General features: G+C 54.4%; 174 protein-coding genes, 8 tRNA genes, 2 pseudogenes and 1 riboswitch (2 of these 185 only partly in view). Of the genes and pseudogenes, 118 read left to right on the forward strand and 66 right to left on the reverse strand.

Going from position 1 to position 230686, the window contains the following annotated elements:
• Positions 1-1054, reverse strand: partial view of a two-component sensor histidine kinase BarA gene (gene barA / locus SAMA_RS05375; RefSeq protein ID WP_011759147.1) — the beginning only. Its footprint begins 1772 nt before the window's first position; the window shows 1054 of its 2826 coding nt (coding positions 1-1054); the start codon lies at positions 1052-1054; its stop codon lies off the left edge, out of view.
• A gap of 94 nt (positions 1055-1148) precedes the next feature.
• Here barA and rlmD point away from each other — a divergent pair, with 94 nt between their 5' ends.
• The 13 genes from rlmD (at position 1149) to rpoS (ending at position 15136) form a co-directional block, all read left to right on the forward strand.
• The gene (gene rlmD / locus SAMA_RS05380; RefSeq protein ID WP_011759148.1) at positions 1149-2480 is read left to right on the forward strand and encodes a 23S rRNA (uracil(1939)-C(5))-methyltransferase RlmD; all 1332 of its coding nucleotides are present in this window, start codon (positions 1149-1151) and stop codon (positions 2478-2480) included.
• Between the two features lie 132 nt (positions 2481-2612).
• Positions 2613-4817: a GTP diphosphokinase gene (gene relA, locus SAMA_RS05385; RefSeq protein WP_011759149.1), complete on the forward strand. Its 2205-nt coding sequence runs from the start codon at positions 2613-2615 to the stop codon at positions 4815-4817.
• Between the two features lie 113 nt (positions 4818-4930).
• Entirely contained in the window at positions 4931-5758 is an 828-nt protein-coding gene (mazG, locus tag SAMA_RS05390) for a nucleoside triphosphate pyrophosphohydrolase (protein WP_011759150.1), read from the forward strand.
• Between the two features lie 97 nt (positions 5759-5855).
• A complete protein-coding gene (locus tag SAMA_RS05395) occupies positions 5856-7493 on the forward strand; it encodes a CTP synthase (RefSeq protein ID WP_011759151.1) in 1638 nt (545 codons plus the stop codon).
• Between the two features lie 218 nt (positions 7494-7711).
• Positions 7712-9007, forward strand: coding sequence for a phosphopyruvate hydratase (gene eno / locus SAMA_RS05400; RefSeq protein ID WP_011759152.1), 1296 nt, complete (start codon positions 7712-7714; stop codon positions 9005-9007).
• Positions 9008-9188: 181 nt separating this feature from the next.
• The gene (ftsB, locus tag SAMA_RS05405; protein WP_011759153.1) at positions 9189-9506 is read left to right on the forward strand and encodes a cell division protein FtsB; all 318 of its coding nucleotides are present in this window, start codon (positions 9189-9191) and stop codon (positions 9504-9506) included.
• The gene (ispD, locus tag SAMA_RS05410) at positions 9503-10219 is read left to right on the forward strand and encodes a 2-C-methyl-D-erythritol 4-phosphate cytidylyltransferase (protein WP_011759154.1); all 717 of its coding nucleotides are present in this window, start codon (positions 9503-9505) and stop codon (positions 10217-10219) included. The genes ftsB and ispD overlap by 4 nt, the downstream gene beginning before the upstream one ends.
• Before the next feature lie 9 nt (positions 10220-10228).
• Positions 10229-10711 carry a 2-C-methyl-D-erythritol 2,4-cyclodiphosphate synthase gene (gene ispF / locus SAMA_RS05415; protein WP_011759155.1) on the forward strand — a complete coding sequence of 161 codons (483 nt, stop codon included), beginning with the start codon at positions 10229-10231 and terminating at the stop codon, positions 10709-10711.
• Positions 10708-11790: a tRNA pseudouridine(13) synthase TruD gene (truD, locus tag SAMA_RS05420; RefSeq protein WP_011759156.1), complete on the forward strand. Its 1083-nt coding sequence runs from the start codon at positions 10708-10710 to the stop codon at positions 11788-11790. Before ispF ends, truD begins: the two co-directional genes overlap by 4 nt.
• Positions 11771-12517, forward strand: a complete 747-nt coding sequence (gene surE, locus SAMA_RS05425) for a 5'/3'-nucleotidase SurE (protein ID WP_011759157.1) — start codon at positions 11771-11773, stop codon at positions 12515-12517. The genes truD and surE overlap by 20 nt, the downstream gene beginning before the upstream one ends.
• Positions 12514-13149 (forward strand): protein-L-isoaspartate(D-aspartate) O-methyltransferase, encoded by a 636-nt coding sequence (locus SAMA_RS05430; RefSeq protein ID WP_011759158.1) that lies wholly within the window; start codon positions 12514-12516, stop codon positions 13147-13149. Before surE ends, SAMA_RS05430 begins: the two co-directional genes overlap by 4 nt.
• Positions 13150-13178: 29 nt before the next feature.
• Positions 13179-14069 carry a peptidoglycan DD-metalloendopeptidase family protein gene (locus SAMA_RS05435; protein WP_011759159.1) on the forward strand — a complete coding sequence of 297 codons (891 nt, stop codon included), beginning with the start codon at positions 13179-13181 and terminating at the stop codon, positions 14067-14069.
• Positions 14070-14152: 83 nt separating this feature from the next.
• Complete coding sequence (rpoS, locus tag SAMA_RS05440; RefSeq protein WP_011759160.1) at positions 14153-15136, forward strand: RNA polymerase sigma factor RpoS; 984 nt, start codon at positions 14153-14155, stop codon at positions 15134-15136.
• Positions 15137-15251: 115 nt separating this feature from the next.
• On the opposite strand, the gene mutS is transcribed toward rpoS, so the two are convergent.
• The gene (gene mutS / locus SAMA_RS05445; protein WP_011759161.1) at positions 15252-17816 is read right to left on the reverse strand and encodes a DNA mismatch repair protein MutS; all 2565 of its coding nucleotides are present in this window, start codon (positions 17814-17816) and stop codon (positions 15252-15254) included.
• Positions 17817-18102: 286 nt separating this feature from the next.
• Between mutS and recA the strand changes: the two genes are divergently transcribed.
• The 16 genes from recA (at position 18103) to SAMA_RS05525 (ending at position 28704) form a co-directional block, all read left to right on the forward strand.
• On the forward strand, positions 18103-19170 hold the full coding sequence (recA, locus tag SAMA_RS05450; protein ID WP_011759162.1) for a recombinase RecA: 1068 nt from the start codon (positions 18103-18105) through the stop codon (positions 19168-19170).
• Between the two features lie 11 nt (positions 19171-19181).
• Positions 19182-19619, forward strand: coding sequence for a regulatory protein RecX (locus tag SAMA_RS05455; protein ID WP_011759163.1), 438 nt, complete (start codon positions 19182-19184; stop codon positions 19617-19619).
• 215 nt (positions 19620-19834) lie between these two features.
• Positions 19835-22456, forward strand: a complete 2622-nt coding sequence (alaS, locus tag SAMA_RS05460) for an alanine--tRNA ligase (RefSeq protein ID WP_041410151.1) — start codon at positions 19835-19837, stop codon at positions 22454-22456.
• Between the two features lie 33 nt (positions 22457-22489).
• A complete protein-coding gene (locus SAMA_RS05465) occupies positions 22490-23701 on the forward strand; it encodes an aspartate kinase (protein ID WP_011759165.1) in 1212 nt (403 codons plus the stop codon).
• Positions 23702-23814: 113 nt separating this feature from the next.
• On the forward strand, positions 23815-24009 hold the full coding sequence (gene csrA / locus SAMA_RS05470; protein ID WP_011759166.1) for a carbon storage regulator CsrA: 195 nt from the start codon (positions 23815-23817) through the stop codon (positions 24007-24009).
• Between the two features lie 230 nt (positions 24010-24239).
• Positions 24240-24331: transfer RNA gene (locus SAMA_RS05475), tRNA-Ser, on the forward strand.
• Between the two features lie 23 nt (positions 24332-24354).
• Positions 24355-24431, forward strand: a tRNA-Arg gene (locus SAMA_RS05480).
• 35 nt (positions 24432-24466) lie between these two features.
• Positions 24467-24543 (forward strand) — tRNA-Arg (locus SAMA_RS05485).
• 32 nt (positions 24544-24575) lie between these two features.
• Positions 24576-24652 (forward strand) — tRNA-Arg (locus SAMA_RS05490).
• Between the two features lie 39 nt (positions 24653-24691).
• Positions 24692-24768 (forward strand) — tRNA-Arg (locus SAMA_RS05495).
• 29 nt (positions 24769-24797) lie between these two features.
• A tRNA-Arg gene (locus SAMA_RS05500) sits at positions 24798-24874 on the forward strand.
• A gap of 7 nt (positions 24875-24881) precedes the next feature.
• Positions 24882-24973: transfer RNA gene (locus SAMA_RS05505), tRNA-Ser, on the forward strand.
• Positions 24974-25019: 46 nt separating this feature from the next.
• Positions 25020-25096, forward strand: a tRNA-Arg gene (locus tag SAMA_RS05510).
• 414 nt (positions 25097-25510) lie between these two features.
• A complete protein-coding gene (locus SAMA_RS05515) occupies positions 25511-25768 on the forward strand; it encodes an OadG family protein (RefSeq protein ID WP_011759167.1) in 258 nt (85 codons plus the stop codon).
• Positions 25765-27564, forward strand: coding sequence for a sodium-extruding oxaloacetate decarboxylase subunit alpha (gene oadA / locus SAMA_RS05520; RefSeq protein WP_011759168.1), 1800 nt, complete (start codon positions 25765-25767; stop codon positions 27562-27564). The genes SAMA_RS05515 and oadA overlap by 4 nt, the downstream gene beginning before the upstream one ends.
• A 9-nt stretch (positions 27565-27573) precedes the next feature.
• Positions 27574-28704, forward strand: a complete 1131-nt coding sequence (locus SAMA_RS05525) for a sodium ion-translocating decarboxylase subunit beta (RefSeq protein ID WP_011759169.1) — start codon at positions 27574-27576, stop codon at positions 28702-28704.
• Between the two features lie 51 nt (positions 28705-28755).
• On the opposite strand, the gene SAMA_RS19675 is transcribed toward SAMA_RS05525, so the two are convergent.
• Together SAMA_RS19675 and SAMA_RS05535 are read right to left on the reverse strand one after the other, a co-directional pair.
• Complete coding sequence (locus tag SAMA_RS19675) at positions 28756-28929, reverse strand: hypothetical protein (protein ID WP_011759170.1); 174 nt, start codon at positions 28927-28929, stop codon at positions 28756-28758.
• A 146-nt stretch (positions 28930-29075) separates the two neighbouring features.
• A complete protein-coding gene (locus tag SAMA_RS05535; RefSeq protein ID WP_011759171.1) occupies positions 29076-30329 on the reverse strand; it encodes a dicarboxylate/amino acid:cation symporter in 1254 nt (417 codons plus the stop codon).
• Positions 30330-30577: 248 nt separating this feature from the next.
• On the opposite strand from SAMA_RS05535, the gene SAMA_RS05540 reads away from it, so the two are divergent.
• The 5 genes from SAMA_RS05540 to SAMA_RS05560 all read left to right on the forward strand — a co-directional run bounded on the left by SAMA_RS05540 (position 30578) and on the right by SAMA_RS05560 (position 36829).
• Positions 30578-30994, forward strand: coding sequence for a YqaA family protein (locus SAMA_RS05540; protein WP_011759172.1), 417 nt, complete (start codon positions 30578-30580; stop codon positions 30992-30994).
• Between the two features lie 111 nt (positions 30995-31105).
• Positions 31106-33943, forward strand: a complete 2838-nt coding sequence (locus tag SAMA_RS05545; protein ID WP_011759173.1) for a M16 family metallopeptidase — start codon at positions 31106-31108, stop codon at positions 33941-33943.
• Between the two features lie 186 nt (positions 33944-34129).
• Positions 34130-35710, forward strand: coding sequence for a glutamate--cysteine ligase (gshA, locus tag SAMA_RS05550; RefSeq protein WP_011759174.1), 1581 nt, complete (start codon positions 34130-34132; stop codon positions 35708-35710).
• Entirely contained in the window at positions 35695-36111 is a 417-nt protein-coding gene (locus SAMA_RS05555; protein ID WP_011759175.1) for a hypothetical protein, read from the forward strand. Before gshA ends, SAMA_RS05555 begins: the two co-directional genes overlap by 16 nt.
• Before the next feature lie 106 nt (positions 36112-36217).
• A complete protein-coding gene (locus SAMA_RS05560; protein WP_011759176.1) occupies positions 36218-36829 on the forward strand; it encodes a transglycosylase SLT domain-containing protein in 612 nt (203 codons plus the stop codon).
• Between the two features lie 134 nt (positions 36830-36963).
• Here SAMA_RS05560 and SAMA_RS05565 read toward each other — a convergent pair whose 3' ends face one another.
• From SAMA_RS05565 to dauA, 7 genes are all read right to left on the reverse strand, one after another.
• On the reverse strand, positions 36964-39270 hold the full coding sequence (locus SAMA_RS05565; RefSeq protein ID WP_011759177.1) for a toxin-antitoxin system YwqK family antitoxin: 2307 nt from the start codon (positions 39268-39270) through the stop codon (positions 36964-36966).
• Between the two features lie 37 nt (positions 39271-39307).
• On the reverse strand, positions 39308-40537 hold the full coding sequence (locus tag SAMA_RS05570) for a sensor domain-containing diguanylate cyclase (RefSeq protein WP_041409690.1): 1230 nt from the start codon (positions 40535-40537) through the stop codon (positions 39308-39310).
• A gap of 128 nt (positions 40538-40665) precedes the next feature.
• Positions 40666-41751: a 5-(carboxyamino)imidazole ribonucleotide synthase gene (purK, locus tag SAMA_RS05575; protein ID WP_011759179.1), complete on the reverse strand. Its 1086-nt coding sequence runs from the start codon at positions 41749-41751 to the stop codon at positions 40666-40668.
• 2 nt (positions 41752-41753) lie between these two features.
• Entirely contained in the window at positions 41754-42245 is a 492-nt protein-coding gene (gene purE / locus SAMA_RS05580; RefSeq protein WP_011759180.1) for a 5-(carboxyamino)imidazole ribonucleotide mutase, read from the reverse strand.
• Between the two features lie 151 nt (positions 42246-42396).
• Positions 42397-43539: a PQQ-dependent sugar dehydrogenase gene (locus SAMA_RS05585; protein ID WP_011759181.1), complete on the reverse strand. Its 1143-nt coding sequence runs from the start codon at positions 43537-43539 to the stop codon at positions 42397-42399.
• 116 nt (positions 43540-43655) lie between these two features.
• A complete protein-coding gene (locus SAMA_RS05590) occupies positions 43656-45038 on the reverse strand; it encodes an SPFH domain-containing protein (protein ID WP_011759182.1) in 1383 nt (460 codons plus the stop codon).
• Between the two features lie 112 nt (positions 45039-45150).
• A complete protein-coding gene (dauA, locus tag SAMA_RS05595; RefSeq protein WP_011759183.1) occupies positions 45151-46869 on the reverse strand; it encodes a C4-dicarboxylic acid transporter DauA in 1719 nt (572 codons plus the stop codon).
• Positions 46870-47121: 252 nt separating this feature from the next.
• Here dauA and SAMA_RS05600 point away from each other — a divergent pair, with 252 nt between their 5' ends.
• The 3 genes from SAMA_RS05600 to SAMA_RS05610 are packed head-to-tail and all read left to right on the forward strand — an operon-like array spanning position 47122 to position 49351.
• Positions 47122-47718 carry a sigma-70 family RNA polymerase sigma factor gene (locus SAMA_RS05600; RefSeq protein WP_011759184.1) on the forward strand — a complete coding sequence of 199 codons (597 nt, stop codon included), beginning with the start codon at positions 47122-47124 and terminating at the stop codon, positions 47716-47718.
• Positions 47708-48466: a hypothetical protein gene (locus SAMA_RS19105; RefSeq protein WP_011759185.1), complete on the forward strand. Its 759-nt coding sequence runs from the start codon at positions 47708-47710 to the stop codon at positions 48464-48466. The genes SAMA_RS05600 and SAMA_RS19105 overlap by 11 nt, the downstream gene beginning before the upstream one ends.
• Before the next feature lie 39 nt (positions 48467-48505).
• On the forward strand, positions 48506-49351 hold the full coding sequence (locus SAMA_RS05610) for a substrate-binding periplasmic protein (protein WP_011759186.1): 846 nt from the start codon (positions 48506-48508) through the stop codon (positions 49349-49351).
• A 21-nt stretch (positions 49352-49372) separates the two neighbouring features.
• Here the strand turns inward: SAMA_RS05610 and SAMA_RS05615 are convergent, their stop codons facing one another.
• Positions 49373-50557, reverse strand: a complete 1185-nt coding sequence (locus SAMA_RS05615) for an HD-GYP domain-containing protein (protein ID WP_011759187.1) — start codon at positions 50555-50557, stop codon at positions 49373-49375.
• 521 nt (positions 50558-51078) lie between these two features.
• On the reverse strand, positions 51079-51990 hold the full coding sequence (gene rdgC, locus SAMA_RS05620; RefSeq protein WP_011759188.1) for a recombination-associated protein RdgC: 912 nt from the start codon (positions 51988-51990) through the stop codon (positions 51079-51081).
• A 292-nt stretch (positions 51991-52282) separates the two neighbouring features.
• On the opposite strand from rdgC, the gene SAMA_RS05625 reads away from it, so the two are divergent.
• The 4 genes from SAMA_RS05625 to SAMA_RS05640 all read left to right on the forward strand — a co-directional run bounded on the left by SAMA_RS05625 (position 52283) and on the right by SAMA_RS05640 (position 56616).
• Positions 52283-53209 carry a porin gene (locus SAMA_RS05625; RefSeq protein WP_011759189.1) on the forward strand — a complete coding sequence of 309 codons (927 nt, stop codon included), beginning with the start codon at positions 52283-52285 and terminating at the stop codon, positions 53207-53209.
• A 183-nt stretch (positions 53210-53392) separates the two neighbouring features.
• Positions 53393-54082, forward strand: a complete 690-nt coding sequence (gene phoB / locus SAMA_RS05630; RefSeq protein ID WP_011759190.1) for a phosphate regulon transcriptional regulator PhoB — start codon at positions 53393-53395, stop codon at positions 54080-54082.
• Between the two features lie 71 nt (positions 54083-54153).
• Positions 54154-55458, forward strand: coding sequence for a phosphate regulon sensor histidine kinase PhoR (gene phoR, locus SAMA_RS05635; protein ID WP_011759191.1), 1305 nt, complete (start codon positions 54154-54156; stop codon positions 55456-55458).
• A gap of 186 nt (positions 55459-55644) precedes the next feature.
• Positions 55645-56616 carry a PstS family phosphate ABC transporter substrate-binding protein gene (locus SAMA_RS05640; RefSeq protein WP_011759192.1) on the forward strand — a complete coding sequence of 324 codons (972 nt, stop codon included), beginning with the start codon at positions 55645-55647 and terminating at the stop codon, positions 56614-56616.
• A gap of 182 nt (positions 56617-56798) precedes the next feature.
• Here the strand turns inward: SAMA_RS05640 and SAMA_RS05645 are convergent, their stop codons facing one another.
• A complete protein-coding gene (locus tag SAMA_RS05645; RefSeq protein WP_011759193.1) occupies positions 56799-57704 on the reverse strand; it encodes a collagenase in 906 nt (301 codons plus the stop codon).
• Positions 57705-57847: 143 nt separating this feature from the next.
• On the opposite strand from SAMA_RS05645, the gene SAMA_RS05650 reads away from it, so the two are divergent.
• Both SAMA_RS05650 and SAMA_RS05655 read left to right on the forward strand, forming a co-directional pair.
• Positions 57848-59632, forward strand: coding sequence for a M1 family metallopeptidase (locus SAMA_RS05650; protein ID WP_232280523.1), 1785 nt, complete (start codon positions 57848-57850; stop codon positions 59630-59632).
• A gap of 205 nt (positions 59633-59837) precedes the next feature.
• Positions 59838-60065, forward strand: coding sequence for a hypothetical protein (locus tag SAMA_RS05655; protein WP_157608307.1), 228 nt, complete (start codon positions 59838-59840; stop codon positions 60063-60065).
• A gap of 213 nt (positions 60066-60278) precedes the next feature.
• Here SAMA_RS05655 and SAMA_RS05660 read toward each other — a convergent pair whose 3' ends face one another.
• Positions 60279-60773, reverse strand: coding sequence for a glutathione peroxidase (locus tag SAMA_RS05660; RefSeq protein ID WP_011759196.1), 495 nt, complete (start codon positions 60771-60773; stop codon positions 60279-60281).
• A 149-nt stretch (positions 60774-60922) separates the two neighbouring features.
• Here SAMA_RS05660 and SAMA_RS05665 point away from each other — a divergent pair, with 149 nt between their 5' ends.
• The gene (locus SAMA_RS05665; RefSeq protein WP_041409692.1) at positions 60923-62299 is read left to right on the forward strand and encodes a magnesium transporter; all 1377 of its coding nucleotides are present in this window, start codon (positions 60923-60925) and stop codon (positions 62297-62299) included.
• Positions 62296-62820: a GNAT family N-acetyltransferase gene (locus SAMA_RS05670; protein WP_011759198.1), complete on the forward strand. Its 525-nt coding sequence runs from the start codon at positions 62296-62298 to the stop codon at positions 62818-62820. The genes SAMA_RS05665 and SAMA_RS05670 overlap by 4 nt, the downstream gene beginning before the upstream one ends.
• Here the strand turns inward: SAMA_RS05670 and SAMA_RS05675 are convergent.
• A complete protein-coding gene (locus SAMA_RS05675; protein ID WP_011759199.1) occupies positions 62792-63664 on the reverse strand; it encodes a DMT family transporter in 873 nt (290 codons plus the stop codon). The two genes, SAMA_RS05670 and SAMA_RS05675, sit on opposite strands and share 29 nt — an antisense overlap.
• A gap of 208 nt (positions 63665-63872) precedes the next feature.
• Between SAMA_RS05675 and SAMA_RS05680 the strand changes: the two genes are divergently transcribed.
• A complete protein-coding gene (locus SAMA_RS05680; protein ID WP_041409693.1) occupies positions 63873-65522 on the forward strand; it encodes a sensor domain-containing diguanylate cyclase in 1650 nt (549 codons plus the stop codon).
• Between the two features lie 249 nt (positions 65523-65771).
• Here the strand turns inward: SAMA_RS05680 and SAMA_RS05685 are convergent, their stop codons facing one another.
• The 4 genes from SAMA_RS05685 to SAMA_RS05700 all read right to left on the reverse strand — a co-directional run bounded on the left by SAMA_RS05685 (position 65772) and on the right by SAMA_RS05700 (position 68896).
• Positions 65772-65933: a hypothetical protein gene (locus SAMA_RS05685; RefSeq protein ID WP_011759201.1), complete on the reverse strand. Its 162-nt coding sequence runs from the start codon at positions 65931-65933 to the stop codon at positions 65772-65774.
• A gap of 204 nt (positions 65934-66137) precedes the next feature.
• Entirely contained in the window at positions 66138-67502 is a 1365-nt protein-coding gene (locus tag SAMA_RS05690; RefSeq protein WP_011759202.1) for an RsmB/NOP family class I SAM-dependent RNA methyltransferase, read from the reverse strand.
• An 84-nt stretch (positions 67503-67586) separates the two neighbouring features.
• Positions 67587-68255 carry a glutathione S-transferase family protein gene (locus SAMA_RS05695; protein WP_011759203.1) on the reverse strand — a complete coding sequence of 223 codons (669 nt, stop codon included), beginning with the start codon at positions 68253-68255 and terminating at the stop codon, positions 67587-67589.
• Between the two features lie 11 nt (positions 68256-68266).
• Entirely contained in the window at positions 68267-68896 is a 630-nt protein-coding gene (locus tag SAMA_RS05700) for a glutathione S-transferase family protein (RefSeq protein WP_011759204.1), read from the reverse strand.
• A 114-nt stretch (positions 68897-69010) separates the two neighbouring features.
• Here SAMA_RS05700 and SAMA_RS05705 point away from each other — a divergent pair, with 114 nt between their 5' ends.
• Positions 69011-69583, forward strand: a complete 573-nt coding sequence (locus SAMA_RS05705) for a TetR/AcrR family transcriptional regulator (RefSeq protein WP_011759205.1) — start codon at positions 69011-69013, stop codon at positions 69581-69583.
• Positions 69584-69602: 19 nt separating this feature from the next.
• Here the strand turns inward: SAMA_RS05705 and SAMA_RS05710 are convergent, their stop codons facing one another.
• Positions 69603-70274 carry a DUF2461 domain-containing protein gene (locus SAMA_RS05710; RefSeq protein WP_011759206.1) on the reverse strand — a complete coding sequence of 224 codons (672 nt, stop codon included), beginning with the start codon at positions 70272-70274 and terminating at the stop codon, positions 69603-69605.
• A 100-nt stretch (positions 70275-70374) separates the two neighbouring features.
• On the opposite strand from SAMA_RS05710, the gene SAMA_RS05715 reads away from it, so the two are divergent.
• From SAMA_RS05715 to SAMA_RS05730, 4 genes are all read left to right on the forward strand, one after another.
• Positions 70375-70941 (forward strand): PhnA domain-containing protein, encoded by a 567-nt coding sequence (locus tag SAMA_RS05715; protein ID WP_011759207.1) that lies wholly within the window; start codon positions 70375-70377, stop codon positions 70939-70941.
• 205 nt (positions 70942-71146) lie between these two features.
• On the forward strand, positions 71147-72160 hold the full coding sequence (locus tag SAMA_RS05720) for a succinylglutamate desuccinylase/aspartoacylase family protein (RefSeq protein WP_041410159.1): 1014 nt from the start codon (positions 71147-71149) through the stop codon (positions 72158-72160).
• Between the two features lie 9 nt (positions 72161-72169).
• Positions 72170-72778, forward strand: a complete 609-nt coding sequence (locus SAMA_RS05725) for a fumarylacetoacetate hydrolase family protein (protein ID WP_011759209.1) — start codon at positions 72170-72172, stop codon at positions 72776-72778.
• 91 nt (positions 72779-72869) lie between these two features.
• On the forward strand, positions 72870-73604 hold the full coding sequence (locus SAMA_RS05730) for a substrate-binding periplasmic protein (RefSeq protein ID WP_011759210.1): 735 nt from the start codon (positions 72870-72872) through the stop codon (positions 73602-73604).
• A gap of 7 nt (positions 73605-73611) precedes the next feature.
• Here SAMA_RS05730 and SAMA_RS05735 read toward each other — a convergent pair whose 3' ends face one another.
• On the reverse strand, positions 73612-74139 hold the full coding sequence (locus SAMA_RS05735) for a DUF333 domain-containing protein (protein WP_011759211.1): 528 nt from the start codon (positions 74137-74139) through the stop codon (positions 73612-73614).
• Positions 74140-74385: 246 nt separating this feature from the next.
• Here SAMA_RS05735 and SAMA_RS19110 point away from each other — a divergent pair, with 246 nt between their 5' ends.
• Positions 74386-74994 carry a hypothetical protein gene (locus tag SAMA_RS19110; protein ID WP_011759212.1) on the forward strand — a complete coding sequence of 203 codons (609 nt, stop codon included), beginning with the start codon at positions 74386-74388 and terminating at the stop codon, positions 74992-74994.
• 2 nt (positions 74995-74996) lie between these two features.
• Here the strand turns inward: SAMA_RS19110 and SAMA_RS05745 are convergent, their stop codons facing one another.
• A complete protein-coding gene (locus SAMA_RS05745) occupies positions 74997-75209 on the reverse strand; it encodes a hypothetical protein (protein WP_041409694.1) in 213 nt (70 codons plus the stop codon).
• Positions 75210-75389: 180 nt separating this feature from the next.
• On the opposite strand from SAMA_RS05745, the gene SAMA_RS19500 reads away from it, so the two are divergent.
• The 4 genes from SAMA_RS19500 (at position 75390) to SAMA_RS05765 (ending at position 79164) form a co-directional block, all read left to right on the forward strand.
• Positions 75390-76100 carry a hypothetical protein gene (locus SAMA_RS19500; protein WP_011759214.1) on the forward strand — a complete coding sequence of 237 codons (711 nt, stop codon included), beginning with the start codon at positions 75390-75392 and terminating at the stop codon, positions 76098-76100.
• A gap of 93 nt (positions 76101-76193) precedes the next feature.
• Positions 76194-77084 carry a DMT family transporter gene (locus tag SAMA_RS05755; RefSeq protein ID WP_011759215.1) on the forward strand — a complete coding sequence of 297 codons (891 nt, stop codon included), beginning with the start codon at positions 76194-76196 and terminating at the stop codon, positions 77082-77084.
• On the forward strand, positions 77084-77503 hold the full coding sequence (locus SAMA_RS05760; protein WP_011759216.1) for a GNAT family N-acetyltransferase: 420 nt from the start codon (positions 77084-77086) through the stop codon (positions 77501-77503). The genes SAMA_RS05755 and SAMA_RS05760 overlap by 1 nt, the downstream gene beginning before the upstream one ends.
• 71 nt (positions 77504-77574) lie before the next feature.
• Positions 77575-79164, forward strand: coding sequence for a M28 family metallopeptidase (locus tag SAMA_RS05765; protein WP_011759217.1), 1590 nt, complete (start codon positions 77575-77577; stop codon positions 79162-79164).
• 77 nt (positions 79165-79241) lie between these two features.
• Here SAMA_RS05765 and SAMA_RS19115 read toward each other — a convergent pair whose 3' ends face one another.
• The 5 genes from SAMA_RS19115 to SAMA_RS05790 all read right to left on the reverse strand — a co-directional run bounded on the left by SAMA_RS19115 (position 79242) and on the right by SAMA_RS05790 (position 94433).
• On the reverse strand, positions 79242-87788 hold the full coding sequence (locus tag SAMA_RS19115) for a thrombospondin type 3 repeat-containing protein (protein WP_011759218.1): 8547 nt from the start codon (positions 87786-87788) through the stop codon (positions 79242-79244).
• A 230-nt stretch (positions 87789-88018) separates the two neighbouring features.
• On the reverse strand, positions 88019-89455 hold the full coding sequence (locus SAMA_RS19120) for a sensor histidine kinase (RefSeq protein WP_011759219.1): 1437 nt from the start codon (positions 89453-89455) through the stop codon (positions 88019-88021).
• A 163-nt stretch (positions 89456-89618) separates the two neighbouring features.
• Positions 89619-90287, reverse strand: a complete 669-nt coding sequence (locus SAMA_RS05780; RefSeq protein WP_011759220.1) for a response regulator — start codon at positions 90285-90287, stop codon at positions 89619-89621.
• Positions 90288-90315: 28 nt separating this feature from the next.
• On the reverse strand, positions 90316-93759 hold the full coding sequence (locus tag SAMA_RS05785; RefSeq protein ID WP_157608309.1) for a two-component regulator propeller domain-containing protein: 3444 nt from the start codon (positions 93757-93759) through the stop codon (positions 90316-90318).
• Positions 93760-93977: 218 nt separating this feature from the next.
• Positions 93978-94433 (reverse strand): GNAT family N-acetyltransferase, encoded by a 456-nt coding sequence (locus SAMA_RS05790; protein WP_011759222.1) that lies wholly within the window; start codon positions 94431-94433, stop codon positions 93978-93980.
• A 384-nt stretch (positions 94434-94817) separates the two neighbouring features.
• Here SAMA_RS05790 and SAMA_RS05800 point away from each other — a divergent pair, with 384 nt between their 5' ends.
• A complete protein-coding gene (locus SAMA_RS05800; RefSeq protein ID WP_011759223.1) occupies positions 94818-95417 on the forward strand; it encodes a histidine phosphatase family protein in 600 nt (199 codons plus the stop codon).
• Between the two features lie 152 nt (positions 95418-95569).
• Here SAMA_RS05800 and SAMA_RS05805 read toward each other — a convergent pair whose 3' ends face one another.
• The gene (locus SAMA_RS05805) at positions 95570-97600 is read right to left on the reverse strand and encodes a glycoside hydrolase family 97 protein (RefSeq protein WP_011759224.1); all 2031 of its coding nucleotides are present in this window, start codon (positions 97598-97600) and stop codon (positions 95570-95572) included.
• A gap of 491 nt (positions 97601-98091) precedes the next feature.
• Between SAMA_RS05805 and SAMA_RS05810 the strand changes: the two genes are divergently transcribed.
• Positions 98092-98424: a hypothetical protein gene (locus SAMA_RS05810; protein ID WP_011759225.1), complete on the forward strand. Its 333-nt coding sequence runs from the start codon at positions 98092-98094 to the stop codon at positions 98422-98424.
• A 153-nt stretch (positions 98425-98577) separates the two neighbouring features.
• Here the strand turns inward: SAMA_RS05810 and SAMA_RS05815 are convergent, their stop codons facing one another.
• Positions 98578-98949, reverse strand: a complete 372-nt coding sequence (locus SAMA_RS05815; RefSeq protein WP_011759226.1) for a VOC family protein — start codon at positions 98947-98949, stop codon at positions 98578-98580.
• Between the two features lie 694 nt (positions 98950-99643).
• On the opposite strand from SAMA_RS05815, the gene SAMA_RS19340 reads away from it, so the two are divergent.
• Positions 99644-101449: an ATP-dependent nuclease gene (locus SAMA_RS19340; RefSeq protein WP_198134303.1), complete on the forward strand. Its 1806-nt coding sequence runs from the start codon at positions 99644-99646 to the stop codon at positions 101447-101449.
• Positions 101450-102280: 831 nt separating this feature from the next.
• Here SAMA_RS19340 and SAMA_RS05830 read toward each other — a convergent pair.
• From SAMA_RS05830 to SAMA_RS05850, 5 genes and pseudogenes are all read right to left on the reverse strand, one after another.
• A pseudogene (locus tag SAMA_RS05830) lies at positions 102281-103708 on the reverse strand (PfaD family polyunsaturated fatty acid/polyketide biosynthesis protein); the annotation flags it as partial.
• A gap of 270 nt (positions 103709-103978) precedes the next feature.
• Positions 103979-109705 (reverse strand): hotdog fold thioesterase, encoded by a 5727-nt coding sequence (locus SAMA_RS05835; RefSeq protein ID WP_408640220.1) that lies wholly within the window; start codon positions 109703-109705, stop codon positions 103979-103981.
• Between the two features lie 50 nt (positions 109706-109755).
• Positions 109756-111810 carry a PfaB family protein gene (locus tag SAMA_RS05840; RefSeq protein ID WP_198134304.1) on the reverse strand — a complete coding sequence of 685 codons (2055 nt, stop codon included), beginning with the start codon at positions 111808-111810 and terminating at the stop codon, positions 109756-109758.
• A 5-nt stretch (positions 111811-111815) separates the two neighbouring features.
• Complete coding sequence (locus tag SAMA_RS05845; RefSeq protein ID WP_011759231.1) at positions 111816-119444, reverse strand: type I polyketide synthase; 7629 nt, start codon at positions 119442-119444, stop codon at positions 111816-111818.
• Positions 119441-120259, reverse strand: a complete 819-nt coding sequence (locus SAMA_RS05850; RefSeq protein WP_011759232.1) for a transcriptional regulator — start codon at positions 120257-120259, stop codon at positions 119441-119443. The genes SAMA_RS05845 and SAMA_RS05850 overlap by 4 nt, the downstream gene beginning before the upstream one ends.
• A gap of 356 nt (positions 120260-120615) precedes the next feature.
• Between SAMA_RS05850 and SAMA_RS05855 the strand changes: the two genes are divergently transcribed.
• The 3 genes from SAMA_RS05855 (at position 120616) to SAMA_RS05865 (ending at position 124188) form a co-directional block, all read left to right on the forward strand.
• Positions 120616-120909: a hypothetical protein gene (locus SAMA_RS05855; protein WP_049757839.1), complete on the forward strand. Its 294-nt coding sequence runs from the start codon at positions 120616-120618 to the stop codon at positions 120907-120909.
• Positions 120910-121023: 114 nt separating this feature from the next.
• The gene (gene fusA, locus SAMA_RS05860; protein ID WP_011759234.1) at positions 121024-123072 is read left to right on the forward strand and encodes an elongation factor G; all 2049 of its coding nucleotides are present in this window, start codon (positions 121024-121026) and stop codon (positions 123070-123072) included.
• Positions 123073-123333: 261 nt separating this feature from the next.
• Complete coding sequence (locus tag SAMA_RS05865) at positions 123334-124188, forward strand: 4'-phosphopantetheinyl transferase family protein (RefSeq protein WP_011759235.1); 855 nt, start codon at positions 123334-123336, stop codon at positions 124186-124188.
• A 109-nt stretch (positions 124189-124297) separates the two neighbouring features.
• On the opposite strand, the gene queF is transcribed toward SAMA_RS05865, so the two are convergent.
• Complete coding sequence (queF, locus tag SAMA_RS05870) at positions 124298-125155, reverse strand: NADPH-dependent 7-cyano-7-deazaguanine reductase QueF (RefSeq protein WP_041409699.1); 858 nt, start codon at positions 125153-125155, stop codon at positions 124298-124300.
• A gap of 59 nt (positions 125156-125214) precedes the next feature.
• Here queF and syd point away from each other — a divergent pair, with 59 nt between their 5' ends.
• Complete coding sequence (gene syd / locus SAMA_RS05875; RefSeq protein WP_011759237.1) at positions 125215-125862, forward strand: SecY-interacting protein; 648 nt, start codon at positions 125215-125217, stop codon at positions 125860-125862.
• Positions 125863-125962: 100 nt separating this feature from the next.
• Here syd and SAMA_RS05880 read toward each other — a convergent pair whose 3' ends face one another.
• Positions 125963-126736 carry a Zn-ribbon-containing protein gene (locus tag SAMA_RS05880; RefSeq protein WP_011759238.1) on the reverse strand — a complete coding sequence of 258 codons (774 nt, stop codon included), beginning with the start codon at positions 126734-126736 and terminating at the stop codon, positions 125963-125965.
• Positions 126736-127044 (reverse strand): hypothetical protein, encoded by a 309-nt coding sequence (locus SAMA_RS05885; RefSeq protein ID WP_011759239.1) that lies wholly within the window; start codon positions 127042-127044, stop codon positions 126736-126738. The genes SAMA_RS05880 and SAMA_RS05885 overlap by 1 nt, the downstream gene beginning before the upstream one ends.
• Before the next feature lie 144 nt (positions 127045-127188).
• On the opposite strand from SAMA_RS05885, the gene SAMA_RS05890 reads away from it, so the two are divergent.
• The gene (locus SAMA_RS05890; RefSeq protein WP_011759240.1) at positions 127189-127545 is read left to right on the forward strand and encodes a DUF3192 domain-containing protein; all 357 of its coding nucleotides are present in this window, start codon (positions 127189-127191) and stop codon (positions 127543-127545) included.
• Position 127546: 1 nt separating this feature from the next.
• On the opposite strand, the gene SAMA_RS05895 is transcribed toward SAMA_RS05890, so the two are convergent.
• The gene (locus SAMA_RS05895; RefSeq protein ID WP_011759241.1) at positions 127547-127777 is read right to left on the reverse strand and encodes a DUF2789 domain-containing protein; all 231 of its coding nucleotides are present in this window, start codon (positions 127775-127777) and stop codon (positions 127547-127549) included.
• A gap of 134 nt (positions 127778-127911) precedes the next feature.
• Here SAMA_RS05895 and SAMA_RS05900 point away from each other — a divergent pair, with 134 nt between their 5' ends.
• Together SAMA_RS05900 and SAMA_RS05905 are read left to right on the forward strand one after the other, a co-directional pair.
• Positions 127912-128553 carry a GNAT family N-acetyltransferase gene (locus SAMA_RS05900; RefSeq protein ID WP_011759242.1) on the forward strand — a complete coding sequence of 214 codons (642 nt, stop codon included), beginning with the start codon at positions 127912-127914 and terminating at the stop codon, positions 128551-128553.
• On the forward strand, positions 128543-128857 hold the full coding sequence (locus SAMA_RS05905) for a DUF962 domain-containing protein (protein WP_011759243.1): 315 nt from the start codon (positions 128543-128545) through the stop codon (positions 128855-128857). Before SAMA_RS05900 ends, SAMA_RS05905 begins: the two co-directional genes overlap by 11 nt.
• Before the next feature lie 1939 nt (positions 128858-130796).
• Here SAMA_RS05905 and SAMA_RS05915 read toward each other — a convergent pair.
• Positions 130797-131186: a DUF3301 domain-containing protein gene (locus SAMA_RS05915; RefSeq protein ID WP_011759244.1), complete on the reverse strand. Its 390-nt coding sequence runs from the start codon at positions 131184-131186 to the stop codon at positions 130797-130799.
• On the reverse strand, positions 131183-132196 hold the full coding sequence (locus SAMA_RS05920; RefSeq protein WP_011759245.1) for a DUF3549 family protein: 1014 nt from the start codon (positions 132194-132196) through the stop codon (positions 131183-131185). Before SAMA_RS05920 ends, SAMA_RS05915 begins: the two co-directional genes overlap by 4 nt.
• A 100-nt stretch (positions 132197-132296) precedes the next feature.
• Between SAMA_RS05920 and SAMA_RS05925 the strand changes: the two genes are divergently transcribed.
• The 6 genes from SAMA_RS05925 (at position 132297) to purU (ending at position 136705) form a co-directional block, all read left to right on the forward strand.
• Positions 132297-132635 carry a YqcC family protein gene (locus SAMA_RS05925; protein WP_041409701.1) on the forward strand — a complete coding sequence of 113 codons (339 nt, stop codon included), beginning with the start codon at positions 132297-132299 and terminating at the stop codon, positions 132633-132635.
• Positions 132625-133437: a tRNA pseudouridine(65) synthase TruC gene (truC, locus tag SAMA_RS05930; RefSeq protein ID WP_041409702.1), complete on the forward strand. Its 813-nt coding sequence runs from the start codon at positions 132625-132627 to the stop codon at positions 133435-133437. Before SAMA_RS05925 ends, truC begins: the two co-directional genes overlap by 11 nt.
• Positions 133434-133766 carry a hypothetical protein gene (locus SAMA_RS19590; RefSeq protein WP_157608310.1) on the forward strand — a complete coding sequence of 111 codons (333 nt, stop codon included), beginning with the start codon at positions 133434-133436 and terminating at the stop codon, positions 133764-133766. Before truC ends, SAMA_RS19590 begins: the two co-directional genes overlap by 4 nt.
• Before the next feature lie 48 nt (positions 133767-133814).
• Complete coding sequence (locus SAMA_RS05935) at positions 133815-134279, forward strand: flavodoxin (protein ID WP_011759248.1); 465 nt, start codon at positions 133815-133817, stop codon at positions 134277-134279.
• Positions 134243-135700 (forward strand): PTS transporter subunit EIIC, encoded by a 1458-nt coding sequence (locus tag SAMA_RS05940; protein ID WP_011759249.1) that lies wholly within the window; start codon positions 134243-134245, stop codon positions 135698-135700. The genes SAMA_RS05935 and SAMA_RS05940 overlap by 37 nt, the downstream gene beginning before the upstream one ends.
• Before the next feature lie 159 nt (positions 135701-135859).
• Positions 135860-136705 carry a formyltetrahydrofolate deformylase gene (gene purU, locus SAMA_RS05945; RefSeq protein WP_011759250.1) on the forward strand — a complete coding sequence of 282 codons (846 nt, stop codon included), beginning with the start codon at positions 135860-135862 and terminating at the stop codon, positions 136703-136705.
• A gap of 40 nt (positions 136706-136745) precedes the next feature.
• On the opposite strand, the gene SAMA_RS05950 is transcribed toward purU, so the two are convergent.
• The 4 genes from SAMA_RS05950 to map all read right to left on the reverse strand — a co-directional run bounded on the left by SAMA_RS05950 (position 136746) and on the right by map (position 141588).
• Positions 136746-137093 (reverse strand): DUF3718 domain-containing protein, encoded by a 348-nt coding sequence (locus SAMA_RS05950; protein WP_011759251.1) that lies wholly within the window; start codon positions 137091-137093, stop codon positions 136746-136748.
• 264 nt (positions 137094-137357) lie between these two features.
• Positions 137358-138182 carry a 2,3,4,5-tetrahydropyridine-2,6-dicarboxylate N-succinyltransferase gene (dapD, locus tag SAMA_RS05955; protein ID WP_011759252.1) on the reverse strand — a complete coding sequence of 275 codons (825 nt, stop codon included), beginning with the start codon at positions 138180-138182 and terminating at the stop codon, positions 137358-137360.
• A 26-nt stretch (positions 138183-138208) separates the two neighbouring features.
• Positions 138209-140779: a bifunctional uridylyltransferase/uridylyl-removing protein GlnD gene (gene glnD, locus SAMA_RS05960; RefSeq protein ID WP_011759253.1), complete on the reverse strand. Its 2571-nt coding sequence runs from the start codon at positions 140777-140779 to the stop codon at positions 138209-138211.
• A gap of 8 nt (positions 140780-140787) precedes the next feature.
• Complete coding sequence (map, locus tag SAMA_RS05965) at positions 140788-141588, reverse strand: type I methionyl aminopeptidase (protein ID WP_011759254.1); 801 nt, start codon at positions 141586-141588, stop codon at positions 140788-140790.
• A 312-nt stretch (positions 141589-141900) separates the two neighbouring features.
• Between map and rpsB the strand changes: the two genes are divergently transcribed.
• The 17 genes from rpsB (at position 141901) to tilS (ending at position 161695) form a co-directional block, all read left to right on the forward strand.
• The gene (rpsB, locus tag SAMA_RS05970) at positions 141901-142629 is read left to right on the forward strand and encodes a 30S ribosomal protein S2 (protein WP_041410171.1); all 729 of its coding nucleotides are present in this window, start codon (positions 141901-141903) and stop codon (positions 142627-142629) included.
• A 127-nt stretch (positions 142630-142756) separates the two neighbouring features.
• Entirely contained in the window at positions 142757-143608 is an 852-nt protein-coding gene (tsf, locus tag SAMA_RS05975; RefSeq protein WP_011759256.1) for a translation elongation factor Ts, read from the forward strand.
• 68 nt (positions 143609-143676) lie between these two features.
• The gene (gene pyrH / locus SAMA_RS05980) at positions 143677-144402 is read left to right on the forward strand and encodes a UMP kinase (RefSeq protein WP_011759257.1); all 726 of its coding nucleotides are present in this window, start codon (positions 143677-143679) and stop codon (positions 144400-144402) included.
• Positions 144403-144445: 43 nt separating this feature from the next.
• On the forward strand, positions 144446-145003 hold the full coding sequence (gene frr / locus SAMA_RS05985) for a ribosome recycling factor (protein WP_011759258.1): 558 nt from the start codon (positions 144446-144448) through the stop codon (positions 145001-145003).
• Between the two features lie 82 nt (positions 145004-145085).
• Positions 145086-145886, forward strand: coding sequence for an isoprenyl transferase (locus tag SAMA_RS05990; protein WP_011759259.1), 801 nt, complete (start codon positions 145086-145088; stop codon positions 145884-145886).
• Positions 145887-145910: 24 nt separating this feature from the next.
• Positions 145911-146768 (forward strand): phosphatidate cytidylyltransferase, encoded by an 858-nt coding sequence (locus tag SAMA_RS05995; protein WP_011759260.1) that lies wholly within the window; start codon positions 145911-145913, stop codon positions 146766-146768.
• Between the two features lie 2 nt (positions 146769-146770).
• The gene (ispC, locus tag SAMA_RS06000; protein ID WP_011759261.1) at positions 146771-147958 is read left to right on the forward strand and encodes a 1-deoxy-D-xylulose-5-phosphate reductoisomerase; all 1188 of its coding nucleotides are present in this window, start codon (positions 146771-146773) and stop codon (positions 147956-147958) included.
• 24 nt (positions 147959-147982) lie between these two features.
• On the forward strand, positions 147983-149353 hold the full coding sequence (gene rseP / locus SAMA_RS06005; RefSeq protein WP_011759262.1) for a sigma E protease regulator RseP: 1371 nt from the start codon (positions 147983-147985) through the stop codon (positions 149351-149353).
• A gap of 31 nt (positions 149354-149384) precedes the next feature.
• Positions 149385-151868: an outer membrane protein assembly factor BamA gene (bamA, locus tag SAMA_RS06010; protein WP_041409703.1), complete on the forward strand. Its 2484-nt coding sequence runs from the start codon at positions 149385-149387 to the stop codon at positions 151866-151868.
• A gap of 62 nt (positions 151869-151930) precedes the next feature.
• Positions 151931-152428 (forward strand): OmpH family outer membrane protein, encoded by a 498-nt coding sequence (locus SAMA_RS06015; RefSeq protein WP_041410172.1) that lies wholly within the window; start codon positions 151931-151933, stop codon positions 152426-152428.
• 3 nt (positions 152429-152431) lie between these two features.
• Positions 152432-153457, forward strand: a complete 1026-nt coding sequence (gene lpxD, locus SAMA_RS06020) for a UDP-3-O-(3-hydroxymyristoyl)glucosamine N-acyltransferase (protein ID WP_011759265.1) — start codon at positions 152432-152434, stop codon at positions 153455-153457.
• A gap of 44 nt (positions 153458-153501) precedes the next feature.
• Positions 153502-153963, forward strand: coding sequence for a 3-hydroxyacyl-ACP dehydratase FabZ (gene fabZ / locus SAMA_RS06025; protein ID WP_011759266.1), 462 nt, complete (start codon positions 153502-153504; stop codon positions 153961-153963).
• A complete protein-coding gene (lpxA, locus tag SAMA_RS06030) occupies positions 153960-154730 on the forward strand; it encodes an acyl-ACP--UDP-N-acetylglucosamine O-acyltransferase (protein ID WP_011759267.1) in 771 nt (256 codons plus the stop codon). The genes fabZ and lpxA overlap by 4 nt, the downstream gene beginning before the upstream one ends.
• 26 nt (positions 154731-154756) lie before the next feature.
• Positions 154757-155938: a lipid-A-disaccharide synthase gene (gene lpxB, locus SAMA_RS06035; RefSeq protein ID WP_011759268.1), complete on the forward strand. Its 1182-nt coding sequence runs from the start codon at positions 154757-154759 to the stop codon at positions 155936-155938.
• Entirely contained in the window at positions 155938-156558 is a 621-nt protein-coding gene (rnhB, locus tag SAMA_RS06040; RefSeq protein WP_011759269.1) for a ribonuclease HII, read from the forward strand. The genes lpxB and rnhB overlap by 1 nt, the downstream gene beginning before the upstream one ends.
• A 159-nt stretch (positions 156559-156717) precedes the next feature.
• Positions 156718-160191 (forward strand): DNA polymerase III subunit alpha, encoded by a 3474-nt coding sequence (gene dnaE / locus SAMA_RS06045; RefSeq protein WP_011759270.1) that lies wholly within the window; start codon positions 156718-156720, stop codon positions 160189-160191.
• A 10-nt stretch (positions 160192-160201) separates the two neighbouring features.
• Positions 160202-161695, forward strand: a complete 1494-nt coding sequence (tilS, locus tag SAMA_RS06050; protein ID WP_011759271.1) for a tRNA lysidine(34) synthetase TilS — start codon at positions 160202-160204, stop codon at positions 161693-161695.
• Positions 161696-161756: 61 nt separating this feature from the next.
• Here tilS and SAMA_RS06055 read toward each other — a convergent pair whose 3' ends face one another.
• The gene (locus tag SAMA_RS06055) at positions 161757-162854 is read right to left on the reverse strand and encodes a peptidase C39 family protein (protein ID WP_041410174.1); all 1098 of its coding nucleotides are present in this window, start codon (positions 162852-162854) and stop codon (positions 161757-161759) included.
• Positions 162855-162921: 67 nt separating this feature from the next.
• Between SAMA_RS06055 and SAMA_RS06060 the strand changes: the two genes are divergently transcribed.
• A complete protein-coding gene (locus tag SAMA_RS06060) occupies positions 162922-164373 on the forward strand; it encodes a RimK family protein (protein WP_011759273.1) in 1452 nt (483 codons plus the stop codon).
• Positions 164374-164427: 54 nt separating this feature from the next.
• Here the strand turns inward: SAMA_RS06060 and dgcS are convergent, their stop codons facing one another.
• The gene (gene dgcS, locus SAMA_RS06065) at positions 164428-165339 is read right to left on the reverse strand and encodes a diguanylate cyclase DgcS (protein WP_011759274.1); all 912 of its coding nucleotides are present in this window, start codon (positions 165337-165339) and stop codon (positions 164428-164430) included.
• A 157-nt stretch (positions 165340-165496) separates the two neighbouring features.
• Between dgcS and SAMA_RS06070 the strand changes: the two genes are divergently transcribed.
• Positions 165497-167443, forward strand: a complete 1947-nt coding sequence (locus SAMA_RS06070) for a monovalent cation:proton antiporter-2 (CPA2) family protein (protein ID WP_011759275.1) — start codon at positions 165497-165499, stop codon at positions 167441-167443.
• A gap of 59 nt (positions 167444-167502) precedes the next feature.
• Here SAMA_RS06070 and SAMA_RS06075 read toward each other — a convergent pair whose 3' ends face one another.
• The 9 genes from SAMA_RS06075 to SAMA_RS06115 form a co-directional block, all read right to left on the reverse strand.
• Positions 167503-168627 (reverse strand): patatin-like phospholipase family protein, encoded by a 1125-nt coding sequence (locus SAMA_RS06075; protein WP_011759276.1) that lies wholly within the window; start codon positions 168625-168627, stop codon positions 167503-167505.
• Between the two features lie 128 nt (positions 168628-168755).
• Positions 168756-170474 carry a proline--tRNA ligase gene (locus tag SAMA_RS06080; protein ID WP_011759277.1) on the reverse strand — a complete coding sequence of 573 codons (1719 nt, stop codon included), beginning with the start codon at positions 170472-170474 and terminating at the stop codon, positions 168756-168758.
• Between the two features lie 115 nt (positions 170475-170589).
• The gene (locus SAMA_RS06085) at positions 170590-171903 is read right to left on the reverse strand and encodes a GGDEF domain-containing protein (protein ID WP_011759278.1); all 1314 of its coding nucleotides are present in this window, start codon (positions 171901-171903) and stop codon (positions 170590-170592) included.
• A 19-nt stretch (positions 171904-171922) separates the two neighbouring features.
• Positions 171923-172537 carry an acyltransferase gene (locus tag SAMA_RS06090; RefSeq protein WP_011759279.1) on the reverse strand — a complete coding sequence of 205 codons (615 nt, stop codon included), beginning with the start codon at positions 172535-172537 and terminating at the stop codon, positions 171923-171925.
• Positions 172527-173264 carry a tRNA (N6-threonylcarbamoyladenosine(37)-N6)-methyltransferase TrmO gene (gene tsaA / locus SAMA_RS06095; RefSeq protein ID WP_011759280.1) on the reverse strand — a complete coding sequence of 246 codons (738 nt, stop codon included), beginning with the start codon at positions 173262-173264 and terminating at the stop codon, positions 172527-172529. The genes SAMA_RS06090 and tsaA overlap by 11 nt, the downstream gene beginning before the upstream one ends.
• 3 nt (positions 173265-173267) lie before the next feature.
• On the reverse strand, positions 173268-173666 hold the full coding sequence (gene rcsF / locus SAMA_RS06100) for an Rcs stress response system protein RcsF (RefSeq protein WP_011759281.1): 399 nt from the start codon (positions 173664-173666) through the stop codon (positions 173268-173270).
• Positions 173667-173726: 60 nt separating this feature from the next.
• A complete protein-coding gene (locus tag SAMA_RS06105) occupies positions 173727-174986 on the reverse strand; it encodes an amidohydrolase family protein (RefSeq protein ID WP_011759282.1) in 1260 nt (419 codons plus the stop codon).
• Positions 174986-178045 (reverse strand): amidohydrolase family protein, encoded by a 3060-nt coding sequence (locus SAMA_RS06110; protein ID WP_408640221.1) that lies wholly within the window; start codon positions 178043-178045, stop codon positions 174986-174988. The genes SAMA_RS06105 and SAMA_RS06110 overlap by 1 nt, the downstream gene beginning before the upstream one ends.
• A 142-nt stretch (positions 178046-178187) precedes the next feature.
• Entirely contained in the window at positions 178188-178580 is a 393-nt protein-coding gene (locus tag SAMA_RS06115) for an H-NS histone family protein (protein ID WP_011759284.1), read from the reverse strand.
• A 1026-nt stretch (positions 178581-179606) separates the two neighbouring features.
• Between SAMA_RS06115 and SAMA_RS06130 the strand changes: the two genes are divergently transcribed.
• The 3 genes from SAMA_RS06130 to SAMA_RS06140 all read left to right on the forward strand — a co-directional run bounded on the left by SAMA_RS06130 (position 179607) and on the right by SAMA_RS06140 (position 183207).
• The gene (locus tag SAMA_RS06130) at positions 179607-180356 is read left to right on the forward strand and encodes an electron transfer flavoprotein subunit beta/FixA family protein (RefSeq protein ID WP_011759285.1); all 750 of its coding nucleotides are present in this window, start codon (positions 179607-179609) and stop codon (positions 180354-180356) included.
• A 1-nt stretch (position 180357) separates the two neighbouring features.
• Positions 180358-181281 (forward strand): electron transfer flavoprotein subunit alpha/FixB family protein, encoded by a 924-nt coding sequence (locus SAMA_RS06135; protein WP_011759286.1) that lies wholly within the window; start codon positions 180358-180360, stop codon positions 181279-181281.
• 87 nt (positions 181282-181368) lie between these two features.
• Positions 181369-181568, forward strand: a riboswitch (Lysine riboswitch).
• Between the two features lie 76 nt (positions 181569-181644).
• Complete coding sequence (locus SAMA_RS06140; protein WP_011759287.1) at positions 181645-183207, forward strand: Na+/H+ antiporter NhaC family protein; 1563 nt, start codon at positions 181645-181647, stop codon at positions 183205-183207.
• 82 nt (positions 183208-183289) lie between these two features.
• On the opposite strand, the gene SAMA_RS06145 is transcribed toward SAMA_RS06140, so the two are convergent.
• A complete protein-coding gene (locus SAMA_RS06145) occupies positions 183290-185446 on the reverse strand; it encodes a M3 family metallopeptidase (protein ID WP_011759288.1) in 2157 nt (718 codons plus the stop codon).
• 153 nt (positions 185447-185599) lie between these two features.
• Here SAMA_RS06145 and SAMA_RS06150 point away from each other — a divergent pair, with 153 nt between their 5' ends.
• Positions 185600-186178 (forward strand): thymidine kinase, encoded by a 579-nt coding sequence (locus SAMA_RS06150; protein ID WP_011759289.1) that lies wholly within the window; start codon positions 185600-185602, stop codon positions 186176-186178.
• Positions 186179-186242: 64 nt separating this feature from the next.
• Here the strand turns inward: SAMA_RS06150 and SAMA_RS06155 are convergent, their stop codons facing one another.
• A complete protein-coding gene (locus SAMA_RS06155; protein WP_011759290.1) occupies positions 186243-187610 on the reverse strand; it encodes a glutamine synthetase family protein in 1368 nt (455 codons plus the stop codon).
• Positions 187611-187964: 354 nt separating this feature from the next.
• On the opposite strand from SAMA_RS06155, the gene SAMA_RS06160 reads away from it, so the two are divergent.
• The 4 genes from SAMA_RS06160 to bla all read left to right on the forward strand — a co-directional run bounded on the left by SAMA_RS06160 (position 187965) and on the right by bla (position 192860).
• Positions 187965-189941 (forward strand): BCCT family transporter, encoded by a 1977-nt coding sequence (locus SAMA_RS06160; RefSeq protein ID WP_011759291.1) that lies wholly within the window; start codon positions 187965-187967, stop codon positions 189939-189941.
• A gap of 69 nt (positions 189942-190010) precedes the next feature.
• A complete protein-coding gene (locus tag SAMA_RS06165; protein WP_011759292.1) occupies positions 190011-190367 on the forward strand; it encodes a YajD family HNH nuclease in 357 nt (118 codons plus the stop codon).
• Positions 190368-190530: 163 nt separating this feature from the next.
• Complete coding sequence (locus tag SAMA_RS06170) at positions 190531-192051, forward strand: peptide MFS transporter (RefSeq protein WP_011759293.1); 1521 nt, start codon at positions 190531-190533, stop codon at positions 192049-192051.
• Between the two features lie 92 nt (positions 192052-192143).
• Positions 192144-192860 (forward strand): subclass B1 metallo-beta-lactamase, encoded by a 717-nt coding sequence (gene bla / locus SAMA_RS06175; protein WP_011759294.1) that lies wholly within the window; start codon positions 192144-192146, stop codon positions 192858-192860.
• A 15-nt stretch (positions 192861-192875) separates the two neighbouring features.
• On the opposite strand, the gene SAMA_RS06180 is transcribed toward bla, so the two are convergent.
• Entirely contained in the window at positions 192876-193103 is a 228-nt protein-coding gene (locus SAMA_RS06180; protein WP_041410181.1) for a DUF1289 domain-containing protein, read from the reverse strand.
• A gap of 294 nt (positions 193104-193397) precedes the next feature.
• Here SAMA_RS06180 and SAMA_RS06185 point away from each other — a divergent pair, with 294 nt between their 5' ends.
• From SAMA_RS06185 to oleD, 6 genes are all read left to right on the forward strand, one after another.
• On the forward strand, positions 193398-196106 hold the full coding sequence (locus tag SAMA_RS06185; protein ID WP_011759296.1) for a PKD domain-containing protein: 2709 nt from the start codon (positions 193398-193400) through the stop codon (positions 196104-196106).
• A gap of 291 nt (positions 196107-196397) precedes the next feature.
• Entirely contained in the window at positions 196398-197714 is a 1317-nt protein-coding gene (locus tag SAMA_RS06190; RefSeq protein ID WP_011759297.1) for a methyltransferase, read from the forward strand.
• Between the two features lie 303 nt (positions 197715-198017).
• Positions 198018-199067: a 3-oxoacyl-ACP synthase III gene (locus SAMA_RS06195; protein ID WP_011759298.1), complete on the forward strand. Its 1050-nt coding sequence runs from the start codon at positions 198018-198020 to the stop codon at positions 199065-199067.
• 14 nt (positions 199068-199081) lie between these two features.
• Positions 199082-199999, forward strand: a complete 918-nt coding sequence (locus tag SAMA_RS06200; protein WP_041410184.1) for an alpha/beta fold hydrolase — start codon at positions 199082-199084, stop codon at positions 199997-199999.
• Complete coding sequence (gene oleC, locus SAMA_RS06205) at positions 199996-201690, forward strand: olefin beta-lactone synthetase (RefSeq protein ID WP_011759300.1); 1695 nt, start codon at positions 199996-199998, stop codon at positions 201688-201690. Before SAMA_RS06200 ends, oleC begins: the two co-directional genes overlap by 4 nt.
• Complete coding sequence (gene oleD, locus SAMA_RS06210) at positions 201687-202742, forward strand: 2-alkyl-3-oxoalkanoate reductase (protein ID WP_011759301.1); 1056 nt, start codon at positions 201687-201689, stop codon at positions 202740-202742. Before oleC ends, oleD begins: the two co-directional genes overlap by 4 nt.
• A 128-nt stretch (positions 202743-202870) precedes the next feature.
• On the opposite strand, the gene SAMA_RS19125 is transcribed toward oleD, so the two are convergent.
• The gene (locus tag SAMA_RS19125) at positions 202871-204067 is read right to left on the reverse strand and encodes a transglycosylase SLT domain-containing protein (RefSeq protein ID WP_011759302.1); all 1197 of its coding nucleotides are present in this window, start codon (positions 204065-204067) and stop codon (positions 202871-202873) included.
• A 287-nt stretch (positions 204068-204354) separates the two neighbouring features.
• Here SAMA_RS19125 and SAMA_RS06220 point away from each other — a divergent pair, with 287 nt between their 5' ends.
• The 5 genes from SAMA_RS06220 (at position 204355) to SAMA_RS06240 (ending at position 212153) form a co-directional block, all read left to right on the forward strand.
• The gene (locus SAMA_RS06220; RefSeq protein ID WP_011759303.1) at positions 204355-205236 is read left to right on the forward strand and encodes an ABC transporter ATP-binding protein; all 882 of its coding nucleotides are present in this window, start codon (positions 204355-204357) and stop codon (positions 205234-205236) included.
• A gap of 11 nt (positions 205237-205247) precedes the next feature.
• Complete coding sequence (locus SAMA_RS06225) at positions 205248-208808, forward strand: ABC transporter permease/M1 family aminopeptidase (protein WP_011759304.1); 3561 nt, start codon at positions 205248-205250, stop codon at positions 208806-208808.
• Positions 208809-209056: 248 nt separating this feature from the next.
• Positions 209057-210814: a phospho-sugar mutase gene (locus SAMA_RS06230; RefSeq protein WP_011759305.1), complete on the forward strand. Its 1758-nt coding sequence runs from the start codon at positions 209057-209059 to the stop codon at positions 210812-210814.
• 145 nt (positions 210815-210959) lie between these two features.
• Positions 210960-211343, forward strand: a complete 384-nt coding sequence (locus SAMA_RS06235; protein WP_011759306.1) for a VOC family protein — start codon at positions 210960-210962, stop codon at positions 211341-211343.
• 102 nt (positions 211344-211445) lie between these two features.
• Complete coding sequence (locus SAMA_RS06240; RefSeq protein WP_011759307.1) at positions 211446-212153, forward strand: helix-turn-helix transcriptional regulator; 708 nt, start codon at positions 211446-211448, stop codon at positions 212151-212153.
• A 49-nt stretch (positions 212154-212202) separates the two neighbouring features.
• Here SAMA_RS06240 and SAMA_RS06245 read toward each other — a convergent pair whose 3' ends face one another.
• Complete coding sequence (locus SAMA_RS06245) at positions 212203-215049, reverse strand: TonB-dependent receptor (RefSeq protein WP_011759308.1); 2847 nt, start codon at positions 215047-215049, stop codon at positions 212203-212205.
• A gap of 328 nt (positions 215050-215377) precedes the next feature.
• On the opposite strand from SAMA_RS06245, the gene agaR reads away from it, so the two are divergent.
• The 7 genes from agaR to SAMA_RS06280 all read left to right on the forward strand — a co-directional run bounded on the left by agaR (position 215378) and on the right by SAMA_RS06280 (position 223641).
• The gene (gene agaR, locus SAMA_RS06250) at positions 215378-216160 is read left to right on the forward strand and encodes a transcriptional repressor AgaR (protein WP_011759309.1); all 783 of its coding nucleotides are present in this window, start codon (positions 215378-215380) and stop codon (positions 216158-216160) included.
• Between the two features lie 18 nt (positions 216161-216178).
• Complete coding sequence (locus tag SAMA_RS06255; RefSeq protein ID WP_011759310.1) at positions 216179-217546, forward strand: Gfo/Idh/MocA family protein; 1368 nt, start codon at positions 216179-216181, stop codon at positions 217544-217546.
• A gap of 4 nt (positions 217547-217550) precedes the next feature.
• Entirely contained in the window at positions 217551-218819 is a 1269-nt protein-coding gene (locus SAMA_RS06260) for a class II D-tagatose-bisphosphate aldolase, non-catalytic subunit (RefSeq protein ID WP_011759311.1), read from the forward strand.
• A gap of 5 nt (positions 218820-218824) precedes the next feature.
• Positions 218825-220018, forward strand: coding sequence for an SIS domain-containing protein (locus tag SAMA_RS06265; RefSeq protein WP_011759312.1), 1194 nt, complete (start codon positions 218825-218827; stop codon positions 220016-220018).
• 3 nt (positions 220019-220021) lie between these two features.
• Positions 220022-221029 carry an ROK family protein gene (locus SAMA_RS06270; protein WP_011759313.1) on the forward strand — a complete coding sequence of 336 codons (1008 nt, stop codon included), beginning with the start codon at positions 220022-220024 and terminating at the stop codon, positions 221027-221029.
• Positions 221022-222257: an N-acetylglucosamine-6-phosphate deacetylase gene (gene nagA, locus SAMA_RS06275; protein WP_011759314.1), complete on the forward strand. Its 1236-nt coding sequence runs from the start codon at positions 221022-221024 to the stop codon at positions 222255-222257. Before SAMA_RS06270 ends, nagA begins: the two co-directional genes overlap by 8 nt.
• A 67-nt stretch (positions 222258-222324) precedes the next feature.
• Complete coding sequence (locus SAMA_RS06280) at positions 222325-223641, forward strand: sugar MFS transporter (protein ID WP_011759315.1); 1317 nt, start codon at positions 222325-222327, stop codon at positions 223639-223641.
• Between the two features lie 144 nt (positions 223642-223785).
• Here SAMA_RS06280 and panP read toward each other — a convergent pair whose 3' ends face one another.
• Positions 223786-225429: a pyridoxal-dependent aspartate 1-decarboxylase PanP gene (gene panP, locus SAMA_RS06285; RefSeq protein WP_041410191.1), complete on the reverse strand. Its 1644-nt coding sequence runs from the start codon at positions 225427-225429 to the stop codon at positions 223786-223788.
• Positions 225430-226714: 1285 nt separating this feature from the next.
• On the opposite strand from panP, the pseudogene SAMA_RS19920 reads away from it, so the two are divergent.
• Positions 226715-227602, forward strand: a pseudogene (locus SAMA_RS19920) (M4 family metallopeptidase); the annotation flags it as partial.
• Positions 227603-227650: 48 nt separating this feature from the next.
• Here the strand turns inward: SAMA_RS19920 and SAMA_RS06295 are convergent.
• From SAMA_RS06295 to SAMA_RS06310, 4 genes are all read right to left on the reverse strand, one after another.
• Positions 227651-228550, reverse strand: coding sequence for a sensor domain-containing diguanylate cyclase (locus tag SAMA_RS06295; protein WP_232280524.1), 900 nt, complete (start codon positions 228548-228550; stop codon positions 227651-227653).
• Between the two features lie 110 nt (positions 228551-228660).
• Positions 228661-229254, reverse strand: a complete 594-nt coding sequence (locus SAMA_RS06300) for a uracil-DNA glycosylase family protein (protein ID WP_011759319.1) — start codon at positions 229252-229254, stop codon at positions 228661-228663.
• Positions 229254-229808 (reverse strand): hypothetical protein, encoded by a 555-nt coding sequence (locus SAMA_RS06305; protein ID WP_011759320.1) that lies wholly within the window; start codon positions 229806-229808, stop codon positions 229254-229256. The genes SAMA_RS06300 and SAMA_RS06305 overlap by 1 nt, the downstream gene beginning before the upstream one ends.
• A gap of 207 nt (positions 229809-230015) precedes the next feature.
• On the reverse strand, positions 230016-230686 hold the 3' portion of the coding sequence (locus tag SAMA_RS06310) for a M35 family metallo-endopeptidase (protein WP_011759321.1). The gene runs 421 nt beyond the window's last position; 671 of the gene's 1092 nt are visible here — the last part of the coding sequence; its start codon lies off the right edge, out of view — the gene reads right to left on this strand; the stop codon is at positions 230016-230018.

Genomic DNA, 230686 nt, shown 5'->3' on the forward strand with positions numbered 1-230686 from the left:
TTTTGATGTATTCCATCTGGCTGGAATGCAGCGGGGTTTTGAGGAGTTGTCTGGCAAAACCAATCACGCCGTTGAGCGGTGTTCTGAGTTCATGGGACATGTTGGCCAAAAACTCAGATTTGATGCGGCTCGCTTCCTGAGCGTCTTTCTTGGCCCTGTCGAGCGCTATGTTCTGTATTTCAATCTGCTCCAGGGTTTCGCGAAGATCAGAGGTCGCCTGGTCGATGTTTTGCTGCATTTCATCGTGATATTCCGACAGCGACGCTGCCATGGCATTGATACCCCGATTGAGCAGATCCAGTTCCCCGATGAGGTTGCCTTCAAGCCGCGCATCCAGTTTGCCTTCACGGATTTTGCCTACCAGTTTCACCATGTCGGTGATGGGCTGGGTCACGTTTTTGACCAAGCGGAAGGTAAACAGCAGGTTTAACTGCACGCCAATCAGCACGATAATAAAGGCGGCCACAGCAGCCCGGTGCTGCTCAAGCAGCGCCTTTTCCTTGTTCAGCATCATGGAAACATAGCCAAGCAGCGCGGCATTGGAGTTGTCGGGCATCACGACGGCTTCACTGAAGCGGCCACTGCCTTCGTCAATGTTGTCACCCATGGGCTGCTTGCTGCTGATGGCAAAGATGGGGGTGCGAACAATCAGGGTGTCTCCTTCATGTTCGAATTGAGTTTCTTTCAGAGACTCCAGCGCTTCCTTATAACGCATCACCTCAAAGTCTTTGTGATAGTGCGAAGTGACAAATAACTGATTGTTAATGTCAAAAATGGCGATGGACTTGACCAGTGTCGATTTGTTGAGTTGGGCTCGGGCCAGCAGGATTTTGGTGATTTCGCGGTTATTGGTCGACAGGCTCTGTTCTGCAGAAATGGCCAGGGGTTCTATGATGTTACTGCCCATATCCTTGAGTGTGTCTTCAAGATCATAGAAGCGGTTTATGGTAAAGTAACTGCCCAAAAGGATTCCAACGAGGATAGTGGGCGCTAGCGCCAACACCAATACCCAGGACCGCAGACTGTATTTTGTCATATTGTGCGCGGTATTCATGTGCTGGGTTGTCCCTGATTTCCTTTGAGTTTGAATGTACTAAGACTGCCAGAAACCCGGCTGTCTTAACAGATTTTTCTTGTATGAGGCCACAATGGCGCAGTTTTTCAAAGCGAAACCCAATCAAGCGAAAAAGCTCTCCCAAAAGATAGCACTCAAGGTGCAAAGACTCGATCACTTGGGGGCCGGCATTGCCGAACATCAGGGCAAGGTGGTGTTTATTCCGGGCGCTTTGCCGGGCGAAACCGTGGAAGTGCAGCTCACAGAGCAAAAGAAAAACTATGCCCGTGCCAAATTGCAGCGGGTATCAGAGGCAAGCCCCGACCGGCAAACACCGCCTTGCCCCTGGTATGGCAAATGCGGTGGCTGCGATTTACAGCATCTGTCGTTGCCACGTCAGCTTGAATACAAGCGTCAGGCGCTGGGTGATATTGTCAGCCGTTCGGCTGCGCAAACAGTGACAGTCAATACCGACGAAGTAAGCGGTGACAGCTGGCATTATCGTCGCCGGGCCAGGTTAGCAACTCTCCTCGATAAAGAGACCAACCAGCTTGCACTGGGATTCCGGGAAGAGGGCAGCAAATCGGTAGTGGGTATCGACAGCTGTGCTGTGCTGGCCAGGCCGTTGTCTGAGCTTATTTCGCCTTTTGCCACGCTCCTTAACCGTCTCAAGGGCAAGCAGCGGTTGGGGCATCTAGAGCTGACACAGGCCGCCAATGGGCTTTTTGCCGTGTTGCGTGTGACTGCCCCGCTGGCTCAAAGCGATAAAAAGCTGCTTTCGGCCTTTGCCGATGAGCGGCAAATTGCCCTCTTGCTGCAGGGGAATGAAGGGGAGCTTGAGTTTCTCTCCAGCGGCCATGAGTTGCCCTATTACCAATTGGACGGTCTCAAGCTGGCTTTTGCGCCGGGTAACTTTATTCAGGTCAATGGCGAGGTCAACCAGGCCATGGTGGCACAGGCCATGAACTGGCTCGATGTGCATGCCGGTGAGCGGGTGCTCGACCTCTTTTGCGGCGTGGGCAACTTCAGCTTGCCTCTTGCAAAGCAAGGAGCAGAGGTAGTTGGCGTTGAAGGTGTGCCCGAAATGGTGGCGCAGGCGAAGCAAAACGCTGCCATAAACGGCTTGGATAATCTCAGTTTTTACTGCGCAGACCTCAGTGAAGATTTGGCCGCCGAGCCCTGGCTTGGCAAAATCGATAAGCTGCTGCTGGACCCGGCCCGTGCCGGTGCATATGAGAGTCTTAAGTGGCTCAAAAAGATGAAGCCTGCCAAGGTGCTCTATGTGTCCTGTAATCCGGCAAGCCTTGCCCGTGATTCAGTGCTGCTTTTTGAGGCAGGATATCAGCTGACCCGCCTTGGTCTGGTGGACATGTTCCCCCAGACCCATCACAGCGAAGGCATGGCATTGTTCGAATTGGTCAATTAACGGATGAATTTTGCTGGATGTAGCAAAATTAATGGACAATCGGCCCGCTTGGGTTTGACAAGCGCGTGCCAATCCTGAAGATAAAGTCTTTAACTTGTTTGGCCCAGAGTGGGAAGAGGGATCCTTAAGCCTATGGTGTCTGTCCGCGAAGCACATTTCAACGATGTCGATTTCAATCTGGAAGACTGGGTGGTTCGGTATGTAGACGACGCCGAGGATGCCAGGGTGCTGCTAGAGCTGCTGCGCACCGTTCAGGCGATGCCGATGAAGGATGCCAAGGCCCATGATGCCCTGATGTCCCGTGCCAGAGAGATGATTGAAATTCTGGCACCGCTGAATATGGACCTTGAGACCCTGCAGGCGGCCGTACTGTTTTCGGTGCAGGAAGCGGGGCTCTTACCCCAGGAAAAACTGGTCGAAAAGTTTGGTGACAAGCTGGGTAATCTTGTGGCCAGCGTCGTTACCATGAATGCCATCGGCAGCCTGAAACTCAGTGAACAGTCGCGTTCCGCTGAAATGCAAATCGACAACATCCGTAAAATGCTGCTGGCCATGGTGGAAGATGTGCGCGCCGTGGTGATTAAGCTTGCCGAGCGCGTGTGTCTGCTGCGGGCAGTAAAAAATGCCGATGAAGAAACCCGGGTGTTGCTGGCCCGTGAAATCGCCGATATCTATGCGCCGTTGGCAAACCGTTTGGGCATTGGCCAGCTCAAGTGGGAGCTTGAGGACATTTCCTTCCGCTATCTGCATCCTGAAACCTACAAAGAAATCGCCAAACAGCTCGACGGAAAGCGCATCGATCGCGAAACCTATATAGAGCAGTTTGTGAATGACCTGCAGGCCAAGCTCGATGAAGAGCATATTCGCGCCAAGGTTTATGGTCGCCCAAAACACATCTACTCCATCTGGCGCAAGATGAAGGGCAAACACCTCAAGTTTGATGAGCTGTTTGATGTACGCGCTGTGCGTATCGTCACCGACCGTTTGCAGGACTGTTACGGGGCCTTGGGCGTGGTGCACACCCTCTATCATCATATTCCCCGGGAGTTTGATGACTATGTCGCCAACCCCAAACCCAACGGCTATCAGTCCATTCACACTATTGTGGTGGGGCCAGAAGGCAAAACCGTTGAAATTCAAATTCGTACCGAAGCCATGCATCAGGACGCCGAGCTGGGTGTGGCTGCACACTGGAAATATAAAGAGGGTCATGCTGGCAAGCAGAGCGGTTACGAAGAGAAAATCAACTGGCTGCGCAAAATCCTGCAGTGGCAGGAAGATGTGGTGGAAAGTGGCAACCTGGTGGAAGAAATCCGCAGCCAGGTGTTCGAGGACAGGGTGTATGTATTTACCCCGTCCGGTGAAGTGGTAGATTTGCCCGCCGGCAGTACCGTGCTCGACTTTGCCTATTACATCCACTCTCAGGTTGGCCACAAGTGTATTGGCGCCAAGGTGGATGGCCGCATCGTGCCCTTCACTTATCAGGTGGAAACCGGTGAGCGGATTGAAATTATCACCTCCAAGCACCCCAATCCCAAGCGCGATTGGCTGAATCCCAACCTGGGCTACATCAAGACCTCCAGGGCCCGCAGCAAAATCCAGCATTGGTTCAAGCAGCAGGACAGGGACAAAAACCTGGCGGCCGGCCGCGAGATGCTGGAAGTCGAACTTGGCCGGGTGGGTCTGACGTTAAAAGACGCCGCCAGCGCCATAGAGCGCTTTAACATGACCAATATGGACGACCTCTTGGCGGCCATCGGCGGTGGCGATGTGCGTCTCAATCAGGTGGTTAACCATATTCAGAGTCGGATGCGGGTGCATGAGATCTCCGACGAAGAAGCCGTGGAAGATCTGGTCAAGAAAGGCCAGCACAAGCCCATTGCCAAGACCCGGGATCAAATTGAAGTAAACGGCGTCGGGAACCTCTTAAGCCATATTGCCCAGTGCTGCCGCCCTGTGCCCGGTGATGAAATTTTCGGTTTTATTACCAAGGGACGCGGTATTTCAGTGCATCGAGCCGACTGTGAGCAGGTGAAAGAACTGATGCGCGCCCATCCAGAGCGGGTGGTGGATGTAGTTTGGGGCGAAAACTATTCCGGTGGCTACAAAATCCGTCTGCGGGTACTCGCCAACGACAGAACCGGATTGCTGCGGGATTTAACCTCGGTGCTGGCGGCGGAAAAATCCAATGTGCTTGCCATGAGCAGCTCATCGGATATCAAAAACCAGACCGCTGCCATTGAGCTTGAGCTCGAACTTTACAACGTAGATGGCCTCTCGAGGGTGCTGTCCAAGCTCGGTCAGGTGGATGGCGTGATTGAGGCTCGCCGCCTCTAACGCCTGTTAACTGATGAATACTGAACCTTTCAAATAAGGGCTGCGTTGCAGCCTTTGTTTTTAACGTCTTTTAAGTCATAGCTGCGCTGTTTTCGCAGCAGAAGGGAATGCAAATGAGCACCGAAATCATTGCAAATGAAGAGCCAAATGCCGACATCAATCCGCTACTGGCCATCATGGCCAAATTGCGTGACCCAAAACATGGCTGCCCCTGGGACAAGGCCCAGCGCTTCGAGACCATAGTGCCCTTCACCCTGGAAGAGGCCTATGAAGTGGCCGACACCATTGAGCGCATGGATCTTGATGAGTTGCCGGACGAGCTGGGGGACCTTTTGTTTCAGGTGGTGTTCTACTGCCAGCTTGGCAAAGAACAGGGGCTGTTTGATTTCGATGAGGTGGTAAAGCGCATCTGCGCCAAGCTCACTTCCCGCCATCCACATGTGTTTGGCGATATTGAAGTGAGTTCCAGTAAAGAAGTGAAAGACAACTGGGAGGCCATCAAGGCCAGTGAGCGTAAAGCCAAAGACAAACACTCGGTGCTCGATGATGTGCCGGTTGGCCTGCCAGCCCTAAGCCGCGCCGCCAAAATCCAGAAGCGGGTGGCCCGGGTGGGTTTTGACTGGGGCGAGCTGCCGCCGGTGGTGGCCAAGGTGGAAGAAGAAATTGCCGAAGTGCTGGCCGAAGTGCAGGTGGACAGTCCCGACCAGGAGCGGGTTGCCAGTGAGATGGGTGACCTGTTGTTTGCAGTGGTGAATATGGCGCGCCATCTTGGTGTTGAGCCCGAGCAGGCACTTCGCCGGGCCAATCAAAAGTTTGAACGCCGTTTTCGCGGCGTGGAAGAACTGGCAACCCTGGGAGGCAGACAATTGACCGATTATTCCCTTGCTGAGCTCGATGGCTTCTGGGATCAGGTAAAAGAGCAGGAAAAATCTCCCCGTTGAGGTTTGTCGAAAGCACAGGGCTTTGATATACTGTCGCCCCGTCCTGGTGCTTTCTTACAAGCACATATTTTCACACTCATATTTTCTCAGGTTCAGCATGACGACAAGGTATATCTTCGTGACTGGCGGCGTGGTTTCGTCGCTGGGCAAAGGCATTGCAGCAGCATCATTGGCAGCCATTCTCGAGGCACGGGGCCTCAACGTGACCATCATGAAGCTGGATCCTTACATCAACGTTGACCCAGGTACCATGAGCCCGACACAACACGGTGAAGTGTTTGTGACTGAGGACGGCGCAGAGACGGATCTGGACCTGGGTCACTATGAGCGTTTCATCCGTACCAAGATGAACCGCCGTAACAACTTCACCACCGGTCGTATTTACGAAGAAGTGCTGCGTAAAGAGCGCCGTGGTGACTATCTGGGCGCTACCATTCAGGTGATCCCACACATCACCAACGCCATCAAGGCTAAGGTGCTGGAAGGCGGTGAAGGCCATGACGTGGCCATCGTGGAAATCGGTGGTACCGTGGGTGATATCGAATCCCTGCCGTTCCTCGAATCTATCCGTCAGCTGGGCGTTGAACTGGGCCGCGATCGCTCTATGTTCATGCACCTGACTCTGGTGCCATTCCTCGGTGCTGCCGGCGAGGTGAAAACCAAGCCTACCCAGCACTCGGTAAAAGAACTGCGTTCTATCGGTATTGCGCCTGATATTCTGGTTTGCCGCGGTGACCGCGCCATTCCTGCCAACGAGCGGGCCAAGATTTCCCTGTTCTGTAACGTGGAAGAGCGCGCTGTTATCTCTCTGAAAGACGTTGACTCCATCTACAAGATCCCGGCACTCCTGACCTCTCAGGGACTGGATGACCTGGTCTGCAAGCGTTTCCACTTGGAATGCAAAGAAGCAGACCTGTCTGAGTGGGAAAACGTGATTTATCAGGAAGCCAATCCCAACGGTGAAATCACCATTGGTATGGTGGGCAAGTACATCGAGCTGCCAGACGCCTATAAGTCAGTGAACGAGGCGCTCAAGCACGCGGGCCTGAAAAACCGCGTGACGGTTAACATCAAGTACATAGATTCACAAAGCGTAGAGGCCAAAGGCGATGAAGCCCTGGCTGGCCTCGACGGTATTCTGGTGCCGGGCGGTTTCGGTGAGCGTGGTGTTGAAGGTAAAATCCTTGCCGCCAAGTATGCCCGTGAAAATGAGCTGCCTTACTTTGGTATTTGCCTCGGTATGCAGGTAGCCCTTATCGAGTTCGCCCGTAACGTGGCAGGTCTCACAGATGCGCACTCTACCGAGTTCAATAAGCAAACTCCGCATCCGGTTGTGGGTCTGATCACAGAATGGATTGACGAAGAAGGTAATATTGAGCAGCGCGACGAAGCGTCCGATCTGGGCGGCACCATGCGCCTTGGCGCACAGTTGTGTCACCTCAAGGCAGGTACCAAGGCTGCTGAAGCTTACGGCTCCGAGAGTTGTATCGAGCGTCATCGTCACCGCTATGAAGTGAACAATCACTATGTGAAGCAGTTGGAAAAAGCCGGTCTGGTATTCAGTGGCCTGTCTTCTGACCGCAAACTGGTGGAAATGATTGAACTGCCAAACCACCCATGGTTTGTGGCTGGTCAGTTCCATCCAGAGTTTACTTCAACACCCCGTGACGGACATCCGCTGTTCGAAGGTTTTGTGGCAGCAGCCAGAGCGCACCAAAAGCGCAGCCTGAGCTAATGCCAAGAGGCCGGTACCGCGATGGCAGTACCGGCCTTTTTGTTCCTTGTGGTTAATTATTCGCCGACACTAAATAAGCAATGGCACAAAAACACAGAAAAATCAGATACCCATATCAGGGTGCATTCAATTTGGTTCATGAGCTCATGTAGCGCTGAGATGGGTATGGGTTTTTCTTTTCAACTTAACCTTTAATTCAAGACTAAATCGAGGACATTATGGCTAAGATTATCAAAGTGATCGGTCGTGAAATCATGGATTCACGCGGCAACCCAACCGTAGAAGCCGAAGTACACCTGGAAGGTGGCTTTGTGGGCATGGCAGCTGCGCCATCCGGTGCTTCTACCGGTAGCCGCGAAGCGCTGGAACTGCGTGACGGCGACAAGGCCCGTTACCTGGGTAAAGGCGTGCTGAAGGCCGTTGACAACGTAAATGGTCCTATCCGTGAAGCCCTGCTGGGTAAAGATGCCACCGCTCAGGCTGAGCTGGACGGCATCATGATCGCTCTGGACGGTACCGAGAACAAAGACAAGCTGGGTGCCAACGCCATTCTGGCTGTGTCTCTGGCTGCCGCCAAGGCCGCTGCCGCCGCTAAAGGTATTCCACTTTACGCTCACATCGCTGAGCTGAACGGTACCCCAGGCCAGTACAGCATGCCTGTACCCATGATGAACATCCTTAACGGTGGTGAGCACGCTGACAACAACGTGGACATCCAGGAGTTCATGGTACAGCCAGTGAGCGCCAAGAGCTTCCGTGAAGCCCTGCGTATGGGCGCCGAAATCTTCCACAACCTGAAGAAAGTGCTGAAGGCAAAGGGTCTGAACACTGCTGTGGGTGACGAAGGTGGTTTCGCGCCAAACCTGGCCTCCAACGCCGATGCACTGGCTGTTATCAAAGAGGCTGTTGAAGCCGCTGGTTATAAGCTGGGCACCGACGTGACTCTGGCTCTGGACTGCGCCGCCTCTGAATTCTACAAAGACGGTCAGTACGACCTGTCTGGCGAAGGCAAAGTATTCAGCTCAAACGGTTTCTCTGACTTCCTCAAGTCACTGACCGAGCAGTATCCAATCGTGTCTATCGAAGACGGTCTGGACGAGTCTGATTGGGAAGGTTGGGCATACCAGACCCAAATTCTTGGCGACAAGGTACAGCTGGTAGGTGACGACCTGTTTGTAACCAACACCAAGATCCTGAGCCGCGGTATTGAGCAGGGCATTGCCAACTCAATCCTCATCAAGTTCAACCAGATTGGTTCTCTGACCGAAACTCTGGCTGCTATCCGCATGGCTAAAGAAGCCGGTTACACCGCCGTTATCTCTCACCGCTCCGGCGAAACCGAAGATGCGACCATTGCCGATCTGGCCGTAGGTACCGCTGCTGGTCAAATCAAGACTGGCTCTCTGTGCCGCTCTGACCGTGTTGCCAAGTACAACCAGCTGCTGCGTATCGAAGAGCAACTGGGTGAGAAAGCGCCATACCGCGGTCTGACTGAAATCAATGCCAAGGGCTAATCGCCTGATATTGGTTAATTGAATTTACAGAAGGCGACTTATAATGCCACGGCCTGAACGAAATCAGCGCCAAGGATTAATCGCCTGATAAAATTTGATTGAATGCGCAAAAGGCCACCCCCAAGGTGGCCTTTTTTGTTGTAATATCTCCCCAAATTCACCCAATCAGTGCAATTCTTCCATGAAGCCATTCGTTCTGGTTCTCTTTGCCTTGCTGGCGCTGCTCCAGTACCGGCTGTGGTTTGGCGAAAATAGCCTTACCGAGTACTTCACCCTGAAAGACAGGATAAGCCATCAGCAATCCGGTAATGCGGAGTTGCTGGAACGCAATGAGGTGCTGAAAGAAGAAATTCAGGATCTGAAAAGTGGTACTGAGGCGCTGGAAGAGCGGGCCCGTAATGAACTTGGTTTGATTGAACAGGGTGAAACTTTCTTCCGGGTTGTGGGTAACGATAGTCGCAGTATCCGCTCTTCGGAACAGTCACAGGACAATCAATGAATTTCCAATCAAGCTCCAGTGGCAGCATCGTCGCTATTGTTCCTGCGGCCGGAATTGGCAGCCGAATGGGGGCCACTATCCCGAAACAATACCTGCCGTTATTGGATAAACCTATCCTCGCCCATACCCTGCAAAGGCTGCTCTCCCATCCTGCTATTGATAAGGTCATAGTCGCTGTCTCGGCCGAAGATAGCTGGTTTGACAGTTTGGCTGAAGCGCGCGACCCCAAACTGACTCGGGTACTGGGCGGAAAAGAGCGTGCCGATTCGGTATTGGCAGCCCTTTCGGCCTTGCCGGACAGTTGCGATGCCTGGGCGCTGGTGCATGATGCCGCACGGCCTTGTTTGACCCATGGTGATATAGATGCGCTGCTTGCAAGCAGGCTGACGTATCCCCAGGGCGCGATACTTGCCATGCCTGTGCGGGATACCATGAAGCGGGCAGCGACCGATGGCAGTATCGAAACCACTGTTTGCCGCGAAGCCCTGTGGCATGCGTTAACGCCGCAGCTTTTTCCGGCAGAGCGCTTGAAACAGCATCTGGAGCAGGCGCTGGCCGCCGGTGTTTCTATTACCGACGAAGCGTCGGCGATGGAGTGGGCCGGAGTGTATCCGGGGCTGGTCAGTGGCCGCGCCGACAATATCAAGGTCACCCACCCGGACGATTTACAGCTGGCGGGGCTTTTTCTTCAGGCCCAGCAGCAACACACTTAAGGAATTTTCATGAAAATCAGGATTGGCCACGGTTTTGATGTGCACAAGTTTGGCGCAGACCGTCCACTCATTCTCTGCGGTATAGAAGTGCCTTACGAAACAGGACTTATTGCCCACTCCGATGGTGATGTAGTGCTGCATGCCATCAGTGATGCCATTCTGGGCGCCATGGCGCTGGGTGATATCGGCAAACACTTTCCGGACACAGATGCCGCCTATGAAGGCGCCGACAGCCGTGTGCTGCTGCGCCACTGCTTTAAGCTTGCCCGTGAGCACGGCTTTGCCATCGGCAATCTGGATGTGACCATCATCGCCCAGGCGCCGAAAATGTTACCTCACATTGAGGCCATGCGCGCGGTGCTGGCGGACGATCTGCAAACTGAGCTTAATAATATCAACGTAAAAGCGACCACCACCGAGAAGCTTGGTTTCACCGGTCGCAAAGAAGGCATCGCCGTGGAAGCTGTGGTGTTGATGGAGAATGTGAAATGACTGAGCTGACTTATCTTTACGGCAAGCCGGCTGTAAGCGCCGATATCCGCACCCACAACAGCGATTTTCAGGTAAAGGAAATCCTGCCGTTCCTGCCCGATGGTGAGGGCGAGCACCACCTGCTGCATATCCGTAAAGATGGCCTGAACACGGCTCAGGTGGCAGAGATGATTTCCAGATTTGCCAAGGTGCATCCCAAAGAAGTGACCTTTGCCGGTCAAAAAGACAAAAACGCCATTACAGAGCAGTGGTTTGGCGTGCGCATTCCCGGCAAGGAGACGCCAGACTGGGCTGCCATGAGCAATGAGCAGATGCAGGTACTGTCGTTTGCCCGTCATGGTAAGAAGCTGCGCACCGGCGCGCTTTCAGGCAACCGCTTTACTTTGGTGCTGCGCAATGTTTCAGACCCAGAGGCGCTGGTTGCAAGGCTCGAGCTGGTGCGCGATGGCGGGGTGCCCAACTATTTTGGCGAGCAGCGCTTTGGTCATGACGGTGGCAATCTTGTTAAAGCGCGGCAGATGTTCGAAGGCCGCAAAGTAAAAGACAGAAACAAACGCAGTCTCTATCTCTCTGCGGTGCGCTCAGAGCTCTTTAATCAGGTGGCGAGTGCACGTCTGGCGCGTTTTGGCACAGCGCCCATCGAGGGTGATTGTGTGATGCTGTCGGGCTCACGCAGCTTTTTTACGGCCGAAAGTTGGGATGACTCCCTGAATAAACGTCTTGCCGAGCAGGACATTCAGCTGTCGGCGCCACTTTGGGGCCGTGGTGAGCAGCTCGCCAAAGGCGACGCCGCAGCACTTGAATCTTCGGTGCTGGCAGCCTACGAGCTTGAGCGCAATGGTCTCGAAAAAGAAGGCCTTACCCAGGAGCGCCGAGCACTGCTGCTGCGTCCTGAGCAGCTGAGCTTCAAGCTGGATGGCGATGCCCTGACCCTGGATTTCTGCCTGCCAGCGGGTGCCTTTGCCACCAGTGTGCTCAGAGAGCTTTGCGAGTACACAGATATAAAAGAGCTGGAGTGGCGCCGGGCGGTGGCCGAGCGTGATGCGCGGGAGGGCGACAATGCGCCTGCTGGTGAGTAACGATGATGGTGTGTATGCCCCGGGTATCAAGGCGCTGGCCGAGGCATTAAAGACCATTGCTCATGTGGATGTGGTGGCACCGGACAGAAACTGCTCCGCCGCCAGTAACTCGCTGACCTTGACTAATCCATTGAGAATTAATAGGTTAGACAATGGTTATATTGCGGTTAACGGCACGCCATCGGACTGTGTGCATATCGCCATTCGCGAAATTTGCACCGAAGAGCCTGAGTTGGTGGTATCGGGTATTAACGCTGGAGCGAATATGGGAGATGACACCCTGTATTCCGGCACTGTGGCTGCGGCCATGGAGGGGCGCTTTCAGGGCCTGCCAGCTATCGCTGTGTCCCTGTCGGCCCGTACCCCTGTGCACTATGATGCGGCTGCACAAATTGCACTGCGCATCGTTGAAGGATTGAAGGCACATCCATTGCCAGCGGACCAAATTCTTAATGTGAACGTGCCTGATTTGCCTCTTGAGGAAATCAAGGGCATCAAGGTGACTCGTCTTGGGGCGCGTCACAGGGCCGAAGGTGTGGTAAGAACCACCGACCCTGCTGGTCGGGAAATTTTCTGGCTCGGTCCACCGGGTGAGGAGCTGGATGCCAGCGAAGGCACCGACTTTGGTGCCGTGGCTGAAGGCTATGTGTCCATCACGCCGTTAACCGTCGACCTGACCGCACACAGTCAACTTAACGCACTGGCAAACTGGATAGAAAAGATATGAACCAGACCGGCTCGACGGTGGCAATCAACCTTGCAAAGAAGTTGTATGACGCTGGGATCCGCGACAACCTCGTTTTGCAGGCCATCGCCAACACGCCCCGGGAAATGTTTCTGGATGCAGCTCTGGCACACAAAGCCTATGAAAACACCGCGCTGCCCATAGGTCAGGGGCAGACCATTTCCCAACCTTATATCGTGGCGCGCATGACAGAGCTGGTGATGCAAAACCGGCCTCAACGGGTGCTGGAAGTGGGTACGGGCTCTGGCTATCAGGCTGCTATCCTGGCGAAACTGGTACCAGAGCTTTGCACCATAGAGCGGATTAAGGCACTGCAAATTCAGGCAAGGCAACGTCTTAAGCGTCTGGATTTGCACAATGTGTCTTTTAAGTATGGTGATGGCTGGCTGGGTTGGCCCAACCGTGGTCCCTTTGATGCCATCATGGTGACAGCCGCAGCCGCAAGCTTACCAACTGCTTTACTTGAGCAATTGTCTGAAGGCGGGAGGCTCATTATTCCGGTGGGTGAGGATGCCCAGCAATTATTGGCCATTACCCGCAAGGGGCAGGAGTATTCCTCCGAGGTCATTGAGTCGGTAAAGTTTGTGCCCTTGGTCAACGGAAACCTGGCGTAGGTCATTATGACTTCGGGAGCTGCTCATTCATGTTGAGATTGACAACTTGCTGCCTCTGTTTGCTCTTGTTGGCTGGTTGCAGCATGCAGGCGCACTCACCTGCACCAGTCGAAAGCCTGAATTCTAAAAAAAAGCCCGTGCACCCCAAAGGAAGTCTGACCAGTTCAACTTATAAAGTGAAAAAGGGCGATACCCTTTACTCCATTGCTTGGGGAGCTGGCACGGATTACCACGAATTAGCCAAGATTAATCAACTAAATAAACCGTACACTATCTTTCCCGGGCAGGTGTTAAAGCTGTCATCGACGGCTAAAAACACCAAGCCAACAAAGCAAACTACCACAGCTTCCTCGAAACCGGATCCCAAGTCGGTAACAGCTAAAAACGATAAAAAACAAAGCGCTAGCCCAGTTGTGTCCAGCGGTCAATCATCCGTAGTAGCACAGAAAAAAACACTTGATCCGAAAAATAAAGCTGATTACGCTGTAACAAGTTCACAACAAGGCGATAACCCGGTAGCGACTGCCACTGACGGTTTACCGAATGAAGTAGCACGCTGGCTGTGGCCAGCAAAGGGACGCTTAATTGGGACTTTCTCTGCCAGAGAGCAGGGGAGTAAAGGGATCAAAATAGCGGGAAGACGCGGGGATCCGGTCAGAGCCGCCGCCGAAGGGCGAGTGGTTTACTCTGGCAACGCACTGAGAGGCTACGGCAACCTTGTCATTATCAAGCACAGCGAGGACTTCCTTAGTGCTTATGCCCATCTGGATAAGATCCTGGTGACAGAAAAGCAACGGGTCAGTGCAGGACAGACGGTTGCGACAATGGGGAATACTGACGCTGAACACGTGATGCTTCATTTCGAGATCCGTGATCACGGCGTATCAGTTAATCCACTTAAGTATTTGCCGAAGAAATAATTTACGGCAGCCAATTTTGGCATTTGGAGGATAAAAAAGTGATTTAAAGTCATCAACAAATTTTGGGTTTGGGAGACAATATTATGAGCTTGAAAAACAATACGCTTGTTGCTGAAAAGCTTGTAGATTTTTCCGGAAAAGAAGCAGATACCGACACCAATATGGACGGTGAAGAAGTCAGTCTGGTTCAAGACCTGGAGCTGGAACAGCAGGTTCAGGATGATTTACAACGTAACCTTGATGCCACTCAACTCTATTTGAGTGAAATAGGTTTTTCCCCTCTGCTGACCGCAGAAGAAGAAGTTTATTATTCCCGCAAAGCATTGCGCGGCTGTGAAAAGTCACGTAATCGCATGATAGAAAGCAATCTTCGGCTGGTAGTGAAAATAGCGCGTCGCTACAACAATCGTGGACTTGCTCTGCTTGACCTTATTGAAGAAGGTAACCTTGGCCTGATCCGGGCCGTTGAAAAGTTTGATCCTGAGCGTGGATTCCGTTTCTCGACCTATGCCACCTGGTGGATACGCCAGACCATCGAACGGGCCATCATGAATCAAACCCGCACCATTCGTTTGCCCATTCATGTGGTTAAAGAACTCAATGTGTACCTGAGAACTGCCCGTGAGTTGGCGCATAAACTCGACCATGAGCCTACAGCAGAGGAAATTGCTGCCAAACTCAACCTTCCCAGCGTTGAAGTCAGCCGTATGCTCAAACTCAACGAAAAAATTACCTCTGTCGATGTGCCACTGGGCGGTGACAACGATAAGGCGCTGTTGGACGTATTACCCGATGATGACTCTGTTGGTCCTGACTATAAGGTACAGGACGAAGACATATCTAATTCGGTGGTGAACTGGCTCAATGAACTCAATACCAAGCAGCGAGAAGTGTTGGCACGTCGTTTTGGATTACTCGGCTATGAGCCCTCAACCCTGGAAGATGTGGGTGCTGAAATCGGTCTGACCCGTGAACGTGTAAGGCAAATACAGGTAGAAGCGCTTAAACGCTTAAGAGACATTCTGAGTGCTCAGGGGCTGTCGGTTGAAGCTCTGTTCAGAACCTAAACGATTAATGCAATGAAAAACGCCTCAATGAATGAGGCGTTTTTGTTTTATGGTGTCGGTGTTTTGAACACAACTGCCAGTTAGCAGTCTGCTTTTGGCTGGCAATGCTTCCCTGCTAAAGTAGACGTTTTAACTCGAACAGAAGTTCCAGCGCCTGACGCGGACTTAAATCGTTCGGATCTATTGCTTCAAGACGTAATTCTGCTGCGGAAGGCTCAGGTGTCATAGTCAATGGCAACGCTTGCTGTTTGCTCATATCGACGCCGTGGTCGCGGCTTTCCAGTTGGAGCAGCTTGTGTTTGGCAGCCTTGATGACGTTTGCAGGAACCCCTGCAAGAGCGGCTACCTGCAACCCATAGCTCTTACTGGCGGCGCCTTCCTGTACTGCGTGCATAAAGGCGATAGTGTCATCATGTTCAATCGCATCCAGATGCACATTGTGCACCCCGGGGAGCATCTCCGGCAGTTGGGTCAACTCAAAATAGTGGGTGGCAAATAAGGTCATGGCACCGAGTTTTTGTGCCAGATATTCTGCGGCCGACCAAGCCAGCGACATACCATCATAGGTCGAAGTACCGCGGCCAATTTCATCCATCAACACCAGGCTGTTGGCTGTCGCGTTATGCAGAATGTTGGCGGTTTCAGTCATTTCCACCATAAAGGTGGAACGGCCGGAAGCCAGGTCATCGCTGGCACCGATGCGGGTAAATATTCTGTCCACCGGTCCTATCAGAGCGCGCTCTGCGGGTACAAAACTGCCAATATGGGCCATCAGGGTAATGAGAGCGACCTGACGCATATAAGTGGATTTACCGCCCATGTTGGGGCCGGTCACAATCAACATGCGGCGGTGATTGGATAGTTCCACCGGGTTAGGGATGAAGGGGCTTTGGCTGACCCGCTCAACCACAGGGTGACGACCCGCTTCAATCAAGATGCCTGTGGTGTCGCTGAGCTCGGGACAGTGATAATTGAAGAGATCGGCCCTATCGGCGAAGTTTGCCAGCACGTCGAGTTCGGAGGCGGCGAGGGCAAAGTCCTGCAATTCCTGCAGCTTGGGCAGTATCAAATCAAACAGCTCTTCCCAAAGCTGTTTTTCAAGCGCCAGTGCCTTACCCTGACTGGACAGCACTTTCTCTTCGTATTCTTTCAGCTCCGGGGTGATATAGCGCTCAGTGTTTTTAAGGGTCTGGCGGCGCTGATAGGCGATGGGCACCAGTGCCGATTGGGCGCGGCTGACTTCAATGTAGTAGCCATGTACCCGGTTAAAGCCGACTTTGAGTGTGGCAATACCGGTGCGCTCTTTTTCGCGCAGCTCCATCTGCTCCAGATAATCTATGCCACCATCACTGAGCTTGCGCCATTCATCGAGTTCGCTGTCATAGCCTTCGCGAATGACACCGCCATCACGGATGAGTACCGGTGGGTTATCGACTATTGCACGGCACAGCAGCTCATACTCTTCGGGAAAGTCACCCAGAAGAATATTGAGTGACTTCAGATGTCGCGCGTCACACCGCTGTAGTCGCTCACGGATAAGCGGCAGAATCCCGAGGGCATCCCTTAATCTGGCAAAGTCTCTCGGGCGGGCGCTTCGAAGAGCTAGACGCGCCAGAATACGCTCTATATCCCCCAGGGCTTTAAGCTCTGCGCGAAGGTCCTCGTAAAGGCCGGTCTCCAATAATTCCTGGACCGCCTGCTGGCGACCCCGAATTGTATCGTGACAGCGCAATGGCTGGTGGATCCAGCGCTGCAGCATACGACTGCCCATGGCGGTGACGGTATTATCCAGTACGCTGGCAAGGGTGTTCTCGCGGGAACCTGACAGGCTGACAGTAAGCTCCAGATTACGTCGGGTGGCGGCATCCAGAATGATGCTGTCTCCCTGATTGAAGCGTACGATGGAATTGATATGGGGCAGGGCAGTGCGCTGGGTATCTTTCACATATTGCATCAAACAGCCGGCCGCCTGCAGCGACAGACGGGCATCGGCAATGCCAAAGCCGCGCAAGTCGCGGGTGCCGAACTGCTCAAGCAACATCTTGATGCAGGTATCGTAGTCAAACTCCCACTCGGGGCGGCGTCGCTTTCCCCTGATATGATTAATCAGCCCCATATCGCCGAAGTCTTCACTGTATAACAGCTCGGCTGGACTGGTTCGCTGCAGCTCGGCTTCCAGCGCTTCACGGCTTGGCAATTCGGCAATCACAAAGCGGCCGGATGCTACATCCAGAGTGGCAAAACCATAACCCACCTTGCCCTGGTAAACTGCCGCCAGCAGATTGTCCTGCCGTTCCTGGAGAAGGGCCTCATCGGTAAGGGTACCCGGCGTCACAACACGAACGACTTTTCTCTCTACCGGACCTTTTGCGGTGGCCGGATCGCCTATTTGCTCACAAATGGCAACGGATTGCCCAAGTTGCACCAACTTGGCCAGATAGCCTTCCACCGCATGATAGGGGATACCTGCCATGGGAATGGGATCCCCGCCGCTTTTGCCACGTGCGGTCAGTGAGATGGACAGCATTTCTGAGGCACGCTTGGCATCATCATAAAAGAGTTCATAAAAGTCGCCCATGCGATAAAACAGCAACATATCCGGGTGTGCTGCCTTCATGGTCAGGTATTGACGCATCATGGGGGTATGTTTTTCGAGATCAAGCAGGTCTGTGCTGTTCATTGCCACTCTGTCATTGCGATGGGACTTGTCAGGTGAAAGCCTGTACAGGACCGGGGTAAAGCCTATGGGCGCCCAGTCTACCAAGTTTTTCGACAAAGTGATCCTTTTCAATTCAAGGCGATGAAAGAGCCTGATTCGCTGCTGTTGAAAATTATTTCATACAGGGGTTGATACTGTATGATTGTACAGTATACTAGCTTTCAATATGTACAAATACACAGGGCTTTTGCCTGAACCGCATTAACCGTTGCGTCTTCACAGCGCTTGCTGTGTGTGAGAGGGAACAATGAAAATCGATCCAAATAAAGAGAAAGCACTGGCCGCCGTTCTTGGCCAAATTGAAAAGCAATTTGGTAAAGGCTCCATCATGAAGCTGGGCGAAGACCGCTCCATGGATGTGGAAACTATCTCCACCGGCTCGCTGTCTCTGGACGTGGCTCTTGGTGCAGGCGGTCTGCCAATGGGCCGTATCGTAGAAATCTATGGTCCTGAATCATCAGGTAAAACCACCCTGACTCTCGAAGTGATTGCTGCGGCTCAGCGCGAAGGCAAAGTGTGTGCCTTTATCGATGCTGAACACGCCCTTGACCCTGTATATGCCCGTAAGCTCGGTGTAGATATCGATAATCTGCTTTGCTCTCAGCCAGACACAGGTGAACAGGCACTGGAAATCTGTGATGCTTTGACCCGCAGTGGTGCCGTTGACGTTATCATCGTGGACTCGGTAGCCGCACTGGTTCCCAAGGCCGAAATCGAAGGTGAAATTGGCGACTCTCACGTAGGTCTTGCCGCCCGTATGATGAGCCAGGCAATGCGTAAGCTTGCCGGTAACCTCAAGCAGTCCAATACCCTGCTGATTTTCATCAACCAAATCCGTATGAAAATTGGTGTGATGTTCGGTAACCCTGAAACCACCACAGGTGGAAACGCCCTGAAGTTTTACGCTTCAGTGCGTCTGGATATTCGCCGCACCGGCGCCATTAAAGAAGGCGACGAAGTGGTGGGTAACGAAACCCGCGTGAAAGTGGTTAAAAACAAGATTGCTGCGCCTTTCCGCCAGGCAGATTTCCAGATCCTCTATGGTCAGGGAATTAACCGTACCGGCGAGCTGGTCGACCTGGGTGTACTGCACAAGCTGATTGAAAAATCCGGTGCCTGGTACAGCTATAAGGGCGACAAGATTGGTCAGGGCCGCGCCAACGCGACCAAGTTCCTGGCTGAAAATACTGAAATTGCAGCCGAAATTGAAAAGACACTGCGTGAAATGCTGCTGTCACACAGCTCATCTTCCGGTAGTGCCGATGAAGTAGAAGGCGATGAAAACATCGACTTCGAAACCGGAGAAGTGTTCTGAATCAGGACCTGATGAATCACGCGCTGGCATCCCTTGCCAGGCGTGATCACAGCCGCAATGAACTCAAGCTTAAATTGCTCGCCAAAGGACACAATGCCCTGGACATTGAGCGGGTGCTGGATGAGTGTGAAGCTAAAGGCTACCTGAATGACAGTCGTTATGGAGCATCAGTCGTTCGCTCATCGGTACTGAAAGGTCATGGCGCTGCCAGAGCGCGCCAGGCAATGATAGCCAAGGGATTGGATAAAGAGGTTATTCAACACAATCTGGAAGGTTGCGAGGTGGATTGGTATGCCCAGGCCCGGGCTAAGGCGCTGAAAAAATTTGGTGCGACCAAACCTGTCGATGCCAAGGACAGGGCAAAGCGTATACGCTATCTTGCCGGACAAGGATTCAGTTTTGACGAGATTGCCCACGCTCTGGATTTTGACCCTTACGATATGGAATGAAGACCGCAACCGATGCGGTCTTTTTGTATCTGCCTTTCTGTTCTTCCTTAGCGTTTTTTACCTTGGCCCTGTCCTTTGTTTGCCTCGGATTTCGCGGCCTGTGCGCTATCTTCTTCGAAAGTCTTGAGGTTATAATGAGCCCCAAATTTTTGTCGGCAGCCCGTGGACGTGGCTGCGGCTTGTCGTATCAGGCTTATCCAACTCAGGACGTTTTCATGTATCAAACCACAGCCGCGCTTCGCAGTGCTTTTCTCGAGTATTTCAGGCAGCAGGGTCACCAGGTAGTAGACAGCAGCTCTCTGGTTCCCGGTAATGATCCAACACTGCTGTTCACCAACGCCGGTATGAACCAGTTCAAAGACTGTTTCCTCGGTATGGAGAAGCGCAGCTACGTACGCGCCGCGACCGCGCAGCGATGCGTACGTGCCGGTGGCAAGCACAACGACCTGGACAACGTGGGTTACACCGCCCGTCACCACACCTTCTTCGAAATGTTGGGTAACTTCAGCTTTGGTGATTACTTCAAAGAAGACGCCATTCGTTTTGCCTGGGAATTCCTCACCGGCACCCTGAAACTGCCGAAAGAGAAGCTGTGCGTTACCGTGTACCACACTGATGACGAAGCATTCGATATTTGGAACAAGCAAATCGGTGTTCCTGCTGAAAACATTATCCGCATCGGAGATAACAAGGGTGCACCATTCGCATCGGACAACTTCTGGCAGATGGGCGATACCGGTCCTTGCGGACCTTGTACCGAAATTTTCTACGATCACGGCGAGCACATTTGGGGTGGCCGCCCAGGCAGTCCAGAAGAAGACGGTGACCGCTTTATCGAGATCTGGAATATCGTATTTATGCAGTACAACCGTCAGTCCGATGGTACGCTGGACCCGCTGCCCAAGCCCGCGGTGGATACAGGTATGGGTATCGAGCGTATCTCTGCCATCATGCAGGGTGTTCACTCTAACTACGAAATTGATATTTTCCAGAAACTGATCGCCAAAGCTGCCGAAATCATCGGTGTGAGCGATCTGGAAAATAAATCCCTTCGCGTTATTGCCGACCACATCCGCTCCTGTGCCTTCCTGGTTGCCGATGGCGTGATGCCATCCAATGAAGGTCGCGGCTATGTGCTGCGCCGTATTATCCGCCGTGCAGTGCGCCACGGAAACAAACTGGGCGCCACCGACACCTTCTTCTACAAACTGGTGCCTACTCTGATAGAGGCTATGGGGGATGCTGCCAAGGAACTCAAGGCTACCCAGACCATAGTGGAAAAGGCGCTCAAAGCTGAAGAAGAGCAGTTCGCCCGCACTCTGGAGCGTGGGCTTGGCATGCTTGACGCTGCGCTGGCAGACCTCAAGGGTGACACTCTGGACGGTGAAACCGTCTTTAAACTTTATGATACCTACGGCTTCCCTGTGGATTTGACCGCTGACGTGTGCCGCGAGCGTAACCTCAAGGTAGACGAAGAAGGCTTTAACGCCGCCATGGCCGAGCAGCGCAGCCGCGCCCAGGCGGCTGGTCAGTTCAGTGCCGACTATAACGCTGCGTTGAAAATCGATACTGCCACCGATTTTTGTGGTTACACCGAGCTTGCAGCCGAGAGTAAGGTCGTTGCGCTTTACCGTGATGGCGAATCCGTCGATGCTGCAGAGGCGGGCGCCGTTCTGGTTGTCGTGCTGGATAACACCCCATTCTATGCCGAGTCCGGTGGTCAGGTTGGTGACAAAGGTCAGCTGCTCGCTGAAGGCGTTGAATTCAACGTTGCCGATACCCAGAAGTTCGGCCAAGGCATTGGTCACAAGGGACAACTGGCGCTTGGCAGCATCAAGGTTGGTGACAGCCTCAAAGCCATGGTGGATAAGAAGCTGCGTCATCGCACAGAGCTTAACCACTCAGTGACGCACCTGCTGCACGCAGCGCTGCGTCAGGTGCTGGGTACCCACGTGACCCAGAAAGGATCTTTGGTTGACCCTGAGCGTCTGCGTTTTGACTTCTCCCACTTCGAAGGTGTTAAGCGTGAAGAGCTCAAAGCGGTTGAAGATCTGGTTAACACCCAAATCCGTCGTAACCACGAACTGAATTTCGCCGAGATGGATATCGAAGAGGCCAAGGCAAAAGGCGCCATGGCACTCTTTGGTGAGAAGTACGATTCCAAGGTACGCGTTGTGACTATGGGCGACTTCTCTATCGAGCTGTGTGGTGGTACCCACGTTGGCCGTACCGGTGATATTGGTCTGTTTAAGATCACTTCTGAAGGCGGTATCGCGGCGGGAATTCGCCGTATCGAAGCTGTGACTGGTGCCGCTGCCATGGCTTATGTTGCCCAGCAGCAGGCCGAGCTTGAAGAAGCCGCCGCACTGCTCAAGGGCGATGTAGCCTCAGTGGTTGCCAAGCTCAAAGCCCAGCTCGACAAGGCCCGTCAGCTTGAGAAAGAGAATGCCCAGCTTAAAGACAAGCTGGCCGCCGCTGCCAGTGCCGACCTTGCCGGTGACGCCCAGGAAATCAACGGCGTTAAGGTATTGGTTAAGCGCCTTGAAGGCGTGGAAGCCGGTGCTCTGCGCGGTTTGCAGGACGAACTCAAGCAGAAGCTGAAGTCCGGGGTTGTGTTACTCGCCATTGGCAGTGGTGACAAGGTGAACCTGATTGCCGGTGTGACTCAGGATCTGACCGGCAAAGTGAAGGCCGGTGAACTGGTTGCCATGGTGGCTGCGCAGGTGGGCGGTAAGGGCGGTGGTCGCCCGGATATGGCTCAGGCTGGTGGCAGTGAACCTGCCAAGCTCGACGGTGCCCTGGCCAGTGTTGTGCCTTGGCTTAATGAGCGTCTGTAACAACGGACGGGTCTGAGTAGTAGCAGGCTGTTTGTGACAAAAATTTATGTAAAGAAGTTCGGAGGCACCTCTGTGGGTACCTTCGAACGCATTGAGGCGGTGGCAGATGCCATCGCCAAAGCGCATTTTGAAGGTGAGAGGCAGGTGTTGGTGCTCTCGGCTATGGCCGGCGAAACCAACAGGCTTTATGCCATGGCCGCCAACATAGACCCTCTGGCACCTGCCCGGGAATTGGACATGTTGGTGAGTGCAGGTGAGCAGGTCAGTATTGCCCTGATGTCTATCGCGCTGGCAAGACGGGGCGTTAATGCCAGGTCTTTGCTGGGTAGCCAGGTCAAGGTGCGCACTAACAGCCAGTTTGGCAGAGCCAGTATTGAGTCCGTTGACACAGGGTTATTGATGCAGTTGCTGGACGAAGGCGCTGTACCTGTTATCGCCGGGTTTCAAGGCGTCAACGAGCAGGGCGATGTGACAACTCTTGGGAGGGGTGGCTCAGATACCACTGCCGTTGCCATTGCCGCCGCACTTGAGGCGGCTGAGTGTCAAATCTTTACTGATGTGACCGGCGTTTTTACCACAGATCCCAATATAGATCCCGATGCCCAGAAACTCGATAGCATCAGTTTCGAAGCCATGTATGAAATGGCAAGGCAGGGCGCTAAGGTATTGCATCCCGACAGCGTTGCCTGTGCACGCCGTCATGGCGTGGTGCTTAGGGTGTTGTCGAGTTTTGAGTCCGGCAGTGGCACCCTTATCCGCTTCGATGAGCCAGAGCACTCCGGCTCGGGCATTGTGGGCATTGCCGTTACCCGTGGACAAGGCCTGGTCTCTGTTGCCGGTTTGGTGGATCAGCCGCAGGCGGAAGTAGCCCTGTTTCAGGCGCTGGCAAACGCCTCTGTGGATACTGACCTGGTGGTACAGCTGGCGGAAGAAAAGGCACTGGCATTTACCCTGGCGCAAGGTGCACTCGATAAGGTGTTGACCCTGATAGACAGGTTGGCGCTTGAGCAGCCTCTGGCGGACGTTCGCCATGAGTCGCCATTGGCCAAGGTGTCCCTCGTCAGCACCGGTAAAGCAGTCATGGCTGAAGTGGGGGCTCGTGTTACCGAGCTTTTGGAAGCACAAAACATTCGTGTTAAGTTACTTTCGACATCAGAAATCAAACTGTCGGTGGTAATCGATGAGGTGCATCTGCAGCATGCCGTCAGAAGTTTGCACAGAGCGTTTGACCTCAATAAAGTATGAATATCCAAGCGTTTTGGTATTCAATACTATAATTTGTACTAAGCTGACTTTATAATAATGTGACGTCCAGGTGTCTGTCCTGGCGTATGGAATGGGACTAAAGGAGCAAGCGAATGCTGATTTTGACACGTCGTGTTGGCGAAACACTGATGATCGGTGACGAAGTCACGGTGACAGTGCTGGGTGTAAAGGGAAATCAGGTGCGCATCGGTGTGAATGCACCTAAAGAAGTGTCTGTTCACCGCGAAGAGATTTACCAGCGTATTCAATCTGAAAAAACAGGTTCGCCCGAGGGCGGTAACTACTGAGCCTGTTTTACGGCTCCTGCGGGGGCGTCCAGGACGGACAGTAGAAGAGTCAGCCAAGGGCTGGCTTTTTTATTGCCTGTAACTTAACGAAGACAAGTTGTGACGGCGCGCAAAGGCTTATTGTGCTTGGGTTTCAAGCATGTGATTAAAAACAGGGCAATCAGATCTGCTTTGGGAAAAAGGGTTTGACTTATTTTCTTCAAACAGTAATATGTGCGCCAAGAAAAGACGGAGAGGTGGCCGAGTGGCCGAAGGCGCTCCCCTGCTAAGGGAGTATGGGCTTTATCTCCCATCGAGGGTTCGAATCCCTCCTTCTCCGCCATTTTCTTAAAGCGATAAGAGTGTGCGCATGTAGCTCAGCTGGATAGAGTACCTGGCTACGAACCAGGCGGTCGGAGGTTCGACTCCTTCCATGCGCGCCAGCTTTTATCGTTTTTAGCAGTAAAGAAAACAATTCGCGCATGTAGCTCAGCTGGATAGAGTACCTGGCTACGAACCAGGCGGTCGGAGGTTCGACTCCTTCCATGCGCGCCACTTCTTTCTTCTGTTTATCTGATAGTTTCAACGCGCATGTAGCTCAGCTGGATAGAGTACCTGGCTACGAACCAGGCGGTCGGAGGTTCGACTCCTTCCATGCGCGCCACTCTTAGATATCAGATTACTGCTGTAGACTTTTTGAAACGCGCATGTAGCTCAGCTGGATAGAGTACCTGGCTACGAACCAGGCGGTCGGAGGTTCGACTCCTTCCATGCGCGCCAAAAGTCTTTAAAGATTGACCGAATTCAATGCGCATGTAGCTCAGCTGGATAGAGTACCTGGCTACGAACCAGGCGGTCGGAGGTTCGACTCCTTCCATGCGCGCCAAATTCGCGGAGAGGTGGCCGAGTGGCCGAAGGCGCTCCCCTGCTAAGGGAGTATGGGCTTTATCTCCCATCGAGGGTTCGAATCCCTCCTTCTCCGCCATTCTTTACTATACTCTTTAAGCTTGTCCTTAAGAGTCACAAAATTTGCGCATGTAGCTCAGCTGGATAGAGTACCTGGCTACGAACCAGGCGGTCGGAGGTTCGACTCCTTCCATGCGCGCCATATTAAAAAGCCCCTGATTATTCAGGGGCTTTTTTCTTTTCCGAATCATCCCTGCGTATTTAACTGCATATACTTCCACTTAACTCTGTTGTTGCGGTCAGATTGTCTCTGCCCATGAATGCAGTGTCTGCTTTATCATCTGCCAATTTTATATCAGTGATTTATCCCACCACAGATTCTCCTTACTGCAATTTCAAGGCTATATTTTTGAGAATTATTTAAATCAGGCATACTCAATCAATAAATATTGGTAAGACCAATTTACAAGGCGTTGCCTTTGTCGTTAATAAAAGGTTATCTTTCGGGGTGCTATTTTTGCCGCCTGTTACATTTTGGCGTCGATAACGCTGAATGAAATATGTAAATGTGCGCATTTTTATGCGAGAAGAGCCAACAAACCTTTGAGGGGAAGTCATGACATCAGTTATGGATCAAATGGGCGACGCCCTGTGGATCATGGTGCTGGGCATGGTGCTGGTGTACTTGTTTCTGGGGATTTTGATCCTTGGGCTTAAGTTGATTGCCAATCGTTATGCACCCAAAGCCACGGACACAGCCAACAGGCCAGAGGCGCCCAGTATTTCATCTAAGCCCCAAGGGCTGGATCCGCGTCTGGTGGCCGCTATCACCTCTGCCGTACAACAATATCGAGCCCAGGAGGGACGTTCATGACCAAAGCCTTGGCCCTTACCGATGTGGTGCTGCGCGATGCGCACCAATCCCTGCTAGCTACCCGTTTACGTATTGAAGACATGTTGCCCATCGCTGCCAAATTGGATCAGGTGGGCTATTGGTCACTGGAGACTTGGGGCGGCGCGACTTTCGATGCCTGTATCCGCTATCTGGGGGAGGACCCCTGGGAGCGCCTGCGGCTGCTCAAGCAAGCCATGCCCAACACCCCGATGCAGATGCTGCTGCGGGGTCAGAACCTGCTGGGTTATCGCCACTATGCCGACGATTTGGTGCACAGGTTCGTAGAGCGCGCCCACGACAACGGCATGGACGTGTTTCGGGTATTCGATGCCATGAACGATGTGCGTAACCTGCAAGAGGCGGTGCGTGCCGTGAAGCAGGTGGGCGCCCATGCCCAGGGCACCATTTCCTACACCACCAGCCCGGTACATAACCTGGACACCTGGGTAGATATGGCCAAGCGCCTTGAGGATCTGGGCTGCGATTCACTCTGTATCAAAGACATGGCCGGTCTGCTGCGCCCTATGGAAGCCTTCGAGCTGGTGAGCAGGCTTAAATCGCAAACCGGGCTGATGGTGGCCATGCACAGCCATGCCACCACCGGGCTTTCTACCGCCACCTATCAAAAGGCGATTGAGGCCGGTATTGATGTGCTGGATACCGCGATTTCGTCCATGAGCCAGACCTATGGCCACAGTGCCACCGAGACCCTGGTGGCCATGGTAGAAGACACCGAGCGCTCAACCGGATTGGATATGGCGCTTTTGGAAGAGATTGCCGCCTATTTCCGTGAGGTGCGTAAAAAGTACGCCAAATTCGAAGGCGCGCTGCAGGGCATTGATTCCCGAATTCTACGCGCTCAGGTGCCAGGTGGCATGCTCACCAATATGGAGAGTCAGCTTAAAGAGCAGGGCGCCAGCGATAAACTCGATTTGGTGCTCGATGAAATCCCCCGAGTGCGCGAAGACCTGGGTTTCTTGCCTCTTGTTACTCCAACCTCACAAATCGTCGGCACCCAGGCGGTGATCAATGTGCTCACCGGTGAGCGCTACAAGTCGCTCACCAAAGAAACTGAAGGGGTACTCAAGGGCGAATATGGTGCCACCCCGGCGCCGGTAAACGCTGAGCTGCAGCAGCGGGTACTTAAGGGGGCTGAGCCTGTTACCTGTCGCCCTGCCGATCTGCTCACTCCAGAGATGGTGCGTCTTCGCGCCGAGCTGGTCCAAAAGGCCGTGGCCGAGAATATAACGCTCAGTGAAGATCTGGATGATGATGTGCTTACCTATGCGCTTTTCCCTCAGATTGGTCTGCAGTTTCTCAAAAACCGTGGCAATGCCGATGCCTTTGAGCCTGTGCCTGTGGCGGTGCTTGCCGCCTCGTCAGCGCCAGTCAGGGTTGCCTCAGGGCCAGAAACTTACACGGTGAAGGTAGATGGTCAAACCTATGTGGTAGAGGTTGCTGCGGGCGGCGAAATCAGCCAAATCCAGACTCAGGGGGTAAGTCAGTCCAGTGCCTCAGTTGCCCCAGTTGCCACAGCGGCTGCGCCTGTAAGCCACGAAATTAAACTGGAAATGAGCGCGCCCCTGTCTGGCAATATCTTCAAAATTCATGTGTCGCCCGGCGATACGGTGAAGGCGGGGGATGTGGTGATCATCCTCGAAGCCATGAAGATGGAAACCGAAATCCGTGCCCAGGCCGACGGGGTTATTGCCCGTCTATGGGTGAAAGAAGGCGACTCGGTTGCCGTTGGCGCTCAGCTGTTGTCGTTGGCCTAAGGAGGCATCATGGAAGGATTGATGGCTTTTTGGGCCGAAACGGGTATTGCCCACTTTACCCTGGGGCAGCTACTGATGATGGCGGTGGGACTGGTGCTCTTATACCTGGCCATTGCCAAGGGATTTGAGCCGCTGTTGCTGTTGCCCATAGGTTTTGGCGCAGTGCTTGCCAATATCCCCAATGCCGGATTTACCGAGGAGGGGGGCTTACTCTATTACCTCTATCACGTTGGACTCGAGACAGGCATCTTCCCGCTGCTGATTTTCCTCGGTGTAGGGGCATTAACGGACTTTGGTGCTTTGATTGCCAACCCCAAAACACTGCTTTTGGGGGCTGCGGCCCAGTTCGGTATTTTCGCCACCTTGCTCGGCGCCATTGCGCTCAATCTGGTACCCGGGTTTGAGTTTTCCATGAAGGATGCGGCGGCCATTGCGATTATTGGTGGCGCCGACGGACCCACGGCTATTTTCCTCTCTACCAAGCTGGCGCCAGAGCTTCTGGGAGCCATTGCGGTGGCCGCTTACTCCTACATGGCACTGGTACCCATTATCCAGCCGCCCATTATGCGGGCGCTCACCACCAAGGAAGAGCGCGCCATCAAGATGGAGCAGCTGCGGGAAGTGAGCAAAAAAGAAAAGGTGCTGTTTCCCTTAATGGTACTGGGACTGACCACTTTGTTTTTGCCCGCAGCGACACCGCTTGTTGGTATGTTCTGCCTTGGCAACCTGATGCGTGAGTCCGGTGTGGTGGACCGTCTCTCTAACACAGCGCAAAACGAGCTTATCAATATAGTCACCATCTTCCTGGGGTTGGCGGTGGGCTCCAAGCTCTCGGCCGAGCAATTTTTGCGGGTAGAGACTCTTGGGATTCTGGTGCTTGGCGCCGTAGCCTTCTCCATTGGCACCGCGGCTGGTGTGCTGATGGCAAAGGTGCTCTGCAAGCTCAGTGGTGGCAAGGTCAATCCGCTGATTGGTGCAGCAGGTGTGTCTGCGGTGCCTATGGCTGCAAGGGTAGCCAACAAGGTGGGACTTGAGGCGAATCCGCACAATTATCTGCTGATGCACGCCATGGGGCCCAATGTGGCCGGTGTGCTCGGCAGTGCGGTGGCTGCCGGTATCTTGCTCGCAGTATTGGGGTAGCGGTCAATGCAATAAAAAAAGCGCCTGAGGGCGCTTTTTTATTGCAGGCTATTACTGAACCCGGGTCAGCCATAGCAGGAGCGTCATCAGGACAATCAGGGTGCCGCTGATGGCGGTGATATAGATGTAACCGGTTTTGCCTTTGGCCAGTGGAATGCCGTTAAAGCGTAAAAAAATCGTCCACAACAGGCAAAGGATGATGGGAAACAAAAAGAGCTTGGTCATGGCAACGGCTTGTTATTATTGATGTCACTAGGGTCAGTGTAGGTGCTTTGCCTACCAAGGTAAACTACGGATAAGGTAAACAAAAAGGCCATTCCGTGTGGAATGGCCTTCAACGAGAGGTGGCGTCTCAGTTGGTGCACAGTGGCTCAGGCGTTGTCTGCGACGATTTTATCTTCTTCCGCCTTATAAAATCGCTCGCGGTCCAGCTCACCCTCGGAATTGCCCACCACTACGGCGGTCATCATATCGCCGGTAACGTTGGTGCAGGTCCGTATCATATCAATCACCCGGTCAATGGCCGCGATAAAGGCAATACCTTCCAGCGGTAAACCAACCACTCCCAGGGTGACGGTAAGCATCACCATGGCGCTGCCTGGTACGCCGGCGGTGCCCACTGAGGCCACGGTCGCGGTAACGGCAATCAGCATATAGTCGGTCATATCCAGCGGAATTCCGTAGATTTGCGCGATGAAAATGGCCGCAATGGCAGGATAAATACCACCACAGCCATCCATGTTCATGGTGGCGCCCATGGGCAGCACAAACGCACTGTAACGCTTGGAAACACCCATGGACTCGGCACACTTGGTGGTGACCGGCAGGGTGCCAAAGCTCGACGCCGTGCTAAAGGCAACCAGCTGCGCTGGCATTGCCTTACGGAAAAACTGCAGAGGGCTTAAGCGGGCAGCAAACTTCACCAGGCCGCCGTAGACAAACACTATGTGGATAAGCGCTGCCACGTAGATGGCGATAATAAATTTACCCAGCGGCAGCAGGGTTGAGAGGCCATATTCGCCCACCACCCAAGCCATCAGGCCAAATACACCGATTGGAGTGAGTTTCAGCACCATACGGGTCAGCTGGAACATCACCTCGGCTCCGGCATCAAATACCTTTTTCAGAGGCTCGGCTTTCTCGCCCACAGCGTTGATGGCAATACCCACCAAGGCCGCAAATACAATGATTTGCAGTACTTTGCCGTTGGTCAGCGAGGCAAAGGGGTTCACCGGGATCATATCCAGCAGCACCTGAGCAAAGCCCGGTACAACGCGTTCGCGCACTTCGGTACTGGCCAGTTGCATGCTGCCGCCCATATCGAAGCTGCTGCCGACTGCCAGACCAATCAACGAGGCAAGGGTACCGGTCAGCATGAAGAGCGCCAGTGTCTTGAAGCTCAGGCGCTTAAGGTTGGATGAGCTGCCCAGGGAGGTGATACTGACCACGATGGCGCACAGGACCAGTGGTGCAACCAGCATCTTGATAGCGGCAATAAAGAGATCGCCAAGGGGCTTGAGCACAGTGGCCGATTCGCCCAGCAGTACCCCTGTGAGTATCCCCAGGGCAAAACCAGCCAGCACTTTCTGCCAGAAGGGAATTTTATTTAATGTTTGAATTATCATGAATTTTCCGAATTTTCTAAATCAGTGGCCCACAACGAAGCTACCTTGCCCAAAAAAAGACGATGGGGCAAAACTGCGCTAGCCCGTGCACTCTGGCAGTGTGGGAAAATACAGCCGAAAACGCATTGTATAGACACATTGAGATGCAAAACAAACCGTTTTTGATATAACTTATTGTGATATCAGTATTTGTTTTTATAGCGTTAACTCTATCTATTTTTATTAACCTGGCTTTTGGGAGTCGAACGATGGAGCCTCTGTGGCTGATGTTTTCCGGCGCCTTTCTGGCGGCCACCCTGTTGCCGGGCGGTTCTGAGGTACTTTTGCTGGCGCTGGTGAACTCCAACCCCGAGCTGTGGTTTTCCCTGTTTGTGGTGGCAACCCTGGGAAATACCCTCGGGGCACTCACGAGCTTGGGACTGGGCTGCCTTGGCCGGGTCGCCTGGGAGCCCGAACAGTTGTCCCGTTCCCAGCGCCGTGCCCTGGCCTTGGTGGAGAAGTACGGGGTCTGGAGTCTGCTGTTGTCCTGGGCTCCTGTCATTGGTGACATTCTTTGTGTGCTGGCAGGTTGGCTCCGGCTGCCGCTCTTCATGTCTATTATTCTGATTTTAATTGGAAAAGGTGCCCGCTATGGTCTGCTTCTATTGATGATGCAGGCCTTTTGACATTTTTTATTACAACACTGTTGGCAAAAGCCTGATGGGCCTTTTTATGAGTCTGATATAGTCGGGCGTTGTTATTGGTTAACTAACTACAAGTAAAACAAGGGATAGCTAATGAAAAAGTGGATTCTGGCTGCCGCCATTTCGGCAGCACTCGCGGGCTGCGCCCAGCACTCTTCTGACTCTCTGGCACTGCCGGAAGGGGTCACCCTGGTTGAGATTGTTGCCGCAGACAGTGCTGGCGTTGGTATTCCTTACAAGAAGTTCCAGTTGGCCAATGGTCTGACAGTGATACTGCACCAGGACAGCTCAGATCCTCTGGTGCACGTCGATGTGACCTATCACGTGGGCTCGGGCCGGGAGTTGCCCGGTCGCAGCGGTTTTGCTCACCTGTTTGAACATATGATGTTCCAGGGCTCAGAAAACGTCGCCGATGAGCAGCACTTTAAGGTGGTCACAGAGTCCGGCGGTACCCTGAACGGCACCACGAACACCGACCGCACCAATTATTTTGAGACAGTGCCCAGTAACCAGCTGGAAAAAATGCTGTGGCTCGAGTCTGACCGCATGGGCTTTTTCTTGCCTGCGCTTACCGAAGAAAAATTTGAGGTTCAGCGCGAAACCGTGAAAAACGAGCGTGCCCAGCGTATCGATAACCAGCCCTATGGCCGTATGTACGAGCGCTTCAGCCAGGCCATGTATCCCGCCGGTCATCCATACTCCTGGCCTGTGATTGGCTGGCCGGAGGATTTGAACCGTGCCGAGCTTGCGGATGTGAAGCAATTCTTCCAGCGCTGGTATGGTCCCAACAATGCCACCCTGACCATTGGTGGCGATTTTGACGAGCTGCAGACTCTGGCCTGGGTGAACAAGTATTTTGGTGATATTCCGCGCGGTCCGGAAGTTGAGGCACTGCCCAAAAACCAGGTAACCCTGGATAAGGACAGATACCTGTCCATGGAAGACAAGGTACACCTGCCGCTCATCCGTATGGCGCTGCCCACTGTGTATGCCAGCCATCAGGATGAAGCCGCACTGGATTTACTCGCCAACATTCTTGGCGGTGGCAAAACGTCGCTGGTGTACAAAAACCTGGTCAAGGAAGGCTATGCGGTGCAGGCCAGCGCCAGCCACCCTTGCCGCGAGCTGTCCTGTGAGATGTCGTTTTTTGCCCTGGCCAATCCCGCCAAGGGCGGCAGTCTCAAAGAGCTTGAAGGCAAAGTTCGTGCGTCCATTGCCGAGTTTGAGCGCCGTGGCGTAACCGATGAAGATCTGGAAAAGGTGAAGGTGCAATTTGAGGCCGATACCATCTTTGGTCTGCAGAGCGTTCGCGGCAAGGTATCCGCGCTGGCCGCCAACGAGACCTTCTATGGCAACCCCAATATGATTGCCAAAGATTTGCAGCGCTATGCCAGTGTGACCAAAGCCGATGTTATTCGCGTATTCAATCAATACGTGAAAGACAAGCCCATGGTCATCATGAGCGTGGTGCCTGAAGGTGCCAAAGCTCTGGTGGCAGCGGCCGACAACTTTACTGCTCCGGCGCCGCTGTTAGCTGCCAACGCGGTTGCCGGTGAGCTGAAAGTCAGTGAGGCCAAGTCGTCCTTTGACCGCAGTGTTATGCCACAAAGTGGTAAAGCACCGGTACTTAAAGTGCCTACTCTGTGGCGCGACACCTTGGGCAATGGAATTGCCGTGCTCGGTACCCAGAGTGCCGAAACCCCCACCACGGAAATCGTAATTTACCTGGCTGGCGGCCATCGCCTGGCCGACGTCAGCAAGGCCGGTGTGGCTCAGCTCACCGCCGCTATGCTCAATGAGTCAACCAGCCAACGCTCCAGTGAGGAACTGACCCAGGCCCTCGAACTCCTGGGGGCCTCGGTGCAGTTTTCTGCCAGCGATTATCAGAGTGAAATCAAGCTGTCAGCACTGACAGAAAAGCTGGATGACACTCTCGCCGTGCTGAAAGAAAAGCTGCTGATGCCGGGCTTCAAGGCGGAAGACTTCGAGCGGGTGAAACAGCAAACCCTGCAGGGGCTTAAACATTCTCAGTCCAACCCCAACTATCTGGCAAGCACAGGTTTTGCCAAGCTGCTGTACGGCGATAACAATGCCCTGGGCGTGGATGCAACTGGTACCGTAGACACTGTTGCCGCCCTGACGCTGGACGACATCAAGGCTTTCTACCAGACACAGTACAAGGCCGGTAATGCCCAGATGGTGGCGGTATCCAGCGCGCCTAAAGCGGCACTGCTCTCTTCGCTCAAGACACTCGACAGCTGGCAAGGTGAAGCCACCGCCATGCCTGCGCTTGGACAACTGCCAGGCTTAAGCGGTGGCACCATTTATGTGCTGGACAAACCCGCCGCGGCCCAGTCGGTAATTTCCATTGGTAAGCTTGCGCTGCCTTTTGATGCCATCGGTGAGTACTTTAAAGCCGGTTTGATGAACTACCCGCTGGGCGGCGCTTTCAACAGCCGTATTAACCTGAATCTGCGTGAAGATAAGGGTTACACCTACGGCGCCCGCAGTCGTTTCAGCGGCGGCAGCGAAGTGGGTCAGTTCCTGGCGACTGCCAGTGTGCGCAGCGATGTGACGGCAGCTGCGGTATCTGAGTTCATCAAAGAAATCACCACCTATAACGCCACCGGTATCCGTGACGATGAGCTGAACTTCATGCGCAACTCCATCTCCCAGGGCCAGGCACTGGATTATGAAACCCCATACCAGAAAGCCGGCTTTATGCGGATGATCCAGCGTTATAATCTCAATGATCGCTTTACCGCCGAGCAGGATAAAATTATCGCGGGTATTCAAAAAGATGAAATCGACGCTCTTGCCAAGAAACATCTGAATATCAATGAGATGGTTATCTTTGTGGTGGGTGATAAGGCCAGCATATTGCCTGAACTCGAGGCGCTCGGGTATCCGGTGAAAGACTTGGTATTGTAATATCACAGTGCAATCCCCATATCGTTGACAAGCAAGGGTGGCGACTGAGCCACCCTTCTTATCTTTCTCCCTTGCCGCCATAGGCAAATGGCATTATTTTGGACAAAAGCCGAAAGACCCGAGGGTCGCCACAGGTCTTGCTGTGTACGGCGGCGCAGCGCGCCATAGCAACCAGAGAAGAATCAATTGACAGCATTCAATGACAGACTCGGGGCTCTCTCCGATGCAGAAGGACGCAAGGCACTTGCCGGGCTGCGACGGGGTTTGGAGCGTGAGGCTTTGCGTATCACCAGCTGTTGCCAGCTGGCCCTGGATCCCCATCCCAAAGCGCTTGGGTCGGCGCTGACCCACTCCAGGATCACCACTGATTACAGTGAGGCCTTGCTGGAGTTTATTACCCCGGTCAGTGGCAACATTGAAGACTTGCTGGAAGGCCTGACTGAAACCCACGCCTATACCCTGAAACATTTGGATGGCCAGAAGCTGTGGCCGGTGAGCATGCCCTGCTATGTTGGCGATGTGAAAGACATACCCATTGCCCAATATGGCACCTCCAATACCGGCAGGATGAAAACCCTCTATCGCAAGGGGCTGACCTACAGATACGGCGCCCTGATGCAGATTATTTCCGGGGTGCATTTTAACTTTTCGCTCTCCAGCGACTTGTGGCCAAGATTGCATGCACTCTCGGGCAGCAGCCTGTCGCTGGACGAGTTTATCTCCGAATCTTACTTTGGCCTTATCCGCAATTACCGCCGCCTGGTATGGGTATTGCCTTACCTTTTTGGCGCGTCACCGGCGATTTGTGGCTCTTTCCTCAAAGGCCAGAAAACCAGTCTCGAGTTTGAAAAAACAGCTGGCGGCACCCTGTATCTGCCGTACGCGACCTCGCTGAGAATGAGTGACCTTGGCTACACCAACAAAGAGCAGGCCAGCCTTAACATCAGCTATGACTCTCTGCATGATTATTTGCAGGGGATCCGTGAGGCGATTTGCTTGCCATCGGCCAAGTTTGCCGAAATTGGCGTGAAAGTGGATGGTGAATATCGCCAGCTCAATGCCAATGTGCTCCAGATTGAAAACGAATTTTACGCCCCCATTCGAGCCAAGCGGGTGACCCGCAAGGGTGAAAAGCCATCTGAGGCGCTGGCTCGTGCCGGGGTTGAGTACATTGAAGTGCGGGCGCTGGACGTAAATCCCTTCAGCCCGGTTGGGGTTGAAGCATCACAGCTGCGTTTCCTGGATGTCTTCCTGCTTTATTGCCTGTTGTCGGATTCGCCAAAGAGCGACGCGGTCTGTGAATCTGAAATCACGTCCAACCTCAGAGCCGTTATCCATGAAGGGCGCAAACCCGGACTGGCACTCAGTCGTCAGGGCGAGCCTGTGACACTGAAAGCCTGGCTGCTGGAACTCTTCGATGAGTTTGATAAGCTCGCCAGTCTGCTGGACATAGACGGCAGCGACTATGCCGAAGCGCTGGCGCAATGGCGCATGGCCGTTGAAGACCCCGCCCTGACGCTTTCTGGCAGGGTACATGCCGCGGTTGTGGAGCAGGGCATGAATCATGGCGATTTCGTGATGGGACTGGCGGCCAAATATCAGGATTTCTTCCTGTCGTATCCGCTGTCTCCCGGCGTGGAAGCGGGTTTCCAGGCCGAGGCGGCATCCTCCCTTGCCGCACAGGCCGAGATTGAAGCCAGTGATGAAGAAAGCTTTGATGAGTATCTCAAGGGCTACTTCAAAGGTGTGCCATGCGCGCTGTCCTGACCCTGACACTCTGCGCAGGACTGACGGCGTGCGCCAGCAGCGTTGACGACGCCAATCAGTGCGGCTGGGTCTCTGGCTATCAGGACCCGCCGGAGACAGAGCGTCTCTATCGGGCGGTTGTCACCGATGTAAACGGCACGCCTGTTATTTCCCGCCCAAACTACCAGCTCGCCCCGGGGCGATACGAGTTTTCGCTGGTGGAGCTGATTGATGCTCCGGATTTGAAGGTGTCGCCGGATGCGCATCAGAGAAAAACGCTGACCATAGAGGTCGCCCCTGGGATGCGCTATCACTTTGCCGCCCGTTATAAGGATGACAGGCGTTACTTCGGTAATAATCCCGATTTTTGGGAACCCGTTATCTGGCAAAGTGAAGCGGCCGAGTGTTCATTTGCCCCCTAGTGTTTTTATCAACCCAGAATGACTGCCGTCACCCTTAGCCTTGTACGAATTGCATCTTAATCAATGACATGGGAAACTCGACCCACTGGTTGTTGTTGGAGTTGATATGTACAAGGCCCTGACGCCACTCCTGTTGCTGGCCCTGCTTGGTGGCTGCGCCAGCGCCCCGCCCAAAGATCCCGATAATATCTGTGCCATTTTCAAGGAGCATCGCAGCTGGTATGAGGCCGCGCTCGATACCAAGGAAAAATGGGGCGTCCCTGTGCATGTGCCGCTGGCGATGATGTATCAGGAAAGTTCATTCAAGCATGACGCGGCGCCGCCCATGGAGTATTTTCTGGGCTTTATCCCCATAGGCCGTGCCAGTGATGCCTACGGCTATGCTCAGGCCAAGACCATGACCTGGGATGATTACGTCAGGGAAACCGGCAACAGTTGGTCCAGCCGCAGTGATTTTGATGATGCCATGGACTTTATGGGTTGGTTTATCACCAAAACCCACAAGATTAATGGTGTATCCAAGTGGGACGCCCGCGCTCAATATCTCAACTATCACGAAGGTTGGGGTGGATATCGTCGTGGCACCCATAAATCCAAGAAGTGGCTCATCAAGGTTGCCGCCAAGGTGGATGAACGCTCCCGTCGCTATGCCGCTCAGTACAAGGGCTGTAAGGATGAGTTGGACTCTTCCTGGCTGTACCGTCTCTTCTTTGACTGACGATTCCTCGGCGGAGAGTGGAGCAGGTCGGCGCTGACGCTGGACGTTAACCTACGTTCGACATTGGCGGATAACAATAAGGGCATTCACGTGGAATGCCCTTAGCTTTTTTGCCCTTAGCCTGCTGACTGGTATCAGTTGTGATGCTCGGTTTTAATCAGCTTGCCGAACTGATCGAAGAACTGCCAGTCTCCGGATTGTCGGTCGGCAATATAGCTGCCCTCAATACGTTTCTCGCCACCAGGCCAAAAGCTCAGCCACAGGCCTTCTTTCCTGTCTTTGATAAAGCTGCCCCGCTCTGAGAGTTTGCCATTGGGGTGGAAATAACGGGCTTCACCTTCACGGCGCCCGTTGAGCCATGACTCCTCCGCTTTGAGGGCGCCTGTTGGATAGTACTCTTTGTGGTTACCGCTTGGCTGGTCATGCTGATAATCGCCCTCGGACTTGGTCTGACCGTCGTCGTAGAAAGTCTTGCGAGGGCCGTTGAGCTTGTCATCCTCATAGGTTGCAACCCATTTGGGCAGGCCATTTTCATACCAGGATTGCCACTGCCCGGTTTTATTGCCCTTGATGAGCTTGCCACTTTGTTCCAGTTGGCCATTAGTGACGAAAAAGGTTTGATAGTCACCGGTTTTGGCGCCCATGTCGAAGGTGGTCAGGCGATAACGTACCCCACTGAAAGAGAAGAGCTCTTCTTTGCCATGGCGCTTCCCGGCATGGTATTGGGTCTTGCTGTAGACATTGCCTTCGGGGATTGGGCCAAAGGTGGGGTCTTTCTCTTCGTAGCGATACTCAATCCATTGACCTTCTTTTTGGTTGTCCCTGTACTGGCCACTGGTGCGCTGGCGGCCTTCATAATATTGGGTGTACTTACCGTTTAGCTTATCGGTTAGATATTCCTGCTCGCTGCTTATCAGTCCCTGTTGATATTGGCGCCACAGGCCGGTTTTCTTGCCCTGTTCATAGAGGCCTGTCTCGTTCAGGTCGCCATTGGCATACCAGCGGCTGTACTCGCCTTCCAGTGGGTACTGGTTGGCATTGGCTGGCTTTTTTTTGGCGAAATGTTTGAGCTCCTGAGGTGTGCCGTCCCGGTAAAAGCTTTCATAGCGGCCCACCCAGAGTCCATTGCGCATTTCGCCTCTGGCCTGGAGTTTGCCATCGTCGTAGTAGCGCTCCGATATACCCTCGAGTGTGCCATTTACATACTGATCAAATGCCTTGGGTTTGCCTGACGGATAAAAGGTGCGTACATCGCCGTGGCGAACGCCTTGTAACCAATGGCTCGATTCAACAAGGGTATCCCCCTGAAAGCGCAAAAACTCACCCTCGCGAAGGCCACGCTGGTAGCCACTGGATTGTTGCAGCTGCCCGTCACTGTTATAACTTTCCTGCTTGCCATGCAGCGGATACTGGCCATTGTCGGCGGGGCGGTCGGACGCCAGTGTCTCAAGCTCTGCCAACTGGCCGTTGGGGTGAAAGCGCTGCTGAATGCCCGCCTTGATGCCGCCCTGATACTGCAGTTTGGTCCTCAGGCTGCCTTCGTCGTCATAATACAGCTGCTCACCTTCCAGCTTGCCTTTGTAATACTGCTCTTTTACCCGGAGCAGTCCTTCACTGCTGAAGCTTTGGCATTCGCCATGGGGCTGGCCGCCGAGGAAATTGCACTGGGTTTCTGGCTGACCGTCAGGATAGAAGTGCTGCTCCAGGCCATTTTTCGTATCTTCGCTGTACTCAGTTTCCAGGCTAAGCCGCCCCTGACTGTCCCATTCCTGCCATTTGCCCGTGCGTTGCCCCTTGGTATCGTACTGGCCAAGTAGCTTGCGCTCACCGGACGCATAGTAATGGGTAAGCTCTCCCGTTGGCAGGTTGTCGGCAAACTGGGCATTCATGGCCAGTTGGCCGTTTTCATGGAATTGTTGCCACTGACCGTGACGAAAGTTTTGCCGGTAGCGCTCCACTTCAGCCACTTGTCCGGTGCTGAAAAATCGCTCGGCAAGTACCAGATCGCCAGCAGAGTAACGGCGCTGCTCCACAACTGCCCCCTTGGCGTTGAACTGCTGCCAGTTGCCTTCCGCCAGGCCCTTATCGAATTGCTGGATCTCCACCAAGGCGCCGCTGCTGCTGAATGTTTGCCACTCGCCCTGTTGCTTACCCTGTATAAAATGCCCCTTGGTCATGGGCTGGGATGGACCATAGTAAGTCTGCCAGTGGCCGTGAGGCAGGCCTGCGTCAAACCCGGCCTGGGTAAAGCTGCCATCTTCGCGGGTAAGCAAAAATTCCCCCTGCAGAGGCAGCCCATTGGTGCGTTTGAAATATTGGGAAACACCATCTCGGGTGCGAACATCCACCAATTGTTGGGCAAGCTGTTCTTCGGCGAATGTCGGGAAGATTGAAAATAGCAGGCTGCTGGCAAGCAGGCTTGCCCTGAGGATTGGATACATCTACACGTCCTTGTTGTAATTCCCGGGTAAGTCAGGTTCAGGCTGGTGCTTTACCTGCTACTTTGTGTCTGCTGCGCTTTTGCGCGTACATACGCTCATCGGCCAGTTTGAAGCTGGCGGCAAAGTCACCATTGAAAGGGGCTAGCCCGGCACTGAAGAGCACCTGCATCTCAGTGCTGGCCATGGTGCGCTTCAGCTGCGCCAATCGCTCCAGCAGTTGTTCTTCACTGCCCTGGGTGAGTATGACGAACTCATCACCGCCAAAACGGCTGATAAGGCTGTTTTGCGGCCAGATCATTTTTAAGGCATCGGCCAATTTTGCCAGCGCCTCGTCACCGGCCTGATGGCCTTGGCTGTCGTTGAGTACCTTGAGATTGTCCAAATCCAGTACCGTCAGATAACTGCCGAGACGGCTTTTGGGCCACTTGCTGACTTGTGACTCAAAATACTGCCTGTTATGGAGACCTGTGAGGATGTCGAAATTGGCCAGGCGCTGAATTTCCCGCGACTTTTGATACAAGGCGATAGCGCTCGCGGCCTCGTGGGTCAAAATTGCCACCAGATTACGATCATAATCGCTGAAAGCCGCCAGATGACTGCTGTCGAGATTCAGCATGGCGTAGAGTTTGCCGTCGATATGGATGGGGCTTGAGAGGGTAGAGCGGATAGGCTGTTTGGCGGCGGTAAGCAAAATGTGCTGCTCGGCCGGGGTCAGGGTGCTTTGGGCATTGATATGCTGCATATCATCGATGACCACCACCTTATCGCAGCGCCCCTTGGTCATTCGATATTCAAAAGACTGCTCCAGAGAGAAATCTATGGTTTTGAGCCGCGACAGATCCAGGCCTACAGCGGATTCAAACATGAGTTTATGGGTATCGGGATCGACCCGGATAATACTGCCCATCTCGGCGCCGTTGATGACCGAAACCGCCTTATTGAGCAAGGCATCCAGGAAGGCGTGTTCATTCTGGTATTGGCTGGAGAGGTGGATGAGCTCCATGCTGGCTTCGTTAATGGACACCACCTGCTCCAGGTGATCCCACAAGCGTTGCAGTCGGCCCTGATGAAGGTAATAGCTGAGGCTGTATCCCATCAGATACACCAGGCACACCAGTAATAAAATCATCCACGGCAGGGAGCCTGCGGGGGAAAACAGGTAAAAGATCCCGACGAACACTGACAGGGGCGTCAGCAATAACATCAGGTGGTAACGCAGGCCGAGGGTATCAATTCGCTTGTGTTTGAGACTGTCCCGTTGCTTCACTAAAAATATCCATATCGAATCTCTGGCCCGACCATTATACGGATGAAATCCAGCTCTTGCACTGGCTAAAAGCGCGACAGAGGCCATAAAAAAGCCCCGAATTCTCGGGGCTTTGATGATGACTTTGCTTAGAAGTCGGCGTTATCGAGGATCCACTGAAGTGGTGCCTGATATTGTGTCGGCATCCAGCTTTTAAGCTGACTGATGCTGTGCTCAAGCATAGTTTTGCTGTGCACTGACAGGTTCAGGTGACCCACTTTGCGGCCCGGACGCACCTCTTTGGCATACCAGAAGAGCTCGGCGTTGGGCAGGCTCAGCCAGCGGTCATCCTTGTCGATGCCGATAAGGTTCACCATCACACAGGGAAAGTTTACCTGTGGCTGTTGGATTGGCAGGTGACACAGGGCACGCAGGTGTAACTGGAACTGGTCCATATGGGTGCCTGCTTGGGTCCAGTGACCCGAGTTATGCACCCGTGGCGCCAGCTCATTCACCAGCAGGTGGTCGCCAACGCGGAAACACTCCATCGCCATCACTCCGACATAGTTAAGGCCGTTCATGATGGTGCCCAGCATGGTTTCGGCTTCGGCCTGCAGTGGCACAAGGCGGGGCAGCGGCGAAACGGATGCCATCAGAATGCCATCCTGATGCAGGTTCAGTGTCAGCGGGTAGAAGAAGCATTCGCCCGTGTGAGTACGCACGCCCACAACGGAGACTTCCTCGTCAAAATTAATGGCTTGCTCGGCAATGGCTTCACCGCGCCAGTCGGCAGGGATCTGACCGTTTTCGGCCTGCTTGAGCCAATGCTGGCCCTTGCCGTCGTAGCCGCCGGTGCGGCGCTTCATCAGCACCCGCTCGCCATATTTGCCATAGAGGGCGTTGACGTCTGTGTTGTCATCCACCAACTCCCAGGGGGCGGTGGCTACCTTAAGCTCATCCAGCAAGGATTTTTGGGTGTACCGGTCGGCCAGACGACCAAACACCGGGCCGTTGATGAAATTCTTATGGGTAGAGAGCTGCAGGCTCAGACTGGATTCAGGCCATTGTTCACGCTCTGCGGTGATGATGTCATCGTCCGCCAGCGGCAGTTTTTCATCGCTGGGCGCCATGATATCCACCGGCAGCACCTCGATGGCCAGTGGCTGACCGGCGTGTGACAGCATAGCACCGAGCTGACCATTGCCCAGTACCCAAACGCGTTTGGTGTTTGCCATGATTACGCGTCCCTCGGATCCGGATTTTCCAGAACGCTCTGGGTCTGTTCGGCGCGGAATGCCTCCAGGCGCTCGGCGAGGGCGGCGTCGTTGTTGGCGAGAATTTGGCAAGCCAGCAGACCTGCGTTAAAGGCGCCGGCAGTGCCGATGGCGAGGGTGCCCACGGCAATGCCCTTTGGCATTTGCACGATAGACAGCAAAGAATCCATGCCGTTGAGGGCCTTACTCTGCACGGGTACACCGAGGACTGGCAGACGGGTTTTGGAGGCCAGCATGCCTGGCAGGTGTGCGGCGCCACCGGCACCACCGATGATCACCTGAAAGCCTTTGTCAGCTGCTGTGGCGGCGAAGTCCATTAACTTGTCCGGGGTTCTGTGGGCGGAAACCACCTCAACATGGTAAGGCACCTGCAGTTTATCCATGATCTCTGCGGCGGCTTCCATGGTGGGCCAATCACTCTTGGAACCCATTACGACAGCAACGAGGGCGTGCATGATAACTCCTTAACGACTGATTTTAATTATATTTGCCTGTTTTCAGGCGAGGGTACTTTGCACCCTGGCTGCGGGGGAGTCCCCTCGGTAGTCGTTGCCAGGGCGAGATGGGGCGCAATGATAGCATGATGGGCGTGGTTTCGCTGCCTTTTCAGCGACCTTTATCAGCGCCCGTCTGGCCTGTATATCGGATACGATAAATGCGGTCGCGACCATCGTCGCTGACCAGCAAGCTCCCGTCTGGCAGCATCATCACATCGGCGGGGCGGCCATGGACTTCTTCCCCCTGTAACCAGCCTTCGGCAAAGGTTTCGAGGTATTCCACGTCATTGCCGTTAAGCTTGGCAAAGCGCACCCGGTAGCCGACTTTTTCACTGCGGTTCCAGGAACCATGCTCGGCGATAAAAATGCCACCCTGATACTTTTGCGGAAACTGTTTTCCGGTATAGAAGGTCATGCCGAGACTGGCCACATGGGCGCCGAGTTTGGCCTTTGGCGCTTGATAGTCCTGGATGCTGTGGCCGGTGCCGAATTCCGGATCCAGGGTGTCGCCCTGATGCACATAGGGGTAACCGAAGTGTTGGCCCGGGGTTTTGAGCAGATTCAACTCATCGGAGGGCATATCGTCCCCCATCATATCGCGGCCATTGTCGGTAAACCAAAGCTCGCCGGTGGTGGGGGCAAAGTCGAAGCCGACGCTGTTACGTACGCCGAGGGCTTCGTCCCTGGTGGTTAGGGTTTCCAAATCCAGGCTGATGATTTTGCTGTACTCTTTGCCCGCATCACAGATGTTACAGGGAGCGCCGATGGGGATGTAGAGGCGCCCATCCGCAGCGAATTTCAGGTATTTCCAGCCGTGGTGTAAATCCTTGGGCAATTTGTCGTAAATCAGGGTTGGTGAGGCCTTGCCCGGGCTTTGAGCCTCATCCACACGGTACAGGTTACCCACATCGGCGATATAGAGTTTGCCATCCCGGTACGCAATGCCCGAAGGCATGGTGAATTTCATGGAGAGCTGCCCGGCGCGCACACCGGCTTTTTCAGCCTCAGAGCCGGGCAGAGGCAGATAGTGCACCTTACCTTCTTTGCGGGAGCCCACATACAAAAGGCCCGACTCAGTCACGGCCATCTGGCGATAGTTTTTAAAGCCATGGTGCAGCACCTCAATCTCAAAACCGGCAGGCAGCTTAATCATATCGAGCACCGCCTGATTTTCTTCTTTGGTGTAAGCGGTCGCCACAAAGGGCATGAGTGCCAGTGTAATAAGGGCGTGGCTGAGTTTGGCTGATGTCATGGGGTTCTCCTGCAATCAAGAGCATGGATAGTGTCGTCGAATGCCAACAAGCATGCCAAAGGCGCAGTTAAAAAAACAGCGCCGATTGGCGCTGTTTGGTTGTCACAAGACCCGTTTTATTGCTTGCTTTGCTGGCTGAGCTCTTTGCTCTTTTCCATCAGCCCAAGGGCAGAAAAGCCGGTGATCACATCCAGATTGGAGGTCATGCCACCATTGCCGCCGATATAGTTTTGCGGCATTTCCACTTTGAAGTTGGGCAAGTTCTGATACAGCACCTTGGCCACATCACGGTTCATCTCGGCGGTATAGATCTTCTCGTAGGTGCCAAGGGCCTTGTATTTGGCTGCCAATACCTCGGCCTCGGCAATACCGGTTTCACGGATTGCCTTGGCTTCAAAAGAGGCCGCAGCCGCGTTGGCTTTTTGAATTTCCAGGTTGGCCTGAGCCATTTCCAGTTCTTTGGCCTTGGACAGGGCGGCAATTTCTTTTTTCTTGCGCTCTTCCACCAGCTCTCGCTCGGCAATCTGACGGGCAATTTCCACTTCTTTTTGCTGGGAAATGACCGCCAGCTCCTTGGCGCGCTGGGCATCCTGTACTTCACGGGTACGTTGGATTTCCTTGCGTAACTGTTCAGTCTTGGCCTGGGCCTTGGAGGTTTCCTGCTCCTGGATGGTACGGATGCGCTCTGCTACCAGTTTCTTTTTGTCTGTCAGTAGTTTATCCAGCTGATCTTCTGGCGATGGATCGCCAATGGTGACCTGGGTGACGGTAACGCCATACTGGCTCAGTGGATTGTCCTGGCGAATCGGCTGACCGCTCTTATCGGTGACGGGAATTGTTTTCCACACCAGCTGCTTGGTGGCCTGAAGCTTGTTGGAATCGTCCTGATCGAAACCAACGGGCACCAAATCCACCTGTTCCACCTCTACCTGACGGCGCTCAGTGGTGTAGATGCCGTTGCTGAGCTGATCCGCCAGCTGGGCCTTGAACTGGTTCAGCCCGCCCTGAAAGAACTCTTCCCCCGTGTACTGGGTGGCGGTAATGACAGTCACGTTGCGGGCGTTTTTGATGAGCATGGTTTCAATCAGATTGTCGTTGGAGCGAAACTCCCGGTGCATCTGAATGATTTGCTCTGGCGAGTGTGACAACTTAAATCGGAACGTGGCTGGCACCTGACCCGTGTAGGTATCGGCAAAGCGTACCTGCAGCGACGGCAGGCGTTGATAGAAAGCCTCGCCCTGATTATTGCCAAAGGAGACGGTAATCACCTGATCGTAGCGGGTTATTTTGGACAAAAACGGCATACGCACATGGATGCCCGGCTCGGTGAACACATCCAGTGCCCCGGTGATATTGTTTTGATGCACATAGGTGTAACCGGCATCCGTCATCAAAATCGAGCTTTTCAGTACTGCCAGAGCACCGATGGCACCCAGGGTGATAAATATACTTTTGGGGGAGACGGCTTTTCGTGCGCGGGAAATGGTGGACTCTTCCATGTTGCTTCCTTGTCGTTTAAAGGCGTACTAGCTGAAGGTTGCACATGTTACAGGGAAGTTCGGTGTGGGTCATGCATTTTGGCAAGACCCAAACCCTAAAAGTATCAAAATGTTAATCCGTATTTGTGACAGTATCTTGCAAGGCGGCCGTCATGTCCGGATAGAAGGACAGTACGCCGGGCTTCTCCTGAACGCCGGCCTTGACCAAGGCTCTGAGGGCCTGGAAAGGTACAGATACGATGCGGATTTCACGCCCCTGCTTTTGCGCCCAGGCCACGGTGCGCTCCAGTGCACTCAGGCCACCTGCGTCCAGCAGCGACACATTCTGCCAATCCAGCACCAAAATGGGCGCGCCATTCTGTCGGTGCATCAGCTCGCTGAAAAGGTTATCGGCGGCGGCAAAAAACAGCGGGCCATCGATACGGAAGGCTTCGATATTGGGGCTGCCGGCATCACTGCCGCAGTCCAGTGCAACCAGTCGGGTTGATGCCGCAAGCTGACCCATCAGCAGCAACGACGCCAGCACTATGCCGACGCCAATGGCTATCACCATATCAAAGGCCACAGTAAGCATGAGGCAGGTTAGCAGCACGGCCACGTCCGACACATGGGCGCGGCGGATAAGGTGCAGGCTCTTTTTGGCCTCGCTCATGTGCCATGCCACCACCAACAGCAGCGCGGCCATGGTTGCCATGGGAATATAGGCCAGTACGGGCGCCAATAACACCAGCGCCAGCAACACGGTAAGCGCATGGAACACGGCGGCCAGCGGGCTTTTGGCGCCGGCGCGCACGTTGGCGGCGCTGCGGGCGATCGCTGCGGTGGCGGGGATGGCGCCGAAAAAGGGTGCGATAAGATTGCCAAGCCCCTGGCCAAAGAGCTCACTGTTGGCACTGTGGCGATTCCCTGTCATACCATCCACTACCACGGCGCAGAGCAAGGATTCGATTGCGCCCAGCATGGCGATGGCCATGGCCGAGGGCAGCAGATTCTGAACGAGTTGCCAATTGAGCGTTAATGGCTCGCCTCCCACGCCCGGAAGCTCCCAGGGTAAGAGAAACGATGGCAGCACCGACGGGATCCCCGCCATCAGGGTGCCGTCATCCAGTGTGAATGAAAAACGTGAGCCAATGGTCTCTACGTCAAACCCAAGGCCGCCGAGTGCCAGAGCGCAGAGCGTGCCCGCGAGGATCGCAGGCAAATGGGGCGGCAATTTTTGAGTAAATTTGGGCCAGAACACCAACACAGACAGGGTAATTGCCGCCACCAGTATGCTGGGCCACTGGGCGTGGGGCATGGCATGGAACAGAGTCGAGACCTTGTGCCAAAAATCCTCGGGGAGCGCCTCAACAGGCAGGGCAAACATGTCCTTTATCTGCAACATGGCAATGACAATGGCGATACCGCCGGTAAAACCCAGGGTCACAGGCTCAGGGATATATTGAATAAGCCTGCCCAGGCGCATCAGGGACATCAGCAATAAGATAACGCCGGACATAACAGTCGCCAGCAGCAAACCACCGAGACCATATTGCGCCGAGATTGGGGCGAGCAGCACCACAAAGGCGGCGGTTGGTCCTGATACTGACAACTTCGAACCGCCACTGATGGCGATGATGATACCCGCGATAATGGCGGTGTAGAGGCCGTACTGGGGGGCGACACCGCTGGCGATGGCGAGTGCCATGGCAAGAGGAATGGCGATAACGCCCACGGTAATGCCGGCGAGTAAGTCAGCCAATAATTCGGCTCTGGAATAGCGTTCTCCCAGCAGGCTCTGACGCAGGGCGAATGCCGGAATAAGAGAAGTCAGGTGATGGCGATGTGGCATCTTGGAGTCCTGCCGCGTGGGCGGCCAAAGCTGGGTATTTTAGTGAGCGCTCAGTGACCAATGTGTGAGCTTTGGCAAATTTTTGCAAGCCCTGACCCTTTTTGCTTTTTTCTCCGTTTATAGGGATATAGGGGCGGATTGGGAGGGAATATGGACTTTGTGGCAGTGGCTGTGCACACTGAGTACAGGTGCAATCAAGGTTGGGAAACACGGGCTGAATGCCACTGGTTTGTCTCAACCATCAGGGCAATCATGACAGCAACGCAATCCATTTCATTGGTGGGTGGTGAGGGCGACGAACTGCTGATGCAGCGTTATGCCTCCGGGGACATTCAGGCCTTCGACACCCTTTATCGTCGCCACAAAGGCGGGTTATACCGCTACTTTTTACGCCAGATTGGTGACAGCCAGCTGGCGGAAGATCTCTATCAGGAAACCTGGGGCCGGGTGATAAAAGCGGCGCCTGCTTACGAAATCAGCGCCAAGTTTACCACCTGGCTTTACCGTATCGCCCATAACCTGCTGATTGACCATGTGCGGGCTGTTAAACCGTTGAACGAAGCCGACACCCTGGATGAAGAAGGGATGGCGCTGACAGACTCGATGACTCCGGTGCGAAGTCATGAGCACGACCTTAAGGTGCAGGCCCTGAAACACTGCGTTGGCCTGCTGCCCCAGGTTCAGAAAGAAGCCTTCCTGCTCTCCAGCGAGATGGGATTTACTGCGCTGATGATAAGTGAAATTGCCTCTGTATCACTGGAAGCGACCAAGAGCCGTATCCGTTATGCCTATCAGAGCCTCAAAACCTGCGTGGCCAAGCGATTGGGGGAGGATAGCGATGAAAGATAGCCAACTGGTGGACACTGAACTTAAGCAGACGCTGGATGCGCTTTACCGTGAAGGTGCCAGGGAAGAGCCTCCTGAAGCGCTGGATGCGGAAATACTGGCACTGGCCGGTGCCCACCTTGCCAGCCCCAAGCCTGAAATTGTGGTGCGCCGTGGGTTAAGGCGTTTTCCTTACGCCATCTCCAGCGCGGCGTCTCTGATGTTATTGGTGGGCCTGGTGCTGCTCAACCCGCAGCAGGTGTTTTTCAATGCCGATACTGTGTTGCCTGAGACGGATATGCTGGTGGCGCCGATGGCAGACGAGGGTATGGTCAGAACTGAGATGAATGCCAACGCCCGCAATGGCGTGAGCTCAGCGCCTGACATGGCGTCCAGCCAGCCTGCCGTAAACCAACAGCCCCTGCAAATTGAACAGGGTCAGCAGCCCGAGGCTCAGACTCGCACTGCTCCGGCGGCGTTTTCTTCCCCGCCTACGGCCACAGATGAGTCGGCCGAACCGCAAGTGGCAACAACTGCCATACTCAAATCATCGGCGAGGAAATTGGTATCGGAACCACTGGCATTAAGACCAGATGGCCTGGCCGATACAGACGACATTGACCTGCTGCTCGCATCTTTGGAAGACACGCTCGCTGGTGGAGACAGCCAGCTAACCCTGTCGTTAATCGAGGCGTTTATTGCCAGGGAGTATGAGTTAACTGCGCCGCAGCAGCTAATATTTGACCAGCTTCAATCCCGATTGGCTGAGTGAATCACAGCCACAACCATGTCGACAATGAAGGGGGCAAGCATGCAGGCAGTGAAAATTGGACTGGTCCTGATACTGTTTTCCTGGCCCACATTCGCGGTCCAGACGCAGACAATCTGCCAAGCACCGCTGCATGTTGCCTACAATGACTGGCCTCCTTACTCCTGGTCCGATGAAGTTGGCGAACCATTGGGGCTGGATGTTGACCTTTTGAAAGCCTTTGCCCGCCGGGTTGGCTGTGTACTCGAGTTTGATAAAATGCCGGCTCGTCGCTCCCATCAGCTGATGCATCTGGGAAAGGTGGATATCATGATGGGCGCCAGTAAAACGGCAGAACGGGAGGAGTATGCCCACTTCTCGGTGCCTTATCGACTGGAGCAGGTGGGGCTTTTCAGTATAGATAATGGCGGCGTTGTCTCTTTGGGCAGTTGGCAGCAGGTGCTCGACAGCAGTCTTAAGCTACTGGTACCGCAGGCGGGCTGGTACGGTGAAGCGTACGAGAGTTCAAAGCGCAGCCTGGCAATGCACAATCAGCTGGTGGAAAGCCCTGACCTGCTCAAGAGCGTACAAATGCTGTCGCGGGGCCGTGCCGAGCTTGCCATTGGTGATGCACTCTCGTTGCCCTTTATTGCCAGCCAACATGAAAAAGTTCATCTGTTCCGCCATCCGCTTCGTTTAACCGAAAGCGACATACACCTGATGTTCAGCCGCGCAACCTTCGACGAAGCCAGGGTCAGGGCTTTTAATGATGCCATTCGCGGTGCGGCCGAGGATGGTGAAATCGCCTCCTTGCTACTCAAGTGGGAGCAAATATCCCTAAGTCGTATCGAAGGCGTATCACAAAAGTCCAGAGGCTCGGATGAGCCCATTTGGATCCTGGCCGACTGAGTTCAATGGTTTATGTGTGCGTCAGTGCCATATTTCTCGCATGGCAGGCTCACTGAGAAAGGTATCCACCAGCAAGGGGTCGAGAATACTGCCCTTGAGCCCTTTAATGTGGGTGCGGGCCTGTTCATAAGTCATCCGGAATCTGGGGTCAGGATGACAAAGCAAGTCATCCACAGTGTCTATCAGTGCCACAACCCGTGCCGCAAGGGGAATGGATTTCCCCTTGAGCTTGCCGGGGAAGCCTTCTCCATCCCAGCGCTCATGGTGGTAGGCGGCAATGTCTCTTGCCATGGCCAGCAGTACACAGTCCGGTGCTTCACGTAACAGCTCGCCGAGCAAGCGATCACCGATAAGGGTGTGTTTATAGCGTTCGCTTTCCATGTCTGGCGTCATGGTGAGTTGTTTGCTTTGCAGGTTATCGGCTACACCTATCATGCCTATGTCATGCAAGGTGGCGCTGAGACCAATATTTTCCGCAAATTCCGGAGTCAATTCGTCAGGGCGATGGGGTGAGCTCAACAGGGCCTGGGTTAATAGCTCGCTGGCTTTGGCGATACGGTTCAGGTGTCTGGCTGAATCGGCATCCTTAAAGCCGGAAAGCCGGGCAAGACCCAGTACGGTTGCCCTGCGTGACGCATGTGTTCGCTCAAGGGAGTCAGAGAGTTTGTCAGTGAGGAAACCTGTCGCCAGGCATAACATCACGTTAATAGTCAAAAAGTTAAGTACTACTACCAGATAAATTTCCAGGCTGTAGTCGGGCAATTCCGGCCAGGGTACCCATTGGGCCGTAAAACCCAGTCCCATGATGATGAGGGTAAGAGCGGTTAGCATCAGACAATAAATACCGAATCGCCGCCCAAGCAGCAGTGTCCCTATCAGGGGAAACATAAACAGCCAAAAAAAGCCTGCCCCTGTGGGACCTATAGACCAGATAAAGGCTACCCCTATGCCATAGCACAGCAGGCTGCCCATCAGATAGCGCTGCTTATCCTCCAGCTCTGGAAACAACAGCATTGCAATGAGCACCAGATACGCGAGGGTATCTACCACCACCATGGACCAGAGGCCCTGTTTTACACACAAATACACGCTGGTGATATAAACAGGCACACATATGATGGCCATGGCTCCGAACAGACGACGGAAGATAATCTGACGCCAATGGGCGAGGTCCGTTGGGTATTCATCCCGTGAAAGTTTGGACATGCAGTCTCAACCTATGCCTTCGAGGCTATCTGTATAACAGGAAAAGGTTAATATCCCTGTTTTTAGCAGAGTTGCAAGTGATTTCAAGCTTTACAACAGTGCCAAACCCCTGCGAAATTACTGAAAATACGCAGTATTGCATCTTCAACATAAATCGATAACTCTCATGGGCTTGGGTCTGAGCAGTATCAGTAAACCCAGAAACGACACTATCAGCACAGACAGTATGGCGCAGACTCATCACATGGCAAATGTCGCCTCCCTTTGACTGCAACGTGGGGGGCGGGCCAAGAGATAACACGCTCACGCTGAACACACAGTAACAACGCACTGGCCTTATTGTGGTGTATCGGTTTCTATCTTTGTCGATTTCTGCATCGTTCCGGGCTTGGCTAAAAGCACCACAGGGAAGTGCCCAAGCGGCAGTGCCGGAGCGGGAAATGAAGGTACAGGATGGGTAGAAAAAAACAGGACAGATAAAAAAACAGGGCGCTTCGGCGCCCTGTTTTTATTGCACGGGGTTACTCGTCTTTGGGCAGTCCGCCCAGTGCCTCGACCAGTGCGTGCATCAGGGCGACCAACTCGCTGCCCATGAGGGCAAAATCGGCATCGAGGCGGGCCATGGGGTCATCGTTGCCCAAATCGTCATTGCCTGCACGGAATTCCTCAGAGAATTTGAGGCGTTTGAGACTGGCATCGGACTGGAGCAGGAGCGCGATGGACTGACCAAAATGCAGCGCCAGCTTGTGTACTTCTTTGCCGGTTTCCAGATGGGCCAGCACTTCGTCTTCGGTGAGAACCTGCTGCTTGAAGCGCACAATACCGCCTTCTTCGGCGGCCGATTTAAGCTCTGCCTCATCCTGCATGATAAAGGGCGCACTGGCTTCACCAGCCTTGAGCCATTCGGTCATAGTGTGCTCAACCGGGACATTGAAAGACACAGGTATCACAGGCAATGAGCCCATGGCTTTACGCAGCAACGCCAGCAGCTCTTCGGCCTTGGTGGCGCTGGAGCTGTCCACCAGGATCATATCAATTTCAGGCAAAATCAGAGCATGGATCTGACTGCGACGGGAAAACGCCCGTGGCAGCAAGCTGGTGGTGATTTCGTCTTTTAACGCATCTTTTTCTTTCTTGGTCAGCTTGCGGTTTTCTTCATCTTCAAGCTGTCCCACCTTTTCTTCCAGCGCTTCTTTAATGACCTGGCCGGGCAGAATTTTTTCTTCCTTGGTGGCGCAGATCAAATGGCGGTTGTTGGCGCTGTGCACCAGTGCGCTGCCGTGTTTACCAAGCGCCTTTGAAAACCCGAACTTACTGACGTCCTGGCTGGAACAAGGGCTGAAGGAGAAATCGGCCAGGGCCTTTTCCAGTGAATCTGCGTCTATGGTGACAGGCTTGTTGAAGCGATACAGGGTGAGATTTTTAAACCACATAATTGCACTCGGCCAGAAACAAAAGACCGAGTGTAAGCCATCTCCGGTAAGCGGGCAAACCAGAAAATTCATGACAGTCAGATTGCGGTTTTGCAAATTCACAAAAGTGTCATCTGTCACTGCGCATGCGCAAAGTAATTGATTTTAAATAGGTCTGTAAATTTTAAGGATGGCGGGTGAATGATTCGTAACCGCTTAAGTGGATGCTGAAATAAAACTGAAACACTCAGATTGCAAACTTGCGCTCGTTCCAAACCAATAACCAGACGCACTGAACGTCGCAAAGGATTAAATGATGAACGCTTTTAACAAAACTCTGCTTGTTTCCGCGCTGACCGCTGCTTCTTTGGCTTCTGCCCAAGCGGCTGAACCTTTAACTGTTTACGGTAAACTGAACGTAACAGTACAGTCTAACGACGAAGCCGGTGAATCTGAAACCGTAGTACAGAGCAACGCCTCTCGTCTGGGTGTTAAAGGTGCTTTCGAACTGAGCTCTTCTCTCGAAGCCTTCTACACCATCGAGTATGAAGTGGATGCCGGCAGTGATGCCAAGGAAAACTTCCTGGCCCGTAACCAGTTTGTGGGTCTGAAAGGCAATTTCGGTGCGCTGTCTGTGGGTCGTAACGACACCATGCTGAAAATCGCCCAGGGTAAAGTTGACCAGTTCAACGACCTGTCAGGCGACCTGAAGAGCCTGTTCAAAGGTGAAAACCGTATCGAGCAAACCGTGACTTACCTGTCACCAGAGTTCGGTGGTTTCAAAGTGGGTGCTACCTACGCAGCTGAAGGTGCCAAGTCTCAGGCCGGTGAAGACGGTTTCTCTCTGGCCGCCATGTACGGTGATGCCAGCCTGAAGAAATCCGCTTTCTACGCTTCTGTTGCCTATGACAGTGAAGTAAAAGGCTACGACATCCTGCGTGCCACTGTTCAAGCCAAGCTGGCTGGCCTGGTTTTGGGTGGTATGTACCAGCAGGAAGAGAAGTCAGTTGATGGTGACAGCAAGACAGGTTACCTGGTCAGTGCCGCTTACAATATCGCTGACGTGACCCTGAAGGGTCAGTTCCAGGACATGGAAGACAAGGGTGACTCCTGGTCTATCGGTGCTGACTACAAGCTGGGCAAGCCAACCAAAATCTTCGCCTTCTACACCAGCCGTGACATGGAGTCTGCCGAAGACACCGACAACTACATTGGTGTGGGTATCGAACACAAGTTCTAATCGGACTCAGTGACAAAAAAGGAGGCTTAGCCTCCTTTTTTCATTTTTATAAACAGCTAGTTAATTAGTCTGATTATGACAATTTCTGCTGAAATGTGTCATCATTTACCCCGGCGATCATAAATTTGTCACAAAACTGACCAATAATGGCCATCGTGGACATTCACTGATAGAAAACCGCTTATGACTGCAAGGATTTTGATTGTTGAAGATGAGTTGGCCATCCGCGAGATGCTGACATTCGTGATGGAACAACACGGTTTCACGACCTCGGTTGCCGAAGATTTTGACTCGGCTCTTGGGCAGCTTCAGGAACCCTACCCAGATCTCATCCTGCTGGACTGGATGTTTCCGGGCGGCAGTGGCATTCAACTTGCCAAACGCCTCAAGCAAGACGAGTTTACCCGCCAGATCCCGGTCATCATGCTCACCGCCCGTGGTGAGGAAGAAGACAAGGTCAAGGGCCTGGAAGTGGGGGCCGACGACTATATTACCAAGCCTTTCTCCCCCAAGGAGCTGGTGGCCCGTATCAAGGCTGTACTGCGCCGCGCAGCGCCAACCCGCCTTGAAGAAACAATCGATGTGCAGGGGTTGACCCTGGATCCGGTAAGCCACCGAGTCACAGCCGGTGATACAGTGCTGGATATGGGACCGACCGAGTTTCGTCTGCTGCATTTCTTTATGACTCACCCCGAGCGTGTTTACAGCCGTGAACAGCTGCTGGATAACGTCTGGGGCACCAATGTGTACGTAGAAGACAGAACCGTAGACGTGCACATTCGTCGTTTGCGCAAGGCCGTTGAGCCTTCGGGGCATGACCGCCTCATTCAAACCGTCCGCGGCGCAGGATACCGTTTTTCCACTCGGGTTTAGTTCGGGATAGGCACAGTTAGCCGGATAGGTTATCTTGTGCCCCCAGACACAACCCTCGGCTGGATATAGCTATGTTTGACTCTTATTCAGGGTATCGCCTGGCCTCCAGGCTGATGATTTACCTGCTTGTCACCCTGGCTCTCGGTTTGCTCATTGGTGAGCTCAGCCTGACACTGTTGGCCGCATGTGTGGTACTGCTGTTTTGGCACTATCGCCAAATTGGCAGGCTGACCCACTGGCTGTGGTATGACAAACGTCTGACACCACCCCAGGGCAGCGGCAGTTGGGAAGGTATTTTCAACGGTCTCTACCGCCTTCAGGGAAAAAACCGTCGCAGGGTATCACAGCTTGCCGGTTTGCTTGGCCGCTTCCGTCAGGGGGCCGAAGCCCTGCCCGATGCGGCTGTGGTGCTCGATTCCGATAAAAATATCCTCTGGTGTAACAAGCTTGCGCAGCTGATGCTGGGGCTGGTATGGCCCCAGGACAATGGCCAGCGAATCGATAACCTCATTCGCCACCCGGATTTTTCGGCCTACCTGAAAACCCATGACTTTAAAGAACCGCTTGAGCTGCCTTCTCCTGTGTCTGACCAACGCCTACTTGAACTGAGGCTGATGAAATACGGAGACAGGCAAATGCTGCTGATTGCCCGTGATATCACCCGTATCCGTCGGCTCGAAGGCATGCGAAAAGAGTTTGTTGCCAACGTTTCCCACGAACTCAAGACACCGCTGACCGTGCTGCAGGGGTATCTGGAAATGATGCAGGGGATGACAGAGCCGGACGACATGAATGCCAAACCGCTGGCGCTGATGCAGCAGCAGACAAGGCGTATGCAGTCCATGGTAGAGCAGCTGCTCACCTTGTCACGTATTGAAGATGCGTCCGATGTTGATCTGGAAAAAACCGTAAACATGACACTCCTGATGGCCGCCATCAAAGATGAGGCTGAAGCCCTGGCGCAGGGGGAGTATACCTTGCAGTTTGATGTACAGCAGGGGCTGAATGCCCATGGTAACGAGGTGCTGCTCAGAAGTGCCTGCAGTAACCTGGTGTCCAACGCCATTCGTTATACGCCGCCCGGTGGCATTATCAAGGTCAGTTGGCGCCAGATTGCCACCGGAGGCCGTTTTCAGGTGGAAGACACCGGTGAGGGGATAGCGCCGCAGCATATCGGCCGCCTGACCGAACGTTTTTACCGGGTCGACAGTGCCCGTTCCCGTGCGACGGGGGGCAGCGGTTTGGGGTTGGCGATTGTGAAGCACGCGCTGGCCCACCACCATGCTGAGCTGTATGTCAGCAGCCAACTTGGCAAGGGCAGTATCTTCGGGTTTGTTATCCCTTCACATCTTCTTGAGCCCAAAAAGGGCGCATAAGTGAGTTACCCAGACATAAAGACAGGCTTAGGCCTGTCTTTTCTTTTTGATAAATATTGAGTTTTAGCTTTTTTTGAAAAAAATGTGTCGTGTCATCTAAGTGTCACATCAGAGTCATAGACTTGTCATTGTGGCAGTTGATACTGGCTGCGTCTTAAGAAAAAATGGTTCAACACTGGAGCAATTATGAAACTGAAACAGCTTGTCGGCGCCATGACCCTGACCGCCGCCGGTTTATTCACCGCCGCCGCCTCGGCTGCACTGGACCCAGCCCTGCACACCTACGAAAAAACCAGTGGTGTGTCTGGTAACCTGTCGTCTGTAGGCTCTGATACTCTGGCCAACATGATGACCCTGTGGGCTGAAGAGTTCAAAACCATCTACCCTAACGTGAACATTCAAATTCAGGCTGCCGGCTCTTCTACTGCGCCACCAGCCCTGACGGAAGGCACGTCTCAGTTCGGCCCTATGAGCCGCAAGATGAAGCCAAACGAAGTGGAAGCCTTCGAAAAACACTATGGTTACAAGCCAACAGAAATCCGTGTAGCCATCGACGCCCTGGCGGTGTTTGTGCACAAGGATAACCCAATCAAGGGCCTGACCATCGAGCAACTGGATGGCATCTTCTCTTCTACCCATAAGTGTGGTGGCAACGATGTAGCTCGCTGGGGTGACCTGGGTCTGGACAGCAGCTGGGCTGCCAAAGACATCCAGCTGTACGGTCGTAACTCTGTATCCGGTACCTACGGTTACTTCAAAGAGAAAGGTCTGTGTAAGGGTGACTTCAAGGCTAACGTGAACGAACAGCCTGGCTCTGCCTCTGTTGTGCAGTCAGTGTCTCAGTCACTGAATGCCATCGGATACTCAGGCATTGGTTACAAGACTGCCGGTGTGAAAGCCGTTGCTCTGGCCAAGAAAGGCAACGAGTTTATCGACGCCAGCATCGAGAACGCTGCCAACGGTACTTACCCTCTGTCACGTTACCTCTACGTGTACGTGAACAAGCATCCCAACAAGGACCTGGCACCAATGGAGCGTGAGTTCATCCGCTATGTGCTGTCAAAGCAAGGTCAAATGGTTGTTGAGAAAGACGGCTACATTCCGCTGCCAGCCAGCGTAATTGCCAAAGACCTGGAAAAGGCCGGTATCCGCCTGTAACAGTTCTGCCGATCAAAACGCCTCCCTCGGGAGGCGTTTTTGTTTTGAAGCGATAACAGATTGCGCGAAGCAGGCAAAAAAAACGGCTCCCAATGGGAGCCGAACAAGTGTCTTTCCAAACTAAGGATGGTCGCGCTAGAAACCATCAAAAAGGGAGGATGATGAACGATGAATAACTCGGTTCAATTATTCAGACCGGCCATCTGGGGATTGGTTCCCGCCATTGGCAATTTTTTTGAAATTTTTTTCAACCACAGCGAAAACTCCCCATCCATGCTGGTATGCCACTCTCGCACCAACGCCTGATAGCGGGGGTAATCGCCGTTGCGGGTAAAGCCGAGCATCTGTTCCAGCTTGTCTCTGTGGTGCTCCATCATAAATCGCACCGCCAGATAGCCCCAGCGGTAAATCCGTTCACTGCCACCGTTTTGCTCATAACTGGTGTCAAAAATTTCACTGAGGCGATAGCTGCCCTTTGCGGCCAGTTCAATGGCCGCTGGATTGTCATCCCCCCAGGCCAGATACTCGGCAAGACCCTCAGACCACCACACCAGATGAGGCAGCAAAGGCGCAGGCTTGGGGCAATACTCGGGGGCGCTGTGGGAGTCGTGCAATGAGGCGCAAAAGTCGCCATAGAGGTTAAAGCGGCCATCGAGATAGTGCACATACTCATGGCGCAGATTCCAGATTTTTCCCTGTTTTTGATAGGCCACAAACTCGGCCTGATTACCGGGATGTTCCGGATGTCCTTCCAGATACATGCCGCCATTGTCACTGGGCACATCGAAGTGGGCGGTGACATAGGTGCGGTAGGCGTCTGCGTTGGCATAGATGTTGGCTCTCATGGCCACATTGTTGTCGTCCCGCACCGGTCTGTTGTGAGTATCGAGGAGTGTATGAAACCTCTTTTCCTGAGTACTTAACAGGGTACAGGCTTCGTCTATTTGTGATTGCGCGAGCGCCTGGGCGCGAATAATCAGGGTAGGGCTGCACTGGTGGGTTATGGTCAGTACGGCATCCACGGCGGGCTGGATTTGGGCATGGCATACAGCCGACAGTAGGCTTAAGAACAGGAGTGACAGGCGCATTCAATTTCTCTGTATTATTTGTGAATATTGTATGCAATATCGATTGATTTACAGGTGTTGTCAATCTTTCAGCGACAGGCCCCTTGGTTGGAGCGCTTGGTAACTGCATACTTAAGTGTAGATTTTTCACTATGGACTTTGTTATGCACCAGTGGGACAACCGGCACGACTATCACTCTTTCGCCAATACCGACAGCATCAGGGTGACTCACCTGTCACTTGATCTCGCCATCGATTTTGATACCAGATGCCTTCAGGGCTGTGTTCGCCTGGATTTTGTAAGAAAGGAGGGGGATGCGGCCGATGTGTTGGTGCTGGATACCCGGGCACTGGCCATTAAGTCCATTACCGATGTGCATGGTCAGCCACTGGACTGGGGACTGGGACAGGCCAGTGAGATTCTTGGGCAGGCTCTGGAAATTATGCTGCCCAATGGCATCACCAGTGTGCTGGTGCATTATCACACCACAGAGGATGCCGAGGGCCTGCAGTGGCTCGATGGCCCTCAAACTCAAAGTGGCAAACCCTATTTGTTCTCCCAATCGCAACCCGTGAACGCCCGCAGTTGGATCCCGCTGCAGGATACCCCCAAGGCCCGGGTGACCTTTGATGCCAGAGTCCGTGCCAACCAGCCCTGCAGGGTGGTGATGAGTGCGCTCAATCAGGCGGATATGCCCGCAGACGGTGTATTTGAGTTTGTGATGGATAAACCCATGCCGACCCATTTGCTTGCCATTGCCGCCGGCCAGATTGACCGGGTGCCTGTGAGTGAGCGCAGTGCCGTATTTGCCGAGCCTGCCATGGCTTCGCTGGCCGCCCGGGAGTTTGAAGATATTGAAGCCATGATGCAGATGGCCGAGTCGATTCTTGGGCCCTATGCCTGGGAGCGATACGACATGTTGATTCTGCCGCCCAGCTTCCCATTTGGGGGCATGGAAAACCCTTGTCTGGCCTTTTTGACCCCCACTCTTATCGCGGGCGACAAGAGTCTGGTGTCCACCGTGGCCCATGAACTGGCCCATTCCTGGACAGGTAATCTGGTGAGCAATGCCACCTGGCGCGATCTCTGGCTCAATGAAGGCTTTACCACCTACTTTACCAATAGAATTGTGGAAGCCGTTTACGGTCGGGAGCAGGCTCAGCTTGAACTCATGCTGGAGTACGGCAGGCTGAAGGAAGAAATGGCGGGTATGCCGCTGCCACGGCAAACCCTGCCAGCCAATTTGCAGCAGGACGATCCCAACGCCGCATTCAATCGCTTTACCTACGATAAAGCGTCCATGTTTGTGCACTTTCTCGAGGCGCGCCTGGGCAGACCCGACTTTGATGCTTTTTTGCGGTCCTATATCGAGCACTATGCCTTTGTGGCCATCACCACCGAAGACTTTGTCGAATATGCCAAAGGGACTTTGCTGCAAACCCACCCAGATAAGGTGACTGAGGCAGAGCTCAGGGAATGGATCTATGGCGAAGGCTTGCCAGCGACCTTTATGCCGCCTATGTCAGAGAGTTTGGGGTGGGTGATAGAGTCCATGACAGAGTGGCTGGAAGGGCATCCTCTGACACCGGAGCGCCTGTTTGGCTGGCGGGTTCAGCATTGGCAGTTCTTTTTAAATAACCTGCCGGAGCAGATTTCCCAGGAGCAACTGCTGGAGCTGGATGAACGCTTTGCCCTCGGGTCATCCGGCAACGCCGAAATTGCCTGCGATTGGTTCAGGGTAGCTATCCGTAACCATTACGACCCGGTACTGGAGCAGGTCGAAGCATTTCTGTGCCGTATTGGTCGGGCCAAGTTTGTCCGCCCACTGTTTTTGGAACTACAGATAGCCGGTTATCGACAGGAGCTTGAAGCCATCTATCACAGGGCCCGTGAGAGCTATCACCCCTCACTGAGGGTGCAACTCGACCGGATACTGTTTAACGAGTAATAGCGGGAGCCTGCCTTGGTTTTGCTTTCGAAAAGGGCACCTTGATTAAGGCGCCCTTTCTATTTGGCGGTGTAACGTCATTCATGTGTCGCAGCGCCGCTGCTTAGAGCAAGCGTGCAGTGAGTCGGGTGTGTGGGTTTCAGGATAAAAAAAAGGCAACCAATGGTTGCCAGAGATGTTCAAGTCAGTCACAAGTGCCTGTTCAATGCGCCAGCAACAAGCCTATGCTGAAAGGGAGAATGATGATGAACTTTACCCATGCAGCTGTCGATTGATGTCGACTGCAAAAATTCGGTTCACTTATTCAGACCGGGCCTTTTTCAAGAAGTTCATCGTCAGCGTAAAAAATTCAAAAAAAATTTTTCCCGGTGCAAAAGTCAATTATCCCGGTGGCCATCCCGGTGGCGATTATGACCTGTCACTGCACATTTGAGGAATAAAAAAAGGCAACCTGGGGAGGTTGCCATGGGATCCTTCAGTGGACCAAGGGGACTGCGCTAGTAAGTCCCAGGGAGAATGATGAACACGAAAACCCATTTCAATGTTCACTATGTTTGAGTCGTGCGTTCGGTAAAAAGTTCCACGACACGGCTCAAAAAATAGCGAAAATGGCTGAATTTTTACTATCTCCCTGATCCCAAATTGTTTATTTCGCCGCTTCGTTCAGCAGTGCCTCGATATCCTTTTCCAGCTTTTGGGGATCGGTAGTGGGGGCGAACCTGTCTCTCACCTTGCCGTCACGGCCGACCAAAAACTTGGTGAAGTTCCATTTGATGGCCTTACTGCCAAGGAGGCCCGGTGCTTCCTGCTTAAGGTGAGTAAACAGCGGGTGGGCCTGCTCGCCATTGACATCAACCTTGGCAAACAGCGGAAAGGTCACACCAAAATTGAGTTCACAGAAACTCTGAATGTCTGACTCACTCCCTTGCTCCTGGGCGCCAAACTGGTTGCAGGGAAAGCCGAGTATTTCGAGGCCTTGGTCATGGTATTTGCGATAGAGGCTTTCCAGCCCTTGATATTGCGGGGTAAAGCCACATTTGCTGGCGGTATTGACTATCAATAAGACCTTACCGCGATAGTTGGCCAATGGCTGCTGCTCGCCCTTGATGGTGGTGGCGGCAAATTGATACAGATCCGTCATAAAAATACTCCGGGTAGAAAATGAACAAAGACATTCTAAATGCATTTTTCTATGTGAGCAATTAAATTGTGTGCAATATAATTGCTCGGTTGATATGACACAAAAATCTCAATATAGTCAGCCACAAGATGTAACCAACGGACGCCGCCGTGACAGAAAATTTGCCAGAACAGGAACCCAACCTGGCCCCACAGAATGAAGTGGGCCTGGTCGTACAACAGTTAACCGGCGCTGAGGGCCAGGCACAGGCCGAGGTATTCTCAGAAATTCTCGAAGACGCCGAACCCGGCACTGTAGCCTTGTTGCTGGAAGCCTTGCCGCTGGATGAGCGTTATGAGCGATGGCAGCAGGTGGAGTTCGCCGACAGGGTAGAAGTGCTCAGCCTGATGCGCGCCGATCCGCGCATGGGCATCTTGCGGCGTATGCCTGACGACGAAGTCGATCTCTTGTTTGCCCAGTTAAGTCCAGAAGATCTGATTGAGTGGAGTGACTATCTTCCCGAGAGCTTTACCGACAGGGCTCTGGCGCAAATGGGCGAGCGCCAGCGTCAGCACTTCGAACTCTATAATCAATATTCCGAAAACGAGATAGGCCGTTATGCCGACCACCAGATGTTGGTGCTTTCTACCAAGGCAACCATAGGTCAGGCGCAGCGCTTTTTTCGCAGAATTGAACTCGACTGTAATGACTCGCTGTTTTTGGTGGACGAAGAAGACCACTTTCGGGGAGCCGTCAGCCGTTATGAAGTATTTCGCAGTAATCCCGATGAGCCACTGCTGAGTCTGATGGACGAAGACAGTCGTGCCATCAGCGCCGATGCCACCCTGATGGAGGCGGCTGAACTGCTCGAACATAGCCGAGACGTTGAGCTGCCAGTGGTGGACGATGAAGGTGGGCTGATTGGCCGGGTGACGTTGAGAACCGCGACCGAGTTGGTTCGTGAACATTACGAAGCCCAATTGATGGCAAGCGCCGGTATGAATGAAACCGACGACTTGTTCGCCCCCATTATGAAAGGCGCACGGCGCCGCGCCGTTTGGCTGGGTATTAACCTGCTCACGGCCTTCCTTGCGTCGGCCACAATCGGTTTGTTTGAAGACGTGCTGTCGCAGGTGGTTGCCCTTGCAGTCTTAATGCCTATCGTAGCCTCCATGGGGGGTATTGCCGGCAGTCAGTCGCTGACGCTGATGATCCGCGGCATGGCGATGGGGCAGATTTCAGCCGGTAACCTCTGGTCTTTGATGAAAAACGAACTGGGCATAGGTGCCGTGAATGGTGTGCTCTGGGCCATCGTTATAGGCGCTGTGTCGGGTTGGTGGTTCAGCAATGAAATCATCGGCATCGCCATTGGCTGCGCCATTCTGATCAATATGCTGGTGGCGGCCGGCGCCGGTGTGCTGGTACCCATGGTGCTGCAAAAAATGGATCAGGACCCAGCGCTATCCGGCTCGGTGATTTTGACTACGGTGACAGATGTGATTGGGTTTCTCAGTTTTCTTGGCCTTGCGACCATACTCTTTTTATGACGCCAATCCTCACCATCAGCCAAGCCAGTTGCGATGAAGACGTTGTCGCCGCAGCAGATCTCATTGATAGCCGGGATGATAACCATCATCCCCTCGACAGAGCAGCACTGGCCAAGGCCAGATTGCTTCTGCTGGCACGGCTCGATGGCAGGCTGGTGGGCTGTGGTGCCATTAAGGCCGGTGACGGCGAGGTGGCAGAATTAGGCTATCTGGTAGTGGCATCCCAGTATCGACGCCTCGGCATTGGCGCCAGACTCACCCAGGCACGGATTGACTGGGCCAGAGCACAGGGGATAAAACTGCTGTGGGCGACGGTAAGAGCGGAAAACCAGGCCAGTCGTGAGAATCTACTGAAGGCCGGCTGGCAGTTTTATGGGGACTACCTCAGTATTCGCGGCACCGGAAATACCATTGGTTGGTATGTGTTGCCGCTGCAGCAAGGGCTCGACATTCAAGCCTTAATGGCGGGCCCCATAGGCAGCAGAACCCCCGTCAGTCAGGGGCGCGGGGCGCACGGCTGACACGTTGGCGCCAAAGCCCTTTGAGTTCCGGGTACACCGGCAACACCGCCGAACACATCACCAAGGCGATACCTATCAGGCTTAACCAATTCGGCACTTCGCCCAAAAACCACAGCCCAAGCAAGGTGGCAAACACCAGTCCGGTGTACTCCGCCGGGGCCAGCTGGCTGGCATCGGCGCGACGATAGGCATGGATCACCAGATAGGTCATGCCCAAATAAAAGAGGGCCAGCAGCATACCCACGATGGAGGCATCCCAAACCAGAGACGCGCCTTCAAACACAGCTGCGGGGATCAAAAACACCATGGCAAAGGCATTGGACCAGAACAGGGTACTGAAAGGATGCTCTGCGGCGGAATAGCGCTTTAAAATGAGGTTATTGCTGGCGCTGATAAGGGCGCCCAATACCGCGAGCAGCAGGTAAGGATTGAGGCTGCTGGGCTGGCTTATCATCAGAATGCCACAGAATCCGATAATGCCTGCAACACTGTGCCTGTAACCTATGGTTTCTTTTAAAAACGCGGCAGACATCACCAGCAGCATCAGCGGTGACAGGTAAAGCACTGCGGTCACTGAAGCCAATGGCAGGTTCATGATGGCGATAAAAAACAACCCATTGCCAAGGCCAATCAGCAGTGCCCGTACCATGTGTACCCGATACAGGGGACTGATGCGCAGCCCTCCCTGTAGCCGCCAGACAAAAGGCAGCACCAGCAGGGTGGCAAACAGCTGGCGATAGAGCACCAGTTGAAATACCCCCGTGTTTGGGTCGAGAAGTTTGATTAACAGGCTGCCGGTGGCAATCAGCCATTGAGCCAGCAGTATCATCAGCAGAGCTTGCATTAAAACCCACACAGAACAGGTCAGGGCGCCTAAAATACCACCGTACACATAAGCCGTCTTGCTGAAAATGAGCCGCTACAATTGAAAAAATGTGTTTGTAGCAATAAAGTTGCAGCTTGCTGCCTGTCCATTCTGAATGGAATGTCCTGTTATCAGGGAATGAGAACCTGTGGCCCCGTCTGAGCAACCGAGAATCACAACACACATCATGGCTCGAATACTTGCAGCGATATTAGGCATTGCCCTGCTTCTTCCTCTGCTTTGGTCAGCGAAGGTCAATGCCGCAGTTGCTCTGGATGCGCCTTACCAGTTTGTGGCTGCCGACGATGATGTACTTCCCACAGCCTTTGACGCCGTGCCCGATTGGCTTGATAAGCACAAAGACATCAAAAGACTCCCTTTAAGCGGTGGCCAGTTTTATCTGGCTGTGCCCTTTATGGTGAATGAAAACCGCAGTGACTGGGTGGTCAACTTGCATAACTCCATCGCCGAAAAGGTGGACTATCTGGTGCTTGGGAGGGATGGCAGTCGTCAGCTGGCGAGCAGCGGCTATTACGCGCCTTATCAGTATCTTTTCGATTACGGCCGTAACGTCACCCTGAGATACGGGGTGGAATATTGGCTGCTGGTCCGGGTGGAGTCGCGCTATTTCTCATCATTTCCCAAACTCGAAATCAATCCGGCTCCCGAACATCGGCAGCTAACCGATGGGTTGGCGGTGGCCGTGCTGCTTTGTCTGGGAGGGCTGCTGTTTATCGCCTTCTACAACTTGCTGATTTACGGCTCCACCAGAGACAAGGCGTTCCTGTACTACGGGCTTTATGTCATTGTGTATCTGCTCGGTTGGGCCTTTACCTTCCATGTCCCTGCGCAGCTTTTGGGAATTCATGCTATTGGTGTGCATCATGTGTTTTTTATCGGGCTGCCAATTTTTAATATTTTGTTCTATAAACACTTTTTGCAACTCCCCAGCAACTCCCCCCGTTTGTGGCGCTTAAGTCAGTACCTGCTTTGGGCCTGTATTCTGGCGCTGCCAACCAGTTGGCTGCTGATTTCTTACACCGCCATTATTGCTTCGGTCTTGATTGGCGCCTGGATAGTGCTGGCCATAGTGGCGGGTAATGTGTGCCTGATGAAGGGCTTCTCGCCGGCCCGTTATTTCATCATGGCATTTAGCTGTCTGCTGTTACCTGCCATGCTGATTCTGCCCGGTAACATGGGGCTGACATCGGATATTATCGAATACGCCGAGTTTGCCACCCTGGCGGGGGGCACAGCCGACGCGCTGCTGCTTTCTCTGGCATTGGCCAACAAGCTAAAGCTGCTGTCTGAAGAGCGTAAGGCCTATATCGAAGAACTGAGCTCCGCCTGGGAAAAGGCCCGGGTCGACAGTCTTACCCAAATCGGCAATAGGTACGCCTTCGATGAATATCTGCAAACCTGCCATACCTTTGGTGAGGCGGTAACAAAACCTACGGCTCTGGTGCTGTTGGATGTGGATGGGATTAAGAAAGTCAACGACACCCTCGGTCATCAGGTGGGGGATGAATTGCTGAGAACTCTGGTGCAGGAGCTTAAGTCGCTGGATATCCCCAAACTCAAACTCTTTCGGGTGGGGGGAGATGAGTTTGCACTCTTTTTGGATGGGGCTTTCTTATCTCTGGTCACCTCCAAACTGGAAAACATAGAAACCATCTTTGCCCGCCAGGGCTTTACCGATGCCGGCGTCAGCTTCGGATATGCCCTCGACAGCGAGGTGCACAAATCCCACGAATGGTTAAGGTCGGCTGACACCAGTATGTATTCCTTGAAAGCCGAAAAAAGGCGTGAGTTGGCTGTCGATGCCATGGAGGCATGAATCATGGGGCGTGTGGGGGATAATCTGCTTTTTGTACCCACAACCTATAAAAAAGCGGCCAGAAGGCCGCTTTTTTAATGCTCAAACACCGGCACGGCAACCCGATAACCAGGGGCTAACAGCCCTCTGAGCCGTGCATACGCGTTATGGCCGCGATATCCACCTCGATTCGAAAACGGCGTTTACCGGGCGCAGGGAAAGAAAAAGGCAAGCCAAACGGCTTGCCTGAGAGGATTCGATTTGGGAGCTTCAGCGCCACTTGCTTTGGAGATATTCCACCTCGGCATTTTCATCAAAGTAGCGGCGCTTGGTATCGCGTCTACGCTGTTTGACCCGCTTATTCTTTTGCTTCCCTTTGACGTTATCGCCCCATGGCGAGTCTTCGTCTTCAAATTCGTAGGAGTGTGACATGACCTTTTCCAGCTGAACACTTGTGCCACTCTGGCACAGGATCTTTTTACCCAATGGTCATGCCAAGCTAAAGCGAAAAATTTATTGTTTTATGGTGAAAAAAATTGCCCGAAGCAACGAGGCGGTTACAGTCTGAAACCAGCCTTAAATCCCAGCCCCGGGCGATTCTTTTGTGTTCGATTTTATGACCGCCCCAAACCTGCCTCAGCGGCGTCGCATGCGGGCCACAAACATACCGTCGGCATTGGCCTGCTGCGGCCAAAGGGTCATAACCGCGCAGTGTTCACCACTGAAGGGATGTGCGGTGGTATCAAGTTCAAAATCTTCATCTGAGGCCAAAAAGGCCTCGACCACGGCTTCGTTTTCGGCGCGGGCCAAGGAGCAGGTGGCGTACACCAGCACGCCGCCGCTGCGCACGGCGGCGCTGGCGCGGCGCAAAATATCCAGCTGCAGCGCGGGCTTGTCCAAAATAGCTGATGCATCATCAATCCAGCGCATGTCTGGGTTGCGGCGCCAGGTGCCGGTACAGGAGCAGGGCGCATCCACCAGCACGCCATCAAAATAGTCTGCCTTGACCGGCAGCTTGTCGCTGCGCCAGGGGCTGAGCTGAATCGGCGCAACCCCGGCTTTGTCGGCGCGGCGCAGCAGTTCTTCCAGTGCCTTGGGACGAATATCTGAGGCGACGAGTTCACCCACGCCGCCGCGTTTTTGCATGAGTGAGAAAAGCTGCAGGCTCTTACCGCCTGCGCCTGCGCAGGCATCCCACCAACGCTCGCCCGCCTTGGGAGCTGCCACTTCACCAATGGCCTGAGAAGCCAAATCCTGCACCTCAAGCTTGCCCGACGTATAGGCCGTCACCGCATCCAGATTGATGCTTTGGCTGGCAAGCTCGATGGCATCAGCAAACACCTTACTTGGAACGGCGCCGATGTCATCTGCCTCAAGCTGCTTGAGCACCTGTTCGCGGCTTGTTCCCTGGGCGCGGGTCCACAGGGGCGGGCGGCGGCACAGGGCATCGACAAAGGCGAGCTTGTCACTCCCGGCCACGCTGATGTGCTCCCAGGCCCAGTCGGGAAGGAGGTTCGGCGGGGCGAATTCACCACCAAACTGCTTAATTAAGGCGGCGCAAATGATGTTGAGGTTTTCTGGCGTATCGCCAAAGGCAGGTATTTCCAACTGAGACAGATTGGCCTGAGAAAGCCAACCGCTGCGAATATCCTGCCATTGATGATTTTCAATGGCGGCCACCAGGCTTAATTGGGTAAACCAACGCGGGCTGTGGGCCTCGCCCAAGCCAGAGGAAAAGCCCGAGTCTTCAATATTGGCATTGGCGTCATCGGCCGCAGGCAGGTTTTTCAGCCAGCCCCACCAACGGAACAGGCCAAACAGGGTTTCACGGATAAGCTTACGGTCTTTGGAACCGTGCTTTTTGTGCTCACGGAAATAGTTGGCCAGTACCCGGTCGGCGCCTTCGCGCTGCTTAAAAATATGCGACACCAGCAGATGCAGGGTGTTGGCATAACTGATGGCGCGGCGCTCGGCCGACGAGAGAGGTGCTGGGTGTGACATGGGCTTGCCTGAGTAAAAAATCCGGCGCCGATTGTAGCAGATGCGCCGCGAGGGCGCATCTGAGGATGGCTGGTAACCGGCGAGTCAGCGGGTGACCATTTTGGCGATGTCTTTGGCACGCTCTTCGGCGGATTTCTCACTTGGTGGCGGCACAGCAAGGCCCTTGGCCACGGCGGGCCGGGCAGTGATGCGCTCGAGCCAGTGCTGCAGCGCATCCAACCCACTGATATCCACGCCGCTCCAGTCATAGATACGTACCCAGGGGTAGGTGGCGATATCGGCGACGCTGTACTCGTCTCCGGCGAGATACGCATGCTTTTCAAGCTGGGTATTCATCACCTCGAACAGGCGCCGTCCTTCCTTTTGATAACGCTCAATGGCGGCCGGAATTTTTTCGGGAAAGTAGCGGTAAAACACGTTCGCCTGACCCATCATGGGGCCAACGCCCCCCATCTGGAACATCAGCCACTGGATAACCTCAGAGCGTGCCTTGGGCTCGGTCGGCAGCAGCTTGCCGGTTTTCTCGGCCAGATATAACAAGATGGCACCCGACTCAAATACCGCAAAGTCGTCGTTATCTGTGTCTACAATTGCCGGAATACGGCCATTGGGGTTAATGGCCAGAAACTCGGGCTTTTTTTGCTCAAGGGTCATGAGATCAAGGGCATGTACCCGATACTCGAGCCCTAATTCTTCAAGGGCAATGGAAATTTTATGGCCGTTGGGGGTCGCGGCGGTATAAAGCTCAATCATGATGTACTCCTCTATTGCTGGCTTGCCAGCAGGGTGGCCACGGCGGGACGTGCGGCGATGGCTGCGTGCCAGCGGCGAATGTTGGGCATGGCGTCGGTCAGTTCAATCTCGAGCCGCGGCAGGAAGCCAATCAGCACAAAACCTGTGATATCGGCGATGGTGAAGCGTTCGATGGCAACAAAGTCACGCCCTTCGAGGCGTGCTTCCAGAGTTGGCAGAAATTCTATGATGCGCTCACGGGATTCCGCGCCCCAAGCCTCGACAAAGCGCTCGCGGTCTTTGAAAAAGCCGGTGAGGTTACGAAACGCCTGAAACGCGACCATCAGGCCATTCAGTTCCAGCACCCGGTTCCACATTTCCACCTGTGCCTGCTCCAGCGGGCTGTTACCAAACAGGCTGCTGTCGCGCGGATGCAGGGCATCAAAATAGCGGCAGATGGCGACAGATTCACAGATATGGGTGCCATCATCCAGCTCCAGTACGGGGATGCGGCCATTAACGCTTTTACGTTTAAATTCAGGGGTCAGGTTGTCGCCGTCCCTTAAATTCAGCTGCTCTCTTGGCACCTCTATGCCGAGTTCTGCCAAAAAAATGCCGACGCGGCGGGCGCTGGGGCTAGGGGCAAGCTCGAGGATTTTCATAAGGCCTCTCTTTATCTGAACGATCGGTTAGGATAGAATCTACTGCATAACTGAACGAACGGTCAATAATTAGATCGAGAGTTAATATTCACTTTTGCGACGAGATATTCCCCAATGGCGCGAAGTTGTAATTTTTGCAAAGAGGAAAAGCTGGAACAGGCCATGAACCTGTTTTGGCAAAAAGGCTACGAGGGCACCTCGGTGGCCGATCTGGTGGAGCATCTGGGGATTAATCGTTTCAGCCTGTACAACAGTTTTGGCGATAAGCTGACGTTGTACCGTGATGCGCTGCGCCGTTACCTCTACACCCGCGGCCTGACCGGACTTGGGCCACTGCAAGCCGACGATGCCGACATGGACGCGCTGATGAATTTGGTGGAAGAATTTGCCGCCAAGCAAAAAGATCAACAGTTTGGATGTTTTATGCAAAACGCCCTGCTGGAGCGCTGTGTGGAGGATGAAGAGGTGAAGCGTCTTGGCAATGAGCTGTTTGAGGGGCTGGAGCAGGCGTTTGCCAAGGTGCTCGCCCGCTACCAGACCAGGGAGCGCGCCGCCGAGCTGGCGGCCTTTCTGGTGATGCAATTGCAGGGCATCCGGGTGCTGGGCAAGTCCGGACAGTTTGCACTGCTCGATGCGGCCATGGTGGTGCTCAGAGGCGAAATCCAGCGCTGGAAAAGCCCCATTTGACACACCTTTGTCTGCGCCCTCAGTAATCCAGCTCCAGTGCAAAACACAAATAGCGCATCAGCTGTTGGCAGTGCTCAAACTCCGCGACGAGCCTTGATGCAAAATCGGGTTGCAGCACTTCGTGATTTGTCAGGGATTTTACGGCGATAAAGTCTTTTCGTTTCAGTTCATCAATTAATGGGTGGCGCTTGTCATAGCCGCGCGGTGGGCGCGACAGGCTATCGCCGTCCATGGCAAAGCCGCTGTCAGTCAGGGCCTTCAGCGCTTTTTGATAGGTGGCGGGATTTTCATCGATACAGCTTCTGATGGCATTCAGCGCCTTGGATTCGGGGTGCCAGATGCCAGCTGCAACAAAGCAGCCGTCATTGGCAATATGCAGATACAGCCCGGGCGCATGCACATCCTTGCCCTGAAAATGGCGAAACTGGATGCCGACATTGGTCTTGTAAGGGCGCTTATCATGGCCAAAACGGGTGTCCCGCTGGGGCCGCATCAGGCTGCCTCCCACTTTTTTGGCCACCGCGGTTAGCCTGGGAGATAACGCGACTATGGCGGGGGCGGCTGCTTCAATTAACGCAAGGGCCGGGGTGCGCACCTTGTCTTCATAGGTGTGCTGGTTGGCCTTGAACCAGTCGCGCTCGTTATTGGCTTCGAGGGCAGCAAGAAAGTCGAAGGTCGCTTGGGTGAACATGATGTACTCCATAAACCGGGCTCGCTTTTTGGGGAAGATCACTGACGGCGAGTAAGGTTTTTGATAGAATCCTTGGTTTTGGTAAAAGTGACAGATCAAGATGACCGATGCAATCAGCCGCGCCTGCGGCAAATGTGAACTCTGCAGCGCAGAAACCGAACTTTCCCTGTTTGAAGTACCAGCCAGTGGCGATCGCACTGATAACGATATTGCCCTGTGCGGTACCTGTCAGGCGCAAATTGCCGACACCGCCACCCTGGATGTCAACCACTGGCGTTGTCTGAACGAAAGCATGTGGAGCACAGTGCCTGCCGTACAGGTAATGGCTGCCCGTATGCTCAAAGAACTTTCCAGCGAAACCTGGGCTCAGGATCTGCTGGATATGATGTATCTGGACGAAGACACCCAGGCCTGGGTTGATGCTGCCAACGCCGAAGCTGCGCTGGATGCCGATGCCGCTCCAACACTGGACAGCAATGGCGCTCAGCTCGCCGCCGGCGATACCGTGGTGATCATCAAAGACCTGAACGTGAAGGGAACCAGTTTTGTGGCCAAGCGCGGCACCGCCGTGCGTAACATTGCCCTGACGAACAATCCCGAGCACATCGAAGGCCGGGTAAATGGTACCCGCATCGTTATCTTGAGCTGCTACGTTAAGAAATCCTGAGTGCGGTTTCAGTCTTCATTCAGTGAAAAGGCTGCCTTCGGGCGGCCTTTTTTATGGTTTATCCCCGGATGTCCTAATTCAGGCTGGTCATACATACCCCTTAATTTTCTCGCCATTAAGGTCGCATCAGCGCCATTGAACTCGTACGGCTTCCTTTGCTAATTGCCTGAGTTACAATGGCTAAAAATACCAGCGGGACGCTATGATGGCCAGAAAACGTGAACCCTTCAAACTCGGCGACACTCAGGTGGCTGCCGGCACCCAAGCCACGGTGCGCCTGCCGGTGGCAAGGCTCTACAACGATACGCCGGTCGACCTTCAGGTCGAGGTATTTCATGGCAACAAGGCTGGCCCAGTGCTGCTGGTCTGCGCCGCCATTCATGGTGATGAACTCAACGGCATCGAAATTTGTCGTCGTCTGCAGGGGCGTATCAATCCCAAGGCGCTTACTGGTACCGTGCTCATGGTGCCCGTGGTCAACGTGTTTGGTTTTATTCAAAAGTCCCGTTATTTGCCCGACAGACGCGACCTTAACCGCTGTTTTCCCGGCTCGGAGAAGGGTGCACTCACCAGTCGCCTGGCTCACCTTGTCACCCGGGAGCTGGTGTCCCGCGCGACCCATATTCTTGATTTGCACACAGGTGCCATTCACCGCGATAACCTGCCGCAAATTCGCTGTAATACCGATGATGAGGTGTTGATGGGCATGGCAAGGGCCTTTGGCGCGCCCCTGATTATGCACAGTGATGCCAAGGGTAACTCACTGCGTGGCTATGCCGCCAAAGCGGGTGTGCCCTGTATTTTGTACGAAGCAGGGGAAGCGCTGCGATTTTCCGAGGCGGCCATTCGTACCGGCCTCAAGGGCGCGGTGAACCTGCTTCGGCATCTGGGTATGCAAAAAGGCAGGTTATCCCGTGGCGGAACCGATGTGGCAGCGGCGCGCAGCTACTGGATACGCTCGGAGGCCGACGGTCTGGTGCTGCAAAAAGTGAAATTGGGGCAACGGGTGAACAAGGGGAATATTCTGGCGTATTTGGCCAGCCCTCACAGTCAGGACACCCTGCCCATTCGTTCCCCCAGCGATGGCATAGTCATAGGTATCACCAATATCCCGGTTACCAACGAAGGTGAAGGGCTCTACCATATTGCCCAGTTTGCCGGTGACGAAATTGAAATCGTTAACGAGCAACTGGATGAATTTTTGATGGAATACGCCTAAGGAGCGAAGATGAAGCAGGTGTTTTTATCGGGCCGCGCGGTATCGCCGTCAAAGGTGGTCTGTATAGGCCGTAACTACGTGGCCCACGCAGAAGAACTCGGCAACGAAGTGCCCTCCGAGCCTGTTGTTTTTGTTAAGCCTGCCAGCGCCATTGGCAATGTGCTGCACAGCACCCAGGGCGAAGTGCTCCACTATGAGGCTGAAATTTGCTTTATGGTGGCCCGCGGCCAATTGGTCGCGGCCAGTGTGGGCTTGGACTTAACCAAGAGAGCAACCCAAAACCGCCTCAAAGCCAAAGGCTTGCCGTGGGAGCGTGCCAAGGCCTTCGACGGCTCGGCGCTTTTTGGTGAGTTTGTCCCTTGCACAAGCAGTGAAGGGCTGAGCCTGGTGTTCAGTTGTGATGGCGTCATTTTACAGCAGGGTGGCTGCGAGCTGATGTTGTTTTCACCCGAGCAACTCCTTGAGGAGATCGGCTCATTTATGACACTGGAAGATGGCGACATTTTGATGACGGGCACCCCCGCAGGTGTTGGCCCTTTACAGGCGGGCGGGCACTACCGCGCCGAACTGCGCTGTGGCGATGAGCTGCTGACCAGTGTGAGTTGGACGGCCCACTGAGCTATATCCTTCAAGCTTTTAGCCTGACATGACTTGGGCAGCGCCCTAAAATACGTAATACTTTCGAATAGTGTATTCAGTCGGAGCTGCCATGGTCAGGCGCTTTCTCTTTGCGACATTGTCCTTATGTGCTTTCGTTGCCTCGGCAGGGCAGCTGCGAGCCTGTATCGATGAGTTTCCCCCTTATCAAAGCCTGATGCCTGAACCCCATGGGAATAACATTGCCGCATTGAGGCTGTTTGCCAAACTGATAGACCATGATCCTGTGTTCTTGCCCAGCCCGAACTTTGCCCGCTGTCAGCGCATGCTGGACATGGGGGATGCCGATATTGTTGCGGGTGTCATTGCCAGTCCGGAGCGGCAGCAGCGATGGATACTTTTGCCCTACCGCCGGGATAGCCGTTACCTTTTTCTGACCAGGCCCGGCGGCGTCACCGTGAGCCGCTATGATAATTTACTGGGGCACAGTATCGCTGTAAGTCGTAACACCATGTATTTTGATTACTTTGATAATGACAGTCGTTTGAAAAAACAGGTGGTCGGTGACCTGGTCACGGGGGTGAGAATGTTGCTGGCAGACAGGGTTGATGTGGTGATAGCCCCGGAAAATGCCCTGCCGTTCCTGAGCCGTGAGTTCTCAAACTTTGCCCATGCAGTGCAGGTATCAGAGTACCGATATCAGGAGGACCGGGTTATCCAGTTTGCTTTAAGCCGACAACACCGCCTGGATATCGATGAGCAAAGGCTGCGGCGGGTGATTACCGAGGCCTTTGAGCAATCCTTGTTTGAGTCGGCGCTGCAGGCCATGCCCGCCAGCGCCCAGTAGCTTGATGTCAGTTCGCCTTGTGGTGGGCTCTAAATAAATCCCAGGCGTTTTTTTGGGTACCATCGGCAAGCTCACACAATCCTGTATCACCCTCCGCTTCTTGCTCAATAAGGTATTTGCCACCAATTTTTTCACAATATTCGGCGGCAGGGTTTGGCATGGATAACGGCTCAGGGCTGACCGGGGTACCAGCGTCAGCACTGGCTGAATCAGTCACGGCTTTAGCGTGGGCACGGTATAGGGTCCAGGCATCCACTACCTTGCCGTTGGGCAGGTGACATTCCCCTTTTTGTTCATCTCCACCTTCGCTTGGCGCCTCCAGCGCATATTGCCCGCCTATTTTTACGCAAAACTCCGCTGCCGGGTTGGCCAGGGTGGGGGCTTGCGCACTATTGACCTTTGATGACTCATCCACGGCGGTTTTTACAGTGTCGGGAGCGGTAATGTCAGCGCTTGGGGCCTGCGGGGCATTATCACAGCCAGCCATAGCGGCACAGATTAACAGGGCAAGCAGACTGGTGTAGGGCTTGGGCATCTTAACTCCTTGATAAAGGTGACTTAGGGTTGCTGAAGGTTAATCCTCACCAGAATAGGGGGCTTCATGGCGCGATTCCAGTCCAAGGGCGACTGATTTATGGGTGAGTTTGAACAGTGTCTTTAAAGGTGATTTGCCGATAGTGGGCATTTGACAAAAACCGGGCGGCGGATAGGTATTCGATGGGCGCTCATGCTATGGTAGCTAATAATCTCAATCACTTGCACAACCTATTGGAGATAGGCAATGAGACTTGTCTTAAGTGTGCTGCTCACGGCAGTCCTCTCCATCGCCCTGCTGGGCTGTCAGAGTACAGAGCCGCCAAAGGAAATTAGCCTGGCCCAGGCCGACCCCGTGATGTTACAGCTTTTTTCCATTAAAACCCTGGCGGGGTTTACGCTGCGGGTACCCCAGAGCGAAGCTGTTGCCCGGTTATCTACCTTTGTCGAAACGCCTCGTCCCTGGGTAAGCGGTGATTACAGCGACGGCCCGGTGCGGGGGCAGGTATTATTGGGTTACCGGGATTTGCAAATGACCAATGCCAGGCTGGCGGGATCACAGCTGATGGTGGCGCCCTTTGTGGTTACCAATCAGGGCTCAGGCAGTTTCTGGTATCTGGGATTATTTGGTCTCAAGGCCGAGAGTGGCACTGCCACCCACCTGAGTTCGGTGTTCCTGGGTGACAGAATCGAGCTTCGGGGGATAAGCGTGGCTGCCAGCCAGTTTTTGCCCCTGACAGTGACCACAGAGCTCCTGATCCGGGATGCCAATCAGGCCATGGCCGAGACACCCGGTTTATTGGAACTGCGCCGGTTTGAGATAAACCCTCAGGGGCAACTGTTGGCGCTTGACTGAGGTTACTCTACCTCAAGCTCAATGTCGGTACAGCCCTTGGGGCAGCGGATATGACCGAGCAGATGGGTTTCACCGGCAGCCGGTAGGCTGGCAGCCAGGGGCTTGCCACAGTGGCTGCATGGGATGGTCTTGCCAGCGAGCAAATCTTTTATGAGTCGTTTCTGGGCGTTAAAAGATTGACTGCTGGATTTATTGATAGTGCTGAAATCGGTCATGGCATTCTGCTTAAGTTGGTACTGCCAGCCATTATAGCCATAAGGGCAGGGCGGTGACAGTCTGTTGGCCCATGACCGTAAACGCCTGTCTTGTGACAAGTTTGGAGCGTTTACCCGGTAATAAATGGAAACTCACCTGCGAAACTGTCCTGAGTCGATAGCATCAGGGAGGAATTGATAATGAAACAAATCTCCAGAACCGGTTATTTAAAATGGGGCGCAGGAATGGCCGCCCTCAGCCTGTTGGTGACAATCAGCACCATGGCCTCAGCGCAGCCTGCCACTGCCACAGAGTTAACCGCAGCCCCTTCTGAAACCGCCCTGAGCACTGAGGCGAGCAACGTAGCAGCGCCGCAGCAGGGTGCACAGCCGCAGCAAGGTACAGAGCCACAGCAAGGTGTAGAGCTACAGCAGAGGGAAGAGCCACAGCAAGGTACGCAGCTTGCCGAATCCCAGCAACCCGACAGCATGAGTGATACGGCCAGGGGCGCAGAAATCTCAGGCGCAGATTTTAAGGCCATTGATGCAACAGATGCTCAGGCGCTGATTGGCAGTTGGGAGCTGGTTTCCGGGCGCTATCTTGATGGGGAAGGCCGCTGGGTGTCCTATAACACACTCGGGCTGGTGGCCATCAAGGTAATCTCCAATGGCCACTTCAGCTTTACCACCATGAAAACTGTGAAAAACAAACCGGAATTTTGGGCGGCCGGCGCCGGTGAGTATCGCATAGACGGCGCGAGCTACACCGAATACCCGACCCTTAATTCTTTTCAGGTGCCTCAGGGGCAAGGCTTTAGTTTCGATTATGAATTGATTGGAAATCAGTGGCATACAAAGCGATTTGAGGACGGCCTTCTCAAAGAAGAAGAGGTTTGGCAAAGGCTCGACTGAATCGGCTTGTTCGCATTCCCTCCGGGGCTATCCCTTTACAGTCTTTCAGGCCACCCCTAAACTGGCTGCGCATTCGTTGGGGGAGAACCAATCATGGCCTTGGGGGCTTGGTTAAAACTGTTATTGCTGTCGGCAATTTGGGGCGCGTCATTTTTATTTATCCGCATCGGGGTTACTGAGCTCGGGCCCGCGTGGCTGATGTTTCTGCGGGTCACCTTTGCTGCCTTATTCCTGCTCGGCGGCGCCATCTATTTAAAAAAGGCATTGATAGGCTCGGCGCCCCTCAAGCACTTTATCATTCTGGGCGGCATCAATACCGCGCTGCCGTTTTTGCTTTATGGGTTTGCCGCCACAGAGCTTGCAGCCTCTTTGATGTCGGTGCTCAATGCCACGGCGCCGCTGTGGAGCACGCTGCTGCTTGCCATATGGCAAAGGTCGATGCCAAGGGGAGCTGCCCTGGGCGGACTTATCACAGGTTTTTGTGGCGTGGTGCTGCTGGCGGGCGTGGAGAGTTTATCGCTGTCTGAAGAGGGGCTTTGGGCCCTGGCCGCGGGGCTTGGTGCCGCTATCTGCTATGCCTTTGCCAGCATTTACACCAAGGCATCCAATCATGGCAATGCATACAGCAATGCCCATGGCTGCATGTGGGCCGCCAGTGCCTGGTTGTTGCCTACCTTGCTGTTTGCCGCGCCCCCTGAGGCTATGCCATCCTCCGGCACCTTGGCCGCAGTGGTGACGCTGGGGGTTCTGTGCAGCGGTGTGGCCTATCTGTTGTATTTCCGGTTAATCGATGAAGTGGGCGCCACCTCGGCATTAACCGTCACCTTCCTTATCCCGGTATTCGGTATCCTGTGGGGCGCCTTGTTCCTCGGTGAACATATCGGCTGGCACACGCTTGTCGGCACAGCCATCATTTTGCTGGGGACGGCAATCAGTACCGGCAGCATTCCCCGACTGCGCCGCCTTGCAGGAGAGCGGATCTAATGTCTTTTATTGCAGATGAAAGCCCGGCCTTTGCTGAGGTGGTGAAAAAGAAAATTGCCGCCTTCAATGCCGAACGCTGGGATGCCAGCCAACGTCGGCCCATTGGTTTCAAACAGCTCCATGACAACGGTGAGCTTGCCGCGGGTATCGCCGGGCGCACCTTTGGTAACTGGTGCCTTATCGATAACTTTTGGGTATGCGACAGCCTGCGTGGGCAGGGCATTGGCACCGCCATGTTGCAAACGGCCGAAGAGGAAGCCCTGGCACGAGGGTGCCGATGGTTACTGCTCGACACCCTGGATTTTCAGGCGCCTGCATTTTACCGACGCCGCGGTTATCACACCGTTTGGTGTCAGTCCGACTATCCCTTCGAGGGTGGCCAGCGCTTCTACATGGTGAAAAATCTGCAAGCCGATTGAGGAGTTACGGCATTGCAATGAGGTGGTCCGGCGATACAATGGCTGCTTGCAGTCAATAAGAAGGATACCCCGTGAACCCGACCTCCCGCCTGTTTTTGGGCCTCGGACTGTGCCTGTCTGCCCAGGCCTTTGCCGCCCCGCTGACCTTTGATGAAACCGCATTCCGCGAAGACGTGAAGACCCTTGCCAGTGACGCCTTTGGCGGCCGCGCGCCCCTCTCCGATGGTGAGCAAAAGACCCTCGATTACCTCACCCATGCCTTTAAGTCGATGGGCCTGAAAGGCGCTTTCAATGGCGAATATTTGCAGGCAGTGCCGATGGCGAAAATCACCGCCGATCAGAGCATGGTGCTTAAGGTGGGTGAACTCAGCTTTACCTCGGGTGAGGATTTCACTGCACGTACCCAGAGGGTGGTACCCAAGGTAGAACTGAGTGGCAGCGACATGGTGTTTGTCGGTTACGGCATCAATGCCCCCGAATACGGCTGGAATGACTACGCAGGTATCGATGTGCGCGGCAAAACCGTGGTGCTGCTGGTTAACGACCCGGGCTTTGCCACCCAGGACCCCAAGGTCTTCAAAGGCAACGCCATGACCTACTACGGCCGCTGGACCTACAAGTATGAAGAAGCCGCCCGTCAGGGGGCAGAAGCCGTGTTTATCGTCCATGAAGATGCTCCGGCGGCGTACGGCTGGGGCGTGGTGAAAAACTCCAATACCAATACCAAGTTCACTTTGGTTGATGGCAATAACAACCAAAGTCAGGTGGGCGTGATGGGCTGGCTGCAATATGCGGCGGCCAAGCAGATTCTGGCGGCTTCCGGCCAGGATATTGAAGCGCTGAAAGCCGCAGCCAAGGCGCCGGGCTTTAAAGCCGTGCCCTTGACGGTGCAAGCCGATTTGACCCTCAGTAATCATATCGAGCGCGCCGAGTCCCATAACGTGGCCGCCATATTGCCCGGCAACAAAAATGCCGATGAAGCTGTGGTGATGCACGCCCATTGGGATCACCTTGGCCAAATCGAGGAAGAGGGCAAAACCATCATCCTCAATGGTGCCGTGGATAACGCCACCGGCGTGGCCGGGGTACTGGCGCTGGCAAGACACTATGCTGCCTTGCCAGAGGCAGAAAAGCCCGCCCGCAGCATGATTTTTTCCGCTTTCACTGCTGAGGAAACCGGCCTGATTGGCGCCCAGTATTTTGCTGAAAATCCGCCGTTGCCGACATCTAAGCTGGTGGCTTTTTTAAACATTGATGGCATGAATGTGGGCGAAGGCGTGGATTACATATTGCGCTACGGTGAAGGGGTCTCTGAGCTGGAAACTATGCTCAGTGACGCCGCCAAGGCCCAGAACAGACAGGTGAAGGCCGACCCACGACCTCAAAATGGCCTGATGTTCCGCTCGGATCATTTTGCTCTGGCGCAGCAAGGGGTGCCCGGACTGCTGTTTATGAGCCTGGGTGACACCGACCCTGACTACATTGCCCACAAGTACCACAAGGGCGCCGACGATTACTCCCCGGACTGGCAACTTGGTGGTGTAAAGCAGGACCTTAAATTGATTGAGCAAATTCTTTCGCGCCTTGCCAATGGCAGCGAATGGCCCAAGTGGCTGGAAGAGTCTGACTTCAAAGCCCGCCGTGCCAAAGATGGCCGTTAAGTTTTTGCTGGTAAATAAAAAGAGCGGCTAAGCCGCTCTTTTTTCTTGCAGTGCTTTCTATGTTTGCCCTGCGAGCCTTATTGATGCAGGGCTACCTGGCGATGTCTTGTGAATGCCAGCCCCAAAAGCAGCAGTGACCACAGGGGCATAGAGCCACCACCAGTGTTGGTTGCGGGTGTCTCAGGCTCCACCACTGGCGCAAGGCTCACGGTCACATGTACCTCACCCTGGGCGCTGCCGCCAAAGCCATCGCTGACCTGATAGATGATCACCGCCTCACCGCTGAATCCGCTGCTTGGGGTATAGCGCAGGGTATTGTCGGCAAGCAGCTCGACACTGCCATGATCAACACTGGCGCCGATGACGCTTAGGCTGTCGCCATCGGCATCGGTGTCGTTGGCCAGCACGTCTATCACCAGCATCTGGCTATCCAGGATGGCTGCGGTGTCCAGATTTGCAACCGGCAGTTGGTTCTGACTCAGCACCGCGATGACGCCCGGGTCTTCAATCACGCCGTTGGCAGCGCCATCGGCATCGTTGGGGCCGCCGTCCTGCAGCAGCAGTTGCACGCACTGATAGCCTGCCACCAAACCGGGTTCATAGCTGGCTGCGTCAACCACCGGGCACGCGCCGTCAAGCAGCGGTGCCGAGCTTATGCTGTTGTTGGCATCTTCAACAAAGTCATACCAGCCTTGTATGGCGTTGTACTTACGATACACAGCGTCCTCGGGCAGCGCAGTGCCCCGTGGCATGGGGAATACCACGGCAACCGATTGCCCCGGCTGAATTTGCCCGCTCAGGGTAAAGTCCAGCACGGCCGACACTTGGTTAAAGTGGCTGTCGCTGCTGTCAGCGGCACCGCTGTCATTTGCCACAGCCTCAGCCAGGTAGTCCATGGTCATGCCGGCGCCGCTGCCGGTGATGATGGCGCTGGTGATGTTGCCAAGGGCCAACTGCACGCCGGCCGTGGTTTGCATGGCATCGGTTTCATCGTTAACCGGCAAACGACTGCCATCGACATCGTTGTCCAGATAATTGGCGATACCGTCGCCATCGCTGTCGCCATAGCCTTCTAAGCTATCGACCATACCATCGCCGTCGCTATCAAGTGTGCTACTTAAATCCGGCAGTGCATCAACCTTAAAGCGGATACGACGCTTGGTGCTGAATAGCTCGGCGGTGTTGGTTTCCGTTACCGTGATATCCACGGCATAGCGGCCACTGCTCAACTCGCTGGGATCAAAGGTCATGCTCAGGCCATCTTCGGCAATGTTGCCAGCGAACGCCTGCTCCACCACCTGCCAGCTGATTTGATGTGTGTCGTTTACGTTAACATCATTAATCACCAGTTCTATCTGCGCCTCACCCGATAGCGGGTCCAGCAAACGGGTCGCTACGCCTTGCTGCTGTATGTCTGCGCTAAAGGTCGGTGCCAGATTTTGCTCGGTCAGCACCAGGGTTGCAGACTTGTCATCCGCCACAAAGGCATGGCTTACGCTGTTTACCTGCACTTGCAGTGCGGTATTTACCGACAAGTCCGCCGGAATGCTGATGGCCAACTCCCCCTCAGTGCCTGAGGCAATATTCGCGTTTTGGCTACTTGCAATCTGTCCGTTCACTAACAGTGAATACGCGACGGTTACCGGATACACAGGCGCTTCGCCGGTTAATTGCAGTGGCAGCAGATAATCACCACCGGCTTCAACCGTCATGCGCTGCGCCAGCTTCAGCTGCGGCAGAATATGCACGGTTAACGTCGTGGTGGCGGTATTGCCTGAGCTGTCGGTCGCGCCTAGCTCAAGTTCATGGGCGCCGCTTGCCAGCTCACTGCTGCCATTAAGCGCTGCGGTGATGTCACCGTCCACCAAATCGGTGGCGCTGATATCCAGCAGCGCGCCGATATCGGTCAACCGGCCTGTAGCATTAACTTCTAGCAGGTCTAACGAATCAAACTCTGGCGCCGTGGTATCGACAATCGTGACCAGCTGCTCAGCTGTCGCCGAATTACCCGCGCCATCCGTGGCGGTCCAGGTAATAACGTGCTCACCCAGTGCCAGCTCTGGCGCCAGATCCGAGCTAATGGTCAGTAACTTACTGATGTTGTCGGTAACCAGCGGCTCGGGCAGGGTTACTGCGGTCATCGGCCCTGTGGCTTCAAAGCTCAGTGGCGTCAGTTCGGCAAACACCGGCTTTTGGGTATCACCTATGCTGGGGTCCAGCGGCGCAGCGTCATCTTCATCATTGATACCGTCATTGTCATCGTCGGGATCGGCGTTATTACCGATACCGTCACCGTCGGTATCGACAGACTCACTGGCGTCCAGCGGAAAGGCATCGTCTGTGTCCAACACGCCGTCGTTGTCGTCATCGGTGTCGGCATTGTTGCCGATGCCGTCCTTGTCGGTGTCGACAGATTCAGCAGCATCCAGCGGGAAAGCATCGTCGCTGTCGAGCACGCCGTCGTTATCATCATCGGTATCACTGTTGTTACCGATGCCGTCCTTGTCGGTATCGACAGACTCGGTGGCATCCAGCGGGAAGGCATCGTCGCTGTCGACTACGCCGTCGTTGTCGTCGTCAGTGTCGGCATTGTTGCCAATGCCATCGAGATCGGTATCGACAGACTCGCTGGCATCCAACGGGAAGGCATCGTCGGCATCCACTACCCCATCGTTGTCGTCATCGGTGTCGGCGTTATTGCCTATGCCGTCGAGATCGGTGTCGACAGACTCGCTGGCATCCAGCGGGAAGGCATCTTCTGTGTCCAATACCCCATCGTTGTCGTCATCGGTATCGGCGTTATTGCCTATGCCGTCCTTGTCGGTGTCGACAGATTCAGCAGCATCCAGCGGGAAAGCATCGTCGCTGTCGAGCACGCCGTCGTTATCGTCATCGGTATCACTGTTGTTACCGATGCCGTCCTTGTCGGTATCGATAGACTCGGTGGCGTCCAGCGGGAAGGCATCGTCGCTGTCGACTACGCCGTCGTTGTCGTCGTCAGTGTCGGCATTGTTGCCAATGCCATCGAGATCGGTATCGACAGACTCACTGGCATCCAACGGGAAGGCATCGTCGGCATCCACTACGCCGTCGTTGTCGTCATCGGTGTCGGCATTGTTGCCAATGCCGTCCTTGTCGGTATCGACAGACTCACTGGCGTCCAGCGGAAAGGCATCGTCAGTGTCCAACACGCCGTCGTTGTCGTCATCGGTGTCGGCATTGTTGCCGATGCCGTCGGCATCAGTGTCGACAGACTCAGCAGCATCCAGCGGGAAGGCATCGTCGCTGTCGAGCACGCCGTCGTTATCGTCATCGGTATCACTGTTGTTACCGATGCCGTCCTTGTCGGTATCGACAGACTCGGTGGCATCCAGCGGGAAGGCATCGTCGCTGTCGACTACGCCGTCGTTGTCGTCGTCAGTGTCGGCATTGTTGCCAATGCCATCGAGATCGGTATCGACAGACTCGCTGGCATCCAACGGGAAGGCATCGTCGGCATCCACTACCCCATCGTTGTCGTCATCGGTGTCGGCGTTATTGCCTATGCCGTCGAGATCGGTGTCGACAGACTCGCTGGCATCCAGCGGGAAGGCATCTTCTGTGTCCAATACCCCATCGTTGTCGTCATCGGTATCGGCGTTATTGCCTATGCCGTCCTTGTCGGAATCGACAGACTCGGTGGCATCCAGCGGGAAGGCATCGTCGCTGTCCACTACGCCATCGTTGTCGCCATCGGTATCACTGTTGTTACCGATGCCGTCGCGGTCGGTATCGACAGACTCAGCAGCATCCAGCGGGAAGGCATCTTCTGTGTCGACTACGCCATCGTTGTCGTCGTCGGTATCACTGTTGTTGCCAATGCCGTCCTTGTCGGTATCGACAGACTCGTTGGCATCCAGCGGGAAGGCATCCTCGCTGTCGACTACGCCATCGTTATCATCATCGGGATCACTGTTGTTGCCTATTCCATCGAGGTCGGTATCGACAGACTCGCTGGCGTCAAAGGGGAAGGCATCGACTATATCCAACACGCCGTCGTTGTCATCGTCGGGATCGCTGTTGTTGCCTATGCCGTCGAGATCCGAATCCAGCCACTCGGAAGCATCGAGCGGGAAGGCATCAGAGTTATCCGGGACATTGTCGTTGTCATCGTCGCTGTCGGTATTATTACCTATGCCATCAGCATCGGTATCCAGCCACTCGGAAGCATCCAGTGGGAAGGCGTCCTCTGTGTCTATGACACTGTCGTTGTCATCGTCGGTATCGGCGTTATTGCCTATACCATCGAGATCCGTATCAAGCCATTCGGCGGAATTTAACGGGAAGGCATCGGCCACATCCGCAACACCGTCGTTGTCGTCGTCGGTATCTGCGTTGTTACCTATGCCGTCGAGATCTGCATCCAGCCACTCGCTGGCATCCAGCGGGAAGGCATCGGCTGCATCCAACACACCATCGTTGTCATCATCTGTGTCGGCATTGTTGCCAATGCCATCGAGGTCGGTATCGACAGATTCGGTGGCATCCAGGGGGAAAGCGTCTTCGCTGTCCGGGACATTGTCATTGTCATCGTCGGTATCGGCGTTATTACCAATGCCATCGGCATCGGAATCCAGCCACTCGGAAGCATCCAGCGGGAACGCATCGTCGGTATCGGCCACGTTATCACCGTCATCGTCCTCATCAGCGTTATTGCCTATGCCGTCATTGTCAGTATCTAACTGCTCGTTGGCATCATTGGGGAAGGCATCACTGTTATCGCCTACGCCGTCGTTGTCGCTGTCAGTCGTTTCAGTGGCATCGTTCGGGAAGGCATCTTCGCTATCGGCGACACCGTCGCCATCAAAGTCACCGGCATACACATACTCAATGGCGCCAATATCCATTTGCGGAATAAGCGGTCCGCCCAACTCTTGCGGGTAATCGGGGTTGTATTCGCCCATCACGCGGGCATTACCCAGCAGGTCGAGCCCCGCCGCGGCGGGATCATCTTCCCATAAGCCGGCATCGATATTGGCACTGCCCGGCACCGGCCGGTAATCACCGTTTTCCGGATCGGCCAGTTCAACATAGCCCGTTGAGGTAATACCGCACTCGCTGTCTTCTACCCAGCTGGCGGTTTGTTGCACCCAGGTGTCAACGTTACACACGGTTGAGCCATTAGCGCCTTTTAACAGCAGGCTATTACGCAACTGCGCACTGCCCGTGCTACCCACAGACATAACGCCGCCTTCACTGTTATAAACAGTGCTGGAGAACATCGAGATGCGGCCACTTGCGGTAATAAGCGCCGGGGCAAGGCCACTGACATTCGCTATCAGGCTATTTTCAAAATACAAATCTACGTTGTTGCCGCTAATCACCGGCGCGGTCATATTTTCAATCAGCGTATGCTCGACAAATAAATAGCTGCTGGAATGCATATGCACGGCACTGGCCTGATTGAGGCTATCAGTCCCTGATTCAGTAACAACCGCGTCGGCATCCACGACCTGAGTAAAACCGTTACGCAGCGTCAACCCGACCAATTGTGGGTATTGGCTTTTGAGCATCCTGTCGGGCAGCGCCACGGTAAAAATCGCCGTTTTATTTTGGCCATCCAGCACCACGGTTTTATTACCGTCAATCTTCATGCCTTTGCCAATCACTAACGGTGATTCAAGCTGAATCGTCATCGGGCCATCAAAATTGATGATATTCAGATCGGCGCCGGGTTCACTGGCACATAAATCGATTAATGCCTGGCGCAAGGTCCCCGGGCCACTGTCGGCATTGCTGGTGACGGTGATTTGGCTGGCAGTACAGGCGTGATAGGGGTTGTCGTCGATACGTGCCCAACTCAATACCACGTCATTTTCAGTCACCAGCGTTTGCAGCTCATTGGTGCCATCTATTTGATAGAGAAAATCGGGCACGCCATCGTTATCGCGATCTTCATCATTAATATCGGCAATACCATCACCGTCAAAATCCGGTAAATCGCCATACACTGTCGGTGCGGGATCGGCGCCATCCAAGGTGCCATCGCCGTCGGTATCGGCAATTAATGGATCGGTACCGGCGGTTATTTCATCGGCATCACTTAAGCCGTCGTTGTCATCATCGGTATCGGCGTTATTGCCGATGCCATCGCCGTCCGTGTCCAGATGTTCGCTGGCATCTTTAGGCAAGCGATCTTCCCAGTCAGCATAGCCGTCGTTGTCGTCGTCAATATCCCAATCATCGGAAATGCCATCACCGTCGGTATCCAACTGCATTTTGACCCCGACAGAGCAGGCTTCTCCACCAGACAGCTTATGGCTGCGTGGTGTGACACAAAAACGGATCTGGGTGCCGGCAGCGACCGTTTGTTGAAAGGTAAGCTCATTTTCACCGGCATAATCTACCCAGGCATCCGCCTGTAAATATTGCCACTGGTACTGACTCTGGTATTCCAAACCGTCATAGACGCTATCGTCTGGGGCAACATAGGTGTACTGACCAATCAGGCCAAAGCCGGCAATAGGTTCGGCGTATTGCGGTTTTATCGTTACATCGGTGGCAGATGGGTATTGGCCCACTTCAATCCAGGGGCCGCAATAATTACTATTGATTTTGTCGATGCGCATGCACAGGGTGACAAAGGCATTGGCATCATCGTTGGTGGCCTGATAACCATATACATTTTCTGCCACCGTAACGGCGTCACTTATTTGCCCCGTAGCCGAACGGAGCCATCTGACTTGTTGGGCATCAAATGAAGCTGGCACAGTGGCAAACATATAGTCGCCCACGCGCAGGCTCTGGCCGACTTTATCGACAAACGGACTCTTCGAACGCGAGAGGTCATAAGAGGAATGAGAGATTTGTATGTAATCACCAAGATCAATCAAGCCACCCAGCGGGCCTTCACAGGTGCCACAATAGTATTCGGTCGCATACGCCATAGGCTGAGCGCCAAAAAACATGCCTGTGGACGCGGTTTGTTCCGTTAACGACTTACTTATTTCAGAGTTGTACCTCGAGTCTGCGACGCGGAGATAAAGGTTAGTGGGGGTAAGATTAAGGTAATCCAGTGTTTTTGCCGCAGCCCAATCTGGTGGATACAAATTCTCATCGAAAAAATCACGATTGTGGCGGCCTTTGTCTTGAATACGCATAAACTTCTGCGCAGTGGTCAGGCCGGACGGCGTGTTATTATTGGTGGCTGGTATCCACTCTATGGCTCTGTCTTCAAGAATCCTATCGCCCGGCGCGTAATCCACACAGGCGGTATTTATGCCATCAAAGACACAGGTGTTGTAGTGATAAACGGCAAACCAGTGCCAATAGGAATTGCCGAACAAGTCTTCATCCCAACCGCGATCTTGGACAAAATTTGGAAACATCTTAGCCAAGGTGCCGACAATAGGTTTGTTGTCCGTGTCCGTCACTGGATTAATGAGCTCGGGTTTAATGACTGACTCCCAATCATTGTAAACTTCAGAGTAAAACGTGCGCTCCATTTGCAGGGGTTCGAAATTGGCATTCATGTATGGCAGGCGCGGGGTATTAAATATGCCCCGGCTCATGGCATCCACGGGCATGGACAAATAAGAACAAAAATTACTGACATCATCGTCTTCGGCGCAGGCGACACGGTTTAATAATGGCGATGCCGCGGCACTGTGCGGATAAAACTGAAAGTGTGATTGTGGAACCGTTAAATAGCTGCCGCCACGAATATTCGTACTATAGTCTTCAACAAAATTGAGCTTATTGGCCAAACTGGTCATGTTGCCCAGCACCATAAAGCCGATACGGCCGGCGTACACCGTATTGGTATTGGCCTCTTCGACACTGGTTTCCTGCATCAGCCGCAGGGTAATGCTGTCGAAAGTACCCACGCCTGCTGTCACCGTCGCGCCCTGATACACCTTCATATCCAGCAAGTTGCGAAACAGCGTGCCATTGTGAAACAGCATAGACCGTTGTAACTGTGCTACTGTGACGGCATTTTCAAAGCTGGCACCCAAGGCAATGGTTTTACCGCTAAAACCGGTGTGTTTTACTTCGGCGCTGGAAATCAGCAACATGCGGCCATCGGCCAATTGGTGCCAACCTTCTTCGGCAATCAGGTAGTGCACTTTGGCGCCGGTTAAATCGGCATTAAAACCCGTCGCCTGACGCACATCGAATAAGAACTGGTTGCCTTGGGTAATAGGTGCTGTCGGCACGATAGCCACACCGCTATTCAGATTAGGGTCTTCCAGGGTGACAAACACCACCGGCCGATAGAAAATACGGTTAGTCCAAAGATCGGCAATCTCATTATTTGCACCGACAGTCAAGGTGCCGACTTCCGCCGGGATGCCCATCAACGCCGGGTTGCCACGAAACACGATGGCATCGCCGGTCACGTTCGAGATGGCCGAACCGTCGTCACGTTTGAAATACCAGTCATCGGCATTCTGCATCACCGGAAAGCCCGAAGCCGCCTGGTTAACCGGCTGTACAAAGGCAATTTCTTCATCGTAGTAATTGCCGGTCTGCGCCAATGTATTGCTGTGTAAGTAGATATTGGGCACTGCCACTATGCCGGCGGCCCATACCTGGCTGACCAAGATGACGGTGATAATGAGTGCTCTAAGGATAAAACGTATCATGCTGTATTTTCCCGCATAGAATTTTCTACCCCGCAGTAAAACAGGCAAATGTGCAGGAAAAATGCAGAATGCGGCTTATGGTCAGGAAAATATGTGCAGTGGCTTTGTTGGCCGTGCAGGGGGCAAGGAGATGGTGGCGAATGTATAAATTTGGCGAGCTTTTGGCGAATCAGTGCCGAACTCTTTACGAACCAGTGGCGCACTCTTGGCGAACCCGTGGCGAATCAGGCTCAGTCCGCCAGTGCCGGCAGGGTGATCACCATCCGCAGGCCACCCAGAGGAGACAGGCTGGCATGGATTTGCCCCTGGTGCGCCAGGATGATGGACTTGGCCACGGATAAGCCCAGACCCGCGCCACCCGTGTCACGGCTGCGGGAATCCTCCAACCGGTACAGGGGCTCAAACAGGCGCTCAAGCTGGTCTGCTGCCACGCCGGGAGCACTGTCCTCCAGGGTGATGACTATGACATCACCACGGCGACAAAGGCTGAGTCGAATACTGCCCGGCGCTTGGGTATAACGCAGGCTGTTTTCCATCAACTTGCCGAGCGCCAGCTCGAAACTGGTTTCGTCCAGGAGGGCGGGGCAGGGGGGATGGCTGCGGGTAAGATCCAGGGTGAGCTGTAAGCCCCGGCCAGCGACACTGTCCTGAAAACGGTTTATCCAATCGGACAGGAAATCATGTAATTCCACCCGAACCGCATTACCGTCGAGCCGGGTTTGGTCGAGCTTGCTGGCGCGGGACAGGTCCGAAATGAAGGCATCCAGTTGCTGCATGTGCTTGAGCAGCCCCTCGATATTGGCACTGCTTGGTGCCATGACCCCATCCTGCATGGCCTCCAGTTTCATTCTCAGCACACTGAGTGGGGTTCGCAGTTCATGGGATACATCCGTAAGCAGCTTCTGCTGTTTGACCAGAGTGTCGAGCATCAGGGCATTGCGATCCTGCAGCAGCCTTTCAGACTCGGCGTGGGATTTTTTCAGCTCAAGGTGGGCCTGGTTCAGGGTCAGCTCGCTGAAATAACAGGTGAAGACCATCACCAGGGAGGCCAGCACAAACCGGATCAGGCTGACCTGGTCCCAGGCGCCCGCCTGCCATTGCCCTAGTTGGCTGAATGCCATGGTAAACAGCACCAGATAAAACACCGCCACCAGAGATGCACCCAGGGCGCGGCCATTGAGCATGAACACAAATACCGGCAGGAAGAAGGTCCAGATAAGGCTGAAGTTTTCCGCTTGTCCCTGCCAGGCCAGCGCCCATAAAAACAGCATTAGAATGAGGCTGACCAGCAGGGAGGTGGAATTGAGGATGTTGAGTTGTGCCCCATTGCGCTGTTTGTTATGGGCCAGGGCATCAGTATCCTGCGCGACTTGGGGATCATCCGGCCTGTGGCCATTCTGGGTATTATCCCCATGGGGAGTCTGGCGGGGTAAACGATGACTCAGGCGCAGGCGAATATAGGCAAACAGGCAGGCCGCCAGGGCGCATAAATCCAGCGCGGCAATCTGCCACATGCCCCTGAATTGGTTGTAAATCGCAAAAACACTGAGTAGCAAAATGATGGTCAGCAGCAGGCCATTGAGCACCAGTTGCCGACGTTTCAGGGCGATGCCATTTAAGGATTCGGTATCACTGAATAACCGGATATCGCGTAAAAATTGGAACATGTTTACCCCTGACTCTACAGCTTTCGCGTTGCGGCACTTTGGCTACTCATGCTGCTTTACGCGCTGAGACCTTGCCGTTACGCCAAATAAGACCACAGGATTGTGCAGCAATTATGCAGTTTTTTGGGGCACGGCTGGATTGCGTTAATGGCTGCAGGGTCTTTTAGCCTTCGAAACGATAACCCAGGCCATAGATAGAGCGGATCATCTCCTGCTCTGTATTAAGGCCGGTGAGCTTTTTACGCAGGTTGCGAATATGGCTGTCCACTGTCCGGTCCGACAACACCCTGAAGTCACTGTAGAGCAAATCCAAAATCTGGCTGCGGGAATAAATACGGTTTGGCTGGCTGTAGAGCAGGTTAAACAGCCTGAACTCCAGCGCCGTCAGAACGACAGTTTGGCCGCCAAAGCTTATGGACAAACCTGATTCATCTACCTTGAGGCTGGTGCCCGCGGCAGTGAGTTTGCCGTCGAGCCGGCGAAGCACAGCCCGCACCCGGGCAGTCAGCTCTCGGGCACTGTAGGGTTTGCACACATAGTCATCTGCGCCGGTATCAAGCCCCAGCAGGCGGTCCACCTCTTCTACCCTGGCGGTGGTCATAATGATGTAAAGCTCTGAAAAGACTCTGAGTTCCTGGCAAATACTCAGGCCATCCTTACCCGGCAGCATCAAATCGAGCAGCATCAAACTGGGCGTCTCGTTTTTCACTGCCTCGACCACGTCGCTGCCGTCATGAAATACACGGGTTTCCAGACCTTCGGCCTGCAAATACATCTGCATCACTTCGGCGATGTTCTTTTCATCTTCTACGATAAACACCTTATGGGTCATGGCGGTCTTTTATCACCTGTAAGCTGTGTTAAGCGCTGTGCTGAGACGCATCGGTTATGGACCCAGTGGCAGGCAAAGAGGGCTGCTTGGCCGATATGGGGATACTGAGCGGCAATTGAATTTCAATGGCGACCCCGCCCAAAGGGGAGGGCGAAGCCGTTATCGTGCCGCCGTGGGCGCGGATAATCGACTGGCAAATCCACAGCCCAAGCCCCGAACCAGATGCCGTCTCTGCCTTGTCAGCGTCCCCAGTGTTGCTGGCACGGTAAAGCCGGTCAAACAGGCGCTCATATTCCTCGGCGGCAACCCCGGGGGCCGAGTCGTCGATGCGAAGGGTTACCCAGGCTTGCTGCGACGCGCCCAAGATCTGGGGCTCTTGGGGAAGATGAGACGGAGACATCGCCAGCAACAGCTGTACCTGGCCGCCATGGTTTGTGTATTTGTAGCTGTTTTTCAACAAATTCCCCAAAACCTGCTCCAGTCGTGCCTTATCCGCAAACACGGCTGGCTCTGGCAGCAACTCAGGCTGACAGTTGTTGGAGAAGCTAACCCGGATCCCTTTTTGTGCCATAAGGGGGCGGAAGCCGGTTATCTGCTCTTCAATCAGTGGCAAAAGCTTGAGGTGCGCCTTACTCATGGCAAGGTTTGTTCCTTCCTCTGCAGACAGCTGCACTATGTCGCCCACCATGCGATTGAGATTGCCAAGGCTATTTGCCATCGACTCAAAGGTGGCATCGGAGCTTTGCAGCAGACCATCCTGCATGGCCTCCAACTGCACTTTAATCATGGCCAGCGGCGTGCGAAGGTCGTGGCCAACTTCAGCCAGCATTCGGTTTTTTTGCTCCATTAATTCTGACAGCATTTCAGCCTTTCTCAGGGCATCGCGATGCTCAAACTGCGCCAGTTGCTGGGCACGCGCGCGGGCCAGGCGCCAGCGAAACAGACCATACAACAACGCCAGCAGCAGCGTCGCCATCAGCAGCTGAAACCACAGGGTTTGATAATAGTTGGGTACTTTACTGACGTTCAGTAACAGCTCTGGCCCCCAGTCGCCGCCTTGCGCCCGCGCCTGTAAATGCAGGCGGTACTCCCCGGGCGGCAGAGCCGTGTAGCGGGCAAGACGCATATCCTCAGGCGCAGCCAGCCAGTCGTTGTCGTAGCCATCGAGACGATAGCGGTAATCCACCTTACCCAGGCTGCTGGCGTCGGGGCTGGCAAAACGCACCGAGAAGCGTTGGTCATCGGCGCCGACCACTAACCCCGGCGACAGAGGATCGAACGGCATATCGACACTGCCAAGCTGGATGTGGGTAATGGCGACAGTGGCGTCAGGGATTGACTGTGGGCGGGCTTTGGTGCTTATCAGCTGCATGCTGTTGTTGCTGGCATAGGCGAAACTGTGGTCATCGAGAAGTGGGCTGCTGCGGCTCCAGCCGAGGTCAAGCGCGCCCTCACGCTCACCAAACTGTGCCAGCAGCAGGCCATTTTCATCCAATAAATGCGTGTTACCCAACCAGAGCTGTCCCGTTGGCAATGCCACTAATCTGGCTGGCTGTATCATCTGGGCTGTGATGTCGTTGGCAAAGGGGCTGAATCTCAATACGGCGACGTTCTTGTCAGACCCCGAGGATGACATTGGTTCGGGCGTAACTGTGAGTTTTTCCAGCTCGCTGCTGCTCAGCCTGTCTATGCCTTCTGGGTGGGTGATTAGCAGGTTACCCTGACTATCGCCAAGGATTTGATTTATCTGGTTGTGGCGCAAACTGCCTTCGGTTGCCTGTTCGCGGCTGAAGAGATTGACAGTGTCAGCACCCGGCATCACCAATCCCAGCCCACCCTGGGTGCCAACCCAGAGCCGATTTTGCTCATCAAGGTAGAGGCAGCGAACGAAGCTGATAAAGCGGCTGCCGTCGGCATTTTTAAGCGGCGACATACTCAGGTTGTCCAGAGATACCCTGACCAGCCCCCGGTCAGTGCCGGCCCAGAGTTCCTGCTCTTGTCCAAGGGCAAGGCTTTTCACGAACACACCGTCATTTTTAGTGAGCGGCAATTGCAGTTCGTTACGCCAATGGCCATCGGCGCTGGTGGTTATCAGATTGCCGCTGTCGCCCCCAAACCAAAAGTTGTCCTGATGGTCTTTTATGGCCGCAACCAGCAGTTTTTGTTGAACTTTAACATCATCGCTGAACGGCGCTATAAGGCCGGTGCTGAGATTAACGCGGCTTGCCTGTTGTTCGGTCAGTACCAAGAGTTCATCCGCACCCAGATTAAGCACTTGATGGATATTGGATGAGAACAGCTCTTTCAGCGCGGGTGCAAAACGGTCAATCAGCGAGAAGCCCTGGGCCTGAGGCGGATGGAATTGCAGCCCTACGCCCAGCACCCCCAGCCACAGGGTGCCCGAGGGTGAGCTTGTTATCGAATACACCACATCGCCCGCAAGCCCATGATGGTCAAGCAGGTTTCCCTGCAGATGTTTGATAAGCTTGCCGGTTTTGCCGTCGCGCAGCTCCACGCCTTTGGTGCCGCTGAGCCAGATGCGGCGACTGCCATCGGCTTCCAGGGTTTCTGCAATGCCGGTGTTGATGACCTTGTGGGCGGCACTACTTTCGTCTTGTTCAAGTTGCAACACCCGCCCAGAGTCGGGGCTTAAGATATAGGAGCCCTGATTCTGGCTGGTAAGCCACAGGCGGTTGTCGCTGGCAAGATACAGCCTGCGCAGTACCACCCTGTGCAGCATTTCCCCCTCATTGGCAAATAGCCTGAAACCGGCTGCACCCATATCCATACTGGCCAGTCCCATAGCGGTAGACAGCCAGAGTTTGCCCTCGGCATCGAATTCGATATCCAGCAGGTAGTTGTGATAACGGTCGTCGGGTTTATCGAGGGAAAGATAAGGGGTGAATTGCGCGCTCTGTTCGCTCCAGCTGTCCAGCCCCCGGTCGTGGGCAAACCAGAGTTTGCCGTTGCGGTCTTTTTTAATGGCATTGACCTGGCTGCCACCTATGCTGCCCGACATCCCGGGGTTTCGCGCAAAATGGGTTGCCTGCCAGGTACTTAAGTCGACCCGGTAGACGCCCTGCGTCATGGTGCCAATCCACAAAATCTGGCCATCGGCAAGCAAGGCGCGCACATGCAGCTTCGATAAATCCAGCTTGTTTGCGCTTTCAAGTGGCTGATATTCATAACCATCAAAGCGGAATACGCCTCTGCGGGTGCCTACCCAGATAAAGCCCTGTTGGTCGATTTCCAGTTTGAGGACTTCTTTGCCCGGTAGTTTGTGATTGGCTTCAACCTGGAACAGCGGTGGAGTAAGAATGGATGAGTCAATGGCTTGGCTTTGAAAGCTGATGGCAAAGACAAACAGCATCGCCAGTAAATGCCAACAATGGCGCAGGCCAGTGCTTATTGAGTGGCTGAAAAACCAGGCTGAGGGCTGCGGGTTGCGGCGCATTCTGAACTGCGGGATCACCAGTGGTTCTCTTTGAGCCAATGAGTTGAGACGCGTTATTGTTAATGGCAAGGGTATCTTGTTAATGAAGACGGGAAAAGCCTTTAGCGCAAATGCCAGCTAAAAAGGCCGATTAACTGAGTGAATCGCATAAGGTTTCACCAAGCCCCGCTGGCTTGGTGAACCTGCCAGAGGCTTGATGAATAGCATCAGAGACTTGATGAACCTGTTGATGTGGCTCACAGGGCCTTGGTCATAAACAGGCTGTGGGGATCTTCGCGGTAATGCCCAAAGGGGGCACAGACCTCAAAGCCGTGGGCCAGGTACAGCCGCTGCGCGGGCAGGAAGTAATCGGCGGTGCCGGTTTCCAGATACAGGCGTTTAAAGCCGAGGCGACGACTTTCGTTTTCCAGATGCATCAGCATGGCATGGCCAAAACCGCGACCGCGCAGCGCGCGGGTGGCCCGCATGGATTTGATTTCGCCGCTGTGAAAGTCCACCTGCTTCACGGCGCCGCAGGCGGCGAGGGTATTGCCCTGCCACAGGGTATAAAAACGGATATCACGTTGCTTGAGACGGGCCAGGTCAAGCGCGTGCACGCTGTCTGCGGGGGAGTTGTCGTACATGTCTTCCAGATGTTCGTGCAGTAATCTGGCAACCGCCGGGTGGCTTAAATCGTCAAGCTTGATATTCATCCCTAATACTCCTGAATAATGACATCCGATTTGACAAAGCAAAGGCTGTGCCTGAATTCAGGGTATTGATAGATATAGGTTTTTATTGGTGGATCTGTGCTTGTAAGCACCTTTGGCGGGAGGGTTGCCTTTTTTTGGTGCAACACGACTGCTTCATCGGCCTGCTCTATTTCGATGTCTGCACGCGTGTAAAGGGAGCTGCGCTTTATCTTTGCGTCTTCGCTATTGCCATTGTTGCACCCTCTGTGCGCCAATTTTGCTCAAGGCCGCATCCTGGCCGATGGTATTGGCCCACGGTGGACAGAAATGACCCAAAATCCGGTTTTTGTTCCCGGCTGCCGATTCGGTTAACTTTTGCAGCAGTTGATGTAGCAGGAGCCGACCATGAGCAGACGATTTTTTGTATTAAGGCACGGGGAAACCCATTTTAACGTTGAGCAGAAATTGCAGGGTCACTGCAACTCGCCGTTGACGCCAAAAGGGCGGGCCCAGGCTCAGGCGGTGGGCGCCGCGCTGAAAACGCATTTGGGCCCGACATTTCATCTCTATGCCAGCTCCCTTGGCCGCGCGGTGCAAACCGCCGAGATTGTGTGTCGGGCGCTGGATAAACCCGATACCCCCATCATCAAAGAGCCCAGACTGATGGAGTTTGCCCTGGGACTGTGGGAGCAAAGAACCGTGCCCAGCATCAAGAGTCAGCACCCCGAGCTTGAAGGGATGGGCGACTGGTACCTGCATGCACCGCAAGCGGAGTCTTTCGACGAGGTGAGATCCCGGCTTGAAAGCTGGCTGGCCGAGCTGCCCCCAACGGGCGACATAGTGGTGGTCAGCCATGCCCTGACCGGCATAGCACTGCGGGGTATGTTGCTGGATTTAAGTTACCAAGACTGCTGGCGTCAGGACCTGCCCCAGGATGCGTTTTTTATCCTTGAAGAAGGAACTGTGACCCGAATCGATTGCCTTGCCGAGCCATGCGTCGCTTGATTTAACCTGCGATCCCCATCATCAGGTAAAAAACACCCGCAGCAGCGGGTGTTTTTGTTGGCAAAAGCCGGTTAGTCAAAAGCCAGTTAGTCAAAGGTGAGGTAGTGAAAGGGTTATGCCCGGATGACTGATCTGGGCGGCTGCCTTTGGCCTTAGAGTGCTTTCAGGCGTACAGCGGCGCCGCCACCTTCGGCCAGATGCAGGCTGAGGGTATCGCCCTTGCGTACGGTTTGCTTTTTGATATCCATCTCATAGGGGCGCCATTTCCACTCGGCGTCTTTGCCGTCCTGATAAATCTGCGCCTCAAAGGTTTTGCCGGGCTCGAGGAAATCCAGCTTCACCGTCACATCCCGGGCATTTTCGTCGGTCACGGCGCCCAGATACCAGTCGTTGCCGCTGTATTGGCGGGCTTTGCGCTCTTTACGGGCCATCACCACAAAGTCGCCCACCGCGCCATCGAGGGCAATACTCTGCTCCCAGTCTGTGGGTACGTCTTTGATAAATTGAAAGGCGTCCGGGCGTTTTAAGTAGTTCTCGGGCAAATCGGCCGCCATCTGGATGGGGCTGTAGAGCACCACATACAGGGCCAGCTGCTTGGCGAGGGTGCTTTGGGGGCGGTTTGTGTTGTCGCCAAGGCCATTAAAGCTCATGTCGAAGATACCCGGAGTAAAGTCCATGGGGCCTGCCAGCATGCGGGTGAACGACAGCATGGCGATGTGCTCCGGCGGGTTGGGCGGATTGCCCCAGGCATTGTATTCCTGCCCACGGGCACCCTCGCGGGCCAGCCAGTTGGGGTAGGTGCGGCGCAGTCCTGTGTCCTTGATGGGCTCGTGGGTGTTGATGCTTATCTGGTATTTGGCGGCGGTTTTCACGTTATCCAGATACTCGCCCACCATAAACTGGCCATCGTGCCACTCAAAGCGCTCAAGGCCGTTTTCATCGATGCGTTTGATGTTGCCGCCATCGGCCACATAGCCGGTTTTTACTTGGGCAACGCCCATCTTTTGGTACAGACTGAAGGCGCCGTCCCACTGTTTGCGGTAGTTGCTGACGCTGCCGGAGGTTTCGTGGTGGCCAATCAGCCTGGCGCCCACTTCGCGGCCATAATCGGCAATGGCCTTGATATCAAAATCGGCAAAGGGCTTGGTAAAGCTGAACAAATCGCCATTGTGGAACCAGTCGCCGTCCCAGCCGATATTCCAGCCTTCCACCAGCACCCCATCAAAGCCATTGTCGGCGGCAAAGCGCAGGTACTTTTTGGTCTCAGCTGTGGTGGCGCCATGCTGGCTGCCGCTGCCCCAGGTGTTTTTATTGATGTGCATGCCCCACCAAATACCCACGTACTTGCCGGGCTCGACCCAGGACACATCCCCAAGCTGATTGGGCTCGTTAAGATTAAGTATAAGGTGCGAGTTAATCAGTCCGGTGGCATTGGGCGCAATGTGCAGCGTGCGCCAGGGGGTGTTGAAGGTGCCATTGGTTTTAACCGCCACCCCATCTGACCAGGGGGTGAGCTCGGCAACAAAGGTGCCGGGTCGGCGCTGATTCAGGGTCATGGCGGCGTAGTCCACCAGGGCCGCCTCGTGGATGGCAATATGCACCCCATCCTTGTTTTTTAAGGTAAAAGGCGTTTGCACCAGGGCGGCATCGGCAAGCTTGCTGTGCTGATAGAGATACTCGTAGCGGTTCCAGCCACGGCCCGGGATCCACCAGGCCTCGGCCTTGTCGGCATCCTCAATGGCAAACTCGGTGAGCTCGCGGCCTATGTTCAGGGGCGTATTGGCATTGACCTCGTAGCGAAAGCCCACGCCATCGTCAAAGGCGCGAAAGCGCACCTTGTAGGCTTGTTTGCTGTCTGGGTGAGTAAAGCTCACCACAAGCTCGTTGTGCTTATCTTCAATGATGCGCGCCTCGCCCCAGGGCTGCTCCCAGCTGCTGTCCACCGTGGCCCTTTGGCTGTCTGTGATATCAAAACCGCCGCGAAAGTTGGCGGCATTGGTGAAATCAAACCCCAGTTTGGAGGCGCCAATCACAGGCTTACCATGAAACAGCACGGCGTAGTGGGGGGCGTCATCATCGCTTACCCTAAGTTCAATCTCGCCATTGGGGGACTTGAGGCTTAAGGTTTTGGCCTGCAATGGCAGGCTGGCGGCCATGGCCAACAGCAGCAGTGAATAGCGCATTTATCATTCCTTGTAAGGTGTCATTTTTTATTTGTGACCACCTTAGCGAAGGTGTGCGCCGGGGGACATAAGCTGCATACGTATTCAGCCCGGCAGACGTCAGTGCCCACAGCGAAGGCATGGCGTCGCCTTGCGGCTAGCGTGCCCACAGCGAAGTGCCCACCGCGCAAGTACTGCGAGAGCAGTGCCTACAGCGCCAGTACCGCGACAGCAGTGCCTACAGCGCAACTACTACGAGAGCTTTGCCCACAGCGACAGCAGTGCCCATAGCCTGGTTAACACCCCGGGCTGCTCTGATGGGTGCTGTGTAAGTCAAAGGTTGGGTTTTCAGATGAAATTTACGGCCTTGTCCAATCTCAACTCAAATAGTGCAGGCGATTGTTGTATAAAAGGAATCTGTATTTCAGGACTGGTATTTCAGGACTGGTATTTCAGGACTGGTATTTCAGGACTGGTATTTCAGGACATGCATAGGCAATCAGGAGGCCATCATGAGTCAGCCACAAAACGCCGCATCACTTTCTCACCCAGACAGCATTCTCAAATCCGCCACTGCCGCCGTGCAGCGCGGCGTTGCCCGTGCCGACGGTAAACTCTGTTTAACCTCATCAAGCCTCGAATTTACCCCTTACAACACCCAGTTTGGATTGGGGCCTTATCAGCTCTCGCGCACCGAAATAGCCAAGGCAGAAAAATGCCTCGGTAAAGGCGGCGGCATTTTGCCCGTGACCCGGGATGCACTGCGCATCAGCTTAAGGGGCGGCGACAGCTATGAGTTTATCGTCGCCAATCCGGAAGACTGGATAGCGGCACTTGGCGCCTGAGTTTACAGCGGCGCTCGGCGCCTGAATTTATAGCGGCGCTCGGCGCCTGAGGTTGGTGCCAGAGTATAGAGAAAGGCGGCGAGCCTTGCGGCCATCTCAGCCAAAGGCTCGCCCTTAGGTGCATGTTGTTGTTTCAGCCCTCGGCCGTTGCCTTTAGCCGTTTACCGAGCAGAACCAGAACTTGTTGCCTTCGCTGTCAAGAAAGCTGCCCACCAGATAGCCTTCTTCCACCGTGGTAACAGGGTCGGCGATGGTCACCTCCCTTGCCCGTAAATAGGCCTCGGTGTCCGGCGCATGGTCACACTCTATGGTAATGCGCGGATTGGGTTCGCTGGTGGGGGTGCCATACCATTCGTCCTTTAACATCAATACCAGCTCCCCGAGGCGATAGCCCCTCAGCTCCCCCTTATCCATTGCCGGCTTCAGCGCCAGCACCTCGCTGTAGAAGTGGTTTGCCCGTGCCATGTCGTTTACGGCGATGGCGATTACTTTTACGGCCCGCAGGCCATGGGATGTGGTGTTCATCTTGCTGTGCTCCAGCGACGTTTGACCTCTTTAAGTATAGTTGTCTGAGCTTTGGTGCTGTGGGTGTTGCTGCTTTTTACTGCATGTTATACAGTGGATGCCATTGATGAATAATCAAGGGAAAACAATGGTTAAGGCATGGCTGATATAAGTGTGTAACCAGAGTTTTCGTTTTGATGCTGACAAAGGTGCTGATTAGGGATGATGGCCGTCGATTCGATACGCTTTCAAAGGGACTTGCCCCGCTTTTCGCACTCCCATTCCCCCACAGTTGGACTTTTTGAAGCTGCCGCTTCTGGCTTGGTTGGCAGGGTTACATCCTGCGGGTTAGGTTGGTTTATCGCTTTGCAAGCGACGGGAAGTTGTGGGTTTCCAACCCACACCCGGGGAAAGGGGGCCGTTTCGACTGGCCCCCTTGTCCAATCCCCCAGCGACCCGCAACGAAGCGGAAAGCCCCTTGGTAGTGTGAGCGCATTTGGCTACACGAGAGACTCGCATCCTGCTCGACCCTCGTGCCTCGACATCCCTGTCTCGGCTACGCCATACGCTCAAACTCCCCGCGGCCGCTTCGAGCGGGATTGGGCTCAAACCTTAGACAATCGAGTTATCGCTGTAATTAGTAAATAGCTTGAACCGTAAAATGGAAGAGTGCCTGAAACTATATGTTATTAATATTTTATAAATAGGAATGGAAATGGAACTTTCAAAAATAAAGATATCAAACTTTAGGTCAATAGACAGAATAGAATTCACTCTGAGGAATTATACATCGTTGATCGGGCCTAATAATGCTGGTAAATCAACAGTGTTGAGTGCTATAGATTGTTTTTTGAATCAGATTAAACCTCAGCTATCTGATTGGAGAAATCATAATTATGACGAGCCTGTGATAATTGAGTGCTTATTTACAAATTTACAGCCATGGGAGTCTACATGTCCTGGTGTTGCTGGCATTGTTCAAAATAATGAAATTCACTTGCGTTTAGTGGCGTCGGCAGATGTTGCCAATTCTTCAGTTAATGTTGAGTATGAAGCTTATATTAGAGAAGAGCAAATTGAAGGTTGGTCCTCTGGATGGAGAGATTTATCTCAGACCATCAAAGAAATTGCAAGCGAACGAGGTTTCAACGGCACTAGCTGGAAAACAGTATCAAACAGAGAAGTTATAAAGCAGCATCTAAGGGAAAATCATCCAGAACTGATTGCTGCGGGTGATTATATCTGGACTAGTGAAGGTATTAGCATTAAACCCGCTTTACAACAAGCTTTACCCAAGTGTGTGGTTATACCGGCGGTTAGCAAGATTGGAGATGACCTGAAAACCACTGGGAAATCGCCATTTAATCAACTTTTATCTTCCGTTGTTATGCCAGCAGTCGCGCGTTCAGAAGAATTTAGAGGTTTACAATCAGCAATTCAGTTATTAACTGATAAAATGCGGGGGCAGTCTGAAGATGAGTTCGAAGAGATTAGGCGTATAACCGATTTATTGACCGAACGTTTGTCAAGTATATTGGATGCCGAAGTTATAATGAGTCTTAATTCACCAGACTTTGAGAAGTTTATAAACTCTGGCGCAACACTTTTAGTAAATGATGGGCATACAACATCCCCTGATAATCAGGGAAGTGGTGCACAACGAGCTCTAACATTTGCACTGCTAGAAACAATAACGAAAATGGAAATTGCTCAAGAAGGTGAACAGGTTAAGTCAACCTTGTTACTGTTTGAAGAGCCGGAGTTGTATATTCATCCTCATTTAATGAGAAAGCTGAAATCCATACTTGAGACTATTGGCGCCAGTAATCATTGGCAAGTGATTTCAACAACTCACTCACCGTTTCTGATTGATGTAGCTTCAGACCCTATGTCGTTAGTCCTGGTCTCAAGAAATGGTAGGGGAAGCCCTACAGAATTAAAGCAGTTGCAATCTGATCCATTTTCCAATGTTGAAAATGGAGATAGAGAGCGACAAGCCTTAAGAGCGACCTTAGATTTTCATCCAACAGTATGTGAAGCGTTTTTTGCTAGTCGTGTGGTTTTAGTTGAAGGCGATACAGAGGTGGCTATCTTCAAGAGAGCATATGAGATTCTTGATGCACTTGAGATGGATACAAGCAATGTAGAGAACACCACAATAGTTTCTTGCGGAGGTAAGTGGACAATCCCCGCAATTGCAAGGTTACTAGCTAACTTTGAGGTGCCATTTAGAATTGTTCATGATTTGGATCGAAAAGGTCGCACAGACGATGAGTTACAAGTTGCAACGGGTATTGATCCTTATCGAGCCAATGCAAAAATTGACAGCGCAGCACCGAATGTAGATAAATTTTTGGTCGAAGATACCCTAGAGGATTTACTATGGCCTAATTCTCGTTTATCTGGAAAAGACAAGCCTTATCAAGCATGGAATAGAATTAGCGACTTACTTGGAAATGTTGGAGAGCTTCGCGATTTACATGACTTTGAGAGAATGCTTCGCTTTGTGTATGAATGGTAATTTTGCTTACATCTTAATTTTGGCTTTACACCGGGGGATGAACAGCATGGGACGCAGAAGTTCTTCACTAGAAATGCTAATCGACCAGCTTTTCGAGATCACTGGCTACGTTTGGCAAATTGGTGCTGTAGTTACTGCAATATTGGCTTTTTGTACTTACAAAGCTGCTATGTGGGCGAATGGCTTGACTGAGCAACCGACTTCACATATCACGGCTGTATTTGAACGCTTTTCATGGTTTTTTTACATAGTTCCGGTCATGTTGGGTGTGCTTACATTTTTGCTTTTCGTTAAAACACTCGAGACGTACCAAAGAAGGTGAGTGTAGGCACGGCATTTATTTGCACGATGAGCTTGCGTTATCTCGAGTGGGTACACTGACGGTAACATAACTCTTCACTTGCAGATTGTACCGCATTGCCCCCATTGAAGCCGCTTTGGTTGTTGGGCTGAGTGAAACGGGTAAGTCGAGGCATGGATGCCGAGACAGTGACCGTCGAGCTTGGAGCGAGTCGGTCACGGTGGCCGTTTTCAGCCCATAAGACCAAAGTGCTCGGCTTCGTCTGGGGTCGCTGGGGGATTGGACAAGGGGGCAAGTCGATACTGCCCCCTTTCCCCGGGTGTGGGTCGGAGACCCACGACTTTTCTGTCGCTTGCAAAGCGACTTAATTTAATAAAAAACACGCAGGTTTTCCCCTGCACCCATCAGCAAATGCGAGGAAACAAAAAACCAGCGCTATGGCTGGTTTTTTCATTCATACCGTCCAGTGCAACTGACCACCGACTATCCGACTGGCAACATGCACATTGAGCGTTAGTTTGGCTTACGCATTAAGCCAACGGCTCCAACGGTCGATACCGCGCCACCGCAGAAGGCAACACAATCCCTTGAGCCTTCAAGGAATTCACCCGATGTAAATACGCTGCCCCGCTGAGCAAATGCAGCGCCAAGTCCACTGCGCGGCGCTCGCGGTAATCATCAAGGTAAGTTCCCTTCGACCAGCCGTTAAAGGCGCCGAGTGCCGGGCCTGCCCAGATTTGATAATCCATCTCGCGGCCTGCTTCGCCGGTATTCGACCAGCGGCTGGAGAGCCCCAGATACCAGCGGAAAATCAGTGCCATCTTGCGCTTGGGGTTACCCTCGGCGCGCTGAATCTGACTTGGATCGCGCTCCATAAAATGCGCCACAGTGCCTTGCCAAATGTCATCGAGGCTGGCGCGAAACACCTGGGCTTCGAGCTTTTGGCGCTCATCTGCCGGTATGGCTTCGATGCTGTCGTAGCGGCTGTAAATCTCGTACAGCTTGTTGGCGCGCATCGGGAACAGAGTGCCGCGTTTTACTACCTGAAGCTTAACGCCCATCTCGAACATGTCGGCGGCCGGTGCCATGGTCACATCGGCCATTTCGGTGGTGGCGAGCAGCTTACGGGTGTGCTCGCTGGCACCGGCCTCGATACAGGCCTGATTGATGGAGCCGGTGACGATAAAATCCGCCCCCATATTAAAGGCGGCCAAGGCCGCATCCGGCGTGCCTATGCCGCCGCCTGCGCCGACACGGATGGGGGTAGCGAACGATTGGCTGGTTGCCAGCTCGTCACGCAGCGCCAGAATGGTGGGCAGCAGAGTCACCAGCGGACGGTTGTCGGTGTGGCCGCCGGAGTCGGCTTCGGCGGTGATGTCATCGGCCATGGGCACCAGCAAGGCAAGCTCGGCCTGCTCAGTGCTGATATGGCCCTCGGCTACCAGGGTATCGAGCATCTTTTTCGGCGCACTCTTCATAAAGTGGCTGGCGACCTCGGTGCGGCTGATTTTGGCAATCACCTTGTTTTTAATGACGATATTGCCATCGTTGTCGCGGCTTAAGCCTGCGGCGCGGTAGCGCACTATGTGCGGGGTCAGCGCCAAAAAGGCTGAGGCTTCTACCGTGTGCACGCCGTGCTTTAAGTAAAGCTCCACCGCGCCTTGCTCCAGCGCAGGTTCGCTTGGGCTGTGGATGAGGTTAAAGGCGTAGGGGCCCTGTGGCAGCTCGGCCTGAATGCGCTTGATGGCGGCTTCAACACGGGCTGGCACCAATCCTGCGGCGCCAAAGGAGCAGAGGATGCCTGCTTTACCGAGGGCGATTACCAGCTCTTCGGAGGCGATGCCATTGGCCATGGCGCCAGCGTAGTAGGCGTATTTTACCCCGTGGCAGCGGCGAAAATCCTCACTGCCAAGCTCACAGGCGGCAAAGGGGGCGGCAAAAGCGGCCACCGGCAGCAGCCCGGGCTCTCGGCCTTGCTCCGGTTGTTGCTCAGAAGCATCGTGGCTCAGGCAAAGCTCACCACCGGGCAGGCGCGCCACATACAGGGGCTTATTCAGCTCAAGCAATGCCGACTTAAAGGCGTCCACATGGCTTATGCCCGAGGCTTGGTCTATGGCCCATGGCCACTTGAAAGCTGTGCTCATCTTGTCTCTCTTATGGCGGTCAGTACCGCAATTCTTCTTATCAGCGGCAGTTGGCCGCGTTCAATGCTGTTTTGTCGTGGCGCTTCAGGCTTCTTCAATTGCCAGTGCCAAATCGCTGATTTCGTATATGCGCAGGCCATCTTTGGCAAGCCAGGCGTCGGCCTTGAGGGTAACGCGGCCTGTTTCCCTTTCAATGGCAGTCACGTGCAGCTCCAGCGACATCTGCTTATTTAAAGGGCTGATTTGGCCGCGGTATTTCCACTTCACACGGCTTAAGCAGTGATTAAAGCGCGGATTGGCAAACTCATTTCCAAGGCCTGAGTCCAGCGCGAAGCTTGAAAGCAGCTCGATAATGGCCTCAACCCCGAGGGAGCCCGGCATCACTGGGTCCTGATGGAAGTGGAAGCGGAAGAACCAGTCGCTTGGGTCAATGTTGCGCTCGCCGTACACATAGCCAAGGCCTGCCTTGCCGCCAGCGCGGACTATATCCACCTTGTCGACAAAGTTAAGGCGGCCGCCCGGCAGGCGCAGATGGGGCTTGCCGGGGGCGGCCTGATACAGGGCGCAGCCGTTGTCGCGCAGCTTGTAGCTGATGTCAGGGCTTAGCTTTTGCACCTCAATCCAGGGGGTGGTGACCTTGCCGTTATCCAGCCCCAACTGGTGGGTAAGCGCCTCGGCCTTGAAGTAACCAAACACCGCCTTGCCTTCATAGAAGGGCTCACCGTCCGCCGCCAGCGCAAAGCTGAAGGTCTGGATGATATTGGTGCCGGACATCACAGTGCTCAGCAGGCGCGAGTCGTTACTGATGGTCTTGCCGCGAAGGTCGATGTCTTTAATCAGGGTGCCTTCACCATCGAGATTGCGGAAAAACAGCTCAAGCCCGGGGAAACCGAGGGTGGTGCCCATATAGCCCGAGATAAAGCCGTTTGGCTGCAGGGCGATTTCCATCAAAATGGAGTAGGGCATGCGCGCCGGATGGCTGTTTTCGGCAAAATACCAGGCCTTGGGCGGCACTTCGTATTCGCCGATGCAGGATGCCGGGGATTTGAAATCGCCGCGCTTGCCGTTAACCTCCACCACCCGGGTGGTGAGCTGCAAGTCGCCGCAGGGGGTGCGCGGCGGAATAAGGCCGCGGTACACGGCGAACTCGGGGCCGAAGCAGTTTTCAATGTTGCCGGTGGCAAACTCAAACAGATGCCAGGGGGTAAAGGGCACCGTATCCGGGGTGCGATTTGCCGATTTGGGTGAACTGTCTTTTGTCAGCGGCGCCTCGATATGCTTCACCGGTACCACGCCTTTAATTGGTGTGGCATTCAGGTCTGGTTCGTGGGTCATCAGCGGCGCATTGATGGACGCCTGACGGCCTTCGAGCAGTGCCTTATTGTCGCAAATGGCCGCTGTTTCGTTTGTTGCGCCGTAGCGATGACAATCGTCATCTTCTTTGAGCATCACGCCGGTATTGTGAGAGGGGAAATCCACCCTGCTGTTGTCTGCGCCGTAGCGGGTGCAGTCATCGTCTTCTTTGAGCATTACGCCCAGATTCTGGAAGTCCACTACCACCTTGCCATCGAGGATGATTTCGATATTGGCCTTGGCCCAGGGAGAGGGGGTGAGGCCGATGTCGGTGACTTCCATGCGGTAAGTGAGGCGGTTTGACTGGGGCAGTACCTGACCACGGCAGCGCACCTTTTGCGGCGCATCTTTAAGTGGCTGGAAGCGGCCGTTTTGGGTGAGCTTATGCAGCCCCAGATGCAGCATGTAAAACTGCAGCAGCTGACCGCAGCCTTCGGCCATCAGCGAGCCTGCCATTACCTGATCGTCTTTGAAATGACAGGGGAAATACCAGTGGTCTGGCTCAAGCTGCTTATGGCCTTCGATAAGCCCAAGGCCCCAGGCGCCGCCCTGTACATCCACCTTGCTGACTTCTTCAATCATCAAAAACTTTTCAGAAGCAAAACAGAGGGAGGGCTGATGGAAGCCCAAATCATGGCTTGGGCCAAAGCAGCCCGCCACATCGGCGCTGAGAAGACGCGAGACCTTGTCGTACCCAAATGCCGTTTTATCGCAGGCAATCAGCGGCTTGAAGTGGCGCGGATTCGCCATGGCGGCGCTGCGCTGTTTGATTTCGTCCTCGGTGCGGATAACCCCTTTGCCGTCGGCAAGCTCGGCATCGGTAAAGAAACCGGCGCAGCCGCCATCCATCTTGAGGATAAGCTTATCGCCCACAAAGCACTCGTAGGAGAAGAAAAACAGCAGGGTGTCGCCGTTGCGGGCGTAATTGTTGATGGAAATATCGTACCTTAAGGTATCGCCGCCACGGGGCAGATCACCCAGGAAGGTAAGGGTGCAGTCCAGCAGCCGATAGACCCGCTCGCCCTTGTTCTCAAGGTCGATGCCGAGGAAGGAGATAAGCATGAGATCGCACTGGCCCGACTCCACCGCCACCGCCCAGGGAATTTGCCCGTCCACCAGGTAGGGGGCATCCAGCGGAATATCGTATTCGGTGGTCATGGTGCTGGGTTTGTACTCGCCCAGTTTGGCATCGAGTTTGGTGACCCGGGACACCAGCAGATAGTCGGTGGTGGGCAGGCGCACCCGGCGCTTGTAGCTGTCGATAATGGCGTAATCCGGGCCAAACACAGGGGCGATATCACCCTCGGCGTACTGCACCAAATCGGCATAATCCCAGATGCAGTCTTTTACCGCCTGAGCGGCGGTAGTTGCATTGAAGGCGGCAGCAGGCAGGCTGAGCTCTAGATTGGGAAGGCTGCGCTGGGCCTTGGGCAGGCTGCGCTGCAGCGGCTTTTGCTCACCCACGGCCGCGACGATGGCGGCATTACTGATGCCCGCTGCGTCGCCCGTGATATCCGCCATGAGCGCGCGGGCGAGTTTAAGCCCGGCTTCCCGGCTTTGCAGGAATGCCTGATGTGCTTCCATGGCCGCAAGGCGGTTTTGAACCAGGGGCGCCGCAAGGGGCTGGCCGGGGTGTGGCGCGAATGGCTGAGCAGAGGCTTGGGTCTGTGATTTGTGTGTCATCTGTGGGTTTATATTGTGCTGCGACGCTGGAGCCGGTGTCTCTTCTGGCAACTGTGTCTTGTCCTGTGACGGTGTCTTTTCCGGCAACGGTAACGCTGCCTGCCCGGCGGCGGCCTGTGCCAATTTGGCCCGGATCTCTGCTTCAAAGGGCAGTTCGGCGCTGAGTATGTGGCCGCGAATATCTCTGCCGCCAAGCTGTATTCTTTGCAGCAGTTGCTTGCCTTGGGGGGCGGGTAAGCCGTTTATCAGGCGCTGATTAAGGGCCTCGCGTTGAATTTCGCTTTGACTGAGTTCAACCCGGGCGCTGTGCGCGGCGCCATCGAGCAGCACGGCAGCGTTTGGCTGCCCGGCATTTTCCCCAAGCGTCAGCGACAGCAGCGCATGTTGCAGGCTCGCCATATTGGCAGCCGCAAAACTGTGGCCGAGGCGGGCGCTGGCACTGTGGTGACTGATGTCGAGCATACGGCCAAGCTTGCCGCTGGGGCTGTGTTCACTGATGCCTGTGACATCGGCCTTGTCAGGGGTACTGAATACCGGCGCCGTGAGCGCGCCATAGCGGCCTTGGCTGCCAGTCTTCAGCACCAAAGCGCCTGCCCCTTCACCGGGGGGGAGCCCCATGGCCTGTAAGGCGTTGCCCCAATGCCAGATTTTTTCGGCGCTGCCTGCCAAGTCCACCGCAGCCACAACCACGGCATCCAGCTGCTGGGTGGCAAAGAGGTTGCCTGCCACCTCCAGCGCACGGGCCACCGAGAGCTCGCCCGCCGACAGGGTAAAGGCGGGGCCATTGAAGTCCCACTGGGAGGCCACGCGGGAGGCCATGATGTTGCCAATGTAGCTAGTGTACTGATTCAGGCTGGCCGATGGCAGTACCGCATCCATGGCCAGTTGCTCCAGCGCCTGATATTCATCATCGCTGAGCACTATGCCAGCCCGTGCAAGGCTGTCGGCCAATTGGGTATGCAGGTTAACGCGGCCACGGAACTGATGCAGCTCAAGCTCGGTTTCCATGGCGACCAGCACGGCCACCTTACTGCCGGTCTCAAGGCCTGCATCGCGAATGGCTTCGTCTGCCACCTTCATCAGCAGCAGCTGCTGGGCAACCAGCCTGTCTCCCGGATGGGGCGGCAGCCTGAAGCGCAAGAAGTCCAGCTCGAAGCTGTCAATAAAGCCGCCGTTAGCCTCGCGGGTGGCATCAGAGCCGTCCCTCAGGTGCTCAAGGCCTTTCCAGCGCCCTTCGGGCAGCGGGACAAGGGCGTGTTTGTTGTCTTTTATGAGCCTGGCAAGCTCGCTCACATGGGTTGCAGCGCCGAAATGTCCGGCAAGTCCATCGATACCCAAATCGCCACTTGCCGTGTCTTTGAATCCAGGGCGAAGGCGATTGGCAAGGATGGCGTCGGCGGCGTCGGGGGATTCCAGCACCAGGTGGGCGTTACAGCCACCAAAACCAAACACCGACAATCCGGCCACACAGGCGCTATTTTGCGTCTTGGCCGGCCAGGGGCGGGCAGAGGTCACCATCTGGTCTTCGCCAAAGAGCCCTCTGGGGGAGCTTAATGGGCTGGAGAGGCGCACCGTGGGCGGCAACAGTTTGTGCTTCATCGCCAGCATCAGTTTGATGATGCCGGGCATGCCTGCCGCCGTTAACAGGTGCGTGAGGTTGGATTTTACCGAGCCGATTAGGGGCGGCGCGCTGCCATCGAGGCGCGACTCAAAAAAGCTTTCCAGCGAGGTGAGTTCCACCTTATCGCCAAGGGGGGTGCCGGTGGCATGGCATTCCACCACTTCCACGGCGCCGGGCGCGATGCCTGCTTCATCGTAGGCCCGCTCGAACGCCTTGATTTGCCCCTTGCTGGCCGGGCTTAACACAAACTGGCCGCGGCCATCGTTGGACAGGCCCACACCGCGGATTATGCCGTGAATGGTGTCGCCATCGCGTTTGGCGTCGTCCAGGCGTTTGAGCACCAATACCCCGGCGCCTTCCCCGGCGTACAGGCCGCCGGAGTGCTTATCGAGGGGCGCGCTCAGGCCGTGGTCCGGGAACGCATGGAAAATGGAAAACCCCATGCTGATAAAAAAGGGATCGGCGCCGCTCACGGCGCCCGCCAGCATCACATCGGCCTTGCCTGTGGCGAGGTAATCGCAGGCAAGCTTGATGGCGTACACCGAGCTGGCGCAGGCCGCATCCAGGCTGAGGCTTACGCCCTCAAGCCCCAGGCATTCGCTGATAAGCGCCGAGGCATCGGCGGCGGTATCCTGCAGCCAGAGCTGCGACTCAAGCTCGCTTTGTCCATCGAAGGGCTGTAGCGGCGGGAATCCGGGTAAACGGGCCTTGAGGCCATTTTCCACCGCCCTGTGATATAGGGGCAAAAAGGCACGGTTGGAGGCCTTGGTAGGAAACGACAAGGTGCCCATTACCACGCCGCAGCGGGCTTTATCGGGGGAAGAACTGAGGCTTTGCAGCGCCAATTTGGCCACATCCAATGCCCACAGTTGATGCTCGTCCACCTGGGTGGCCAATTCGGCCATGGCGCTGGCGGGTTTGGCGTAACCCTCGGGGGAGAAACGAAAGTTTCGCAGATAGCCGCCTTTGTCGCAGTAAAAGCGGTCACTTGTGCCTTGCTCGCCAAGATAAGCCGCCACCGGGGCGCCGAGTTTATCCTGGCAAATTGGGCTGTGGGCATCTTTGCCCTCGGTGATCAGCGACCAGAAGGCGTCTGCATCATCGGCACCGGGAAAGCGCCCCGCCATGGAGACGATGGCGATGGGGCAGGCGATGGTGCCGGTATCAGCGGGCTGGGCGTGAGAGTGTGTTTGGGTATCTTGGCTCAAGGCGTTGTCTCTTGGGCGGCGCGCGGCGCGTCTGCAATGGCAGGGCGCAGGCGGGATAAATTCATCGGAATACTGTGGGCAATGAGGCGTGCCAGGGTTTTTTGCAGCGCCTTGCCATCCTGACCGTCGCAGGGATGGGCGCTGAGGCGCATCAGGCGGGCGTCGGCAATGGCCTGAATGATGCCGCTGGTTTGCCGTCCGGCGCCCACCTCCACAAAGAGTCTGGCACCGGCCTTGGCGGCACGAAGCACCAGAGCCGTGAAGTCCAGCGGCTCGCTGAAGGTGGTGGCGATGGCATGGGCAACCGCGTCTGGTTGACACTCGTCTGCCAATTGCAGCGGCGTATCGGTGCCAGCGCTGAGCATCACAGGCAAAGCTGCCCTGGCGTCGCCGGACACTTGTGCCAGTGGTCGCAGATAAAATGCCTTGAGCTGCGCCTTGATGGCGGCAGCAGCCGGGGTGTGCATGGCAGTAACAAGCCCTGTGGTGAGTGGCCGTTTGCCAAGGGTCTTGCACAGGTGCTTAAGCTCGGTTTCGTCTCCGGCAAGCACAGTGCTGGGGCCCTGGGCGATGGCAATGCTGACCCGGGGGAAGTCTGCCAGATGGGGGCGTATTTCCTCGGCGCTGAGCCTTACTACGGCACTTTGCCACTTGAGCGCGTTGCTGGCTGCGGCTTTTTTACGGGCGCGGGATTTAGCCGCCTTTGGTGCCGGGTTGTCCTGGGGCGTTTCCTCATCCAGCTGCCACAGGGCCCGCACGGCCTTGAGCTCACCTGAGATCTGCTCGTTGAAGAGTTCGCTCTCGAGGGTATCGTGCGCCATGGCAAAGGGGTCTTGCCACAGACCATGGCTGGCCACCATGGCGGCTTCGCCCATGGAATACCCAAGGGCAATGGCAGGTTTGAGGCCAAGCTCTGTCGTCAGGATACGGGCCATCAGGTAGCTGGCGCCCACGCCGGCCACGGCCTGTTCGGCGAGACTGGGGTTGTCTTCCAGCTCTCTTGGCTGCAGCAGGGCATTGAGGCCGTCGAGCCCGTGCTCGCGGCTCTGCTGATCCAGGGCATCAAAACTGTCGGCAAAGCGCAGGTGCAGGCTTGAGAGCATGGAGGCTGAGGCCACGCCCACACCGGGGTAAACGAAGGCGAGCCCATCGGCCGTGGCAGGGCTCGGAGCAAACACGCTGCCAGCCGGGGTTACCAGTTCAATGTCGTCCCGCAGGCTTTCTGCTATCCGCCAGGAGAGGGCGGCGGCCTCGGCGGCCAGGGCCTTGGCCGTGTCGCCAACCAGCACCAGCGCCCGGCAGCCCGGGGTCATCTCATCGACGGCATCGGCAATGAGTTTGGCCAGCGCCGCCTGGCCCTTTGCCGAGTTATCCTTGATGGCATTGAGGCTTGCCTGTACCTGGGTAAGTCGCCGTTGAATATGGGACCAATCGGCATTGGGCAACGCCAGTGGCAGCAGCCAGGGCAGCGCATTTGCTACCAGGGTGTTGGGGCTGTTATGGGCTGATTCGGGGCCGTTGAGACCCAGTGTCAGCCGCGCCGAACCCTGGGTGAGTACCAGGGTGTCGCCGCCGGCCATCCTGCTGCTTACTGCATCAGTACTGGACTGGTCGTTACCGGACTGGTCCGGGGTGTTCACCAACGCCACGACCCGCGCCTGATAGCGAGGGTGGCTCCAATAATTGCCGTATACCGGATGGGTTCGGCTGGCCAGTTGCTCCGCGTGGCGGATAACGCATTCCAGCGTGACGGGTTCAAAGAGAATTTCCGCATCCGCCGGGGCGCGCCCGGCCTGAGCAAGGGCGGTGTGAATGGCATTTTTGCCCGAACCCAGGGCCTGCAGCAGTGCCAGCGGATGCAGGCGCTGTTTGGCGGCCTCCAGTGCCGGCAGCATCAGCAGGGTGCCGTCTTCACCCAGTGCGATGGTTGAACCCTTTTGTGCCTCTTCAATCAGGGCGTGCCAGTCGGGTTCGCTGGCGGTGATCCTTACGGCATCGTTCGGGCAGCGTTGCACCCGGCACAGCGCCAATCTCAGGGGGGGCGTCTTCACTGACATCATATCTCCTGGCCCTTGGCCGACAAAAAAGCCTGATTCAGGCTTTTGCTGATAGTGACCTTTACCCCTTCCATCGCCGAGGCGAGCTGCCCCTGCGCATTATAAAGGGCGACATCGGCGCAGAGCTGGCGCGATGAGTGGCTCTTCACCCACAGGCGAAGTTGGCCCTGTTCACCGGGGCTAAGCTCAAGGTGTTGCACCGCGCGCGTAAGGCTTGCTGGCAGGCTGGCGGCATCGTATTTGAGTCGCGCCCACACCAGGAGCGCCTGCAGCAGGGCGTCCTGCTGGATAATCGCTGCCTGTCCCGGTTCGACACTGGCAGCAGGCAGCATCACAGTGCAGCCCAGCCCGCCATCATCAAACCAGCTCACGTCACCAATCATCTGCAGCGCAGGCCCATGAAACAGCGCGCCATCCTGATAGAGCTGCTTGCCTGTGACTACCGCCTTGTCCGCCGACTGCCGGATATCTGCTGCCATGGCCTCGGATGGCAGTGAGAGTGGGCTTGGTGGTTGCAACCGTGCCTCGTATTGGGGGCGGCCGTCGCAGCTGATAAGCGCCGACAAGCCGGCGTCCGTGACGTTAAGCTGCATGGTCAGGGCTTTTTCATCGCTGTCGAACACCACGCCCTTGAGCAGACGATAGTCATGGGGTTGCCACTGCCCGCCAAAGTGACGGGTGGCCGCATCTTGCATCCATTCCAGGGCACAGACGGTAGGCAGCACAGCGTTACCGCCAATCTGATGATCCTCAAGGAGCGCCAGATGTGGACGGTAAAGGGTGCGACCGAGGGTAATTCCGCTGTGCCCCTCAGGCTTTTTTAGGTTTGCGCCAGCCTGGTCTGCATTGCCCTGCATGCTGGAGCCCACCAAAATCTGGGACTCAGCGCGGCCAAGCACGGCTTCGGCAAAGAGGGCTGCACCCAGGGGGCGGGGGATAACGTACACGCCGCGCTCCTGGAACATTTTTTTCAGGCTGTCGGTGACCATGCCGCCATCCCATGGGCCCCAATCGAAGGCCACCACGCGGCAATCCGGTTTGGCATGGGCCAAACGGTGGGCAGCCTTGTTGAGAATTTCATTGGCCATGGCGTAGTCACTCTGCCCCTTGTTGCCATAAAAACCGGCCGCAGAGGAAAAGAGCGCCACCAGTTTCAGCCCGTCAAGGTTTGCCAACAGGCCTTTGAGACCATCAACCTTGGTGCCTGCCACCCGCTTGAGTTCATCGAGGGTCTTGTCCTGAATGAATTTATCGGCGAGCACACCGGCGCCGTGAATGAGGCCTGTGACAGGGGCAATGGCCTGTATGGGCCCCAACGCTTTGGCGATGGACTCGGCCGATGATACGTCCATGGACAGGTACTCGGCGCTGGCACCCAGGTCGCTGAAGGCCTGCAGTGCCTGCTGAATTTCCAGGGCGCTGGCAAGGGGGGCAATCAGGGCGTCCACTTCCTTGGGCGTGGGGCGTTTGCCACCTGCCAGCAGCTCCTGAATGGCCGCTTGTTTAAGCTCTGTCGCCGCAACCCCTTTGGCCCAAACCGGGAACTCATTGAGGCTCAGCGCCTTGCTGCGCCCCGCCAGAATAAAGTGGGCGTGGGTGCGCGCTGCCAATGCCAGGGCGCAGTCGAGGGTTACCCCTTTTGCACCCCCGGTCACCAGTATTTTATCTGTGCTGTTTAACGCTGTTTTTGCTGAAATTTGCTGCGCATCGGTTGCCAAAGCAGCAAAGCGGCCATCGGCAGCTATACCCCATTCAAGCAAGTCATCAGCACCATAGAGGGCGTCAATCACGGCATCGGCCAGCGAGGTGGCATCCAACTGGGCCGCCACATCCAGTGCCCGGCAGTGCGTATGGGGCCATTCCTGGGCCAGGGTTTTGGTGAGGCCAAAGAGGGCGGCCTGATTCAGCTCCACATCGGCGCCGGAGAGCCCCAGTTTGCCGTCCATGCGCGCCGCTGTGATAAAGGCGCGTCTGTGGGCGCCTTCTGCGGCAAAATCCGCAGCCAGGTGCTTGGCGAACAAAAACGCCAGGGATACCTGAGAAAAAGCCTCATCACTGAAACGGGCAGTCGCCTTAACGTCTGCGGCGCCGTCATCTGCGGCCATGACAGGTTGCAGATGAATAAAGGCCGACACGGGCTCAAGCGCTTTGATCAGCGACTGGATTTCGGTGTCCATGTCGCCGCCCTGAGAAAGTGTGCGGGCATCTATGCTGGCATCCAATACCGACTGATGGCCCAGGCTGTCGCAGCGAATGACGGTGACCGCATGGCCTTTGGCATCCAAACGACCTGCCAGTACACCGGCATTGTGGCCGTCATCGAGGATGATGACACGACCCTTGGCGGCAAACAGCCCGGTGGCCGATGGGGCCTCGAGTCTATCTGCCGCCTGCAGCTTTTTTAGGGCAACCCCCGTGTGCGGGGCAAGCTCGGTGTCGGTGCTGGCATCTGTGCCCACATATTGGTTTGGCAGGGAGAAGCTTTCGACGATTTGCCCCAGGGTGCGGCATTCGGCGAGGGTGGCGGCATCCACTTCGGCCAGACCCGGCAGGCGCTCCTGCACCGTGCCTAAAATCTCTACCCGTTTGATGGAGTCGATACCGAGGTCTGCTTCCATGTCCATGGCCAGGTCCAGCATCTCCACCGGATAACCGGTTTTCTCGGCCACCACGGTGAGCATGGTGTCCAGCACTTGTTGTGGCGTTGGGGTTGGCAGCGTTGCCGCAGCGGCCGCAGCAGTTGCGTTATCGGACTCGAAGGCAGATGCGGTGGCAGATTCAGAGGCAACTATGTCCTGGGCTGCCGCCAGTGCAGAGACGGCGATATCCACTTCCACCTCGATGCCCGTATCCGCGTCAGCCTCTGTTTGTTGGGCTTCGGCTTTGCCGTTGTCTGTGGCGTCCTGCGCGCCGTCCGTACCATAGCAGGCGATGATGTCGCCCAGGGTGCGGCATTCGGCCAGGGTGCTGGGGTCAATTTCCGGCAGGCCTGGCAGCGCATCCTGCACTGTGCCGAGGATTTCCACTCGTTTGATGGAGTCAATACCGAGGTCTGCTTCCATGTCCATGGCAAGTTCCAGCATCTCGGCGGGGTAACCCGTCTTGTCGGCCACGACGTTCAGCATTACAGCGGTGATATCGCTGCTGTTTTGTGTGGACTGGGTTGCCCCTTGAGCGGCCACCTGAGATACAGCAGCTTGAGATACAGCAGCGCCTGTCATGCTGTGCATGTAGGCGACTATGTCGGCGAGGGTACGGCACTCGGCCAGCGTCGCGGCGTCCAGCTCAGGCAGCGTGGGCAGTTCATCCTGCACTGTGCCGAGGATTTCCACCCGCTTGATGGAGTCGATACCCAGATCTGCTTCCATATCCATGGCCAAATCCAGCATCTCGGCGGGATAGCCGGTTTTGTCGGCCACCACCTTCAGCATCACGGGAGTGATATCGCTGCTGCTATGGGCAGCCTGATGAGAAGCTGGCGCAGCCGTTTGAGATACAGGTGCCTGAGAGACCGCAGCGCCTGTCATGCTGTGCATGTAAGCGACTATGTCTTCGAGGGTACGGCATTCGGCCAGCGTCGCGGCGTCAAGCTCAGGCAGCATGGGCAGTTCATCCTGCACTGTGCCGAGGATTTCCACCCGCTTGATGGAGTCGATACCCAGATCTGCTTCCATGTCCATAGCCAAATCCAGCATTTCAGTGGGATAGCCGGTTTTGTCGGCCACCACTTTCAGCATCACGGCGGTGATATCGGCCGAGGCTGATACCGGCGTGGGCACGGCCTGAGAGTGGGATGTGGCGGCAGTTACCGGGCTTGTGCCTGCGACCTTATGCATGTAAGCAACAATGTCTTCCAGGGTACGGCACTCGGCCAGGGTGGCGGCATCCAGCTCAGGCAGCGTGGGCAGTTCATCCTGCACTGTGCCGAGGATTTCCACCCGCTTGATGGAGTCGATACCGAGGTCTGCCTCCATGTCCATGGACAGGTCCAGCATCTCGGTAGGGTAGCCTGTCTTGGCGGCTACAACCTGCAGCATGATGTCCTGGATTGGCAATGCAGCCACAGAGGCGGCGGCCGGGATTACCATGGCCGGTGCGGGCATGGGGGCTGCAACCTGTGCAGCAACAGGAGCCGTCACAGGCGCTTCAGGGGCCTTAACCACTGGGGCGGCCATGACCTGAGACGCAGCTGCCACAGGGGCAGCCACAACCGCGGCGGCCGTTTGAGGCGCCTGACTCACCAGCGTTTGACCCGAGAGGGCGCTCAGCATTTGTTCACTGCCAAGGACCTGGGCGCGCATAAAGTCGCTGTGGATTTTCAGGGTATCGGCCTGATGCTGGTGGAAAAGCTCCAGCGCGCGCTCAGTGGCGGCAGGGACTGGCAGACCGGCACTGGCGAGCTCCAGCTGCTTTTGCATCAGCGCCTGCACCCCTTCACCGTATTGGGCAGGAATTGTCAGAAACTGCTGATGCAGGGCCGCCAGTTGCTGCTGGGCGGCAAACAGTGCTTCCAGCGTACCTGTGCCGACGTTTGTTCCAGCGCCTGCTGTCGGCGCCGGGCTTGTTTGTTCACTCGCCGCGGTGGTCTGGACTGCGGGTGCTGGCTGGGCGGGGGCTGCCTTTGGAACGTATTGGGTCTTTTCCACGATTTTCTCGACAATCTGGGTTTGTTTGCTTATCTGGCCGTCCTTGAGGGAGGCCTGCATGCGCGCGGCAGTGGCCGGACTCAGGTAGTTGCTGGCGCTGAGCTTGACCGTAAGCGGTGATTTGGGCATCGCCTTGTGGGACAGCTGCTCGCGGTACGGATCCGGGTTGGTGATGGCAAATCCTGCGGTGGCCAATTCAACTGCGGCCAGCTTGAGCTTGCTGTCGGCGCGGCCCTGACTGCCCACCGCCTGGGCATCCAGCGACAGAATAAGGCACGCTTTGGCCCGCTCGCCGAGGATGGCATCCACCAAACGGCTTAAGGTGTTCTTGGGACCAAATTCGATAAATACCCGTACACCATCGCGGTAGAGGCTTTCGATTTGCGACTCAAACTGCACCTGCTCCAGCATCTGGGCCTTCAGGCTCTGCTTGAGGCTTTTGCCATCAGTGGGACGTTTGTCGCCGGAGGCATTGGCATAAAGCACAGCATGGGCATCGCTGAAGGATTCCTTGTCGATGGCCTTGGCAAAAGGTGCATGGGCATGGCCAACCAAGGGCGTATGGAAGGCGCCCGACACCGGCAGCGCGATGGCGCGAATGCCCTTGTCGGCAAGGGCTTGCACCAGCTGCTTAACCGCGTCTGTGGGGCCTGCCAACACCAGCTGGGTGGGGCTGTTATGATTGGCAATCACCACGGATTCGTGCTGGGTAAGTAAGGTGTCCAGAGTGCTTCTGTGGCTGGCGTCCGGCAGTATCACGGCGGCCATGGTGCCCGCGTCCTTGCCTTTTGGTACGGATGCCATGGCATCGCCGCGGGCAAAGGCCAGGCGATAGTAGCTGGCCTGGTCAATCACACCGGCAGCGCGCAGCGCCGAGAGCTCGCCAAAGCTGTGGCCTGCCACCGCATCCGGGGTTAAACCGGCGGCCTTGAGAATTTCAAATTGCCCCATGCTGACCACGCCAATAGCGCTTTGGGCGATACGGGTGTTGGTGAGCGCCTCTTCGTCTTGCTTGCGGGCATCGCTATCGAACTTGGGAATGGGGAACACGTGGCTTGAAAGCTCGCCAGTGCCATGACGGCCTGGGTATCCGCGCTGGTGGAAAACCTCGTCGGCGGCAATAAATTCGGCGCGCATCTCGGGGTAGAGCATGGCAAGCTCGCCGCCCATCCCGAGATATTGGCTGCCCTGACCGGCAAAAAGAGCGGCCACCCTGGTATTTTTCGCCATGGCCTGGGCGCGGAAACTCATGTCTTGGGTGTGCCAGTCATCTGATGAGGTGGCAAGTTTTTCGATGGCATCTTCCAAACAGGCTTTGAGGGCCTTTGCATTGGCGGCCACTATTCCCAGTCGTGGCCATTCGGCCTTGGGAGGTTCGCCCTTGAGAGTGAAAGGCGCTGTCAGGGTTTCGAAGGTTTCTTCGGTGTTTGAAAGACGCTCACAAAGGGCCTTGAGATCATTGGAGAGCGCCTCGCGACTGGGCGCGGCAAATAGCAGTGGTACCTGGGTGGAACGCAGGCGATAGGGCGTGCGGCCATGGTCGCGCTGATACTCTTCCATCACCAGATGGAAGTTGGTGCCGCCAAAGCCAAAGGAGCTTACTGCGGCGCGGCGCGGCGTGCCATCGGGACGCGGCAGCCAGGGGCGCGTCTCGGTGGACAGATAAAAGGGCGAGGCTTCGATATTGAGCTTGGGATTGGGTTTGTTCACATTGATGGTGGGCGGTAACACCTTGTGATGCAGCGCCAGAGCGGCCTTGATAAGCCCGGCGGTACCCGCCGTTGACTTGGTGTGACCCACCTGGGACTTGATGGACCCCAGGGCAATGTGCTGGGTTTCATCGCTGCTTTCGCCCATCACCAGACTGAGGCCGGAAAACTCGGCCACATCCCCTGCGGCCGTGCCTGTGCCGTGAGCTTCCATCAGACCCAAAGTATGGGCAGGGAATCCGGCATCATCGTACGCGCGGCGCAGGGCCTTGGCCTGACCTTCGGGACGCGGGGCATAAATACTCTTGAACTTGCCGTCGCTGGAGGCGCCAACCCCTTTGATGACGGCGTAAATTTTATCGCCGTCGCGCTCGGCATCCTCGAGGCGCTTTAAGGCCACCATGCCAATACCTTCGCCAATCATCATGCCTTTGGAGTCGGCATCGAAGGGCTTGATTTGCTCGTCCACGGTGAAGGCCGGGGTCTTGGAGAAGCTCATGTACATGTAGGCGGAGTTATCAGTACAGGCGCCGCCGGTGAGCATCATGTCGGCGCGACCTTCGGTGAGCTCGGTAAGGGCCATGCGGATAGCCGCGAGGGAACCGGCGCAGGCGGCGTCGACCACGCAGTTCATACCACCCAGGTCAAAACGGTTGGCGATGCGTCCGGCAATCACGTTACCCAGGCTTCCCGGGAAGGAGTTCTCTTCCCAGTGGATGTATTGATCCTGAAATTTGCGAATGAGCATCTCGCTGTCGGCATCGCTGATGCCACTCTCGCGAAAGACTTTTTTCAGCACAGGATATTGCAGGCGGGCATTGAGGCTCTGGCTGATTTTTTGGCCGCCACCAATGCCTAAGGTGATACCGATTTTATCGCGGTCGTGGGCCGAGTTTTCGCTGACGCCCGCGTCTTCCAGTACTTCTTTTGCCACGATGAGTGACAGCAGCTGGGCGCTGTCGGTGAGCTCCAGAATATTGGGCGGCAGGCCAAACTCCATGGGGTTGAAGTCGACCTGTGGGATAAAGCCGCCGCGTTTACAGTAGCTCTTGTCCGGTGAGCGTTTATCGGCGTCAAAGTAGTCATCAATCTGCCAGCGATCGGCGGGAACCTCTGTAATGGCGTCGATTTTGTCGCAGATAAGATCCCAAAAGTCGTTCAGATAACGGCTGTTGGCAAAGAGACTCGCCATGCCGACGATGGCAATGGGGGTGTCCTTGAGACGCTTGTTAAGGCGCAGATCCTGCGCGTCCTGAGTCTTGGACTCGCTCATTGGGCAACTCCTGTTGGCGCCGGGCGTTCCGGCGTCTTTTTGCGGGTCTTGGCGCCGCGGACATCGGGAAAGCGCGCCAGGAAGGTTTGATAATTGCGGGCGAGCAGCTTTTTAAGCTGGAATGGCCCCTGATTGAGCACATGGCTCATATAGCGGTCGGCCGCCTTGAAGTCGGCATCGGCCTCTGTGTCCGGATAAATATCGACATACACCCAGTCGTGGGCTGTGGCCATGCCAATGAGCACGGAATAGGAGCCGTCCTGTTCAATGGGCACATGCATGGCTTCCACTTGCACCACGGTTTGCTCGTCTTCTGCGGGCAGTGCCAGGGTTTGGGCCAGGGTATGACTGTTCAGAGCATAGTTTTCAGTGCCGCTGTCACGAAACACGGGTAACAGGGCAAAGTGTTTATCTGGCAGGGCATCAACCGGGGTGATATCACCCAGGCGTGAGACGCCGTGGCGCTTGAGACAACGGGCAAGACCGGAGCGGGATACCCCGTGGTTGATATGTTGCTGGGTGACTTCGAGCAGCTTATCCAGTGTGAGCTTGAGTTGGTATCTAAGCCCCACGACCACGTATTCCTGCACCGGGGTCAGGGTGGTGTTGAGGTGGTGAGGCAGATTGGAGCTGTCGGCCACAGTGGCGCGATTTTTCCACTTGCGCACCGTGGCCGGGGTGATATTGAGCAAACGTGCAAGTTCCGCCACTGGCAGCGGCGACTCCTGGATAAAACGGCGCATCTCCACCGTGGTGGTGGCATTGCGGTGTCTGGCGCCGGTTTTTGGGGAAGGCGCTGATTTATCCGCACTCATGCGGCTGTGGTTCCCATCGTGTTATTGACTGTCCTTTGATGGTGTTTATCTGCCTGCTGACGGTAACGCGGGATTGTCACTTAGCGCACAATCAGCCGGAACCAGATGCCATTCATGGGGCGATAGGTTCGTTGGATGATTGGCATAAACCCTGTCCACGCAGCCGGTGCAAATCAATGGTGATGCAGATTACCTGAGGACGGGGAAAGATACAATCAGGCGGGACTCATTGTGAGGGCATAAGTCGAATTGTTTCTAATTGTTCCGCATGTTGAATTTGTGTTTTATGTATGTTGCTATTGGCGTTCGCGTCGGTCCTTATTCGATGCAAAATTCACATTCTAGGGAGAGAGATTATGTTTTTACAAAAACGGAATGCATTTGTTGCAGGGCTTTTACTGGCAACTGCCACCTTGGTCGGCTGCGCCAGCTCAGACAGCAATCTGACTGACGAAGAACGCCAACTGGCAGAACAGCGCAAAGAAGCGCTGGGCAAGGCTGGATACAGATGCGATACCGTTAAAGTGACGGGCTCCAATTTGCCATCCAAGCGTTGTACTACCCGTAAACAACGCGAACAAGAGAAAGACAATGCTCAATCTTATGTCGATGAAGTGATCCGCGGTACGGTTCCTGAAGAGACAAAATAGTCCTTTAACTTCCCGCCCGGCTGGTTGGTCTTGTGACCTCAGTCAAATCCTGTGTTCATTCTCAGAACTATACTGCTTTTGTAGCCAAGTAGAATGTGACACAAGGAGGCCGTTATGGCTGAGTACCAGACCGCGAGGATCCGCAACTTTGCCTTGCTTGGGCATACCGGAGCGGGTAAGTCCTCGCTGCTTGAGGCACTGCTTTATGGTGCCAGGGTAATAAACCAGCGGGGCAGGGTGGATAAGGGCACAAATCATGCCGATTTCACTGCCCAGGAAAAAGCCCACCAACATAGTCTCGAACCATCCTTCCTCAATCTAGATTTCGACGAACACCACATCAACCTTATTGATACCCCCGGATTACCCGACTTTTTCGGACGCGCGCTCTTACCTTTGCCAGCGGTAGAATCTGTACTCTTGGTGGTGAATGCCGCCACAGGGATAGAGCCGGTTACTGCCCGAGCGTTTGAAGCTGCCCGGGCACAGGGCAAAGTGGTGTGTATTTGTGTGAACCACATCGATGGGCATTTGGATAAGCTGCCCGCCATTATTGAAGAGCTGCAAACCACCTTCGGCCCCCGCTGTCTGCCGGTTAATCTGCCGTCTGCCGATGGAAACGATGTGGTTGACTGCTATTTGCACTGCGAAGATACCCGCCCCACGCTTTTTTCCCAGGCCGCCTCGGCGCGGGATGAGCTGGTGGACACAGTGCTGGAAGAAGATGAAGCCCTGATGACCCTGTATTTGGAGCAGGGTGAAATGCTCAGTGCCGAGCAGCTCCATGAGCCTTTGGAAACGGCACTCAGAATGGGGCATCTGGTGCCTATTTGCTTTACCAGTGCAGAGCTTGATATCGGCATCGCCTCCTTGCTTGAAATCATGGTTAAGCTGATGCCCAGTCCGCTGGAGGCCAATCCGCCGCAGTTTATCAAAGGTTTCGGTGACAAGGCCGTGCCGGTTGATGTGACCCAAAGCCCGGATGACCATGTGCTGGCACAGGTGTTCAGGGTGGGCATAGACCCCTATTTTGGTCGGGTGGCTGTGTTCCGTTTGTATCAGGGCACGCTGGAAGCGGGTATGCGGCTTTTTATTGGTGCCGACCGCAAGCCAGTGAAAGTGGCCCACCTTATCAAGCTTCAGGGCGCCGAAACCACGGAGGTAGAAAAGGCCATTCCCGGCGATATCTGCGCGCTTTGCAAAATTGATGAGCTGGAAGTGGGTTCGGTTTTGCACGACAGCCACGATGAAGACGAGTTCCATCTGCGGGAGCTGAAAATGCCCCAGCCGATTTTTGGTTTGGCGGTATCGCCCAAACGCCGTGGCGATGAGCAGAAAATTGCCGAGGTGCTGGCCAAACTGATAGCCGAAGATCCCAGCCTAGCGGTGTCGCAAAATGATGCGGAAGGCCAGACAGTGCTGAGCGGTCTTGGGGATCTGCATTTGCAGATTGCACTGGAAAAGGCCCAGAGCGTGTTCAGGGTGGATATGGAAACCTGCAAGCCAGCGGTGGCTTATCGGGAAACCGTGTGTAAGGCAGCAACGGCCCGTTATCGTCACAAGAAGCAGTCCGGTGGCGCCGGGCAATTTGGCGAAGTGGAGCTGACCGTTGAGCCTTTACCAAGGGGACAAGGATTTGAATTTGTCTCCAAAGTAGTTGGCGGCGCCGTGCCCACCCAGTTTATTCCTGCGGTGGAAAAAGGTGTGCGTGAAGCGCTCAAGGTTGGGCGACTTGGCGGTTATCCGGTGGAAGATGTGCGCGTTACCGTGCTCGATGGTAAGCACCACAGCGTTGACTCCAAGGAGATTGCCTTTGTGATGGCCGGTAAAAAAGCCTTCTATGAAGCCTTTTTGCAGGCAAACCCGGTGATTTTGGAGCCGCTGGTGTCGATGGAGATTCTGGTGAGTGCCGAGGATGTGGGTGATATAACCGGGCATCTCAGTTCCAGCCGCGCCATGGTTTGCGGTACCGAAGCCCGACGTGATGGCAAGGTAAAGGTATTGGCCGAAGCGCCGCTGTCCACCGTGGATGACTACGCGACCCGGCTTAAGTCCATGACTTCGGGCGAAGGTGAATTCACCTTAAGCTTTGCCCGCTATGAGGTTGTTCCCCCAGCGGTGCAGCAAAGCCTGCTGCGTACCATAGAGGATAAAGACGACTAAATGTAACCTGTTTGCCAGCAGTTTACAGACATCTCTCCCAAACCTTTGCGGCGCTTTGTGGACCTCCCCCGGCGCCGCTTTTTTATGTCTTCGGTTTGCGTACCAGAAATGGGGCAGGACATCCCGAGTGACGAGAGATGGCGGGCATCTGTATCGGCAATAGGGCGCTCGATACAGGCGATAAGGCTCCGAAACCCGGGCCGTGTCGGTTATACTCTGTCAGCCGTTTTATGCCTTTTTTATCAGCCACGCGAGTAGCCAATGCCCCATTCGATCACCGACCGCGGTTTAACCCTGACCTTGACCCTGGTGACATTGCCCGGGCTCAAGGATGTGGGAGAGGAGATGGAGCAGTTGGCGCATCGCTGCAGTCACTGGCTCAGCGATGATGAGCTGGCCCGCATTGGCAGAGCGACCTTACCCGGTCTGTCACTGCGACAACGCTTGGTTAGACTGTGTCTCAGAGCGGAGCTTGCACGCCAGACGCAGATGACTCCCGATGCGTTTCGTTTCGATTACGGCCCTCAGGGCAAGCCGGAATTGCGACGGCAACAAGGCGGCCCCTTTGCCTTTAACCTCAGCCATAGCGGTGACAGGCTGCTGCTGGCGGTGATTAGTGGGCATGACGACAGATGCGAATATAACAACGACTTGTATCTTGGTGTGGATATAGAGCGTAAACGCACCAACACCGATATCAACGCCATTTACCGCCACTATTTCTCGGCCCCGGAACAGGCTTATCTGGTGTCACTGGATAACGCCCAAAAGCGAGACGCCTTTTTTGATTTGTGGGCGTTAAAGGAGTCGTATATCAAGGCAACGGGCAGGGGGCTGGCCGAGGGGTTGCACAGCTTTGCCTTCGACCTTGAACAGGCCACTGCTTGTGATAAAGAGGGTTTTAAGCAGTTCTATCAGGGGCTTGAACCAGCAATGCTCTCGCAGCATCAGGGGGATATTCGCTGGCAATCCTGGCTGGGGCATATAGACAGTGACTATCGCGTGGCCGTTACCCTGGGAGCCTGTGGTGAAGTTGGCGCAGAACCGACGCTGACGCTGACACAGCACTCATTGCACAGTTTGCTGAGCGAGTTCAATTCTCACATTCCGCTTTAACGCTCAAGCTGTGCTTTAACGCTCAAGTCGTTGCTTCAATCTTCAATCGTTTCCCAAAAATAAAGCAGCCAGATGGCTGCTTTATTTGTTGCCTTAAAGCGTACGGGCCTTATTGGCGTGCCAGACGATTGTTTTCCGGCAGGTGCTCAAAGTCACTGCGAAACGGATTGATATCCAAGCCACCGCGGCGGGTGTAGCGAGCGAACACCGTCAGCTTGCTGCAACCACAATAGTGTTTGAGATCGGTAAAGATACGCTCAACACATTGTTCGTGGAACTCGTTATGCTGGCGGAACGAGATGAGATAACGCAGCAGCTTCTCGCGGTCTATCTTGGGACCCTGGTAACGGATCATCACACTGCCCCAATCCGGTTGCGAGGTGATAAGACAGTTTGACTTGAGCAGGTTGGAGTTCAGTGTCTCTGCCACCAACTGTTTGTCGTCAGTGCTGTTTTCAAGATAGTCCGGATTGAAGTCGTAGTTATCGACCTCGATGTCCAGGTCGTCGATACAGGTACCGGGCAGCTCTACTATACGGGCCAGACCAAAGTATTTGGGCTCAATCACCTTAACCTTGACCTCGCCATTGGCGCACTGGGCCAGGTCTTTTTCCAGGGTGCGGCTGACGGCTTCAACAGAGTCAAAGCGGGTCTGGTTGAAGCTGTTGAGATACAGTTTAAAGGATTTGGACTCGATCAGGTTTTCACTGTTTACATCCAGTTGAACATCCAGAATGGCCACCATGGGCTTGCCCTTGGCATTCAGCCATGAGAGTTCATAGCCGGTCCAGAGGTCGGTTCCGTGAAAAGGCAAAGTGCCTGTGAGGGCGATGGCATCCCGATTGAGTTTTCTGGGAACCCCTTGCAGCAGCGATGGCGCATACTCGGCCTGATACTCTGTGGTCTGACCCAGGGTCAGCCCCTCAAGCTCGGCGGCACCACTATAGGGATCGTGATTTCGTGTCATCAAACATCTTTCCGTGTCAAAATAGGGGCACATTATAACCTAGTTTGGACGGTTCTTAAGTGTCTTGTCTGGCTGCACTGACAAAATTTCACGAAATCTATAAGGCCGCCTTCGTGGAGCGATTGGGCGAATTGCCCCGTTGTTTTACCCACGGCAGGCCTTCTCCTTGCCTGGCTGATGACGCACTTGCTGGCAGCGAAGAGCCCCAGCCATGGCAGATGGTCCCAAGGCGGGAAGTCGCGGTATTCAACAATGTATCCCACGCGATGGATATCGAGTTACACCATGATATCGACGATTTTTATGGGCATCTATTTGGCGGTCCGTTGCAATTTGATTCACCTTGGGGAGAAGGTGAATTGATACAAATTTGGAACGAAGACGATTTTGTGTTGCTGCAGCAAAACATCCTCGGGCATCTGATGATGAAAAAGCAGCTCAAGCAGCCCCAGACCTGGTTTGTCGGCTTGATTGGCGACGTGGATGAGATGGTCTCGGTAAACAATGCCGATGGCACTGTCTGGCGTGAAGTTGCCGGTCAGGAGCCCCATGAGCAACTGGCTGAGAGTCTGGAAGCGTTTTTGCAGCAGTTGAAACCGAGGGTTGCGCCGCCTCAGTATCATCAGGAGCCTGCCGCTACGGTAAATCCGCATCCGGGCATTTTCGCCAGTTTAAAGCGCATGTGGCAAAACCTGACGGGCCGCTGAAAATCAAATCTGAAGAATCAAAAGGGCGCCTTATGGCGCCTTTTTAGTTGGCCATGTTTTGTTTGCCATGGTGGGCCGATTTACCTGGTATCTATCCGGTTTATTGATAATCCCAGGACAGATTGGAGACGATACGACAGGGCTCGCAGCGGAAATGAAACATGTCGAGCAGTGGCTCATCCAAACGCCAGCCTGTGCTGCCACAGCGGGGGCAGGGCCGCGCCAGCTCATCCTGCAAACTGCTGCCGCCTACCCGATACAGGTAGTAGTAGGTGGGGATTTTGGTGAGGTATTCGATGCGCCCCCTGAGATCCCACCCCCGGCGAAACAGATCGCTGCCGACATTACAAAGCTCATCCAGCGCTGCAAATTCCGCCTTGGTAGCGGAGGCCATCTGCAACTCGTCACAGGCCTGCCATTCGGTTTGCCAGCGGATCAATTGCTTATGATCGCCATTAAAGGTCGCCGGCAGCTTGTAGAGTGGAATGGGCAGCAGGTTATCGCCGCTGCGCACCGGTGAACACATGTGCACATAGCTTGTGTACAGCAGTTGCCACTCGGGCGTGTGTGTGGCGCTTTCATTGGCATTGATGTCCTGCCCCAAGAGTTTTTCACGTGGTGGCAGTATCTTGGCATCGGTGAGCCCTTTTAAGGCTGCTTTGGCCCACGGGCTGTTATGGCGGTTAGCCAGACTATCCTGTGCCGGCAACATCAGGCGCGCCTTAAACTCGCCGTCGTGAAAGCTGACTGCAAACTCGCGACCGAGAATCTGTCCGTTGGCACGCCAGGCTTCGAGCAGGTGATTGATGGCGTGCTGAGCCGCACTGATGGTGGTGTCAGCAAAACACTCAAAACGCACTTCGCAAACGAACATCAGTGTTTCGCCTCTTCGAGTGTTTTTAGGCGCTCATTAAGGTTATCACACAGGGTCTCAAGCAAAGCTACCCGTTGACGCAGTGCATCCAATTCAGAGGGTTCATCAGTTTCTGGGTCTTCGCTGATGGGCGCAACGAGTTTAGCTTTGTCGGAATGACTGAGTTGCTTGAACTGAGTCAGCCCCTTGATGATGACCGGCATAGGAACGGACTGTGCCAGATTGGCCTTGATAAGGGCAACACTGGGCTCCAGGCCTTTCAGCTCCAAAGAACGGGCTACCGCCAGTACCTGCTCAATTTGACTCATAGTTGGTGAAATTCCTTAAAAGATCCATGAGTGGAAATGATAAATCAATTTAAAACAATGCATTACGTTTTGGCGTATTTCTTGCTGACCCTTGGCCGCTATGACTGTGAGTTTATCACAGCGGTCATCATAAGGAGAAAAGGAATGAAAGCAGTTTATTTGGGGCTGACGTTGGTTGGGAGTCTGGTACTCGGTGGTTGTGTGGTTAACGTGGGTGACGGTGTCAGTGGTTATCAGGATTGGGAAAAAACACAGCTGGATAACAGAGAGCATCTAACGCAGCTCAGCTTGGGAATGGATAAATCCCAGGTTCTGGCATTGATGGGCAAAGCGGACTTCCATGAAGCCTGGCAGGCCGACGGTAAAGAAGTGCAGGTGTTTTTTTACCGCACCCACAGATTACACGGTGATGGCAGCACCACCAAAGAAGAATGCACTCCTGTAGTACTGCACGATAACCGTTTGGTTGGCTGGGGTGAAACCGCCTATCGCCGGGGCTGAGCTATTTACGTAGCCGGGTGTCCAACAGGTCAATGAGTTCTGACCAGTTGGCATCCATTTCCAGCGATTCTCTTAAAAACCCGGCTTGTGCCGGCGTCCAGAAGTCTGCCTGCCAAATGGCCAGGTCGGCACCTATAGTATGCTTTTCAATAAACAGGCCGATGGCCTTATCACTGCTGTCCAGCCCCAACTGTTCAAATAAATGACTGAGATCCACGGGGGTTGTATCCATAGTCTTCCTCCGGCCGACACCATGGGTTAATAATTGATTGCTCGCGTTAAAAAGGCAAACTCGATTAATAATTGCACTTTTTTCAAGGCTTGTTACATTGGTTTATGTGTGATCTGGATCAAGGAATAACAAGAGTGGAACACCAAACTAAGGAAAGGTTTCGCGCTGTTTATCTCACCGCTGAAGATTTGAGGGTTGCCGCTTCAATTCTGTATAACGCGTACCATGATGACCCGTTTTTCATGCAAACCCTTGGGTACGAAGACAAGGTCTCTTACGAGCAAAAACTCCGGGCCGCCATTCGCGAAGAGCTCAACGAATTGTGGCAACAGGAGCAAACCCTGGTGGGTTGGTTCGATGAAGAACGCCTGATAGGCATTGCCTGCGTGGTCAGCCAACATGCGCCCTTGGGGGAAGCTAAAAATTGGCATTGGCGCCTGAAAATGTTGCTGGGTACAGGGTGGCAGTCTACCCAGATGATGTTGAAGAAAGAGGCCCAAATTTTGGAACACCTGCCCGGTAAGGCCTGTGGCATTTTGCAATTTATTGCGCTGGCGCCAACTGAGCAGGGTAAGGGGCATGGTCAACAACTGCTTAAAGCGGTGCAGTCATGGTGTGACGATCAGCCTGAGTTGGATGGCATAGGGGTATTTGTCAGCCATCCGTTGCATAAGCACCTTTTCCAATCCAATGGTTTTGAAAGCCTAGGCCCCATCCACTTTGATAAAGTTGAAGGTGAGCTGATGTTTTATCGCAGGCCATCCAATGAAGCCTGAGTTTCACAGTTTCAGCGAGTTTTACCCCTATTATCTCAGTGAGCACACCCATCCGCTTTGCCGCGCATTACACTACCTGGGATCATCCTTGGTGCTGTTACTTCTGCTTATTCTGTTGATTTCAGGTGAGTGGCAGTGGGCCTGGTTATTGCCGGTAGTGGGGTATGGGTTTGCCTGGATAGGGCATTTTTTTATTGAAAAAAACCGTCCTGCGACATTTCGTTATCCCTGGTACAGCTTTCTGGGTGATTGGGTAATGCTGTGGGATTTTATTTCCGGCAAAAAACGCCACAGATGTGACTGATACAGATCTCTATTGTCCGTGTGAGACATATCTCACACGCGGCGTAGGACAAAATGGCTAAATCTCTCCAATATAGACTACCAACCCGGGCTTGTTTCTTTCAAAAACATTAAGTTACCAGCTGAGTGGATATTGAAAGCCTGTCATTCAGCATCCAGTGTCGGTGTGCGCCACCGTGTTTCTCCATCGTATTTGATAGACTGTACTTGCAGTCAGGGAATGACTTACACGCTGAATAAGGATGTTCCAATTCCATCGGTGCCAATGAAGGTGCCGCGCCCGGCAGGATGCGCGGGGTATCAGGCAGGTCAGGGACGCAATGGCCGTAAGGACAGGCAGGATGCCAGAGTCAGGATGACACTAGGATATTCAGGACAGGTTCAGGATGAACAGCACCGTTAAGGATTAGCGGTTAATGGAACCAGTACTGAAGGGATCAGTAAGCAGGACGCGATACGGATAGCGCTCAGGGATGCAGCAGGAACGGTAGCTGGAAGCGACCGGTCAAGGGATTGAGTACGAAAGTACAGGGAACATGGCCAGGATGCCAGGGATATGCTGGATGCAATCAGACGCATGGACGGTGCAGGGAGCACAACTTAGCGGGATGGCTAACAAGGTAAAAATGGGGCGCGCCTTTAAGACGCGCCCTTTTTCTTTGTGTCACTTTCCATTTGCCTGTGAATTGCCGCTATCGATTGCCAGACCGCTGAGTACCATCCAATGGTAAAGACAAACTGACTACATGCCGTGTGAGATATTTCTCACACCTTATGTAAGAGATGCGGGTTTGCGCATGGGATGAATTTCCGTATAAAAATTAAATAGTGAATAAAAACATGGAAGTAGGTTTGATTTTTTTGTGTGACATTTTTGCGGCAGTTATCACATTCGTGTAAACCCCACCCTTAACCCGCAGCAATCAGTAAAATTCAAATTGTCGAGGGAATGATGCTGGCAAAGGATGCCAAATCAGGACGATGACAGGAAAGTCTCCAGGAACGGAGCACCGATGCAGGATGTATCGGACAAGGACGTATACAGGATGTGCCAACAGGATGTTGGAATAGCGGCAAAGGACGCCAGAGCTCTCCAGGAAGGAAAGTTTGAGTGCCCCGGATGGCGCAAAACAAGGATGGTTGAGTATGGATACTCGTCAGGGATGAAATCAGGACACGCTCACGGATGGAGCAGGCTCGGTCAAGGGATAACCGAGTGAGATGGAAAGTACGCAAGTACAGGGACAAGCAAAGGAAAGCCAAGGACGACGCAGGAAGCAACGCATACGCATGGATGGTGCAGGGAGCACAATAATAGCTGGATGGCTTAACAGGGAAACAGATGGGTGCGGTTCGAAAGGGCCGCACCCTTTCTTATTTTAAGCCGGTGTGTTTTGTTTTTAATCAGGTGCGGACAGGTTGGAAACAGCTTTCCATCAACTTCTCAACTTCTCAACTTCTCGGCTTAACCCTGTCTTACGATGATGTCAACCAAGCGCACTGATGCAGAATACGCTACAATGACTTACGCCACGAGAGCTGAGCTAAAAGCTAAAAGCTAAAAGCTAAAAGCTAAAAGCTAAAAGCTAAAAGCTAAAAGCTAAAAGCTAAAAGCTAAAAGCTAAAAGCTAAAAGCTAAAAGCTAAAAGCTAAAAGCTAAAAGCTAAAAGCTAAAAGCTAAAAGCAAGTAGCGTGGTCAATTGAAGGCAACGCTGTGTAAACCGCAACGCTTTGTGTTGGTTAACGAGCTCTTATCCAGAACTGATTGCTTGTATCCGTGTCTTGTCAGTCGCCATTCATGGCACTAAAAAGAAAGCGGGCCAGTGCCCGCTTTCGATGCGCTATTCGATTTAACCTGCGAACGACATTCTGACTGACATTCCGATGAGGGTTGTTTCCCCTGTGGAACTCGCGGCATTCACGAGGCTTAAGGCTTACACTCAGCGACAGCTTCCAGAACTACAATTACTTTTGCTGCCGCAGCCCCCACCCAATGAGCCCCTTGCTGTAGGCGCCTGATGCCATTCAGGTTCGGGAAAAATCGGCCATTCAATTTTCTGGATTTTCTTGCCCAGCATATGGATATGGCCCCGATATTGATTGATGCCATCGGTTGAGAATTCAAACAGATAACTTGCTTTCCAGCCTATTCCGGTACTGGCACCCAAGGTCGGTTTCGCGCTGAGCTGGGCAATTGCCAGTAATTGCACGTTTTGGCGCTTGGCTTCTTTTTCGGCGAACATGCGGGCAATTTCCGCCATTTGTCTCAATTGCCAGAAAAACGCTGCAATCAGAGCAACGCCAAGGAGTAAAAGCAAGTCGGTCATCATGATTTGGTCGCCTTGAACAGTCCGCCGATGGCCAGAGACAGGGCATCGCTGCGATTCGGATCCCGGATAGCCATCAACATGGACGTGCGCAGTGCCGGGATAGCCACAATATCAGCAAAGACTTGATTGAAAAAGTCTTGCGGCATCAACGCCAGTGCTTCCAGGAAGTTTTTGCGACACACATCATCCCGCAGCGCCAACCAGTTCCGACCGGCGATGCAGATCAACACCTCTTCGGTGAGCAGTCGTTTCTCTGCCAGAGACGCGATGGCTCGCACAGAGGCATCAGACTGGCTGCCCAAGGCCCTTAAAAAGTAGATGAGGCGTGCATCCCTGTGTTCTTCCAGCCCCGCCAAGAGTGCGTCTTTTACTTCATCCGATACCAGCACATGCTCAAGGCACTGACACAGTGCTATTTGAACTTCCATTGGTGCATTTTTAAGGGCACGGGCCACCATGGCTGCATGGTCCAGCTCACCGAGTCTGACACAGATGTCAGCCAGCCCCTGAAACCCCACATTCGGCCAGGACTCTGCCGGTAGCTGGCCCGATAAATACTGAGCAGCAAATTCATACTGACTGGAAGCCGAACGTCCGAGATGACGGCGCACCAGGGCATTAAATACCGCCAGTTTCTCCTGTGTGGGTTTAAAGCTGAACGGATGATTGGCCATTTTCTGCTGTTCATCTTCGCTCAGCGTCCGGGTCAAATCCTGGCCCAGAGCCTCCAAAATCATTTGAATGAAGTGACTGCGTGGTGCGGGGCTCAGCAGACCCCGCTCATCCAATGGCAGACTGATAAACCACACGAAGTGTTGTTCGCTGGCATCCCAAAATACCAGTGCCATTTTGGCGTGTCCCTGGATGGGATAGGGATAAGGGGCCTGCAATGCTTCAATTTGGGCAAATGCCATGGCATCGATATGTTGCACACGGCGCCCCAGATCGTACACCTGAAACTGGGTCTTGGCGGTGGAAAGAAATTGACTGATGCTGGTGATTTCTGCCATCTGAAAGCGGCCTGTAAAAGAGAGTGTTCCGATGGGGCGCCATTATAGGGTTAAGTGGCGCAAGATGGTACAATTGCCCTTTTTCAGCAGAGTCTTTCCGATGTCTACTGCCAGTTTACCCAAATCCGACACCAAGCTAATTTCGCTGCTCGATGAACTGGAGCAAGCGCTCAAAGCCGCGCTGCTGTGGCGGGATGAGATGCCAACGGCACAAGCCTTGGCCAGTCAGGCCCCATTCGGTTGTGACTTATTGGCTTTTGAAGAGTGGTTGCAGTTTATTTTTTTGCCACGGTTTCGTGTGCTTCTGGAGACAAGACAACCACTCCCGGCTGCAATGTCCATATTGCCTATGGCCCTGCATGTTTGGGGCACTCACGCAGACAAAGACGCTCTGTTGATTATCCTTGCCAATCTGGATGATGCCGTTAATGGAAAATGAAACAGTACAGGCCGGTACTTTTGAGTTGGCATTTGCCGACACGGCGCCTGCCATTGAAATCCTCTACGAGGATGAGGCCATGGTGGCCATTCATAAGCCTGCAGGGCTGCTTGTGCATCGTACATATCTTGCACGAAAAGAACATTGGTTTGCGATGCAGCTGACACGTGATCTGGTGGGTTGTCATGTATTTCCGGTTCACCGCCTTGACCGGCCCACATCGGGCGTATTGCTCTTTGCCAAATCCAGCGAGGTGGCCAATAGCCTTTGTGGTCAGTTTGCCAGCCATAGCATCCGCAAACACTATCTGGCACTGGTACGCGGCAATATGTTTGACGCAGGCGTGCTTGATTACGCTCTCAAAGAAGAGCTGGACGAGCTTGCCGACAAAGACGTTGACCCCGATAAGCCCGCCCAAGAGGCGATTACTGCTTACCGGCCACTGCTCAATAGTGAAATTCCGTATTCATCAGGGCGTTATCCAAGCAGCCGTTTTGCCCTGATGCATCTGCAGCCCCAAACGGGACGCAAACATCAGCTGCGCAGGCATATGGCGCATCTGCGCCATCCTATTGTGGGTGATACAACCCATGGCGATGGCAAGCAAAACCGCTTTTTCCGAGAGCACTTTGGAGTCAATCGTTTGTGGCTGATTGCCAAACGACTTGAGCTGACGCACCCACTGACGGGGGCGCCAATCGCCATTGAAACTGAATTGGAGCCTGAATGGCTTGACGTGTTTTCCGGGCTTGGATGGGACGAGGAGACGCTGGCGTTATCGCCATCCATGCTTATTGCGTGAAATCAGCCTGTTTGTTTCAGCCTTGCTTTGATTTCGGCAAGGCTAACAAAACCTGCCACTTGAGTATGGGGAACATCGGGCCAGATTTTTTGACTTTGAAAGTAACGGCTTCGCCTGTGCTGACAGGCTTTGTGCTGTTTCTTGCGGCAGCTCGGTTGCATTGCGTGCTTCCCGTAAATGAGCATCCGTCCATGGTTATCTGTGCTTCAAATCTGTCCTTCCCCGAAAAGGGCTTGAAGCAGAACCCTTTACAAGGTAGCACGAATAGCGGAAAAACCGCCAATGAATATGACGACTTGCCTGTGGTTGGTCCTTTCGCGTATGTTTGAGTCCATATTACTGATTATTTTAAATTAAACCGGGAGAGTTACCCCGAAATGAAACACGTTGACCTGGCATTTGGCACTGTTTATGGCAGCGCGCAGTTTGTGGCTGAAACCCTGGCAGATGAACTCGCAGACTTGGGATATAGCGTTCGGCTATGGCAATCCCATGAGCTGAACGACTTCACTCCCAGTAATGAAGGACTATTGATTCTGGTGTCGTCCACCACTGGCAGTGGTGATTTACCGGAAGACATCCAGTCCTGGTACTACCGCATCCAATCAACTGCACCCTATTTACCCGGTCTTCATTACAGCGTCATTGGCCTTGGGGATTCCAGCTACAGCGAGTTTTGTGGTGCCGGCGAAAAGCTGGATGCACTCTTTACTGAGCTGGGGGCCAAACGGGTCTTGCCGCTGCTGCGCATTGATGCAATGGAAACCATGGAACCGGAATTAGAGGCCAAAACGTGGCTGACGCAATGGCACCAGCAAGTTCAGCACGGCCTGAACGACTAACCCGCCTGAACCGACACTGGTTCAGGTTTGCCCAGCGGCTGTCGCAAACGCTGCTGATCCCCATTGCCATACTCCCGGCAGCGGGCGTCATGATAGGGATTGCTACTAATCCCTTGCCCTTTATTCCAGATGTGGCCAATGTGTTGATGTTGAGTGTGGGCAAGCTCATCTTCGACATTATGCCCATGCTGTTTGCCATCGCGGTCGCTATTGGTTTCTGCCGCGATCAGGGAATTGCCGCCTTCTCTGCTGCCTTTGGCTACGGTGTGCTGCTGTCTACTCTGGCAGCAGCGGCCAAGGTTTATCATTTGCCGTCTCACATAGTGTGGGGTACGCCCACCATAGATACCGGCATAGCCGGCGGCATGTTAGTGGGGGGGATTACCTGCGTTGCGGTGCGGCTCAGTGAAAAGCTCAGGCTGCCTGCCGTGTTTTCGTTTTTTGAAGGCAGACGCAGCGCCCCGCTGATAATGATCCCCCTGGTGATGTTGCTCGCTGTAATGCTGGCGTTTATCTGGCCGCCACTTGCCTTATCCATTGAGCGTTTATCTGACTGGGCCGTGTATCAGGAACCTGCGATTGCCTTCGGATTTTACGGTATGGTCGAACGGTTGTTGTTGCCGCTTGGGCTGCACCACATCTGGAATGCGCCTTTTTATCTGGAAGTGGGTCAATATGCCCACGATGGCGAAATTGTACGGGGGGAGATGGCGAGATATTTTGCTGGCGATCCTTCTGCGGGGAACCTTGCCGGTGGTTACCTGATTAAAATGTGGGGGCTGCCTGCGGCGGCACTGGCCATATGGCGCTGCGCGGATAGAAATCAACGTAACCGGGTTGCCGGGGTCATGTTATCTGCCGCGACTGCCAGTTGGCTGACCGGTGTGACAGAGCCGATTGAGTTCGCTTTTTTGTTTGTGGCACCACTCTTGTACTTGTGTCATGCCCTGCTGACGGGTCTCGCTTACAGCATCGCCATTTTGCTTGATATGCACCACAGTGTGGTGTTTTCCCACGGATTGGTGGATTTCGTGCTCCTGTTTCCGCAATCGAGTAATACCCATTGGATTTGGTTCCTGGGGCCGCTGACATTTGTGATTTATTACATTCTTTTCCGGGCCAGTATTCTGGCGTTTAACCTGAAAACCCCCGGCCGCTTTGAAGCCGATACAGGACAGAAACGTAATTTGATTGCCATCGTCTCTGCGCTGGGCGGCGGCGGAAACATTGCTGATTTATCAGCTTGCCTGACCCGTCTGCGGATAAGTGTCGCCGATCCTTCCCAGGTAGACAGACAAAGGTTAATGTCATTGGGTGCCAAAGGCGTGATAGTGGTGGGCAGTGGTGTTCAGCTGGTGTTTGGTACCAAGGCCGAGACCTTAAGAAAGCTGCTGCAGCGTTACCTGGATACACGTAGTTAAGCCGTCTGTTGTGGGATCTTGAAATTTACGGCCAATTTTTTACGTTTCTTCTTGTCTATCTCCCCATGTTTCTCTGATATCTGATAAAAATCAGGGTAATTCGCTATTAATACTGTGCCTGTGGCATGCTGCCCAAAATACAACGAATAGGGGAAGTGTGTGTTGCAACCATCAGATCGCCGGGTATTGATAACCGATTGTGCCGATGCCAAGGGCCTTATCGCCAAAATCACAGGTGTGTGTTTTGAAAATGGCCTCAACATCATCAAAAACGACGAGTTTGTTGATAATACCGAGGGGCGCTTTTTTATGCGTACCGAGCTGGAAGGCCTGGTAGATGAGGCGGGTTTGCTCGGCGCGCTCGATGAGGTGCTGCCCGCACACCATCACACCAACCTTAAACCGGCCGGGCGTAAAAGAGTGGTGGTGTTGGTGACCAAGGAAGCTCACTGTCTGGGTGATTTATTGATGAAGGCTTATTATGGCGCTCTGGATGTGGATATTGCTGCAGTCGTGGGTAATTACGATAAACTCAGGCCACTCACGGAAAAGTTTGATATTCCTTTTCATTATGTCAGCCACGAAGGGCTGGACAGACATCAGCATGAAGCGGCGCTGGCTGAGGTCATTGCGCCCTATGGGCCCGATTATCTGGTGCTGGCCAAGTTTATGCGCATTCTGACACCGGAATTTGTTGCGCGATATCCCAATCGCATCATCAATATTCATCACTCGTTTTTGCCAGCCTTTATTGGTGCCAATCCCTACCGACAGGCTTGGGAGCGCGGCGTGAAGATAATCGGGGCTACGGCTCACTTTGTGAATAATTGCCTGGATGAAGGTCCTATCATCAAACAGGATGTCATTCACGTTGATCACAATTACAGTGCAGCAGAGATGGCAAGGGCTGGACGGGATGTGGAGAAATCGGTGCTGAGCCGGGCGCTGGGTTTGGTACTGGCCGATAAGGTCGTGGTTTACGGTAACAAGACCGTGGTGTTTTAACACAGCACCCACCAAAAAGGCGCCTCGGCGCCTTTTTGTGCTACTTGTCGAACTCTACATAAAGCATTTCATCGGCGTGATTCATGGCCAAATCTTTGATGGTTACTTTACCTGGCAGGTAGCGGGCAATGCGCTCGGCCGTGCGGTTTGACCCGTTGGATACGGCGAAGTCATAGAAGGTTTCACCGTTGCAAACCAAGCGAGGGAACACCCGGGTTTCGTTAATGCGGTGTTCTTTCATGGTCGAAAGGAATTGCACCTGGCTGTCACTCAATCCGGTTTTACATACTGCAATCAGTTTGTTTTCCACATCGGGGCTCATGGCGGCGGTTGCACCCAAACTCAGGCATCCTAAAGTCAGTGCGGCAAAAGCGTGTTGTATCTTCATTTGTACTCTCCTCGTTGTACAGACACCCCTAGATTACAGCTCTCTCCTTACACAAAATCGACACATAAAGTATGTCATTCTGTATGAATTTGTGACTATCCACCGTGCTGTATGTCCCATGGAGCCTGGCGGGGGATACTTTTGCATGCAGCTTGGCAAGTGTTTGAAAATTGATTGGTGTAATGCACCGCCATTACATTGCGGTGGATAAGTTCAGACAATAAAAAAGCAGACCTGAGTCTGCTTTTTTATATTGTGTACTATTTAATCGACGATACGCAGCAGTTCATTGATACCGACTTTGCCGCGGGTCTTTTCATCGACCTTCTTCACAATGATGGCGGCGTAGAGGTTGTACTTACCGCATGACGAAGGCAGGGTACCTGATACTACTACTGAGCCGGCCGGAACGCGACCGTAATGGATTTCACCGGTTTCACGGTCGTAAATGCGGGTGCTCTGGCCAATGTAAACGCCCATGGAGATCACAGAGCCTTCTTCTACCACCACGCCTTCTACGATTTCAGAGCGGGCACCGATGAAGCAGTTGTCTTCAATGATGGTGGGGCCAGCCTGCAACGGTTCGAGTACGCCGCCGATGCCGACGCCACCAGACAGGTGCACGTTTTTACCAATTTGCGCACAGGAGCCCACGGTCGCCCAGGTGTCAACCATGGTACCTTCGTCAACATAGGCCCCGAGGTTCACGTAAGATGGCATCAGCACGGTGTTTTTACCGATAAACGAGCCTTTACGCACGGCAGCAGGAGGCACAACCCGGATGGCTTCGGCGCGGAAACGTGCTTCGTCGTAATCAGCAAACTTCATGGGTACCTTATCGAAGTACTTGGTTTCGCCGCCTTCGATAACGCCATTGTCAAAAATGCGGAACGACAGCAGTACGGCCTTTTTCAGCCATTGGTTAACATGCCACTGGCCGTCAATTTTCTCGGCCACGCGCATTTCGCCCTTGTCGAGCATGTTGATCACTGTCTCAACATCGGCACGCACGCCTGGCTCGACACTGCTTGGGGTGATGTTTGCGCGAGCTTCAAAAGCCGCCTCGATACGCTGGCGTAAAGCCTCCATGTGGGTTCTCCCGTTTTGATAAGGTGTTAAAAAATTGTCTGGGACAGGGCACTGACCAGTGCCTCTTTAAGCCGTCGCTGTTCCTCGTCACTGAGGGCTTGACCGTCATTGGTTTGCAGTACGAAAAAGTCTTCAGCCCGCTCACCGATAGTGGTGATTTTTGCTGCCAGCAAGGTTATCTCACAGCGATAGAAGATGTCACCCACTCTTGCGAGCAGACCGGGCATATCCAGAGCGATAAGTTCCATCATACTTGTACCATGACGGCTACCCGGCAGAAAACTGACCTGTGTTGGTACGTTAAAAGGTTTCATCTTGCGGGAAAGCTTACGGAACTTTGTCGGTCTGGGGTTTTCACTGGCAAGTGCCTTTTCAAGCCCCTTGCGAATGCTCTGGATACGCGACAGCTGCATCAGGGGTTCGCCATCCTGCTCAAGAATCACAAAGCTGTCCAGGGCATAGTTATCCTTGGAGGTCATTACAGTCGCATCGTGGACATTGATGTTTTTGTTGTCCAATACCGCCATCACGGTGGCGAACAGCTTGGGCTTGTCGCGGCAGTAAACAAATAGCTCGGTGCCGCCACGGGTTGTGTGTTTAGAGATCAGCACCAGCGGCTCATCCTGGCGGTGTTTAAGGATGCCCTCAGCATGCCAGGCGATTTGATTGGGTTGATGGCGCAAAAAGTAATCGGCTTTGAACCTGGCCCACAGGGCATCAAGTTCTTTTTCCTTCACGCCGCGACGTAGCAGCTCCTTTTTCGCCTTGGCCTGGTATTCCCGTACCCGGGCGCGGATATCTACCGGTTTTTCTTTGCCCCGTGCCAGAACCCTTTGGGTTGAAAAGTACAGATCCCTCAGTAGTGAGCCCTTCCAGTTGTTCCAGGTTTTTTCGTTGGTGGCGCAGATATCAGCCACCGTCAGGCAGTAGAGATAGCTCAAGTGCACCGCATCGCGCACCTTACCGGCAAAATCCGCTACCACATCGGGGTCAGAAATATCCCGCCTTTGGGCTGTTACCGACATCATCAGATGGTTTTCAACCAGCCAGCTCACCAAGCGGCCGTCATGATCGTTCAGGCCATGGGACTTACAAAACGCCAGCGCATCCACGGCGCCGAGTTTACTGTGATCGCCACCACGGCCCTTGGCAATGTCATGGAAGATGGCCGCGAGTACCAGCAGCCCCTTTTTCGGTAGCTGATTAATCAGCACAGACCCCAAGGGGAACTCATCTTTTTGCTCAGGCTGCGAAAAGCGCTCGATATTGAGCAACAGCCTGTGGGTGTGTTCATCCACTGTATAGGCGTGAAAGAGATCGAACTGCATCTGGCCTTCAATGGCGCGCCAGGCGGGCAAATAGGCAGACAGAATGCCGTGCTTGTGCATCAGGGAAAACGCCGAAATACCCCGTGGATGGCGCAGGATTTCCATGAATACCTGACGGCATTCTGCGTATTCCATCAGTGGTTGGGTGAGCGCTTTTCGGGCCTGGCGCATGGAGCGCAGGGTAGGGGCGTAGATACCGCGGATATTGGAGTTGCGGGCTATCAGCAGAAACAGCCCCATGATGTCTTCCGGCTTCACAAACGGATTGGCCGAGAGGGCCTCTATAAAGCTGCCACGACGTTGAAAGTTGTCGTTTATCGGGACGATTTCCAATGCCTTGGTGTGGCCCAATGTTGCGCGTTTGAAAAGCTGCAGCAGCATTTCATTGAGCTCCATTACCCGCCGAACGGTGCGGTAGTAGAGCTTCATCATCTGTTCGACGGCAAGCTGGGTCTTGTCTTCGTATCCCAAAAGTTCTGCGACCTGGCGCTGCAGGTCGAAGAGCAGGCGGTTTTCGTCACGTCCAGAGGCAATGTGCAGGGCAAAGCGGATTTGCCACAAAAACTGCTGACACTCGAGTAACTCCTCAAGCTCTATGGGCTCAAGGAAACCATGTCCGACCAACTCCTCCAGACGCGAGGCGTTGAAGTGACGCATGGCGACCCAGGCCACGGTTTGGATATCGCGAAGGCCACCCGGGCAACTCTTGACGTTGGGCTCTAAATCGAATGCGCTGGCCTTGGTGTGCCGGGCCTGCTGCTCATCCCGCTTGGCCACAAAAAAGTCGCTGGATGGCCAAAAATCCTGGGTGCGGATGGCATCGTAAAGCTCATCAAACAGGGGCTCTGTGCCGGTGAGAAAGCGTGCCTCCAACAAGTTGGTGGCGATGGTGATATCGTCCCGGCCGAGGGTAAGGGTATCTTTAATGGTGCGAACGCTGTGGCCAATCTCGAGGCCCGCGTCCCACAAGAAGGCAATAAAGTAGCCGAGCACAAACTCGGCTTCTTTGGGGAGCTTTTCATCCACTAACATCAACAGATCTATGTCTGAGTGGGGATGCAGCTCACCACGACCATACCCCCCCACCGCAACCAGGGCGATGGGGTAATTGCCCAGACCATGTTGGCTCCAGGCGGTTTGGAGTAATTCATCGACGACCCGGCAGCGGCGCCTGACCAGTTCGACAACATCTTCACGGGCCGCGAAGGCCAGCGCCAGTTCCTGATTCAGCGCCTGCAAAGAGGCTTTGGCCTGCTGAGCCGTCGTCATGGATTGCCTTATTTGTGATTGATTATGCGTGGGAAATCTTCTTCGCTGCGCAGGGTGAGTACTTCCACACCCGTCTCGGTTACCAAGAGAGTGTGTTCGTACTGGGCAGAGTTTTTGCCATCGATGGTGGTCACAGTCCAGCCATCGTCTTTGTCGAGCACAGTCTGGTGACGACCCGCGTTGATCATCGGTTCAATGGTAAAGCACATGCCGGGGCGAAGAACCGTGTTGTCGGTGTTTTTGTAGTGCACGACCTGAGGCTCTTCGTGGAAAGTGGCACCAATGCCGTGGCCGCAGTAGTCACGGACAATGCTGTATTTCTCAAGGCCGGTCTTGGCTCCCTTGACCACTTTTTCAATGGTGGCGCCGATTTCACCCAGCTTCATGCCGGGACGAACCTTGCGAATGGCTGCGTACAGGCTCTCCTGTGCGATTCGGCACAGGCGCTTGTCTTTTGGAGATACTTCACCGATGAAAAACATCTTGGACGTATCACCGTGGTAACCGTCTTTGATGACTGTAATATCGATATTGAGGATATCGCCGTCTTTCAGTGGCTGATCTGAGGGGATGCCGTGGCAGATAACTTCATTGACCGAAGTACAGATAGACTTGGGAAAGCCGTGGTAGTTGAGCGGCGCAGAAATGGCACCCTGTTCTTCGGTGTATTTGGCGCAAATATCGTTGAGTTCATTGGTGGTCACGCCAGCCTTGACAAAGGGCGCAATCATTTCAAGAACATCTGCGGCCAGCTTACCTGCGGCGCGCATTTTTTCTATCTCATCGGCGGTCTTGATGACTATACTCATGCAGTTGTTTTCTCACCTAGTATCACAGGGAATTGGGGCGCTGACGTGCCATAAATCAGCCCGCAAAAATTTGTGTTGCGGGCTGATTTATGGTATAAAGCGCGCCGTTATGTTTGACTCTCAAAAACACCGCATGGGGATGACCCGGGCAGTGGTGAGTGAAATATGGCGGCCATTATACATGGCTAATCTGTAAATACTAAATCGCACACGTGTCGGCACATGCCTCGGGGTGCTTCCGGTCAAAGGCCGGGGGTCGAGTTCATGGGACGCGTGGAGGTCAAACCCCTTTTACTTTTTAAGGTATTCAAAATGACTACAGTTTCAATGCGCGACATGCTCCAGGCCGGTGTTCACTTCGGTCACCAGACCCGTTACTGGAACCCAAAGATGAAGCCATTCATCTTCGGTGCCCGCAACGGTGTACACATCATCAACCTCGAGCACACTGTACCAATGTTCAACGAAGCTCTGGCTTTCATCAGCAACGTAGCTTCCAAGAAAGGTAAAATCCTGTTTGTTGGTACCAAGCGCGCTGCCAGCGAAGCTATCAAAGAAGCTGCTGTTTCTTGTGACCAGTACTACGTTGATCACCGCTGGCTCGGCGGTATGCTGACCAACTGGAAAACCGTTCGTCAGTCTATCAAGCGTCTGAAAGAGCTGGAAACCCAGTCTGTTGACGGTACTTTCGACAAGCTGACCAAGAAAGAAGCCCTGATGCGCACTCGCGAGCTGGAAAAGCTCGAGAAGTCTCTGGGTGGTATCAAGAACATGGGCGGTCTGCCTGATGCTCTGTTCGTGATCGGTGCCGACCACGAGCACATCGCCATCAAAGAAGCCAACAACCTGGGTATCCCAGTAGTTGCTGTGGTTGATACCAACGCTTCTCCAGACGGCGTGAACTACATCGTTCCTGGTAACGACGACGCTATGCGTGCTATCCGCCTGTACACCGAAGCTGCTGCCACTGCTGCCAAAGCTGGCCGTGGTCAGGATCTGGCTGTACAAGCTGAGCAAGACGGTTTCGTTGAAGCCGAATAATAAGGTTGATGAGCTTCATCTCCCTTATTAACCAAGATCTATGATTGGTTAACAGGGGCCCGTGGGCCCCTGTTTTATACCTGCTTACTCGGCAAATGATTGCCGAAACTCAAAGAGGAATTTAACAATGGCAATTTCTGCTGCCCTGGTTAAAGAACTGCGTGAGCGCACTGGCGCCGGCATGATGGATTGTAAAAAGGCTCTGGAAGAGACTAACGGTGATATCGAGCTTGCTATCGATAACATGCGTAAGAGTGGCGCTGCCAAAGCTGCCAAGAAAGCCGGTAACATCGCTGCTGAAGGTACCATCCTGATCAAGCAAGGTGCTGGTTTCACTGCTCTGCTGGAAGTTAACTGCCAAACTGACTTCGTAGCCAAAGATTCTAACTTCCTGGCTTTCGCTAACCAGGTTCTGGAAGTGGCTGCTGCCGGTAAAGTATCCGTTGAAGACCTGAAAGCACAGTTTGAAGAAGCTCGTGTTGCTCTGGTTGCCAAAATCGGTGAAAACATCAACGTACGTCGCGTTGAGTACATCGACGGTGAAAACGTGGCTGCTTACCGCCACGGCGACCGTATCGGTGTAGTAGTTACCGGTACCGCTGACGAAGAAACTCTGAAGCACCTGGCCATGCACGTTGCTGCATCCAAGCCTGAGTACGTAAATCCAGAAGACGTACCAGCTGAAGTGGTTGCCAAAGAGCGTGAAGTTCAGGTTGAAATCGCCATCAACGAAGGCAAGCCAAAAGAAATCGCCGAGAAGATGGTTGAAGGCCGTATGAAGAAGTTCACCGGTGAGGTTTCTCTGACCGGTCAGCCATTCATCATGGAGCCAAAGAAGACTGTTGGCGAATTCCTGAAAGAGAAAGGCGCTACTGTTGCTAACTTCATCCGCCTGGAAGTGGGTGAAGGTATCGAGAAGAAAGAAGAAGATTTCGCGGCCGAAGTGGCCAAGCAAATCGCTGCTTCTCAAAAGGCCTAATCGCCGCTAGGTAAGTACCCCAAGACCGCAGCAGCCGCTGCGGTCTTGTTATAATCAGGATAAAAATCATGAGCACCAATCCAAAACCAGCATTTCGACGCATTCTTCTTAAGTTAAGTGGTGAGGCCCTGATGGGCTCTGAGGGCTTCGGTATTGATCCCAGCGTACTGGATCGTATGGCTCAGGAAATCAAAGAACTGGTAGAACTGGGCATCCAGGTCGGGGTAGTGATTGGTGGTGGTAACCTGTTCCGTGGAGAAGGTCTTGCCAAGGCAGGTATGAACCGCGTGGTGGGTGACCACATGGGTATGCTGGCGACCGTGATGAATGGTCTGGCAATGCGCGATGCCTTGCACCGTGCCTATGTGAATGCCCGTCTGATGTCTGCCATTCCCTTGAAAGGGGTGTGTGACGATTATAATTGGGCCGAGGCTATCAGCCTGCTCAAGTCCGGACGTGTGGTGATATTCGCTGCCGGTACCGGTAATCCTTTCTGCACCACCGACTCGGCGGCCTGTCTGCGCGGCATTGAAATTGAAGCCGATGTCGTGCTAAAAGGCACCAAAGTTGATGGCGTTTACTCCGCCGATCCTATGAAGGACCCGGAAGCCGTCAAATACGATGAACTCTCTTACGCCGAAGTTCTCGATAAAGAATTGAAAGTGATGGACTTATCTGCCTTTACCATGGCGCGTGACCATGATATGCCTATTTTGGTATTCAACATGAACAAGCCCGGTGCCCTGCGCCGTGTTATCATGGGTGAAGGTGAAGGCACCATCATCAAAAAATAAGCGACAAGTTTGCGAACATTAATGACCGAAAAGGACATTTAACGTGATTGAAGATATCAAGAAAGATGCTCAGGATCGCATGGGCAAGTGTGTAGAGGCCACCAAGGCCCAAATGGCTAAAGTACGTACTGGCCGTGCCCACCCAAGTCTGCTGGATACCATTCAGGTAAACTACTACGGTTCCATGACGCCTCTGAAGCAAGTGGGTAACGTGACCATTGAAGACTCACGCACCCTGGCGGTGAACGTGTTTGACCGCAGTGCCATCCAGGCCGTAGAGAAAGCTATCATGAGCTCAGACCTGGGTCTGAACCCAATGTCTGCCGGTGCGACTATCCGTATTCCGCTGCCACCACTGACTGAAGAGCGTCGTCGTGACCTGGTTAAAGTAGTTCGCGCCGAAGCCGAGCAGGGCCGTGTAGCCATTCGTAACGTACGCCGCGATGCCAACTCCAGCTTCAAGCAGCTGGAAAAAGAGAAAGAGTGCACCGAAGACGACGTACGTCGTTCCGAAGAAGAAGTTCAGAAAATCACCGATCTGCACATTAAGAAGATCGATGAGCTCCTGGCTGCCAAAGAAGCGGAGTTGATGGAGGTCTAACCCTCCGGTCAGCAAGCTAGAGTTAAGACGCCGTGTAGGGGTATACTACACGGCGTTTGTTTATTTATAGGGTTGTATATCGATGTCTTCCAATAGGGAAATTGCCGCTGATTTGGCGTTGGATGCTCAACTCGGTGATGTCTCAGGGTTGGTCAACCAGTCTCTGCCCCAGCATGTGGCCATCATTATGGATGGCAATGGCCGTTGGGCACAGGCACAGGGCAAACCCAGAGTAATGGGGCACAAGGCGGGTGTTAAGGCCGTGCGCCGGGCTGTGAGCACGGCAAGCCAATTGGGCATCAAGTCGTTAACCCTGTTTGCCTTTTCCAGTGAAAACTGGCGTCGTCCCGATGCTGAAGTCAGCTTGCTGATGGAACTGTTTTTCACGGTGCTGAAACGGGAAATCAAGCTGCTCAGCAAAAATGGGGTCAGGTTGAACATTATCGGTGATACCAGCCGTTTTTCGGACAGGCTGCAACAGCAAATTCGCGACGCCGAAGAAAAAACGGCGGCAAACACAGGCCTTATTCTGAACGTTGCCGCCAATTACGGTGGGCGCTGGGACATACTCCAGGCAGCACAGCAGCTGGCACAAAAGCTGGCATCTGGTGAAATCGACAGCAGTCAGTTTACCGAAGAGGCCTTAAGTCAGCATTTATGCATGCAAAGTCAGGGCGAAGTTGATTTAATGATCCGTACTGGTGGCGATTACCGCATCAGCAATTTTGTGCTCTGGCAGGCAGCCTACGCTGAGTTGGTGTTTACTGACACCCTGTGGCCGGACTTCGACGAGCAATGTTTCAAAGAGGCTATCGCTTTATTTGCGAGCCGCCAGCGCCGTTTTGGTTTGACCGGAAGTCAAATCGAAGCCTTGCGTGCTTAAGTCATCTTTTACGAGGGACGTTTTTTGCTAAAACAACGAATAATAACAGCAATCTGGCTTATCCCACTGGTATTTGGCGCTATCTTCTATTTGCCTTCATCCATTTTTGCCTGGGCGCTGGTGGGCGTATTTTTAATTGCCGCAAAAGAGTGGGGACGCATTATTGATGCTGGTTGTCAGATGACCCAATGGAGCTTTACGCTGACCCTGGGCATTTTGCTGGTAGCCCTGAATATATTGGTGCCCGCATCCGAGGTCTGGCACTCCGGGCAATTGCACCCCATCTTTCTGGCTGTGACGCTGCTTGGCGGATTTTGGTGGGTCATCGCCATGGCACTGGTAGTGACCTATCCCAAAAGCGCTCGTCTGTGGCAACGCAGCCATATGCTGAAATCCATGTTTGGTCAGCTGACGCTGCTGCCGTGTTTTGTAGCGCTCATTGCCCTTAAATCCCTGAGCACCGATGCTTCACCCTACTTTGGTGGCGTAATGGTTTTCCTGGTGATGTTGGTGGTGTGGGCTGCTGACTCGGGGGCTTACTTTGTTGGCAAGGCACTGGGGCGCACCAAGCTTGCGCCCAATGTCAGCCCCGCCAAAACGGTGGAAGGCCTGGTGGGCGGCTTGCTGACTACCATGATAGTGGTGGCTATTGTGATGAGCCTGTCACCGCAGCAGGAGCTGGGGTTGGTGATTGCCGTGACCCTCTTTACTGCGCTCGCTTCGGCGCTCGGTGATTTAACCGAGAGTATGTTCAAGCGGGTAGCCAACATTAAAGATTCTGGCACCATATTGCCGGGCCACGGTGGGGTGCTCGATCGCATCGACAGCCTCACAGCTGCGTTGCCAGTCTTTACCCTTATCTACATCGCCTTCTGGATGTAATCATGCAAAATCTGGTGATCCTTGGGGCCACAGGCTCTATCGGTAAAAGTACTCTGGATGTCATCAAACGTAACCCCGAGCGTTATCGGGCGTTTGCCTTGGTGGCGGCAACCAGCGTGGAGCGGATGCGGGACCTTTGCATTGAGCATCGCCCTCGTTACGCCCACATGGTGGATGAGTCAGCGGCAAAACGCCTGGCCGATGCTTTGCCGACCGGTCTTGGGATTGAGGTTTCCAGCGGTGATGAAGCGCTGCTTGGGCTTGTGACGGCCGCCGAGGTAGATACTGTCATGGCTGCCATCGTAGGCGCGGCGGGACTTCTGCCGACCCTCGCTGCGGTTCGTGCCGGTAAGCGGGTGTTGCTTGCCAATAAAGAAGCGCTGGTCATGTCAGGTGAGCTCTTTATGGAGGAAACCAAAAAGAGCGGCGCCCAGCTCTTGCCGGTGGACAGTGAACACAATGCGATATTCCAGTGCCTGCCAGAGCAGGTACAGCGAGAAATCGGTCACTGTGATTTATCCGCAGCCGGTATTTCCCACATCTTACTGACCGGCTCCGGTGGCCCCTTTTTAACATCTCCGCTGGACACCCTGGCCACCATGACGCCTGCCCAGGCCTGCAAACATCCCAATTGGTCCATGGGCCCGAAAATCTCAGTAGACTCAGCCACCATGATGAACAAGGGGCTGGAGTTCATAGAGGCTCGTTGGCTGTTCAACACCGCCAGGGACGAACTCAAGGTCGTTATTCATCCGCAAAGTGTCATTCACTCAATGGTCCAGTACCGTGATGGCAGTGTGCTCGCACAAATGGGTAACCCGGATATGCGCACACCCATAGCCCATGCCATGGCGTATCCGCAGCGAATTTCAGCCGGTGTGGAACCTTTGGACTTTTTCAAAGTCGGACACTTAAGCTTTTGTGAGCCCGATTACAGCCGTTTCCCTTGCCTGAAACTCGCCATGGATGCTTGCCATCAAGGACAGGAGGCTACCACAGTGCTCAATGCCGCCAACGAAGTGGCTGTGGCTGCGTTTTTGGACGGACGGATTGGATTTACCGATATCGCTGTGATTAATGGCGAATGTCTGGGTAAGATAGCCAAGACTCATCTGGACTCACTGGATGCCATACTCGCGCTGGATTGGGAAGCGCGCCGACTGGCGAACCAACTGATTAGCCGGGTTTAATAGGAATATACTCGAAGGAGAGACATGTACGACATCCTCTGGAATGCCGCATCTTTCATCGTTGCGCTGGGTTTGCTTATCACTGCGCACGAATACGGACACTTTTATATTGCCCGGCGCTGTGGCGTGAAGGTGGAACGTTTCTCCATCGGCTTTGGTAAGCCCATCTGGCGTCGTGTTGGCCAGGACGGTACCGAGTATGTCATTGCCATGATCCCACTCGGTGGCTATGTCAAAATGCTGGATGAGCGTGTTGACGAAGTGCCAGCAGCGCTCCAGTCCCAGGCGTTTAATCGTAAAAACGTCTGGCAGCGCATCGCTATTGTGGCAGCAGGCCCGGTGGCAAATTTTATTTTTGCGGTGTTTGCGCTCTACATCATGTACCTGATTGGCGTGCCTTCGTTAAAGCCGGTGATTAATGCGACCCATCAAAATTCTTCGGCGTCAGTCATCACAGTCACGGAACCCATGCAAATCCTTGCGGTCTCAGGACAGAAGGTGCGCAACTGGGAAGAGGTTAATCTCGCCCTGGTTGGCCATATCGGGGATGACAGCCTGAGCCTGACACTGGCACCGCTCGCTCGCCTGGAAGGGCAGAGCGGTGACGAGCGCACCTATACCCTGGATACCCGCAACTGGAAATTCGACCCGGAAAAGGAGTCGGCTATCAGCACGCTTGGGCTGGGTATGCTGAGGCCTCAGGTGTTGCCCTTAGTGGCAGCCGTGACGCCAGGCAGCGCAGCAGATGAAGCAGGTATCAAAGCCGGTGATGAGATTGTCGGTATCAATGGCGTCAGCTATGGCGGTTGGGAATGGTTCGTGGCCACAATTCAGGCATCTTCCAACAAGCCGCTGCAAGTCACTATCAAACGGGGTGGCGAGCAAAAGCAACTGACCGCTACTCCGAAACCCGGCAAAGATGCCCAGGGTAATGAGGTCGGCTTGATTGGTATTACACCTCAGGCCAGCGAACTGCCCGAATCCATGCGTATTCAGTTGAAATATGGCGTGTTAGACTCACTGGCTGTTGCTGCCGACAAAACCTGGCAGTTGACTGTGGTGAGCGTAAAGATGATAGGTAAACTCTTTACCGGTGATGTGTCGGTGAAGAATCTGAGCGGTCCGATTTCAATCGCTCAGGGCGCCGGGAATAGCGCCAACTACGGCTTGGTGTACTTTTTGGGATTTTTGGCTCTTATCAGCGTGAACCTGGGCATCATTAACCTGTTGCCTCTACCCGTGCTCGATGGGGGCCATTTGCTGTATTACTTTGTGGAAGTGATCACCGGGAAGCCTGTACCCGAAAAGGTACAGGAAATAGGATTCAGATTTGGGGCAGCCTTGCTGCTAATGTTGATGAGTATCGCCCTTTTCAATGATTTTGCCCGACTCTGAGCAAGGACAGACAAATAATCAGAAGTGCTCTATGAGATTGAATAAGCTTTTTGCCTCTATGATGCTGCTAGGCGCATCATATTCAGGGACAGGTCTGGCTGAGACCTTTGCGCCATTCACAGTCACCGACATTCAAGTAGAAGGTTTGCAACGTGTTGCACTGGGTGCTGCCTTGCTCAGCCTGCCAATCAAGGTAGGTGATACCGTTGACCAGCTGAAACTGCAGCAGGCCATTAAGAGCCTTTATGCCACCACCAACTTTGATACTGTTTCGGTTGCCAACGATGACGGTGTTCTCGTTGTGACCGTCAAAGAGCGCCCCACCATCAGTGAGGTGACCTTTGAAGGTAACAAGGACATCAAAGACGAACAGCTGCAGGAAAGCCTCGATAACAGTGGTGTGAAGGTGGGTGAAGCCCTCGATCGCACCATGCTGTCAGGTATCGAAAAAGGTCTGCAGGACTTCTACTACGGTGTGGGTAAATACGGTGCCAAGGTTGAGGCTCAGGTCATTAACCTTCCACGTAACCGCGTTGAACTGAAATTCAAGTTTACCGAAGGTCTGGCGGCCGAGATTCGTCAGATCAATATCGTGGGCAACAGCAAGTTTTCCGATGCCGAGCTGATTGGCATGCTTGAGCTGAAAGACTATGTTGCCTGGTGGGATCTCTTCGGTGAGCGCCGCTACCAGAAGCAAAAGCTACAGGCCGACCTTGAAACCATCAAGACTCACTACCATAACAACGGCTATATCCGCTTTGATGTGACCTCTACCCAGGTGGCAATGACGCCTGATCGCAAGGGCCTGTACATCACCATTAACGTGGATGAAGGCGAGCAGTACAAGGTGAAGGAAGTAAACCTCACCGGCGATCTGATGGGCCGCGAAGAGCTGATGCGGGCTATTCTGCCAATCAAGGCGGGTGACCAGTACAACGGCGCCGACGTGACCTTTACCGAAGAAATGTACGCCAAGTATCTGGGGCGTTTCGGTTATGCCTATCCTGAGGTCAAAACCTTCCCGGAAATTGACGACGAAAACAAAGAAGTAACCCTCAATGTGAACGTGCGTCCCGGCAAGCGTGTGTATGTTCGCTCTGTTAACTTCACCGGTAACACTGTGACCAAGGATGAAGTGCTGCGCCGTGAACTGCGTCAGATGGAAGGTGCCTGGCTCAACTCCGCCAACGTAGAACTGTCGAAAAACCGTTTGAACCGTTTGGGCTTCTTCGAAACCGTCGACACCGAAACCGTGCAGGTGCCGGGTACAGATGACCTGGTGGACGTTTCGTTTAAAGTCAAAGAGCAGCCATCCGGCTCTTTTAACGCCGGTATTGGTTACGGCACCGAGTCAGGTATCAGCCTGCAGTTTGGTGTGCAGCAGAGCAACTTTCTTGGTACGGGTAACCAGGCCGGTATCAATATCAATACCAACAAGTATTCCAAGAACGTCAGCCTGTCTTACTCAGATCCTTACTTCACCAAAGACGGTGTGAGTTTGGGTGGCAACATTTACTGGAACGAGTTCGATGCCAACGAGGCGAACCTTGAGCGTTATAAGAACAGCTCTTATGGTGTTGCCCTGAGCAGCGGTTTCCCTGTGAATGAGTACAACCGTCTTAACTTTGGTGTCGGTTTCCGTCACAACACCATTTCGGAAATTTCGGCGTACGAACAGGCGCTGCGCTTTTATAATATTTACCGTGATGAAGACGACCCTAACTCCGACCTCAGCTTCAATAACTTTGAGCTGAACGCAGGTTGGTACAGAAGCACCCTGAACCGCGGCACCTTCCCAACTGATGGCTCCAGCCAGCGCTTGTCGGGCAAGATGTCGACCCCGGGCTCGGATCTCCAGTACTTCAAGACCGACTTGGATACCAACTTCTACTTCCCGCTGACCCGCAGCCACAGCTTCGTACTGTTGAGTCGTGCCCGCATCGGTTACGGTAATGGTTACGGTGACTTCAACGGTAACGACCAAATCCTGCCATTCTGGGAAAACTACTACTCGGGTGGTTCGAGCAGTCTGCGAGGCTTTAAGTCCAACTCTGTAGGCCCACGTTCCTTCTACGTCGTTCGTGGCAGTGAACCCTGTTCTCCTGACCCAAGTGGGGATGGGTGCGGCTTGCCGGGCGATCCTAACCAAATTCAGGTCAGCCAGGGGCGCTCCATCGGTGGTAACGCCGTGGCTACAGCCAGTGTCGAGCTGATTGTGCCAACGCCGTTCCTGGATGAGGCTTACACCAATTCCGTACGGACCAGCTTCTTCGTGGATGCCGGCAACGTATGGGACACCGAGTTTGATTACGACAAGTATCGCTCTTTGCCAGCTGAGGAATTTGCCAAGCTCGAAGACTACAGCGACCCAAGCCGCCTGCGGGCTTCATGGGGTATGAGCGTACAGTGGTTGTCACCCATGGGACCCATGGTATTCAGCCTGGCCTGGCCGATTAAAGAGTACGAAGACGACGAGACCGAGATCTTCTCCTTCAATATTGGCAAAACTTTCTAAAACACATACACTCGGCGACGATTGTGACAAAACACCACAACAAGGAGTTTATTTTGAACAAGATGCTTAACCGTGCACTCGTGACTCTGATGCTGATTGGCGCGCCACTGGCTGCCAATGCAGAGAAAATTGCTGTCGTTGATATGGGTGCCGTGTTTGAACAGCTGCCTCAGCGTGAAGCGATTGGTAAGGCACTGGAAAAAGAATTTGGCGACCGTGAAGCCGAAGTGAAAAAGCTGCAGGGTGATCTGCGCAGCCTGATGGAGAAAAACCAGCGTGATGCAGCGCTGATGAGTGAAACTCAGAAGACTGAGGCGCTGCGCAAGATGGAAGCGCTTCAGGCCGATCTGCAACTGAAGGGCAAAGCCCTGCAGGAAGACGTTCGTCGTCGTCAGGCCGAAGAGCAGAACAAGATCCTGGTTAAGGTTCAGCAAGTCATCAAAGACATCGCCGAAAAGGAACAAATCGATGTCGTGATGCAAAGCGGTGCAGTCGTGTTTGCCAAGCCTCAGCTTGATATCTCCAGCAAGGTAGTAGAAGCGCTGGGCAAGGCCAAGTAATAAATGAAGCAAGTGACTCTGGGCCAATTGGCCGAACATTTGGGAGCAGAACTCAAGGGCGATGGCAGTTTACTGATCTCTTCAGTGGCCACCCTTGAAGATGCAGGTGCCGGACAAATAAGCTTTTTGGCCAACAGTAAATACCGTGCTCAGCTGGAAGGAACCAAAGCGAGTGCCGTACTCTTGTCACCGAAAGATGCTGGCACCTATGAAGGTAATGCCCTCATTCTCAAGGACCCCTACGTCGGTTTTGCCCGGGTCGCTCAATTGCTTGATACCACTCCCAATGCAGCTGAAGGTATACATGCTTCAGCTGTGATTGACCCCAGCGCCCGTTTGGGAGAGGGAGTCAGCATTGGTGCCAATGCCGTCATTGGTGCCAATGTGATCTTGGGTGATAAGGTACAAATAGGCCCTGGTACTGTGGTGGGGCAGGACTCTATCATAGGTTCAGGTACACGCCTTTGGGCCAACGTTACCCTTTACCATGATGTACATTTGGGCATGGACTGTATTGTTCATTCGGGCGCAGTCATTGGCTCGGATGGTTTTGGTTATGCCAACGAACGGGGTAATTGGGTTAAGATCCCCCAGACCGGCGGCGTGCGCATTGGTAACAATGTGGAAATCGGCGCCAGTACCACCATCGACAGGGGGGCCCTGTCCCATACTGAAATTCACGATGGCGTTATTCTCGATAATCAGGTGCAAATCGCACACAACGATGTGATTGGCGCCCACACTGCGATTGCTGGCAACACCACCATCGCCGGCAGTGTGACTATTGGTAAATACTGTATACTTGGTGGCAATAGTGCCGTGGCTGGCCACCTGAGTATCGTCGATGGCACTCATGTCAGCGGCGCTACCAACGTCACCAGTATTATCCGTGAGCCAGGTGTGTATTCTTCCGCCACTATCGCCATGGAAAACAAGTTGTGGCGCCGTAACACGGTGCGCTTCAGACAACTGGATGAGCTTTTCCAGCGCGTAAAGGTGCTGGAAGGCAAACAGCAAGAAGAAAAGTAACGCACAGCCGCTTGCGAGCCAGTGCATCCTGAGGAACAAAATTCGTGTCTAATCAAATGAACACCATGGATATCAAAGAGATACTTAAGTATCTGCCCCACAGATATCCGTTTCTGCTCATAGACCGTGTGCTGGACTTCACCGCTGGTGAATCTTTGCACGCCATCAAAAACGTCACCATCAACGAGCCATTTTTTGTGGGGCATTTCCCTGTCGCTCCCGTGATGCCTGGCGTATTGATCCTTGAAGCTATGGCCCAGGCAACTGGCCTTCTGGCATTCAAGACCATGAGCAGCGAGCCATCGCCAGATGTGCTTTATTATTTTGCCGGTATCGACAATGCTCGTTTTAAACGTGTTGTTGAGCCGGGCGACCAGCTGCACTTTGAAGTGAAAATGATTAAGGAACGCCGCGGGATTGGTGTGTTCTATGGTGAGGCCAAAGTGGATGGTGAGCTGGTTTGCAGCGCAGAAATCATGTGTGCCCGCAGAGAGATTAGCAAGTGATCAGTGAATTAGCTTTCGTCCATCCCGACGCGAAAATTGGCAACAACGTGACCATTGGCCCCTGGAGCTATATTGGCCCGGGTGTCGAAATTGGTGACGATAACATCATTCACTCCCATGTGGTGATTAAAGGCCCGACAGTGATAGGCAAAGGCAACCGGATTTTCCAGTTTGCTTCTGTCGGTGAAGACTGTCAGGACAAGAAATACGCTGGCGAGCCCACCAGGCTTATCATCGGTGACAACAACGTCATCCGTGAAAACGTGACTATCCATCGTGGTACTGTTCAAGACAACAGCGAAACCCGCATCGGCTCCAATAATCTGTTCATGGCCTATGTTCACATTGCCCATGACTGTGTGGTGGGTAACAACGTTATCATGGCCAACAATGCGTCTATCGCCGGCCACGTTCACGTGGGTGATTGGGTTATTCTGGGTGGCATGACCGGTGTGCATCAGTTTGTACACATAGGCGATCATGCCTTTACGGCGGGATGCTCGTTGTTACTTCAGGATGTACCGCCTTTTGTGATGGCAGCAGGTCAGCCAGCCATCCCCCGCGGCTTGAACAGCGAGGGTCTGAAGCGTCGTGGTTTCTCCAAAGAAGCCCAGCTCGCCGTGCGCCGCGCCTACAAAACCTTGTATCGCAGCAACCTGACCGTGGAAGAAGCCACTGCGGCACTCGCCGATGAAATCGCCACAGTGCCGGAAGTGAAGCAACTGATGGACTTCGTTGCCAGCTCTGGCCGCGGCATTATTCGATAACGGATTATGGGTCGTTAAGAGAAAACATGAGCCAATCCAAGCCACTTGTGTTTGCCATGGTCGCCGGAGAACTCTCCGGCGATATTTTAGGTGCCGGTTTAGTTAAAGCACTCAAAGCCCGACATCCCGACGCCCGCTTTGTCGGTATCGGTGGTCCCCGTATGGAGGCGCTTGGATTCGAGTCCCTTTTTGCCATGGAAGAGCTGGCTGTGATGGGGATAGTCGAAGTCCTCTCCCGCCTGCCAAGACTCTTGAAGGTACGCTCCTCTCTGGTATCTCAACTGCTTGCACTTAAGCCCGATTGCTTTATTGGCATAGACGCGCCGGATTTCAATATCGGTGTCGAGCTGAAACTTAAGCAACAGGGTATCAAGACGGTGCACTATGTCAGCCCCTCCGTGTGGGCCTGGCGGCCAAAGCGTATCTTCAAGATAGCCAAGGCCACCAACATGGTGTTGTCCTTGTTGCCGTTTGAGAAAGCCTTTTACGACCAGCATCAGGTTCCCTGTACCTTCGTGGGGCATACCCTGGCCGATGATATCCCCCTTGAGCTCAGTAAAGCCGATGCCCGTGAAACTCTGGGGCTCGATAGGGATGCTGAATATCTGGCGATACTCCCGGGCAGCCGCGGCGGTGAGCTTAAAATGCTCAGTGAACCTTTTATTAAGGCCGCCGTTGCCATTAAAGAGGCTTTGCCTGATGTTCGCTTTATTACCCCCCTGGTGAATGAGAAGCGCCGCGAGCAGTTCCTTACCGCCCTTGAAACCCATGCCCCCGGGCTTGAAATTCAGCTCTTTGATGGTCAAAGCCGTGAAATTATGGCCGCCAGTGACGGCATACTGCTGGCGTCGGGCACAGCGACCCTCGAAGCCATGTTGGTAAAGCGTCCCATGGTCGTCGCCTATCGGGTGGCGCCACTCACGTACAGTATTGCCAGTCGCATGATGCTGATTAAACGTTATTCGTTGCCCAACCTCCTATCCGGTAAGGATCTGGTTCCTGAGCTCATTCAGGCCGATTGCACGCCACAGAAGATTGCCTCCGAAGTGGTTGCCATGATGAACCGGGATAACAGGGCACTGATTGCCGAATTTACCGAAATGCATCAAAACCTCAGGCAAAATGCCAGCGAGCGGGCTGCCGATGCGGTCGATGTGCTGATTGGTGCCAATGCGCCACATGGCCGCAGCTCCAATGAGGTGGGTTGATGGCGGTGTATAAAAATCTTAGCCCAGAGCAAACCGTGCTGCTGCAACAGGGACGGGTCGCCGGCGTTGATGAAGTGGGCCGTGGCCCGCTGGTGGGCGATGTGGTGACCGCTGCGGTTATTCTGGATCCAAACAAGCCCATTGCTGGCTTGAATGACTCAAAGAAGCTCACCGAGAAAAAGCGCGACGCACTTTATCTTGAGATTATGGATAAGGCGCTGGCGGTGTCGGTGGGCCGTGCCAGCCCAACTGAAATCGACGAGCTTAATATTCTCCACGCGACCATGCTCGCGATGCAGCGAGCCGTTGCCGGACTGACGATTGTTCCCGAGTCCGTCCTGGTGGATGGCAACCGAACGCCGGATTTTGGTGTACCTGCCCATGCGGTAGTCAAAGGCGATGGCCTGATAGCCGCTATCAGCGCCGCTTCTGTCATTGCCAAAGTCACCCGTGACCGTGAGATGGGAGAGCTGGATGCCCGGTATCCCCAGTACGGCTTTGCCGGGCACAAGGGATACCCAACCAAGGCACACTTTGAGGCGATAAGTGCCCATGGGGTGCTCGCGGAGCACAGGCGCAGTTTTCGTCCGGTGCGCGAGTGGTTGGAGGCTAACAGCTGAATCCGCAAAATCAAAAAGCAGCCTAGGCTGCTTTTTGATTTTGGTAATATGGGGTAACGGCGGATTAATGGGCGAGCGCCCAGTTAAGCCTTTTGTTGACCTTAACTGCCATGTTATCTTTCCCTATTGATTTCAGAGCAAACCCAAAGCCCAATATTCATGTCACAACCCCGTTTTGTTCATCTGCGCGTTCACTCAGATTTTTCCATGACCGATGGTCTGGCAAAGGTTAAGCCCATTCTTGGCAAGGCCGAGGCCGAGGGCATGGCGGCAATCGCGCTGACGGATCAGAACAATCTCTGTGGTCTGGTGAAGTTTTACAGTACCTGCCATGACAAAGGGATAAAGCCCATTATTGGTGCCGACTTCTGGATGCTGGTGCCCGGGTTTGAAGACGAGTTTTGTGCCGTCACAGTGCTGGCGATGGATAACGAGGGTTATCAAAACCTGACTCAGCTTATCAGTCAGGCGTATCTGCGTGGCCAGGTTCAGGGTAGGGTGGCAATCGATCAGGAATGGCTGCTGACATACAACAGTGGCATTTTGCTGCTCTCCGGCGCCAAAGAAGGGGACCTGGGTAAGGCGCTGATCAAGGGCAACGCCGCGCAGGCGGCCAGCTTAACGCAGTTTTATCAGAAGCATTTTCCAGACCGTTATTTTATCGAACTTATCCGCACCGGCCGTGCCGACGAAGAAACCTATCTGCACATGGCAGTAAAGCATGCTGCCGAGGTCGGGCTGCCCGTGGTGGCCACCAATCAGGTGGTGTTTTTGAGTCCGGAAGACTTTGAAGCCCACGAAATCCGGGTCGCTATTCACGATGGTTTTACCCTGGCTGACAATCGCCGCCCCAAAAAATACAGTGAACAGCAGTATCTTCGCAGTGAAGATGAAATGTGCGAGCTGTTTTCCGATATTCCCGAGGCCATTGAGAACACGGTAGAGATCGCCAAGCGCTGTAACGTGACCGTGCGCCTCGGTGAATACTTCCTGCCTAACTTCCCCACGGGCGAGCTGTCCACCGCCGATTTTCTGGTTGAACGATCCAAAGAGGGCCTTGAAGAGAGGCTGGAGTTTTTGTTCCCCGATCCCGCCGAACGGGCCGAGAAACGTAAGGAATACGATGAGCGTCTGGACATCGAGCTTCAGGTAATTAACCAGATGGGCTTTCCGGGCTACTTCCTTATCGTAATGGAGTTTATCCAGTGGGGTAAGGATAACGGCATTCCGGTAGGGCCGGGCCGGGGCTCCGGTGCCGGTTCCCTGGTCGCCTATGCCCTCAAAATTACCGACCTTGACCCGCTGGAATTTGACCTGCTGTTCGAACGCTTTTTGAACCCTGAGCGGGTTTCCATGCCCGACTTCGACGTTGACTTCTGCATGGACAGACGCGACGAGGTGATTGACCACGTGGCCGAGCTTTACGGCCGCGAGGCGGTCTCGCAGATCATTACCTTCGGTACCATGGCGGCCAAAGCGGTAGTGCGCGACGTTGGTCGGGTGCTGGGTCACTCCTATGGTTTTGTTGACCGTATCTCCAAGATGATCCCGCCTGAGCCGGGCATGACCCTGGCCAAAGCCTTCGAGGTGGAACCCGGTCTTCAGGAGGCCTACGACGCCGATGAGGAAGTAAAAGACCTTATTGATATGGCGCGTAAGCTTGAGGGCGTGACCCGAAACGCAGGTAAACACGCAGGTGGCGTGGTAATTGCGCCCACCAAAATCACCGACTTCTCACCGCTGTATTGCGACGCCGAGGGCAAAAACCCGGTTACCCAGTTCGACAAGAACGATGTGGAATACGCCGGACTGGTAAAGTTCGACTTTTTGGGCCTGCGAACCCTCACTATTATCGACTGGGCACTGGGGATGATTAACCCAAGGCTGGCCAAGCTGGGTAAGCCGCCGGTGGATATTGCCGCCATTCCGCTGGATGACAGCAAGTCATTTAGCGTGCTCAAACGCTATGAGACCACGGCGGTATTCCAGCTCGAATCCCGCGGCATGAAGGACCTTATCAAGCGTCTGCAACCCGACTGCTTCGAAGATATGATTGCACTGGTGGCCCTGTTCCGTCCGGGCCCATTGCAATCGGGCATGGTAGATAACTTTATTGATCGTAAGCACGGTCACGAAGAGATTTCGTACCCGGATGCCACCTGGCAGCACGAGAGCCTCAAACCGATTCTGGAGCCCACCTACGGCATCATCCTCTACCAGGAGCAGGTGATGCAGATTGCCCAGACGCTGGCGGGCTATACCCTGGGTGGCGCCGACATGCTGCGCCGGGCCATGGGTAAGAAAAAGCCTGAAGAGATGGCCAAGCAACGGGCAGGCTTTGAGGCCGGCTCGGTGAAAAATGGCGTGGATGGCGAGCTGGCCATGAAGATCTTCGATCTGGTGGAAAAGTTCGCCGGTTACGGCTTCAACAAATCGCACTCGGCCGCCTACGCTCTGGTGTCCTATCAGACGTTGTGGCTCAAAACCCACTTCCCGTCCGAGTTTATGGCGGCGGTGATGTCGGCAGATATGGACAACACTGACAAGATTGTGACCCTGGTGGATGAATGCGATCGCATGGGGCTTAAAATCATTCCGCCGGATGTGAACAAGGGCCTGTTCAAGTTCACCGTGGATGAAGACCTCAACATCGTTTACGGTATCGGCGCCATCAAGGGCGTGGGTGAGGGGCCGGTGGAGGCCATTCTTGAGGCCCGTAAAGATGGCCCCTTCACCGACTTGTTCGACTTTTGCGCCCGTATCGACTTGAAAAAGCTCAACAAGCGGGTGATTGAAAAGCTGATTTACTCCGGGGCGCTGGATAGCCTCGGGCCGCACCGGGCCTCCATGATGGCGACCCTACCGGAGGCCATGCAGGCGGCAGATCAACACGCCAAGGCCCAAGCCACAGGCCAGCACGATATGTTTGGTCTCCTGAATGATGATCAACAAGACGAGAAGCAGCAATTTGTTGAGTGCACTCCATGGCCGGACAAAATTTGGCTCGAAGGCGAGCGTGAAACCCTGGGGCTGTATCTCACCGGTCATCCCATCAATCAGTATCTGAAAGAGCTGAAAAACTACACCTCCGGCAGGCTAAAGGATATTCACCCCACCGAGCGGGGCAAAACCGTCAAGGCCGCTGGTCTGGTTGTGGCAAGCCGGGTGATGCTTACCAAACGGGGCTCCAAAATGGGGCTGCTGACGCTGGATGACAAGAGTGCCCGCCTGGAGGTGATGCTCTTTACTGAAGCCTTTGAAAAGTTTGGTCATTTGCTCGAGAAAGACCGCATTCTTATCTGCGAAGGGGAAGTGAGCTTCGATGACTTCTCCGGCGGCAACCGCATGACCGCCCGTAATATTATTGATATCAGCGAGGCTCGCAGCCATTTTGCCAAGGCGCTTGAGGTCGATTTGGCGTCACAGCAGGCCACAGAGGCAATGCTGGACAAGTTTTTTGACGTGATTACGCCCTGGAAGGGCGGCGCTGTTCCCCTGATTGTGAACTTCAGCCGCGCTGATGCCAGCGGCCGCTTGCAATTGGGTGACGACTGGCGGGTTGACCCGTCTGACGACCTGGTACTGGCACTGCAAACCCTGATAGGCCCCGATAAAATTCGGATCCAGTTCTAGGATGAGTGGCATGCAAACCTCGCCAGCGGCCGTTGCAACGCTTGATTCACTCGTCTTGCTGATTGAGGCGGCACTTGCAGGCCTGACGCCTTCCAAACTGGTGCTGGGTTACAGCGGCGGGCTGGACTCAGAGCTTATGGCCTGCGCCCTGTCTCATTACGCAAAAAAGCATCCTGGCACCCAGTGTCTGCTGGTGCATGTACATCATGGCCTTAGCCCGAATGCCGATACCTGGGCCCGTCATTGCGAGCATCGTGCCGCTCGCTACGAACTGGAGTTTGTGCTGGAAAAGGTCAGGGTAAAGCAGGGTGCCCGTCTAAGTCTGGAGGCCGAGGCTCGCAGCGCCAGATATGCTGCCTTAATGGCCCATTTGGCCGAAGGCGACGTCCTCCTTACCGCCCATCATCAGGACGACCAGCTGGAAACCGTGCTTCTGGCGCTGGCCCGGGGATTGGGCCCCAAGGGGCTTGCGGCCATGGGACAACAACAGTCCCTCGATGACGGAGCATTCCAGGTAAGGCCTTTTCTGGGCTTGTCCCGTGAGTATCTTGAAGACGCTGCGTCGGCGCTTGATCTCAGCCACATCGAAGATGAAAGCAATCAGGACACCCGCTTCGACCGCAACTTTCTGCGAGCCGAAATTATTCCGCGACTCAAATCCCGCTGGGGTGCCATAGGCGCGACTGCGAGTCGCAGTGCTGAGCTGTGCGCCCAAACCCAAATGCTACTGGATGATGAGGTCAGTGAGCGCCTGACTCCCCTTATCAGCCGTTGTCCTCTGAGTCATGCGTTCAGACTGGCACTGGGGCCAGTCGCTGCCAGCTCAAGGGCGTGGCAGGCACAATTGGTTCGGGGTTTTCTGGAGGTTGCCGGTCTGCCTCCACCATCAAAAATTCAGCTCGACGAGGCATTAAGCCAGCTTTTCGCCGCCAAAGCGGATGCCGCGGTTTCGCTGCGTTTTGGTCGCACCCGTTTGAGGCGATATCAGGGCTGGCTCTACGCCGAAACTGAATCTGATAACGCCAGTCATTCACTGTCCGGTTCCACTAAAACGTCGGCCACTAAAACGTCGGCCACTCAAACGTCGGCGACCCAAACGCCTTTCAGGCAAACTCCTGTCACGCAGCAGATGCTGGCTGAAGGGATTGCGACGCCTTTGGGCAAGCTGCAACTGCTGCCAACAGACGCGGAGAATGAAGGGCAGGACGCGCATTATTGGCAAGCCAGAGTGCCCCTTGGTGCACTCATAGGCGACCTGACGCTGGTATATGGTTTACCCGGCAGCACCAAGGCCTGGCCGGTGGGCCGTGGTAAGCAGCGGGAATTGAAGAAGCTCTGGCAGGAGTTTGACGTACCGCCCTGGCTTAGAATATCCATCCCCATGCTCTGCTGCGACGAGGCGCTGGTAGCCGCTGCCGGAGTATGGGTTGAAAAGACGGCGCTGGAGAAGTCATCGCAACAAGAGAGTGAAGACTGGCTGACCATCAGGCTTTTGCGCATCTGACTATTCTTATTACAGCGAATATCTCCTTCTTGAAACCTCACACACTGACACCAAACGGTGTTCAGTGATGGTTTTCCGGATAAAGCACCACGCAGGCGGTTTGCTTTTTGCGCCCAAATCCCATCACTTTCTCCAGCTCAGCCCGGCTAACCGGCACATAAGCGGCGGAAACCGCATCCTTTTGATGTTCAACAAAGGGGTCGTGAAAGAAAAAATACTCAGGATTGCAGCCACTGAGCGCAATCCAGTGTGGTCCCTTTTCACCGTTGAAACGGTAGGTACTGATAAGCAGAAGTACTGCTGCCCCACGTTGTAAATAGCCCTCCAACTCTTCCAGTGTTGGTGCCCGTGGCAAGGCGCTCACGCCTTTTTGGGCCAGCTGTCCAACAAAATCCTCGTGCACCAGGCTGATAATGGCTTTTTTGTTCTCATCCCTGACACTGTCGATAAAAGGAATGGTATGAGACTGACTGAAGAGGGTAACGTCAAAGCCCCGATTTACCGCTGCCAATGCCAGCCCTTCGGCGCTGCAGCCCCCATGGCCGCTGGTCATGTAGATAGTGGTGGCCTCACGCCACAGTTGCAGCTCCAATAGTCTGCTGGGCTGAAATGAGCGTCGCAGTGCCGCAAATGCCATTTGCAAACAAGCCGGCCCGCAGCTGAATGGCGTGGTTTGCACGTAGAGTGGCATGGGCAGGGTAGTACTTGGACCGGGCGGCTCCAATCGCTTGTGCATTCTCACGCCATCGGCGAGATCGTCATAATAATGCACTAAGGATTTCAGTACCTTATAACCCATTTTTTGATACAGATTCCGGGCTGCCAGATTGTCATTTCGCACCTCCAGGCGTAAGGTGATATAGCCTTTTTCCACCGTGACTTGTTCGACCCGGGTCAGAAGTTCCCGCGACACCCCCCTGCCGCGATAATCGGGGCTGACTGCCAGTGAATACAACCGGGCAAGGTGAGTACCACGGTGAAAAAGCACCAGTGCATAGGCCGCCAGTGTGCTGCCATCGAGTGCCAACATCAGGCAGGCATGGGGGGATTGTATGAACCTGCGCATTTGTCTTGGCGAAATGCGGTCTCCCTCGAAAGCACTGTTTTCGAGGGCATTAAGGGCGTCGAGTTGGGCTAGGCTCGCGAGGCGATATTCCATGGTGATGGCCATCCACAATAGGATAGGCTCATTAAATCCAGTTCAGTGACAGGAGGCAAGTTCAATTATGGCGCAGCTGTTGATAGTGACGGATAACAAGGAGGACTGGCGCCCCTATCTGCCCAGCGAGCAGATGGTGACGGTGAATGAGTATCTGGCCATGGGGGCCTGGGGCAACAGCAAGAATGTGCAGGTATTGAACCTGTGCCGCAACTACGACTACCTCTCCAACGGCTATTATTGCTCGCTGCTGGCCGAAGCCCGTGGCCACAGGGTCTTGCCCAGAGTCATGACCATCAATGACTTGTCTCAGGACCGTTTTTTCAGCCTGCCTCAGGGCGGACTTGAAAAACTGAGTGCCGATCTGGCCGAACTCAGCTTCAAGCTGTTTTTTGGTTACTGCGATATTCCCGCCCTCGAGCGCATTGGTCGCAAAATATTTGAACGTTTTACCGTGCCTGTGCTGGAAGTGAAGCTGGTGAAGTTACAGGAAAAGTGGCAGGTCGACAGTATTCAGCCATTTCCCTATCAGGCGTTGAATGATGCTGAACAAGATGCCTTTGCCAACTCCCTGGAAGTGTTTTCACAGAAGGTGTGGCGTAAGCCCCGGCGTTCACGCAAGTTTCGTTACGAGATGGCAATGCTGGTGGATGAGCGGGAAAAAATGCCTCCATCAAACAAAGGGGCATTGAACCGCTTTATCAAGGCCGCAAACCGCTTGGGGATGGAGCTTGAGTTGATTGGGCCACATGAACTCACAAGGCTCGGGGAGTTTGACGGCCTCTTTATTCGCTCCACCACGAATATCAGTAACTTTACCTACCGTTTCGCCAAAAGCGCCGAGCAGCTGGGACTTATTGTGATGGATGATCCCGAGTCTATCATGAAGTGTACCAACAAGGTATTTTTATCCGAGCTTTTGGCCAGCCACAAGGTTCCTGCACCAAAGAGCATGATTTTTAAAGCATCCGATGAAGGCTGGCAGGATACGCTCATCGCCGAAATCGGCTTGCCAGCGGTACTTAAGGTACCGGATGGCGCCTTTTCCCTGGGGGTAGTCAAGGTGAAAGAGCGGGCACAGCTGGAAGCAGAGGCGATGCGTATCTTCCAGCACAGCAGTTTAATCCTGGCCCAGGAATACCTGCCGACCGAATTTGATTGGCGTATTGGGGTACTTAACCGCCAGCCAATCTACGCCTGCCGTTACTATATGAGCCGTGGTCACTGGCAAATTTACCAGCACCACAAGAGTGGGCGAGTAAGCAGCGGCGGTTTCGATGCTATGGATATGAAGTCGGTCCCCGGTCAGGTGGTGGATGCCGCCGTCAAGGCGGCCAATTTAATCGGCAGTGGTTTTTACGGTGTCGACCTGAAAGAAGTCAATGGCAAAGCCTATGTGATTGAAGTAAATGACAACCCCAGCGTTGATCACGGTGTGGAAGATAAATACCTTGGAGACTTGCTTTACGACAGGGTGATGACCGAATTTCTGCGGCGTATTCAGTTACGGGGTTTTTAAATCAACTGGAAGGAGACTCTTGCCCATCCCTGGGCGACCACTGTCAATTTATTGTCAGCCTTTGACAGGGTGTTGAAGACTGAGGCGATAGCAATTGCGGCCGGCGGCCTTGGCTTGATACAAGGCCTTGTCGGCCCGTTCGTAGAGATTATCCTGGTTTTCTCCCGCCTGGATCTCTGCAGCGCCAAGGCTGGTGTGTATCCGGTTTCGGTAAAAGAAACTGCCTTTGGCCAGTTTGCTTAATATGCGCTCGCACAGCAAGGTCGCCGAGTCCAGCTCGCCCCGCACCAACACCACAAATTCATCGCCGCCAATGCGGAAGGCCTGATCGGTATTGCGGATAGCCGACTTGATAAGCGCGCCGAATTGACGGAGCACGGCATCACCGAACTGGTGGCCGTGGGTATCATTGAGCTGTTTGAAGTTGTCCAGGTCCAGGACTATCAGGGATAACTTGTCCTGATGACGGCTCGCCCTTGCCACCGCATGCTTGATGGCCTGGCCGTAAAAGTTACGGTTTCCAAGGCCTGTCAGGGTATCAAACATCGCCTGCTCAGACATCTTTTGGTACTGAATCGCATTGAGCAGCGGTTGGACCAACATGGACTCCAGCGTTTGCAAAACGCGAATTTGCGCCGGTGTCAGCGGCGCATCGAGACGGTAATCCAGCACAGCACTGCGGCAGATCTCGTTGTTGAGATGCCGTTTCAAACTCACCCCAATGCGCTTTCCCCAGCTGAGCTGCATTTCGGCAAATTGCGCCTGAATGCCGGCAAGCGGCAAATACTGGCCCAGGACTTTGCCAAAACAGGCAAAAACGGTCCTTGGATCCAGGCTCGCATGGAGCTGCTGAACTATGTTGATCAGTGCAAGCTGATCGGGGCCATCGTGGATGTCGACCACGGTGGCGCTGCGGCCAAAGTGGTAATCATCGGGATAGACTTGTGCGGCAATACCAAAGTCCATATTTATTACTCCGGCGGTTCAGGACTTATCTGGTTTGAATTAAGCAAAATGTGTGCCGAAAAAGCCGTTAAATAAATTTGTCTTTGTATGTCACTCAGTTAATCTTTGTTATGGCAGTGCAAATTTTCCCGTGCCGGTAATTTGACAAGGAAACTTCATGGAACAGGGCATACTTCTCAAGATCTTGTTGATGCTGCTTATCGCCATTGCAGCCATCGCGCTCTTGAGACGTTTGGGTTTGCCCGCCATTCTCGCTTACCTTCTCACCGGTGTGGTTGCCGGTCCCGGCGGATTTGACTGGTTCAGTCAGCACCAGATGCATTCGGTGGCCGAACTTGGGGTCGTCCTCCTGATGTTTACCTTGGGGCTGGAGTTTTCTGTCCCCAAACTCTGGGCCATGCGCCGTACCGTGTTTGGCCTGGGCAGCGCTCAGGTGCTGGTCACGACTCTTCTCACCATGTTGATTGCCATGGCCCTTGGTCAGCAGCCGGTACAGGCGCTGGTGATTGGCTCAACTATCGCGCTTTCTTCCACCGCCATAGTGCTTAAGCTCCTGAATGAACAGGGATGGTTACGTCGGCGCCACGGTGAGTTATCCGTGAGTGTGCTGCTGTTTCAGGATTTGGCTGTTGTGCCATTACTTATCCTGCTCCCCTTGCTTGGTGAGGCCGACGGGACGCTTGCCCTCCACAATGTGATGTTTGCTTTGCTCAAAGGCACAGTGGCCTTTATTGCCCTGATGGCGTTTGGTAAGTGGGCACTTCCAAAGGTGTTCGATGAGGTGGCGCGTTCCCGCTCCAATGAACTCTTTGTGCTCTCAGCGCTGGTGGTGGCGCTGCTGACCGGTGCCTTTACCCAATGGCTAGGACTTTCCATGGCACTGGGGGCCTTTATGGCCGGCATGTTGCTGGGAGAAAGTCAGTATCGGCGACAGCTTGAAGCCGATATTCGGCCGTTCCGGGATCTCTTGATGGGGCTCTTTTTTATCTCCATCGGCATGTTGCTGGATTTCCGGTTAGTGATGGCTTACTGGTGGCAGATCTTACTGGTGCTGCTGGCGGTGATCAGTGGCAAGGCGCTGGTGGTTCATGGGCTCTTGAAGCTTGCAGGTGAGCCATTTCGTATCTCCTCGGTGGCGGCTCTCATTTTGGCGCAGGTGGGGGAGTTTTCCTTCGTGGTGCTGGCGCTGGCAGTGAATTATCAGCTGCTGGAGCCACAGGTCAGCACTGTGTTGGTGATGGTGGCGGTGATCTCCATGGCTCTGGCGCCAACCCTGGTGCGTCATGCGGTAAGTATCAGCAAATGGCTACAGGGGTTAAAACCTTCGGTTAAAGACGACCCCCATCTTCCCAAGGTGGAAGAGGGGACCGAGCTGGTGCTTATCCTGGGTTATGGTCGTGTCGGCCAAACCATCGCCCGCTTCCTGAAGGCCGAAGCCGTGCCATTTTTGGCGCTGGATCTTGACCCCACCCGGGTGCAGGAAGCCAAGCGTGCCGGCGAGCCAGTGTATTTTGGTGATGTCTGTAAGCGTGCCATTTTAAAGCAGGCGGGGATCAGTCAGGCAAAGATGATAGTGCTGACTTTCTGCGACAGCCGTGCTGTGGATGAGGTGATCCACCTGTGCCGAACTCTGGCGCCAACGGCGAAGATTCTGGTTCGCACCCGGGATGACAGCGAACTCAAATTGCTGGAGCAAGCCGGTGCCAGTCAGGTGATCCCTGAGACCCTCGAAGGCAGCCTGATGCTGGTCAGTCAGGTGTTGTATCAGTGCGGTGTTCCCTTAACCCGGATTTTAAAGCGGCTCGAGTTTGAGCGGCGCAATCATTATCAGTACCTGCATGGCTTTTTCTCCGGCACAGAAACCGACTTTACCCTGGAGCTCTTGCATGCAGTGGCGCTGCCAAGGGGCGCCAGTGTGGTAGGGCAACGACTCGGCGACATTCCCTGGGCCAAACTCAGGGTCGAGCTCAGGGCCATTCGCCGAGGGGGCGAGGAGTTCGACAGCCCGAGCGAAGACTGGCAGCTGCGCGCCGGTGACGTGTTAATTTTGCTTGGTAAACCCAGGCGGGTGGAAAAAGCCGAGGCGCTGCTGCTTCAGGGCTGATGTCGGGTACTGCCCAAAGCGCCCATCACCAGCGCTTATTGGCACTGAATCGATGGCGGTCAGTCGATATTAAAAAATGCTTTTATTTCATCGATTTGGCACATTGCATCCTGGTAGCCAAGATCTATCAGGGCACTGGTGTAGGCCTTCTCAAACAACAGATAGGACACGATACTGGAGTCTGAGTCTTCATTAATGCCAATAAGCCCTAGTAAGGTTCTGATAGCGAAAGGCATTTCGCGATAGTAGCGAGCGGCGAGTACGGTGAGATCTTCACTGGGTTTGATAACCAGCGTGTGTATGGGTTTGAGTTGTAATCTGTCCCGACTTTCTGGCGGAATGAGCTTGAGGGTGTTGTTAATCCGTTCAAGGCGCTCAAGGTCGCTGTTGAGCGTGTCCGAAAAGATGGTATCCAGCAGGTGACCTGCGATGGTGGCCGTTTTCGGATGATACTCAAGCTCACGGGTGTCTTGCTTATGGGGACTGTCGAGGTTTATCACCAGAATGCGCTCTGCTCCCAGATGAATGGGTCCAGCCAACGGGGCCAATTGGTGCACCGAGCCATCGCCATAATAGTGTTGTTTGAGCTTGATGGAGGGGAACACCATGGGAATGGCTGAGCTTGCGAGCAGATGTTCGGTATTGAGCCGGGTGCGCTCTCCGCTGCGTCTGGCACGGTACCAATTATCTATGTCTCTGGACGCCTGAAAAAAGGTCACGGAGCGTGAGTTGTTGTAGCAGGACGTGTCTATCGACAGCGCCGTGAGGGCTCCTGAACGTATGTTCCTGTCGATGCGGCCAAAATCGATAAGCTCGTTTAACAGCCGTCGTAAGGGTTCGTTGTCCAGCAGACTGCCCGCATCGGTATTGACCTTGTCGTGCTGCAGGCCCTTCAGAGCCATACGGCCCAGGTGCTTCATCACCCCTGGAATGGAACTGGTATAGACTTTGGAGGTTTCAAAGTGACGCCATACCCATTCGAGTTTTCTCACGCCCAAATGAAAACAGGACGCATGGGTGGCGATGGAGGTACCATTGATGGCCCCTGCCGAGGTACCGCAGACGATACGAAAGGGAATGCCGTGGTTTCGGGGGTAAAACTGCACAATAGCCTTGAGCACCCCCACCTGATATGCGGCGCGGGCACCACCTCCCCCTAAAACCAGCGCAGTCGATGACGGCAAGGCATTCTCCAATAGCTTGATAGTTAACTCTTTCCCTAGGCTAATTAAAGCCGTTCGCTGACAGTGTTGGCAATGCTGCAGGCAAAAAAAAGCACCCCGAAGGGTGCCTTTATGAATCTTTTTAAGCCTTAGCCTTGCTGAAACTGGGCTTTGAGGAAGCTCACCAGCTCTGCAAAAGGCACTTCGGTCTTTTCACCGGTGCGGCGATTCTTGTACTCATAGACACCTGTGTCTATGTTGCGATCGCCTATGACCACAGTGTGAGGTATGCCCAGCAGCTCCATATCGGCAAACATCACGCCAGGGCGCTCTTTACGGTCGTCAAACAGTACTTCGAAACCGGCTTCGGTCAGTTCTTTGTACAGGGCTTCAGCGGTATCGGTAACCCGATGAGACTTGTGCATGTTCATCGGCAAAATGCCAACGGTGAACGGGGCAATGGCCTCAGGCCATACAATGCCGCGCTCGTCATTGTTCTGCTCGATGGCAGCGGCCACGATACGGCTCACGCCCACACCATAACAGCCCATCAGCATGATCTGTGACTTGCCGTTTTCATCAAGTACGGTGGCGTTCATGGCTTCTGAGTACTTGTTACCCAGTTGGAAGATGTGACCCACTTCGATACCGCGGGCAAAGGCATAGGTGCCCTTGCCATCGGGTGTGGCTTCGCCTTCTACGACGTTGCGGATGTCGGCGCCCTGAACCAGCGGCAGATCGCGCTCCCAGTTGATACCGAAGAAGTGCTTGCCATCTTCGTTGGCACCGGCGGCGAAGTCGCTCATTACCAGTACGCTGTGGTCAGCAATGATAGGCATCTTGAGGTTAACCGGACCGATAGAGCCGGTACCAGCACCCACGGCGGCGCGGATTTCAGCTTCACCGGCAAATTCCAGCGGCGAGGCCACCAGTTCCAGCTTGTCGGCCTTGATTTCGTTCAGTTCGTGGTCGCCACGAACCAGCAGAGCAACCAGAGGGGCTTCTTCGGTGGCGCCTTTAACAATCAAAGTCTTGATGGTCTTTTCGATGGCCACGCCAAACTGCTCAACCAACTCGGCGATGGTTTTGGCATTGGGGGTGTCCACGGTGCGCAGCGCTTCGGTTGCTTCGCCGCGAGGCTCGGTGGGCAGGGGCGCTTCGGCCTTCTCGATGTTGGCGGCGTAATCGCTGCCGGTGGAGTAGGCAATCAGGTCTTCACCGCTCTGGGCCAGTACGTGGAATTCGTGGGACACGCTGCCACCGATGGAGCCGGTATCGGCCAGCACGGGGCGGAATGCCAGACCCATACGGCTGAAGATGTTACTGTAGGCGGTATACATGGCCTGATAGGTTTCGTCCAGAGTCTCCTGTGTCAGGTGGAAGGAGTAGGCATCCTTCATCAGGAATTCCCGTGAGCGCATCACACCGAAACGGGGGCGCACTTCGTCACGGAACTTGGTCTGGATCTGATACAGGTTCAGCGGCAGCTGCTTGTACGAGCTTACTTCTTTACGGATAAGGTCAGTGATCACTTCTTCGTGGGTTGGGCCCAGCACGAAGTCGCGGTTGTGGCGGTCGGTAAAGCGCAAAAGCTCGGGACCAAACTGATCCCAACGACCTGTTTCGACCCACAAATCACCCGGCTGCACCATGGGCATCAGGATCTCAATGGCGCCAGCCTTGTTCATTTCTTCGCGAACAATAGCTTCTACTTTGCGCAGTACCCGCAAACCTGTGGGCAGGTAGCTGTAAAGGCCTGACGCATTGCGGCGGATCATGCCCGCACGCAGCATGAGTTGATGACTGACTACCTCGGCATTGGCTGGGGTTTCTTTCTGTGTCGATAGCAGGTATTTGCTGACTCGCATTCCCGGTGTCCATAGTTGAAAAGAATGGCCTGCATTGTATCACCTGCATCTGTGTTGTCACGCTCAGCATGCAGCAAAAACCCTGACCAGACGTGAGTTTGACGCCGATATTACCTCAATAAATTGCCTCATTGGCCAGCCAACTGCTGTCGGGTAAAAGACAGGGGGCAACCAGGGCCTGATTTCCCCCCTGAACCCTTGCCTGCAGCAGCGCTTCCTCCGCTTCCTGCAGCAATATATCCCAGCCATGTGTGCTGCGGGGGATGCGGGAAGCGACGCCCACTGACACAGTGACCCAGGGATGGGTCGCCAGCATGGGCGTGGGGATGTGCGTTTGATGAACGCGATAACAAAGCTGGTGGGCAAGTTTTATGGCCTGCTCAAGGTCGGTACAGGACAGCACAATGGCGAGTTTATCGCCTTCGTAATGAGCCAGATAATCCTGTGCCCTTGCTGTGTGTTCGACCGCGATACTCACCAGTTGTGTCAGGCTGTTGGGCGGCAGCTCGGCCAGTTCATGGCCGTTTTGCAGCATCACGGGATCGGCACTCAGCAACAACATGGACACAGATTCATTGCGTCTTAAGCCCCGCAACCATTCCTGCTGCAAATGATGATTCAGTGCACTGCGTGACGCGAGCCCAGTGCTCTGGTCCACATTCGGGTTGTGTTGCTGATGTTGTAACTGGTGATGGATATGGCGCAGGTTCTCTGAGATGTCTTTTACTTCCTGATTGGCTGGTTCAACCGTGGCCGTGTTGTCTTTGCGATGCGCCGAGAGGTTATCTATCTGCCTGCCAAGCTCTATCAGAGGGCGAATAAAGTGCCTGCCCAGCAGATGCCACGCCAAAAATTGAGTCAGCAGGATACACAGCAGTGATAAAAACATCACTGTCATGGTCAACTGCCAGCGACGTTGCTCTATGTCCGTCAGCACTTGCTGTGCCTTGCCCACATCCAGAGAGCTGACTCTGATGGCCAAATCCCGACTGAGTTCTGCGAGCCCACCGATAACGGGAGTGTTTTGCGCCTCTGGTTGCACGCTCGTAAGCCCCTGCATTACCCGAATGGCCATATCGCGCTCTGTGCCGGGGGTATTGGAGAGGGCACTGACCAGTCCCTGCTGCCGGGCGCGCATTTCGCCAATCAATTGCGACCGGGAGGAAAGGGGCAGCGAGTGCCAGTCGCGGCCAAGATTTTCAAGCCCCAACTGTTGCATCAAGGCATCGCGCACCAGATAACGTGAGTGGGCAAGACTCTGCTGGCTTTGGGTAAATTCGCTGGCCTGCTGATGGATGGCGCTGAGGGCAACTATTCCTGTAAGTATCCCAAGCAGGGCAATACACATAAAACTTTGCCACAAGCGCCTGCGCATGGCTGGTAAGGGTTTTGATGAGGGGATTTGGGCAAGCTGTTCATCCTTGTTCACTGCGTCATCCTTGGTTAGTTCACCTTTTGTCGCGCCTGTCGCCAATTGGTCTGGCGGGATTGCCTGCGACTATGCTGTAGGGCGCAACGTCCCTTGTCACTATAGCACCCATACCCACGACGGCATGATTGCCTATAGTCACCCCATCCACAATGCCGGCCTGTGCGCCAATCCACACATCTTCGCCTATCACAATGCCTTTGGAGCTGACCTTTTGGGTATAGATGGGCTCATCGGGGGCCATGCCGTGATTAAAGGCGTAAATGGTCACATTATTGGCGATGCGGGTTCTGCTGCCAATGTTGATGCCCACACGCCCACCATCCAGAGAGCTGCCGTGGTTGATGGCCACTTCATCGCCCATTTCAACCGGACCGTGAATAAACACGCCAGCGGCAATCATACATTGGTTCCCGATGCGGATATCGCGGCCGGGCTCGGCGAAGAGCTCCGCTTCCGGAGCCACAAAACACTGGCTGCCGATGTGCACGGTTTCCAGTTGCATCAGCCTGGCCTGAATATCGGCCTGCCAGGGAAGAGCCCAGGCTTTGTGTTTGTCTTTCAATGAAAAATACAGCCATGGCATCCAGGAGAGCCGCTTTTTATGCTGCTCACGAAAATCATCAGCCGTCATGGGGTGCGCCAACCTTGGTGGGTTTAAGCTCAAGCACATGGGCCTTGCCATCCTGAATACACCAGAATATGTCCAGATCGTACAGGGCGACCTGATACAACTTGGGATCTTCTTTGGCCTTTTTGTACGCCGGGCGTGGGTCCTGGGCCAAGACACCGTCAATCAGCGCTGCCAAATCCGGCCGGGCATCGTCCTGGCCGAGGGTGGCGATTTGCAAAGTGGCAAGCTCGCTGTAGCTGACTTCAATCAGTACAGGGGCGTCCTGCGCAATGCCGCCACGGGCGTCTGCAATGGCATCAGAGAAGGGAATATAGGGCTTGATATCTATGATGGGGGTGCCATCCAGTAAATCCATCCCACTGATTTCAAGACACAATTTCCCTTTGCGTTTGACTATGCCATGCAGTCGCACCACAGATTGACCTATGCCATTGGGACGAAAGGTGGAGCGGGTGGCAAAGACACCCAGCTTTTCATTGCCGCCAAGGCGCGGTGGCCGCACGGTATTTTTCCAACCCTGGGCCAGATTTTCGTGAAAGCAAAACAGCAGCCACAGATGGGAGTATTGCTCAAGCCCACGCACAGTGTCCGGGTCGTTAAAAGGGGGTAACAGCTCAACAAACCCGTGGGCATTGACCAGTCCGGGTTGCCGTGGGATACCGAATTTTTGCCGGTACGGAGTATGGCAAACGGCCACGGCTTGAATGGTATTTTCAAAGGCTTTCATGGCTTAGTTGGCGGGCACTGCCTGACGAATGGCCTGTCCCACACACAGACTGCGGGTTTCGCAGCCACCGGCTGCTTCGGTGATGAGGGTACAGTTTTTGATGATTAGACCGTTGGCACCCTTATCCGCGGCCTTGCGTCTGGCGTCTGTGCGGGCATCGGCCATAGTCGCGGGCACGTCCTGAGGCGTGGCCTGACAGGCTTCACCATCCACCAGACCCAGAATTTCATAGCGTCCTGAGGGTTGGTTTTCACCTTCAAAGAGCGTCACCTCACCGGCCTTGAAATACTCATTGAATGCTTTGGGATCCAGGTTACTGGAGAACTGGTAATCAGAAGTACAGGCTGACATTAACAGGGCGACCGCGATGGCTGCGGCGGCTTTCAACGGGTGTGGGGTCATGATGGGATCCTTTCGGGAGCGGGGCGGAGACATTCCAGCCCGGCCTTGAATGCCAAAATTCTATCGCTTCAGATACTTTTGATAAAGCTGATCGGCGCGGGTTTTCAGGGTTATCTCACGGCCATCGATAAATACCTGCTCGATACGGCTGCTGAGAGGGTCGAGAATATCCCCGCCAGAGAGTACCAGATTGGCTCGGTACCCCACCTCGATAGCGCCCATATCTGACACCCCAAGGATACGGGCGGCATTGAGGGTGACCGCTTTGAGCGCCGCTTCTTTCCCTAAACCATGGGCTGCGGCGTATCCTGCGGCATAGGGCAGATTACGTGCATCCCAATCGCCGCTGTAGCCAATGGCAAAGTCGATACCTGCATCAGCCAGGCGGGCGGGAATACTGAAGGCTTCGTCGATATTGTCGTCCCGGTATCTGGGCAGGCTGAATACCGAAGGGTATACCACAGCAATGCCTGCGGCCTTGATAGCATCCCCATGGTGCCAGGCTTCATAACCACCCACCAACACGGCTTTGAGTTGGTACTTTTTAACAAAGGTGAGTACTTCACCGATGGCACCTGCGGTATTGGCATGGAGGAACAAGGTTGTGTCACCACGAAAGAGCGGTGCCATGGCTTCAAAGCGCCTGTGGGTAAGGCTGGGCTCTGCGGCTTTGCGCTGGACAAAGGCACTGGCCTCACTAAAGAGCGTATCGATTTGTGCCAGGGCTTCGCCGTGGGCAGTGAGTGCCTTGCTGCGCTCTTCATCTTTTACCGGCAGATTGCCAAGCTCCGGCCAGTAGAGGTGCAGTGCCGCGGGCGAGTCGACCAGGGCATCTTCCACTGTCCAGCTGTCGAGATTCACCAGCGCGCTTTGCCCGGCAAGCAGTTCACCACGGGGCACGATTTGTGCGTGTGTGATGCCATTTTTGCGCAGGGTCGGGATAATCTCGGAGTCAGGGTTAAACACCGATGAGGCCTTGAGTTCAGCATTGTTGAGGCCCACATCCTGAGTGTCCACAGTGGGGCGCACCATCTCAATTTCTACCATACCCACTTGGGTATCGAGAGCAATCAGCCCGGGGTAGAGGTGTTTGCCAGTGGCGTCTATCACCCGGGCATTGGCAGCCTGAATTTGCTCGCCCATGGCCGCGATGCGGCCGTTCTCAACCAAGACGTTGGTGTTTTCAAGCACCCCATTCGAGGCAGTATGCACTGTGGCATGGGTAAACAATATGGCTTGCTGCTGCGCCGTGCCGGGCACCATATCGTGGGCCAGGCCGCAAACGCTTGTCAGGAGCAGGGGTAGGGTCAGGATTCTCATTAGTGTGCTCCTTGATGCTGATGTTGGGCACCCAGATGACTGGCCCGGGTGCCAAAGGCGATGTAATGACTATCGCAATGCCATAACGGCTCTTGTTTTTGTTCTGACTTTTCACCGGCTTTTTCGGATTCATCCAGTGACAGGATTTTTGCCACCAGTGCCTGACGCTCGCTTGCCTGGGCTGCCTGCATTTGCTTGTCGGTTTCCCTGTCATAAAAGCGCTTGCCATCAATCCACACGGCTTCGGTGCGGGCATAGACCGACAGGGGATTGGCATCCCAGAGTACCAGATCGGCGACTTTACCTTCTTTGAGCGACCCGGTTTCCTTATCGATACCCAACTGCCTGGCGGGGTTGATGGTGATCATCTTCCAGGCATCTTCTGCTGACATATCGCAGTACATCATCGATTTGGCCGCTTCCTGATTGAGACGGCGCTGCATTTCAAAGCTGTCGGAATTGAGGCTCGTTAGCACTCCCGCCTGATGCATCAGGCAGGCGTTCTGCACTATGGCGTCGTACACCTCAAACTTATAGGCCCACCAATCGGAGAAGGTGGATGCGCCTGCACCATGGGCAGCGAGCTCCTTGGCCACCTTGTACCCTTCGAGCACATGGGTAAAGGCCTTCACCTTGAAACCGTAGGTTTCGGCGAGACGAAGGAACATCAGGATCTCTGACTGCACATAGGAGTGAATATGGACGTCACGCCCTTTGTCCAGCACTTCTGCTACAGCGTCGAGTCTGAGGTTGGGGCGGGGACTGACACGTTCTGCCTGGCTGCGTTTATCCAGGGCGTTAAAGGCCTTGATGTCACGCTGGTATTCACGGGCGGCATCGAAGGCATCGGCCATGACAGACTCAACACCCATACGGCTTTGGGGGAAACGTATGGTGAAATTGTCTCCCCAGTTGCTCTGTTTGACGTTTTCTCCGAGGGCAAACTTGATGCTGGCCGGGGCCCCCTGGTACTTGAGACCTTCGGCGTTTTCACCCCAGCGCAGTTTAATTAACTGGCTCTGACCACCGATGGGATTGGCGCTGCCGTGGAGGATCTGCGCCGTGGTCACGCCCCCAGCGAGGGAGCGATACAGCGACACGTCTTCCGGATCCAGTACATCGCCGATACGGACTTCAGAGGTGACTGCATCAGTGCCTTCGTTGGTGCCGCCATTGAGGGCAATATGTGAGTGTTCATCCACGATACCGGCAGTTACATGCTTGCCTGTGCCATCGATGCGCTGATAGCCGGGCGGCGTCATCAATCGGGTGCCGATAGACAGGATTTTACCTTTGCTGATGATGATGTCGGCATTTTCGAGTATGCCCTGTGACTCTGACGTCCAGAGTGTGGCTCCCTGAATGTGCACCTTGTCCTGTTCTGGTAAAGATGCCAGGCCAAAGGCCACGTTGGGAGAGGTGAGTTTACCCACGTAGCTGCTGGCCTCGGGCCCGGATGTGTCGGCCAGAGAGTTGGAAGCATTTTTGGTATCTACTTTTGCCAGCGTCAAAGGCGTTTGGGTGCCGTCGTCGGCGTAAGCAACGGCTTTAAGCGTGTGCAAATCGAGAGTAAGTCTGGGCTTGCCATCGAGCCCGGGCAGTTCGACGCGGGTAGTGAGTGGCATACCTGTCCCAGTGAGGGGCGCCGATTTGTCCGCAACCTTGAATGTCAGCCCCTGATCATAAGATACCTCGAATGGCACGGGTTGGTTGTTAATGGTGACTGTGTAGCTGCCCGTCACTGCGAGTTGATCCCGCGGGATAATGACTTTTTCCTGCCCCTGCAAAAACACGCTCACCAACTTTCCATCACTGAAGGGATTGCCCTGATAAATGGCGAGATCTGCAACAAAGCCCGGATTCAGCTTGCCCGCAGTATCGGATATGCCGGCAATACTGGCTGCCTGGGTGGTGAGTGCCGCCAGTGCGGTTTGTTCGCTCAGACCCGCTTTTATTGCTTTTTGTAACCTTGGCCAGAAATCTTTTTTGTCTTCTATACCATGAAGCGTCAGCGCAAAGCCTATACCGGCTTGCTCCAGAGCCTGGCCGTTACCAGCGGCTCTTTCCCAGTGGCGTAAATCTGCCAGATTCAATTGATATTCTGTACCTGGCTGGCTGACATCGGGTGCTGCCGGAAAACTCAGTGGCAATATCAGTGGGTAACCCTTTGCTTTTATTTCATCAATCCGGGCATATTCCCGGCCGTTCCCCAATAACGCGCCTTTTAATTTGAATTCACGCATTAGCGCCGATGCGCGCTGCTGATTATTCAGATCGGGCGTATCAAAAATAAAATATTGCGCTTGAGTATTGCCCAGCCCCTGCAGGGCTGCGTTGAATTCCAGCTGGCCTGGGGCGACGGCGGCTGAGAGTTTACTGCGATTTTCGTTATACCAGGCCGCATCCATAAAGGTCTGGCGGATAAGGGCCATGGCACCCATCAGGGAACTTGGGTAATCCTGCGCAGAGCTGCCTTTGTCGAAAGAGAGATAATGATTGGCTTGGGCCCGATACACCACTTCGTTGGCAATTTTATCGGCCAGCGATACGTGCACACCCTGACCGCGAAAAATGCCGTCCAACTTTGCCGATTGCACACTGGTAAAGCCGTTATTTATCCAGCTTAGTGCGGCTTCTTTATCGGGAGCGAAATACTGAGACCATTGTTTCTCAGCGTGCACGGCACCGTTGGCAGCATTACCCCCGATACGTTTTATTTCGTATACCGGCGAACTTTTGGTTTCGGTGGGATACTCAAAACTAATGCCATATTGGGTAAAGGGGTCGATAAACCCGGGATAGATATCCAGGCCCGCCATTTCAACTACCCGAGCACCAGCAGGAATGTCGTTTCCTGTCAGTACTGCTTTTATACGGTTGCCTTCAATGAGCAGTGTGCCTTTTTCCAGGGTTTGCCCCGGAGCCAGATGTAATTTGGCGCCTTGCAGTGCAATCAGGGGAGTAGGGTCCGAGGTGAGTAGTGTTTTTGCGTTGCTGTGGGTGGCGACAAGTGTCAAACCTATCAGCAGCACTGCCAAATTATTGTTATTTATCATTATGAAAGCGTCGCAGTTATTTTAGGCAAAAGTAACTGAGAGGTTAGCGGAATTCGGGGCAGAATGGCAGCACAGAAATGTAAAAAGGTTTTCGAAAGGAAATAAAAAAGGCCGATGGAGATCGGCCTTTAATTTGGATGACAGTTTAGATGAGGAAGTCATCCATGGACGCGCCACCTTCAACGGCGTTCTTGAATACCGTTGGCATGCGGCCCTGACCGGTCCAGGTGATTTCTTCACCGTCAACCACAATCTTATATTTTGGTGGACGGGGAGCGCGCTTCTTCGCGGCTGGTTTTGCTGCAGTCACGCCCAAATCTTCAACAGACAGACCGATTTCGGCCATTTGCTTGCGGATTTCTTCAATTTTAGCAATACGCTCGGCGTTGGCTTTCAATTCTTCTTCGGCTTCGGCTTCGCGCTCAACAATGATTTTTTCGAGTTTGGCGCCAAGATCACGCAGCTCATCCAAAGACAAATCTTTAACAGCTGCTTTCAGACGACGACCGTGGGTCAAAATTTCGAGGAATTCGCTCATGGTAAACTCGCTTCCCAATTTAAATAACAAGTTAATTTTCACATCGAATGAAATAATAGAAATAAATAATTCAATCTGCAATTAAAAAACCGAAATTATTAAGTGATTCTTGTCAAAAGGATTAGTTTTATTCTGGAAAATGCGTTCTTGGTCATTCTACAGCATGAACAGAGACTGAAAACTATCCACTGGAAATGTATCAGGCGCCTTAGTCCGGGCAATACCTTCAATAATGATGACGACGCGTTTATCGCATGGAATAGGGTACGCTATCCCTAAAGTCGTATTGAAACCTGCCGCGGGAAATTGTCGCCTAGCCTGAGCATATTTCTGTTTTATATTCATCGCCCGCTGTTTCAACCCTAAAATTCAATTCCCCCAGCGTAATCTTATTGTTTCGCTTGTTGCGTGCGTGGTCAGTATTAAGAGGCTGAACCATCTAAGCGGCTGCTCGTTGGGGGATATGCAGTGAGGCTCGCACAATACACTCCGGCCTTTCCTATAAGGGAAGTTGTGAATAAGTCCCGGGCTTGCTCTGCGTGAGCTTAAAGTGGATAGTTGCAAGTGACTGTTCGCCCCGAATGGCCTTAGTCCTTCGCACCGCTTTGATTTCAAAAGCAGGTAACCTGGCAGATGCCGTTGTAAGCTGCTCCCTACGGGGCTTTGATAGCAACACCATGTCGGCCTTATTCAACTTCACCATGCCTCGGCATGCCTTCAGATAAATGCCTTGAGCTGTCGTCGCTATCATAGCCAGAGCGGTGCGAGGACGTGTTCGCACCTTCCTAAGGAGTCCTGTCGTTCTGCCATCAAGCCTTTCCCTGAAACGCCAACATCTGGAGGGCTGGCGAATCTCGAGTGTGTTCATAAATCTGGCCAGTGATAAACCAATCAAACTCGCAAACGCTCGTTTGAGACAGGTTGACGTTTACGTTAACAGCACTTAAAGTTGCGCTATTGTGTGATACTCACCCATACCGTGCGAGTATCACGTCCCCAACAAAAAAGGTGCAGGAAGGAAACCCTATGAAGATACTGGTGCCTGTAAAGCGCGTGGTGGATGCCAACGTGAAAGTGAGGGTGAAGGCCGATAACACAGACGTGGACACGGCTAACCTCAAGATGGCGATTAACCCCTTTTGTGAAATTGCCGTTGAAGAAGCAGTTCGCCTTAAAGAAGCGGGTCATGCCAGCGAAATCGTGGTGGTGAGCGTGGGAAGCAAGGCAGTACAGGAGCAAATGCGTACTGCCATGGCCCTTGGCGCTGACCGTGGCATTCACGTCGAAGCCGACGACAACCTGCCTGCCATTTCCATTGCCAAGATTTTAAAAGCCGTACAGGACAAAGAGCAGGCCCAACTGGTGTTGCTGGGTAAACAGTCCATCGACGGTGATAACAATCAAACCGGTCAAATGCTGGCGGCGCTGATGGATGCCCCTCAGGCAACATTTGCTTCCAAAGTGGTGGTAGAAGGCGGTGAGCTGCTGGTGACCCGCGAAGTGGATGGTGGTCTGCAAACCCTTAAGCTGCCCATGCCAGCCATTGTGACTTCTGACCTGCGTCTCAATGAGCCTCGCTACGCCAAGTTGCCCGATATCATGAAAGCCAAGCGCAAACCGCTCGATACCCTGAGCCCTGCCGATCTGGGTGTCACCCTGAAGCAGCATCATAAGCTGCTCAGTGTGGCTGCGCCTGCAACCCGTCAGGCTGGTATCAAGGTGTCTTCCGTTGAAGAGCTGGTGGAAAAACTGAAAAACGAAGCAAAGGTGATCTGATATGAGCATTCTCGTCCTTGCAGAACATGATAACGCCAGCCTGAAACTGGATACCGCCAAGGTTGTGAGTGCCGCCAAGGCCATCGGTGGTGAGGTTCACCTGCTGGTTGCTGGCCATAACTGTGGTGCTGTTGCTGACGCCGCTGCCGCCATCGACGGCGTTGCCAAGGTGTTGGTTGCCGACAATGCTGCCTATGCTGCGCATCTGGGTGAAAACCTGGCCGCGCTGATGCTGGATTTGGCTGGCAATTACAGTCACATTCTGGCTGCCGCCAGCTCCATGGGTAAAGATGCGCTGCCACGGGTTGCCGCACTGCTCGATGTAGCTCAACTTTCCGAAGTGGTTAAGGTAGTTGATGCCAATACTTTTGTGCGCCCTATCTATGCCGGCAACGCCATGGCAACTGTGGAGAGCCTGGATGACAAGAAGGTCATGACGGTTCGTCCCAGTGCCTTCGATGCCGCTGCGAATGGTGGCAGCGCTGCCATTGAAGCACTGGATAAGGTCTTTACCGCCAAGAGCGCCTTTGTATCCCAGGAGCTGACTGTTTCTGAGCGCCCAGAGCTGGGTAATGCTGGCATTATCGTGTCCGGTGGCCGTGGTATGGGCAGTGGTGAAAACTTTACCCTGCTGGAAAAACTGGCCGACAAGCTCGGCGCCGCCGTGGGCGCTTCCCGCGCCGCCGTTGACGCAGGCTTTGTGCCCAACGATTTGCAGGTGGGTCAAACCGGTAAGATTGTGGCGCCTCAGCTTTACATTGCCGTGGGTATCTCCGGCGCCATCCAGCATCTGGCGGGTATGAAAGACTCCAAGGTGATTGTGGCCATCAACAAAGACCCGGAAGCGCCTATCTTCCAGGTGGCGGATTATGCCTTGGAAGCCGACCTGTTTGAGGCAGTCCCCAAGCTGATAGACTTGCTTTAATTTGTGATCTTGGTCACGATATGCGGCCTGGGGGTAGCTTCCCCCGGGCCGCTTGTGTTTTTATGTGCCGCACGCCTGCACACAGGCGTCCTGAGTAGAGGTGCGCCAAGCATCAGTAACAGTCAATAGGGTGATGCCGTTGACGGGCTGTGAAAGGGTATTGGCGCCGAAGTGGATGTGTGTATCACCGCCTTCCGCTGGGGTCGTTTTCGAAAGAAACGGCACTGCCATAGTATTTTCTGTCGGGATGACAGATGTTGTATTTACTATGGAGCGCTACTGATAGGACAGGTGTTTTTGGGTATCTTTGCCGTTTCCCACCAGTTCAGTCGCCCTCCATTCGTTTAAAGCGAAGATATTTCAATGACATTGATAAGTTATGCCGACTCGGCGCTTTCCCTGCTGCCGCCGGTTGTGGCTATCGTACTGGCGGTATTGACCCGCAAGGTACTCTTGTCCCTTGGTTTGGGGATTTTGACCGGTACCCTGCTGCTGAACGATTTTGCCCCACTCGCCAGCGCTGAGTTTCTGGCTCACCGGGTTACCAATCTGGTGTGGAGCGATGGTGCGCTCAACAGCTGGAACCTCTATATTCTCGGCTTTTTGTTGCTCTTGGGCATGATCACAGCCCTCATTACAGTCTCCGGTGCCGCCCGCGCCTTTGCCGATTGGGCAAGGCAACGTATCCGCTGTAAGCGTGACGCCAAGCTGCTGACCATGTTTTTGGGTTGTGTGGTTTTTATCGACGACTACTTCAATAGTCTGGTGGTGGGGTCCATTTCCCGCCCCCTGACTGACCGTTACTATATTTCCCGTGCCAAGCTGGCTTATTTGCTGGACTCCACCGCCGCGCCTGTGTGCGTCATTTCACCGGTTTCCAGCTGGGGAGCCTACATCATCGCACTGATTGGCGGCATTCTTGCCAGCCATGGGATGAGCGATGCGGGTCATCTGTCGGTATTCATTCAGATGATCCCGATGAACTTCTACGCCATTTTCGCGCTGTTATTGCTGCTGTGTGTGGCCTTTATGGGGTTGGATGTGGGTCCAATGAAGACCCATGAGCAAAACGCCATGCGTGGCAATTTGTACGATGAAGCCAAGGGCACACCGCCGGGCGCCAGTGCTGAACTGCCGGAGGCCGATACAGGCCACATCGCGGGTCTCTTTGTGCCCATCAGCACCCTGGTATTTGCCACCTTGTTTTTTATGATCCAAAGCGGCGCTTCGGCCCTTGCCGATGAAAAACTGCCGTTTTCGCTGATTGGCGCTTTTGAGAAAACTGATGTGGGCGGCTCACTGTTCTTCGGTGCGTTGGTTGGCCTGGGGGTCACTCTGGTACAGGCCATGGTGCAAAAGCTTGAGAGCAAGCTGATAATCACCGCACTCACTCAGGGTGCCCGCTCCATGGTGCCTGCCATTTACATTCTGCTGTTTGCCTGGACCATTGCCGGTATTATCGGCGAGCTGGAAACCGGCAAGTTTATGGCGAGTCTCGCCAGCGGCAATATTCCCTTTGCGCTGCTGCCGGCGGTGATGTTTGTGCTCGCCGGGCTCACCGCCTTTGCCACAGGTACTAGTTGGGGCACTTTCGGCATTATGCTGCCGATTGCCGCCGACATGGCCATGGGCAGTCACACCTCCATGATGCTGCCGATGCTGGCGGCTGTGCTGGCCGGTGCCGTATTTGGCGACCACTGCTCGCCGATATCCGATACCACGATTCTGTCGTCCACCGGTGCCAGCTGCCATCACATCGACCATGTGGTGACTCAGCTGCCTTACGCGCTGATTGTGGCGGTGATCAGTTTGGCTGGCTATACCGTGATGGGCTTTACCGAGTCAGTATGGGCAGGATTTGGTACCAGCTCAGTGCTCTTTGTGCTGTCGGTGATTGGCCTCAGGATCAAGGCAGGAAAAGGCTGAACCGCTTTAGCTGACAGGAAAAAGCCGCTCAATTGAGCGGCTTTTTTTGTGGTTTGTATTGCTCCGGTGCAAGTCGCGCCGATTATTTCAGGCCGCGGCGCTCCAGCAAACCGTCGGTGGTAGGCTCCTGACCACGGAAGTTAATGTAGGCTTCCATAGGCGGTACGCTGTTGCCCACTTCACGAATGGTCTTGCGGTACTTCATACCAATCTCACGGTTCAGACCGCCCTGGGTTTGCACATAGGCATAGGCGTCGGCTGCCAAAATTTCAGACCACATGTAGGCGTAGTAGCTGGCGCTGTAGCCGCCCGGGAAGGCGTGGGCGAAGTAGGTTGAGCGGTAACGTGGTGGCACGGCTCCAATGTCTACACCGTGCTTCTTGAGCGCAGCGGCTTCGAAGCTGGCAACGTCTTTGAGGCTGTCACCGGCTTTCAGTGAGTGCCATTCCAGGTCTACCAGTGCGGCTGACATGTATTCCAGGGTGTCGAAGCCCTGGTTAAAGCTGCGTGACTTGAGCAACTTGTCCAGCAATGGCTTTGGCAGCGGCTCGCCACTCTGATAGTGACGGGCGTAGTTGGCCAGCACCTTGGGGTGGGCTGCCCAGTCTTCTTCGAAGGTGGATGGGAACTCAACGAAGTCGCGGGATACCTTGGTGCCTGCCAGCGTTGGGTATTTCACCTTTGACAGCATGCCGTGGGTGCCGTGACCCATTTCGTGGAACATGGTGGTCACTTCATCGTAGCTGACAAAGGTCGGCTCGCCGTCCGGTGCCTTCTTGATGTTCATCACGTTCACAACCACTGGCTTGTTACCCAGCAGACCGGACTGGTCCACGAAGGAGCTCTTCCAGGCGCCGCCACGCTTGCCGTCGCGGGCAAAGTAGTCGGCGTAGAAGATGGCCAGGCTGGTGCCGTCTTCATCGAACATTTCATAGGCTTTTACATCGGGGTGGTATACCGGCAGATCCGGGCGCGGCTTCATGGTCAGGCCGTAGAGTTCCTTGATGGTGTAGAACACGCCATCTTCCAGCACCCGGTTGAATTCGAAGTAAGGCTTGAGGCTCTCTTCATCCAGGGCGTACTTTTCCTGACGCACTTTTTCGGCGTAGAAGGCCCAGTCCCAAGGCTTGAGCTCGAAATTGCCACCGGTTTTATCAATCATCGCCTGAATGTCGGCGGCCTCTTTGCGGGTGTTGGCCACGACTTTTGGCACCATGGTGCCAAAGAGCTCGTACACGGCTTCAGGGCTGCCAGCCATTTGTGGCGCCAGGCGATAGCTGGCCCAGTTGTCAAAGCCCAGCAGGGCAGCGCGTTCGGCGCGAAGCTGTGCCAGACGGGCAACCAGAGAGGCAGTTTCGTTTTCGCCTTCAAGGCCACGGTTGGCAGAGGCTTCGAATACCCGCTTACGCAGCTCACGGTTTTCAAGCTGTGCCAGCACTGGCTGACGGGTGGTGTTGGTGATAGACAGCAGGAACTTGCCGTCATGGCCTGCGGCCTTGGCATCGGCTGCCGCCATACGAATAGCGCTGTCAGACAGACCCGCCAGCTCGTCTTTGCTGTTTACCACCACGGCGATTTCCTTGGTCAGGCGACGCAGGCGCTGCTGGAATTCATCGGTCAGCTTGGAGTGCTCTTCGTTCAGGGCACGAATTTGGGTCTTCTGCGCTTCGGTGAGCTTGGCGCCAGCCATCACAAAGCGCTGATGGTACACCTCAATCAGGCGCACTTCTTCTTTGGTGAGCCCAAGGTCGTTGCGCTGGTTGTACAGGCTTTCGATGCGGGCAAACAGAGTCGGGTTCAGGTTGATGTCGTCAGAGTGAGCCGACATCAAAGGTGCCATCTTGGCCTGGAGTGCTTGCAGGGTAGGGTTGGAGTCGGTGCCCGCCAGGTTATAGAACACCTTGGAGGTGCGGGTCAGCAGGGCGCCGCTTTTTTCCATGGCCACCAGGGTGTTTTCAAAGGTGGCTGGCTCAGGATTGTTGGCAATGGCCAGGATCTCAGCCTTGTGCTCGGCAATGCCCTGCAACAGCGCTGGTTCAAAATGGCTGTCCTTGATGGCGGCAAAGTTGGGCGCCTGATATTGCAGTGCGCTTGGCGCGAAGAAGGGATTGTCAGCACCAATGACGGCGACAGCGGTGGCTACATCGCCATTGTTTACGCCACTTTCGGACGGGCCAAGGGCGCAGCCGCCCAACAAGAGCGCGCCGCCTACGGCAAGGGCGATAAGGCTTTTATGCATGGTTTCTTCCTGCTTGTTGTTGTGATTGTGGTTTTTTGATGACTGGCTAGGCTAACGAGGCGGTCTTAAATAAGGCTGAATTGTTGTGGGAACTGGCACTGGGGCTGGGGCTGCGCTAAGATAGCCCGGCATTTTTTTCAGGGGGTTTTCGCGTTGGCTCAGCTCTATTTTTATTACTCGGCAATGAATGCCGGCAAATCCACCTCGCTGCTACAGTCTTCCTATAACTACCGCGAACGGGGCATGAATACCCTGGTGCTGACCGCCGCCATTGACGACAGATATGGCGTGGGTAAGGTGGCTTCACGTATCGGCATTCAGGCCGACGCCACCGTGTTTGGCAGTGAAGATAACCTGATGGATTTGATTGCCACTCACCACAGTCAGCAGCAACTGCACTGCGTGTTGGTGGATGAGAGCCAGTTTTTGTCCAAAACCCAGGTGCGTCAGCTTACCGATGTGGTGGATAAGCTCGATATCCCTGTGCTTTGTTACGGCCTTCGCAGCGATTTTCGCGGCGAGCTATTTATCGGCAGCCAGTATCTGCTGGCCTGGGCCGATAAGCTGGTGGAGCTGAAAACCATTTGTTTTTGTGGCCGCAAGGCCAACATGGTGGTGCGCCGTGATGGTGCCGGGAATCCGGTGCGTGATGGTGCTCAGGTGGCCATTGGCGGCAACGAGAGCTACGAGTCCATGTGCCGCAAACACTTCAGTGAGCTGGTGTGGGACTGAGCCTTTAGCAGTGCTGAAACTAAAAAGCGCCCTCGGGCGCTTTTTGCTTTTTAGGTAGTCATTATCAGGCGTGGGTTAAGTACCAGTGCCAGTCCTGCTGGCCAACCTCGGCCATAAACTCCTGGTACTCGGCGCGCTTAATTCTGCCGTAAATACGGTGGAAATCCTCACCCAATACTGACTTCATCCACTCGGAGCGCTCGAAGTTGGTCAGTGCCGACAGCCAGTCGGTGGGCAGGGTTTGATGTTTGCCTTCGTAGCCGTTGCCGACAATCGCCTGACCGGGTGACAACTGATTGCGGATACCATGATGGCATGCCGCCAATATCGCCGCTGCCGCCAGATAAGGATTGGCGTCTGCGCCACAGATGCGATGTTCCACATGGCGACTGGGCGCCGGGCCACCGGGTACCCTGAATGAAACGGTTCGGTTGTTCACGCCCCAGGTCTTGGCGATTGGGGCGTAGCTTGCGCTTTGAAAGCGGCGGAAGGAGTTGGCATTGGGGCAAAACAGCAACTGGGCATCTTCCAGGGTCGCCATCATGCCGGCGATGGATTGGGTCAACTCTGGTGTACCTTCGGGGTTGTCACTGGCAAACCGGTTGTTGCCATCGGCGTCGGCCAGGCTGACGTGCATATGCATGCCGCTGCCTGCCAACTCACCAAAGGGTTTAGCCATGAAGCAGGCCTGCATACCATGTTTTGCGGCCACCCCCTTGACCAGTCGCTTGTAGCGAACCGCTTCATCCATGGCCTGAAGCGCGTCGAATCTGTGCTCGAGGGTGATTTCTACCTGGCCGGGCGCATACTCGGAAATGGCGGTGCGCGCAGGAATGCCCTGCACCTCACAGGCGTGGTAAAGATCGTCCAGGAAGGGCTGCAGTCGCTCCAACTCCAAAATGCCATACACCTGAGTTTGGTGGGGTCTGTGGCCATCGCTTTGCATTGCTGGCTGGGGTCTGCCATTGGCATCGAAACGCTGATCCAGCAGGAAAAACTCCAACTCTGCTGCCATTACCGGATAAAAACCATCGGCTTGCAGGGAATCTATTACTTTGGAAAGCACCAGGCGGGGATCGGCCACAGCAGCGGGCATACCCGCCTCGGGGTGCATGGTGAGATGCACCTGAGCGGTGGGCTGAGCACGCCATGGCTGCATCAGCAAACCGCCTTCGATGGGAAACGCCAGGCAGTCGGCGTCACCGACTTCCCAAACCAGACCGGTATCTTCTACATCGTCCCCCTGAACCGTCAGTCCCAAAATAGTGCTGGGCAGAGGACGGCCGTGACGATACATAGACAGCACTTCCTGACGGTGCAGGAGTTTGCCCCGGGGAATGCCATTGGGGTCGATGATGAAGACTTCGACGTGCTGAACCTGGGGATGTTTATCAAGAAAGTCTATCGCTTCCTGTGGATTGGCAAAGGGCATAGCGGCCTCGAGTTGAGCAATCGCGGCTTGGGGATACCACAGAATTCCGACAAGCTTTGACTGATATTGAACATGTTGTTTTATTTATTTGACAGTATTTCTTGCCTTACCCGGTAAAGTCAATGGGGGGCAGCAAGCGAAAATACCGCTGAAGCGCTACCTTTTTACATGGCGGGAAGAGCGTGACTCACACTCTGTATTGGCGTTAAAAGCGGATTGCGGCCGCCTTTTCAGGTGCTTTTGTGGTATCCTGCGTCGCCTCTCCAGCAATTTGTGCAGGACCAGCCCCGACATTTCAGCTGTTTATATCAGTGTCACCAGGGACGAGGTTCTGCCTTAGCCAACGGAGCTATAATGGCACTCAAATACAGTATTAATCGGCCGGTTTTTTTCGGTTCTCTTTTTCTTATCACCCTCCTGGTGGCGCTCGGTGCCATCTGGCCGCAGCAGGCTCAACAATGGTTTGGTGCAGTGCAGCATTGGCTTGAAGTCAAAGCTGGCTGGCTTTATGTGCTCGGTGTGGCCGTCTTTCTGGTTTTTATTGTCTTTGTGATGGTCAGCCGTTTCGGTGATATCAAGCTTGGTCCCGATCATGCCGAGCCCGACTACAGCTATAAGAGCTGGATAGCCATGCTGTTTTCGGCTGGCATGGGGATAGGGCTCATGTTTTTCGGGGTGGCAGAGCCTGTTATGCACCTGATAGCCCCGCCGGATGCTACGCCCGAGTCAATAGAGGCCGCCAGGCAGGCGATGAAAATTACCTTCTTTCACTGGGGCATTCATGCCTGGGCCATCTATGCTGTGGTGGCATTGAGTCTGGCTTACTTCGCCTATCGGCATAAGTTACCGCTGCTGCCAAGAAGCGCGCTTTATCCCTTGATTGGCGAGCGTATTCACGGACCGATTGGCCATGCGGTGGATGCGTTTGCCGTGCTGGGCACCATGTTTGGTGTTGCCACATCGCTGGGTTTTGGTGTGTTGCAGGTGAATGCCGGGCTTAATTTTCTTTTCGGTGACCAGTTTCCGGTCAGTACCCCCCTGCAGGTGGGGCTCATTGCGGTCATTACCCTGATTGCCACAGTGTCTGTGTTCTCCGGGCTTGATAAAGGGGTTAAGCGCCTCAGCGAGCTCAATCTGCTGTTGGCGGTGGTATTGATGCTGGTCGTGCTGCTGGTGGGGCCTACTGTGGCGCTGCTGCAGGCCATTGTACAAAACACTGGTGCTTATTTCTCTGATATTGTTGGCAAAACATTTAATCTATACGCCTATCAGCAGAAAAACGACTGGCTGGGCGGTTGGACCTTACTTTACTGGGGGTGGTGGATTTCCTGGTCGCCTTTTGTGGGCACCTTTATTGCGCGGGTCTCCCGTGGCCGCACTATTCGTGAGTTTCTGCTGGGGGTGCTCTTTGTGCCCAGTGGCTTTACCTTTTTGTGGATGACAGTATTTGGCAACTCGGCCATAGACCAGATTTTGCATCAGGGTAATACAGTGCTCGCCGATGCCGTATCCAGCGACGTGTCTGTGGCGCTGTTTGTGTTCTTCCAGCAGTTGCCGCTCACATCCTTGCTCTCGGCGGTGGCCCTGTGTCTGGTGGTCACCTTCTTTGTGACATCTTCCGATTCCGGCAGTCTGGTGATTGATAACCTCACTTCCGGTGGCGATATGTCGTCCCCTGTATGGCAGCGCGTGTTTTGGGCGCTGATGCAGGGCGTAGTGGCTTCTGTGCTCTTGCTGGCTGGCGGCTTGCAGGCACTGCAAACCGCTGCCATTGCCAGCGCCATGCCCTTTTTGTTAGTGATGTTGCTGATTTGCCTTGGGCTTTTTAAGGCACTGCAGGATGACTGGCTTAAGCTATCCAGTGTGCAGTTGCATCACACCAGTGTGCAGTATGCCAGTGCCAACGTTGAATGGCGGGAGCGTCTGAAAGTGTTGGTGAATCAACCTTCCGCCAAAGATGCCCGGGCCTTTATCCGCGGGCCTGCCCGCCAGGCGTTGAAGCAAGTGGCTTCTGCCTTCGTGAATGAAGGTATTGATGCCCGCGTGGTGCAGCAAGAGGACAGGGTCAGGCTGCTGATTGCCAGCGACAATCATCCCGACTTCGTTTATGGTCTGCGGCTGCGGCAGTATTCTAAAGTGCCGGTCCATGGTGTGGAGGAGACCGACGATGACTTTTACCGGGTGGAAGTGTTTTTGGAGCACGGTGGACAGCATTATGATGTGCTTGGCTACACAGTTGAGCAGTTGCAGGCCGATGCAGTAACTCAGTATGAAAAATATCTGCACTATCTGCATTTATCCGTGAGTGAAGCGGTTAACCCGGATAGCTGATGCGCCACGATTGCACCGGACTGATTGGCGCGTTATGCTGCGCCCAACATAGGCTGTAACCTGACTTTTATGACCCAAAGTAAACTCGATAAGGTATTGGCTGCAGAGCGCGAATACCGTGAAAAACGTGAAGGTGGCTATCGCGAAAAGGCGCTGAAGCTTTATCCCTGGGTGTGTGGCCGCTGTGCCCGTGAATTTACCCATAAAAACCTGTCGGAACTGACGGTGCACCATAGGGACCATAATCACGACAATAACCCGCCTGATGGTTCTAACTGGGAGCTGCTGTGCCTTTACTGCCACGATAATGAGCACTCCCGTTTTGAAGAGCTTATTCGCTATGGCAGTACCCAGGAGGCGAAGCAAGAGGCGGCAACGTACAATCCCTTTGCCGATCTTAAATCCCTGATGTCGAATAAGAAGTAATCACATCTTTCAATGAAAAAAGCGCCTGGTTGGCGCTTTTTTTGTCTGTGCCACTTGCCACCTTGTTTTTGCTTTACAAGTGAACAAATTCTGATTGGTTTGCCGCCATGCTCCCCCTATACTCGGGCTGGATCACAACAATAATCAAGATGGGAATTTGGCTATGACAACAGGGAATACACAGGTCTCCAAGACCCGGTCCTTTATGACGGTGTCGCTGATTGAACTGTGGGAGCGTTTTGGCTTCTACGGTATGCAGGCGCTGATTGTTTACTTTATGGTTCAGCGCCTTGGCTTTGCCGATGAGCGCGCCAATTTGGTGTGGAGCGCCTGCGCCGCACTCATTTATGTGGCGCCCGCCATCGGTGGCTGGGTCGGAGACAAGGTGCTCGGCACCAAGCGCACCATGCTGCTGGGCGCAGGGATATTGACGCTGGGTTACGCCCTCATGGCCGTGCCGACCGATAATACCTGGTTTTTGTTCTCAGCCCTCGGGGTTATCGTGGTGGGTAACGGGCTGTTCAAACCCAATGCCGGTAATCTGGTACGCAAAATTTATGATGGCGACGACTCCAAAATCGACAGTGCCTTCACCATCTATTACATGGCGGTCAACGTAGGTTCGACCTTCTCCATGTTGCTCACCCCCTGGATTAAGGACTACGTCAACGCCAACTATGGTGACGGCTTTGGTTGGCACGCCGCCTTTGCTGTGTGTTTCGTGGGCCTGATTGTCGGTATCGGCAACTACATGATGATGCGCCATACCCTGGATAATTATGGCTCTGAGCCAGACCTGCTGCCGGTGGACAAGCGCAAGCTTGCGGCTGTATTGGGGGCATCGCTGCTGGCGGTGGTGGTTTCTGCGGTCATACTCGAATTTGAAGATATCGCCCGGGTATTTGTGTACGGCGCAGGCCTGGTGGTGCTGGGGATCTTTATCCACCTTATCCGCACCAGTGAAGAGAGCGAGCGGGCAGGGCTGTTAGCCGCGCTGGTACTGACGCTGCAATCTGTGTTCTTTTTTATCTTTTACCAGCAGATGTCCACCTCGCTGGCGCTCTTTGCACTGCGAAACGTAGACTGGGACTTTGTGGTGATGGGGCAGCATTTGTGGACCTGGTCTCCAGCGCAGTTTCAGGCGCTTAATCCCATCTGGATCATGGTGTTAAGCCCAATCCTTGCCTGGGCCTATGCCTGGGGAGGCAAGCACAACAAGGATATCTCCATTGCCGCCAAGTTTGCCCTGGGGTTTGCCGTGGTGGCCGCAGGCTTCTTTATCTACAGTGTGGCCGGAGAGTTTGCCGTAAACGGCAAGACCTCAAGCTGGGTGATGATTTGGGGCTATGGCGCCTATTCGCTGGGCGAGCTCTTGGTGAGTGGACTGGGCCTTGCCATGATTGCTCGCTATGTGCCCGAGCGCATGGGCGGCTTTATGATGGGTGCCTACTTTGTGGCAACTGGTATCAGCCAGTATCTGGGCGGTGTGGTGGCCAACTTTGCCAGCGTGCCGCAAGGCATTACCAATCCGCTGGAAACCCTGACCATCTATACCAGCCTGTTTAATAAGCTGGGTTTTGCGGCCCTGGGGTGCACCCTGATTGCACTGGCGGTATTGCCGCTGATGCGCCGTTTAACCGAGACGCACCATAGCCACAACGGCAGTGACCAGGTCGGTGCCTGATAAGGCGTTTTGAGGGGATACGGCTTGTTGACCCAGAGATGTATGAATAGCGCCGCCTCGTGCGGCGCTTTTGTTCTGATAAAGGAGTGTCCATGAGGATTGCAATAAGCTGGTGTACTGCGTTGATGATAGGGACTATTGCCAATACGCAGGCACTGGAAATCACGCCCTTGTCTGATGGGCTTTTCCTGCACCAGAGCGAGAAAGAAGTCGAAGGCTTTGGCAAAGTCTCCGCCAATGGTCTGATAATCGTGGATGGCAAAGAGGCGTTTGTGGTGGATACGCCCTGGACGGATGCCGATGCAGAGGCCTTGCTCGAATGGACAAAGGCTAAAGACTTAACCGTAAAAGCCGTGCTCGCCACCCATTGGCATGAAGACAGGGCCGGCAGCTTTGGGGTATTTGAGAGAGCCGGTATCGCCACCCTAAGCTCTGAGGCGACCCAGGCCCTTTTGAGGCAACATCAAAAGACGCTGGCGACCCACACCTTCAGTGGCGACGAAATACAGTATTTTGGCAACAAGGTAGAGGTGTTTTATCCCGGTGCTGGCCATGCGATGGATAATCTGGTGGTGTACCTGCCTCACGAAAAGCTGCTCTTTGGCGGCTGCCTGGTGCGGGAGGCGTCAACCCGGTTTATGGGGTTTTATGGCGATGGCTCATTGCCTGACTGGCCTGAGTCCATGTCGCGGCTGATAGCGAAATTCCCTGAAGTCATCACAGTGGTGCCGGGCCATGGCGCGCTGGGGGATAAGCGCCTGCTTGAACACACAAGGGGGCTGGCAGAGGCCGCGCTCAAGGCACAATAAAGCGGGTTAGCCGGATTAATCGAGCCCCAAGCGGGCTTCTGATTCCAGCCACTTGGCCCTGCTCAGTGGCTGATTATTTTCACCTTCGAGGGCTTTTCTGCGGGTGGGCAGACTGGCCAGGATCTCCAGTTTGCGCTCATCACTTGCCTGAGACCAACCCACGATTTCATCGATATGTCGCAGGCAACCCATACAGTAGTCCTCATCATTGAGACCACAGCGGGCAACGCAGGGGGATTGGATCATAGGTTGGCTCCGGGCATACAACATCGGCGGGCAGAGTGTAGCATCGGCTGCTGCTTACGATAAAGATGTATTGAATATCACTCTGGCCGACTTTCAATTTTTTAGTCTTAATTCATCTCTTGTTGGCGGCTGAAATGTAATCAGACTAATTCTCGTGCGCTTTTTAAACTTTGATCTACGCTTTTTCTGATTGGTGAAAAGGCGAACTGATTCCTTGTAATTCGTCAATACCCATCGACTTTTCTATCCCATACCTCTCGTGTATACCCAATAGTTCGTTAAGGAGTGACGATGAAATTTAAAAATTTCAAAGAGTTGTCTGTCAGTTTTGTGGCCTGCGCCTTACTGGCAGCCTGCGGCTCTGATGACCCCGATGAAATGCCAACGGTAACTGTTGCGAGTTCTGTGGCGCTGAAAGAAAACCGAAGCGTCGATATTATTTCGGTCGGTAAGGACGATGGTAGCTCGCTCAGCTATCAATGGACTCAGGAATCTGGTCCCACATTAACGCTGGCCAACATCACCAGTGCCATCGTTGGTGTAACCGCGCCAAACGTTGATGCAGATGGGACTGCAGTGCTTAGGGTCACAGTGACAGACAGCGCCAATCAAACAGCCAGTGCCACCGTTTCGGTGCTGGTGGCCAACAATCAGTTGCCCACGGTTACTGCCGCCTTTGAAGGTGCAGTTGAAAAGTCGGCTGTGACCCTGACCGCCTCGGCAACAGATCCGGATGGCAGTATCAGCTCATATCTTTGGACTCAAACCTCTGGCGCCCCGGTAATCCTGACCGGTGAAACCACGGCTTCCTTGAGTTTTACGGCGCCAAGTGTTTCGGCTGATACCGATCTGGGCTTCAGTTTGATGGTTACTGACGATGATGATGAATCTGCTTCGGTAGTCGGAACTGTTACCGTGACCCCGGTCATGGTGACTTATACCGTCACAGGGAATGTCGCTGACGCAGCCTTTGCCGGCTCTGAAGTCAGCGGCACTTTGGCTGGCACCAGTTTCAGCACCACAACTGACAGCAATGGTGCTTTTACCTTGCCACTTAAAGCCGACGATGATGAAACCAATCTGTTTACCAATCTCATGGTGAAGTCGTCCGGCACTGCAGGTTTGGAGTATTACAAGTTTGTTCCCCAACTGACAGCGGATCCGGTGCAGGCTGCTGTGGCAGGCAAGGTGAGCTCCAGAACGCAGGTTTCGCCACCTGCTGCCAAGGCTGATACTCTGGCCGATGAGGGCGCTAACGCTGTGTCTATCAATGCGGTCTCAACCGCCTTGTATTCGCTGATAGTCTCAGCCAACAATGGTGAGGTTCCGGCTGATTTAGATCAATTCACCTTTGTTGAAAAATCAGTCAGTCCGGATGAGTTGATAGAGGCCGCCGCTGTGGTGAAACTGCTTACTCAAGGGGGGGCCTTTGCCTTGCCGGAGGGGGTCAGTAATGTGCTGGAGCTGCTGACCAATACGGAAGCATACAACAGCTACGTGACAGCGGCCGAAAACGCCACTCCCGGTATTATCAGTGCTACCGTGAATGACATTATTGCCGATCCTGAACTCACTCCCCCCGTTTCTGCTGATAGCCTGGCAAAAACCTACTACGAGGTGTTTCCGGCGGCTCCAGGATTCCTGTCCCGTGGTGGCGGTCGATTTGACTTTAACAGCGACGGCTCCGGGGCAGAAACCTTTAGCAGGGGGGTGCATCAATTTACCTGGACACTGACGGATGGCACTTTAACCCTGACCTACGCAGATACCATGGGCTCTTTTTATTATCCTGCTGTAGCCGTGGGGGTTGCCGGCTTAACTCAGGCGCAGGTTGACCAGCTGAATGCGGCGGGTGTGAATCAGGTTGAGGTGCAGAGCAAACCACAAAGTACAACAATGAAACGGGTCATTGAAGGTGAGAAAACCGATACTTTTCGGATTGTTACAACTGTCAAGGAAACCATGACACCGGTAGTATTGACTGGCGGCACTACAATCACAACAGATGGTAAATTGGAGCAGCAAACCAGCGACCAACTGATGCGAAATGGTGACAAGTTGGTGGATTTCAAGTTGACGGCAGACGATGTGGTAAGCGACTGGATTTTGGAACACTACTATTACTTCGGCGATCCAGATTATGGCTATTCGGACATGTTTGCCGATCTATTTGAGGTCAGTGCAGACGGTACCGGTGTCGCCCGCGTTCTGGAACAAAGTTTTACCTGGGTCATTGATGACAAGGGAACCTTTGTTGCCACATTTGAAGATGGCAGCAGTGTGCATATCACTAAGCTTGATCAGTCAGGCAGCGATATACAGGTGTTCAGTGAATCTTACGATGCCGAGGGCAACTTGCTTGCCGCCGATACCGATTATGCATTGGAGCTTGAGAATGGTGTGATTGGCACCTTTGACTTAACCAATTCAGAAGGCAAGTACTGGAATACCACCATTAATCAATGGCGTAAATCGGCCTGGGACAACGGCAATTTGTTGTGGGATGACGGTTTCGCCTATTTTGGTTGGCAGTTTAATGCCAATGGCGAAGGTTATCAGTTGGGCAGTTTCCAATCCTCACCACCTGATTTTGCCCCCCTATTTAACACCCCAATCAACTGGATGGTTGATACCGAATCGGATGATGTGGCATTCCAGTCGATTTACCGTTGGAAGTGTGGTGATGTGACCACCGAAGCATGCGCTCGCCGTGATTGGTATGTGCTTAAAGAGTTGGAGTTTGGTGTCGTGGGTCCACGTATTTATGTATTTGAATTTGAAGAGCGCAGAATTGATAGCCAGTCGCCTTGGTATGTTGCCAGAGGTTTGGGCCCCAGACTCAATATTTATGAAGAAATAGCCTTTGATTACTGGAACCAAACCGCAGTACCAGCTGCTTTCAGTCGTGGTATGCAGGCCAGCCGGCCTTACGGTGCAGGGGGCACTGGCGTTGCCCGTTTGGTGTTGGAGCCAAGTCAAACCCCTGCAGTCGGATTTTAGTTTTTTGGTGCTCGGGCAGCTCGTATAGAGTTGCCACATAGCTATTTGAGGCGTGCTCGGTTACTGAGCAGGCAAACGCCTGAAGATGAATAGTTCGCGATGTGTCGATAGAGAAGGCCAGCAATTCAGCTGGCCTTCTTTTTTGGAGCATTGCACGGAGGGTAATAATTTGGCGCTGGTCAGCCCGTTTGATGCGTGCCTTGTATCCGCCGTTTTTGCATCCGGGAAACTGCAATAAGTCTTTTTGGCTTGTTATAATACCCCTCATCATTTTTCAGACCCTCGCCAATCATGTCTGCACCTGCTTTGTCCCGTGCGCCGTTGCCGCAAAACGCCCCGTCATCGGGCGCCGAGCATGAACTTCAGCTGCCGCAAGTCATGTCGACACTTGCCGCGCTGGCTTGTGTATTGCAGCAAGGGGCAGCGCTTTGGGATTTTCGGCCTTTTGACCGCCAGGATAACCCTTGGCGGCTAAGCTTTCCCAATCTCTGGCAAGCAATTGAGACGCTTAATGATGATTGCCTTGACGCGTTGGATCTGGTGCAGGCGGAACTCTGTCATAGCCTTTGGCCAGCGCTGTGCCAAGACCTAAAGGTAAACGGACTCAAGGTGTGGGATCAGTCGCTTTTTTTATGGCAATTACCGCACCACTCGCAGGCAAGTCAAACCCTGGAGGCGCTGCCGGAACATGATCTCAGCCGTTTTTCCGCCGGGATCAAAGGCCGCAAATGGCAACAGATAAGCCGCTTTGCCAATATCGTCAGCCTGCCACCTGCCCCGTATCCCTATCTGGAGTGGTGCGCCGGTAAAGGCCATCTTGGGAGACTCGTTGGGGCGGTAAGCCACAAGCCTGTGCTGAGCCTCGAGTGGCAGCAACAGCTGTGCATTGACGGAGAAAAGGAGGCGCAAAAGCGGGGTGTCAACCAACGCTTTGTCTGTGCCGATGCCTTTTCAGACGAGGCAGAGTTACTCCAGCGTGAGCAGCATGCACTTGCGCTCCACGCCTGCGGTGAGCTGCATCTGGTGCTGCTAAGGCGCGCCGCCGCAGCCCAAACCCGCGCCATCAGCCTGTCGCCCTGTTGTTACCACCTTATTCAAGGGGAGCAATACGTGGGGCTCAGCGCCAGCGCCAGAGCCACAGGACTGGTGCTCGATAAGCATGGCCTGCAGCTCCCCCTCAATCACTCGGTCGTTGCCAGTGCAAAAGAAAAGCAGGACCGCCTGAAGGAAGTTCAGTGGCGCCTGGGGTTCGACTGCCTGCAGCGCCATTTGCGCCGGGATGACAGCTACTTACCCTTACCCTCGGTGCGCCAAAGCCAGCTCTCCGGCAGTTTTGATGCCTTTTGCCGCTGGGCCTGTGAGCTTAAAGGCCTGGTGTTGCCCGCGGATTTTTATGCTGATGAATGGTTGGCCAAAGGATGCCAGCGCCAGCGACTAACCCGGCGATTGGATCTGGTGGCGCACCTCTTCAGGCCTGTGATTGAACAGTATCTGCTACTGGACAGGGCCGCATTTTTGTTGGAATCGGGCTACCGTGTGAGCCTCAGTGCGTTCTGTCCCCCTGGGATGACGCCCCGTAACGCCCTGATTGACGCCCGTCGTGATTGAAATAGCGTCACGAAACCGCTTTTATTGGCATTCACCTCTTTCGTTTGCCGTGCCCTTTATCCCCGATTGAAAAGGGACGAAAAGCCACGGCGTTCTCAGGCTGGTTTCAGTCAGGGCTGTTTGAATAGGGGCTTTATTAAGACTCAAACCCCTGGTCAAGGGGTCGGATGAGCCGGCTTCGAGGGGCTAAACTTGAGTATTTTGGTTGGCGACAGCGGCATTTCTCTGGATAATGGCCCTCTAATATCGGGCCTTAACGGCATTCGGCCGGGCGTGCTTTGCATCCTAGATAACAAGAACTGAATGAAATATTCCCGCGTTTTTATCAACAGCATGGCCTATGAGTTGGCCCCTGTTGTGGTATCAAGCTCAGAGCTTGAACAACGTCTTGCTCCCCTGTATCAGAAGTTTCGTATACCCATGGGACAATTGGCTGCTCTTACGGGGATCCGTGAGCGCCGTTGGTGGCCTCTGGGGCATCAGCTGTCCGATGGCGCCATTGCTGCTGCCAAGAAGGCACTGAATGAAACAGGCCTGAAGGCGACCGATTTGGGCGCCGTGGTGTATACCGGGGTGTGCCGTGACCAGCATGAACCTGCCACGGCGTGCCGCATCGCAGCATCGCTGGGTGTGGGCCGTGACAGTGCTATCTACGACATTTCCAATGCCTGCCTGGGTGTACTCTCGGGCATTCTGGACATAGCCAATCGCATTGAGCTTGGCCAAATTCGAGCCGGACTCGTTGTGTCCTGTGAATCGGCCCGCGACATTGTGGATGCCACCATTGAGCGGATGCTCGAAGAACCCACTATGCAGAATTTTGCCCAGTCGCTGGCGACCCTGACCGGTGGCTCCGGTGCGGTTGCCGTATTGCTGACAGACGGCAGCTTCAACCTTGCTACCGAGCGAAACCATCAATTGCTGGGTGCCAGTCAATTGGCCGCCCCTGAGCACTATCAGCTGTGCCAGTGGGGCCTGCAGGAAGCCGGACATCGCCTGTACCGTGAATTTATGCGTACAGACGCTGTGGCACTGCTCAAAGAAGGGGTAGAGCTTGCCAAACAAACCTGGCAACACTTCCTTGGACAGCGTGAATGGCTGGCAAGTCAGGTGGACAAGGTGATTTGTCATCAGGTGGGCGCAGCCAATCGAAAACAAGTGCTCTCGGCACTGCAAATTCCTGAAGAAAAAGAATTTCCCACTTTTGCCGAGCTTGGCAATATGGGCACAGTGTCTTTGCCGGTATCGGCGGCCATTGCCCACGACCAGGGTTTTTTACGTCCGGGGGATCAGGTCAGCTTCCTCGGCATAGGTTCGGGGCTGAACTGCATGATGTTGGGGCTTCGCTGGTAATGGATAATCATAAAATGCTGGATAGCCTGCTGCCTTTCAAACGCCGTTTTTTCAATCACGGCGGCCATAATATTCACTTTATCGATGAGGGACCAGAGGGCGACGTGGCACCGAAAGGCACTGTTGTTATGGTGCACGGTAACCCGAGCTGGACCCTGTATTACCGTAATCTGATTCGCGCCCTGAAAGGCGAGTATCGCTGCATTGCCATGGATAACGTAGGTTGCGGTTTGTCGGATAAACCCGATGACAGCCGTTACCATTACACCCTGACAAGCCGGATAGGCGATCTCGAAGCCTTGCTCGCTTCGCTCAATGTGACAGAAAAAGTCACCCTGGTGGTACACGACTGGGGTGGCATGATTGGCATGGGCTGGGCGACCAAATATCCAGATGCCATTGAAAGACTGGTCATTTTGAACACAGCGGCATTCCACTTGCCTGCCACTAAACCCTTGCCATTGCGGCTTAAAATCTGCCGTGACACCTGGCTCGGTACCTTGCTGGTGCGTGGCTTTAATGCCTTTGCCGGTCTTGCCTCTGTGATTGGCTGCAAGCGCAATCCTATGAATGCAGAGATGCGACGTGCCTACGTTGCCCCCTTTAACAGCTGGGCCAATCGTATTTCTACCCTGCGTTTTGTGCAGGATATCCCCTTGAAGCCCGGCGATACCGCCTGGGATGAAGTGAGCCGGATTGAGCAGAGTCTGGCGCAATTTACCCGTGTGCCCACTCTCATCTGCTGGGGACTCAAAGACTTTGTGTTTGACCGGCATTTCCTCACCGTATGGCAAGAAAAGTTGCCCCAGGCCGAGGTGCACGCCTTCGAAGACTGTGGTCACTACATCCTTGAGGATGCCAGCGACGAAGTGATAGCCCACATTGAGCGTTTTGTGGCGGCCTCTGCGCCTGCCGAGGCCCTTGCGTCATGAATGCCAACCTGTGCCGTCATTTGGTTTCGGCCGCACAGGCTCAGCCCCAGGGCTTGGCGGTGGCGGTACAAAGGCACAGATTCGGCAAGCCGCCGCGGGGAATTGGTGAGCTTTGCTATGATGAGCTGACCCTGAGTGAGCTGAATCGTCGCAGTGATGCCATTGCCCATGGCCTCAATGCCATAGGTCTCAATGCCGGTGACAAAGCCGTGCTTATGGTGACACCCGGGCTGGATTTTTTTGCTCTGACATTTGCGCTTTTTAAAGCCGGGATCATTCCCGTGATGGTCGACCCCGGCATGGGCATCAAAAACCTTGGCCAGTGTTTCGATGAAGCAGCGCCCGATGCCTTTATCGGTATTCCCAAAGCCCATGTGGCGAGGATGCTGTTTTCCTGGGGTAAAAAAACCGTCACTCAGTTGGTGACGGTTGGTCGGGGGCTCAAACTCTGGGGTGGCAATACTCTGGTGCAGATTGAAAAGCACGGTCAGGATATGGGGCCCTATCCCATGACCTTGCTCGATGAGCAGGCCCTTTGCGCCATCCTTTTCACCAGTGGCAGCACAGGCGTACCCAAGGGAGTTGAATACAGCCATCAGATGTTTGAGGCGCAAATTCAGGCGCTCAAACAGGATTATGGCATCCGCCACGGTGAGCGGGACTTATCGACTTTTCCGCTGTTTGCCCTCTTTGGTCCGGCATTGGGAATGGCCTCCATCGTGCCCTGTATGGATGCCAGTCGCCCCATCAAGGCCAAACCCGAATACCTGTTCAAGGCCATTGCCGACTACCAGTGCACCAACCTGTTTTTGAATCCGGCACTGCTGGATAAGCTTGGCCGATACGGCGAGGCGAATGCACTGACACTGAATGGCGTCAGGCGGGTTATCTCTGCCGGGGCTCCGGCATCCATTGACGCTATCAACCGCTTCCGGCAGATACTGCCGCCGGATGCGCCTGTGCTGAATTCTTACGGCGCCACTGAAGGCCTGCCCCTGTGTTTTGTTGGCAGTGATGAGCTGCTCGCGAGCGGTGAGGTGACAGCCAAAGGCGGTGGCATTCTGGTGGGTAAACCGGTGCAGGGCGTTGCGCTTGAAATCATCGCCATCGACGAGGCGCCAATTGCCGAGTGGCAGGACGAGCTTAAACTTCAACCCTATGAAATCGGTGAAATAGTGGTAAAAGGCCCCATGGTAAGCCGCGCTTACTATCACAGAGATGAAGCCACCAGTATCGCCAAAATTGCCGATGACGGAGAGTTCTGGCATCGCATGGGTGATCTTGGGTATCTCGATGAGCTGGGCCGCCTGTGGATGTGTGGCCGTAAGGCCCATCGGGTGGATGCCACCGAAGGCGGCGCCTTCAGTAAACGCTATTTTTCCATTCCCTGTGAGCGAATTTTCAATACTCATCCGCTGGTTGCCCGCTCGGCACTGGTTGGGGTGCATCGTCATGGGGATAAGATCCCCTTGGTATGCCTTGAGCTCGAACGTTCTCAGGCCTGCAACAATGCCAGCAGCCTGTACCGAGAGCTGCGTGAAATGGCCGAGGCCCACGAAATCACTCAGGGGATAGATTTCTTCCTTATCCATGAGTCCTTCCCCATGGATGTTCGCCACAACGCCAAGATTTTCAGGGAAAAACTCGCGCTTTGGGCCGAAAAACAACTCTCTGGTGGTCTGAATAAATGACGCAGGCGTATCCTTTGCATCCGGCGCAGCTGGAGGCCGCCAAACGCCTTAAGACCCACGTCAGCCGCGTACTGGTGACAGGCGCAGGGGGCTTTTTGGGGCAGGCGCTGTGTCGGCAATTGCTCAGTGCCGGCATTGAGGTTGTCGGCATTGCCCGCTCTGCCTATCCAGCCCTCGCAGCCATGGGGGTGGAGATGCACCGTGGCGACATTATGGACCTTAAGGCTTTGTCTGCTGCGATGAACGGCTGCGAGCTGGTGTTTCATGTGGCGTCCAAGGCCGGGGTTTGGGGCAGCCGTGAAAGCTACTATGGCCCCAATGTAACCGGGGCGGCCAATGTGCTGCAGGCAAGCCAGGATCTGGGTATCAAAGCCATTGTGTACACCAGTACTCCCAGTGTGACCTTTGATGGCAAAGATGAATCGGGTATCGATGAGTCTGCCCCTTATGCGGCGCATTTTTTGAATCATTATGGTGCATCCAAAGCGGAGGCGGAGGCCATGATGCTGCGGGCGAGCTCGCCGTCTCTGGTCATCACGGCGCTGCGGCCCCATCTTATTTGGGGACCAAAGGATCCGCATCTGGTGCCCAGAGTGCTGGAGCGTGGCCGCGCCGGTCGTCTTCGCCTCCTGGGTGCCGAAGACAAGCTGGTGGATACCATTTACGTGGACAACGCCGCCCATGCCCATGTACTGGCGGCGATTGCTTTGCTCGAAAAGCCCGGCGAGTGTGGCGGCAGGGCATTTTTCCTCAGCAACGGCGAGCCGGTCACCATGGCGTCCATGCTGTCGAAAATTCTCGCCTGCGCAGAGCTGCCGGGCGTGACCCGTCGGGTACCTGTGTGGCTTGCTTACGGTATGGGCGCGGTTTTGGAAGGAATGTATACGCTTCTTGGCAAACAGGACGAACCCCTGATGACCCGCTTTGTGGCCAGGCAGCTCTCTTGCAGCCACTACTACGATATCAGTGCCGCGCGGGAGATTTTAGACTACGAGCCGCTGATTTCTCTGGATGAGGGGATGGCGCGGCTCAAGGCGTCACTTCAGCCGTAACACCATTAATAAGCCCCCCAAATTAGCCCCAGGACGATTTGTCTCGGGGCTGACACAGTTGCTCAAACTGACTTCAAATGTATTTTAAGCCCGGTAAGGCGCAAATCCGGCTTATGCCAGCCCCATCTTTACTCCAGCCGCAACTGTTGCCCGGGTTTGATAATGCTCTTCATATTGAGTCCATTCAGAGACAACAGCTTGTCCAGACGCATTCCATGGCGCTTGGCGATGCCACTCAGGGTATCCCCTGATTTCACCTGATAACTGCCGCCCTTGCCAGGGGTAGACGGCCTTAAGTTCACCAGTGCTGCGTTAAGGGCGGGCAGCCGGGATTCTGGCAGGTTGATTTGATATTTGCCGCTGAAAGGCACAATGCCGTCCCTGAAGGCTGGATTCAGTCTGGACAGTTCCTTGGCTGACATACCCATGGCCTGGGCAATATTGGACAGGGCCACGCCGTTGGGCACCGCTTCCCTTGCCAAGACAGGCGCGTTGGCAATGGGCGGGAAACTGGCTGATTGAGTTTGTGGGTCCCGTAAAACCGCCAGCGCCGCCAACCATTTGTACAGGGTGGGCGCCTGATTGCGGCTCAAGCCCAGCGCCAGAAAGTCCTCCGCCTTGCCCTTGCGGCGATTGCGCTCGATGGCCGTTTTCAGTTTACCTTCACCCATGTTGTAGGCGGCAACCGCTGAGAGCCAGTCGTTATTGAACATCTCATACAGGTAAAGAAGATAATCCAGCGCTGCACGGGTAGCCGGAATGGGGTCCAGCCTGCCATCGAAGCTTTGGTTAACCCTGAGGTGATGATTGCGGCCTGTTTGGGCGGAAAGTTGCCACAGCCCTGCGCCCCCCAGTCCCTTGACGCCCGGATGATAGCCGCTTTCAATCAATGGCAGCAGCGCGAGCTCAAGGGGCATGTCCCTTGCTTCCAATTCACTGATGATGTCGTACAGCCAGGGCTCGGCAGCAGCGGGGGCATTAATGGGGAAGAGGCCATTATTGCGGTTAAGCCCAAGAAAATAGGTGACTTCGCTGTGGGAAGGCACAGCTATCGTCTGTGCATCGGCAATTTTTTGCCATAAATTCTGGTAGGCTTTGGCTTCAGCTTCAGGCAGAGCGGGCTCGGAAGGGGCTGTGGCTTCTTTGACGACAAGGGGGACCTGCTCGGGCTGAGGTTGGGCGTCCGTCTCCCAGGGCTCCCCGGATGTGTCTGTATTAACCTGACAACCGGCAAGGATGGTCAGCGTCAGCAGCAACACGAACCAGCCTTTGCTGAGTGCAGGACGCCTCCCGGGCAGAGTATCTAAAATGACTGTATTTCCCATGATAATTCCACTCCCTGTCTGCCCTGTGGCGCGAAAAGCGCTAAATCATACGCCTGTTATTTCCCCTTGGCATCGGGGGAATGAATAAATATTTTCGCCGGGAGCCCTTACCCATTAAAAAGCGCCTTCAGCCGTCAGTATGGCCTTAATTAATCAGTGATGTTGCAAATTTGTAGAATGTCATGCTGTAAATTATTGAAAAATTATTACAATTATTAGGGTGACGTTAAGGTGCATTCTGGTATGTTCGGGTCCGATTAGCGAACTCGAATAAGCGGAAAGGACCCATGCTAAGCATTAAAAACCTCACCAAGACCTACGATAACGGGGTGAAAGCCCTGAACCATGTCAATCTGGAAATCCCCAAGGGTATGTTTGGCCTGCTGGGGCCCAACGGGGCCGGAAAATCCAGCCTGATGCGTACCATTGCAACCCTGCAATCGGCCGACAGTGGCAGCATTCATTTTGATGGCATAGATGTGATGGCCGATCCCATGAAACTGCGCACCATGCTGGGTTATTTACCTCAGGATTTTAACGTGTACCCCCGCGTAACGGCGTTGGATTTACTGGACCATCTGGCGGTGCTTAAAGGCATTGGTAACGCCAAAGAGCGCAAGGAAATCGTTGAAGGTCTGCTGGCTCACACCAACCTTTATCAACACAGATTCAAATCGGTCAGCGGTTACTCTGGTGGCATGCGCCAGCGTTTTGGCATTGCCCAAGCGCTGCTTGGCGATCCCAAGCTGCTGATTGTGGACGAGCCCACGGCAGGTCTTGACCCCGAAGAGCGCAACCGTTTCCACAACTTGCTGGTTAGCCTTGGCGAGGAGCGGGTAGTTATTCTCTCAACCCACATTGTGGAAGACGTAGCCGAATTGTGCCCACAAATGGCTGTTCTGGCATCGGGCAGCATATTGCTCGAAGGTAACCCACAACAGCTGGTGGATTCCCTGAATGGCAGGATCTGGCGCCGTACCGTGTCACAGCAGGAAGCCGCAGAACTCGAAGCGCGTCTGCCGGTGATTTCCAAGCGTCTGTTTGCCGGTCGCACTGTGCTGAATGTGATGTCGGATGCCTGTCCTGAAGGGTTTGAAGGCACGGATGCCGGGCTTGAGGACTTGTATTTCTCGACCCTGCACAGCCACAGAAGCCATCAGGCCGCATAAGAGAGGGCTGCATGTTTTTACACACACTTTCCTTCGAATGGCGCTACTATTTGCGTCAGCCGTCCTATTATGTGGTTGGCATGTTGTTGTTTCTGGTGTGCTTTTTTGCTACAGCAACCGATAACGTCCAAATCGGCAGTGGCGGTGAAGTCCTCAAAAACAGCCCATTCGCCATCGGCCAGACCCTGCTCATCACCGGGGTGATCGCCATGTTTGCCGTGGTGAATTTCGTTGGCAGCACAGCGGTACGTAACCAGCAATGCCTGATGGAAGAGCTGCTTTATGTGAAGCCGCTGTCGCCAATAGGCTATCAGCTCGGCCGCTTTGCGGGCAGTGCGTTGGTCGTCATGACCCTGTTCACCCTTGCGCCCCTTGGACACCTGCTGGGGTCTTTGATGCCCTGGGTGGATTCCAGTCGCTTTGGGGAAATCTCCCTGTGGTTTTACCTTAAGCCCATGTTGCTGCTGGTGATGCCAAGTCTGCTGTTTTTGTCGGCGCTCTTCTATGCCATGGCACAGAAGTTCCGCTCCATGATGGCTCTGTATCTGACTGCGGTGGCGGTGTTTATTCTCTACGGATTGGCAGGGCAACTGGCAAGCCAGCCACAGTACCGTGAGATTGCGGCCCTACTCGATCCTTTCGCGCTTCGCACCTACAGCCAGGTGGCGCGCTACTGGACCATTGCCGAGAAAAACACCATCAGCATGGGGCTTGAGGGCCTGATGCTGCAAAACCGGGTTATCTGGCTCAGCATTACCGCTTTTATTCTGGCTATCAGTGGTTTGCATCGTCAACCATCTTTAACCCGTCGCACAGAAGGGAAAAAGCAGCGTGCCTACAAGGTACCAGTCATGCCGCCATTGTCGGCGCTGGTGCGCACACCCAATATCAGTGGCCGTGCCCAGTTCTGGACCCGGGTGCGCTTTGAGGTGAAGCAGGTGCTGTTTACTGCGCCTTTCTACATTCTCGGCGCCCTGAGTATCTTTAACCTGCTGGGGCCCATGATTGCCGGGGACCTGAACTGGTATGGCACCAGCAATTGGCCGCTGACCCAGGATATGGTTGACCTGATTGTGGGTTCCACCGGCCTTTTGATGGTCATCATCCTGGTGTTTTACTGCGGTGAAATCGTCTGGCGTGAGCGCAGCACAGGTATGGGTGACATCATCGACAGCCTGCCGGTATCCAATCGTGTGTTCCTGAGCTCCAAGTTTGTGGCTCTGTCGCTGGTGATGGTGATTCTGTATCTGATTGCCATGCTGACCACTATTTGCTTTCAGCTCATCAAGGGGCAGATGAACCTCGAGCTGTCGCAATACGCCATCCGTTTGGGCTTTATGATTTTGCTGCCCTTGATGATGTCGGCGGTTCTGGCATTTTTCTTCCAGGTGTTGGCCCCCAATAAGTATGCCGGTATGGGTCTGTACGTGGGCTATTACGTCCTGAGCCTTATTCTGGCCAGTTGGGGTTTTGGCCACAGCCTGAATAACTTTGCCAGCTCACCGACCTTGCCATACTCCGACATGAACGGTTACGGCTGGTCGTTGCAAAGCCATGCCCTGTATATGCTGTACTGGGGCGCTTTCTCTGTGCTGCTGTTCCTGCTCGCGTTCGGCTTATATCGCCGTGGCCCTGAAGTGGGGCTAAAACACCGTATTGGTCTGCTGAAATATCAGCTTGGCAGTGGCGGTCGCGTGCTGGCCTTCGCCTCGGTGGCGGTATTTGCGGGGATGGGCGCTTATCTCTTTTACCAAACCACTGTGGTCAATGACTATCGTATTCCCGATGAGATGACCGACAGTCAGGCCGATTACGAAAAGCGCTATCGCCAGTATGCCGATGCGCCTGTGTTGTCACCTGTGAGCGTAAAAGGGCACTTCGATATCTACCCCGGCGAGCGCCGTCTGAAGGCCCGTGTCGAGATGCGTTGGCAAAACCGCAGCGGCGAGCCTATCAGCCGCATGTTGGTGAGCCTGCCAGAGCATACCGACAGAGCATCATTGAAGTTTGATATTCCCGGTGCCCGTTTGGCCGATGAGGACGATTCGCTGCCGGTAGCCTGGTTGGTATTTGATACGCCCATAGCCGTTGGCGCCGAGATAGCGGGTGAGATAAGCCTGGTGCGGGAAAACACGGGGATTGCCGAAAACAATTTTGATCTCACGCTGGTAGAAAACGGCACCTTTATCAATAACTTTGAATTGTTGCCTGTCTTTGGCTACCAGAGCGATGCCGAGCTGCTCGACAGACACGAGCGCGAAAAGCGAGGTCTGCCACCCAAGGACAGAGCCAATAAACTCGAAGATAAACGTTTCCATCAGGTCAACTTCTTCGGTCCCCAGGGCAGCTTTGTCGACTTTGAAGCCACAGTGTCTACCGCGGGCGATCAAACGGCGTTGGTACCGGGATACCTGACCAAAGCCTGGCAGGAAAATGGCCGTAACTTTTTCCATTACAAAATGGACAGCCCCATGGTGAACTTCTTCGCCATCGTATCTGGCCGTTTTGAGGTGAAAAAGGAGCAGTACAAGGGGATTAATATCGAGGTGTATTATCACCCCGACCATCCCTGGAACGTGGAGCGCATGGTGGAGTCGGTGCGTGATTCCATCGACTATTTCACTCAGGCCTTTGGTCCCTATCAGCATCGTCAGCTGCGGATTATGGAGTTCCCGGGATACCGCTCATTTGCCCAGAGTTTTGCCAACACTGTGCCTTACTCTGAGCGGATAGGCTTTATTACCGATTTAAGAGATCCCGACAAGATTGACCCCGTGTACTACGTGACCGCCCACGAGGTCGCCCACCAGTGGTGGGGCCATCAGGTCGGTGCCGCCGATGTGCAGGGCAGTGCGGTAATTTCTGAGAGCCTGTCGCAGTATGCCGCTCTGATGGTGATGGAAAAAAAATACGGCGCCCATATGCTCAGGAAATTCCTGCGTTATGAGCTTGACCGTTATTTGCGTGGCCGTGGTGGTGAGCGTATTGGTGAAATGCCGCTGCTGCGCAGTGAAAATCAGCAGTACATCCATTACCAGAAAGGATCTGTAGTGATGATGGCCATTAAGGACATGGTGGGTGAAGAGAAGCTCAATGCCAATCTTGCCGCCTTCCTTGAGCGTTATCGTTATCGGACCGATCCCTTCCCAACCACCCTGGATTTGCTCGATTACCTTAAACAAGGGCTTGATGATGAAGAGCTGGCCTTTGTGGACAGTGCCTTCAGAGACATCAAGCTCTATGATTTGCGCCTGACCAATGCCAAGGTTACCGAGCTTGAAAACGGTAAGGTGCGGGTGGATTTGGATATCCACGCCGGGCTGCTCAAGGCTGATAATGAAGGCAAGGAGCAGGAAGAGATCTTCAATGAGCGGGTGGATATAGGGCTATTTGCTGCTGACCCCGACAGTATAGATTCTGAAGAGCAAGTGCTTTTACTGGAGAAACATCCTCTTAAATCCGGCGACAATCAGTTGTCCTTTGAGTTGGATAAAGCCCCAAGCTTTGTCGGCGTTGACCCCTTCGTGAAGCTGGTTGACAGAGACAGTAAAGACAACATCTTTAAGCTCTAAAGGCTTGATCTTAAAAACGCGGTCTCCCGGTGAGGCCGCGTTTTTTTATGTCTGGCATAGCAGTACAAAATGCAAATTTGCTTGAGTGCGTATGGCCGAGTGCCTATTGTGTTTTTAACAGGAAGCGCCCAAAGCCGCACTTTTGGCCCAGCCAGATTGCAGTTTTCAACCCATCATAGGTGCTGTATTTGGACGTTTGGAATAGATGAAGGTCACTGCAGGGTTACGAGGTGGCACAAGGAGAGGTTATGGATACCCAGCTCGCATTCAAGGTAAAACACTGGTTGGCAAGGGATCCCGACGCCAAGAGTCGCGCCGCACTGGAGGCTTTGGTGGCGGCAGGGGATGACAGAGCGCTTGAGGCCGCCTTCGATGGCAGACTGGCCTTTGGCACCGCTGGTATCCGCGGTATTGTCGGCCCGGGCCCCATGGGCATGAATCGCCTGCTGGTGCGTGAAACCAGTGCAGGTCTGGGCGCATATCTGGAGGCACAAATTAAGGATGCCAAGCGTCGGGGGCTGGTCATTGGTTTTGATGGCCGCCATGACTCACGGGTATTCGCCCACGATGCGGCCTGTGTGCTCAGCGCCATGGGCTTTAAAGTGCGCCTGACCAGCCATGTAGCCCCCACGCCGCTGGTGGCCTTCGGGGTAAAACATTTTGAAGCGGCCGCCGGTATCGTTGTCACCGCCAGCCATAACCCGCCCAAATACAATGGCTACAAGGTGTATTGGGAAAATGGCGCGCAGATTATTCCGCCCCACGATGCAGGCATTGCGGCCTGTATTGACCGCGCGGCCAATCTTGAATTGCCCTGGATGCCAGAGCCCGAAGCGGTAAAACAGGGGCGACTTTCCTTTTTGCAGGATGATTTTTTCGAGCGCTATCGCCGCGCCATTTTACATTCGCCATTGCTGCATCCCGCCGGTGAGAGTCAGGCGGGCCGAGCCAGTCTGGGGATTGCCTATACTGCGATGCACGGCGTCGGCGCCCCCATGGCTGAGCGGGTGCTCAGGGACGCAGGTTTCAGCCAGGTATACAGCGTGGCTGCCCAGCGCGAGCCCGATGGTAATTTCCCCACGGTGAATTTCCCCAATCCCGAGGAACCCGGTGCCATGGACATGGTTATCGCCGAGGCCGGTGACAAAGGTGCCTTGTTGGCCTGTGCCAACGATCCGGACGCCGACCGGTTCGCGCTGGCTGCCCGCCAGAGCGATGGCGGGTATCGGATGTTGTCGGGGGATCAGACCGGCGCTTTATTGTGTGACTATCTGCTGTCCCATTGGCAGGGGGCGGGTGTGCCGCTGGTGGGCAACACTATAGTGTCCTCTGCCCTCCTGCACGCCATTGCCGCCCATTATGGTGCCCACAGCTATACCACGCTTACCGGCTTTAAGTGGCTGATGAATACAGCACAGCAGCTGGAAACGCCGCAGCAGCCGTTTCTCTTTGCCTATGAAGAAGCCCTGGGGTACACGGTGGGCAATCTGGTGTGGGATAAAGATGGCATCAGCGCCCAACTGTGTTTTGCCAATCTGGCCGCCGAACTTCTGGCAGAAGGAAAAGATGTGTGGGCGGCGCTGGAGCGACTCTATCGCCGCCATGGGCTCTATGTTAACCGGCAGGTGAGCATTGCCCTTGGGGAAGGGACGCCGGATATAGGTGCCTGGCTCAGGGACAATCCTCCAACCGAGATAGATAAGCGGCCTGTGGTTGCCCGGGAAGACTTAAAGCGGCTGCGTAAAGTCTATGCCGATGGCCGGGAAGAGGAGATTGCTCTGCCTGCCAGCGATGTACTCATTTACCATTTGGGCGCCTCGGACGCCACGCCTGGCTCCACCGCCCGGGTTATAGTGAGGCCATCGGGTACTGAGCCCAAGATAAAATGCTACTACGAGCTGGTATTACCCATGGCAGACGATATTGCTATGGCCGACGCCCAGCTCCAGGGGGATGCCTTGATGACGGCACTGGTGGATGGTCATCAGGCGGGCCTGCCCCGCTGAAACCGAAAAAATCCGACTTCTGACAAACCCTGCTGACACCATGTTGTCAGCAGGGGGGGATTAAGCTGACTCTATCGATGAAGCGCGAAGTAATACCTACTTCAAGGCATTGATATATAAAGTTTAGTCACAAGGAGATAAGGATATGCAAGCAACTCAACCTCTGGTATGGGGCGAAATCGCTGTCACTGATATGGCCAGAGCCATCGCCTTCTACCAAGCCCAGTTTGACGTGAGTTTTCGCCGGGAAGACATGGATGAGGTGGAATACGCCATCCTCGAATGCAGTGATGAGAAGGCGGCCACCATCGGATTGATGAAACACCCCGAGTTCAAGCCAGGCCAGGGCGGCGCCTGTCTGTACCTGCATCTGACGGATAACTTGGGTCAGCTTGTGGGTAAACTGGAGCACAACCAGGTGCAAATTGTCATGCCTCCCATGGGCATCAAGGGCGGTGAATGTGGCTACATAGCCCTGTTTGTCGACAGCGAAGGCAACACAGTCGGCCTGTGGAGCCCGGCGCTCTGACGGGGCTGGGTATAAAGCCATGGGTATTGCGATACTGAGCCGCCAATAACAGAAAATACCGGGCCGGGCGCATTGGCGTACCGGCCCTTACATGGATAGGGTATGCGCCGCGCAGACAGACTGTTTCAAATCGTACAAATCTTAAGGCACAGACGCCTGACAACGGCGGCGCAGCTTGCCGAGCGCCTGGCTGTGTCCCAGCGCACCATCTACCGGGATATTCAGGACCTTTGCCTTTCAGGCATTCCCATCGAAGGGGAAGCTGGCGTTGGCTATTTGCTGCGTCAGGAGGTCAATGTGCCACCACTGATGTTCAACGAAGTCGAGCTCGAAGCGATTCAGGTGGGCATTCGCATGGTGCAAACCTGGGGCGGCAAGGCCCTTGGGCAAGCCGCTGCTCAGGCGCTTATCAAGGTCGAAGCCGTGCTGCCAAACCGCCTTAAAGACATGCAGTCTCTCATGTTTTCACCCGACTTTTATCTCGATGATGCTGAGTTTCAATTTCTGGACCCGCTCAGAATTGCGGCCAGGGAGCGGCGGTATTGCCAGATTTGTTATCGGGATGCCAAGGAAGACGTGACAGAGCGACGCCTCCGGCCGCTGGCGATTTATTTCTGGCGTGGTACCTGGACCCTGCTGGGGTGGTGTGAGCTTCGGGGGGATTTTCGAAGCTTTCGCGCCGACCGTATTGTGAGTCTTGAGTGCGAAAGCGAACAGTTTGCCCATACTCCGGGGCAGGAGCTGGCGGATTTTGTGGCGCGCATGGATGAGGCCAGCCGCGAATACGAAAAGGCCCCAAAGGCCGATTGAAACACATAAAAAAATGGCGGCCGGGGCCGCCATTTTTACGCTGTTGGGGTTAGAAACTGCCCCTGACACCGAAGGCAATCTGTGTACCGAAGCGCTCCAGGTAGTTCACCTGATCAGGGCGCTTGATGTAGCCAGAGTAGCGGTCATTGCCGAGGTTGGAGGCTTCAACAAACACATTCAGGTTTTCCAGCAGCGCATAGCTTAAGCTGGCATCCAGCTGGCCGTAAGCGTTGATCCAGGCAGGACCACCCCAGGCTTCCGGGTCAACGAGGAACTTGCTGCGCCAGTTGTAGGCGAAGCGGCCCTGCAAACCGTATTTCTCGTAGTAGAGCACCGCGTTGTAGGAGTTTTCAGACATGCCGGCGAAGGGCAGGTTCTGCTCTTTGCGAGCCGGGTCGTCATATTCGCTGTCCACATAGGTGTAGTTCAGCTGCACGCCAAAACCATCCAGGGGTGACGGCAGCCATTGCTCCAGCGACTGCTGCCAGGCCACTTCGTAACCTGTGATAAGGGCGCCATACTCGCCTGACTCAGGCTGGTTGACCATATAGCGGTTGCCTTCCACGTCCATGGCGTTTTCATCGTTTTCGATAAAGGATTGAATATCCTTCACAAACACGCCGGCAGCCAGTGAGCTGCTGTCACCGTAGTACCACTCCAGCGTCACATCGCCCTGATAGGCCTCTTCGGCACTTACGCCGGGATTACCACGGCTCAGGGTCGGCAATCCTTCTTTGCGGTTGACGAAGTCGGGATTGGCCCAGGTACGCAGGGCATACAGGGATGGACGGCTCAGGGTTTGGGCGGCAGAGACGCGCAGCAGCAAATCGTCCTGCAGGTTCAGGCGGAAGTTCAGGCTCGGCAGCACGTTGCTGTAACTGCCTTCATGACCCACAGGCAGGACAGCACGCCAGTCGTTATTAGTGGGGTTACCGGCGCTGTCGAGCACCACCTTGGACAGGTCATAACCAAAACCGCTGGAGTCTACCTGGGTGTGGCTGGCACGCAGGCCGAGGTTCAGCATGTAGGGCAGTTCCCACAGCTCATCTTCCAGGGTGACCTGCACGAAGGCCGAGGTCACGGCTTCAGATACTTCGTAGCTGCCGGACTTGCTTTGGGTCGCGACTATGCTGGCGTCGGCGGCCTCGGCATTGATGGAGCGGTAGAAGGCCAGCAGGGCATCATAGTCAAAGCTTGGCCAGGGGTCTGGCGATACGCTGTTTTCCCCGTCGAGGAAGTTATCGAAGTTGGCGGGCACAAACACGTTTTCCGGAATGCGGAACAGTTCAAATTCGCCCTGGGTAAATACCTGGCCTGGGGCAAAGTCGTAACCATCGCGGGTCAGGTAAAAACCGCCGCGGCTGAACTGGCTGGGGTTACGGGATCCAAAGGCGTTCTGGGTCTTGGACTGTTTGACATAATTCACCCCAAAGTGCACCTTGCTTACCAGGCTGTCTTCGGGTTCATAAATGGCTTCGAGTTTGAAGTCATTCACCTTGTCTTTTACCCCGGTACCGCTGTTGTAGCTGTAGTGGGCACCGTAGGTTTGGTCAGAGGTCAGGGCCGGGCTTATCACCACATCCGGCAGGGTATTACCTGTGCTGTAGTCGATGCCGATGCTATCGACAAAACCACGTGCCACTATGAAGCGGTTGTCACCCTTGTTCTTGTTTTCCGCCTGAGAATAAGCCGCATCGGCGTATACAGACCATTGGTCGGTAGGGTGCCACTCGGCATTCAGGCCCAGCTGCCAGGTATCGGTCTGGCGCGGGGTAGAGATGTTCAGCAGCTCCACCATGGTGTTATCACCGGTTTGCTTCATCTTGACCACTCGGCCCAGGTCGTCGAACTGGGCATCGGTAAACAGCGGCGTGCCCGGTGTCCAGGACTCGTCGTAGTTTACAAAGCCAATCTGGTAGCGGTTACCATCTGTGTTGTAGCGGGAAAAGAGACCATCCAGACTCAGGGTCAAGTCATCGCTTGGGCGCCATTGCAGGGCGAGGGTAGAGCCGATGCGCTCACGGACGTCCTGGGCGTTGGCAAAGTACATATAGCTGGGAATTTTAGAGGCGAAGATTTCGCCCTCATCAATGGTGCCATTGTTGTTGGCATCCACGGGCACCCCGGCACTGTCCACACCCCAGCCTTCGTCTTCATCGAAAAATCCGTCGGCAGAATAGGTATCGGCCCTCAGGGTCTTTTTCGAATATACGGCAGAGAAGAGTGCGCCCAGACTGCCGTCATCATTCTGATCGCCAATGATGAATGATGCATGGGGATGGATGTCACCTGTGCGTGACTCGTGGATCCCCTTGGCGGAAGCCTGCAGGGTAAAACCATCCAAATCCAGCGGCTTACGGGTTTGAATATCGACTATTGCGCCGATTCCACCCTCGGTGAGACGGGCTTCGGGCGACTTGTATACCGCCAGCACATTCACCAGCTCCGAGGCGATGGTATCAAAGTTGAAGTCACGGCCCGCATATTCTGAAGCCAGTTTACGGCCGTTGAGGGTGGTGACGTTATAACCTGCGCCCAGGCCGCGCACCAGAATGTTTTGTCCTTCACCGCCGTTACGGGTGATGGTGATCCCGGGAATACGCTGCAGCGCTTCGGCCAGGTTTTCATCGGGGAACTTGCCTATGTCATCGGCCACCACCAAATCCACCACGCTGGTGGCGTTTTGCTTGAGGAACATCGACTCCTTGATACTGGAGCGGATACCGTAAACCGCAATACGCTCAACATCCTCTTCCTTGGCTTCTTCGGCTTGCTTGGCTTTTTCCTCGGTGTTCTTGGTTGTTTGTTCGGCATCGGCCGCGCACACAGGTGTTATCCAGAGTGCGGTGCTGACCGCCAGCGCCAGGGTGGCGACTTGGGTACGTAAAGAAGACATGCTCTCCCCTCCATTCAGATGCTTTTGTGACTCGTTCTTATGGCGTATTCGAAAATATCAAAAGGCTAATCTTGCTTTCGAATGCTTACATATAATGTTAAAAAAGTGTTTTGATCAACAAAAAAATGTGAAATAGCTTTTATTTTCTTTCGAATGAGGGCATATTGATTGATATCGAAAGTCGTGATGTCAGCGAAGGTTTAACTTAAGTCGCTGAATTTCAATGGTTGAAAACATTAATGCGCCGTTTTGGTTGGTATCGAAACCTATTGAAAGTTTGTGTGCTGTGATACATTGAGGCTTTCGAACAAATGATGGGATAACCGAAATGAACATTCTCAACACCATAGAGAGACAACAGGAAATCGTGCGCCTGACCCAACAACAGGGAAAGGTGTCGGTAAGCGATTTGTCGGCACGCTTCGGAGTGTCAGAGGTCACCATTCGCAGTGACCTGGCAACCCTGGATCAAAAGCAGTTGCTGGTGCGCTCCCGTGGCGGTGCCATCGTGAATACCGAGCTGAGCCGCGAGTTGTCCCTGAAGGAAAAAGGCAGTTGCTATTCGGCCCTGAAACGGGAACTCGGCGCGGCGGCCGCAAGTCTGGTGCAAAACGGGGACCGACTGCTGCTCGACTCGGGTACCACCACAGAGCAAGTTGCCCATCATCTGATGCAGCACGAAGACCTTATCGTGATGACCAATGGACTGAACATAGCCTCTGTGCTGTCCAAGTCAGACTCGGTGGAAGTGATGCTGACCGGTGGCCTGCTGCGTAAAAAGTCCATGTCCTTTTACGGCAGCGCTGCCGAGAAGAGCCTGGGTGACTACAACTTCAACAAACTGATTCTTGGTGTGGACGGTTTCGACTTGAAGGCCGGACTGACCACCCATTTTGAAAAAGAAGCCTGTCTGAACCGGATGATGGTGGACATTGCCACTGAGGTCATAGTGGTGACCGACTCATCCAAATTTGATCAGCAGGCCTTTCATGTGATCTGTCCTTTGCTTCGCATTCACAGGCTGGTCACTGACACAGGCATTCCTGAGCGTTACGCCCAGGCACTCGAAAAACAAGGGGTGCAATTGCACCTGGTAGAACGCACTCAATAGCGATTTAAGGGGAGAACAATGGCGGGAATCGATCGTCGTGGATTTTTGAAGGCCTCTATGGCATCTGTGGCTGCAGCGGCGCTGGCCGGTTGTGCCAGTCAGCAGGGCACCAGCGCAACACCCAAGGCTGCGGGTAAATCCGTGATGGGCCTGGTGGTGCCAAAGATGGCCGAAGTGAGAGTGGGCCTCATTGGTGTGGGTGAACGTGGTGTGGGCTTTATCCATCACTTCAATAACATCGAAGGCGCACGCATTACTGCTATCTGCGATACCGATCCTCTGGTTATCTCCCGTGCCCAAAAAATCATGGCCGATTATGGTCGCAGTCAGCCGGCTTATTACAGTAAGGGGCAGCAAGCCTATCTTGATTTGGTTGCCCGCGAAGATGTGGACATAGTGGTCATCGCCACGCCCTGGGCGCTGCATCACCCCATGGCCAAAGCCGCCATGCTGGCCGGTAAGCACGCCTTTGTGGAAGTTCCCATGGGCATGACCATCGAAGAGCTCTGGGATCTGGTAGACACCGCCGAGCTGACCCAGCGCAACTGCATGATGATGGAAAACGTCTGCTACGGCCGCGACGAGTTGATGGTACTGAATATGGTGCGTCAGGGCCTCTTTGGTGAGCTGCTCCACGGTGAGGCGGCGTACATCCATGAACTTCGCTGGCAGATGAAAGAGCTCGACCGCAAAACCGGCTCCTGGCGTACCGGCTATCATGCCCAAATCAACGGTAACCTGTATCCCACCCACGGCCTGGGCCCGGTTGCCCAGTATATGAACATCAACCGCGGCGACCGCTTCGACTATCTCTCGTCCATGAGTTCACCGGCCCTTGGCCGCGCAGCCTATGCACAGCGCGAGTTTCCAAAAGATCACCAGCGCAACCAGCTCAACTACATTTGCGGCGACATGAACACCAGCCTGATCAAAACCGTCAAGGGCCGGACCATCATGGTGCAGCACGATACCACCACGCCACGTCCCTACAGCCGCCATAACCTGATTCAGGGCACCAATGGCGTCTTTGCCGGCTTCCCCAACCGTATCGCCCTGGAAAACCATGGTCGCGGCAGTTTCCACGAGTGGGATCAGGACATGGAACACTGGTACGGTAAATACGACCACCCGCTGTGGACCCGCATGGGTCGTGAAGCCGAGCAGAACGGCGGCCATGGCGGCATGGACTTCCTGATGTGCTGGCGCATGATTTATTGCCTGCGAAACGGCGAGCCATTGGATCAGGATGTGTACGATGGTGCGGCCTGGTCAGCGGTGCAGCCCCTGTCTGCCGCGTCAGTGGCCGACCGTGGCAATTCCCGTGACTTCCCGGACTTTACCCGTGGCGTATGGCAGAGCGCCACGCCACTGGGCATCGTGGAGTAAGCAGATGTCGGTGCTCAAATCCATTATTGAGGCCAACAAGCGTGGCGAGCAGCGGGGCATTTTTGCCGTCTGCTCGGCACAGCCGCTGGTCCTGCGAGCCGCTTTGCGCCACGGCGTGGAGACAGGCTCCCCCGTCCTGATTGAGGCCACGGCCAATCAGGTTAACCAATTTGGCGGCTACACCGGCATGGTACCCGCTGACTTTATCCGCTTTGTCGAATCCTTGGCTGAGGCCGAAGGGCTGCCCCGTGAGCGCCTGCTGTTTGGCGGCGACCATCTGGGCCCGGTCGCCTGGAAACATCTGCCTGCCGATGAGGCCATGGCTAATGCCGAGGCCATGGTGCGTGCCTTTGTGAATGCCGGTTTCGAGAAAATCCATCTCGACGCCAGCATGGGCTGCCAGGGTGAAGCTGAGCCTTTGGGTGACAGCCTGATTGCCGAGCGCGCAGCCCGTCTTTGCAAAGCGGCGGAAGAGGCGGCTTGCGGGCGACCACTTTGCTACGTGATTGGTACCGAAGTGCCGCCTCCCGGTGGAGTTGCCAGTCTGCATGCGCTGGAAGTCACCCCTGTGCCGGCCATCGAGCAAACCGTCGCGGCCCACAGGGCGGCGTTTGATGCGGCGGGACTCAGTGATGAGGTGTGGCAGCGGGTGATTGCCCTGGTGGTTCAGCCCGGGGTGGAATTCGGCCACAGCGACATACATCAGTACAACAGCAGTCTGCTTGACGCGCAGCGCCGCTTTATCCGTTGCCAGCCTGGGCTTGTGTATGAGGCGCACTCCACCGATTACCAGTTGCCGGAACACTATAAGTCGCTGGTAGCGGATCATTTTGCCATTCTCAAGGTTGGACCGGAGCTGACCTTTGCCCTGCGCGAAGCGCTGTTTGCCCTTGACCACATCGAGGCGCTGTTGCTGGAGCCGTCGAAGCGCGCAGGACTCAGAGCCCTGTGCGAAGACAAGATGCAGGCCGACCCCAAATTCTGGCAGCATTTTTACACCGACCCGCTGGCGCTCGACTGGCAACTGGGATTCAGCTACAGCGACCGTATTCGCTATTATTGGCCAGAGCTGTCCCAGGCCATAGATACACTGCTGTTTAATCTCAAAGACCCCATACCTTTACCACTCATCAGCCAATACCTGCCGCTGCAATACCCCAAGGTATTGAGACAGGCCTTACCGGCGACGGCCCTGTCGCTGGTGCTCGACCATATCAGTCTGGTGCTTGAACGCTACGAAGACGCCTGCCAGTTGAGCGCAATTAAAGGATAATATTTATGCAAGTCAACGACCTATCAAAGACCAAGATCTGCCTGGAATTCGGTGAAGACGCATTGCGTCAGCCACCGAAGGGCAGTCAGTGGACGGCAGAGGAAATTTGTCAGCAGCCCCGGCTGTGGCGGGAAATGGCGGAGCAGTTTGTGCAGGAGAAGAGCAGGTTGCAGGACTTTGCCGCGCCGCTTCTGGCCCTGCCTGACTTGCGGGTTATCCTCACAGGTGCCGGGACGTCGGCGTACATCGGCGAAGCGCTGGCGCCCTTTTTGGCGACCCAGATGCCGCTGGTGGGGCAAACGGTGGAGGCCATTGCCACCACGGACCTGGTGTCACATCCACACCTCTATCTGCATCCGGCCAGGCCAACTCTGGTAATTTCCTTTGGCCGCTCAGGCAGCAGTCCTGAGTCCATGGCTGCCATCGAACTGTGCGACGCCCTCTTGCCCCGGTGTTACCACCTGCTGCTGACCTGTAATCCACAGGGGAGCATGGCAAGGTACGGCGAGCAGCAGGCACAGCGCGCCTGCCTCTGGCTGATGCCGGAAGGCAGCCATGACAGAAGCTTTGCCATGACCAGCAGCTTCAGCTGCATGTACCTGGGCGTGCTCTTGCTGTTTGCGGCCAATTACAGCGCCCTGGCAAGGGCGGTTACCCTGGCTGAGCGAATGCTCTGCGACCGGGTGGACGAGATTGCCAAACTTGCCGCTTTACCTCTCTCGCGGGTGGTATTTTTGGGTGGTGGTACCTTGCAGGGCATCGCCCGAGAAGCCGCACTCAAATTATTGGAACTCAGTGCCGGCGCCGTGATGGGGGTGCATGAGAGTCCGCTTGGCTTCCGTCATGGCCCCAAGTCACTTATCGATAAGGACTCCCTGGTCGTGGTGCTTTGCTCATCTGAACCTTATGCCCGCGCCTACGACATGGACATGGCTGCTGAGCTTGAACGGGATGGGGCGGCCAGTGCCTTGGTGCGTCTTTGTGAAGAAAATGTTGGCGCAGATGCTCAGACTTTGCTCGAGGATGTCTGGCTTACCTTCCCCTATATCCTGTATTGTCAACTTTTTGCGTATTTCAAGGCCCTCAATCTTGGGATCAGCGCCGACAACCCTTGCCCCGGTGGCCAGGTGAATCGCGTCGTCCAGGGGGTCAAAATCTATCCCCTCAACCAATATCGGTTGCCGGGAGTCGGGGTATAACGGATGCATTACGGACTGGATATCGGCGGCACCAAGATTGCGCTCGCCTTATTTGATGACAGCATGGCTTGTGTTGAGCGCTGGCAGATCCCGACCCCTGTGGCCGATTATGGCCAGTTTTTGGATGAGGTCTGTGCCCAAATTGAGCGCGCCGATGAATTGGCGCAGCAGCACTCGGGTGTGACCGTGCAGCCAGCCGAAGTCTCCAAGGGCTCTGTGGGTATTGCACTTCCCGGGGTTATTCTCAGTGACGGCACTGTGCTCTCAAGCAATGTGCCTTGCCTCAATGGCCGCACTGTGGCTCAGGAGCTCACCGTCCGGCTTGGCAGGCCGGTTGCGCTTGGGAATGACTGCCGTTGCTTTGCTCTATCTGAAGTCTTGCTTGGCGCCGGCGTGGGCTTTGAGCGAGTGCTCGGGGTGATCCTCGGCACTGGCCTCGGCGGCGGTGTTTGTATCAGTCAGAAACTGATTTTAGGCGCCCACTGTCTCGCCGGGGAGTTTGGCCATATTGGCCTGCCGGCCTCTGTCATCATCAAACATCAACTGCCGCTGTTCGAATGTGGCTGCGGCTTAACCGGCTGCGCCGAGACCTATGTCTCGGGTACCGGCCTTGGCCGCCTGTACCAGCATTTTGGCGGCACCGCCGATACCTATGTCTGGCTTGCGGATTACCGGTCGGGCAAGGCTGAAGCCATCAGCACCTTTGATGCCTATATGGATGCCCTTGGCAGTGTGCTTGCGGGGCAAATTCTCAGCCTGGATCCCGACTGCCTGGTGTTTGGTGGTGGTATTTCCGAAGTGAAGGAAATCATTGCAGCCTTGCCCGACGCAACCGCAAGGCATCTCTTTGCCAGCGCCAAATTGCCGGAATTCCGGGTGGCCGAGTTTGGCGCGGCCAGCGGGGTACGCGGGGCCGCGCTGCTGGGTAAGGCGCTCAGCGAAGATTACCTTGCTGACGCTCTCAGCGTAGAAATGGGGCCCGAAGAACTTCAAAGGAGGCTCCATGGCTGACGTAGGTAGCAACTGTTTGCCTGAAAACCTCAACGATTGCTGGCTCAATCCCGAGTTTGTACTCGTCGGTGCTGACGATGCATCTGAGTTTGGTGTAACAGGCAATGCCATTGCGGCTTTAGTGCCGGATGTGTGGCTGAAAATAAGCCAAGGCCACATCGAGACCATATCGCGTAGGCCCGATGTCGATTTACCTCAATATCGGCTGCCGGGCATTCTGGCTCCGGCGCTGGTGGATACCCAGGTTAATGGCGGTGGTGGGGTTCTCATCAATCACCAGCCCACGGCGGCTGGTATCAACACCCTTACTCAAACCCACGGCCAGTATGGGACCGGCGCACTTTTGCCCACGGTAATAAGTGACAATCTTGCCGTGATGGAGCAGGCGCTCGACGGCGCCATTGCCGCAAGGCAAGGGGGCGATGCCGCTGTGGTGGGCATTCATTTTGAAGGGCCGCACCTGTCACTCGCCAAAAAGGGGTGTCACAGTCCGGCACTTATTCGCCCCATCGGCGAGGCGGAAATGACTCTCTACGCGGACGCTGTCGCCGCCCTCGGATGCTGCATGGTGACATTGGCACCGGAAACTGTCGAACCGGCCGATATCGCGCGTTTGGTGGCGCTCGGTGTCAGGGTCAGCCTTGGCCACTCCAATGCCGATGTTGCCACGGTCGAGGCCAGTCTCGCGGCGGGGGCCAGTGGATTCACCCACCTCTTTAATGGCATGTCGGCCCTGCAAGGGCGAGAGCCGGGTATGGTGGGGGCCGCGCTGGCCTGCCCTGAAGCATATTGCGGCATTATTCTGGATGGGGAGCATGTGCACGCCACCTCGGCGACCCTGGCCTGGCGCCTTAAAGGCACTCGGCGACTCATGTTGGTCACGGATGCCATGTCGCCCACAGGCACCCGGGAAGAGAGTTTTGAATTTTTCGGTGGCAAGGTGCACAGGGATGGCATGGTGCTTCGGGACGAACAGGGTTCATTGGCGGGCTCTGTGCTGACCATGACGGCAGCGGTGCGTCAGGCCTGTGCCATGCTCGGCGTGAGTGCGGCCGAGGCCCTGTGGATGGCTACAGCCACACCGGCCGCATTTTTGGGCCTGAAGGACATAGGCCGATTGGCGCCGGGTAATCGCGCCGACCTGTTGCTGCTGGATGATGCCCTTTATCAACTGGGCCGCTGGCAAGCCGGTCAGCTGGTGGCAGGCCAAGAGCCTCCATTGGATTAAAAGCGCCCTTATTGGCAAAAGTGCAGAAATAAAAGAAACCGGAATGGAATAGAAGCTGGATAACCCTATGGAAAATATAATGAAAACAACCAAGACCTCTTCCACGCTGTTACCCATGGTGCTGATTGGCATCCTGTTTTTTGTGTTCGGGTTTGTCACCTGGCTCAACGGCGCCCTGATCCCGTTTTTGAAAATTGCATGCGAACTCAATGAGCTGCAGGCCTATATGGTCACCTTTGTGTTTTACATCGCCTATTTTGTGATGGCGTTGCCCATGTCCGGGCTACTCAGCCGTTTTGGCTACCGCGCCGGGCTGCAAATTGGTTTGGGGGTGATGGCGCTTGGGGCTCTGCTATTTATTCCCGCGGCGTTCAGCCACACCTTCGGACTGTTTTTACTGGCGCTCTTTGTGTTGGGAACCGGGCTTACGATCCTGCAAACCGCCGCCAACCCCTACATAGTGGTGATTGGCCCCAGCGAGAGCGCTGCCATGCGCATCAGCTGTATGGGCGTGGTGAACAAGGGCGCGGGTATTCTGGTGCCGCTTATTTTCAGTGCCTGGGTGCTGACCGGGACGGAGGCCTACACAGAAACCGCGCTGGCGGCCCTGTCTGAAGCCGATAAAACTGAGGCTTTGCAGGCCCTGTCGGCCAGGCTGGTGGAACCTTACCTTGCCATGGCGGCAGTCCTGATAGCGCTGCTGTTTTATGTGCGTTTTTCACCTTTACCAGAGCCGAATCTCAGTGCCAATGAATCATCGCAAAAGAGCCACTGGCGGGAGCTGCTCAAGTATCCTCAGGTGATCTTGGGGGCCCTGACGCTGTTTTTGTATGTGGGCGCCGAAGTGATTGCCGGCGACAGTATTGGCCTCTATGGACAACATCTGGGACTGAGCAATTTCGGGGTACTGACCTCCTACACCATGGCGTTTATGGTGCTGGGATATCTGGTGGGCATTGCCACCATCCCCAGATTTATCAGTCAGAAAACTGCATTGGCGTGCTCGGCAATTGCCGGATTGGTGTTTACTCTGGGGATCATGTTTGGTGACGAGCAGGGCACCACGCTTGCCAGCTGGCTGTTGCAGCCCTTTGGTATAGCGCCGGTACCCAATACTGTTCTTTGTCTGGCGCTGCTTGGTTTTGCCAATGCGCTGGTGTGGCCCGCTGTCTGGCCCCTGGCGTTGCACGGGCTTGGCCGCCTGACGGCGACAGCGTCAGCTTTGCTGATTATGGGTATTGCCGGTGGCGCCCTGTTGCCACTTGCCTACGGTGCACTGGTGCAATCCGGACTCAGCCATCAGCTCGGTTATGGCTTGCTGCTTCCCTGCTACGGCATGATTTTCTTCTATGCCGTGAAGGGTCACAGCCTGCGTAAAGCCTGATAAGGCTGGTGACATTCGGCTAAAAGACAAAGCCCGGCATGACTGCCGGGCTTTATTGTTTGTTGCGTGCTTCTTTGAGTGCTGTGCTGGGCCATGTCAGCACAGCGCGATTTCAACACAGTGCCATTTCAACACAGCGCCATTTCAACACAGAGCGTCGAGGGCCTGCAGTATCTCAGTTTCCCCGCTTGCCAGCGCTCGTTGCTCTTCCAGCACCGCGGCCAGTATGGCCTCGGTTGTGAGGGGATTGGCCAGCACAACCCTGAACACGGTGCGCTTGTCGTTACCATAGCGCTTGGGCGTGATACGGGTGCGGGAGACAAAGGATTTACCCTGCTCGCGCTGGGTTTTCTGAATGGCGCGGGTGAGATCGTCAAGCAGACTGCCAATGGCATCGAGTTTATCTTTGTCGTGCTGCGCTACTGCCTGTGCCAGTGCCAGGCGCACCTTTGCAGGCACGTATCTGTAGGTCAGCAGGCACAGCTCCGGTTCGCTGATAAGCTCAAAATCCGTTTGGGCCTCAATGAGCCCCGCAAAAAATCGGGCGCGCTCCAGCGAGCCGTTTATCAGGATTTCGTAGCCTTCGCGGCCAATGATGTTCAAACAGGCATGAACCAGCATCGCCATCCCGGGGCGTGAACCTTCCAGAGTCTGGCTGCCCAGATCCTTGGAGCCCTGACGCAGGATGTACTCGGCATGATGCTCGATGGCAGAGGCAAAGCTTGGATTTTTAAACAGCACCATACCTGCGCCCATGGGCACATACATTTGCTTGTGGGCATCTATGGTGACCGAATCCGCCAGTTCGATACCGCTGAGCAGATAACGATACTTTTCAGACAGCAGGGTAGCGCCGCCCCAGGCCGCATCCACATGGAAATGGCAGTCTATCTCTTTGGCAAGGGCTGCCATCTCAGCAAGAGGATCCACATTGCCGGTTTCTGTGGTGCCCGCGACGCCGACAATGGCCATTACCCGGATATTGCGCGCCTGTAATTGGGCTGCAGCAACCCGCATGGCGTCAATATCCACCTTATTATGGGCATCCACCGGTACGCTGATGATGTTGTCCCGGCCGATGCCAAGCAGATCTGCGGCTTTGCCGAGGGAGTAGTGACCACGTTCAGACACCAGAATCGCCAAATCATCCCAGCCATAATGTTTGAGCGCCTTATGCAGGCCTTCACGGGTCACGCCCCTGAAGTTACCACGGGCTTTCAGTAACTGGTTGCGGGCAATCCACAGCGCTGTGATGTTGGCAACGGTTCCGCCGGAGCAAAAAGCCCCCAGTGCATGGCTGGCGCTGTGGAGGAAGCCCTGATAGAAATCCTTTTCGCGGCCATAAATCAGGTGGTGCATCATGCCCAGCACCTGACGCTCCATGGGGGTAAAGGCCTTGGAGGTTTCGATTTTCACCAGATTCTGATTCAGCCCCACCATCAGTTTCGACAGGGGCAACAGGAAATAGGGCAGGGCAGAGGTCATGTGGCCGATAAACGATGGCGCAGCAGTGTGTACCGACTGCGCCACCAAATGAGCCATGATGTCATCCACGTAATCGGAGACAAACTGGGGTTGTGGTGGCACTTCGACACTGTAGAAGTGATCCTCAATATCTGACAGAGGTTGTTCCAGCGCGGCAATATTGTCCTGCAGGAAACCGGCAAGATCGGCAGACAGCTGCTGCTCGATACGGCCGAGGGTAGAGTCAGCCGCCTCCGGTACGGTAAAGATCCGCAACAGGTTGTCTTCAGAGGCTGTGGCCTTGCGCAGGTGTTTTTCTGTCATCTCATCACGTCTGGCTGTCTTGTGCACCGCCGGTGGCATGCCCGGCGGCGAAAAGGGAGCTCACTTTACTGCAAGGTCTGGTTTGCATCAAGGGTATGCAACAACGGCTTGTGGATAGCAGCCCAAAAGTGACTTGCCCTGCGTAATTTCGCAGTCCAGCCCAAGTCCACGGTCACATAATCCTTCGGCTTGGAGCAGATCCTCATTTGCCCTGGCCCATTTCAATGCTGGCTATCCACTTGGCCGGTACCCGCCCAGGGCGACTGTAACAGGTTATCCACCCGGGCCTGTGGCTCGGAATTGGCTGAGTGTACTACCAAGGGTTTTAGAGTGTCGCAGGTGCCGTCAGCGCAGTCGGCCATGGGAAGCGGCGTTATCTTTACCTTATCAAGCTGAGCAGGCTGACCCGACTGACGGTTTCTGCCACTTGTCCCGCGCTGACGCTTTATTTAAAGCGTCAGGTGTGAGTGAAATATTAATGGGCATATTTATTCCATAATTATCAATTATTTGGGATGTCATTCTGTAAGTGCGGAAAAGACTGTTGGAGCAAAACCCGAGTTAAATCTAACACTTGTATCAATGTGTAACTCATATGTTACACGTAGGTAAATTTAATTTTAATTTAAGGTTGCATTCATTCTTGAGCGCCTGATGGATTTGTGACAGTTTGTTCCGACCAAGGTGACACTCTTGGACAAAACAACTACAAAAGGATCAGGACATGAAAGCATACACTTTAATCCCTGCAACACTGGCTCTGTGTGTTTCCGGCGCACTGCAGGCTGGTAATACCCTGGAACACCGCATGGGCCTGGCCCATGGCAACAGCTTTACTGCCGGTAAATCTTTCACTACTGCTGCTGGTCACCAAAAAGTTAAGCAACAGCAACTGTTCAATGGTGTAAAGGTGTACGGCCACCACCTGGTCGTGTCCTCTGATGGTGATATTTTTGGTCAGGCCGCCGCTATTGAGGCCGACTTTAACGTTACCCCAGCCTTGACCCGTGGCCAGGCGATTGCTGCGCTGAACAAAGTGTATCCCGGCGCCGTGGCATCAGGCCATAAAGACGTAGAGCTGGTGATTCTGGCGGAAGGGGATGCCCCACGTCTGGCTTACCGCGTGTCTTTCCTCAGCGAAGGTGTAAACGAGATTTCCCGTCCCGCCGGTTTGGTGGATGCCATGACCGGTGAGGTGGTGCGTCACTGGAACGAGTTGATGACCGCCAAAAACAGCGCAGGCAAGCCGGGCAACGGCGGTGGCACGACTCCAGGCACTGCATTTGATGCCACAGGTCCGGGCGGCAATGCCAAAACCGGCCAGTACTACTACGGCAGTGACTTCGGCCCGCTGAACGTTGAAGAGGCCAACGGCGTATGTACCATGAACAACGCCAACGTGAAGACAGTGGACATGGCCAACAGTACTCGCCGTGGCAGTGTTTACTCTTTCACCTGTCCTGAAAACACCTATCGTGCCATCAATGGCGCATACTCTCCGCTGAACGATGCTCACTACTTTGGCGGCGTGATTTTCAACATGTACAAAGACTGGTACAACACAGCCCCGCTGACCTTCCAGCTGGAAATGCGTGTTCACTATGGCCGTAACTACGAAAACGCCTTCTGGGATGGCCGTGCCATGTCCTTCGGTGACGGCGCCAGCTATTTCTATCCTCTGGTGAGTTTGGATGTTTCAGCTCACGAAGTGAGCCACGGCTTCACCGAACAGAACTCAGGCCTGGAATACAGTGCTCAGTCCGGTGGTATGAACGAAGCTTTCTCCGATATGGCCGGTGAAGCTGCCGAATTCTTTATGCGTGGCAGCAACGACTGGATGGTGGGTCATGACATCTTCAAAGGTAATGGAGCCCTGCGTTACATGGACGACCCAACCAAAGATGGTCGCTCAATTGGTCATGCCTCAGATTACACCAGTGGTATGGACGTGCACTATTCTTCCGGTGTGTACAATAAGGCTTTCTACCTGCTGGCCAAGAAAAATGGCTGGGATACCCGTAAAGCCTTCGAAGTGTTTGTTCTGGCAAACCAGCATTACTGGACAGCGACCAGCAATTACAATCAGGGCGCCTGTGGTGTAGAGGCGGCCGCTTCCGATAAGGGTTATGCAGTGTCTGATGTGACCGCCGCCTTTGCGTCGGTTGGCGTAAGCTGCCAGTAAGGTAAAGCGTACGAAAAAGCCCGGACAGTCCGGGCTTTTTTATTGGCGTTGTTTTGTCTGTTTGGTGCGCTTGTGGTGGTACATGCGGGCATCGACGCTTGGCAGTAAGCTGTCGAGTTCGTAATGGGTGGCCGGGTCCAGTTGCAGCATACCAACGGAATAGTCAAATTTAGGCAGCTGGTTTTGGTGGGCCAGGTGTTCATCCAGCCTTAGCAATACCGAGTTCTCCAACTGCTCGGTTTCCGAGTGGGCCAGCACTAAAAACTCATCACCGCCCCAGCGGGCAACCAAATCACTGCCCCGGCAGCTCGATTTCAGACTGGTTGCAAAAAAAGCCAGGATCTTGTCTCCCGTGATATGGCCATAATTATCATTGATGGGTTTGAAGCCATCCAAATCAAAACTGATCAATACCATTTTACGGCCCAGACGCAGTGCCAGCTGCTGGTTCTTTTCAAACAACTCTTCAAAGCCCCGGCGGTTATAGATTTTGGTCAGAGGGTCAAGATAGCTTTGATTAAGGAGCTGGTTTTCTCGGTACATGTGAGCCAAATCGGCGTTGATGACATCACGAATGACATTGAGCACCTTTAAATAGGTGGCAGGGTACTGGGTGACTACATCGGATAATACGCACAGGGTGCCAAAGGTATCGCCGTCGGGCCAGATGATGGGCATACCCAGATAGGAGATATAGTGATCGTCCTGAAATTCCGGATTGTCATGCCAACGGGGATCCTGGCTTGCATCCGGTACATACAGCAGCTGATTTTTTTGCACCACATAGTGGCTATAAACGTTTTGGTCTATGGTGGCGATATGTCCTGGGGAATAACGCGTGGTGGGGAGTTCTGAGGCTATCAGCACCTCTATCCCTTTGGTGTTGGCCTGATTGATAAAGGCTGCGGGTGCGTGGAACATCTCTGCGACTGTATCCACAAGCCGTTGCCACCTCAGCCAGTCAATTTCGTTGACCTGTATGTCACGAAATGAGTGATATCCGTAGGCCCTCATCGGTGACCTCCGTGTGTCTGTTCCAAGTATTAAGTTTAGTTCAGCCCGAGCAGGCCTGATACACGTTGTTGCAACTTAGGGATGACGTTGGCTTCGAATTCAGGATGGCGTTTAAGCCAAAGCCCGTTGCGGGGGCTGGGGTGGGGCAGAACCAGAAGCTTGGGCCAGTGAGTTTGCCAATCGGTCGCTTCGAGCGTAAGGCCCCTATGTTCAGGCAAATGCCAGTCAAGCGCATAGGTGCCCAGCAGCAGGGTAAGCTCAACATTCGGAAGATGAGACAAAAGCTGCTTGCGCCAGGCCGGTGCGCATTCGGGCCTGGGTGGCTTATCCCCCTGACGCCTTCCATGCCGGATGATGGCACCGGGGAAGCAAAACCCCATCGGCAGTATGGCAAAACGCCCGGGATCGTAGAAGCAGGCCTTATCTACCCCCAGCCAATGGCGAAGCCTGTCACCGCTGGCATCATCGAAAGGTCGGCCTTTTTCGTGGGTGTTGGCACCAGGTGCCTGACCGGCAATGAGGATTTTGGCGTCGCTTTCTGCCTGCAATATCGGTTTGGGCCCAAGCGGCAGGCCCGCACATAATTGGCAACCCCGCACCTCTTGCAGCAACGCGGCCAATGTTTGCATCAGAGCTTGCCTGCCAACTGGTACAGGTAGTAGCCCAGCAGCGGATACCCAAGGCAGAGCACCAGCACGCACAAATACTTACCGACAGGGGTTTGCTTAGGTCTGGCTGCATGGGCCGTGATAAGCGCGAAGGCCGTAATGGGGCCAATAAAACAGCCCATGGCTAAAAAGAGTACCGGCAGGAGCGCTGCAATGAGTGGCCTCGGTGTGACGGATTTTTCAATCAGCAGCCAGGGCAACAGGGCAAAGGCGAGTGACACCAGCAGAAGGCCACCATTCATCACCAGTTCGGCGCCGCCCCGTGTATCCCAAAGGGTAAGTACAGTACCCAACGCGACCGGCAGCAGAGACAACAGCAGGTGTTTTTTGGCAAATCCGGTTTGCTGATAAAAGCCCGCGGCGAAAAACGTCAACTGAGCAAGTAAATTCAGCGCCGTAAAGCCCCCGAGGCCCAGCAGCAAATATGCCGTGGCTCTTGTTCCAGACGGGTCAAAGGCATACACGGGCAATGCGGTCAGTAAAAAGGATAATAACAGTAATATTCTCAACGGCATGGCATCAAACCCCAGAGATAAGTTTGGTTAACCTTCTCCTAAAGTGGCGCTGCATGCAATGGTGATGATGGGATTTATGATGGCTTTCGGGTGTTTCTCACGCTTTGGCGGCAAAAAGGCAAAAAAAGGGGCAGATCCTCTGCCCAAAATTCACAAGGTAACTGGCCGTTCCCAAAGGGAGTGCCGGCCATGAGACCGGCGGGTAAATCAGTTTTGGAAGGGTGTATTTTCCGCAAAGTATTCGTGGCTGTCGGCGTTCTGGATCGCTTGATCCGGATTGCTCTGGGCCAGGCTCTTGGCGCCACTCTGGCCGTAAACGACATCGTCGGTGCCGGCGACCACATCAAAGTGGCTCATCTCATGGACTATGGTACCGCCCTTGGAGTCGGTGCCGGACACTGGGGCGCTCCAGAAGGCATTGCACAGGTATATCTTGTAAGGCTGGTTAGGATATACGTAGGCGTAGTAGCTCTTCTTACAGCTGCAATCGAACGTCAGCGGTTGGGTATTCAGGGCCGAGTCGATGGCGCTGAAATTATTGCTGACCGTGTTCCAGCGGCTGCTGTTGTAGCTGCCAAACCAGGTGTTGTAGCGCACTGAACTGGCAGGGCTGTTGTTATTGGCGAGATAGCCTTTGGCATCGGCAGCCATGGATTTGGCGGCGGCTAAGCCTGCGAGGGTGTCGCTCATCTGGCTGTTGGAGCAGCGACCGCTGAAGCTGACGCCTTCTGTGGGAGTACCGCCACCGTCACCGCTGCCGGGCTTACCCTTGTTGGCACCGCTTTTTGCTTCAATTCCTTCATGGAAGAAACTTACCGCATCAGATTGAATTCCCTCGATACCCAGGCGTGCCAGTTTGTTTTGCTGGCCAGGATTCG

It is taken from the genome of Shewanella amazonensis SB2B (assembly GCF_000015245.1).
Taxonomy (GTDB): domain Bacteria; phylum Pseudomonadota; class Gammaproteobacteria; order Enterobacterales; family Shewanellaceae; genus Shewanella; species Shewanella amazonensis.

Bases quoted from the DNA above. Each gene is read 5' to 3' on its own strand.
- rlmD (WP_011759148.1), top strand. From the start codon at position 1,149: ATGGCGCAGTTTTTCAAAGCGAAACCCAATCAAGCGAAAAAGCTCTCC.
- relA (WP_011759149.1), top strand. From the start codon at position 2,613: ATGGTGTCTGTCCGCGAAGCACATTTCAACGATGTCGATTTCAATCTG.
- mazG (WP_011759150.1), top strand. From the start codon at position 4,931: ATGAGCACCGAAATCATTGCAAATGAAGAGCCAAATGCCGACATCAAT.
- SAMA_RS05395 (WP_011759151.1), top strand. From the start codon at position 5,856: ATGACGACAAGGTATATCTTCGTGACTGGCGGCGTGGTTTCGTCGCTG.
- eno (WP_011759152.1), top strand. From the start codon at position 7,712: ATGGCTAAGATTATCAAAGTGATCGGTCGTGAAATCATGGATTCACGC.
- ftsB (WP_011759153.1), top strand. From the start codon at position 9,189: ATGAAGCCATTCGTTCTGGTTCTCTTTGCCTTGCTGGCGCTGCTCCAG.
- ispD (WP_011759154.1), top strand. From the start codon at position 9,503: ATGAATTTCCAATCAAGCTCCAGTGGCAGCATCGTCGCTATTGTTCCT.
- ispF (WP_011759155.1), top strand. From the start codon at position 10,229: ATGAAAATCAGGATTGGCCACGGTTTTGATGTGCACAAGTTTGGCGCA.
- truD (WP_011759156.1), top strand. From the start codon at position 10,708: ATGACTGAGCTGACTTATCTTTACGGCAAGCCGGCTGTAAGCGCCGAT.
- surE (WP_011759157.1), top strand. From the start codon at position 11,771: ATGCGCCTGCTGGTGAGTAACGATGATGGTGTGTATGCCCCGGGTATC.
- SAMA_RS05430 (WP_011759158.1), top strand. From the start codon at position 12,514: ATGAACCAGACCGGCTCGACGGTGGCAATCAACCTTGCAAAGAAGTTG.
- SAMA_RS05435 (WP_011759159.1), top strand. From the start codon at position 13,179: ATGTTGAGATTGACAACTTGCTGCCTCTGTTTGCTCTTGTTGGCTGGT.
- rpoS (WP_011759160.1), top strand. From the start codon at position 14,153: ATGAGCTTGAAAAACAATACGCTTGTTGCTGAAAAGCTTGTAGATTTT.
- mutS (WP_011759161.1), bottom strand. From the start codon at position 17,816: ATGAACAGCACAGACCTGCTTGATCTCGAAAAACATACCCCCATGATG.
- recA (WP_011759162.1), top strand. From the start codon at position 18,103: ATGAAAATCGATCCAAATAAAGAGAAAGCACTGGCCGCCGTTCTTGGC.
- SAMA_RS05455 (WP_011759163.1), top strand. From the start codon at position 19,182: ATGAATCACGCGCTGGCATCCCTTGCCAGGCGTGATCACAGCCGCAAT.
- alaS (WP_041410151.1), top strand. From the start codon at position 19,835: ATGTATCAAACCACAGCCGCGCTTCGCAGTGCTTTTCTCGAGTATTTC.
- csrA (WP_011759166.1), top strand. From the start codon at position 23,815: ATGCTGATTTTGACACGTCGTGTTGGCGAAACACTGATGATCGGTGAC.
- SAMA_RS05515 (WP_011759167.1), top strand. From the start codon at position 25,511: ATGACATCAGTTATGGATCAAATGGGCGACGCCCTGTGGATCATGGTG.
- oadA (WP_011759168.1), top strand. From the start codon at position 25,765: ATGACCAAAGCCTTGGCCCTTACCGATGTGGTGCTGCGCGATGCGCAC.
- SAMA_RS05525 (WP_011759169.1), top strand. From the start codon at position 27,574: ATGGAAGGATTGATGGCTTTTTGGGCCGAAACGGGTATTGCCCACTTT.
- SAMA_RS19675 (WP_011759170.1), bottom strand. From the start codon at position 28,929: ATGACCAAGCTCTTTTTGTTTCCCATCATCCTTTGCCTGTTGTGGACG.
- SAMA_RS05535 (WP_011759171.1), bottom strand. From the start codon at position 30,329: ATGATAATTCAAACATTAAATAAAATTCCCTTCTGGCAGAAAGTGCTG.
- SAMA_RS05540 (WP_011759172.1), top strand. From the start codon at position 30,578: ATGGAGCCTCTGTGGCTGATGTTTTCCGGCGCCTTTCTGGCGGCCACC.
- SAMA_RS05545 (WP_011759173.1), top strand. From the start codon at position 31,106: ATGAAAAAGTGGATTCTGGCTGCCGCCATTTCGGCAGCACTCGCGGGC.
- SAMA_RS05555 (WP_011759175.1), top strand. From the start codon at position 35,695: ATGCGCGCTGTCCTGACCCTGACACTCTGCGCAGGACTGACGGCGTGC.
- SAMA_RS05560 (WP_011759176.1), top strand. From the start codon at position 36,218: ATGTACAAGGCCCTGACGCCACTCCTGTTGCTGGCCCTGCTTGGTGGC.
- SAMA_RS05565 (WP_011759177.1), bottom strand. From the start codon at position 39,270: ATGTATCCAATCCTCAGGGCAAGCCTGCTTGCCAGCAGCCTGCTATTT.
- purK (WP_011759179.1), bottom strand. From the start codon at position 41,751: ATGGCAAACACCAAACGCGTTTGGGTACTGGGCAATGGTCAGCTCGGT.
- purE (WP_011759180.1), bottom strand. From the start codon at position 42,245: ATGCACGCCCTCGTTGCTGTCGTAATGGGTTCCAAGAGTGATTGGCCC.
- SAMA_RS05585 (WP_011759181.1), bottom strand. From the start codon at position 43,539: ATGACATCAGCCAAACTCAGCCACGCCCTTATTACACTGGCACTCATG.
- SAMA_RS05590 (WP_011759182.1), bottom strand. From the start codon at position 45,038: ATGGAAGAGTCCACCATTTCCCGCGCACGAAAAGCCGTCTCCCCCAAA.
- dauA (WP_011759183.1), bottom strand. From the start codon at position 46,869: ATGCCACATCGCCATCACCTGACTTCTCTTATTCCGGCATTCGCCCTG.
- SAMA_RS05600 (WP_011759184.1), top strand. From the start codon at position 47,122: ATGACAGCAACGCAATCCATTTCATTGGTGGGTGGTGAGGGCGACGAA.
- SAMA_RS19105 (WP_011759185.1), top strand. From the start codon at position 47,708: ATGAAAGATAGCCAACTGGTGGACACTGAACTTAAGCAGACGCTGGAT.
- SAMA_RS05610 (WP_011759186.1), top strand. From the start codon at position 48,506: ATGCAGGCAGTGAAAATTGGACTGGTCCTGATACTGTTTTCCTGGCCC.
- SAMA_RS05615 (WP_011759187.1), bottom strand. From the start codon at position 50,557: ATGTCCAAACTTTCACGGGATGAATACCCAACGGACCTCGCCCATTGG.
- rdgC (WP_011759188.1), bottom strand. From the start codon at position 51,990: ATGTGGTTTAAAAATCTCACCCTGTATCGCTTCAACAAGCCTGTCACC.
- SAMA_RS05625 (WP_011759189.1), top strand. From the start codon at position 52,283: ATGATGAACGCTTTTAACAAAACTCTGCTTGTTTCCGCGCTGACCGCT.
- phoB (WP_011759190.1), top strand. From the start codon at position 53,393: ATGACTGCAAGGATTTTGATTGTTGAAGATGAGTTGGCCATCCGCGAG.
- phoR (WP_011759191.1), top strand. From the start codon at position 54,154: ATGTTTGACTCTTATTCAGGGTATCGCCTGGCCTCCAGGCTGATGATT.
- SAMA_RS05640 (WP_011759192.1), top strand. From the start codon at position 55,645: ATGAAACTGAAACAGCTTGTCGGCGCCATGACCCTGACCGCCGCCGGT.
- SAMA_RS05645 (WP_011759193.1), bottom strand. From the start codon at position 57,704: ATGCGCCTGTCACTCCTGTTCTTAAGCCTACTGTCGGCTGTATGCCAT.
- SAMA_RS05650 (WP_232280523.1), top strand. From the start codon at position 57,848: ATGCACCAGTGGGACAACCGGCACGACTATCACTCTTTCGCCAATACC.
- SAMA_RS05655 (WP_157608307.1), top strand. From the start codon at position 59,838: ATGCGCCAGCAACAAGCCTATGCTGAAAGGGAGAATGATGATGAACTT.
- SAMA_RS05660 (WP_011759196.1), bottom strand. From the start codon at position 60,773: ATGACGGATCTGTATCAATTTGCCGCCACCACCATCAAGGGCGAGCAG.
- SAMA_RS05670 (WP_011759198.1), top strand. From the start codon at position 62,296: ATGACGCCAATCCTCACCATCAGCCAAGCCAGTTGCGATGAAGACGTT.
- SAMA_RS05675 (WP_011759199.1), bottom strand. From the start codon at position 63,664: ATGCAAGCTCTGCTGATGATACTGCTGGCTCAATGGCTGATTGCCACC.
- SAMA_RS05680 (WP_041409693.1), top strand. From the start codon at position 63,873: ATGGCTCGAATACTTGCAGCGATATTAGGCATTGCCCTGCTTCTTCCT.
- SAMA_RS05685 (WP_011759201.1), bottom strand. From the start codon at position 65,933: ATGTCACACTCCTACGAATTTGAAGACGAAGACTCGCCATGGGGCGAT.
- SAMA_RS05690 (WP_011759202.1), bottom strand. From the start codon at position 67,502: ATGTCACACCCAGCACCTCTCTCGTCGGCCGAGCGCCGCGCCATCAGT.
- SAMA_RS05695 (WP_011759203.1), bottom strand. From the start codon at position 68,255: ATGATTGAGCTTTATACCGCCGCGACCCCCAACGGCCATAAAATTTCC.
- SAMA_RS05700 (WP_011759204.1), bottom strand. From the start codon at position 68,896: ATGAAAATCCTCGAGCTTGCCCCTAGCCCCAGCGCCCGCCGCGTCGGC.
- SAMA_RS05705 (WP_011759205.1), top strand. From the start codon at position 69,011: ATGGCGCGAAGTTGTAATTTTTGCAAAGAGGAAAAGCTGGAACAGGCC.
- SAMA_RS05710 (WP_011759206.1), bottom strand. From the start codon at position 70,274: ATGTTCACCCAAGCGACCTTCGACTTTCTTGCTGCCCTCGAAGCCAAT.
- SAMA_RS05715 (WP_011759207.1), top strand. From the start codon at position 70,375: ATGACCGATGCAATCAGCCGCGCCTGCGGCAAATGTGAACTCTGCAGC.
- SAMA_RS05720 (WP_041410159.1), top strand. From the start codon at position 71,147: ATGGCCAGAAAACGTGAACCCTTCAAACTCGGCGACACTCAGGTGGCT.
- SAMA_RS05725 (WP_011759209.1), top strand. From the start codon at position 72,170: ATGAAGCAGGTGTTTTTATCGGGCCGCGCGGTATCGCCGTCAAAGGTG.
- SAMA_RS05730 (WP_011759210.1), top strand. From the start codon at position 72,870: ATGGTCAGGCGCTTTCTCTTTGCGACATTGTCCTTATGTGCTTTCGTT.
- SAMA_RS05735 (WP_011759211.1), bottom strand. From the start codon at position 74,139: ATGCCCAAGCCCTACACCAGTCTGCTTGCCCTGTTAATCTGTGCCGCT.
- SAMA_RS19110 (WP_011759212.1), top strand. From the start codon at position 74,386: ATGAGACTTGTCTTAAGTGTGCTGCTCACGGCAGTCCTCTCCATCGCC.
- SAMA_RS05745 (WP_041409694.1), bottom strand. From the start codon at position 75,209: ATGACCGATTTCAGCACTATCAATAAATCCAGCAGTCAATCTTTTAAC.
- SAMA_RS19500 (WP_011759214.1), top strand. From the start codon at position 75,390: ATGAAACAAATCTCCAGAACCGGTTATTTAAAATGGGGCGCAGGAATG.
- SAMA_RS05755 (WP_011759215.1), top strand. From the start codon at position 76,194: ATGGCCTTGGGGGCTTGGTTAAAACTGTTATTGCTGTCGGCAATTTGG.
- SAMA_RS05760 (WP_011759216.1), top strand. From the start codon at position 77,084: ATGTCTTTTATTGCAGATGAAAGCCCGGCCTTTGCTGAGGTGGTGAAA.
- SAMA_RS19115 (WP_011759218.1), bottom strand. From the start codon at position 87,788: ATGATACGTTTTATCCTTAGAGCACTCATTATCACCGTCATCTTGGTC.
- SAMA_RS19120 (WP_011759219.1), bottom strand. From the start codon at position 89,455: ATGTTCCAATTTTTACGCGATATCCGGTTATTCAGTGATACCGAATCC.
- SAMA_RS05780 (WP_011759220.1), bottom strand. From the start codon at position 90,287: ATGACCCATAAGGTGTTTATCGTAGAAGATGAAAAGAACATCGCCGAA.
- SAMA_RS05790 (WP_011759222.1), bottom strand. From the start codon at position 94,433: ATGAATATCAAGCTTGACGATTTAAGCCACCCGGCGGTTGCCAGATTA.
- SAMA_RS05800 (WP_011759223.1), top strand. From the start codon at position 94,818: ATGAGCAGACGATTTTTTGTATTAAGGCACGGGGAAACCCATTTTAAC.
- SAMA_RS05805 (WP_011759224.1), bottom strand. From the start codon at position 97,600: ATGCGCTATTCACTGCTGCTGTTGGCCATGGCCGCCAGCCTGCCATTG.
- SAMA_RS05810 (WP_011759225.1), top strand. From the start codon at position 98,092: ATGAGTCAGCCACAAAACGCCGCATCACTTTCTCACCCAGACAGCATT.
- SAMA_RS05815 (WP_011759226.1), bottom strand. From the start codon at position 98,949: ATGAACACCACATCCCATGGCCTGCGGGCCGTAAAAGTAATCGCCATC.
- SAMA_RS19340 (WP_198134303.1), top strand. From the start codon at position 99,644: ATGGAACTTTCAAAAATAAAGATATCAAACTTTAGGTCAATAGACAGA.
- SAMA_RS05845 (WP_011759231.1), bottom strand. From the start codon at position 119,444: ATGAGCGAGTCCAAGACTCAGGACGCGCAGGATCTGCGCCTTAACAAG.
- SAMA_RS05850 (WP_011759232.1), bottom strand. From the start codon at position 120,259: ATGAGTGCGGATAAATCAGCGCCTTCCCCAAAAACCGGCGCCAGACAC.
- SAMA_RS05855 (WP_049757839.1), top strand. From the start codon at position 120,616: ATGTTTTTACAAAAACGGAATGCATTTGTTGCAGGGCTTTTACTGGCA.
- fusA (WP_011759234.1), top strand. From the start codon at position 121,024: ATGGCTGAGTACCAGACCGCGAGGATCCGCAACTTTGCCTTGCTTGGG.
- SAMA_RS05865 (WP_011759235.1), top strand. From the start codon at position 123,334: ATGCCCCATTCGATCACCGACCGCGGTTTAACCCTGACCTTGACCCTG.
- queF (WP_041409699.1), bottom strand. From the start codon at position 125,155: ATGACACGAAATCACGATCCCTATAGTGGTGCCGCCGAGCTTGAGGGG.
- SAMA_RS05880 (WP_011759238.1), bottom strand. From the start codon at position 126,736: ATGTTCGTTTGCGAAGTGCGTTTTGAGTGTTTTGCTGACACCACCATC.
- SAMA_RS05885 (WP_011759239.1), bottom strand. From the start codon at position 127,044: ATGAGTCAAATTGAGCAGGTACTGGCGGTAGCCCGTTCTTTGGAGCTG.
- SAMA_RS05890 (WP_011759240.1), top strand. From the start codon at position 127,189: ATGAAAGCAGTTTATTTGGGGCTGACGTTGGTTGGGAGTCTGGTACTC.
- SAMA_RS05895 (WP_011759241.1), bottom strand. From the start codon at position 127,777: ATGGATACAACCCCCGTGGATCTCAGTCATTTATTTGAACAGTTGGGG.
- SAMA_RS05905 (WP_011759243.1), top strand. From the start codon at position 128,543: ATGAAGCCTGAGTTTCACAGTTTCAGCGAGTTTTACCCCTATTATCTC.
- SAMA_RS05915 (WP_011759244.1), bottom strand. From the start codon at position 131,186: ATGATGACCGACTTGCTTTTACTCCTTGGCGTTGCTCTGATTGCAGCG.
- SAMA_RS05920 (WP_011759245.1), bottom strand. From the start codon at position 132,196: ATGGCAGAAATCACCAGCATCAGTCAATTTCTTTCCACCGCCAAGACC.
- SAMA_RS05925 (WP_041409701.1), top strand. From the start codon at position 132,297: ATGTCTACTGCCAGTTTACCCAAATCCGACACCAAGCTAATTTCGCTG.
- truC (WP_041409702.1), top strand. From the start codon at position 132,625: ATGGAAAATGAAACAGTACAGGCCGGTACTTTTGAGTTGGCATTTGCC.
- SAMA_RS05935 (WP_011759248.1), top strand. From the start codon at position 133,815: ATGAAACACGTTGACCTGGCATTTGGCACTGTTTATGGCAGCGCGCAG.
- SAMA_RS05940 (WP_011759249.1), top strand. From the start codon at position 134,243: ATGGCACCAGCAAGTTCAGCACGGCCTGAACGACTAACCCGCCTGAAC.
- SAMA_RS05950 (WP_011759251.1), bottom strand. From the start codon at position 137,093: ATGAAGATACAACACGCTTTTGCCGCACTGACTTTAGGATGCCTGAGT.
- dapD (WP_011759252.1), bottom strand. From the start codon at position 138,182: ATGGAGGCTTTACGCCAGCGTATCGAGGCGGCTTTTGAAGCTCGCGCA.
- glnD (WP_011759253.1), bottom strand. From the start codon at position 140,779: ATGACGACGGCTCAGCAGGCCAAAGCCTCTTTGCAGGCGCTGAATCAG.
- map (WP_011759254.1), bottom strand. From the start codon at position 141,588: ATGAGTATAGTCATCAAGACCGCCGATGAGATAGAAAAAATGCGCGCC.
- rpsB (WP_041410171.1), top strand. From the start codon at position 141,901: ATGACTACAGTTTCAATGCGCGACATGCTCCAGGCCGGTGTTCACTTC.
- tsf (WP_011759256.1), top strand. From the start codon at position 142,757: ATGGCAATTTCTGCTGCCCTGGTTAAAGAACTGCGTGAGCGCACTGGC.
- pyrH (WP_011759257.1), top strand. From the start codon at position 143,677: ATGAGCACCAATCCAAAACCAGCATTTCGACGCATTCTTCTTAAGTTA.
- SAMA_RS05990 (WP_011759259.1), top strand. From the start codon at position 145,086: ATGTCTTCCAATAGGGAAATTGCCGCTGATTTGGCGTTGGATGCTCAA.
- ispC (WP_011759261.1), top strand. From the start codon at position 146,771: ATGCAAAATCTGGTGATCCTTGGGGCCACAGGCTCTATCGGTAAAAGT.
- rseP (WP_011759262.1), top strand. From the start codon at position 147,983: ATGTACGACATCCTCTGGAATGCCGCATCTTTCATCGTTGCGCTGGGT.
- bamA (WP_041409703.1), top strand. From the start codon at position 149,385: ATGAGATTGAATAAGCTTTTTGCCTCTATGATGCTGCTAGGCGCATCA.
- SAMA_RS06015 (WP_041410172.1), top strand. From the start codon at position 151,931: ATGCTTAACCGTGCACTCGTGACTCTGATGCTGATTGGCGCGCCACTG.
- lpxD (WP_011759265.1), top strand. From the start codon at position 152,432: ATGAAGCAAGTGACTCTGGGCCAATTGGCCGAACATTTGGGAGCAGAA.
- lpxB (WP_011759268.1), top strand. From the start codon at position 154,757: ATGAGCCAATCCAAGCCACTTGTGTTTGCCATGGTCGCCGGAGAACTC.
- rnhB (WP_011759269.1), top strand. From the start codon at position 155,938: ATGGCGGTGTATAAAAATCTTAGCCCAGAGCAAACCGTGCTGCTGCAA.
- dnaE (WP_011759270.1), top strand. From the start codon at position 156,718: ATGTCACAACCCCGTTTTGTTCATCTGCGCGTTCACTCAGATTTTTCC.
- tilS (WP_011759271.1), top strand. From the start codon at position 160,202: ATGCAAACCTCGCCAGCGGCCGTTGCAACGCTTGATTCACTCGTCTTG.
- SAMA_RS06055 (WP_041410174.1), bottom strand. From the start codon at position 162,854: ATGGAATATCGCCTCGCGAGCCTAGCCCAACTCGACGCCCTTAATGCC.
- SAMA_RS06060 (WP_011759273.1), top strand. From the start codon at position 162,922: ATGGCGCAGCTGTTGATAGTGACGGATAACAAGGAGGACTGGCGCCCC.
- dgcS (WP_011759274.1), bottom strand. From the start codon at position 165,339: ATGGACTTTGGTATTGCCGCACAAGTCTATCCCGATGATTACCACTTT.
- SAMA_RS06070 (WP_011759275.1), top strand. From the start codon at position 165,497: ATGGAACAGGGCATACTTCTCAAGATCTTGTTGATGCTGCTTATCGCC.
- SAMA_RS06080 (WP_011759277.1), bottom strand. From the start codon at position 170,474: ATGCGAGTCAGCAAATACCTGCTATCGACACAGAAAGAAACCCCAGCC.
- SAMA_RS06090 (WP_011759279.1), bottom strand. From the start codon at position 172,537: ATGACGGCTGATGATTTTCGTGAGCAGCATAAAAAGCGGCTCTCCTGG.
- tsaA (WP_011759280.1), bottom strand. From the start codon at position 173,264: ATGAAAGCCTTTGAAAATACCATTCAAGCCGTGGCCGTTTGCCATACT.
- rcsF (WP_011759281.1), bottom strand. From the start codon at position 173,666: ATGACCCCACACCCGTTGAAAGCCGCCGCAGCCATCGCGGTCGCCCTG.
- SAMA_RS06105 (WP_011759282.1), bottom strand. From the start codon at position 174,986: ATGAGAATCCTGACCCTACCCCTGCTCCTGACAAGCGTTTGCGGCCTG.
- SAMA_RS06115 (WP_011759284.1), bottom strand. From the start codon at position 178,580: ATGAGCGAATTCCTCGAAATTTTGACCCACGGTCGTCGTCTGAAAGCA.
- SAMA_RS06130 (WP_011759285.1), top strand. From the start codon at position 179,607: ATGAAGATACTGGTGCCTGTAAAGCGCGTGGTGGATGCCAACGTGAAA.
- SAMA_RS06135 (WP_011759286.1), top strand. From the start codon at position 180,358: ATGAGCATTCTCGTCCTTGCAGAACATGATAACGCCAGCCTGAAACTG.
- SAMA_RS06140 (WP_011759287.1), top strand. From the start codon at position 181,645: ATGACATTGATAAGTTATGCCGACTCGGCGCTTTCCCTGCTGCCGCCG.
- SAMA_RS06145 (WP_011759288.1), bottom strand. From the start codon at position 185,446: ATGCATAAAAGCCTTATCGCCCTTGCCGTAGGCGGCGCGCTCTTGTTG.
- SAMA_RS06155 (WP_011759290.1), bottom strand. From the start codon at position 187,610: ATGCCCTTTGCCAATCCACAGGAAGCGATAGACTTTCTTGATAAACAT.
- SAMA_RS06160 (WP_011759291.1), top strand. From the start codon at position 187,965: ATGGCACTCAAATACAGTATTAATCGGCCGGTTTTTTTCGGTTCTCTT.
- SAMA_RS06165 (WP_011759292.1), top strand. From the start codon at position 190,011: ATGACCCAAAGTAAACTCGATAAGGTATTGGCTGCAGAGCGCGAATAC.
- SAMA_RS06170 (WP_011759293.1), top strand. From the start codon at position 190,531: ATGACAACAGGGAATACACAGGTCTCCAAGACCCGGTCCTTTATGACG.
- bla (WP_011759294.1), top strand. From the start codon at position 192,144: ATGAGGATTGCAATAAGCTGGTGTACTGCGTTGATGATAGGGACTATT.
- SAMA_RS06185 (WP_011759296.1), top strand. From the start codon at position 193,398: ATGAAATTTAAAAATTTCAAAGAGTTGTCTGTCAGTTTTGTGGCCTGC.
- SAMA_RS06190 (WP_011759297.1), top strand. From the start codon at position 196,398: ATGTCTGCACCTGCTTTGTCCCGTGCGCCGTTGCCGCAAAACGCCCCG.
- SAMA_RS06195 (WP_011759298.1), top strand. From the start codon at position 198,018: ATGAAATATTCCCGCGTTTTTATCAACAGCATGGCCTATGAGTTGGCC.
- SAMA_RS06200 (WP_041410184.1), top strand. From the start codon at position 199,082: ATGCTGGATAGCCTGCTGCCTTTCAAACGCCGTTTTTTCAATCACGGC.
- oleC (WP_011759300.1), top strand. From the start codon at position 199,996: ATGAATGCCAACCTGTGCCGTCATTTGGTTTCGGCCGCACAGGCTCAG.
- oleD (WP_011759301.1), top strand. From the start codon at position 201,687: ATGACGCAGGCGTATCCTTTGCATCCGGCGCAGCTGGAGGCCGCCAAA.
- SAMA_RS19125 (WP_011759302.1), bottom strand. From the start codon at position 204,067: ATGGGAAATACAGTCATTTTAGATACTCTGCCCGGGAGGCGTCCTGCA.
- SAMA_RS06220 (WP_011759303.1), top strand. From the start codon at position 204,355: ATGCTAAGCATTAAAAACCTCACCAAGACCTACGATAACGGGGTGAAA.
- SAMA_RS06225 (WP_011759304.1), top strand. From the start codon at position 205,248: ATGTTTTTACACACACTTTCCTTCGAATGGCGCTACTATTTGCGTCAG.
- SAMA_RS06230 (WP_011759305.1), top strand. From the start codon at position 209,057: ATGGATACCCAGCTCGCATTCAAGGTAAAACACTGGTTGGCAAGGGAT.
- SAMA_RS06235 (WP_011759306.1), top strand. From the start codon at position 210,960: ATGCAAGCAACTCAACCTCTGGTATGGGGCGAAATCGCTGTCACTGAT.
- SAMA_RS06240 (WP_011759307.1), top strand. From the start codon at position 211,446: ATGCGCCGCGCAGACAGACTGTTTCAAATCGTACAAATCTTAAGGCAC.
- SAMA_RS06245 (WP_011759308.1), bottom strand. From the start codon at position 215,049: ATGTCTTCTTTACGTACCCAAGTCGCCACCCTGGCGCTGGCGGTCAGC.
- agaR (WP_011759309.1), top strand. From the start codon at position 215,378: ATGAACATTCTCAACACCATAGAGAGACAACAGGAAATCGTGCGCCTG.
- SAMA_RS06255 (WP_011759310.1), top strand. From the start codon at position 216,179: ATGGCGGGAATCGATCGTCGTGGATTTTTGAAGGCCTCTATGGCATCT.
- SAMA_RS06260 (WP_011759311.1), top strand. From the start codon at position 217,551: ATGTCGGTGCTCAAATCCATTATTGAGGCCAACAAGCGTGGCGAGCAG.
- SAMA_RS06265 (WP_011759312.1), top strand. From the start codon at position 218,825: ATGCAAGTCAACGACCTATCAAAGACCAAGATCTGCCTGGAATTCGGT.
- SAMA_RS06270 (WP_011759313.1), top strand. From the start codon at position 220,022: ATGCATTACGGACTGGATATCGGCGGCACCAAGATTGCGCTCGCCTTA.
- nagA (WP_011759314.1), top strand. From the start codon at position 221,022: ATGGCTGACGTAGGTAGCAACTGTTTGCCTGAAAACCTCAACGATTGC.
- SAMA_RS06280 (WP_011759315.1), top strand. From the start codon at position 222,325: ATGGAAAATATAATGAAAACAACCAAGACCTCTTCCACGCTGTTACCC.
- panP (WP_041410191.1), bottom strand. From the start codon at position 225,429: ATGACAGAAAAACACCTGCGCAAGGCCACAGCCTCTGAAGACAACCTG.
- SAMA_RS06300 (WP_011759319.1), bottom strand. From the start codon at position 229,254: ATGCAAACATTGGCCGCGTTGCTGCAAGAGGTGCGGGGTTGCCAATTA.
- SAMA_RS06305 (WP_011759320.1), bottom strand. From the start codon at position 229,808: ATGCCGTTGAGAATATTACTGTTATTATCCTTTTTACTGACCGCATTG.